Here is a 222,214-nt window from a genome sequence, read left to right as displayed (position 1 = left end):
TGGCGGGCCAGATCCCCGTGGTTTTCCAGGATTCGATGAGCGTCTCCGCATTCATTGCAGCGGGAAAACTCCGCGCCATCGCCGTGACCGGTCTGGAGCGAAGCAAGCTGTTCCCCAACGTACCGACCATTGCCGAGGCAGGCTACAAGAACTTTGACGCTTACACCTGGCTGGGTCTTTATGCACCCGCCGGAACGCCGCAGTCGATCGTCGCCAGGCTCAATGCTGAAGTGAATCGCATCATGGCGTCGCCTGACATGGTGGAAAAGCTCAAGCGGCAGAACGCAGAAGCGGCTGGAGGGTTGAACCCCGCGGAATTCCGCAAATACGTCGAAGCCGAGGTTGCCAAGTGGCAGAACACCGTGAAGGTGACTGGTGTACAGATCGAGCAGTGAGAACGTAATGGCTGACAGTAAAGAGCAAGGTGCCGACCACTACTATTTCCGTCGGCTGGCGGAAGGCGTGTTCGAGATTCCCCGCTGCCGGGAATGCGACAGGTATCACTTCTATCCGCGTGTCGTGTGTCCATTCTGCGGATCGGACGCACTGCAATGGACGGCGCCCTCCGGCCACGGCCGGGTCTACTCGACCACGGTGGTGCGCGGCAAAGAGACCCGTCACAACGTTTGCCTGGTGGATCTCGACGAGGGGCCGCGCCTGATGAGCCGCGTAGTCGGACTCGATGCCGACGCCGTGAAGATCGGCGCAAGGGTCAAGGCGCGGATCGAACAGAACGGCGAGGGGGCTCTCCTCGTGTTCAGCCCCGTTGGAGACGCGCAATGATCAAAGCAACCGACCGCGGCGGCGTGGCCATTCTCGGGACCGCGCTGGCAGGCCTCGGACACGCAGGCGGGCGTACCGAACAGGAGATCATCGCCCAGGCGGCCAGGGCCGCCGTGGCAGCCAGCGGGCTGCGCATGACCGATATCGACGGCATCATCACGTCGAGCCTGACTTCGCCGTGGTGGGTCATGCGCATGTCCGAGTATCTCGGCATTCGCCCGCGATTCTCCGACAGCACCATGTTCGGCGGCTCGTCCTTCATCGCCGATATCCGCATTGCGGCGATGGCCATCGAAGCCGGCGAATGCGAGAACGTGCTGATTTGCTATGGCAGCAATCCGCGCAGCATCCCGAGCAGTTCGCGGGTCAATGCCATGCGCGCGGAGCTCGATCCGCAACCGTACGAGCATCCCTACAAGCCATTCAATCCCGTTACCAGCTATGCGCTTGCCGCGGCCCGGCACATGCATGAGTACGGCACCACGCGCACGCAACTCGCTGAGGTCGCCGTGGCGGCGCGCAAATGGGCGCAGCTCAACCCCGATGCCTTTGCGCGCGATCCGCTGACCGTGGATGACGTTATCAACGCCAAGCTGGTCTCGGACCCGCTGACGGTGCGCGACTGCTGCCTGGTCACGGATGGCGCCGGCGCGTTTGTCGTGACGCGCGCCGACAGGGCCAGGGCACTTCACGCCAAGCCCATCTATGTGCTGGGGGTTGGCCATGCCCATTGGCACCGCCAGATCTCCTGCATGGACGACCTCACCCGCACGCCGGCCATCGACTCCGGGGCGAAGGCGTTCTTGCAGGCGGGGTTGACGCCAAAGGACATCGACGTCGTCGAGCTGTATGACGCCTTCACGATCAATCCCATTCTTTTCCTGGAGGACCTTGGCTTCTGCGCCAAGGGCGAGGGCGGAGCTTTCATTTCGGGCGGCCGTATCGAACCAGGCGGCGACTTCCCCATGAACACCAACGGCGGCGGCCTGTCCTGCGTGCATCCCGGGATGTACAGCATCTTCCTGGTCATCGAAGCCGTCACGCAATTGCGCAGGGAAGCCGCAGCGCGCCAGGTCACGGGCGCGCAGACGGCGCTGGTGCATGGCAATGGCGGCGTGCTGTCGAGCCAGGCGACCGCGATTCTGTCGGTAGATCAATAGGCGTCCCCGCGGCACAACTCCACTATTGCATTTGCCTCGCGGCCGGCGTTCCTGCGCCGGTCGGCGGCGCACCATTTCCGAGTATTGAGATGTCACCAGCTTCTGCATCCGTCCGTCTGTCCCCCACCGTAAGTTATGAAACGCATGCCGACATGGCCGTGCTGTGGCTCGACAACCCGCCGGTCAACGGCCTTGGCGATACCGCCCGGGCCGGCATCCATGCCGGGCTGACCAGGGCCCTGGAGGACGACCGCATTGCCGGCGTGGTGGTGGCAGGATCCGGCAAGCGCTTCTGTGGCGGTGCGGATATCCGGCAATTCAACACCCCGGCGGCGACGGCATGGCCCCTGTCCAGGGATATCCAGCAGCTCATCGAGACCTCGCGAAAGCCCGTGGTGGCCGCCATTCACGGTGTAGCGCTGGGTGGCGGACTGGAACTGGCGTTGGGCTGCCACTATCGCGTGGTGGCTCACGACGCGCGTCTCGGGCTGCCGGAGGTCAATATCGGCCTGGTTCCCGGCGGCGGAGGCACGCAGCGGCTGCCGAGACTTGTTGGCGCGGAGCGGGCACTGGACATGATCCAGGGTGGCGCTTCGGTCAACGGCAAGGTGGCGGTGGAGATCGGGCTGGCCGACGCGGCCACTGAAGGAAGCGGGCCGGTGCAAGACGCCCGCGAGGTCGTAGCGCTGGCGATTGATTTCTGTCGCAGCGCTGTGGAAGGGTCGAATGCGCATCCTGACCTTGCCGCGCGTGATGTCAATGGATCCACCGTCGATCTTGACGCCAGGCTTGCAGCGGTCAGCCGGAAGGCGCGTAATGCAACGGCGCAGAAGGCGGCCATTCTGTGTGTGAAGGCCGCCACGCAGTTGCCGTTCAACGACGGGCTTGCGTTCGAACGCGCACGATTCGAGGAACTGGTCGCGGGATCGGATTCGAAGTCCCTGCGCCATCTTTTCTTTGCGGAAAGGGAGGCGCCGAAGTTTGCCGAAGGAAACGGCGCCGCGCTGCGCCCGCTCGATCGGGTTGCCGTACTCGGCGCAGGAACGATGGGGGTGGGCATCACGATGTCCCTGGTCAATGCCGGCATCCCGGTCACCCTGATCGAGCGCGAGCAGGCTGCCATCGACCGGGGCATGGCCCTGATCCGACACAACTACGACGTCACGGCGTCGAAAGGCAAGCTGACTTCGGCACAGATCGACGCGCGCATGGCGCGCATCACCACGACGCTGGCATTCGATGCCGTTGCCGAGGCGGACCTGGTCGTGGAAGCGGTTTTCGAGGACATGGCGGTGAAGAAGGAGATCTTCCAGCGCCTGGACCAGGTCTGCAAGCCGTCGGCGATCCTCGCCACGAACACCTCAAGGCTGGACGTGGATGCCATTGCGGCATCCACGCAGCGTCCGGGTGACGTGATTGGCCTGCACTTCTTCAGCCCGGCGAATGTGATGAAACTCCTGGAGGTGGTGCGCGGCAGGGCAACCAGTGCGGACGTCATCGCCACCTGCCTGGCCATGGCCCAGCGCATCCACAAGATTCCGGTCCTGGTTGGCGTATGCGAAGGGTTCGTCGGCAACCGGATGCTGACCCCGTACTGGCGCGAGGCCGGATTCCTGCTGGAAGAAGGCGCGTCACCGCAGCAAGTCGACCGCGCGCTGACGAATTTCGGCATGGCGATGGGCCCGATGACCATGGCCGACCTTGCCGGCATGGATATCAACTGGGCAACGCGGAAGCGGCTGGCGCCGACCCGTCCCGCGCATCTGCGCTATTCCCGGGTGGCGGACCGCATCTGCGAGTTGGGCCGCTTCGGGCAGAAGACCCATGGCGGCTACTATCGCTACGAGCCGGGCAGCCGGACGCCGATTCCGGATCCGCTTATCGACGCGCTCATCGCAGACTGTGCCCGCGAGGCGGGCATCGTCAGGCGCGCGGTTTCCGACGAAGAAATCGTCGAGCGCTGCATGCTCGCCCTGATCAATGAGGGCGCCCATATTCTCGAGGAAGGCATCGCGCGGCGGGCGTCGGATATCGACGTCGTGTACGTGCATGGCTATGGGTTCCCGGCGTGGCGCGGTGGTCCGATGTTCTACGCCGAGACGCTGGGCCTGGAGAAGGTCCTGGCGCGAATCCTTGTCTTGCGAGACGAGCACGGGGCGCATTGGCAACCGGCTCCGCTCCTCGAGCGCCTCGTGGCCAGCGGCGCCAGGGCATTCGACAGCAGGCGCTGAACGGATGGATCGCGCTAGCGTGCGAACTGCGACAGCACCGTGCTGATCGCCGCCAGCCCGGACTCGATCATGTGCTGCATGTAGCTGCCCATCTGCGGCATCACCAGCGACAGCACCAGCAGGCCGCCGGAAAGCGTGACCGGAAAGCCCACCGCGAAGATCGACAACTGCGGCGAGGCGCGGTTGAGAATGCCCATGGCCAGGTTCAGGGTCAGCAGCGCGGCAATCATCGGTAGCGCCAGCAGCAGGCCGGAGGAAAACACCATGCCGCCGGCGCGCGCCACGGCGTGCCAGCCTTCGGCTGCCAGCGGCGTGGCGCCGATGGGCAATCCCTGGAAGCTGTCGACCAGCGTTCCCAGCATCAGCAGGTGCCCGTCCAGCGCCAGGAACAGCAGCATGGCGATGATGTTCAGGAAGCGCGACAGCACCATGGTCTGCCCGCCCGCGGCGCGATCGAAGAACGACGCGAAGCCCAGGCCCATCTGCAGCCCGATGATTTCACCGGCCACCTGCACCACGGCAAACACCAGCCGCATGGTGAAGCCCGTGGCCAGCCCGATGCCGACCTCGTTGAGGATGATGATCAGGCCTTCCCACGAATAGACCGGCACGACCGGCAGATTGGGCAGCGTCGGCGAGACCGCCATCGCGATGAGGGCGGCCAGCCCGATCTTGACGCGGCCGGGAATGGTGGACTCCCCGAACAGCGGCGCCGTGCCGATCAGCGCGAGCAGCCGGAACAGCGGCCAAAGGAAGGCCGCGATCCAGCCATAGAGCTGCGCGTTGGTAACTTCGATCACGGCAGGACGCTGGTGGCGGCAGGGATGGACAGAAGGGCGAGGGCGGCTGCGGGGTCAGTGCGCCAGGGCAGGAATGCCCTGGAGAACTTCGCGCATGTAGTCGACCATGGTGTTGATCATCCACGGGCCGGCCAGGACCAGCGTGGCGAACAGCGCCACCAGCTTCGGGATGAAGGTCAGGGTCATTTCGTTGATCTGCGTGGCGGCCTGGAACAGGCTCACCACCAGCCCGGCGGCAAGGGCCACCAACAGCGGCGGAGCCGCCAGCATCAGCGTCATCTTCATCGCGTGGGTCGCGATGGTCATTACGGTTTCCGGAGTCATGGCCAGGGGTCAGTCGGTCAGTCAGTGCGGGGTCAGTTCATGAAGCTCTGTGCCAGCGAGCCCAGCAGCAGTTGCCAGCCGTCCACCAGCACGAACAGCATCAGCTTGAATGGCAGCGAGATGGTGGCCGGCGGCACCATCATCATGCCCATTGCCATCAGCACGCTGGCAACCACCAGGTCGATGATCAGGAACGGGATGAAGATGGTGAAACCGATCTGGAACGCGGTCTTGAGTTCGCTGGTGACGAACGCCGGCACCAGGATGCTCATGGGCACCTCTTCGGGACCCTGCATTTCCGGCGCCTTGGCCATCTGCGCGAACATGGCCAGGTCCTTCTCGCGGGTTTGCTTGAGCATGAAGCCTTTGAGCGGTTCGGCTGCCTTGGCGATCGCGGTTTCCAGGCTGATCTTGTTCTCGGACAGCGGCTTGTAGGCGTCGTTGTAGACGCGGTCCAGCACCGGGCCCATCACGAAGAAGGTCAGGAACAGCGACAGGCCCACCAGCACCTGGTTGGGCGGCGACGAGGCGGTGCCGAGCGCGTTGCGCAGCAGCCCCAGCACGATGATGATGCGCGTGAAGCCCGTCATCATCAGCATGGCCGCCGGCAGGAAGCTCAGCGAAGTCAGCAGGACCAGGGTCTGGATCGACAGCGACCAGATCTGGCCGCCGCCGGGACCGGGCTTGCTGGTCACGCCGGGCAGCGCCTGGGCGAGCACGGGGGCCGGTATGGCGGCGAGCGCCAGCGCGGCAAGCAGCAGCGCGCCGCCCGTGGCCAGTGCGTGAAAATGCTGAGAATACGAATTGCGCCGCGACGTGGCGGCGCGCTGGGTGTTCATGGCTTGAAGTTTTCCTGCATCGACCGCAGCAGCTTTTCGGCAAAGCTGCCGCCGGAAATCTGGCCGCCGGGCCCGGAGGGGGCCGATGGTGTAGCCTGTCCTGCCGGCATGCTGTGCAACGTGCGGATCTCGCCCGCGCTCACGCCGAGCACGAGCCACGTGTCGCCGACCTCGACCAGCACCAGCCGCTGGCGTGCGCCGAGCATGGTGCTGCCGATCACCTTCATCATGCCCTGCGGTCCGTGGCGAACCAGGCCCGCGCGGCGCGCCGCCCAGGCCAGCCCGAGGATCAGCGCGATGACGCCGAACAGGCCGAGCCCGGCCTGCGCGAGGCTGCCGGCGCCGCTGATGGCGGGGGCACCGCCTTCGGCGGCGCTTGCCAGGCCAGGCACGCCGATCGCCGCAAGCGGCAGGACGGCACGCCGCAGGCGGGCGACGGCGTTCATTTGTTGAGCTTGCGGATGCGTTCGGACGGCGTGATGATGTCCGTCAGGCGGATGCCGAACTTGTCGTTCACCACCACCACCTCGCCCTGCGCGATCAGGTAGCCGTTGACCAGCACGTCCATCGGCTCGCCAGCCAGCCCGTCCAGTTCGACCACCGATCCCTGTGCAAGCTGCAGCAGGTTCTTGATGGGCACCTTGGTGCGGCCAAGCTCCACCGTGAGCTGCACCGGGATATCGAGGATCATCTCGATATCGTTGTGGAAGCCGCTTGGCGCTTCCTTGGCCAGCGGCTGGAAGACGGTGGCGGCGGCCGGGGTGGCAGCCGCTACCGGGGCTTCGGCCGCAGTGGCACTGGTCTGTTCAGCCAGGGCGCTGGCCCAGTCGTCCATCGGATCGACCGGCTTGTCCTCGATGCCGTCAGTCATGATCGGTTTCCTTGTTGGAATCGCTGTCTTGGTGATTGATCATTCGCTCTACCCGCAGCGCGTACTGGCCATTCATCGTGCCGAAGCCGCATTGCATGACGGGCACGCCGTTCACCTTGCCGAACACGTGCTCCGGCAGGTCGATCGGCAGCACGTCGCCGGCGCGCAGCGCCAGGACATCTGCCACGGTGCTCTGCACGTGGGTGAACTCGGCCACGACTTCCACATCGGCGGCGCGCAGTTGCGTTGACAACTGCGCAAGCCAGCTCTTGTCGACCTCCTTCTCGTCCTGCAGCGGATTCATCAGCAGGTCCTTGAGCGGCTCGATCATGGCGTAAGGCAGGCAGACGTGCAGCTGCCCGCCCACGGCACCGAGTTCGATGTGGAAGGCGGTGGTGATCACGGCCTCGTTGGCCGTGGCGACGTTCGCAAACTTGGTGTGCATTTCCGAGCGGACATATTCGGTCTCGATCGGATACACGGTGCGCCAGGCATTGCCGTAGCTGCTCAGCGTCATCTCCAGCATGCGCTGGATGATGCGTTGTTCGGTCTGGGTGAAGTCCCGGCCTTCCACGCGGGTGTGGAAGCGGCCGTCGCCGCCGAACAGGTTGTCGACCACCAGGAATACCAGGTTGGGGTCGTACACGAACAGGGCCGTGCCGCGCAGCGGCTTCATGTGGACCAGGTTCAGGTTGGTCGGCATCGGCAGGTTGCGCGCGAAATCGCCGAACTTCTCGATGCGCACGCTGCCCACGGTAATGTCCGCGCCGCGGCGGATGAAGTTGAACAGCGCCGTGCGCAGCGAGCGCGCAAAGCGCTCGTTGATGATTTCGAGCGTGTGCAGGCGTCCGCGGATGACGCGTTCCTGCGTGGCCAGGTTGTACGGCCGAACCCCGCCTTCGTCGGCGACGACGGGCTCGCTGGCCTTGGGCGTGTCGGCTTCGCCGGAAACGCCCTTGAGCAGCTCGTCTACCTCGTCCTGCGAGAGGAACTTGTCATAGGCCATCTGGTTTCCTGCCCCTTATGCTGCGGTGTAAATCGAACGGTCCATGTCTGCCTCAGCCTGCATGGCGGCCTGCTTGCAGGCGGGCGCGTGCGTGGCTGTGCTGGAATCCGGATGGCAGTCTCATATCGGGTTGGCGGTGGGGGCAGGGCAAGCGCTTACTGCACCACGAACGAGGTGAACAACACGTCCAGCACGCGCTGCGGCGGCAGTCCGGCCGCGAACGGCTGGCTGATCGCATTGCGGATGTCGTCGGCCAGCTTGCGCTTGCCTTCCACGGTCGAGAGCTCTGCCGGCTGCCGTGCGGACAGCAGCAGCAGGATGCGGCTGCGGGCTTCGGGCAGGTACTGCGTCATGCGCGCCTGCGTGTCGGCATCGGCCACCTTCAGCGACAGGCCGGTATGCAGGAAGCGGTCGCCGTCTTCGCCCTTGAGGTTGACGGTGAAGGCGTCCAGCGGCACGAAGATGGGCGGCGGAATCACGGGCGCGGCCGGCGCGGCGGCTGCCGCCGGTTGCCGGTTGCCCAGGATGCTGCCCAGCACGAAGCCTCCGGCGCCCAGAACCAGGACCAGCACGCCGCCGCCAATCAGCAGCATGCGGCCGCGCTTGCTTGCGTTGCCGCCAATCTGGGAAGGAGAAGCCGTGTTCGCCATGAGAAGCCTGTATCGGAATGCCTGCCATTCTTGCGGAATCGCAGGCCAGCAAAGGGCCGAAAAAAAGGGGGAATCCCTTTCAGCTTGGCCGTTTGAGCGGAAAGGGAGCAGGCATGGCTGCGCCAGCGGGCGTGCGAAGCGCGCCTGCTGCTTGGTTAACGCGTATTGGTTGCCGAACTTGAGTTGCCGCCGCAGGCAGGCAGCCTTGGCACTTGTCGCCGGGCCCGGCCGCCAGCGTCGCCGCACTGGCGCGATCGTCAATCCCTACTACACTAGTCGGGTAGTCGCTCATGCAGGCCTGTGCAGATCATTCATTCGTAACTCATTGTTGTAGAAGGATTTTTGTATTTTCACTCTTATATAAGATATAAGACATTTGACCGAGCCGATGCTTCAGACTACAATCGCGACGTCACAGAATTTCTACAACCAATTACTCAGCAGGTTCCCATGCTTGAAAACTATCGCGCCCATGTCGCCGAACGCGCTGCGCTCGGCATCCCCCCGCTGCCCCTGACCGCCAAGCAGACGGCCGAGCTGATCGAACTGCTGAAGAACCCGCCCGCCGGTGAAGAGCAGACCCTGGTTGACCTGATTACGAACCGCGTGCCGGCCGGCGTGGATGACGCCGCCAAGGTCAAGGCCTCGTACCTGGCCGCCGTCGCGCTGGGCAAGGAACAGTGCGCCCTGATCAGCCGCGCCAAGGCGACCGAGCTGCTGGGCACGATGCTGGGCGGCTACAACATCTCGCCGCTGATCGCGCTGCTGGACGACGCCGAAGTCGGCACCGTCGCCGCCGATGCGCTGAAGAAGACCCTGCTGATGTTCGACGCCTTCCATGACGTGAAGGAAAAGGCGGACAAGGGCAACGCCAACGCCAAGGCCGTGCTGCAAAGCTGGGCCGACGCCGAGTGGTTCACGAGCCGCCCGGAAGTCCCGCAAAGCCTGACCATCACCGTGTTCAAGGTGCCGGGCGAAACCAATACCGACGACCTGTCGCCGGCTCCGGATGCCACCACGCGTCCGGACATCCCGCTGCACGCGCTGGCCATGCTGAAGAACAAGCGCGAAGGCGCGGCGTTCCAGCCGGAAGAAGACGGCAAGCGCGGCCCGGTCAAGTTCATCCAGTCGCTGGCAGAGAAGGGCCACCTGGTCGCCTACGTGGGCGACGTGGTTGGTACCGGTTCTTCGCGCAAGTCGGCCACCAACTCGGTGCTGTGGTTCACCGGTGAAGACATCCCCTTCATCCCGAACAAGCGCTTCGGTGGCGTGTGCCTGGGCAGCAAGATTGCCCCGATCTTCTACAACACCATGGAAGACGCCGGCGCGCTGCCGATCGAGCTGGACGTGTCGAAGATGGAAATGGGCGACGTGGTCGAACTGCGCCCCTACGAAGGCAAGGCACTGAAGAACGGCGAAGTGATCGCCGAGTTCAAGGTCAAGTCCGATGTGCTGTTCGACGAAGTGCGCGCCGGCGGCCGCATTCCGCTGATCGTTGGTCGTGGCCTGACCGCCAAGGCGCGTGAAGCGCTGGGCCTGGCCCCGTCGACGCTGTTCCGCCTGCCGCAGAACCCGGCCGACACCGGCAAGGGCTTCACGCTGGCGCAGAAGATGGTCGGCCGCGCGTGCGGCCTGCCGGAAGGCAAGGGCATTCGCCCGGGCACGTACTGCGAGCCGAAGATGACTTCGGTGGGCTCGCAGGACACCACCGGCCCGATGACGCGCGACGAGCTGAAGGACCTGGCTTGCCTGGGCTTCTCGGCCGACCTGGTGATGCAGTCGTTCTGCCACACCGCCGCCTATCCGAAGCCGGTCGACGTCAAGACCCACCACACGCTGCCGGAATTCATCAGCACCCGCGGCGGCATCTCGCTGCGCCCGGGCGATGGCGTGATCCACTCGTGGCTGAACCGCATGCTGCTGCCCGACACCGTCGGCACTGGCGGCGACTCGCACACCCGCTTCCCCATCGGCATCAGCTTCCCGGCCGGTTCGGGCCTGGTCGCCTTTGCCGCCGCCACCGGCGTGATGCCGCTGGACATGCCGGAATCGGTGCTGGTCCGCTTCAAGGGCAAGATGCAGCCTGGCGTGACCCTGCGTGACCTGGTCAACGCGATTCCGCTGTACGCCATCAAGCAAGGCCTGCTGACCGTGGCCAAGCAAGGCAAGCAGAACATCTTCTCGGGCCGCGTGCTGGAAATCGAAGGCCTGCCCGACCTGAAGGTCGAGCAAGCGTTCGAACTGTCGGATGCCTCCGCCGAGCGTTCGGCCGCCGGTTGCACGGTGCGCCTGAACAAGGAGCCGATCATCGAATACATCAACAGCAACATCACGCTGCTGAAGTGGATGATCGCCCAGGGCTACCAGGATCCGCGCAGCCTGCAGCGCCGCATCGAAGCCATGCAGGGCTGGCTGGCCAAGCCGGAACTGCTGGCTCCGGATGCCGACGCGGAATACGCCGCCGTGATCGAGATCGACCTGGCCGACGTGCACGAGCCGATCGTGGCCTGCCCGAACGACCCGGACGACGTGAAGACGCTGTCGGAAGTTGCCGGCGCCAAGATCGACGAAGTGTTCATCGGTTCGTGCATGACCAACATTGGCCACTTCCGTGCAGCGTCCAAGCTGCTGGAAGGCAAGCGCGACATCCCGGTCAAGCTGTGGGTGGCCCCGCCGACCAAGATGGACCAGAAGCAGCTGACCGAGGAAGGCCACTACGGCGTGTTCGGCACGGCTGGCGCGCGTACCGAAATGCCGGGCTGCTCGCTGTGCATGGGTAACCAGGCACAGGTGCGCGAAGGCGCGACGGTGATGTCGACCTCGACCCGCAACTTCCCGAACCGCCTGGGCAAGAACACCAACGTGTACCTGGGCTCGGCAGAGTTGGCCGCGATCTGCTCGCGTCTGGGCAAGATCCCGTCGAAGGAAGAGTACATGGCCGATATTGGCGTCATCAACCAGAATGGCGACAAGATCTACAAGTACATGAACTTCGACCAGATCGAGGACTTCAAGGAAGTGGCCGATGGCGTGAGCCTGTAAGGTTCGGCCGCGCCGGTGACCGCGCATCGGGATGAATCGATGCGGTGTCCCGGCCACCGACAAGCCCCGCCTCTGCGTGCAGAGTCGGGGCTTTTTCCATGGTGGTCCGTATCGAGCGGTCGCCGCCAGACAGCACGTCATGACCGGCAAAGCCGAAAGTGATATAACACGCCACGCTGGCGGTGCCGAGGTGGATCGCGGTGAACGGCCGGCGACGCCAGTCCCTGCTTTCCCGCCTTGCCACGCCCCATGACCCACGCCACTCCGTCGGTGCCGGCACGCGCGTGGATCGACTCCGATCCCGACCTGCTCAAGCGCATCCTCGACAATCAGCTGGCCAACGCGCTGCGCCACGCCCCCGGGGCGTGCATCTTGCTGGGGGCGCGGCGCCGCCAGGACGGCATGGAAATCCAGGTCATCGATACCGGTCCCGGCATCGATGCGGCCCTGCAGCAGCGCGTGTTCGACGAATACGTGCAGGTCGCCGGCGACGCGGCCCCCGCAAACCAGCCGTCGGGCGCCAAAGGACTAGGCCTGGGCCTGGCGATCGTGCGGCGGCTGGCCGGATTGCTGGGGCACCCGTTACGCCTGCAGTCGGTGCCGGGGCGGGGCAGTACCTTTTCTGTACGGGTACCGCATGCCGTGGTGCCTCCGCAGCACGCTGCGCAACGGGTATCACCGGAGCCAGACCTGTCCGGCGCGCTTTCCGTGATGCTCGTCGATGACGACCCCCAGGTGCTGAACGCGCTCACCGAGCTGCTGCAGCTGTGGGGGCACACCGTCCATGGCGGCCGCACCGTCGAGGCTGTCCGTGCGGCCTTGCAGCACACCGGCGGCCATTTGCCGGTGCAGCTCATCCTGGCGGATTACCGCCTGGCCGACGGCATCACCGGCATCGAGGCGGTCGGCCTGTTGCGCGACTTCCTTGGCCATGACGTTCCCGCGCTGATCGTCACCGGCGACACCGCGCCAGACCGCCTGCGCAGGCTGCACGACAGCGGCTTCCCGGTGCTGCACAAGCCGATCCAGGCCGATGCACTGCGTGCGGCGATGCATCGCGCGATGCGGGCAGCGGTGGAGGCGCGCTGAGCGAAAGCCGAACGCATGCACTTGCCACATCGGCAAAACGCCCCGCACGAAGCGAGGCGTCTGCATGCTGGCGGCATTGCACGCGCAAGGCCGCAGCGGGCCCTGCTCAGGCCGTCACGTCGATATTCTGGCCAAGGTGGGGCGGGTTGCTGGCCACCGGGGCCGCACCGGTGGCAGCCTGCAGCAGGCCGGTCACGCTCTGGGCCTGCAGATCCAGCGATTTGCGCAGCATCAGCAGCGACACCGGATCTGTGCCCGGATCCGCCGCGCCGAGCGCGCTGACGAGGGAGATACTCATGTTGGTCGGTTCCTGAAAAGGATTGAACGGATGCGGGAATCCCGCCTCATGGTTGTCGTCCGGAACCGGGCATGACTTGAGGGCCGCACATGCCGTGCGCCGATTCGCGTCCTGGCTCACGGCGCCGCCGAGTCCGGTGGCTCGCGCTGCGCTATCATGCCGGGCTGCCCGCGAGGGTGTTTTCCAAGCATGACCCATGCATCACGCCGTACCGCGCCTTGTCCTGGCGCTGACCTTTGTTGTCCTTTCCCATCCCGTCTTCGCCGTTGACGTCCAGGCCGGCAAGGAAGTGTTCTCCACCCGCTGCGCGTCCTGCCACAGCGTAGGCCCCTCCGCACGCGGCGGCTTCGGCCCGCAACTCAATGGCGTCGTCGGCCGGCGCGCCGGCAGTACCGCGGACTATCGCTATTCTCCGGCCATGACTGCATCCGGCGTGGTGTGGACGGCCGATACCCTGCGCGCCTTCGTCAAGTCTCCAGGCAAGGTCGTGCCGGGCACGCGCATGCGCTTCTGGGGCATGGGCAATGACCAGCAGATCGACGATCTGCTGGCCTACCTGCAGACCTATCGCTAGCCATCCGCGTGGCGCTACGGCGTCGACAACAGCGCCTCCGCCGTCATCCCCGGCAGGTTCTCCACGCGCAGCGTCTGCGGCATGGTCAGCGGAATGCCCGCGGCGCGCAGCCGCTTGAGGATCTCGAACAGCAGGTCGCTCTTGGTGCCGCCCGCAATACGCGGGTTCGACACGTAGCCGGTCACGCTCAGCGTAATGCCGTTGGGCGCAAGCTGGCTGAACGTGACCGATGGCACGGGGTGGTCCAGGATGGTTTCGTTGTCCAGGTAGGCATCCAGCAGCAAATCGCGCACCGCTTCCGGGTCGATGTTCAGCGGGAAGGTCAGCTGCAGCGTGGCCACGCCCTGCGTGCTGTGGCTCATGGTCACGTTGCGCACGTTCTGCGAGATCAGCTGCGAATTGGGCACGATCACGGTGGAGCGGTCGCCAAGCTGGATCTCGGTGGCGCGCACGTTGATGCGGCGGATGTCGCCTTCCACGCCGGCGATGCTGACCATGTCGCCGACCTTCACCGGGCGCTCGGTCAGCAGGATCAGGCCCGATACAAAGTTCTTGACGATCTCCTGCAGGCCGAAGCCGATCCCAACCGACAGCGCGCTGACGATCCACGCCAGGTTTTCCCACTTCACGCCGAGCAGCGACAGCGTCAGCAGCACGATGAGCACGTAGCCGACGTTGCTGAACAGCGTGACCAGCGACGCGCGCAGGCCCGGCTCCATGACCATGCGCGGCAGCAGTTCCGCATCGAGCCAGCGCCGCACCGAGCGCAGCAGCCAGATGCCGACCGACAGCGCGATCACCGCATTGACGATGCGCTCGGGCATGATGTTGTAGCTGCGCAGCTTGTCGCCGCCGAGCACGGTTAGCAGGCTGTCGAGCAACTCGGCCGGCGTGGTGCCGAAGCCGCCGGTCAGCAGCGCGATGACGGCAATGATCGTCAGCACGCTCGTGCCCAGGCCCGACAGCAGCGTCGAGGTCTGTTCCAGGCGGCTGTCGTCCACGCCGAACAATTGCCGGATCACGCGTCCGCTGGCGTGCTGCGGCGAGAGCAGGCTTTCGAAGGTATCGCGCGTGAGCTGCGTGAGCAGGTACAGCGTGCACAGCACGATATCGAACCACACCAGCTCGTAGGTCACGAAGCGGGCAAAGCTGACGTAGCCCGCCAGCAGCGCGACCAGCGCGACAATGACCGCGAGCGTGACGCCGGCGTGGATCATGCCCGCCAGCGTGGCGCGCGCCTCGGCGCGCTCGCCGGCGGCGGCCAGGCCGCTGCGCACGCGGTTGGCGCGCAGCAGCGCGGCGCCGATCGTGAACACCACCACCAGTGACACCAGCCCGCGGCCCAGCAGCGTGAACGGCACGCTGGTGTCGGCGATATGGTTCAGCAGCTCGAGCGTGCCCGCCACCAGCAACAGCCCGGCCAGCGCGCGCGGGAACGGCTTGAGCGCCAGCGCGACCGGGTCCGCCAGCGCCGGCAGCCGCCACGACGGGTGGCGCGTGCACAGCAGCGCGCGGCCGAGCCCCGCGATGAGCGCGCTGGTCAACATCAGCCGGGCCAGCGCGTTGAGCAGGTCCTGCAGGTCCGACGGCGGCTCGTAATGTTGCGTGAAAGCGATATAGACGCACTGCACCGCCAGCGCCGTCGTGGCCACGGTGGTGAGTGCCGTGGCCAGCGCCAGCGCGCTGCGCCGCAACCGGCTTTCGGGCAGGCAGTTCAGGCAGAACCACGCGGCGGCGCGTTCGGTCAGGCGCCGGCCCAGCGTCCAGATGGCGAGCGCCAGCACCAGCAGCAAGGCGGTGGCCGCGCGGTGCTCCGGCTCCCAGGCGGTCTGCAGCAGCGGCACGACCTCGTCGCGGAACGCCGCCATGCGCGCGCTGTCGTCGTCGGACGGCTTGAGCAGCGGCGCCCAGAACTCGGGGTTCAGGATGCTTTCCGAGCGCAACGCAAGCTGGTCCTTCATGCGGCCGCGCTGCAGCTTGGCGAGCTGGGCGTTCAGGTTCTCGATATTCTCCTTGCCCTCGTTCGCCTGCTTGAGCGCGTTGTCGAGCTGGACCTTGCGCGCATTCAGCTCGGCGCGCTGCCTAGCCACCGCGGTCGTCTCGGGCGTGGTGCCGGGCGCGGGCGGCGGCCCCAGCACGTCGAGCTGGGCCTGCAGCTGCGCGCGCTGCGGTGTCAGCGTGGCCGTGAGCTTGTCGACGTCGGCGGCAAGCTGGTGCAGCGACTCGTCCATATCGCCGAGCCGCGTATTGCCGTTGACGCTCGAAGCAGACTGCTTGATGCGGTCCTGCGCGGTCTGCAGCCGCTTGAGTTCGGCCATGGCTTCGGCGTGCGTCAGGGCCGGCGGCTGGTCCGCTTCGGGCGCGGAGGCCGGCTCGGCGGCCATGGCGGCCGGCATCAGGTGGAACAGTGCTGTCAGCACAAGGCTCAGGGCGAGCCAGGATAGTCTGCGCATTGGCGGATTCACGTTGGGACGTGGCCGCCCGGAAGTCTCTGCGAAGGCTCGCGCAAATCCCTGCACGCCGAAATGATGGCGAAATGGCGGGGAACGAATGCCTGAGGATGCGGAAGGGTCCGGGGGCGCGGAAGATGAACACAGGAAGCGATGCCACATGATGGGCAAGCCGCTTCCACGAAATTGACCGGCGCAGCAGAGCGACGCCGCATGGTTGCCGTCGGGCTGTCTGGCGCGCGGCAAGCCGGCTGGAGCAGGGCGGCCGGCTGGCTGGAGATCCGGAACGCCGAGCCGAGATTATACGAAAGCGTTCAGATCACACGGGCCCATATGGCCGGTGCGGAAGCGGGAATCGTGTAATTGTCCGTTACGAGGGGAAGCGCGCGTTACAACGCTAACAACTGGAGGCCCCCGCCGAAACACCTGAGCGCGGGTTTCTTGTGCATGATGACATCACGACATCAGTACCCCGAAACAGGAGTCAACCATGCGCCCCGCAATCCGTATCGCTTCCGCTGCCGCCGTGTCACTGGCCTTGCTGGCCGCCGGACCGGCGTCGGCGCATGACCGTTATCGCCATGGCGGCGGCGGCTCGCAGGCCGGCGTGGCGCTGGCCGTTGGCGCGCTGGTCGGCCTGGCATTCGGCGCGGCGGTTGCCTCCGCGCCGGTCGTGGCCGCGCCAGTCACTTATGCACCCGCACCCGTCGCCTACGCGCCGGCACCGGTCGCTTATGCGCCGCCGGCCCGCTATGCCGCGCCGGCCGTGCCCCCGGGCTATTGCTATCGCGGCGACGTCGGCGGCTACGTGCCGTGCGCCCCGCAAGCCCGCGGCTACTATGAGGCGCCGGTGAGCTACGGCTACTGACCTCAGGCGACGGCGAAGCCCGTATCGAAGGTCGTGCGCGCGTCGAGCCGCTGCCTGAGCAGGCCGGCCTTCAGGTAGAAATCGGCGGTGCGCTGCTGCTCGGCAATCAGCGCGTCGTCGATCTTCTGCCACCGCGTGTGCCGGCGTTCGAACTGCAGGCGCGCGGCCTCCGGCGAAATGCCGATGATGCGCGCAAGCGTCGCCGAGAATTCGGGCACATGCTGGTAGGACCAGGCCTGCGCGCGCACCACGCGCTGCAGGAAATCGGCCAGCACGGCGCGCCGGGCCGCCAGCGCGGTGTCGGTGGCAGCCAGGTAGCTCAGGCCCGACCAGAGCCCGCGCCCGCTCACCAGCACGCGCGCATGCCCGCTGGTTTCCGCCATGGCGGTATAGGGTTCCCAGGTGGACCACGCGTCGACGGAGCCGCTGGTCAATGCCAGCTTGGCATCGGCTGGCGGCAGGAAGCGGATGTTGGCGTCTTCCGGCCGCAGCCCGGCGGATTCCAGCGCCTTGAGCGCGACAAAATGGCCGATCGAGCCGCGGTTGGTGCCAATGCTCTTGCCCTTCAGGTCCGCCGCGCTTTTGAGCGGGGAATCGGGGCGCACCAGGATGGCCGTGCCATACGGGTCGGAGCGGTTGGCGCCGATCAGGCGGATGCGCGTGCCGGCGGCCAGCGCGAAGATCGCCGGCGCATCGCCGATCGGGCCGCAGTCGACCGCGCCCGCATTGAGCGCTTCCGCCAGCGGCGCGGCGGCAGGGAACTCGGTCCACTGGATCTCGTAGGACAGCCCGCGCAGCGCATCGGCGGATTCGAGCAGCGCGCGCAGGCCGCCTTTCTGGTCGCCTGCCTTCAGCAAAGGGCGGCCCTGGGCGCGAGCCGAGCCGGCGCCCGGGAATGCCGCAATGCGCAGGGTGTCGGTGGCGATGGCGGCCGTAGCCGCCGCGCCGTAGCGCAGGAATTGTCGTCGGGATGCAGTCATCGGTCTTGCGTGCCTTGAGGATCATGGGGCTGGAGCCAGCCCGTTCAGCATGCAACCGTAACCCGATCGCGCCTTTGCGCTAACGAATATCTGCGCGCTTCCTTATGCGGACGGTGTCCCGGCCGCAAGGCCCGTTGCGCTGTCCCGTACCGGCGCCCTCAGGCGCTGAAGCCGCCGTCGATATTCAGGCTCGCACCCGTGACGAAGCCTGCTTCCGGGCTGGCAACGTAAGCCACCATGCCCGCGATCTCGTCCGGATCGGCGTGACGCTGCAATGCCATCAGGCCATGCAGCGCGCCGGCGAAGTCGGTGTGCTCGGGGTTCATGTCGGTATTGGTCGGGCCGGGCTGCACGTTGTTCACGGTGATGCCCCGGGGACCAAGATCACGCGCCATGCCTTGCACCAGGCCCTTCAGCGCGGCCTTGCTCATGGCATACGCGCTGCCACCGGCGAACGGCATCCGGTCCGCATTGGTACTCCCGATATTGATGATCCGGCCGCCTTCGCCCATGTGGGGCAGGGCTGCCCTGGCCGCCACGAACACCGCGCGCACGTTCACGGCGAGGGTCTTGTCGAAGTCCTCCAGCGAGAAGCCTTCGACCGGCCCCAGCAGCAGCACGCCGGCGTTGTTGACCAGGATATCGATCTTGCCGAAGTGGCTTGCCGCATCGTCGATCGCGCGCGCCAGCGAGGCCGCGTCCGCTGCATCCGCGTGAAAGGCCTTTGCGCGTCCGCCGGCAGCCTGGACCGATTCGGCCAGCGCTTGCGCGCCAGCGCCCGAGCTTTGGTAGGTGAAGGCCACGGCCGCGCCTTCGCGTGCCAGGCGGCGCACGACTGCAGCGCCAATGCCGCGTGCGCCGCCGGTAACGAATGCAACCTTGCCGGAAAGTGGGGTGCTCATGATGTTCGCTCCTGAAACGATGAAGGGGTTGGTGCAGCGAAGTATGGGCAGCGCATTCCCTTACCGGTAGGCGTGAATGGGGATCATGTTTTTCAACCGCTGGTATAAGCTGGTTGGCATGGAAGCCCTCAACCTGCTTGAATCATTTGTCCAGAGTGCGGAGACCGGCAGTTTTTCGGCTGCGGCCCGCCGGCTCGGGCTCACGCCGGCCGCGGTCAGCAAGAATGTGGCGCGGCTGGAGCGCCACCTCGGGCTGCGCCTGTTCCACCGCAGCACGCGGCGGCTGACGCTGACCACGGGCGGCGAGCAGTTCTTCACGCAGGTGTCCGACCCCTACGCGGCGCTGCGCGATGCGTTTGCCGGCGCGGCCGAGGACGCCGGCAAGCCGGCGGGCGTGCTCAAGGTCAGCATGGCGCTAGCGTTCGGGCGCGAGTACCTGGTGCCGTTGCTGGGCGAGTTCCTGGCGCTGTATCCCGCCATCGTGCCGGACTGGCACTTCGAGAACCGGCCGACCGACCTGATCCGCGACGGCTTCGATGCCGCCATTGGCGGCGGCATCGAACTGACCGAGGGCGTGGTCGCGCGTGAACTGGCGAATACCCACGTGGTGGCGGTGGCATCGCCGGCGTACATGAAGGGGCGCGCGCTGCCGCGGCATCCGTCCGACCTGGCCGGGTTCGATGGCATCGTGCGGCGCTCGGGCGCCACCGGGCGGCTGCGCGCATGGACCTTGCGCAACCAGCTCGGCGAACAGGCCCCGGCCGGTCACCGCGCGCGGCTGATCTTCGATGATCCGGAGGCCATGGCCCACGCGGCAATGCACGGGCTGGGCATTGCGCTGCTGCCCATGCCGCACGCCGCGCCGCGTCTGGAAAGCGGCGCGCTGATGCGGCTGCTGCCCGGCTGGTATGCCGACAACGGGCCGATCTCGCTCTACTACCCGAGCCGCACGCTGCTACCGCCCCGCACGCGCGTGTTCATCGAGTTCGTGGTCGACGCATTTCGCACCAAGGGCCTGGCGAGGCGCTTCGACGGGCGCTGAACGACGACAGGCAGCGCGCACGCGCGTGCTACAGTCGCCCCGGAATGTTGCAAGCCTGAGCGTGCCCGAATGAAGACCCTGCTGATCGTCTACCACACCATGACCGGCGGCACCGGACAGATGGCCCGGGCCGCCGCGGATGCCGCGAGCCAGCAGGCGGGCGTCACGGTCGTCCTGCGGCGAGCCACCGATGCAGGACCGGACGATGTGCTGGCCGCCGACGGCTACCTGTTCGCGACGCCCGAGAACCTGGCCGCGATGTCCGGCCTGATGAAGGATTTCTTCGACCGCTGCTACTACGCTGCGCTCGACCGCATCAACGGCCGTCCTTACGCGGCGATGATCTGCGCGGGCAGCGACGGACAGAATGCCTTGCGCCAGCTAGACCGCATCGCGACCGGCTGGCGCCTGAAAAGCGTGGCGCCGGGTTTGATCGTCTGCACGCATGCACAGACGCCCGAGCGCATCCTCGCGCCCAAGGCGATCGACGCCGACGCGCTGGAGCGCTGCGCCGAGATGGGCGCCGGCCTCGCGGCCGGTCTTGCGCTCGGGGTGTTCTGAGCGCCGGAGCGCGTGCCTGTTCGCGCGTTGCGATGGAGTAAGCTGGCGCAACTTTCACCCCCGGAGGCAACCATGCAGCTGTACGCGCACCCGTTTTCCTCGTACTGCCAGAAGGTCCTGATCGCGCTGTACGAGAACGACATTCCGTTCGAATGGCGCATGCTGTCGCCGGACCATGCCGACGCCCTGGCCGAGCACGCCAGGCTCTGGCCGCTGCGGCGCATGCCCTTGCTGGTCGATGGCGGGCGCAGCGTGATGGAGTCGAGCATCATCATCGAATATCTCGACAACCATCATCGCGGCCCCGTGCGCTGGATTCCGCAGGACCCGGACGCCGCGCTCGACGTCCGCATGATGGACCGCTTCTTCGACCACTACGTCATGACGCCGATGCAGCGCATCGTGCTCGATTACATCCGCGCGCCGGAGCAGCGCAGTGCCGTGACGGTGGCCGATGCGAAGAAGCTGCTCGACTCCGCCTATACGTGGCTGGACAAGGCACTCGATGGACGCGAATGGGCAGCGGCCGGCGCGTTCAGTCTGGCCGATTGCGCCGCGGCGCCATCACTGTTCTATGCCGACTGGGTGCATCCGATCGACCCCGCGCTGGCCAATGTGCGCGCCTACCGCAGCCGCTTGCTGGCACGCCCGGCCTTTGCCCGCGCAGTGGACGAAGCGCGGCCTTACCGCAAGCTGTTTCCGCCGGGCGCGCCCGACCGGGACTGACGCGTCTCCGGTTTGAGAGGCCGGGAATTGGCTTGACCGCGCCGCGCGTCACGGCTGCGCAAAGCGGTCCGTGGCGCGCAGCAACTGGTCCAGGATGCCGGGCTCGGTCCACGCATGCCCGGCGCCTTCGATCAGGTGGAAGTCGGCGTCTGGCCAGGCCTGATGCAGGGCAAAGGCATAGCGCGCGGGGCAGGGCATGTCGTAGCGCCCATGCACGATCACGCCGGGGATGCCCGCCAGGCGGTGCGCGTCGCGCAGCAACTGGCCATCGTCCAGCCACGCGCGGTGCGTGAAGTAGTGGTTCTCGAGCCGCGCGAAGGCCAGCGCGAAATGCGCGTCGTCATGCTTGGTGCTGTTGCCGGCATCGGGCAGCAGCGTGATGGTCTCGCCTTCCCAGACGCTCCACGCGCGTGCCGCTTCCAGTTGCATTTCCTGATCGTCGCCGGTCAGCAGCCTGCGATAGGCCGCCATCATATTGCCGCGCTCCGCTGCGGGGACCGGGGCCTGGAAGCGCGCCCATTTCTCGGGGAACATCTCCGACACGCCAAACTGGTAGTACCAGTCCAGCTCGGCCTGCGACACGGTATAGACGCCGCGCAGCACCAGCTCGCTCACATGTTGCGGATGCCTCTGCGCGTAGGCGAGCGCCAACGTGGAACCCCAGGACCCGCCGAACACGAGCCAGCGCCCGACGCCCGCGAGTTCGCGCAGGCGCTCGATATCGTCGACGAGATGCCATGTGGTATTCGCTTCGAGTCCCGCGTGCGGCGTGGAGCGGCCGCATCCGCGCTGGTCGAACAGCAGGACATCATAGCGGGCGGGGTCGAACAGCCGGCGATGGTCGGCGCTGATGCCGCCCCCGGGACCACCGTGCAGGAACACAGCGGGCTTGGCCCCCGGCGTGCCGACGCGCTCGTAGTAGATGACATGGCCGTCGCCGACGTCGAGCGTGCCGGTGGCATAGGGTTCGATCGGAGGATAAAGCGTGCGCAGGCTCGACATGATTGGACTCCGTGTGCGTAGTGGCAGAGTGTAGCCCTTAGTGCATCAGGAGATTAAAAAAATCCCGATTAACCCTTGACACCCTGCCTGTCAGCCGTTGTACAATCCGGCCTCCTCTCAACGAGGAAGCGTTGTTCCCCGATAGCTCAGTCGGTAGAGCGCCGGACTGTTAATCCGTAGGTCCCTGGTTCGAGCCCAGGTCGGGGAGCCAAGCAACGCGGGAGTAGCTCAGTTGGTAGAGCGCAACCTTGCCAAGGTTGAGGTCGCGAGTTCGAGACTCGTCTCCCGCTCCAGTGCCCAGCACCGGACGTCGCCCATGTGGCTCAGTGGTAGAGCACTCCCTTGGTAAGGGAGAGGTCGGCAGTTCGATCCTGCCCATGGGCACCACTCCGTTTTTCCGCCTTCTCGCTTCGCACTCCCTTCTCGCTTCGCACTCTTTTCGGCCTTCTGCCGGATTCCTGTTTCCTTCCCCCTGTTTTCCTCTGACGCTTCGCGCTGATCGTTGCGGCTATCCTGCCAGCACGCCATGCCGCACCGCATACGCCGTCAGTTCCGCGGTGTTGTGCACATCGAGTTTTCGCATCAGGTTCTCGCGATGCTTGCGCGCGGTCAGCGGGGCAACGTTGCATGCTGGTGCCGGGCCTGGCTCGATCCAGGCCGCGGCTGGCCTATGGCTATGGCTATGGCTTCAACAACCGACCGGAACTGGGCCGGCACCAGCGCGTGCATTTCCAGGTGGTGGCGGGCTTCTGATCGCCGCGCCGCCTGCAGGGGCGGCAGGGGCGGTTTATCATCGGACTTTAGGCGCGGCCGCCATGCGGCGCGCCCATCGCCAGGAGCCCCCGTGTCCGATCTGTCCGCATTTCCTGTTACCCGCAAATGGCCAGCGCAGCATCCTGACCGCATCCAGCTCTATTCGCTGCCCACGCCGAACGGCGTGAAAGTGTCGACCATGCTGGAGGAAACCGGGCTGCCCTACGAGCCGCACCTGGTGCGCTTCGACCACAACGACCAGTTGTCGCCGGAGTTTCTTTCGCTCAATCCCAACAACAAGATCCCGGCCATCATCGATCCCGACGGGCCGGGCGGCAAGCCGTTGCCGTTGTGGGAATCGGGCGCCATCCTGCTGTACCTGGCCGACAAGTCCGGCAAGCTCATGCCCGCCGATGCCGCCGGCCGTTACGAGACCATCCAGTGGGTGATGTTCCAGATGGGAGGCATCGGCCCGATGTTCGGCCAGGTAGGCTTCTTCAACCGCTTTGCCGGCAAGGATTACGAGGACAAGCGCCCGCGCGACCGCTACGTGGCCGAAAGCCGCCGATTGCTCAACGTGCTGAACGAGCGGCTGGCCGACCGGCCGTGGATCATGGGCCAGGACTACACCATTGCCGACATCGCCACCTTTCCGTGGGTGCGCAACCTGCTCGGCTTCTACGAGGCCGGCGACCTGGTCGGCATCGCTGATTTTCCGCACGTAACGCGCGCGCTCGAAGCCTTCGTGGCCCGCCCGGCCGTGATCAAGGGACTCGATACGCCGCATCGCGGTTGATGGCGCAGCCGATGCACGCGCTGCGGCCGCGCGCGTGTCGGGCAATCTCCTACAGCGCGCTTCGCCCGCACTGACAGAGATGGTCCCGGTGCGCACCTATAGTCAAGGCAAGGCCTGCTTTGTCCGGAGGTGCCACCATGCCGCAGCCACGCCACCCCGTCTTGCATTCACGTGCGGGCGCCATTGCGGCGCTGGCGCTTGCCATGGGCCTGGCCGGCTGCGGTGAATCGGCGAAGCTGCCTTCGGAAGCCGGCTTCGGTCCCACGCCGCAATTGCCGGCGCCGGACAAGACCGCCATTCCGACCATTCATATCGCACCAGCGAAAGGCTGGGCCGATGGCGCCAAGCCGACGGCCGCCGAAGGCCTGTCCGTGGTGGCCTTCGCCGGCAAGCTCGACCACCCGCGCTGGGTCTACGTGCTGCCCAACGGCGACGTGCTGGTCGCCGAAACCAACGCACCGCCCAAGCCCGACGACTACAAGGGCATTCGCGGCTGGATCATGAAGAAGGTGCAGGCACGCGCGGGCGCGGGCACGCCCAGCGCCAACCGCATCACGCTGCTGCGCGACACCGACGGCGATGGCGTGGCCGACGTGCGCACGGTGTTCCTGAAGGACCTGCACTCGCCCTACGGCATGGTGCTGGTGGGCAACGACTTCTACGTGGCCGATACCGATGCCGTGCTGCGCTTTCCGTACCAGCCGGGGCAGACCAGCATCACGGCGCCCGGGCAGAAGCTGGTGGACCTGCCCGACGGTCCGATCAACCACCACTGGACCAAGAACATTATTGCCAGCCCGGACGGCAGCAAGCTGTATGTGACCGTGGGTTCGAACAGCAACGCGGGCGAGAACGGCATCGACAAGGAAGCGGGACGCGCGGCCATCTGGGAAGTCGACCGCGCGAGCGGGCAGCACCGCGTGTTCGCGAGCGGCCTGCGCAATCCCAGTGGCATGGCGTGGGAGCCGGCAACCGGCGCGCTCTGGACCTCGGTCAATGAGCGCGACGAGATCGGCAGCGACCTGGTGCCGGACTACATCACCTCGGTCCGCGACGGTGGCTTCTATGGCTGGCCCTACAGCTACTACGGCCAGCATGTCGATACGCGCGTCAAGCCCGCGGCGCCGGACATGGTCGCCAAGGCCATCGTGCCGGACTACGCGGTCGGCGCGCACACGGCGTCGCTCGGCATGACCGCGGCGACCGGCAACAGCCTGCCGGCGCGGTTCCAGCACGGCATGTTCGTGAGCCAGCACGGCTCGTGGAACCGCAAGCCGCTCGCCGGCTACAAGGTGATCTTCGTGCCGTTCGACAACGGCCGTCCCAATGGCGCGCCGTTCGACGTGCTGAGCGGCTTCCTCGACGCGAGCGGCGATGCGCAGGGCCGCCCGGTCGGTGTCGCCATCGACAAGCGCGGCGGCCTGCTGGTTGCAGACGATGTCGGCAACACCGTGTGGCGCGTGAGTGGAGCGCGCTGACGCGCCTTTCGGAAGCGCCATCGCCGCCGCTGTGGCCATCCGCGCAGGATGGCTTGCAAGCCCTGACTGGCCAGCGCGCCCGTGGTGACTATACTTCGCTTGTCTGGCGATGACGCGCCCGGAGGGCACGCGTCGCCAGAACGGGCGGCAGTCCAGCGCCCCGCAGCGACTTTTCGCCAAGGGAGGGTGCAATGGATCACACGGGGGAGAGTTTCCGTGATTTCGAGCTGGCCGGCTGGGAAGATCCCGGCGTGGTCAGCCGCTACCACGAGCAGCTCACGGTCGTCACCACGCAATCGGTCGATGCCTTGCTGGACAGTGCCCACGTCGCCGGCGGCCAGCGCGTGCTGGACGTGGCCAGCGGCGCCGGCTACGTCGCTGCGGCGGCATCGCGTCGCGGCGCCGACACGGTCGGCATTGATTTCTCGGCCGCCCAGGTGGAGCTGGCGCGCCAGACCCATCCGGGCCTGCATTTCGAGCAGGCCGATGCCCAGGACCTGCCGTTCGACAGCGGCAGCTTCGACGCCGTGGTCAACGGCTTCGGCATGTGCCACCTGACCGATCCCGACCAGGCCCTGCGCGAAGCCTTTCGCGTGCTGCGTCCCGGCGGGCGCATCGGCTTCACGGTGTGGGACACGCCGGAGCGCGCCATCGGCTTCGGCGCGGTGTACGCCGCGATCCGGGCCTATGGTTCGATGGACGTGGGCCTGCCGGCCGGTCCCAACTTCTTCCAGTTCAGCGATCCGTCGCAATGCATCGGTGCCTTGCAGGCCGCCGGCTTTACGGGCGCGGCGTGCCGCCAGGTGCCGCAGCAGTGGCGCTTCTCCACGCCGGACCAGCTCTTTGACGCGCTGGCGCAAGGCACGGTGCGCGCCGCGGCCACGTTGCGCGCGCAAAGCCCCAAGGCGCGCGACGAGATCCGCGCCGTGCTGCGCGGCACGGTGGCCACCTACATGAAAGGCAATGACTTTGTCGTGCCCATGCCGGCGGTACTGGCCTGGGCGGTCAAGCCGGTGCAGGCCCGTGCGTAGCCCTTAGCGCGATCCCATACCGATTGTTGGCCGCAGGCCAACACCGCAAACGGCGCCTGTTGGCGCCGTTCCTTCTTTCGGCTCGGGCAAGTGGCGCAATGCAAGCCGCGCGGGTGTTCCGGTGCGTGGCATGGTCATTGCGGATTGAGCGTCGAGCGCGGTCCCCGTGCTCGATGTCCCAACCGGAGCGATGGCTCCCCCCTGGAGAACCGTGATGCCGACCCCTTCCGAAGCCCGAGGCGAGCCGCCGGGCGCCCGTACCGTACTGCGCCGCGCAAGGCGCGCCATGATCCTGCTGCGCGTGCTGGGGCTTTGCGCCAACAGCGTGGCGCTGGCACAGGGCACGTTGCCCACGCCATCGGCCGTCACGCCGGAACAGAAGTTTCCGCAGGGGTACCTGGAGTCCGTGGCCACTGGCTACGACAACGGACAGGCCTTGCCTCCGGTCGAAGGCATGGCGCCGGTGCGTCCGGCGCGCGCCGCCATGACGCGGGCCGAGACGCCCGTAGCGCCATCGCCATTGCCGATCGGCCAGGCCCGCGCTATGCCGGCGGTCATGCCTGCGCCTGCGCCTGCGCCTGCCGTGCCAACGAGGTAAGCGGCGCGCGCGGCGCGCCGGGAGCATGGTAAGGTTGGCCACGCCGCGGTGCGGCGCCAGATTGCTGACAAAGTCGAGATGTCAACCTGTTTGCGCCCCTCTCCCATAAATGGGAGAGAGGAGACAACCCTCGGTATTCTTACTTTGTCAGCAGCCCCACGCCGCGGTGCGGCGCACTCCCTTCCAACTGCCCGGCCCGCTTCGCTTCGCATGGATATCGAACTTGCCCGCACTTTCCTCCAGGTGGTCAGGACCGGCAGCCTGCTTGCGGCCGCCGACAAGCTGCATGTGACGCAGACCGCTGTCACGGCGCGCATCAAGAGCCTGGAATCGCAACTCAACAGCAGGCTGTTCGACCGCAACAAGGCCGGTGCCAGGCTGACCGCCGATGGCCAGCGCTTCCTGGGTTATGCCAGCCAGCTCGTGCAGACGTGGGAAGCGGCGTGCCGTGACCTGCCGCTGCCCGCGGGGCTGGGCAGCATGCTGACGTTCGGCGCGGAGATCAGCCTGGGCAATCCGCTGGTGCTGCTGTGGGCCACGCGCCTGCGCGAGCTGATGCCCGACCATGCGGTGCGCGCCGAAGTGGGCGATGGCACGGAACTGCAGCGCAAGCTGCAGTCGGGCACGCTGGACGCCGCGCTGGTCTACCAGCCCGAGTACGCCGCCGGCATGCACGTGGAACAGCTGATGGAGGAAAAGCTGATCCTGATCCGATCCACGCAGCGCGCCGGATCCTATGTGTATGTCGACTGGGGGCCGGAATTCCGCCGGCAGCACGACAGTGCGCTGCCCGGCTACGCGAGATCGTCGCTGTACTTCAACCTCGGTCCGCTGGCGCTGCAGTACATCCTGCAAGTCGGCGGCAGCGGGTACTTCCGGACGCGGGTCGTGCAGAGCTACCTGGACAACGGGTTGCTGGAACGCGTGGAGGACGCGTCGGAATTCTCGTATCCGGTGTTCCTGGTCCACGCCGAATCAGCGGGACACCAGGCCCTGGATGACGCGGTCCGGATTCTTCACGATATCGTGCGTGAAGAATCGGACTGGTCGCAGCGCTGGGATTTTCCTCTGTCTTGAAAGCGGCCGGAAGCGCTCAGGCGCGCACCGGCGCCAGGCGAAGAGCTGGGTGTGCGGCGGGCAGGATGCGCAGCCGGCGCATCTTGCGGATACGCCGGCCGCCGCCCCGGCGCCCGTCTTTCGCGGCGCCAAGCCCGGCGTAGCGGCCATGCTGCTGGGCGCGTTCGAATACCGGTTCCGGCACGGCCATCCCGATCAGGTAGGTCACGGTCGCGCCTAGCGCCATCAGGGCGAGTGCCCCGGCAATCCACAAAGCAACTTCCATTTCCCGCTCCCCAGTCGATGTTTTGTATGCATTCAGTATCGGCGCCGGCGCGCGGATTGATTAATGAAAGTTATCTCTCGTTCATATCAATAATGTTGCATTGAATGCGCCGTTGTCTCATGGCGGCATCAGGCGCATCGCCATACGATCGGGCATCGATTCAATAACCCAACCTGTTTAGGTTTGCTACAATCGAATGCCGACTGTCTTTTTGCTTTTCGATCTGCGCGTGGTCATCTATCCGAACGATCATCGGCCCGCGCATGCCCACGTCATTGGAAAAGGATGCGAGGCCGTGTTCCGCTTGCATTGCCCGTCCGGCCCGCCGGAGCTGCGAGAGAACTACGACTTTGGCGCCCGAGACCTGATGCGGATCATCGCGGGATTGAGCGCCCGACTGACTGACTTGTGCACGGAATGGAGAATCATCCATGGTCCTTACTGATGCTGAGATCGCCGCAGCGAACGCACGCGGCGCTGAACAAAAGGCCGCGAATCCGGCGGTACTCTCCGTGCGTTATGACCGGCGCGTGGGGCGCGTGGTGATTGGCCTGTCCTCGGGCCTGGAACTGGCCTTTCCACCCGCGGCGGTGCAGGGTCTGGAGCATGCGCGGCCCGCCGATCTCGCCGATGCGCAGATCAGTCCTTCCGGCCTGGGCATCCATTTCCCGCGGCTCGATGCCGACCTGTACCTGCCAGCCTTGCTCGAGGGATTCCTTGGCTCGCGGCGGTGGATGGCGGCGGATATGGGCCGGCGCGGCGGCGCCAGTGCCAGCGCCGAAAAGGCGGCTGCCGCCAGGCGCAATGGCCGGTTGGGCGGCCGCCCGCGCAAGGTGGCCGCGCAAGCCTAGCGGTCTTCGGCATCGGTCCGCGCCCGCGCCCCGGCGCGCGAAAAATCATCCTTTCCGACGAACCTGACGCCGGCCGCAAGGCCGACACTGGTTCGATTCCGTCAGCAGAACATCGAGAAAGGAGACAACCCCATGCAACGCCTCATCTTCGACGCCGAACACGAGAGCTTCCGCGAGTCCGCGCGCCGTTTCTACCAGCGCGAAGTCGGTCCGCACGGCGAGCGCTGGCGCGAGCAGGGCTGCGTGGACCGCGACGTGTTCCGCAAGGCCGGCGAACAGGGCTATCTGCTGATGTGGGCGGACGAGCAATACGGCGGCGCCGGCGTGGAGGATTTCCGTTACGAGCAGATCCTGATCGAAGAGAACGCGCGCCACGGCGATACGGGTTTCTTCGGGACGCTGCATTCCCGGCTGGTGGCACCTTACGTCGGGCGCATCGGCAACGAGGAGCAGCGCCAGCGCTTCCTGCCGGCCGCGGCTCGCGGCGAAAAGATCTTCGCCATTGCCATGACCGAGCCGCAGACGGGTTCGGACCTCGCAGGTATCCGTACCCGTGCGGAGGACAAGGGCGACCACTGGCTGCTCAATGGCGCCAAGACCTATATCTCGAACGGCCAGCTTGCCGACTACGTGGTGGTGGTGGCGCGTACCGACCCGGAACGCAGCCACGGGCTGGGCCTGTTCATCGTCGAGCGCGACATGCCCGGCTTCGAGCGCGGGCGCAAGCTGCGCAAGATGGGCCTGCATTCGCAGGACACCTCCGAACTCTTCTTCGACAACGTCAAGGTGCCGAAGGCCAACGTGCTGGGCGAGCCCGGCCAGGGCTTCCGCTACCTGACACGCCACCTGGCCGAGGAGCGGCTGATCGGCGCCTGTGGCTATATGGCGTCGGCGCAGGTGGCGTTCGACATCACGCTGGACTACGTGAAGGAGCGCAAGGCGTTTGGCCGGGCCATCGGCACGTTCCAGGATTCGCGCTTCCGGCTGGCGACGCTGCGTGCCCAGCTCGACGCCCTGCAGACCTTTGTCGACCAGTGCGTGCTGCAGCACAATGCCGGAACGCTGACCGTCGAGACCGCGGCGTCGGCCAAATTGCTGACCTCCGAGTTGCAAGGCCGCGTCGTGGACGAGGGCGTGCAATTCCATGGCGGCGCCGGCTACATGGAGGAGTACCGCATCTGCCGCATGTACACCGACGCGCGCATCTCGCGGATCTATGCCGGCAGCAGCGAAATCATGAAGGAAATCATCGGCAGGAGCCTCGGCCTGGACGAGCGGGTCAAGGGCTGAGGCACCACTGGAATGAAATGCACCCAAGTGGTGCATTTCGCATTTCGGGGTAGTGGGGTTTTCCCTTCATTTGGTGTTTTCGCCGCAGTTAGCGCTTTTTTTGTCAGGATGAAAGCGCTTTGTAATCCGATTCGGGTTGAATGCGGGCTGGGATCGTGTGCGGTACCGGAGACGGCGGAAAAACACGCTGCCGGGACGCGCCAGGTGGCGAAATATCGTCAGTTCGGTGCACCAATTGGCGGGCACGGTCGTTTACCTTTGACTGTTGTCGAACGAGCCAGACCGAATCGTGCCTTTTCCTGCTTCAAGAGCTGCTGCCGCCGCCATCCTGGCAGCCGTGGCCGGCCTGACGGCCCCGCTGGCCCGGGCTGCCAGCCAGCCGCTTCCGCCCGACGGGCCCTGCATGCCGCCACCGCCCAAGGCCAGCCTGACGCTGGCCCAGGCGCGCCAGGACGCATTGCGCTGCAATCGCGACATCATTGCGGCGCGCCGCGGCGAGGAAGCGAGCCAGGCGGACATCCAGATTGCGTCGCAGCGGCCGAATCCCGTGCTGAGCGTGGGCGTGCAGAATATCAACCCGCACGCCGGTGTCGGCTCGGGCAACCTCCGCAGCAAGACCGTCGACTCGACCTTCCGCATCGACCAGCTGGTTGAAACCGCCAACAAGGGCAACCTGCGCAAGGATGCCGCGCAAAAGGCGAGCGTGGCGGCCGGCGAGGCCGTGCAGGCCGTGGTCGCGCAGCAGACCGGCGCAGTAGAGCAGGCGTTCTACGATGCCGTGGTCAGCCAGGAACGTGTCCAGGTGCTGACCGAGACCGTGGCGCTCTATACCCGCACGCAACAGGCCAATGAGACCCGCCTGAAAGCCGGCGACGTCTCGCGCGCCGACGTGACCAAGCTCCAGCTCGACAACCTGCGCGCGCAGAACGATATGCGGCAGGCCATGGCCGACCATATGCGCGACAAGGCACAGCTGGCGCAGGCCATGGGCGTGCCGGGCACGCTGGCCGACAACCGCCTGGTGCCGGACTGGCCATCGCTCGACGAGCCGACGCCGCCCGTCGATCCCGATATCGCGCAGCGCCGCCCGGACGTGACCGCGGCCGAGGCCCGGCTGGCCGCCGCCGCGTCGGCGCGCGACCTGGCCCGCGCCGGCCGCGTGCCCGACGTGACCGTGGGCGCGCAGTACGAGCACTGGCCGACTTCCGAGGCCAATATGAACGGCAGCGGCAATAGCTACGGCGTCTTTGTCTCGATTCCGCTGTTCGTGCGCCATAGCAACGGCGGCGAAGCGCGCCGCGCCGAGGTCGACTACTACGCTGCACTCGACGACCGCAACCGCGTGCTGCTCGAGGCCCAGAACGAGGTCGAGCGCTTGCGCAACCAGCTCGAAGCCTCGCGCCTGTCGCTCAGGCAGATGCGTGAATCGGTCGTGCCCGCGGCCGAATCGGTCGCGGGAGGCGCCGAGTTTGCCTATACCAAGGGCGCAACCGGCGTGCTCGACCTGCTCGATGCGCGCCGCGCGCTGCGCCAGACCCGGCTCGACGCCACCAATGCACAGGGCGACTACGCCAAGGCCTTGTCGGCCTACCGCGCGGCGTTGCAGTCCACTACTACTCCCGTCAGCTCCATCCCGAATTCCCAGGTCCGTACCGATGCGCCGCGTCCCTAATCTGCTGTCCGAAGTGTTTCGCGTTTCCCGTGCCGGCATGCCCGCGCGCGTGGCCGCCTTGTCCCTGTGCGCGCTTGCGCTGGCCGCGTGCGGCAAGGCCGAAGCGCCCAAGGCCGATGACGAGCCCAAGGTGACTGGCGAGACCGTCCAGTTCCCGGCCAGCGTGAAGGTGTTGCCCGGCATCTCCGGCGAAGCCGCCCGCACCGGCGGCCAGCGCATGCTGACCCTGCCGGGCCGCCTGGGGTGGAACGAGGACAAGACCGTGCGCGTGTCCACGCCGTTTGCCGGCCGCGTAACGGAAATCCTGGTGCAGCCGGGTACCACGGTAAAGGCCGGCCAGCCGCTGGCCAACCTGACCTCGTCGGACTTCGGCGTGGCACAGGCCGATGCGCGCAAGGCCGCCGCCGACAATTCGGTTGCGGCCAAGGCACTGTCGCGCCAGCGCGAACTGTATGAAGCCGGCGTGATCGCCCAGAAGGATCTGGAGCAGGCCCAGGCCGACGCCGCGCGTTCGGCCGCCGACCTGCAGCGCACACAAGCCGCTTTGCGGCAGTACGGCGGCGCGGCCAATGACGGCGCCAACCGCTTCTCCCTGCGCAGTCCGATCGACGGCCTGGTGGTGGAACGCAACATCAATCCCGGCATGGAACTGCGCCCTGACCAGCCGCCTGCCGCGCCGCTGTTCCTGGTGACCGACCCGACCACGCTGTGGGCACAGGTCGATGCCGGCGAGGCCGACCTCGGCCTGTTCAAGCCCGGCGTAACCGTGCAGCTGCTCTCCGCCGCCTATCCGGGCGAAACCTTCCCCGGCACCGTGGTGAAGATCGCCGACTATGTCGACCCGACTTCGCGCAGCATCAAGGTGCGCCTGGCCGTGCCCAACGCCGACCGCCGGCTCAAGGCCGAGATGTTCGTGACGGCGCGGCTGCAGGCCGCTTCGTTCCAGGGCATCGCCGTGCCGTCCAAGGCTGTGTTCCTGGCCGACAACCACAACTATGTGTTCGTGCGCACGGCGCCCAACACCTTTGTGCGCCGACCGGTGAAGCTGGGCGTGTCGTTGCCCGGCGTTACCGAAGTGGTCGATGGCATCAAGGACGGCGAGACCGTGGTGACCGAGGGCAACCTGTACCTGCAGGACATCCTGCGCGACGCCACCGCCGTCAACAAGGCGCGCGCTGCGGCCAAGCAATAAGGACGGCCGCCAGATGATTTCGCGTATCGTCAATTTTGCCCTGCACCAGAAGCTGTTCGTCTGGCTGGGCCTGCTGATCTTCGTGGGCGGCGGCCTGGCCGCGTTCAAGAACCTGCCGATCGAGGCATTCCCGGATGTATCCGACATCCAGGTCAACATCATCACGCTCTACCCCGGCCGCGCCGCGGAAGAAGTGGAGCGCCAGGTGACCATCCCGATCGAAACCGCCATGGCGGGCACGCCCAACTCGGTGCGCGTGTTCTCGCACACGCAGTTCGGCCTGTCGTTCATGATGGTGACCTTCAACGACAAGGCCACCGACGTGACCGCGCGCCAGCAGATCCTGGAGCGCCTGCGCGGCGTGGACCTGCCCGACGGCGTGCATCCGGACCTGGCGCCGCTGTCCACGGCGATCGGCGAGATCTACCGTTTCCGCCTGACCGGCAAGGGCTATACGCCACAGGAGTTGCGCACGCTGCAGGACTGGGTGGTCGAGAAGAACCTGCGCCAGGTGCCCGGCGTGGCCGACCTCGTCACCATCGGCGGCACCATCAAGCAGTATGAGGTGAACCCGAACCTGGCGCGCATGCGCGACGCCAAGATCTCGCTGTCGCAGCTGTTCACCGCGCTGCAGCGCGCCAACTCCAACGCCGGCGGCGGGGCGGTGGCGCACGGGCGCCAGCAGTTCCTGCTGCGCTCGCTGGGCAGCTTCCGGACCTCGGCGGACATCGCCAACGTGGTGGTGGCCGAGAACAACGGCACGCCGATCCTGGTCAAGGACATTGCCGACGTGAAGATCGGCTCGGCGCCGCCGCAAGGCCTGATGGGCCAGGACGACGAGAACGACATCGTCTCGGGCATCGTGGTGATGCGCAAGGGCGAGAACCCGTCGCTGGTGCTCGACGCGCTCAAGAAGAAGATCGAGCTGCTCGACGACCAGATCCTGCCCAAGGGCGTGAAGATCGTGCCGTACTACGATCGCTCCACGCTGATCGACAAGACGCTGCACACAGTGTTCGGCAACCTAGTGGAGGGCGCGCTGCTGGTGATGGCGGTGCTCTACCTGTTCCTGGCCAACGTGCGCGCGGCCGCCATCGTGGCGCTGGTGATTCCGCTGGCGCTGCTGTCGACCTTCATCGGGCTGACCTGGGTCGGCATTCCGGCCAACCTGCTGTCATTGGGCGCGATGGACTTCGGTATCATCGTCGACGGCGCGGTGATCGTGGTCGAGAACATCTTCAAGCGCCTCGGCGAGCTCAAGGAACAGCAGATCCAGGACAGCAAGGCGCGGCTCTACGCAATCCTGCAGGCCACCACGGAAGTGGGCCGGCCGACCGTGTTCTCGATGGTGATCATCATCGCCGCGCACATCCCCATCTTCACGCTGCAGCGGCACGAAGGGAAGATCTTCGCGCCGATGGCCTATACCGTGACGGGCGCGCTGATCGGCTCGCTGATCATCTCGCTGACGCTGGTGCCGCTGCTGTGCCACCTGCTGCTGAAGAAGAACATCGCGCACGACGACAACTTCGTGGTGCGCCACTGCAAGCGGCTGTACGAACCGATGCTCGCGTGGGCGCTCGACCACAAGAAGATGGTGATCGGCGTGGCGCTGGGCCTGCTGGTGGCGACCGTGGGCGTGGGCAAGTTCCTGGGCAGCGAATTCCTGCCCGAACTCGACGAAGGCTCGATGTGGGTCAGCTTCGACCTGCCGGCCTCGGTCTCGATCGACGAGGCCCGCGACCAGGCGCAGAAGCTGCGCAACGTGATCCGCAAGACGCCGGAAGTCAACACCGCGATTTCCAAGGTGGGCCGTCCCGACGACGGCACCGATCCGAAGCTGATCAACACCGTCGAAATCCTGGTCGACCTGAAGAACGACAAGCAATGGCGCGCCGGCTACGACAAGCGCAAGATCATCGAGGAGATCAACCACAACCTGCGCCAGCTGCCCGGCATCGAGCCCAACTTCTCGCAGCCGGTGCGCGACAACATCCTGGAGTCGATCTCGCAGATCAAGGGCCAGATCGTCATCAAGGTGCAGAGCGACAGCCTTGTGCACAACAAGCAGGTCGCCGACCAGATCCTGGCCAACGTGCAGTCGGTCAAGGGCGTGATGCGCGCCTTTATCGACCGTGACGGCGAGCTGCCGCAGTACGTGCTCGAGTTCGACCGCGCCCAGGCCGCGCGCTATGGCATCAACGTGGCCGATGTGCAGGACCTGATGGAAACCGCGCTGGCCGGCAAGGCTGCCACGGAGTTGTGGGAGGGTGAAAAGCACTTCAGCGTCGCCGTGCGCCTGAAGCCGTCCGAGCGCGAGCTGCCGAACCTGCCGAACATCTTCATGCAGACCGCCGATGGCGCGCAGGTGCCGCTGTCGCAACTGGTGACCTTCCGGGCCGCTTCGGGCGCGATGAACATCAGCCGCGAAAATGGCCAGCGCACGACCTCGATCGGCATCTTCATCCACGACCGCGACATGGGCAGCGTGGTGAAGGACATGCAGGCGCTGGTGGCGAAGAACGTGAAGGCGGACGACGTCAAGATCAGCTGGTCGGGCGAGTTCGAGAACCAGGAGCGCGCCATGGCACGGCTGTCGATCGTGGTGCCGCTGTCGGTGCTGGTGATCTTCCTGCTGCTGTTCAATGCGTTCAAGTCGTTCAAGAGCGCCACGCTGATCATCTCGAACATCCCTTTCGCGCTGATCGGCGGCGTGTTCGCGCTGTTCCTGACCGGCATTCCGCTGTCGGTGTCGGCGGCGATCGGTTTCATCGCCCTGTTCGGGCAGGCCGTGCTGAACGGCGTGGTGATGGTGACGTACTTCAACCAGCTGCGCGACGAAGGCATGCCGGTGCGCCAGGCCGTGCTGACCGGTTCCATGGACCGGCTGCGCACGGTGCTGATGACGGCGCTGCTGGCCATGCTGGGCCTGTTCCCGATGGCGATCTCGCGCGCCATCGGCTCGGAAACCCAGCGCCCGCTCGCCATTGTCATCATCGGCGGCCTGATCACCGCCACCATGCTGACGCTGATCGTGCTGCCTACGCTGTACGAGTGGATGGTCGGCCGCAACTGGCCGGACGAGGAAGACGAGGAGCCGAACAACCGGCTGACCGATTCGCTGTCCTCCTGATGTCAGAAAGCCCGTCCCCCCAGGACGGGCTTTCTGCTTACAGGGCATGGCAATGCCATGCCGCGCCGCCGAAGTCCCTGTCCCGAGCGCCTGCAATTGCCTGCCACTCCCCCGCGCGGCCGTTCTCCTGTCGGAATCCTCTGACGTCCCTTTCGGAACTGCACTTCTGCAGGACCCCCGGCCCAAAACCTACGCTGAACACATGCAGCAGGTGGCCGGAGGTAAACGGCTGTCAGCTGCGACGGCAATCCCGCCAATCATTCACGTGGAAGGAGCCCGACATGATGAAGAAATGGCTGTCAGCTGCAGTGTGTTCGATGATGCTTGCCGTCCCGGCAGGCTATGTCCTGGCCCAGACCCATCCAGCCGGGTCAAAGGCCGACTACGACACGGCCGTCAAGCAGGCCGACGACAATTACAAGGCAGCCAAGGGCAAGTGCGACGGCATGAGCGGCAACGCCAAGGACGTGTGCAAGGCCGAGGCCAAGCGCGACCATGACGTGGCCAAGGCCGATGCCGAGGCCAGGCGCGACGGCACGGAAAAGGCACGCGTCAAGGCCCTGAAGACCAAGGCCGACCGCGACTATGACGTGGCCAAGGAAATGTGCGATGACAAGTCCGGCAACGACAAGGACGTGTGCAAGAAGGACGCCAAGACTGCCCACGAAAAGGCCCTGGGTGAAGCCAAAGTAGAAAAGGCCGCCGTCACCGGTACGCGCACCGACGTCGCCGAGGCTCGCCGCGATGCCCGCAAGGACACCACAGATGCCGCTTACAAGGCTGACAAGGAGCGTTGCGACGCCATGACCGGCGACAGCAAGGACAAGTGCGTGGCCGATGTGAAGGCCAAGTACGGCCGCTAAGGCGCCCGGCACAGACGCCAGCACTCGCCGCCACCATCGCGGAACATCGACGAACACAAGGAGCACCACATGAACTGGGATCAGATCGAAGGCAATTGGAACCAGGCCAAGGGCAAGATCAAGGAAAAGTGGGGCAAGCTCACGGATGACGACATCACGCAGATCAACGGCAAGCGTGACCAGCTCGCCGGCCGTATCCAGGAGCGCTATGGCTACACCAAGGAACGTGCCGAAGAAGAGATGAAGACCTGGGAAAACGACGCACGCTGGTAGGCGTCGTCCCTTCTGACCACTGCGGCGGCCGGATGCGAGAGCGTCCGGCCGCCGCGCTCCGTTTTGGGAACCCCCGGGTGGTAGGGGATGCGTTAAGCGCAAGTTAGCTCTGAATGCAATCAAATGATGCACGCCGCAAGCATGCTCGACTTAACATGTCACGTTGCTTCGGGAACACCCCCTCATCGCGCCACGCATGTACGCCGTCCTGCCCGCATTCGTCTCGTCCATCTTTCTCGGTTACGGCCTCTATGTGCTGGTGACCAAGGGCGTCACGCGCGTGTCGGCGTCGTTCTTCCTGTTGTGCGTGACTACCTTTGCCTGGCAGGGAACCTGGGTGTTCCTGTTCCAGGCCGAGCACCCCGACGTGGCCACGTTGCTCGCGCGGCTTGGCTACCTCTTCATCCTGTTCCTGCCGACCACGTACTACCACTTCATCGCCGAGGTGACGGAGCGGCGCCAGGAGCGGCCGATCCTGCTTGCATCGTATGGCATGAGCCTGTTGCTGGCCGTGCTGCTGCTGTCCAGCGACCTGGTGGTGGCGGGCTATTACACGTACTTCTTCGGTGAATACCCGAAGGCCGGGGCGCTGCATCCGCTGCATCTGCTGCAGACGGTGCTGGTGGCGCTGCGCAGTGCCTGGATCCTGGTCGAAGCCCGCCGGAACGCGACCGCGGAACGCCGCAAGCGCTACAACCTGTGCCTCGTGGCGGTGATGCTCTACTCGCTGGCCGCCGTGGACTACGCGGCGAACTACGGCTACGCCTTCTATCCGCCTGGCGTGGTGTTCGTGGCGCTGAGCCTTGGCATTCTCGCGGTCAGCGTGGTGCGCTACGACCTGATGCACCCCTATTCGCTGGCCGCCACGGTGGCCCATGAAGTGCGCACGCCGCTCGCTTCCATCCGCATGCAGGCCCAGGAGATGGCGCGGACGTGGCCCGAGGTGCTGCAGGGCTACCGGCTCGCCGTGGAACACGGGCTGTGCGAAGACCGCATGCGCCCGGGACAACTCGATCGGGTGTCCAGCCTGGTCGGCGCGATCACGCGCGAGGTGGATGGCACCAGCACGGTCATCGACATGGCACTGGCCTCGGTCACGCTCGAGCGCCTGGACCGCAGCACCTTTGCGCCCCACGGGATCGGCGACTGCGTGCGCGCCGCGCTCGAGCGCTATCCGTTCCAGGACGAAGACCGCGCCTGCGTGCAGGTGCGCGGCATCGACGATGCCTGGCGCTTCGTGGGCTCGGACACGCTGCTGGTGTACGTCCTGTTCAACCTGCTCAAGAATGCGCTGCATGCCATCCGCGCGCGCGGCGACGGCCATATCGATATTGTCGGCTCCGCCGAAGGCCCCTTCCACGTGGTGCGCTTCCGCGACACCGGCTCCGGCATTCCGGCCAATGTACTGCCGCGCATCTTCGACCCGTTCTTCTCCACCAAGGCGCATGGCACCGGCGCCGGCCTGGGCCTGGCCTTCTGCCGTCGCGCGATCGAGTCGTTTGGCGGGCGCATCGAGTGCGAGTCCGTGGCTGGTTCGCATACCACCTTCACGCTGCGTCTGCCGCGCTTCACGCCCATGGCGGACGGGCGCCTGCGCGCCAGCGCCGCCGGCTGACCCCAACCGGCGGCGCCGGGCCTGCGTTGCAGCCATGGCCATGCTGGCCGCGGCGGCAACGGATCCCTTAGCGGGTCTTAGCTGGCCAGCGCCGGCAGGACCAGTTCATATTCCTTGACGCGCTCGATGATGCCGTGCGGGAAGCGGCTGATCCGCTTGTCCTTGTCGGCAAAGACGATCTGCTGGTACCCCAGCGAAACCGGCTTGCCGCCGACGCAGAAGCGGAACAGCAGGTAGGCCGAGCACTGCTTGACCTGGAACGTGTTCAGGTAGCAGTCCACGCGCTGGAACGGGAACGTCTCCTCGACATACTCCTGGTGCGCGCGCTTGGTCACGAAGACGCCGCCGGTGGCCAGCAGGTTGTCATGGATGCATTCGTGGAACCAGCGTTCGCGGCAGATGCCCTGCCATTCGAAGTAGCGGGCGAAGTACGTGTTCATGAAGGCATTGGAATCCTTGAGATAGATATCGATGGCATGGTGGAACGTCTTCTGCGGGGGTGTCTCCAGCAGGTCCTGCGTCAGCATGGCAGTACCGCGGTTCAGCACTTGGGGGATCACGTCTCGCATCAACATGGATTGACTCCGGAAATGACTGCAACGCGGCAGTCGCGCCTGTCCCGGGGAAGGTCGGGGCATAACGCATTCTGGCCGCTTGCCGCATGGAGTTGGCGCGAGGATGTGGTGCCTTTTGCACTGGCACGACAACGGCCAGGCGCGCGGACGTGGCTGGGCAGCCGGGCAAAGGACGTTGCGTCCTTCGCTCGTCAGGCTAGCTGGGGAAAAGGATCGCGATACCGACCTTGTGAGTCTCGGCCGGTCCCTGGAGCGGGACTTCCGGCTGCAAGGCGGCCCCTGGAAATTGCTCCGCGATGATCGGCGGAATGCCGGGGCCCTCGCTCTCCGCGTTCCAGACCAGGACGGCGCCGGTCTTCCTGAGGTCTTCCGGAGTGATCCACGGATTGAGGCGATAGCCGCCGTGCACGAACAGGGCAGACGGGCGGTCGTCGGAATAGAACGCCGCATTGCCGGCGTACCAGGTGTCGCCAATCACATATCGGAGCGGCTTTCCCGTTTCGGCGAACCAGCGCTCGGTCACTTCGGCGCCGAGCTGCCGCCCGGGAAAATGTGTGCGGTTTTCCTTGCCGGCAAGGGCTGGCCGGCCGAGCTGATCCAGCGCGAACAGCAAGGCGGGAAGCAGCAGGACCACGATCCATGCGCGGCCAAAGGTACGCAGCCGCGCCGTGGTCAACACCGGGCGGATCGACGTGGCAATCAGCAACCCCACGAAGCACAGCAGGGGCGCCGCCCACATGACGCGCGGCGGTCTTTGCGTGATGGCCGACAGGCTGATGGAAAAGAGGGTCGGTCCCAGCGCCAGCGCGACAAGATAGGCCCGGTCGAACTTGTTCGCATCCGATGGCGGGGTCGCCGGCGTTGCGCTCCGGGCCCGCCAGCGCCACAGCATCAGCGCAAGAAGCAGCATCGGGATGATCGCTGCCAGCTGCGCGCCGATGAATGAAACGAGCTTGGCCAGGTAGGTGCCCGTGCCGACCTCCGGGGCTCGCCTGCCAACATACTCGATCGAGATGAAACCGCTATCGACGATCCAGGCCATGTGCGGAAGAAAGGTCAGGAGCGCGGTCAATACGAGCACCCACGGACCCGGTTCGGCAAGGCGACGGCGGGCCTGCGGGTGTGCGAGCACGAACATCGCCATGGGTGCGAGATAGGCCCCCATCGAATAGCGCGCCCAAAGTCCCAGGCCAGCAACGAGCCCGCACAGGAACCAGTCGCGCAGGCGGTTATCCGTCAGGGCGCGATGCAACAGCCAGCCAAACAGGGCGCCGAACGGCATCTGCAGGACAATGTCGTTGAACTCCGGCGTCGGGAAGTTGAAGTAATAGACCCCTTCCAGCAACAGGACGCCGAGGAGCGCTTCGCGCTGGGTCGTGATGCGGCGCCCCAGCTGCCACACAGCGACGAATACCGTTCCGATGCAGACTTGCGCGGCAAGATAACAGGCCCACAGATTCTTGCCCGGCCACACGCTCAGGGCTTCGGTGACCCACGGCCAGAGCGGGGGATCTTTTTCGTACCCGAGTTGCCATTCATGCCCCCACGCCAGCGCCTCGATGATGTCGAGTGACGCATTCTTCAGCAGCAGGCTGGGCAATAGTGTCCAGAGAACGACATGGCAAAGCACCGCCAGTGCGAGGACCCGGCTGACGCCCAGTTCCTGCAAGGCTTGTGACCATGCCTGGAAAACACCGGAATAAACCGCGGGCCGCGCCGCAGCGGCTTCGGCAGGCGAATATGTTGAAAATTCTTCCACTTTTACTCGGGAAATCCCCGCGCGGAGCGAGAAACGCAGGAAAAAATTAGAAACTCATGGTTGCCCGCAAAACCGTTCGCGAGCGCATTGGCTTGACGAACGGGATATCGACTATTACCTCAGCGGCGAGCGATTATCTCAAGGTATTACGGATGATTACAAAATATGAATGTGCGAGTTGACACATTAATGACCCGCTGCTAGCCGTTAAAAACATGATGCTTCAAAACCACAAACAGCAGGCAGTGCGGAAATGATCGGTGCACTGAATGGCGGTAAACCCTAGTAGTCTAGTTTTATAGACCTTTATAGAGTTGGGCATGCTGTCCGGGACGAAGTGGTCCCACGGACGGTCATTTGAGTCGGGCACGTCAGCCTGCCAGCCATGCCGGACAACCCATCGACCGAACTTCTTTCCCGTAGCCGCCAGCCGGTCTACCTGCAGCTCGCCACCATCTTCCGCCGCCAGATCGAAAGCGGGGCATGGGGGCCTGGCGCGCAGATCCCGTCGCTGGAGGCGCTGTGCCGCGAGTACGGTGTGGCGCGCATGACCATGCACCAGGCCCTCTCAATGCTCGATGAGGAAGGGCTGCTTGAGCGTTCGCGTGGCCGCGGCACCTTCGTCAAGGCGGGTCGGCGGCCACAGCGGCGTGTCTCGCTCTCCACCAGCTGGGACGAGGCCGTCGCGATCGGCGATGCCATCGATACCGAGGCGCTGGTGGAGTCCGGCGGCAACGTGGCGCTGCCCGCCGACCTGGGCCTGCCCTGCAGCGGCAGGCATGCCGCCGAATACCATTTCCTGCGTCGCCTGCATCGCGTGGAAGGGCGGCCCTTTGCCATCTGCCAGGTCTACATCGAGGCCGAGGTATTTGCGCGCGAGCCGGAGGCATTCCGGCAGGGCGCCTCCGTGCAGGTGCTGGACCGCTTTCCCGGCCTGCAGGTCAGCGTGGCCCGCCAGCGCCTGACCATCGTCGCGGCCGGGGCGGAATCCGCGGTCGCGCTGGACCTTGCCGTGGGCGCGCCGGTCGCAGAACTGCGCCGCTATGCCTGCGTCGATGACGTGGTCGTCTACTACGCCCGCATTGAATTCCCGACCGAATTCGTTTGCCTCGATTTCGACCTGCTGGCCGCTTCCGGGCGCCAGCCTGATGCCAACCCGTCCTGAATCACGGAACCCGATCCATGGAAACCTCCCAAGCAATGAACGGCGCTGAAAGCCTGGTCAAGACCCTGCTGGCCAGCGGCGTCGACACCTGCTTTGCCAACCCCGGCACGAGCGAGATGCATTTCGTGGCGGCGCTCGACCGCATTCCCGGCATGCGCTGCGTACTGGGGCTGTTCGAAGGCGTCGTCACCGGTGCCGCCGACGGCTATGCGCGCATGGCCGACAAGCCGGCCGCCACGCTGCTGCATTGCGGGCCGGGGCTGGCCAACGGCCTGGCCAACCTGCACAACGCGCGCCGCGCGCAGACGCCGGTGGTCAACATCATTGGCGACCAGGCCACGTATCACAGGCCGCTCGATGCACCGCTCACGGCCGACACCGAGGGCTGGGCCCGCCCGGTTTCGGTGTGGACGCGCACGGCCACGCGCGCCGCGTCGGTCGGCGCCGATGCCGCGGCGGCGGTGCAAGCCGCGTGCGCCGCGCCGGGCGGCGTCGCCAGCCTGATCCTGCCGTCTGACGTGTGCTGGGATGCCGGCGGCGAAGTGGCCGCGCCGCTGCCGCCGTTGTCCGTGCCGAAGGTCGCGCCGGATGCCGTGCAGAACGCCGCGCGCGTGCTGCGCTCCGGGCAGCCGACCCTGATCGTGGTGGCGGGCGCCGCGCTGCGCGAGGCGCCGCTCGCCGATGCGCATCGCATTGCCGCGGCCACGCAGGCCCGGCTGATCACGCCCATGTCGAACGCGCGCGTGTCGCGCGGACGCGGGCGTCTGGCGGTGGATCGCATTCCCTATTCCGGCGACGTGGCCCGTGACCGGCTGGCCGGCATCCGCCACGTGATCCTGGTGGGTGCGCAGGCGCCCGTGACGTTCTTCGCCTATCCGGGCAAGTCGCCGCGCCCGTATCCGGAAGATGCGGTCGTGCACGTGCTGGCACGTCCGGAAGAAGATCTTGCGGATGCGCTGGCCCGGCTTGCGGATGAGGTCGGGGCAAGGAACGCGGTGTTGCCCGAATCGAAGCCCGTGGCGCCGGCGGAGATTGCGCGCGGCGCGGTCACATCGGAAGCCGTGGCGAAGACGCTGACGGCGCTGCTGCCCGAGCAGGCCATCGTCGTGGAGGAGAGCGTCAGCTTCGGGCGGGCCTTCTATCCGGGCACCGTGAATGCAGCGCCCCATGACTGGCTGCAGCTCACGGGCGGCGCCATCGGCGCGGGCTTGCCGCTTGCCACCGGCGCCGCCGTGGCCGCGCCGGGCCGCCGCGTCGTCGCCCTGCAGGCCGATGGCTCCGGCATGTACACGTTGCAGTCGTTGTGGACCATGGCGCGCGAGCAGCTCGATGTCACGGTCGTGCTGCTGGCGAACCGCAAGTATGCGATCCTGCTCGGCGAACTGGCCGGTGTCGGGGCGAACCCGGGCAAGACCGCGCTCGACATGCTCGACATCGGCAACCCCGACCTGAACTGGGTGCAGATGGCCAACGGCATGGGCGTGGAGGGCGCGCGCGCGCACGACATGGAGACCTTCGCCGACCTGTTCCGCATGGCCAACCAGCGCAAGGGCCCGTTCCTGCTCGAGCTGGTCATCTGAGGCACGGCGTGCCTGCAAGGGGGGATTTCCGCATTCGGGAATCCTGCCTTTGGCAGATGCGAATTGCTGCACCGCGCATAGTGCGGCAATCTGGCAGCTGTGCCATGGAAGCCCCATGGCGGCATCATTTGTGAAGGAGACACCATGCCCCAACAAGGAGCGGCAGCGGGTCCGGACAAGGTCTACGCGGAAATGCTCGCGGCCGGCCAATTCCGCATCCAGCACTGCCAGGACTGCAAGAAGCACGTATTTTTCCCGCGCAATATCTGTCCGCACTGCGGCGGTGACGCGCTTGACTGGGCCGATCCGAAAGGCACCGGCACGGTCTACTCCACCAGCGTGATTCGCCGCAAGCCCGAAGCCGGCGGCGACTACAACATCGTGCTGGTCGACCTGGACGAAGGCGTGCGCATGATGAGCCGGGTCGAGGGCATCGCCCCGACCTCCGTGCGCATCGGCATGCGTGTCAAGGCGCGCGTGGCGCCTGGCAAGGCAGAAGGCGAGCCTGCTCTCGTCGTGTTCGATCCGGTGGAGGGCTAAGCAAAATGAGTCTGTCTTCTCTGCGCGGCAGCGTCGCCATCGTTGGCGTCGGCCAGGCCGGCCTGGGCGAAGCCCATGGCAAGACTGAAATGGAAATCCTGGTGGAAGCCGCCAAGGCAGCCGTGAAGGATGCCGGCATGTCGATGCGCGACATCGACGGCATCGCCACCGCCAGCGTCGGCGCCACCATGTGGGTGATGCCGGTGGCGGAGTACCTCGGCATCAAGCCGAAGTTCCTCGACAGCACGATGATCGGCGGTTCGAGCTTTGTCTCGCACATGCTGCCCGCCATGATGGCGCTTGAAGCCGGCCTGTGCGACGCGGTGCTGGTGTGCTACGGCAGCAACCAGCGCACCTCGACCGTGGGTCGCGCCGGCATCGGCAAGGTGCGCGCGGTGCTCGATCCGCAGCCGTACGAAAACCCGTACCAGCCGTTGAGCCCGATCACGTCGTATGCACTGGCCGCCGCGCGCCACATGCACCAGTACGGCACCACGCGCGAACACCTGGCTGAAGTGGCCGTGGCCGCGCGCAAGTGGGCGCAGCTCAACCCGGAAGCGCAGATGCGCGATCCGCTCAGCATCGACGACGTGCTCAATGCGCGCATGGTGTCGGACCCGCTGTCGGTGCGCGACTGCTGCCTGGTGACGGATGGTGCCGGCGCCTACGTGATGGTCCGTGCCGACCGTGCCAAGGACATGGCCAAGCCGCCGGTCTACGTGCTCGGCAACGCCACCGCGACGTGGCATCGCCAGATCTCGTGCATGCCGGACGTCACCGTCACGGCGGCCAAGGAATCCGGCGAGCGCGCATTCGCCATGGCTGGCCTCAAGCCGTCGGATGTCGACGTGGCCGAACTGTATGACGCGTTCACGATCAATACGCTGTTGTTCCTGGAAGACCTTGGCTTTTGCGCAAAGGGCGAGGGCGGCCAGTTCGTCAGCGGCGGCGGCATTGCGCCAGGTGGCAGGCTGCCTGTGAACACCAACGGTGGTGGTCTGTCATGCGTGCATCCGGGCATGTACGGCATGTTCATCACGATCGAAGCCGTGCGCCAGCTCCGTGGCGAATGCGGTGATCGCCAGGTCAAGAATGCGGAAGTCGCCGTGGTTCATGGCAACGGCGGCACGCTGTCCAGCCAGGCGACGGCGATCCTGGGGACCGCTGCAACGGTGTAAGACGATCCGGGTTTGAAGGAAGAAGGGAGGCGGCGGTGGAACTGAGTGACTGGTTCCACCGCCGTTTCTATTGGCGGGGTCTGGCGTGCCGATGATGTCCCCGACCAACCGACTACTGAGCCGCGCAGCAGCCGAAGGCGATGATGCGATAACGGTGGCAGTGTCGGGCCACGGACAGTTTCGGGGCTGGTTCAATCATTGTTGGAGAGCCTGCATACGGTCGCGCTCCACGCGGCAGGCAGTCAGGCAGTCTCTGAAGCGAGTACCCGTACAACACCCTCAGCACACTACGATCAATATTCGCCCGTTAGGGCAAGCGACGCGTTTCTTTGCCTACTTTCTTGTCGCTCGGACAAGAAAGTAGGTCGCCGGCTACGCCGGCGAAACAGCGGCGTCTGCCAAGAGCCAACAAGCCATTCATCACCGGAGACCCTGCCCGACGGCGCCGACAAAACAGAAAAGCTCGCAGTCTTCAATTGACCTACCGCGACGTTCATCAAAGTCTCCGTTCCTTCATTCACGCGTGCGGTTCGCGCCTGATATAGCCGAACAGGTAAGCCGCCACCTTACGCATCTGGATCTCGTCCGAACCCTCCGTGATGCGGTAGCGGCGATGGTGCCGGTAGATATGCTCGAACGGCTTGTGCCGCGAGTAGCCGATGCCGCCATGCACCTGCATGGCCAGGTCGGCGGCCTCGCAGCACAGGCGGTTGGCCGTGAAGTTGCACATCGAGACCTTATCCGACAGCTGCTTCTCCACTTCCTTCTTCGGCATGCGATCCATCTCCCATGCAGTCTGTCGGATAAAAGCGCGCAGCATCTGCGCACGCGTAGCCAGCTCCACCAGCGGAAACTGGATCCCCTGGTTGCGCGCCAGTTCCTGCCCGAACGGCTTGCGCTCGCGCGCATGGCGCACGCTTTCGCGGATGCAGTAGTCCGCCGCGCCCAGGCTTGCGGCGGCCTGGCGGATGCGGTTCTCATGCACGAAATGCTGCGCCACGGACAGGCCCGAGCCGGCCTTGGCGAGTACCGCCTCTGCCGGCACCCACACCCCCGTGAAGCTCACGCGCGGATGGTCGGTCGGCATATTGAAGGTCCACAGGTACTCTTCCACGCGCACGCCCGCGGTGTCAGACGGGACCAGGAACGCGGTGATGCCGCGGGCGTCGCCGTCTTCGCCGCTGGTGCGCGCGAACACCACGCAGTGCGTGGCGGTATGCATGCCGGTGGTCCACATCTTTTCGCCGTCGATGCGCCAGCCATCCTGGCCATTGCGTTTCTCAGGCACGGCGCGCGTTGCCATGTGCGTGGCATCGGAGCCGTGTTCAGGCTCGGTCAGGCCGAATGCGAGCTTGACCGTTTCATCGAGCATGCCCGGAATGAAGAAGGCTTTTTGCGCGTCGGTGCCATAGTCGCGCATGACCAGCACGAACGGCTTGTTGCCGACGATCGAGTGTTCGTTCTGCAGGTCGTTGTGCAGGCCCAGTCCTTTGGCGGCCAGGTGTTCGCGGATCACCGCCATCCAAAGGTTGCCACCGCCCTTGCCGCCGTACTCGGTCGGCAGCGCGAAGCGCAGGTGGCCCGCGCGGTCGGCGCGGCGCCGGGCTTCGGTCAGCAGCGCCTCCCATTCCGGCCGCGGCAGGCCCTGGTTGTCGAAGTCAGTGCGGGCCCACTCGCGGCGGTGGTCGAAGAAGCGCTGGTTGTCGTTCTCGGCCTGCAACGGCTGGATCTCCGCTTCGATGAAGCGGTCGAGTTCTTCGAGGTAGGCGACGAGTTCCGCGGGAAGCTGGAAATCCATTCATTGCTCCATGGCTTGCAACGCCGCGCGATAGCTGCTGTAGGCAGGCTGGTCGATGGCGAGCTTGTTCAGGGTGACAGTCCAGAGATGCCCGGTCAGGCCGGGCGTGTCCAGGTCGATGTGGCCGGCGGCGATCGCTTCGCACAGTTGCCGGTTCAGCGCTTCGAGCGTGCCGTCGGTGCCGAGCAGCTGGCGCAGGCGCTCGTGTTCGGCAGCGCTTGCCTCAGGGGCCAGGCGCAGTTCGCGCGCGACGATGTCGAGCACATTGGCGGCCACGCGCGCATCGAACGCTTCGCGTCCGGAGAGTTTCGGGATCGCGGCATTGCGCAGGAAGGCGGTGACCGCCTGCAGCAGGTCAACGGCGTTGGGCGTGTCTTGCATCAGCGTGCTCCCCGGCGCGGCGCCAGCAGGTTCAGCAGGTCGATCTCGGTCTCGGAGCTGCGCCGGCCAATGGCCGCGCGCTCCACGGTGCGTGGCGCGCCGCCGGCGGGGGCTTGCGCCATGCTCTCGCAGCCGATGCCCCACTTGAGCGAGCCGAAGACTTCCCAGAAATGCACGCGCGCGGCATCCACCGTGCCGCCGCCGGCCTCGTAACCCGCGAACAGGTCCTCGCGCGTGCCGAAGCCCCCCACGGGCAGGCTGGTGTGACCGAAGCGCCAGGAATTGACGCACAGCCAGCCGAGGTCTTCCATCGGATCGCCAAGATGGGCCAGCTCCCAGTCCAGCACGGCGCGCAGGCCGTCTTCGCCGACCATCAGGTTGCCGTTGCGGAAGTCGCCGTGCACCAGCACCTTGCGCGCGGGAGGCGGCGGCAGATGCCGCTGCAGCCACTGGAACGCCAGTTCGAACACCGGCTTGGCCGAGCCGCCGGCACGGTGCCGCGCCAGGTAGTTCGCCACTTCCTCGGCGGCCGCGGCTTCGCGCAGCGGCGGCAGTTCCTTGTGTGGGATGTTATGGATGCCGCCCAGCGCATGCCCGCACTGCCAGGCCAGCCTGGAACGCGCATGGGCCAGCGCGGGATCGCGCACGATGCGTCCGCCCAGCGTTTCGCCAGACACGAAATCCATGATGAAGCCGTCCCCGATGCCGTCAGCCGGATCGAGCACGGCGCGCACCACCGGCACCGGCACGCCGGCCCGCGCAGCGCGCTCGATCAGAACGGCTTCCGTGGCCATGCCGGTGAAGCTGGCCGAGCCGCTGCCGGCCGGACGCGCCGATTGCGGCGGGCTGCGCCGCAGGATCATCGGCGCCGAACCGTCGGGGCGTTCGAGGCTGAAGGACCAGGTTTCCTGGTTGGCGCCGCCGGACAGGCGGCGCAGGGCGGTGATGCCCGTTGCGCGCTCGTCGATGCGGCGCGCGATGCAATGCAGGCCCGAGGACAGCATGTCCTCAGCCTGCACAGGCGTTGTCTCCACGTTTGTTGTTCTCCCTGATGGCGTCAATGGCGGGCTGGTTGGCACGTCCTTGAATTCATAATCAAGATTATGTTTTTAAGCCTAAAGACGCCTGTTAAGCTTGTCAACACTGGGAAAACACGGACACACAGATTCCGGCCACGATGAAACAAGCGCTTACGCCCCTGGAAGGACAGGAAGGATTTGCGGTACCGCGATACTCGCGCGGCAAGAAGACAACGGAGCGGTTGCTGGAAGCCGGACGCCGCCTGTTGCGCGACCGCACGCTGGACCAGGTGCCGATCCAGGACATCTGTGCCCACGCCGGCGTGACCACGGGCGCGTTCTACAGCCGCTTCGATGGCAAGGAGAGTTACTTCCGCGCCTTGCAGACCTTGCTGGTGGCGCAGTTGCGCGAAGGGATGGAGCAGCGTGTCGCGCTGTTCGATGCCGGGCAGATGACGTTGCGCGAGGTGGTGGAATCGCTCGCGCGCAACAACCGCATGTGGGCGTACCGCAACGAGGGCGTGCTGCGTGCGTCGCTGATCGAGCGCGCCATTACCGGCGAAGACCCGCTCAAGCGCATGAACCAGGACTATGTAGAGCTGGTGGTGCCGCGCCTGGCGCGGCTGCATCCAAAGGGCGCCTCGCCCGAGTTGGAAACGCGCATCCGCTTTGCCTACCAAGCCATGGTGGGGACGCTGGTCTATACGCTGGTCAACCGGTCCGGTACGTACCGGCTGTCAGACCGCAGGCTCGAGGCGGAAATGGCGCGCGGATTTTATCTCTACATCACGCAGGAACTTGGGTAAGTGCGTGGTCCCGAAAGAACCAAGGAGAAATGCCATGAGTGATGTCACAGCGGACCGCAGCGTATCCCGGTCCAGCGATTGCCCGCCGTGCCCCGGCAACCTCGTGATGGAACGCATCGCGACGCGCAAGGCCGAGGTCGGCGAACTGGCGATCCATCGCGCACTGCCCAGCCGCCAGCGCCGCATGGTCGGCGCCTGGTGTTTCCTCGACCATGCCGGCCCGATCGTGTTCGGGCCCGGCGACGGCCTGCGCGTGGGTCCGCATCCGCATATCGGCTTGCAGACCTTCACGTGGATGATCGAGGGCGAGGTCATGCACCGCGACAGCCTGGGCTCCGAGCAGGTCATCCGGCCGGGTCAGGTCAACCTGATGACGGCGGCGCACGGCATCTCTCACGCAGAGGACTCCGTCACGCCGCAGGGCGGCGGCCTGCATGCGGCGCAGCTGTGGATTGCCCTGCCCGAAGACCGGCGCCATGGCGAGCCGGCGTTCAGGAACTATCCGGAGCTGCCGGTCACCGCGCACGGCGGGTTCCGTGTCACGGTGCTGGTCGGGACGGCTTTCGGCGAAACTTCACCGGTCGAGGTGTTTTCCCCGCTGACCGGGCTGGACCTCACGGCCGATGGGGCGGCCCAGGCATCGTTGCCGCTTGACGCGGGGTTCGAGCACGCCGTGCTCGTCCTGAGCGGGGAGGCGCGGATCGAAGGCGAGCCGCTGGCGGCCGATACGCTGCTCTACCTGGGCACCGGGCGGGCGCAGCTCGACGTGCAATGCTCAGGGCCGGTGCGCCTGCTGGTGATCGGCGGCGCGCCGTTCGGCGAGGAGATCCTGGTGTGGTGGAACTTCGTTGCGCGCAACCAGGCGGAAATCGAAGCGGCCGCGCGGGACTGGAACAACGGCGATCCACGCTTCGGCAAGGTCACGGGAAGCCCGTCGCCGCAATTGGCGGCGCCGGACCTCACCGGCGTGCAGATCAGGCAGCCGGGGCGCTAGCGCGCGGGGTTCCCGGCAGGGGGCTCACACCCCCCACAAGATGTCGGCGTGCTCCCGTTGCGCGACCCGCATCATGTCGAGCAGCGGATAGGCGCGTTGTGACAGCATGATGCGCTTGCGGTCGTCCCGGTCGGCATGGCCAGCCGCGCCGTCGTCGGGGGCATGAAGCGCCTTGTCTTCCGAGATCGCCGCTTCGAGCCTGCAGATGGCCTCGGGCAGTTCCTCGGCCGCGATGACGCCGCGCTCGCCGATGCGCTTGCCCAGGATGCCGAGCAGGTATTGCGCCAGATCGCGCAGCATCGAGATATCCGGCGCCGCCGTCGAATGAAGGGTCACCAGCATGTCAGTTCCTCCTTGATCGGATGCGGCGCTCGTTTCACCGAGCACCCATGTCATTCATAACGTCTTGCCGCTGTGGTGCGTGGACACGCTGCTTGCAAGTCCTTCTACGCGCAGCAGACGACTGGCATCAGCCATCGCCGTCCTCCAGCTCGCCCTGGTCGATCGCCACCAGCACGCTGCAGGAGACCTTGTCCAGCAGCAGGCCATTGCCATTGCCCGCCCACCATCGCTTGAGCACGCCGCAGCGGCTGTGCCCCACCACGATCAGGTCGACGTGCAAGGTATTGGCCATGCGGGCAATCTGGTCAATCGGGATGCCGGTCGCAAAATGCCCGGTGGTCTCGATGCCGCATGCCCGCAGTTGGTCGACGCCTTCGCGCAGGATTCTCCGGGCCGATTGTTCCTCGACCATCTGCGCGTCGCCGGCCATGGCGTCGAACCCCTGGATCCAGTAAGCGTGCTCGAGCACCGCCAGCAAGTGGGCCTCCGCGCCGAGCTGCCGCGCCAGATCGGCGCCGTAGCGCAGGGCCCGCCGGCCATCGCGTGATCCGTCATAGCAAAGCAGGATGCGTGAAAACAATGGCATTGACGTTCCCCTTGATGGCCGTCAGCCTGCACGCCGTGCGCCACAGCGCCGCTAGCGTCCTTCCATAGCTAAAAATATATCACGTTGTGATGTATTTTTCCGGCTGGGTTCGTGAGGCCTTGCAGAACGGAGATCGGTTCGGCAAAGCTGGACTGCAGTCACGCAACAGTATCCGGCAAGTAAGGCGCTGGTGCCGGTGGAGGGGATGTTCCGCTGTCCTTCTCTTGATCGTTCGCTGGCGACTGAATGCAGCGCGCGCCACTTTGCGACCGCCCGGCCTGACCCCGGCGTCACCCTCTCGTCAAATTCTCAATTCATCCAACTCATATATATGAGCTAGTTGACATGGACGAGACCGTCTCCTAAGATGAATCCCACAAACCACCCCACAACCAGGAGACAACAAAATGATTCATGTCGTGCTGCATGACGCCAAGGACACCGTCGCGGTGGCTGTGGTGGAAGGCATCCAGGCGGGTACCCGGCTGAATGCGTGGATCATGGATGAGGACAAGGTCGTCACGGTGACGGCGCTCCAGCCGATTCCCATCGGCCACAAGGTGGCGTTGTGCGACATGGCCCCCAACGACACCGTCTTCAAGTACGGCGTCGACATCGGCAAGGTGGTGGCCCCGATCAAGGCCGGCGAGCACGCCCACGTCCACAACATCAAGACCAAGCGCTGGTAATCCACCGCGCCGCCGTCCCGAATCCACCACCATCCATTCCAAATCCGAGGGCCACGCCATGTCCGTGATCGACCAAAACACCACCTTCTGGGGCTACCGCCGCGACAATGGTCGCGTGGGGGTGCGCAACCACGTCATCATCCTGCCGCTGGATGACCTTTCCAACGCCGCCGCCGAGGCCGTGGCCGTCGCCATCAAGGGCACCATGGCGATTCCGCACCCGTACGGCCGGCTGCAGTTCGGGCCGGACCTGGACCTGCACTTCCGCACGCTGATCGGCGCGGGCAGCAACCCGAACGTCGCCGCGGTGGTGGTGATCGGTATCGAGGACGGCTGGACCAAGCGCGTGGTCGACGGCATCGCCAAGACCGGCAAGCCGGTGGTCGGCTTCGGCATCGAGGGCCACGGCGACCACGACACCATCATGCGCGCCTCGAAGGCGGCGAAGGAATTCGTGCAGTACGCCACCGCGCTGCATCGCGTGGAATGTCCGATCGGCGACCTGTGGGTGTCGACCAAGTGCGGCGAGTCGGATACCACGTCCGGCTGCGGCGCCAATCCGACTGTGGGCAACGCGTTCGACAAGCTCCATCCGCTCGGCACCACGCTGGTGTTCGGCGAGACCTCGGAGCTGACCGGCGGCGAACATATCGTCGCGGCACGCTGCGCCAATGACGACGTGCGCCACCAGTTCATGGCCATGTTCGAGCGCTACCAGGGCATGATCGACCGCTGGAAGACCTCGGACCTGTCCGAGTCCCAGCCGACCAAGGGCAATATCGCCGGCGGCCTGACCACCATCGAAGAGAAGGCGCTCGGCAATATCCAGAAGATCGGCAAGAAATGCACGGTCGACGGCGTGCTCGACAAGGCCGAGGAGCCGACCCATCCGGGCCTGTGGTTCATGGATTCGTCGTCCGCCGCGGCCGAGATGGTGACGCTGTGCGCGGCCGCCGGATACGTCGTGCATTTTTTCCCGACGGGGCAGGGCAATGTCATTGGCAACCCGATCGTTCCCGTCATCAAGCTCTGCGCGAATCCCCGTACCGTGCGCCTGATGAGCGAGCACATGGACGTCGATTGCTCGGGCCTGTTGCAGCGCGAACAGACGCTGGACCAGACCGGCGACAAGCTGCTCGAATGCATGCTGGCAACGGTCAATGGCCGCTGGACGGCAGCCGAGGCGCTCGGCCACCGCGAGTTCGTGCTGACCCGCATCCACGAGTCCGCATGATGAAGCGCATCTGCATCAGCGAGTTCATGGACCCGGCCGCGGTGCAGGCGCTCACGCCCGGCTTCGACGTGCGCTACGAGCCGGGCTGGGTGGACCAGCGCGGCGCCTTGCTCGACGCGCTGCCCGGGGCCGATGCGCTAATCGTGCGCAACCGCACCCAGGTCGACGCGGCGCTGCTGGCGCGCGCGCCCGCGCTGCGCGTGGTCGGGCGGCTCGGCGTGGGGCTGGACAATATCGATGTCGCGGCGTGCCGCGACCGCGGCATCCGCGTGATTCCGGCCTCGGGCGCCAACGCGCGCTCGGTGGCCGAGTACGTGGTGACCACGGCCGCGATGCTGCTGCGCGGCGCCTATGCCAGCAGCTTGGAGTTGGCCGATGGCAAGTGGCCCCGTGCGCGTCTGTCGGAGGGGCGCGAGGCACTGGGCAAGACGCTGGGCCTGGTCGGCTTCGGCGACATTGGCCGGCAGGCCGCCGCGCTCGCGCAGGCGTTCGGCATGCAGGTGGTGGCGCATGATCCGATGTTGTCCGCTAACGATCCGGTCTGGTCCGCTACTGGCGTGGAAGGCGTTGCACTGGATGCGCTGCTGGCGCGGTCCGATGCAGTGAGCCTGCATGTCCCGCTGGTGGCCGCAACGAGACACTTGATGAACGCGCCGCGCCTTGCCGCCATGAAGCCCGGGGCGGTGCTCATCAACACGGCGCGCGGCGGTGTCGTGGACGAGACCGCGCTGGCCGGCGCGCTGCGCGACGGACACCTGGGCGGCGCCGCGCTCGACGTGTTTGAAGCCGAGCCGCTGCCCGCGGACAGCGTGCTGGCGGGCGTGCCCAACCTGGTGCTGACGCCGCATATCGGCGGCGTCACGCGCGAGGCCAATGCCCGCGTGTCGATGATGATCGCCGCGCAGGTGCGGCAAACGCTGGAGACCCTGTCATGAGCCGAGTCCCGATGGGGCAGCTGGAAGCGCTGGCGCGGTCCGCCTTGCGCCGGGCCGGAGCGAGCGACTTGCAGGCGCAAGCCACGGCTGCGGCGCTGGTGCGGGCCGATGCCATGGGCCTGGCCTCGCACGGCGTGTCGCGCGTGCCGATGTACGTCGGGCATCTGCGTCATGACCGTGTCGACGGGCAGGCGGTGCCAGTGGTGCGCAGTGTCCGTGCCAGCGCGGCGCTGGTCGATGCCGGGAGCGGCTTTGCCTTTCCCGCCTGCGAACTGGCGATCGCCGAGGCCATGCGGCGCGCGCGCGATACCGGCGTGGGCGTTGCGGCCGTCACCAACAGCCATCACTTCGGCGCCGCGGGGTTGCCGCTCGATACCGTGGCCCGCGCGGGCATGGTGGGCATCGCCATGGGCAATTCGCCGGCGGCGATGCCGGCCTGGGGTGGCAAGCGAGCGCTGTTCGGCACCAATCCGATTGCGGCAGCGTTTCCGCGGCCGGGCCAGGAGCCGGTCCTGATTGACCTGTCGCTGTCCGAGGTGGCGCGCGGCAAGATCATGGTCGCCGCCAAGCAGGGCAAGCCGATTCCGCTCGGCTGGGCGCTCGACGAATATGGGCAGCCGACCACCGATGCGCAGGCGGCGCTGCGCGGCTCGATGCTGCCGGCCGGCGGCGTTAAGGGCGCCATGCTGGCGCTGATGGTGGAACTGCTGGTGACTACGCTCGCCGGCGCGCAGTTTGGCGCGGAAGCGGATTCGTTCTTCACCGATGCAGGCAACCGGCCGCGCATCGGGCAACTGTTCCTGGTGCTCGATCCGGGTGCCTTCGCCGGATCGGACATCTATGGGGAACGGGTCGAGACGCTGCTGCAGGCGATGCTGGGCGATGAGGGCACGCGATTGCCTGGCGCGCGGCGTTACACGCTGCAGTCGGAAGCGCAGGAACATGGCATTGAAGTACCGGAAGCACAGCTTGCCGAACTGCTGTCGCTCGCCGGCGAGGAGGTGAAAGCGTAGGTCATTCCCCATCGACAACGGACCCGCCAGGAAGCGGGCCGGCGACCCCCCAACGGAGACACACCATGCATCGAGGCTCGATTCGCCCGGCGTTCAGGCTGGCTGCCCGCGCGCTTGTAGCGTTGTCCGCAGTATCGACGTTCGCGTGGCTGGCGCCCTCGCCAGCAGCGGCACAGGGGGGCAGTCCGGCTCCGGCCGCCAATGACTACCCGAGCAAGCCGATCCGCTATGTGGTGCCGTTCGCGGCCGGCGGGCTGACCGACATCATGGCGCGCCTGGTTGGCCACCAGTTGGCGGAGGAGTGGAAGAAGCCGATCGTCGTCGACAACAAGCCCGGCGGCAATGCCAATATCGGCGCCGACCAGGTCGCCAAGTCGCCTGCCGATGGCTATACCTGGCTGGCCGTCACGCTGACGCATGCTTCCAACGCGACCCTGTTCCCGAAGCTGCCGTTCAGCATGCAGAAGGACCTGGTGCCGGTGGTGCGCATTGCGTCGTCGCCGATGCTGGTAGTGGTGCCGGCGAATTCGCCGGTCAAGTCGATGAAGGATCTCGCCGCCGCCGCGCAGAAGGCCAGGCTCAATGCCGGCTCCAGCGGCAACGGCACGCCGCCGCACCTGACGATGGCACTGTTCGAAAGCCAGACCCGCTCCAGTTTTACCCATGTCCCGTACAAGGGCGGCGCGCCGTCGATGACGGACCTTATCGGTGGCCAGCTCGACGTGGTGTTTTCCAATTTCCCGGAATCCATCGCCTATGTGAAGGGCGGCAAGCTGCGCGCGCTGGCGGTCACGACGCGCGAGCGGCATCCGCAACTGCCCGATGTCCCGACCGTGGCCGAAGCTGGGTTCCCGGAACTCATCGTCGAGAACTGGACGGGCCTGATGATGCCGGCGGGCACGCCGCGGCCCATCGTCGAGAAGGTCGCCGCTTCGGTCGGGCGCTTGCTGCAGACCGACGCCATGCGCGAGCGCATCGTGGCGGCGGGCTTCACGCCGGCGCCGCAGAATCCCCCGTTCAACGAGTACTTCAATACCGAGGTCACGCGCTGGGCGAAGCTGATCGAGGAGAAGCAGATACGGGTCGAATAGGCGCGGGCGGGCGGCGCCGCCGGGCAGCAGCTTGATATCATCCGGCCTTGTTGTTTTATCGGAATTGCATGGCGCGGCCATCCGGGCCGCCCGGCACGCTTATCTCAGGGGATCCTAACGTGGGCGCGAGATTTGACGCAGGCAGCGCCATCGGCGGTGTCCTGTACAAGGATGTGAAGCAGGCAATACTCGCCGCACTGGCGGAAGGCGAGTGGAAGCCGGGCGAGGTCATTCCGTCCGAACGCAAGCTGATCGAGCGCTTCGGCGTGTCGATCGGCACGCTGCGCAAGGCGATTGACGAACTGGTGGCGGAGAACATCATGATTCGCCATCAGGGCCGCGGCACTTTCGTGGCCACGCATCGGCAGGAAGACCATTTTTTCCGCTTCTTCCGCATCGTCCGGCAGGACGGACATCGCGAATTTCCCACCGTCCAGCTCGCCAGGTTCCGCCGGGCCAAGGCGGACAAGGAAGAAGCCGCCGCGCTGGGACTGGCGGTCGGCGCAGCCGTGTTCCGCTTTACCAACGTGCTGTCGCTCGAAGGCAAGCCCGTCATGATCGACGCCATTACGGTGCCGGAAGAGCGTTTCAAGACGCTGACGGAAAAGCAGCTGCGCGAGCGCCCGAACACGCTCTACAACTTCTACCAGGATGCCTTCGGCATCAACATCATCCGCACCGAGGAGCGCATGCGTTCCGCGCTGGCGGATGAAGACGACGAGGCATTGCTCGGCGTGCCGGCCGGCACTTCGCTGCTGAAGATCCTGAGGGTGGCCTCGTCGTATCACGACGAGCGCATCGAATATCGGGTTTCGCGCGTCGATACCAGCAGCCACGAGTTCGTGCTGTCGCAGCCCTGAAGTGCCGCGCGGCGAACGCGCACCGGAATGTCCGGTACCCGTTCGCCGCGCGAGACGGCGCTCCTGTTAATTCGCAGGAGCGCCGCAGGTGGCGACGCTGGCCTCAGGCCGCGGTTTCCATCACCTCGCCGAAACGCTGCAGGTGATAGTCGCTGTCGCCGAGCAGCTGGTCGAGCATGGTCAGGCGCTTGAAGTAGTCGCCCACGGCCAGCTCGTCGGTCATGCCCATGCCGCCATGCAGCTGCACCGCTTGCTGGCCGACATAGCGGCCGGCACGTGCGAGCGTGACCTTGGCCGCGGACAGCATGCGGCGGCGGCGGGCCGGATCGGTTTCGTCCATCGCCTGCACGGCCACATAGGCCATCGACAGGGCCAATTCCTTCTGCACCAGCATGTCGGCCATGCGGTGCTGCAGCGCCTGGAAGGCGCCCAGCGGCTTGCCGAACTGCTGGCGCGTGCCCAGGTACTCGCCGGTGATCTCGATCAGCTTTTCCATCGCGCCAGCGCCTTCGGCGCACAGCGCGGCCACGCCGTGCTCCATCCCCAGGCCCAGTGCGGCCAGGCCGTCGGCCGGCTGGCCCACCAGTGCTTCGGCGCCCACGGTGACGTTCTGCAGCGACAGGTCGGCGGCGCGCAGGCCGTCGATGGTTGGGTAGCCAGTGACGGTCAGGCCGGCGCTGTCACGCGGCACCAGGAACAGGGCAACTTCGTTGCTGCCGGCAATGCGCGCGGTCAGCAGGTAGGCATCGGCCGAGGCGCCGTGCCAGACCAGGCTCTTGGTGCCGTTCAGCACGTAGCCGGCGCCGCTGCGCTCGGCGCTGGCGCGCGCGGTCTCGGGACGGTAGCGCGTAGTCGGCTCAAGATAGGCCAGCGTGACGATGCGCTCGCCGCCGGCGATGGCCGGCAGCCATGCTTCCTTCTGCTGCTGGCTGCCGTAGGCCGACAGGATCGCCGCCGACATCACGCCGCTCGGCGTGACCGGCTCCAGCACCAGGCCGCGGCCCAGTTCGCGCTGCACCACGAGCTGGCTCGCGGCGCCTTCGCCAAAGCCGCCGAAGTCGGCCGGCACGGTCAGGCCCAGCACGCCCATTTCGGCCAGCTTGTTCCACAGGTTGCGGTCCAGCGACTCGCCGGCACGCGAGCTCTTGCGGCGCGCGTCGAAGGTGTATTCGGTATCGATGAAGCGGCGCAGGCTGTCCGCCAGCATCTGCTGCTCTTCGCTGTAGGTGAAGTCCATGTCTGCTATCCCTTCAGAAACCCAGGATCATCTTGGAGATGATGTTCTTCTGCACTTCGGTCGCGCCGCCGTAGATCGAGGTCTTGCGCATGTCGTAGTAGGTCGACGACGCCGAAGCGGCCCAGTCCGGACCCGAACCCGGCTGCCCGGTGCCGGGCTCGAGCCAGTCCGGCGAGTACGGCCACGCGTTGGGGCCGGCGACTTCCATCATCAGCATGGCCAGGTCCTGCTGGATTTCCGAGCCGCGGATCTTGACGATCGAGGCCTCGGGTCCGGGCTGGCCGCCCGATTGCGTGGCCACGCGCAGCAGCAGCATTTCCAGCGCCATGATGTCCATCTCGATGCGCGCGATCTTGTCGCGCATGCGCACGTCCTCGATCAGCGGGCGGCCGGCGCCGTCGGTGGTCTGGCTCGCGTAGTGCTTGAGCTGGCGCAGTTCGCGGTGGCAGTGGCCGATGCCGGCGATGCCGGTGCGCTCATGGCCGAGCAGGTACTTGGCGTAGGTCCAGGCCTTGTTCTCTTCGCCGAGCAGGTTTTCGACGGGCACTTCCACGTCTTCAAACCAAGTCTCGTTGACGTCGTGGCCGCCGTCGAGCGTCTTGATCGGACGCACCGTCACGCCGGGCGACTTCATGTCGATCAGCAGCATCGAGATGCCTTCCTGGGCCTTGGCCTCGGGGTCGGTGCGGACCAGGCAGAAGATCCAGTCGGCGAAGTGGGCCATGGTGGTCCACGTCTTCTGGCCGTTGACGATGTACTTGTCGCCCTTGCGCACGGCGCGCGTCTTGAGCGAGGCCAGGTCCGAACCGGAGCCCGGCTCGGAATAGCCCTGGCACCAGAAGTCCTCGACATTGGGGATGCGCGGCAGGAAGCGTTCCTTGTGCGCCTGGCTGGCGTACTTCATCAGCACCGGGCCGATCATGGTCAGGCCGAACGGCAGCATGCGCGGCGCGCCGGCGCGCAGGGTCTCGATCTCGAAGATCAGGCGCTGCAGCGCGCTCCAGCCGGTGCCGCCCCATTCCTTGGGCCAGGTCGGCGCGCCCCAGCCGTGCGCGTTCAGGATACGGTGCCAGCGGACGTAATCGTCCTTCTCGATACGCTGGTGGTTCAGCACCTTGTTGCGGATATCCTCCGGCAGATTGGCCTGGACGAAAGCCCGGACTTCTTCGCGGAAGGCCTGTTCCTCAGCGGTAAAACGCAAATCCATCTGAATGTCCCCTGTGGTACGCGGGCCGCATGGCGTATGCGCGGCGGCCCTTCACTGTGCGGGCCGATTGTATGAGGGGCTTTCGATTCGGTTCTTCATCAATGGCAAAGGTGACCTTCGGACCGGCGGAACCGTTGCGCTGGGGCGACGGCCGTGCCGAAGACGGCCTTAGCGAATTCGAAATGGATTAGCGGGGATACATGGCGCAAACTTCGTGGCCTGCAGCAAGTGCGTTCTAGTGCATTCTTCGACGCATTCGCCCATTCGCCGTACCTCTACTCCCGACCGAGCAGCGAGCATCATGTCTTCCTTCCGCCCCGAGTTCATCCACGACATTCCCCGCCATTGGGCCACGCAGACGCCGCAGGCGCCGTGCCTCCACGAGAGCGGCAACGTGATCAGTTATGGCGACCTGTGGCGCCGCATCGAGACCACGCGGGACTGGCTGGCCGCGCAGGGCGTGGGCGAGGGTGACCGCGTGATCGTGGTGGGCGAGAACTGCAACGAGATGATCGTCACGATGTTCGCCTGCAGCACGCTGCATGCGTGGCCGATCCAGATCAACGCACGCCTGTCGGCGCGCGAGATCGACAATATCCGCGACCATGCGCAGCCGGTGCTGGTCCTGTTCACGGGCCATGTCTCCGATGTCGCCGCCGCGCACGGCCGCAGGCTGGACGCCAAGGCGGCAGATTGCACGGTGTTTGCCGACGGCATGACCGTGGTGCGCGCCACGACCACGCCGGACCGCGTGCCCGCCGAACAGGCGCGCAAGGTGGCCACGCTGATCTATACCTCCGGTACCACCGGTGCGCCGAAGGGCGTGATGGTGCCGCACGAAGGCCTCACGCACTTCGCCCGCATTTCCGCGACGTCCCGCAACATGGGGCCGGCCGATGTCGCCTACGGCGCGCTGCCGATGTCGCACATCTTCGGCATAGCCACGGTGCTGCTGGCCACGCTGTATGGCGGCGCCAGCCTGTTCGTGCGCCCGCGCTTCGATGCGGACGAGGTCTTCGCGGCGCTCGATGCGCCGGGGATCAGCATCCTGCAAGGCGTGCCCACCATGTTCACGCGCATCATGGCGGTGGCGCAGCAACGCGAGCGCAAAGCCTATCCGCGCCTGCGCTATCTCTACACCGGCGGCGCGCCGCTGGATCCGACCCTGAAGGGCGACGTCGAGGCCTACTTCGGCCAGCCGCTGCACCATGGCTATGGCATCACCGAATATGCCGGATCGCTGTTCATCACGCGCATGGAAGCGCCGCGCGCCGATTGCTCGGCCGGCTACATCGTCGAAGGCGTGGAGATCAATATCACCGATGGCGAAGGCAATGCGCTGCCGGCCGGCGAGCGCGGACAGATCCGCGTGCGCGGCCCGGGCGTGATGCTTGGCTACTATCGCAATCCGGAGCAGACCGCCGAGGCGCTGCTGCCCGGCGGCTGGCTCAATACGGGCGACCTGGGTTACCTGGATACCGATGGCGCGCTGTTCATCTCGGGCCGCTCCAAGGACCTGATCATCCGTTCGGGCTTCAACGTGTACCCGATCGAAGTGGAGTCCGTGATCAACGCGTTCCCGGGCGTGCGCCAGTCGGCCGTGGTCGGCCGCAACACCAGCGATGGCAATGAGGAGGTGGTGGCTTTCATCGAGATGCAGGACGGCGTCGAGCCCGACCGCGCCAAGCTCGATGCCTACCTGCGCGACAGCCTGGCGCCGTACAAGCGCCCGGCCGAAGTGCGCGTGATCGATGTGATTCCGACGACGGCCAGCGGCAAGCTGCTGAAGCAGCCGTTGCGTTCGCTGCTGGGCTGATGCCTGGCGAAGTTTTCTTTTCCCGCTGGCAGCCTGTGTCCGGCGGGGAACACAAAGCAGATCCTGGAGGAGACAAGATGAAACGTTGGATGACCGTTGCCGCGATGATGGCCACCCTGCTGCACGGTGCAGCCTGGGCGGCGGATGCGTATCCGTCGCGCCCGATCAAGCTGATCGTGGGCTATGCGCCTGGCGGCCCCGTCGACACGGCCGCGCGCATCTACGCCGACCAGCTCGGCCGCGCGCTGCACCAGCCGGTGGTGGTGGACAACCGCGCGGGCGCGAGCGGCGCCATTGCCGCGGACCTGACCGCCAAGTCGGCGCCGGACGGCTACACGCTGTACTTCGTCGCCAGCCCGACCATGACCATGACGCCGCTGATCCAGCGCTCGGTCAACTTCAACCCGCTCAAGGACTTCACCTACATTGGCCTGATCACCGACTACACCAATGTGCTGCTCGTGAACAAGGACTTCCCGGCGAAGAACGTCGGGGAGCTGGTCGACTATGCGCGCAAGCATCCGGACGACGTGACGTTCGGCTCCGCCGGCGTCGGCGCGTCCAACCACCTGTCGGCCGAACTGCTCGCGCAGATGAGCCACGTCAAGATGCTGCATGTGCCGTACAAGGGCAACTCGCCGGCCATGGCCGATGTGATGAGCGGCAAGGTGACGTTCATGTTCGACATCACCGGCACCGCGATCGGCCATATCAACGGTGGCAAGGTGCGTGCGCTGGCGGTGACATCGAAGACGCGCAACCCGGCATTGCCCAACGTGCCGACGATGATCGAGTCCGGGCTCAAGGACTATGACCTGACCGGTTGGTATGCCCTGATTGGCCCGCAGAAGCTGCCTGCCGACGTGGTCGACAAGCTCGTCAAGGCACAGAAGACGATCGGCGATGACCCGGCGTTCAAGCAGCGCATGGTTGCTGGCGGCTATGACCTCAACATCTCCGGGCCCAAGCCGCTGGCGGATCGTATTCAGCGCGAACTGAAGCTGTGGGGCGGCGTGGTCAAGGCGGCGAATATCCAGGCCGACTGAGTGTCGGAAGCGGGTTCTGACCCGCATCGGAACCGCTGCTGAAGCGCCGCCCGTTGGGCGGCGCTTTGTGTTTCGGGCACGGCGGTTGTTCTCCCTGCAACGCCTGATTTCTCCAAGAAGCGAAAAGCGAGGGAAGAGAAGAAGCGGAAGCACCAGCATCAGCGCCGTTGATGTCCTCCCGCCTGCCCACTACTGAGTCGCGTAGCAGCCGAAGGCGATGATGCGATAGCGCGGGCAGTGTCGGGCCACGGACAGGTTCGGGGCTGGTTCAATCATTGCTGGAGAGCCTGCAGGCGGACGCGCACCACGCGGCAGGCAGCCGGGCACGCTCTGAAGCGAGTACCCGTACAACACCCTTAGCACACTACGATCAATATTCGCCCGTTAGGGCAAGTAAACGCGTTCTTTGGTTACTTTCTGTCGCTCGGACAGAAAGTGACTCGCCGGCTACGCCGGCGAAACAGCGGCGCCTGCCAAGAACGACGCCCCGCAATTCGCCGAAGACCCAAAAAAAACGGCAAGTCCGGAGACTTGCCGTTCTTTCACGCTATGGCGCATGGCCCGTGAACAGGACTCACGCCATCCTGCGATCAACCTTCGATTTCAGCCCATCCCTGCATGGCCTGACCGCCGGCGTCATCACCGGTCCACAGGATCAGCTTGCCGGCCTGCGCCGGATCCGCCGTGCCACCAACGGTAATCATGTCCTGGTCGAACAGCGGCGCCAGCCCGCGGAAGCCAAAGCGGCGCACACGTGCCAGCGGCTGCTCGCGCGCCACCAGGTCCAGCATCAGCATGGCCTGCATAGGCCCGTGCACCACCAGGCCCGGATAGCCCTCGACCTCGCGCGTGTAGTCGCGATCGTAGTGGATCCGGTGGCCGTTGAACGTCAGCGCGGAATAACGGAACAGCATGACCGGATCGGCACGCAGCGTGCGCTGCCATTGCGCCGTGTGCTCCAGGCGCGGCCGCGGTGGCTGCGGCTTGCCGACTTCCGGCATGGCACGGTAGACGATGTCATGGCGCTCGCGCACCGCGACCTGGCCATTGACGGTCAGCTCGTGATCGACAGCCACGAACCAAAGCTCGCCGGTGCGGCCGGCTTTATGCTGGACATCCTTGATGGTCGACGTGCGCGTCACCGTATCGCCGACATGAATCGGACGCTCGAATGACAGCTCGCTGCCGGCCCACATGCGGCGCGGCAGCGGCACGGGCGGCATGAAGCCGCCGAGGGTGGGGTGCCCGTCGGCGCCGATATCGCGCTGCGGCGCGCGCGGCAGGAAATAGAGCCAGTGCCACAGCGGAGGCAGCGGCCCGCGCACCACGGCTTCGGGATCCAGGTCAAAGGTCGCGGCAAGACCGGTCACCGGTTCCGGCGCCAGCGTTTCAGTGCGCGATTCGCTGCGTCCGATCCAGGTGCGCAGGTGCTCGAGTTGGGAGTTCTGGGTCATGTCAAAGCCTTTGTGGTTCAGAGCGCCGACGGTTGCGCCAGCGCGATCAGCCGGCGAGCCTGTTCGATGACAGGGCGATCCACCATCTTGCCATCGACCTGCACGGCATGGCTGCCACTGGCGGTCGCTTCCAGCACGCGCCGCGCCCAGTCGAGCTGTTCGGGCGAGGGCAGGAAGCCCGCGCGGACCGCGCCGAGCTGCGCCGGGTGGATGCAAAGCTTGCCGGCAAAGCCTAGCGCGCGCGCATAGGCGACATCGTCGGCCAGTACGGACTCGTCCTTCAGCGCCGTGGTGACGCCGTCGACCGGAGGCGGCAGGCCCGCCACGCGCGAGGCCAGCACGATGCGCGCACGCGCATACGCCAGGGCGTCGCGCGTGTGGCTGCAGCCCAAATCGACCGCATAGTCGAGCGAGCCGAACGCCAGCCGCGCGACACCGCTGGCCGTTGCCACGGCATCAACCTGATGCAGGCCCAGCGCGGTCTCGATGATGGCGATCAGTTCGGCCTTCGGGTTAATGCCGTGCAGGACTTCCGTGATTGCCGCAAGCGCGGCCGGATCTTCCGCCTTGGGCACCATCAGGGCGGCCAGCGGCGTGCCCTTGGGCAGCCCGCGCAGCCACGCCATGTCCGCGGCAAAGCCGGGAGCGGAACTATCGTTGATGCGCACGCAGGCGTTGGCGGCAGGGCCTGCAGCCAGCCAGGCCGCGATGGCCTCGCGAGCCGCCGGCTTGGCGTCCGGATGCACGGCGTCCTCGACATCGAGGACCATCACATCCGGCTTCGCCGCGGCGGCCTTGTCGAAGCGTTCGGGCCGGTCGCCCGGCACGAACAGGTAGGTCACAGCAGTGGACATGTTCGGGAGCCTCAACGCGCGGCAGGCAGCCAGTCGTTCACGTTAGGCGCGCTTTCCAGTGCCCACACGCGCGCGATGATCGCGCGCATCTCGGCCTCGGTCGCGCCTTGGCGGAACGCACCAAGCTGCAGCGCCTTGGCTTCGAGTTCGGGGCGCGACAGCGTATTGTCCGGGTCGCCCTTGGGCACGTCGACGCGCGCCGCCAGTGTGCGGCCGTCGGTCGTGCGTACCGTCACGCGGCCGATCCACTGGCGCGGATAGGCGGCATTGATTTCGTCGTCGAGTTCCATCTCCACCTTGCCGCGGAAGTCAGCCACCTTTGCGTCCTGCAGCGCGTAATCCTCGAACTCGGGCAGGCCCGCGTGTCCATGCACGGCAACCAGGCCCAGCACCGTGCCCATCGAGAACTTGGCCTGGTGGATGGTGGTCGGGTTGACCACGGGGCCGAGCACATCGATGGCGCCCTGGTGCACATGCGTGGTGACGCTGGCGATCTGGTCGGTGGCAACGCCCTCGCGCTGCATCAGCACCTTGAGCGCATCGGCGGCCGGATGCGTGTGGCGGCACGAGGCGAAGAACTTGAACGAGGTCTCGGCGGTGGCCCAGCGCGTGCCCAGGCCATCGGTCAGCCAGGCCGGGTTGGCGTCGCTCGACATGCCCGCGGCCATGCCCTGGGCGCCTTCGAGAATCTGCTTCGCACCGGTGAAGCCCGCGCGTGCCAGCCATGCGGACTGCAGCCCGTCAGCGGCGGCCTTCGCGGTGTGCAACTGCTTGGAGTCGGCGGCGTCGCGCAGGAATTCCCACAGGCCGGCGGCTTGCGTGCCGGCCGAACCCAGCGCCTGGTTGATGCCTTCGGCGTCAAGGTTGTACAGCTTGGCGACTGCCGCGGCGGCAGCCAGCGTGCCGACCGTGCCGGTGGTGTGGAAGATCCGGTAGTGCGACCGGCCCATGAATTCGCCGATGCGGATGCCGGCTTCGTAACCGGCGATGGAGGCCAGCAGCACTTCGGCGCCGGTCTTGCCTTCGGCTTGCGCGGCGGCGACCACGGCCGGGAACACCACGGCGGCCGGGTGCAGCACCGAGCCGTTGTGCACGTCATCCTGCTCGACCACGTGCGACGAAGCGCCGTTGATCAGCGCGGCAAAGTACGGCGAGGTGCGGCGGCGGTCGACGAAGACTTCGGCGTCGCCCGTAGACGGGCCCATGGCCGCCGCGAATTCCTGGATCTTGCGCACGGCGGGGGCGTCCTTGCCGGCAATGGCCGAGGCGATCCAGTCCAGGAACAGGTCCTTGGTGCGCTCGATCACGGGTGCCGGCACGTCGGCCAGCGTGAAACGGGCCAGGAATTCGCAAAGCTGGCGGGTCGGATAGGAGTGGTCTGCGGGTTGGCTCATGCCGTCTCCGGAGATAGTTGGCTGGGCTCGGCCGCTTGCGGCTTCGCGGGGATCAGGATCCTCTCCCGAGGCCGGGAGAGGTGGGGGGAACGGACGTCGCGCGAACGTCCTCAGACAGTCTTCTTGCTCACCAGGGCGTCGATGTCGCCATCGCCGTAGCCCAGTTCAGCCAGGATGCTGCGGCTGTGCGCGCCCAGTGCCGGCACATCGCCCATGACGGGCTCCACGCCCGACAGGTTGGCCGGCGGCAGCAGCGCGTCGATCGGGCCGCCCGGCGTGGCGACTTCGCGCCAGCGCTGGCGCGCCTGGAACTGCGGATGGTTCCACACGCCTTCGATGTCGTTCATCGGGGCATTGGCGATCTGCGCCTGGTCCAGCAGCGCCTCGGCCTGCGCCACCGTCAGCGACGCAAAGCGTGCTTCGATGAGCGCGGTGAGTTCGGGGCGGTTGCTGACGCGGGCGGTATTGCTGGAAAAGCGCGCGTCCTGCGCGAGTTCACGGTCGCCGAGCACGATCTCGCAAAAGTTGGCGAATTCGCGCTCGTTCTGCACGCTGAAGATCACGCTGCCGTTGGCGGTGCGATGAATCCCATAAGGGGCGATGGTCGGATGCGAGGCGCCGACACGCGCCGGCGGCTTGCCGCCGTAGTGGCCGAAATAGAGAACCTGGTTCATCCACTCGGCCATTGCCTCGAACATGGTGACCTGGACACGCAGGCCCTTGCCTGTGCGTCCGCGCTGCAGCAGCGCAGAAAGGATGCCGCTGTACGCGTACATGCCGGCCGAGATATCGGCGATCGAAACGCCGGCGCGCGACGGCTCGTTCGGGCCGCCGGTGAGGCCCACGAGGCCGGCGGCTGCCTGGATCAGCAGGTCATAGGCCTTCTTGTCGCGATACGGGCCGGAGTCGCCATAACCGGAGATGTCGCAGACGATCAGCTTCTCGTACTTGCCATGCAGATTGTCGAAATCCAGGCCCATGCGCGCGGCGGCGCCGGGCGCAAGGTTCTGCACCAGCACGTCGGCATCGGCCAGCAGGCGGTGCAGGATGGACTGCGCCTCTTCATCCTTCAGGTCCAGGGTCAGGCTTTCCTTGCCTCGGTTGAGCCAGACGAAGTACGAAGCCTGTCCGTGCACGGACTTGTCGTACCCGCGCGCGAAGTCGCCCACGCCGGGGCGTTCGATCTTGATGACGCGGGCCCCGAGGTCCGCGAGCTGGCGCGTGGCGAACGGCGCGGCCACCGCGTGTTCCAGCGACACCACGCGGATGCCGTCGAGCGGGCGAATGCCGTTGGGCGTAGATGCAGTCATGCGCGGCCTCAGAACGAACGCGGCAGTTCGAGCACGTGCTCGGCCACGTAGGACAGGATCAGGTTGGTGGAGATCGGCGCGACCTGGTACAGGCGGGTCTCGCGGAACTTGCGCTCGATGTCGTACTCCGCCGCGAAGCCGAAGCCGCCGTGCGTCTGCAGGCAGACGTTGGCGGCTTCCCACGAGGCGTCGGCCGCGAGCAGCTTGGACATATTGGCTTCCTTGCCGCACGGCTTGCCGGCGTCGAACAGCGCGGCGGCCTTGTAGCGCATCAGGCTGGCGGCTTCCACATTGACGTAGGAGCGCGCGATCGGGAACTGGATGCCCTGGTTCTGGCCGATCGGGCGGTCGAACACGACGCGCTCGCGCGCATAGTTGCTGGCGCGCTCGACGAACCAGTAGCCGTCGCCGATGCACTCGGCGGCAATCAGGATACGCTCGGCGTTCATGCCGTCGAGGATGTACTTCAGGCCCTTGCCTTCCTCGCCGATCAGGTTCTCGGCCGGCACTTCGAGGTTATCGAAGAACAGCTCGTTGGTCTCGTGGTTGACCATGTTGCGGATCGGGCGGACCGTCAGGCCCTTGCCGATGGCTTCGCGCAGGTCCACGACGAACACGGACAGCCCTTCGGACTTGCGCTTGACCTGGTCCAGCGGCGTGGTGCGCGCCAGCAGCAGCATCAGGTCCGAGTGCTGTACGCGCGAAATCCACACCTTCGAACCGTTGACGACGTACTTGTCGCCCTTGCGCACGGCGGTGGTCTTGAGCTTGGTGGTGTCGGTGCCGGTGGTCGGCTCGGTCACGGCCATCGACTGCATGCGCAGCTCGCCGGAGGCGATGCCCGGCAGCCAGCGCTTCTTCTGCTCGTCGGAACCATGGCGCAGCAGGCAGCCCATCACATACATCTGGCCGTGGCAGGCGCCGGAATTGCCGCCGTTGCGGTTGATTTCTTCCATGATGACCGAGGCCGCCGTCAGCGACAGGCCGGAACCGCCGTAGGCCTCGGGAATCAGGGCGGACAGCCAGCCCGCCTGGGTCAGCGCCTGGACGAATTCCTCGGGAAAGCCGTTCTGTTCTTCAACGCGCTGCCAGTAGGCCGAATCGAAACCCGCGCAAAGGCTGCGCACGGCTTCGCGGATTTCCGGGAAAAGCTGGTCTTGATCCTGATCTGCAAACATGGGGGTAGGCCCGGTCGATTTGAATGGGGCCATTATTCCCGAGGGCCCATGGGCCCGAAATTCGGATTTGCGAAAGAGCGGCTTAGGTGCGGCTTAGGTGCGGCGCATCGGCGACACGCACAAGAAGCAAGACGCCCGGCGAACCGGGCGTCTGTTCAAGCGAGTCACGAGAATCACGAGTAACGGCGGGCAGCACATCAGTGCATGAACAGCCAGATCAGGATCAGCACGAGAGCCGGTACGCCGAGGAGCCAGGCAATGATATAGGGCATGTTGGTTCTCCTTCCTTTTCTCCACGCTTCCACGATAGAAGGAGTGGCGACTGCGCCGTGTCCGGACGAATCCGTTTGCACTGTAGGACGGCACCGCATCGCGCACGGGACAGGCGCGTTCGCCACGCCATCACCAATATTGATGATGATCCGGCGCCGATGATCGGCCACAATGCCCAAGCGGGCACATTGGCGACGATGAGGCGTCACATGCGATCCGCGAAAAGCAGGGGAAGCGAAACGGACCACGTCCTCGCCCGGCGCAAGGGGCCGACCGATGTCGGCGAGACGGGACGATGTCCGAGAGGGGCGCAGACGGCGCGCCCGGCGGCACTCGACGTGCCGCCGGGCAAGGCCGCTCGGAGGTGTGCCCGGAAGTGCGCCCGTAACTGCCACCCAGATCGCTCCATCTGCGCGCCAGCGCACGCTTGGCGCGCCAACTCAAGCCTATGCTCTGGCAGAGGTCCGTCGTCGGGACCTACTGCAGTCAGGGGGCAAGGCATGAAAGCAATCATCAGCGACGAAGCGGCGCTGGCCGTGTTCGTGGGACCGCGGTTCGCGTACTACCGCGACAATTGGCAACTCGCCGGGTCGCGCAACGGCATGTCGTGGAACTGGGCCGCGTTCGTCTTCGGACCGTTCTGGATGGCCTACCGCCGCATGTACTGGCAGGTCGGCGTCTACGCCATCATCCTCTGCGCCGAACCGGTGCTGCATGCGCTGTTCCAGATCCGGATGCCGGTCGTGCTGTCGCGGCCGCTGCTGTATGCCATGGCGCTGCTGCTCGGCTTCTATGGCAACCAGCTTTACCGCTGGCACGCGGAATCAACGGTTCAACGGCTGCGCGAATACCACTGGTCGCCGGAACTGGTCAACGACTCGCTGGCGCGTTGTGGCCGCACCAGCTGGTCCGGCGTGGCCATCATGGCCGTGCTGATCGCGGTCATGGTCATCTCGCTGCGGCCGCTCGCCGGGCTGGCGGCCTGATCCCGCGGGGAACGGCCATGTATTGCCAACCCTATACGGGCTCGCGGGCGGCGTCGACCAGGTACTGGATCAGGGTTTCGGCGAACTGCGGCAGTTCTCGCCCCGGGCGGCGGCACAGGCGCAATTCGCGGCGCGCCCACTCGTCTTCCAGCGAAATGAAGCGCAGCACCTTGCGGCTGGCGTAACGGCGCGCGCAGCTGTTGGGCACGATGGCGATGCCGGCGCCGGCCTCGACCATGCGGCAGACGGCGTCGAAGCTGCCGACCTGGATGCGCAGGCTGATGCGCTTGCCCATGCCCCTGGCGATGCGGTCCAGGAACGACTGGATCGCGCTGAACTGGTTCAGGCCGACAAAACGGCAGGTGTCGAGCAGGTCGGCGAAGTGCAGCCGCTTGAACTGCGGCAGCGGATGGTTGACCGGCGCGATCACGATCAGCTCATCGCTGCACAGGTGCATCACATCGAGGTCCTCGGTGGCGACTTCACCCGCCACGATGCCCAGGTCCGCCGCGCCGGCACTGACCGCGGAGACGATTTCCTGCGACAAGTGCTCTTCCAGCTCGACGTCCACATCAGGGTTTTCACTTAGAAAACGCGACAATCCGGTCGCCAGGAAGGAGTTGGTGGCGGTCGTATTGGCGAGCAGGCGAACCCTGCCCTTGACGCCCTTGGCATAGGGGCGCAGGTCCGAGTGCAGGCACTCCAGCTCGCGAAACACCTCGCGCGCATGGCGCAGCAGGGCGTCCCCGGCGGGGGTCAGCCGGACGCCCTTGACCTGGCGGATCAGCAATTGGGTCTGGAACGCCTCTTCCAGCTGCTTGATACGCGTGCTGGCCGCCGGCAGGGACAAGAAGCTGCGCTCGGCGGCGCGGGTCAGGTTCCCCGTTTCACCGACGTTGAGGAAAAGGCGCAGGTCGGTCAGATCGTAATGCATGGGGTTCCGTCAGGCCAAAGGCCACTTTTGCAAATCGTGAATTCCAATGTTTCACCCGACAATTTATCGTATCCCGCGTGGCAATAACATCTGGACATGATTGTCCGCGCCTGGCATGGCCGTCGCGGACAAGCCGTTATTGTCGCCAGAAACGCGGTCCGGTGACCGGGAAAGTATTCAGAGGAGCAACGCAATGAGCGGTTTGATGGCAGGCAAGGTAGCGCTGGTAACGGGCGCAGGTGGTGGTATCGGGCGCGGGATCGCGCTGGCGATGGCAGCCGCCGGCGCCAAGGTCGTGGTCAACGACCTTGGGGTCTCGATGTCCGGCGAAGGCGGCGATGCCGGCCCCGCACAGTGCGTGGTGGAAGAAATCCGTGCGGCCGGCGGCGAAGCCGTGGCGAATACCGACAGCGTATCGACCTGGAACGGCGCCAACGCCATCGTCCAGTGCGCGCTCGACAACTTCGGCCGCATCGACGCCGTGGTCAACAACGCCGGCAACCTGCGCGACCGCATGTTCTTCAAGATGAACGAGGAGGAATGGCGTTCGGTGATCGACGTGCACCTGCACGGCACCTTCTTCGTGAGCCGCGCCGCGGCCAACTATTTCAAGGACCAGGAAGGCGGCGCGTTCGTGCACATGACCTCGACCTCGGGCCTGATCGGCAATCTGGGCCAGGCCAACTACTCCGCGGCCAAGCTCGGCATCGCCGCATTGTCGAAGTCGATCGCGCTCGACATGCAGCGTTTCAACGTGCGCTCGAACTGCATCGCGCCGTTCGCGTGGAGCCGCATGACCAGCTCGATCCCGGCCGAGACGCCGGAAGAAAAGGCCCGCGTGGCCAAGCTGCAGAAGATGGAAGCCGGCAAGATCGGCCCCGTCGCGGTCTACCTGGCCAGCCCGGCAGCGGCCGAAGTCAACGGCCAAATCTTCGCGGTGCGCGCCAACGAAATCATCCTGATGAGCCAGCCGCGCCCGGTGCGCTCGGTGCACATGAGCGAAGGCTGGACGCCGGAATCGATCGGCGAGATCGCCATGCCGGCCATGCGCAACAGCTTCTTCAAGCTCGAGCGCTCGCCCGACGTGATCAGCTGGGACCCGATCTGAGATGGCGGCCGCCATGCAGGGCGCGCTGGCCGGCGTCCGGGTGCTCGACCTGTCGCGCATCCTGGCCGGACCGTGGTGCGCGCAGAACCTGGCGGACCTTGGCGCCGAAGTCATCAAGGTGGAACGTCCCCGGGTTGGCGACGACACGCGCTCGTGGGGCCCGCCGTGGCTGCCGGACGCTGACGGCCAGCCGTCGCGCGATGCCACCTACTTTGCCGGCGCCAACCGCGGCAAGCAGTCGTTGACGCTGGATATCGCCAGTCCGGAAGGGCAGGCGGTCGTGCGGGACCTGGCGGCCAAGTCGCATATCGTCCTGGAGAACTACAAGGTCGGCGACCTGAAGCGCTACGGGCTCGGCTACGAGAGCCTGAAGGCGATCAATCCGGCGCTGGTCTATTGCTCGATCACGGGCTATGGCCAGACTGGCCCAAGCGCGCACAAGCCTGGCTACGACTTCATCTTCCAGGGCATCGGCGGATTGATGAGCGTGACGGGCGAGCGCGACGACCTGCCTGGCGGCGGACCGCAGAAGGTCGGCGTGGCGGTGGTGGACATGCTGACCGGCATGTACGCGACCGTGGCCGTTCTGGCGGCGCTGCGGCATGCCGAGCGCACTGGCGAGGGCCAGCATATCGACATGGCGCTGCTCGACGCCGTGGTGGCGGTGGGCGCGACGCCGATCATCGCCCAGCGCATCACCGGCCAGGCCATGCCGCGCTACGGCAATGCCCACGCCAACATGGTGCCGTACCACGTGTTCGCCACGGCGGACGGCTACATGATCGTCGCGGCCGGCAATGACGGCCAGTGGCAGGCGTATTGCCGCGGTATCGAGCGGCCTGACCTGGCTGCCGACGAGCGCTTTGCCACCGGCCCCGGACGCATCATCCACCGCGAGGTGCTGGTGCCGTTGCTCGAGGACCATATGCGCACCCGCGCCACTGCCCACTGGGTGGAGGCACTGGAAGCGCAGGGCATTCCGTGCGGGCCGATCAACGACTATGCGCAGGTGCTGGAAGACCCGCAGGTCCGCCATCGCGAACTGCAGGTTGACCTGGTGCGCAAGGACGGCGCCATCTGCCCGACCGTCAAGAGCCCGCTGCGGCTTTCGGCGACGCCGGTGCAGTACGACGCGCCGCCGCCGCGCCTTGGCGAACATACCGAGCGGATCCTGGGCGAGGTGCTGGGCTTGTCCGAGCAGCGGATTGCTGCGCTGCGGGAGCAGGGCGTGGTCTGAACACGCGCGGCAAAAGGCCGATAGCAAAAGCCGGCGATGACCTTGTCATCGCCGGCTTTTTTTGTCGCTTGTTGGAAAGTCAGGAAGGGGCAGAGGCCCTGACGTGGTTCGAGAGCATCCAGCGCGGGCCACTCCCGGTTCAGCGATTTCGAAGGAGGTGGTCCCCACGAGCTTGGGCTTGTGCCCGCAGGAAACGCGCTTTTTGGTTCCTTTTTGTCGCTTGGACAAAAAGGGACTCGCCGGCTACGCCGGCGAAACAGCGGCGCCCGCCAAGAGCCACAAGCCAATCATCCCCCCACCCCAAGCTGCATCCCCCGCTGCCGGTATTCGCCCGGCGCCACGCCGGTCCACTTCTTGAAGGCGCGATGGAAGGTGCTCGGCTCCGAAAAGCCGAGCCGCAGCGCTACCTGCTGCAGCGTCAGGCCGGAACGCTCGAGCATGCCGATCGCCACATCGCGCCGCAGGCTGTCCTTGATGTTCTGGTAGCCGCGCCCTTCGTCGCGCAGGCGGCGGCGCAGGGTTTGCGGCGTCAGGCGCAGCATCTGCGCCATCTGCTCCAGCGAAGGCAGTTCGTCGTCCAGGTGCGAACGCAGGTGAAGGCGGATGCGCTCTGCCAGGCAGCTGTTGTCGCGGTAGCGCACCAGCAGGTTGTGCGGGGCTTCGCGCAGGAACTCGTCCAGGCCGGTGGTGTCCTGCATCACCGGCAGCCGCAGCCACGCGGCATCGAAGTGCAGCGCCGTGCAGGGCTGGCTGTATCGGACCGATGTATTGAAGACGCGCTCGGTGTCGGTCTGCCCGGTGGGCGGCCGCGCGCTCAGGTCGACGCGGGACAGTGGCACGCGCCGCGCCACCAGCCAGTTGATCAGGCCATACGCGTGGAACACGAACGTCGACTCGGCAAAGACCTGGCACGGCGATGCCGGCGCATGCGCGTGCAGGCGCACGGAGACCGTCTTGCCGTCGTCGGAGCGGTGCAATCTGGGCGTGAAGTCGCCGATATGCAGCCGGTACTGGCGCAAGCCGGCCTGGATGGCCTCTTCCAGCGTCGTGCAATGGATCATCGCCTTGGCGGCCTGGGCGAAGACGCCTGGCGGCACGGGGCGGCTCAGCAGGCCCCACAGCTCGTCGCGCGTGATGCGGCGCAGCGAGCGGATCAGCGCGGCGTACTGGTCCTGGGTGACGCGCGCGGCGGGCGACGCCAGCAGGGCGGGCGAGATGGCCGCGCGGCGCAGCAGGGCCTCGATGTCGCAACCGAGCCGGTGTGCGCCGAGCAGGATCTGCTGGACGTGGTGGATGGCGATGGTATGGCGGGCCGGCGCGGGCGCGGCGGCCGGTGCCGCCATGACGGCGCCTGTCGTGGCGCCCGCGCCGGCCAGCACCGGACCCGGCGCGGCGAGGCTGCGCGGCATGCCCGGCACGGGATGCCGGTGAGCGGGCGTGGCAACGATGTGCATGAGTCTCCTCGTCGTTCTGGGGCGGTGCCCGACTTTTGCCCCCTTGCAATGGCGGCATGTCGGCCTGGGTCAGACCTTATCGCGGCCGGGTGGCGCCGCACAATCGGGATTTGCCAAAGCCTGCCTTCCACCTGAGCAGTTCGGCCAATCATTTTGGGTCGTCTGGTCATTGTCCGGACCACCCCCGATCGCGCACTCTTTCGCTGTGGAAAAGTCCGCGCCGAACGGACCGCCACCGGCACGCGGACAGGGCCGGATCGCCGGATGCAAGGCCGGCGACAAAAACGGGGGCAGCCCCCTGGCCCTGCCAACAAAAAATACACAGGAGACAACCACATGCAGGCAGATCGTCGTAGTGCATTGCAGCGTCTGGGCGCCGGAGCGCTGGCCGTGGGCGGGATCGTCACCGGCCTGCTTGGCGCGGGCGACGCGATGGCGCAAGGAGCGTTTCCGTCGAAAACCGTGCGCCTGGTCGTGCCGTATCCGGCCGGCGGCGCGACCGACGTGCTGGCGCGCGCGATTGCAGACGGCCTGGGCAAGACCTGGAAGCGCCCGGTGGTCGTCGAGAACCGCCCGGGCGCCAGCAGCATGATCGGTTCCGAAGTGGTGGCCCGCGCCGAACCGGACGGCTACACCGCGCTGCTGACCATTACGACGCTCGTGCAGGCGCCGAGCCTCTATGCCAAGGCGCCGTTCGATCCCATCAAGGATTTTGTCGCGGTGTCCGAGCTGGGCACGACGAACCTCGTGTTCGCCATCAACAGTGCCGTGCCAGCCACGAGCCTGAAGGAGTTCATTGCGCTGGTGCGCGCCAAGCCGAAGCAGTACTCCTACGGCTCGTACGGCACCGGCTCGAGCGGCCACCTTTACGGCGAGATTTTCAACGAGAGCGCCAAGCTCGACATGATCCACGTCTCCTACAAGGGCGAGGCGCCGGAACTGAACGACCTGCTCGGCGGCCAGGTGCCTTCGGCGGTGATCTCCGTGATGGGGGCCAAGCCGCACTCGGCTTCGGGGCGCCTGCGCGCGCTGGCCGTGACCGGTCCGTCGCGCGCGCCGCAACTGCCTGACGTGCCCACGTTCAAGGAAGCCGGCATCGCCGGCATGGATTCGCTGGGCTGGTTTGGCCTGCTGCTGCCGGCCGCCACGCCGCGCGCGATCGTCGAGAAGTTCTCCGCCGACGTCAACAAGGTGCTGGCCGATCCCGCCGTGCGTACCCGCATGAACGACATGGGCGTGATCCTGACTGGCAGCACCCCCGATGCCTTTGCCCAGACCGTGCAGAACGACTATGCGCGCTGGGGCAAGGTGATCCGTACCCACAACATTCGTCTTGACTGAGCCTTTGCCTGACATGAAGTCTGCCAGTACCACCCAGCCTTACCGTTCCCCCGCCTGGCCCGCGGGCTTGCCGGCCTCGCTGCACGTGCCGCGTACCAGCCTGTTCTACAACCTGGAAGTGGCCGCGCGCCGCTATCCGGACAAGACCGCGATCCAGTATTTCGGCACGGCGATTTCCTTCCCCGCGCTGCTGGACGAGGTCGAGCGCATGGCCGGCTATCTGCAGCACACCTGCGGCATCGAGCCTGGGGACCGGGTGGTGCTGTTCAGCCAGAACTGCCCGCAGTACATCGCGGCCTACTACGCCATCCTGCGCGCCGAGGCCGTGGTGGTGCCGGCCAACCCGATGTGGCTGGAAGCCGAACTCGAACACGTGGTCAGCGACAGCGGCGCCGTGGCCGCCTTCTGCGGCAGCGAGCTGTACGACCGCGTCGCGCCGCTGCACGGCAAGGCGCTGCGCAACGTGATCGTCCATCACTACGCAGGCATGCTGCGCGACGACGGTGGCCTGCAGGTGCCGGCCTGGCTGCGCGAGCCGGCGCCCGCGCTGCAGGCGTCACCGAGCGGTGCGATGCCGGTGGAATGGGATGCCGCGCGCAATGCCGCCCAGCGTCCGCGCCCGCACGAGGCCGGCTACGACACGCTTTGCATGCTGGCCTACACCTCGGGCACGACCGGCAATCCCAAGGGCTGCATGCATACCCACGGCACCATGATGACTTCCGCGGTGGGGTCGCAGGTGTGGCGCAGCAGCTCGCCCGAAGCGGTGGTGCTGGCCGTGGCGCCGATGTTCCACCTGCTCGGCATGCAGAACTGCATGCATTCGCCGATCTACCTGGGCGCGACCGTGGTGCTGATGCCGCGCTGGGATCGCGCCCTGGCCGCCGACCTGATCGAGCGCTATCGCGCCTCGGTATGGGGCGCGCCGCCGGCCATGCTGGTGGACTTCTTCGCGCAGCCCGGCGTGGAGCAGCGCGACCTGTCGAGCCTGGCGTTCCTGGGCGGCGGCGGCGCCGCCATGCCCGATGCGGTGGCCAACATGCTGCAGGAGCGCTTTGGCCTGCCGTACGTGGAAGCCTACGGCATGACCGAAACTGCATCGTTCCTGCTGTCCAACCCCCGCCAGAAGCCCAAGCGCGAATGCCTGGGCATTGCCACCTTCGGCGTGGATGCCCGCGTGGTGGACCCCGACACGCTGGCCGAACTGCCGCAGGGCGAGATCGGCGAGATCGTCGCCCACGGCGCCCAGGTGATGCAAGGCTACTGGAACAACCCGCAGGCCAACGAAGAGTCGTTCATCGAGATCGACGGCAAGCGCTTCCTGCGCACGGGCGACCTCGGCTTCATGGATGAAGAGGGCTACTTCTTCATGCGCGACCGCCTCAAGCGCATGATCAACGCGTCCGGCTTCAAGGTCTGGCCGGCCGAGGTGGAGAACCTGCTCTACGGCCACCCGGCCATCCACGAGGCCTGCGTGATCGCGGCGCGCGACGACCATCGCGGCGAGACGGTCAAGGCCGTGGTGGCGCTGCGCCCAGAGTCGCTAGGCACGCCCGACGCCGAGCCGGAACGCATCATGGCCTGGTGTCGCGAACGCCTGGCGGCTTACAAGGTGCCGCGCATCGTCGAGTTCGTTGACGCGCTGCCCAAGTCGGCCACCGGCAAGATCCAGTGGCGCGCCCTGCAGGAAGACGCCATGCGGCCGGCGGCTCCTGCACAAGCCAATGCGCAGAGCCGGTAAGGCCCGCGTGCCAGACAGAGTTTTAGAGAGAGACAGCATCATGACGCACAACAGCAGACGAACCTGGCTGGCCCAAGCCGGCACCCTGGCAGGCGCCGCCATGCTGGGCAGCGTGGGCCAGGCAGTGGCCCAGCCCAACTACCCGAGCAAGCCGATCCGCCTGGTCGTGCCGTATCCGGCCGGCGGCGGCACCGACACCGTGGGCCGCATGATCGGCCAGCGGCTGGCCGAGGCCTGGGGCCAGGCGGTCGTGGTCGACAACAAGCCGGGCGCCAGCGGCATGCTTGGCAACGATATCGTGGCCAAGGCCTCCCCCGATGGCTACACGGTGCTGCTGGCCATCACCGCGCTGATCCAGTCGCCGAGCCTCTACAAGCGCACGCCTTACGACGTGAGCAAGGATTTCACGCCGGTCTCGCTGGTCGCCAAGTCGTCCGACCTGTTCGTGGTGCCCAACCGCGTGCCCGCCAATACGCTGCGTGAATTCATCGCGCTGGCCAAGGCCGGCAAGCTCAGCTATGGCTCGTACGGCAACGGCACCTCGTCGCACCTGCACGGGGAACTGTTCAGCCAGCAGGCCGGCATCGAACTGACGCACATCCCGTACAAGGGCGCGGCGCCGCTGGTCAACGACCTGCTCGGCGGCCAGGTGGATTCGGCCTTCGTCGATGTGACTTCGGCGTATCCGTACCTCACCAGTGGCAAGTTCAAAATCCTGGGCATCACCGGCACCCAGCGCTTCAAGGCGATCCCGAACGTGCCGACGTTTGCCGAACAGGGCTTGCATGGCTTCGAGCCGAGCGGCTGGTTCGCGATCTTCCTGCCGGCCAACACGCCAAAGGAAGTGACCACGCGCCTGGCGACCGAAGTCGCGCGCATCGTCAAGCTGCCGGAAATCAGCCAGAAGCTGGCCGGCATGGGGCTGCAGCCGGTGGGTTCCGCGCCGCAGGAACTGGCCGGCGTGGTCTCGGGCGACATGCCGAAGTGGGCCAAGATCGTGCGCGACGCGCATATCCAGCTGGACTGATCGCCGCACAGGGCGCCGAACCGCAAGCCTTCCCAGGAGTCATCAATGGAAACGATTCGCAATGCCGTGGAAGACGGCATTGCCACCCTCACGCTGGACTACCCGGCCCGCAAGAACGCGCTCAATGGCGTCATGCGCCGGGAGATCGGGGATGTGATCCACCAGTTGCGCCAGGACACCAGCGTGCGCGCGCTGATCCTGACCGGTGCCGGCACCGACTTCTGCTCGGGCGGCGATATCAGTTCCATGCAGGGCGAGTTCACGGCCGCGCAGGGCCGCCAGCGGCTGAACAACATCCACCCGTGGCTGGAGGCGCTGATCCAGCTCGAGATCCCGGTGATTGCCGCGGTGGACGGGGCCGCCTTTGGCGCCGGCTTCAGCCTGGCGCTGACCGCCGACATCATCCTGGCCACGCCGCGCGCGCGCTTCGCGCTGCCGTTCCTGCGCCTGGGCCTGATTCCTGACTGTGGTGTGTTCTACACATTGCCGCGCATGATCGGACTCCAGCGCGCCAAGGCGCTGATGTTCTCGATGCGCGAACTCGATGCGGAGGCCGCGCAGGAGCAGGGCATCGTCATGGAGATCGTGCCGGCCGACAGCCTGCAGGCGCGCGCGCGTGCGATGGCCCGTGCGTTCACCGAGGCATCGCCGGTGGCCGTGGCGCTGACCAAGAAGGCGCTCAATGCCTCGCTGAACCAGGACCTGCACAGCATGCTGGCCATGGAAGCGGACGGACAGGGCATTGCCTTCGCGACGGAATACCGCCAGGAAGCCGCCAGCCGGTTCCTGTCCAAGCAGGTACCGCGCTATCGCTGGCCTGACTGATATCGGGCGGCCCGGCATGCTGCGTTGCCGCATGCCTTGCCGCCTTCAACACGCATTACGCCCATCTATATAGGCATGGCAGCGGGCATGACCGGCTGCCTTTCTTCCTCCTCTGCATTTCGAAGTCGATATACATCATGGGATCTCCCGAACTGAACGCCGCCGCCGCCTCCACCTCCACCGAGGCACCCTGGATGACCGAAGACCTGATCCTGTTCCGGGACACGGTGCGGCGCTTTGTCGAGCGCGAGCTGGCGCCGAACGAGTCGCGCTGGGCTGAACAGGGCTACATCGATCGCGACGTCTGGCGCCGCGCCGGCCAGATCGGCCTGCTCTGCGCGAGCATTCCCGAGGAATTCGGCGGTGGTGGCGGCAACTTCGCCCACGAGGCCGTCATTACGCAGGAAATGGCGCGTGGTATCTGCACGAGCCTGGGCAACAACGTGCACAGCGGCATCGTGGCGCACTACATCCTGAACTACGGCACCCAGGCGCAGAAGGAGAAATGGCTGCCGCAGATGGCCAGCGGCGAAATGGTGGCGGCCATCGCCATGTCGGAACCGGGCGCCGGCTCCGACCTGAAATCGATCCGCACCCGCGCGGTGCGTGAGCAGACGGCAAGCGGCGACTGCTATCGCATCAGCGGCGCCAAGACCTTCATTACCAACGGGTATCACGCCGACCTGGTGTGCCTGGTGGCCAAAACCGATCCGGAAGCCGGTTCGCGCGGGGTATCGCTGATCATGGTGGAAACCCGGGACCTGCCCGGCTTCCGCCGCGGCCGCATCCTGGAGAAGATCGGACAGAAGGGCCAGGACACGGCCGAGCTGTTCTTCGACGACGTGCTGGTGCCGTGCGACAACCTGCTGGGCGTTCAGGAAGGCCAGGGCTTCTACCAGCTCATGCAGCAGTTGCCGCAGGAACGGATGATCATCGCCCTGGGCTCGGTGGCGAGCATGCAGCGCGCGATCGAGCTGACCACCGATTACGTGCGCGAGCGCAAGGTATTCGGGCAACCGCTGCTGGACCTGCAGAACACGCGCTTCAAGCTGGCCGAGTGCAAGACCAACGCGACCATTGCCGCGACCTTCGTCAACGACTGCATGGTGAAGCTGATGGCGGGCAAGCTCGACGCCGCGACTGCGGCCATGGCCAAGTGGTGGTGCACGCAGCGCAACTGCGAAATCATCGACGAGTGCCTGCAGTTGCACGGCGGCTACGGCTACATGCTGGAGTACCCGATCGCGCGAATGTATGCCAATGCGCGTGTCGGCAAGATCTATGGCGGCTCGAACGAGATCATGAAAGAACTGGTGGCCCGCACGCTCTGAGCGTTGTCATCAGCAGTCCGCGAGTGCTGATGCACGTCGCGGAAACCGCAACAGAAAGGCCGGCCAAAGCGCCGGCCTTTCTGTTTTATCGTTACAAAACCTGCTGTGCAGATTGGGGCGGAAAGGTGTAAGGTTTGTCACAGCATAGTCAATGGCCCGTCGCGCGCGGGGAGGGGCAGTGGTTCAAATGTGGTGTTTGCAGGGCGGAAATGCCGTTGCGCACAAGCAAGCGAATCGTCAACTCAAGCTCCACCATCGCCGTTATTTGACTATGATGAAGTAAAGACTTCGCAACATGACCACGTCGCCAAGCCGGGGTGGTGTACCGCGAAAGCCGGTGCGAAGCCTCAGGGGAGTAGCAGTGCTTTCGCCTCGGACGGGGACTCTGACGGGAGTGAGGTATGGACATTTTCGGCCATTACGCCACGCGTTTCGAAGCTCGCAAGGAAGAGGAATACAGCATCCAGGAATACCTGGATATCTGCAAGAAGGATCCGACCGCCTATGCGACTGCGGCTGAGCGCATGCTCGCCGCGATCGGCCAGCCGGAGCTGGTGGATACCCACCACGATCCGCGCCTGTCACGGCTGTTCTTCAACAAGGTGATCCGGATCTATCCGGCTTTCCGCGACTTCTATGGCATGGAGGACACGATCGAGCAGATCGTTGCCTTCTTCAAGCATGCCGCGCAAGGGCTCGAGGAACGCAAGCAGATCCTGTATCTGCTCGGGCCTCCCGGTGGCGGCAAGTCCTCGCTGGCAGAGAAGCTGAAGGCGTTGATGGAGGAGGTGCCCATCTATGCGCTGAAGGGTTCGCCTATCCATGAATCTCCGCTCGGCCTGTTCTCGCCGGAGGAAGACGGCAAGATTCTGGAAGAGGACTATGGCATCCCGATCCGGTACCTGAACACCATTCCCTCGCCGTGGGCGGTGAAGCGCCTGCACGAGTTCAATGGCGACATCACGCAGTTCCGCGTGGTCAAGCTGCGCCCGTCGGTGCTGTCGCAAATCGCGATTTCCAAGACGGAGCCTGGCGACGAAAACAACCAGGACATCTCCTCGCTGGTCGGCAAGGTGGATATCCGCAAGCTCGAGGATTTCCCGCAGGACGACCCGGACGCCTATTCGTATTCCGGCGGCCTGTGCCTGGCCAACCGCGGCCTGCTCGAGTTCGTCGAGATGTTCAAGGCGCCGATCAAGGTCCTGCACCCGATGCTGACCGCCACGCAGGAAGGCAACTACAAGGGCACAGAAGGCTTTGGCGCGATACCGTTCGACGGCGTGATTCTCGCGCACTCGAACGAGGCCGAATGGCAGACCTTCAAGCAGGACAAGAACAACGAGGCTTTCCTCGACCGGATCTATATCGTCAAGGTGCCGTACTGCCTGCGCGTGTCCGAAGAGGTGAAGATCTACGACAAGCTGCTGCGCAGCAGTTCGCTGTCGGCGGCGCCGAATGCGCCCAGCACGCTGAAGATGATGGCGCAGTTCGCGGTGCTCACGCGCATCAAGGAGCCCGAGAATTCCAACATCTTCTCGAAGATGCGCGTCTATGACGGCGAGAGCCTGAAGGACGTCGATCCGAAGGCGAAGTCGTACCAGGAGTATCGCGACTACGCCGGCGTGGATGAGGGCATGAACGGCCTGTCGACGCGCTTCGCGTTCAAGGTCCTGTCCAAGGTCTTCAACTTCGACAACACCGAGGTCGCGGCCAACCCGGTCCACTTGCTGTACGTGCTCGAACAGCAGATCGAGCGCGAACAGTTCCCGCCGGAACAGGAAGCGAAGCTGCTCTCCTATATCAAGGAATACCTGACCACGCCGTATGTGGAGTTCATCGGCAAGGAGATCCAGACGGCGTACCTGGAATCGTATTCCGAGTATGGGCAGAACATCTTCGACCGCTACGTGGTGTTCGCCGACCTGTGGATCCAGGACCAGGAGTACCGCGATCCGAATACCGGTGAAATCCTTGACCGCAATGCGCTGAATGACGAGCTCGAGAAGGTCGAGAAGCCCGCGGGTATCTCGAACCCGAAGGACTTCCGCAACGAGATCGTCAATTTCGTGCTGCGCGCCCGGGCCAACAACGGTGGCAAGAATCCGGTCTGGACCAGCTACGAGAAACTCAGGATGGTGATCGAGAAGCGCATGTTCTCGACCACCGAGGATCTCCTGCCGGTCATCTCGTTCAACGCCAAGTCTTCGCGCGAAGACCAGGACAAGCACGAGAATTTCGTCAACCGCATGACGGAGAAGGGGTATACGCCGAAACAAGTCCGACTTTTGGTGGAGTGGTATCTGCGCGTAAGAAAATCATCCTAACGGCGCCTGAACCAGGCCTCTCATCGAGGGCAAATACATGGCCACGGTCATCGACAGGCGTGAGAACGGCGGCAACAAAAGTGCCGTCAACAAGCAGCGCTTTATCAAGCGCTACCGCGAGCAGATACGCCAGGCGGTTGCAAAGGCGGTGTCCGGCCGGAAGATCATGGACATCGAGCAGAGCGGGCAGGTGTCCATTCCGGTCAAGGACATCTCCGAGCCGATCTTTCACCACGGCCCGGGCGGGCGGCGCGAATGGATTCATCCCGGCAACAAGAAATTCGTCCGGGGCGATTCCTTCGACCGCCAGCAGCAGGGCGGCGGCGGGACCGGCTCGCGCGCCAGCGACAGCGGCGAGGGCGAGGATGATTTCGTCTTCACGCTGTCGCGCGAGGATTTCCTGAATTTCTTCTTCGAGGACATGGCGCTGCCGGACCTGGCCAAGCGCCACCTCGCCAAGATCGCCGAGGTCCGCAAGGTGCGGGCCGGCTTCTCCATAGACGGCACCCCTTCCAACCTGTCGATCCTGCGCACCATGCGCAGCTCGCTCGGCCGGCGCATTGCGCTGTCCAGCCCGTACCAGAAGCGCCTGCGCGAACTGGAGAAGGAGTACAGCGAGGCGCTGGAGAAGGAAGGGCCCTACAGCGAAGCCGCGCTCGAAATGATGAAGGAGATGCGGCACCTGCGCGCCTGCATCGACCGCGTGCCATTCATCGAGAAGCTCGACCTGCGCTACAACAACCGCGTGCTCAAGAAGCGGCCCCAGGCGCAGGCGGTGATGTTCTGCCTGATGGACGTCTCCGGGTCGATGGACGAGAGCAGGAAGGATCTCGCCAAACGCTTCTTCATGCTGCTGTACCTGTTCCTGAAGCGCAATTACGAGCGCATCGATGTTGTGTTCATCCGCCATCACACCGTGGCCAAGGAAGTGGAAGAGGAGGACTTCTTCCATTCACGCGAGTCCGGTGGTACGGTGGTGTCCAGCGCGCTGAAGCTGATGGTTGAGGTGATCCACGACCGTTACCCGCCGAGCCAGTGGAATATCTACTGCGCGCAGGCGTCCGACGGCGACAACTGGGCCGGCGACTCCGAACTGTGTGGCCGGCTGCTGCGCGAGGCGATCCTGCCGCTGGTGCAATATTTCGCCTACGTGGAAGTGGCGTCCGAAGAACCGCAGAATCTCTGGGAAGAGTACCTGACGGTCAAGAGCCAGTTCGAGCACTTCGCGATGCAGCGGATCATCAGCGCGGACGAGATCTACCCCGTGCTGCACGACCTGTTCCAGAAGCGCGCGGCCTGACGGGCGGTTCGTTCGCGGCCTGCCGGTTAAAGCGGCCCGGCAGGACCTTTGCAACGCGGCGCGGACGGCTGCGCCAGACGGAGGTGAAGATGGCTTATCTCTCCACGGGTTCGGACTGGACCTTCGAGCTGATCAACCGGTATGACCGCGAAATCGCGCGCATTGCCGGCGAGTTCGGACTGGACTCCTATCCCAACCAGATCGAGATCATCACGGCCGAGCAGATGCTGGATGCCTATGCGTCGGCAGGTCTGCCAGTGGGGTACAGCCACTGGTCATACGGCAAGCATTTCCTGGCCTCGGAGCGCAGCTACCAGCGCGGCCACATGGGCCTGGCCTATGAGATCGTCATCAACTCCAACCCTTGCATTGCCTACCTGATGGAGGAGAACACGCTGCCAATGCAGGCGCTCACCATCGCGCATGCCTGCTACGGGCACAATTCCTTCTTCAAGGGCAATTACCTGTTCCGCACCTGGACCAATGCGGACGCCATCATCGACTACCTGTTGTTCGCCAAGAACTATGTGCTGGAGTGCGAGCAGCGCTATGGCGAGCAGGAAGTGGAGATGCTGCTCGATTCCTGCCACGCGCTGCAGAACTATGGCGTGGACCGCTACAAGCGGCCCAAGAAACTGTCGATCAATGAAGAGCAGGCGCGTCAGACCGAGCGCGCAAACTACCTGCAGATGCAGGTCAATGACCTGTGGCGCACGCTGCCCAGGCATCGTCCCCACGCGCTCGCGGCGGATGAAGATGCGGCGGAACCGGAATCCTCGTTCCCGCCCGAGCCGCAGGAGAACCTGCTGTACTTCATCGAGAAGAATGCGCCCAGACTGGCGCCGTGGCAGCGCGAGATCGTGCGCATCGTGCGCAAGATCGCGCAGTACTTCTATCCGCAGCGGCAGACCAAGGTGATGAACGAAGGCTGGGCCACGTTCTGGCACTACACCATCATCCACCAGCTCTATGAGGAAAAGCTGGTCAATGACGCCTTCATGCTGGAGCTGCTGCAGGCCCACACCAACGTGATTTACCAGCCGCCATACAACAGCCCGTATTACAGCGGCCTGAACCCGTACACGCTGGGCTTCCTGATGTTCCAGGACCTGCGCCGCATGTGCGAGCACCCGGACGAGGAAGACCGCCGCTGGGCGCCGGAGATCGCTGGATCGGACTGGCGCACGACGCTGGACTTCGCCATGCGCAATTTCAAGGACGAGAGCTTCCTGCTGCAGTTCCTGTCGCCGCGCGTGATCCGCGAACTGAAGCTGTTCTCGGTGCTGGACGATGACCGCGAAAACAAGCTGCGCGTGACGGCCATCCATAACGACGAAGGCTACCGCATGATCCGGCAGCTGCTGGCGTCGCAGTACGACCTGTCCGGCATGGAGCCCAATATCCAGGTCACCAATGTCGACGTGGGCGGCGACCGCTCGCTCACGCTGCGCCACCAGCAGAGCGACCGCCGGCCGCTGTCGCACAACTTCGACGAAGTGATTCGCCATGTGACGCGCCTGTGGGGCTTCAATGTGCGGCTCGAAGTGGCGTATGAGGACGGTCGGCGCGAACTCAAGTACGAGTGCAAGCCGGAACGCCGTCACAAGAAGGTGCCGGGTGGCGGGCTGAGCCTGGCGGCCTGAGACGGCGCTTTCACTGCAATGCGGCGGCCCCTGACCGGGCCGCCGTTTCATTTCCTGGCGGGCCTCAGGCAGCGGCCTCGTACCACTCGCGCGCCAACTCCACCGCGCCGCGCGATGGCTCCGCGCAGACCAGCTCGCCCAGCACGCGGCCCCACCAGCGCTCCGATCCGTCCGCCACGCGCCACGCATGCAGGCGCCGCGTGTAGAGCTGCAGATCGAATTCCTCGGTGATGCCGATCGCGCCATGCACCGCGTGGGCGATGGCCGCGACCGGCGTGACCGCGTCGCTGGCGCGCAGCTTGCCGATGGCGGCGCGTACCGGGTCAGGCTGGCTGCCGGTGCTGTCGCAGGCGATCTGCGCGGCCACGCGCGAGGCGGCGACGTGCTCGGCCATCTCGCTGATCTGGTGCTGGATCGCCTGGAACTTGCCGATTGCGCGCCCGAACTGCAGGCGGTCGTTGGCGTATTGCAGCGTCATGTCCATGACCTGGGACAGCGCGCCGGCCATCTGCGCGGCATGCAGGCAGGCGCCTATGGTGCGCAGCGTGCCGGCGGGCAGTTCGAAGGCCGTCTCTGCCTTGCCGTCGAAACGCGGCAGCCGCATGGTCTGGTCGGCGTGAGTGCCAGTCGGCTCGGCGCCAGCAGCGGCGGCCGGCAGCAGCACGCAGCGGGTATCGGATTGCACCAGGAACCAGCCGGCGTGGCGCGCATCGGCAACCAGCGTGGCCGGGCTGCCGTCGTCGAGGCTGGCCAGCGCGATCGGTTCGGCGGGCACGGTCACGCCTTGGGCTTGCAGCAGCGCTCGCGCAAACAGCGTTTGCGCAAGCGGCAAGGGCATGGCATGGCGGCCCAGCACATACAGAACGGGCGCCAGGTCGGACAGGGACAGGCCGGCCCCGCCAGCCGATTCGGGCAGCAGGCAGTCGGCAAAGCCGCTGTCGAGCAGCGCCTGCCAGAGCGGCGCCGGGTCGGCGCCTTGTTCGATGGCGCGCACGGTCGCGGGCTGGCATTGATCGCGCAGCAGGTCGTCGAGCGCGTCGGAATAGGTGTTGTGCATGGCGATGGATTCAGTGTTGGACGCGTGCGGGGCTTCGGCGCATCAGCGCAGCCCCAGGCCGCGCGCAATCATGCCGCGCAGGATTTCGCGGGTGCCGCCGCGCAGCGAATAGGACGGGGCGATCTGCGTGACGTAGGCCAGCGTGCGGTACAGCGCGCCATCGGCGGCCAGCGCCAGTTCGTCGCCCAGCGCGGCTTCGACGAGCGCCGGGATCGATTGTTCGAAGGTCGTGCCCAGGTCCTTCACCAGCGCGGCTTCGACCACCGGGCTTTCTCCCGCGGCCAGGCGTGCCGTCACGGCCAGCGACATGGCGCGCAGCACCGCCAGGTGGCCGACCAGCCGGCCGGCGGTGACGGTGTCGCCCCGGGCTTCGGGCAGGCGCCGCAGCGCGGCCAGCCAGGTGTCGAGCAGCACCACGCTCGAATACAGCCGCTCGGGGCCGCTGCGCTCGAAGGCCAGCTCGGCGTTCACCTGTTCCCAGCCGCTGCCTTCCTGGCCGATCAGGGCGTCCGGTGCGAGCACCACATCCTCGAAGCTGACTTCGGAGAAATGCGCATCGCCGGTCAGGTCCTGGATCGGGCGCACGGTGACGCCGGGCGCCGAGAGATCGACGATGACCTGCGACAGCCCGGTCTGCCGGTCCTGCGGCGTGCCCGAGGTGCGCACCAGCGCCAGCATGTAATGGCAGTGGTTGGCGTTGGTCGTCCAGATCTTGCGCCCGTTCAGGCGCCAGCTGCCATCCGGCTGCCGCACCGCGCGCGTGGCCACGCTGGCCAGGTCGGAGCCCGAGTTCGGTTCGCTCATGCCGATGCAGAAGAAGGCGTCGCCGCGGCAGATGGCGGGCAGGTACTTTGCCTTCTGGGCCTCGGTGCCGTAGCGCAGGATCAGCGGGCCACTCTGACGGTCGGCGATCCAGTGCGCCGATACGGGCGCACCGGCGGCCAGCAGTTCCTCCACCAGCACGAAGCGCGAAAACGGGTCCAGCCCGGCGCCGCCGCAGGCGGCCGGCAGCGTGATGCCGACCCAGCCGCGCGCGGCCAGCGCGCGGCTGAAGGCGGCGTCGAAGCCCATCCACGAGCGGGCGCGCACTTCAGGTGGCAGCGCCGGCATGTGTTCGGCCAGGAAGGCCCGGACCTGCTCGCGGAACGCCGTGGCGTGCGGCGGCAGGTGGGTGAGCTGGAAGGTGGAAAGCAATGCGGTCATGAATATCCAGGTACGTGAGGGCGTGGGGCTGGGAAGCCGCCCAGGGTCAGTCGAGCGGGGCGCGCAGCGGTGTCAGTCCGGGTGTCCGGCCAGCAGCCGGCGCGCGGTGTAGGTCATGACCTTCTCGTTGCGCTGGTTGAAGACCTCGATGGCCGAGTCCACCACCGCGCGGTTGCCGCGCGATGTCGGCCGGATGCCGGTCACCGTGACGGTGGCCCATACCGTGTCGCCAACCACCACCGGGGCAAGGATCTGCTGCGCGAGTTCCAGCATCGCCAGGCCCGTGCCCTGGATCATGGTTTGCAGGATGAAGCCTTCGATCAGCGTGTAGGTCAGCGCGCCGGGGACCGGCCGGCCGCGGATCGCGCCGCCGTCGTAGCCGTCCTCGATAAAGATCGCCTCGACCATGCCGGTGACCGAGATGAAGTTGACGAGGTCGGTCTCGGTCACGGTGCGGCGGAAGGTGCGGAAGGCCTGGCCTTCCTTCAGGTCCTGCCAGTAGAAGCCCTGGCCCAGGCGGGGCAGGTGGCTTTGCATCATGCTGTCTCCTTGGCGTTGTCATGCCGGACCGACGGCTGCGGGGCGCAGTACGCGGCGCCCGTGGCGCTGAGCCCGTCGATGTCCTGCTGCGTCATCCCGGCCTGCGCAAGCAGCTGCGCGGTGTGCTCGCCCAGGCGTGGCGGCACGCCGATCGGTGCGCGTGCCCCATCAAAGCGTACCGGGGCTCCCGGAAAGCGCAAGGCGCCCATGGCAGGATCTTCGACCGGTTCGAAGAAGCCCGTCGCGCGCAGGTGCGGATCGTCGGGCAGGTCGTCGAGTTCGTTGACCCGGGCCACGGGAATCTGCAGCGCTTCGCAGACTTCCAGCCAGTGCGCGGTGCTATGTCCGCGCACGATCTCGCCGGTGATCTCGTACAGCGTTTCGATGTGCGCGGTGCGCGCCGAGATATCGGTGAAGCGCGCATCCGCGGCCAGTTCGGGGCGGCCGGCGGCGCGGAAGAAGTCGCGCCAGTGGACATCGGTGTACGGCATCATGCAGACATGGCCGTCGGCGCTCTGGTAGGGACGGCGCAGCGGCGCCAGCACGCGCGGGTAGCCGGTGCCGCCGCGCGGCGGCTCGAAATGCCGGCCGTAGAAATGCTCCACCAGGTTGAAGGCCACCATCGATTCGAACATCGGCACCTCGACCATGGCGCCGTGGCCGCTGCTATTGCCATTGCCGCGCGCACGGCCGGCCAGCGCCGCGCACACCGACAGCGCCGCGACCAGCCCGCTGGTCTTGTCCGCCGCGATGGTCGGGAAATAGCGGCTGCTGCCAGTCTGCGCCGCCATCAGCGCGGCGTTGCCGGACAGGCCCTGGATGATGTCGTCGTAGGCCGGGCGGCCGCCGTAGGGGCCATCCTCGGCGAATCCGAGCAGGCTGACGTAGACCAGTTGCGGGTGGCGCGCCCTTACGTCGTCCGGCGACAGGCCCAGCGCGGCCAGCTTTTGCGGGCGCATGCTGTGCATCAGCACGTCGGCGCCGGACAGCAGGCGGTCCAGCGCCGCCTGCGCCGCGGGCTGCTTCAGGTCCAGCACGACGCTCTTCTTGCTGCGGTTCACGCCCAGGAAAATCGCGGCCATGCCGGCTTCGGCGGCGGGGCCGGTGCGGCGCGTGGAATCGCCCTCGGGCGGTTCGACCTTGATGACCTCGGCGCCAAAGTCGGCCAGCCACTGGCTGGCATAAGGGCCCATCACGACCGTGGAAAGGTCGATCACGCGGATGCCGGCCAAGGGCAGCATGTATTTATCTCCGGATCTGGTTCTGTGGGGCACAGCGTAGATCAGCGGCGGGTATCTGGTCTAATATTACTTTTTTAGAAATTGATATTCACAGGATATCGACATGGATCTGCGCCAGCTCCAGCAGTTCGTTGCCCTGGCCGAGACGGGCAACTTCCATCGGGCCGCCGAGCGCCTGCACATGGCGCAGCCGCCGCTGTCGATTTCGATCCGCAAGCTGGAGGAGCAGCTCGGCACCGCGCTGTTCGTGCGCACCCCGCGCGGGGTCCGGCTGACGCAGGCAGGCGAGGCGGCACTGCAGGACGCGCGCCGCGCGCTGTTCCACGCCAGCCAGGCGCGTGCGGCGGTCATGGCGGCCGCGCAAGGCGAGCGCGGCGCCTTGCGCATTGGTTTCATCGGCTCCGCCACCTATGCGTTGCTGCCGAAGCTGATTCCGGCGTTCCGCGCCGCGCACCCCGGGATCGAGCTGGTGCTGCAGGAATCCACCACGGCGGCCATCCTGGACCAGCTCGAAAACCATCGACTCGACGCCGGGCTGGTGCGGTTTCCGATCCTGAGCAGCGGCGGCTACACCCTCACGCCGCTGGAAACCGATGTGTTCGTCGCCGCGGTGCCGGCGGACAGTCCGCATGCCGGCCAGGCATCCATTCCGCTGAAGGCACTGGCCGCCGAGCCGTTCATCATGCATCCGGCCGCGGCGGTGCCCAACCTGCATGCGGTCGCCATGATGCTGTGCCAGCAGGCCGGCTTCGTGCCGCGCATCACGCAGGAAGCGGTGCAGGTGCAGACCATCGTGAGCCTGGTGGAAAGCGGCCTGGGGGTTGCGCTGGTGCCCAGCGTGACAACACGCTATGCGAACCGCGGGGTGAAGTTCCTGCCGATCTCGAGTCCGCGGCCGGCGGGGCGCATTGGCATTGCGCTGGCCGCGCGGGCCGATGACGCGGACCGGCAGGTGCAGCGGTTCCTTGCGGCGGCGCTGGCGGCGGTGGAGGCGGTGGAGGCGCAGGGCTGAGGCTGGCCTCGCCGTTCCTGGCGCGTGCCGGAAGCGACGCGCCGGCCGTGCGCACTCACCCGTTCTTGCCCTGCCTCGCCCGAGGCCGGGCCGCCGGACAAGCTGCCGTCCGCATCAGGTTCACGCCAGGCAGCAAATGCAGCAACCGCACCAGTTCGGACTGCCGGTGCGTGCCGGTCTTGCGCAGCGTATCGCGGATATGCACGCGCACGGTATGGGGCGACAGGAACTCCCGCTCGGCGATTTCATTGAGCGTTTCGCCGGCCGCGAGCCGGATGGCAATGATGCTTTCCTTGCGCGACAGCCCGAACAGCGACGTCAGGACCGCGGCATCGAGCACCGAGCGCGATTCCGAGTTGCCGAGCAGCATCATCGCCGCCGGCAGCTGCCACGGGCCTTCCACCGGCTGGCGCGAGACCAGCGGCACCACGATGATCGGCACCGGTTGCCCGCCGGAGGTGATGTGCATCCATGAGCCCGCGGCGGCATCGGCGCTGCGGCCCCGCATGGCGCCGTCCAGCAGCCGCTGCAGCACCTCCTGCAGCGCGGCATCGCGCGCGTGCAGCACGCCGCGTTCCAGCGCAAGGTTGCTGTCGGCCTGCACCAGCGATTCGGCCCAGCTGTTGGCGTAGCGCACGCGCATATCCGCCTGCAGCACCATGACGCCGAAATCGAGCGTGTCGAGCCCGGCCAGCCCCAGCGAGGCCAGCCCGCTCAGTTCGAAGTTGCGCTGCTGCAGGCGCGCCGCGCGGACCCAGTGCGGCATGACATGGGCCAGGCGGCGTTCGCGCACGCTGCCATGCAGGTGGCTATGCTCCGAGGTGGTGCCGCTCATGAGCACGCAGATCTCGCTGGTGTCGATGAGCCGGAAACCTTGTTCGAGCCCGCCGCCGTCACTGGAGACGGCCACGTCTGTAGCCCCGCCGTCCGCCATCGCCAGTGCGGCGCCGGCGGATGCGGGCGCGGCTCCGGCGGCAGCCGGATGGCCGGCGCTTGCCGATGGCGCATCGACGCCTTCAGGCAGGTTGACGCCATTGGTGAAACAACCGTGCGGGGTCACGCCGAGCCGGGCGTGGCCGGCAAGCTTGTCCCAGATCACGTAGCGCGGGCTGCCTGTGGCTGTGTAGCGGGAAAAAAGGTCCAGGGCGGCGGGCATTGCCGCCACGTCCATTGCGGACTCGTAGATAGAGTCGACCAGACGATGAAAGTCATCGTCGAGACTCGGGTGTTCGCCCATATTCTTTTCCCCCGGTGGCAAACGCCTTTACTGACGCCATTTTCTAATGGCTGCTCTTTTGTGTTCCCTTGGTGCCAGTGCCTGCCCGGGCGTCTGACGCGCCCTGTGGCAACGGTGCCGTGGCTCCGGCACCGCGTGCAGGATGCTCCTCAGGCATGACCGTGCCCGAGTGCCGGCCATGATGCCAATCAATCGTGCCGGTTTTATCCCCCGCTTTGGGGGCTATGGTCCCGCAACGCGGGAACCACCGGCCGATCGGCATATGTCGACGCCTGCATAACGCAAGGATGTTAATGCGCGAGATGGCATTCGTGAGGGATTTTCGACGCGCAAAATGCGGGGGCGTTTCGCAAAAGCGACAAGCGTAACTACTTGTAGTGCTTTATGCATCTCATTTTGGTTGCGGCATGATGGCTTCGACACTTGCGGTTCCGGCGGGCCCCCCAGCGAGCTGGATGGTCAGGTTCGGGGAGGCCATGCAGATGCCATTCGCATCGAACTGCCGCTTCAGCAGCGCGTTGAACGCGCGCGTGATCTCGGCCTGCATCAGCGGGCGGGTCTTGACCTGGGCCATCACCACCGCTGGGGTCGAAGCGATCCAGGCCCAAAATCTCCAGCCCGGACAGCAGCTTGTGGGCATAGCGCGGATCGCGCGCGATCTGGGCGCCGGTGGCGCGGATCAGGTCAAGGGCCCGGTCCAGGTCGCTCTGATAGGCGATGCCGATGCTGAACACGGCGTAGCCGTAGCCGCGCGACAGGTTCTTGACCGCCTTGATCTGGCTGTATGGCAGCGTATGCAGGGCGCCCTTGCCATCGCGCAGCTTGACGGTCCGGATGGTCATGCCTTCGACCACACCGGCATGGTCGGGCAGCTCGATCGAGTCGCCAATGGCGATCGAATCCTCGATCACGATAAACAGCCCGGTGATCAGGTCCTGCACCAGGCTCTGCGCGCCGAAGCCGATCGCCAGCCCGACCACGCCGGCACCCGCGAGCAGCGGCGTGACATTGACCCCCAGGTTGGCAAGGACCACGATCATCGCGATCACCAGCAGCGTGACCAGCGACGCGTTGCGCACCAGCGGCAGGATGGTCTTGGCCCGCATGCTCGGCTGCGCGGCGCGCCCGTAGGCCGGAGACAGCGCCTGGGTAATGGCCGTGTCGATCAGCAGCCAGACCAGCCACGCCAGCAGCACCGTGGCCGTGACGCTCAGCATGGACTCCGCGATGTGCCGGCCCGCAGGCGACGCTTCCGCCAGGCGGAGCACCGATGTGCCCCAGATGCGCGCGCCCAGCTCGATCACGGTGACCCAGATCACCACGCGCACCAGCGCCATGGCAAAGCGCCCGAAGCGTTCCAGGTAGGCCGAGCGCCGCCGGTCGCGGATGCGTGGCGCGCGCACGCTGGCCTTCGGCGAGCGGCCGGCAACCAAGGTCAGCAGCAGCGCGAACACCAGCAGCGCCACCGAGGCCACCGTGCGGCGCAGGAAGACGTCGGCATGGCCGGTGGCCAGCACGGTGCCGATCACCGAGGCCACCACCACTGCCAGAACCGGCAAGTGCCAGGCCTGGCCGGCCAGCCGCAGCAGGTCCGTCAGGGCCGGATGCGACTGCCGGAACTCGAGCGGCCGCTGCGCGATCAGCTGGCCGACCTGGCGCCGGAAGCGCAGCGCGAACACGCCGATCAGGATTGCCGCGGCGACATTGGCCGCCGTCGACAGCAAGGCGCACAGGTTGGTGCCTAGCACGATCGTAATGCGGCTGTCGGTGGCGCTGTTGCCGAGTGCGGCCAGGGCGCCGGTGCAGAACAGCAGCCACGGCGAGCGCGTCAGCAGCTGGTGCACCGCGAGCCGGCGGTGCGCGGTGCGGAACAGCGCGAAGATGACCTGGCAGACCGCGGCAGCGATGGCCCCGGCGACGATGGCATGGGCGACCATCACGGCGGCCACGCTCGCCGGCGATTGCGAGAAATTGCGGTGGGCGAGCAGCACCGTGAGCCCGAATGCCGCGACCCACGGCCCGATGCGCCGCAACATATAGATGCCGACATCGAGCCACGACGGCACGTCGGGCAGCCCGCTGCGCGGCTTGCGTACCAGCGTGACCTGGCCATCGGCATGCTTCCTGCGCCGCAGCCGGAGGCGGTGGCCGATCTCCCACAGCACCCATCCGCACAGCGCCCAGCCGCCGATCACCACGGCGAACTCGCGCAGCGAGTCGAGCCCGGCGCGCGTACCGTTGTGGGTCACGGACGCCCGCCATTCCTCGGCCGCGAACTGCGAGCGCCAGCGCCAGTAGTGCCAGGGGCCGTGGTCCTTGCGCAGGTGCGTATCGAATTCATCGAGCGCCTGCGCCACGGCGCCGATCAGGCCCGGTGACGAGGCCGGCGCGACGGGCGCAGACGCCGCGGCATTCAGCCCGCTGCGCAATGACCGCAGCTGTTCCAGCAGGGCCTTGCGTTGCGTGTCGTCCTGCAGGGTGCCGATGACCTGGTCGAGCGACTGGGCCAGCGGGACGCTGGCCGGCGCGGCCCTGGCATCGCTCTGCTGGATCGCGGCAACGAGCGGGTTTGCCGGCGCTGCACTGGCGGGCCGGTGAAACAGCGGCGAAAGCAGCAGCGCGGCGAGCAGCAGCCAGGCATGTCGGCGCAGGTACCAGCGGAGGTCGGGGAGATGGGGGCGCATGGGATCGGTCAAGCCTTCCATGCGCGACACTGTAGCGCATTGGTCCCATCCCGGTCCGCGAAGCCGGGTCCCGGAGGCTGTGTTGCGACGCCGCGAAAGGCCATGAAAGTGGGGTATCGGTGCATTCGTCGCTTCCGACGATGCGTGTCAGGGCCCGATCCACGAATCTCGAACCCGCTCCGACGCCCCCGCGGCGCCGGCTTTTGACACCCTTATCGGGCCTGTCGCGCGTGCGGCAAGGACCTGGCAAAAACCAGACGGAAGGAACACGGTAATGGAACTCAATGCATCGGTATCGGCCATCGTGACCGGCGGCGCGTCGGGCCTGGGCGCGGCGACGGCCCGTGCGCTGGCGGCGCAGGGCGTGCGCGTGGCGCTGTTCGACCTCAATGTCGAAAAGGGCGAAGCGCTGGCGCGTGAACTGGGCGGCGTGTTCTGCCAGGTCAACGTGACCTCGGAAGCCGAGGTCGAGGCCGGCTTCGCCAAGGCGCGCGCCGCCATCGGCCAGGAACGCATCCTGGTCAATTGCGCCGGCACCGGCAATGCAATCAAGACCGCGTCGCGCTCGAAGGAAGACCCGTCGCAGATCAAGTTCTTCCCGACCGATGCGTTCGAACGCATCGTTCAGATCAACCTGATCGGCACCTTCCGCTGCATCGCGCGCTCGGCCGCCGGCATGCTGACGCTGGACCACACCGCCAGCGGCGATCGCGGCGTGATCATCAGCACGGCATCGGTGGCGGCGCAGGACGGCCAGATCGGCCAGGCTTCCTATTCAGCGTCGAAGGCCGGCGTGGTCGGGATGACGCTGCCGATCGCGCGCGATCTGTCCGGTGAAGGCATCCGCGTCAACACCATCCTGCCGGGCATCTTCAATACGCCGCTGCTGCAAGGCGCGCCCGAGAACGTCAAGGCCGCGCTGGGCGCTTCCGTGCCGTTCCCCAAGCGCCTGGGCCAGCCGGAAGAGTTTGCCTCGCTCGCCGTCGAGATGTGCCGCAATGGCTATTTCAACGGCGAGTCCGTGCGCCTGGACGGCGCCATCCGCATGGCACCGCGCTGATCCGGCCATACCGATTCCGCAGGGGAATGCTGCGGCCCGGCCTGGCCGGGCCGTTCTTACAAGAGAAGAGGGAGACGTCGATGGATTTCAGCTATCTGGCCACGCTGCCTCAGGCCGTGCGCCACTTTGCGGGCCTCAGGCCCGACGCCGTGGCCTACTCGTTCGAAGGCCGGCAGACCACCTATGCCGATTTCGAACGCAACACCAGCCGCGTCGCGCAGGCGCTGCTCGCCGCCGGCGTGCGAGCCGGCGACCATATCGGCTACGTCGGCAAGAATTGCGACCACTACTTCGAAGCCTGGCTTGGCGCCGCCAAGATGGGCGCGATCATGACGCCGGCAAGCTGGCGCCTGGCGCCGCCCGAGGTGGAATTCATCATCGGCCACTGCGACGCCGTGCTGCTGCTGGTCGGGCCAGAATCCGCGGCGATGGTGCAGGGTTTGCTGCCGGCGCTGCCGACGGTGCGGCAGGTGGTCGCGATGGAGGCCGGCGGCAACCAGGACTGGCCGGTCTATGCGGACTGGCGCGACGCGCAGCCCGCCACGCTGCCGGACCACCAGCCCGACGCCCATGACGTCGTGCTGCAGCTCTATACCTCGGGCACGACCGGGCGGCCCAAGGGCGCCATGCTGACCCACCGCAACCTGACCATCGGCACCGAGGTCAGCGAGCGCGAATCGATTCCCTGGTCGCACTGGACCGCGGACGATATCTCGCTGGTAGCCATGCCTGTTGCGCATATCGGCGGCTCGGGCTGGGGGCTGCGCAACCTGCTGTCCGGCGCCAAGGGCGTGGTGGCGCGGGAGTTCGATCCGCGCGCGGTGCTCGACTTCATCGAGCGCGAGCGCATCAGCAAGCTGTTCATGGTGCCGGCCGCGATGCAGATCGTGCTGCGCGACCCGCGTGCGCGCGCGGTGGACTATTCGCGCCTGAAGTACCTGCTGTACGGCGCGGCGCCGATTCCGGCGGCGCTGCTGCGCGAGGGCATCGAGGTCTTCGGCTGCGGCTTCGTGCAGCAGTACGGCATGACCGAAACCACGGGCACGATCGTGGCGCTGCCGCCGGAAGACCACACCACGGAGCAGGTGCCGCGCATGCGTGCGGCCGGCAAGCCGCTGCCCGGCGTGGAACTCAAGGTGGTGGACTACGAAGGGCGCGAACTGGCGCCGGGCGAAGTGGGAGAGGTGGTGATCCGCTCTGCGCACAATATGTCAGGCTACTGGAAGCAGCCCGAGGAAACCGCACGCACGATCGATGCCGATGGCTGGCTGCGCACCGGCGATGCCGGCTACCTCGACGCCGAGGGCTATCTCTACATCCACGACCGCGTGAAGGACATGATCATCAGCGGTGGCGAGAACGTATATCCCGCCGAGGTGGAGAGTGCCATCTATGGCCACCCGATCGTGGCGGACGTGGCCGTGATCGGCGTGCCAGACGAGAAGTGGGGCGAGGCGGTCAAGGCCATCATCGTGCTCAAGCCGGGGCAGGGCGCTGACCTCGACAGCATCATCAGCTGGACCCGGCAGCGACTGGCCGGATTCAAGGTGCCGAAGAGCATCGACTTCGTCGAAGCCTTGCCGCGCAATCCGTCGGGCAAGCTGCTGCGCCGCAAGCTGCGCGAGCCGTACTGGGAGGGCATGGGGCGGCAGGTCAACTGACCATCGGTCTGTACCAGCAAGAAGGGCCCGGTTCCGCGAGGAACCGGGCCCTTCGATTTTCTCCGCGCGATCGCGGTGCGTGTCAGTCGGCCTGGATATTGAATTCCTTGACGATCTTCGTATAGCGCGCCGTGTCGGCGGTCAGCAACTGCTGCAGCACCGCAGGCTCGCCGCCCTTCGGGGTGACGGCGATGGTGGCCATGCGCGCCACCACGTCGGGCATCTTCAGGATCTCGTTGACGTGCCCGTTGAGCGTGCGCACGAGTTCCGGCGACATGCCCTTCGGCCCCAGCAGCGCCTGCCAGGCGCCGATCTCCACGTCCTTGTAGCCCTGCTCGGCCAGCGTCGGGACATTGGGGGCGAACGGCGAACGCTTCTGGTCGGCCACCCCGATCGGGACCAGGGTGCCGTTGCCGACATACTGGGCCACCGCGCCATAGGTGACGAAGGTCACCGGCACCTGCCCGCCGAGCACGTCGACGATGGCCGGCGCCAGGCCGCGGTACGGCACCTGGTTGATCTTCACGCCGGCGGACTTGTTGAACAGCTCGCCCATGATGTGCATCGGCGAGCCATTGCCCGGCGTGGCATAGGTTTCCACCTTGCCTGCCTTGACCCGCGCGACCAGGTCGCTGACCTTGGTGATGCCGGTGCCCTTGTTCACCACCACGAACAGCGACTGCGTGCCGATCTGCGAGATCGGCGTGAAATCGCGCTGCACGTCGTAGCTGGCGCCGGTGCCAGGCTTCAGCACCAGCGGCGCGATGGCAACCGTGTTTGGCGCCAGCAGCAGCGTGTAGCCGTCCGGGTTGGCGCGCGACACGTAGGCGCTGCCGATGGTGCCGGCTGCGCCGGTGCGGTTCTCGACCACCACCGATTGCTTCAGCCGCGGCGCCAGCTTCTCGGCGAACAGGCGGGCCAGCACGTCGACGTCGCCGCCGGCCGGGTAGGCGACCACGATGGTGACCGGCTTGTTGGGATAGGCGCCCTGCGCCAGGGCGGTGCCGCTGGCGAACAGGGCGGCGGTGCCGGCGGCGATGGCGGTGGCAATGACTTTGCGGCGTGCAGACTTCATGGTGGACCTCTGGAAACTGGGGTCCGGCGCATCGGGCATGCGCGCGGACGATGGCAAGTGAGTGCTTCAGGTCAGCCGCGCGGCGTGCTGGCGCAGGGGCCAGCGCGGTCGCCGCACGGACTGTGTCGTGCCAACGCGGTGCTTAGAAGATGTGCTTGATGCCCAGCATGGTGCCGAACTGGTTGGCGCCCGGCTTCGGGTTGGAGCCCGGCGAGCCGCCGCTGACCGACGCGGCCAGCTGGCCGCCGTTGTCGATAAAGCCGGCGGTCGCATACACCGAGGTGCGCTTGCTGAACGAATACGTGCCGCGCACCGCGTACAGCCAGGCCTTGTTGTCGCTGCCGTGGTAGTTCAGGTAGTAGACCTGGCCGGCCAGGTTGACCGCGGGCGTGATGTCGTAGGACGCGCCGGCGTAGTACAGGTCGCTGATGCGGGTCGCGCTGCCTTCGTTGTCGCGGCGCAGCCAGCCGGCGCCGAGCTTGGTGCGCGCCAGGATCATGTAGCCGCCCACCGACAGGCGGTCGTCGGTCAGGTTGCTGTTGGTCAGGCCGGCGAACGCGCCCGGGCCGCCGCGCTGCGAGTCATACGCGGTATGCACGCCCCACCAGTTGGTCGCGTACTGGATCATGGCGGACCACTCGCGGCAGGCCTTCTTGTCGGCCGCGTTTTCGCCGGCGCAGTTGGTGCCGCCCGGGCTCGGGCCGGCATTGACTGCGTCACGGCCGAAGCTGTACGTCGCGCCAACCGTCACGCCGCCGAAGGTGCCCTTGTACGAGACCGAGTTATCGGCGCGCGTGTTGGGCAGGTAGCTGTCCAGCGAACCCGAGCCGTAGACGTTGGGGCCCAGGATATCGCTGTCGAGCGTGGCCCAGAACAGCATGGTGTACTGGCGGCCGAACGAAAGCTGGCCATACTGGTTCGACAGGCCCACCAGCGCCTGGCGGCCGAACAGGCGGCCGCCCTGGTTACTACTGCCCGTGTCGGGCGCGAAGCCCGACTCCAGCACGAAGAGGCTCTTCAGGCCGCCGCCGAGATCCTCGCTGCCACGCAGGCCCCACCGCGAGGGGACGGTCGCGGTGTTGTTGGGCACGCGCGTCAGGCCATAGCCATTGGCGCCGACATTGTTGACATACTCGACGCCGGTATCGACCACGCCATACAGCGTGACCGACTGCGCCGAGGCCAGCAGGGGGGAGGCTGCGAGCAGGCCTGCTGCAGCGATTCGTGCAAGTTTCATCTACCGTTTCCTTCCTTGTTCCGTCTTCTAATCGTTCTGGCTCGTCTGTCCTGGGGCCGGATGCTGCAAATCTCTAAAAAATGCGTTTTCAGCCGCTTTAACGTTTCATATATAAAACATCAAACAACCTAAGAAACGTTGAACGAAATATAGCCGGGCTTTTTCGTGGTAGTGAGGAGGGTTATCCCTAAGAGGCCTTTGTGCGACGCGACCGCCAGGCCGAAGACGGCACACGAGCGCGTGGTCGCGCGTGGGCTGGATGACGGCCGGGATGTCGATCGGCTTCCGACAACAGCGACTGCATGCGGACCAGCAAGGCACGCCAGTCAAGCCTTTGCAGGCCGGGCCCGCCATTAACCGCTTGCGAAACTTCAGTCGCAACGCATGCATCGGACCGGCTCCGCCATATTGGTCGGATCAAAGACCTGTCGTTAACCCTGATCCTCATGCGGCAGACCAGCTTCTATAGTCATAAGGTTTCATTTGCAAACGTTGGTTTTATATATGGAACAAAATGACTATGAAGATTCGTGCTCCGAGGTCCAGGGCATGCTGGACGCGCTAGACAGCGGGTTTGCGGAGCGCGTCGCGCAGGTCGGTGATGGCGCGCAGGTCGCCTATCGGAGCGGCGGTAGCGCGGGGCCGGTGATCGTGCTGCTGCACGGCATCAGTTCCGGGGCGGCCTCATGGCTGCCGTGCGCCAGCCTGCTGGCCGCGCACGCGCGCGTGTTCGCATGGGATGCCCCGGGCTATGGCGATTCGTCACCGCTGGCGCAGTCGGCGCCGAAGGCGTCGGACTATGCGGCGCGCCTGCGGGAATGGCTGCGGGCGCTGAACGTGCGCCCCGACCTGATCGTTGGCCATTCGCTAGGCGCGTTGATGGCGGCGGCCTATGTGGCCGGCGCGGATGATGGCGGGCTGCCCGCGCAATTGCTGCTGCTGAGCGTGGCGCAGGGCTACGGCGGGCCGGGCAAGGAAGACAAGGCGCGCGAAGTGGCGCGGCAGCGGCTGGATGCGCTCGCGTCGCTGGGCGTGGAAGGTCTAGCCGAGCGAGGACCCGCGCGGCTGCTGAGCGAATCCGCCGACGACGGCGCGCAAGCCTGGGTGCGATGGAACATGCGGCGCCTGCGTCCGGATGGCTATCGCCAGGCGGTGGCCATGCTGTGCGGGGACGATATCGATGCCTACCTGGCAAAGCGTCCGACATCCGTGCCCGTGCAGATTGGCTGCGGCAGCCGGGACATCGTCACTACGCCGGTGGCCTGCGGCATGCTGGCGGAGCGCTTCAGTCTGCCATTCGCGCCGGTGCCCGATGCCGGCCACGCCTGCTACATCGACCAGGCTTCCGCCACAGCCTGCCTTATTCGCGGCGCGCTGCCAGCGGCTGTCCGCTAGCCCCTTCCCTGACCGGGGCGACGCCCCGGCAGCACTTTCCGCATTTCGCGGGTTAACCCCAGTCTTTTTTTGAACAATCGTTGTCTATAGTCGTACCTGTGTTCAATATCTAAACCAGTGTTTCATTAGTAAAACAAAACGCAGAGCGACCTGAAACAGGCCGCAGTGTGATGAAACCGGTCCCATGCAGGCAGAAATGGAGCAAAGCGCAATGGATAGCCTCTCGTACAACCCCAACCTGGTCCCCTGGGAGCGTCCGGCCCCGAACAACGTCGCGGGCAAGGGCCGCATCGAGCAGCCGGGCAAGGTGGCCAACATCGTCTGGCAGACCCGCGCCGACGCGCCTTCGGCCTACGAGAACGCACTGGGCGACGCGCTGGAAGCCGCGTTCGAAGGCGGCGCGCAATCGCCCGCCGACATCGTGCGCGCCTTCAATGCCACCAGCTTCCTGTGCCTGGACGGACAGGCCTGGACCGAAGAGCGCTTCCTGGCCGAAATGCGCCGGCTGGGCGCCTGAGCGCCGCCAGCCCGACCGACAAGCCCAGAGCCCGAGAGACAAAGATGGAATCGAACAAGCAAGCCCGCGCCGAAGCCCGCCTGAACAGCGGCCTGCGCAACTACTGGTACCCGGTCACCGCCTCGTGGGCGGTGACGCATGCCCCTATCGGTATCACCCGCCTGAGCCAGAACATCGTGCTGTGGCGCGACAACGCCGGCCAGGTCCACGCGCTGGAAGACCGCTGCCCGCACCGTGGCGCCCGCCTGTCGATGGGCTGGAACCTGGGCGACCGCGTCGCCTGCTGGTACCACGGCGTTGAAGTCGGCGGCGACGGCCAGGTCAAGAGCGTGCCGGCCGTGGACAGCTGCCCGCTGGAAGGCCGCACCTGCGTGCGCAGCTACCCGGTGCAGGAACAGGCCGGCGCGATCTTCCTGTGGTTCGGCGACCACGCCCCGCAAGAGGGCGAGGGCAGCCCCGACGTGCTGCGCCTGCCCGAAGAGCTGGTCAGCGACGAACACAGCAACTTCCTGTGCGTGGCGCACTGGGACTGCAACTACCGCTACGCCATCGACAACGTCATGGACCCGATGCACGGCGCCTACCTGCACGCCGTGTCGCACTCGATGGCCTGCGGCGAGAAGTCGGCCACGATGCAGATCCGCGAAACCGACCACGGCCTGATCTTCGAGAAGGTCGGCCAGCGCGGCGTCAACTTCGACTGGGTCGAATTCGGCGAGACCGGCACGCTGTGGCTGCGCCTGGCCATTCCGTACCGCGACAAGGTCGGCCCCGGCGGCCCGTTCGGCATCGTCGGCATGGCCACGCCGGTCGACGAAGACCACTGCATGGTGTTCTTCTGGCGCACCCGCCACGTGCAGGGCTGGCAGCGCGATGTCTGGCGCTTCCTGTACCGCAACCGCCTGGAGCAGCTGCACTGGGACGTGCTCGAGCAGGATCGCGTGGTGCTCGAATCGATGGCGCCGCAGGCGCGCGACCATGAAATGCTGTACCAGCACGATGCCGGCATTACGCGTGTGCGCCGTCTGCTGAAGCGCCGCGCCGACCAGGAAATCGCCGACGAGCCGGTCGCCATGCTGAAACCCGCGGGGGTGGCCAGCCATGGCTGATACGCAGAACAGCAAGCTGCTGGCCGGGCGCAAGGTGCTGGTCACCGGCGCGGCGCGCGGACTGGGCCTGGCCTTCGTCAAGTCGCTGGCCGAAGCCGGTGCCACGGTCGCCATGGCCGACATCCTGGCCGAACGCCTGCAGCAGGAAGCCGAAGCGCTGCGCGCACGTGGCTTCAAGGTGGTGGCGGTGCCGGTCGACCTGTCCGACCCGGCATCGATCCAGGCTTGCGCCGACGCCGCGATCCAGGGCCTGGGCGGTCTGGACGGCCTGGTCAACAACGCCGCCGTGACGGATTCCGGCGGCCGTGACGCCAGCGCCATCGACATCGCCACCTGGGACCGCGTGATGAACGTCAACGTGCGCGGCACCTGGCTGATGACCACCGCCTGCCTGCCGGCGCTGAAGGCCAGCGGCCGCGGCGCGGTCATCAACCTGGCCTCCGACACGCCGCTGTGGGGCGCGCCCAACCTGCTGGCCTACGTGGCGAGCAAGAGCGCGATCATCGGCATGACCCGCTCGCTGGCACGCGAACTGGGCCGCGACCAGATCACCGTCAACGCGGTGGCGCCGGGCCTGACGCTGGTGGAAGCCACCGAATACGTGCCCCAGCACCGGCACGACCTGTATCGCGAGCAGCGCGCCATCCAGCGCGAGCAATTGCCCGACGATGTCTGCGGCGCGGTGCTGTTCGCGCTGTCCGATCTTGCCCGCTTCGTGACCGGCCAGACGCTGGCGGTCAATGGCGGCTTTGTCATGCACTGATCCACTGATCCACCGATCAACTGAAACCGAAGGAATCCAGATGAGCGACCTGTCTCAACCAGCCAACATCAAGCGTTCGTGGGAACAACCGGAAGACGCTTCGTTCGACCAGTGGATGGAAAGCCGCGTGGCGCGCTTCTCCACGCGCAAGTACGACTGGGACGCGCTGAAGTTCCAGGCCGACTACGACCCGAAGTACCGCCGTGCGCAGATGCGCTACCTCGGCACCGGTGGCACCGGCGTGGCCGCTGACACCAACACCGTGCCGTCGGAGCACTTCACGTTCTCGACCATGATCATCCCGGCCGGCCATGAAGGCCCGTCGCACATCCACACCGACGTGGAAGAGGTGTTCTTCGTCATGCGCGGCAAGATCAAGCTGATCCTGGAAAAGGACGGCGAGCGCTTCGAGACCATCCTGACCGACCGCGACCTGGTCTCGGTGCCGCCCGGCGTGTACCGCGAGGAAATCAACATCGGCGATGAAGACGCGCTGATGTGCGTGATGCTGGGCGCCCAGAAGCCCATCACGCCGACGTACCCGCCCGAGCACCCGCTGTCGAAGATCAAGCGCTGATGCGCGCGCCCGCCCGCACGCCGCGCCATCAACAGGTACCCAGGCCATGACCGCACTGCAATCCGCCGCCACGCAGAACGCTGCCGAGTTCCCGGACAAGTACATCGTCCCGGGCCTTGAGCGCGGCCTGCGCCTGCTCGGCGAGTTCAACAGCAAGGACCGCGCGATCTCGGCGGCCGAGCTGGCGCGGCGCCTGCAGGTGCCGCGCTCGACGGTGTTCCGCCTGCTGACCACGCTCGAGATGCTCGGCTTTGTCGAGCGCGCCGAGGGCGGCCGGGACTTCCGCCTGGGCATGGCCGTGCTGCGGCTGGGCTTCGAATACCTGGCGTCGCTGGAGCTGACCGAACTGGGCCGCCCGCTGCTGGAGCGCCTGCGCGACGAGATCGGTTATCCGTCCAACCTGGTGGTGCGCGACGGCCGCTCGATCGTGTACGTGGCCAAGGCGGTATCGCCGCGCCCGTTCGCGAGCACGGTGAATGTCGGCACGCGGCTGCCCGCGCATGCCACGGTGCTGGGCCGCGTGCTGCTCGAAGACCTGTCGCTCGACGAGCTGCGCGCGCTCTACCCGGAGCCTCGGCTCGAAGCGTTCTCCGAGCGCACGCCGGCCAGCGTGGAAGCGCTGTACGAACTGGTGCAGCACGACCGCGAGCGCGGCTATGTGCTGCACGAGGGCTTCTTCGAATCGAGCATCTCCACCATCGCGGCGCCGGTGCGCGACCGCACCCGCAAGGTGGTGGCGGCGCTGGGCGCGACCATCCCGGCCGCGCACATCGATCCGGCGCAGCTGGACTCGATGGTGGAAAAAGTCAGGGAAACCGCGGGCGAGCTGTCGCGCCTGCTGGACTACCGGCCGTCGCCGAAAGGCACAGGCGGCAAGGTCGTGAATCTGTATCGGGAGTGAGGACAATGTCCATGATTGAACTCGACGGCAAGGTTGCCGTCGTCACAGGCGGGTCCTCCGGCATCGGGCTGGCGACCGTCGAACTGCTGCTCGAAGCGGGCGCCGCCGTGGCCATCTGCGGCCGCGACGAAAGCCGCCTGCGCAGCGCCGAAGCGAAGCTGCGCGAGACGTTCCCCGGCTGCCGGCTCTATGCCGCCACCTGTGACGTGCTCAAGCCCGAACAGGTCGCAGCGTTTGCCGCCAACGTGCAAGGCACGCTCGGCAACGTCGACATGCTGGTCAACAACGCCGGCCAGGGCCGCGTCTCGACCTTCGCGAACACGGAAGATGCGGCGTGGATGGAAGAGCTGCAGCTCAAGTTCTTCTCCGTGATTCACCCGACGCGCGCGTTCCTGCCGCAGCTCGAACAATCGGGGCAGGGCGCCGTGGTCTGCGTCAACTCGCTGCTCGCGCAGCAGCCCGAGCCGCACATGGTTGCCACGTCCGCCGCGCGTGCCGGCGTGCTGAACCTGGTGCGCTCGATGGCCACCGAATTCGCGCCCAAGGGCGTGCGCGTCAACGGCATCCTGATCGGGCTGGTCGAATCCGGCCAGTGGCGCCGCCGCTTCGATGCGCGCCCCGAAGAAGACAAGCACCTGGACTGGGCCGCGTGGACCGCGTGCCTGGCCCAGCAGAAACATATTCCCCTCGGCCGCCTGGGCCTGCCTGTCGAGGCAGCCCGCGCCATCCTGTTCCTTGCCTCGCCGTTGTCTTCGTACACCACGGGCAGCCATATCGATATCTCCGGAGGACACTCCCGTCATGCCTAATCAACAACAGTACGAACAACAGCAAGTCACCGTCGGCTGCGCCATCACGGCGTTCCTCGAGCAGTGCGGCGTCAAGGCTGCCTTTGGCGTGATCTCGATCCACAACATGCCGATCCTCGACGCCATGGGCGAGCGCGGCAACATCCGCTTCGTGCCGGCACGCGGCGAAGCGGGCGGCACCAATATGGCCGACGCCTGCGCCCGCACCACGGGTGGCCTGGGCGTGTGCCTGACCAGCACCGGCACCGCCGCCGGCAATGCCGCAGGCGCCATGGTCGAAGCCCTGACCGCTGGCACGCCGATGCTGCACATCACCGGCCAGATCGAAACCCCGTACCTGGACCAGAGCCTCGCGTACATCCACGAGGCCCCGGACCAGCTCACCATGCTGAAGGCCGTGTCGAAGGCCGCGTTCCGCGTGCGCAGCGCCGACACCGCGATCAGCACGATCAAGCTGGCCGTGCAGACCGCGCTGACGGCCCCGACCGGCCCGGTCAGCGTGGAGATTCCCATCGACATCCAGGCCGCGCTGATCGACATGCCGGCCGACCTCAAGCCGCTGCCGGTGCCGCAGCACCAGCCCTCGGCGCACGCGCTCGACGCACTGGCCGAGCGCCTGGCCAGGGCCAAGCGTCCGATGCTGTGGCTCGGCGGCGGCGCACGCCACGCCAGCAAGCAGGTCAAGCGCCTGCTCGACCTCGGCTTCGGCGTGGTCACCAGCACGCAGGGCCGCGGCATTGTCGCGGAAGACGATCCGCGTTCGCTCGGCGCGTACAACCTGCACAAGCCGGTGGAGCAGTTCTATCAAAGCTGCGACGCGATGCTGGTGGTCGGCTCGCGCCTGCGCGGCAATGAAACGCTGAAGTACGAACTGAAGCTGCCGCGTCCGCTGCTGCGCATCGATGCCGATCCGGCCTCCGAAGGCCGCTGCTACCAGAGCGACTACTTTGTCAGCGGCGACTCCGCGCTGGCGCTGGACGCACTGGCCGATCGCCTGGAGGGCCGCATGCAGATCGATCCGGCCTTCGCCGGTGACCTGCGCCGCGCCCACGACACCGCCGTGAACGCGCTGATCGACGGCCTCGGCCCGTACTCGGCACTGGTGCAGGCACTGCAGCAGTCCGTGGGCCGCAACTTCAACTGGGTGCGCGACGTGACCGTGTCGAACAGCACCTGGGGCAACCGTCACCTGCAGATTTTCGACTCGCGTGCCGGCGTGCATGCGCTGGGCGGCGGTATCGGCCAGGGCCTCGCGATGGGTATCGGCGCAGCGGTGGGCGCGGCCGCAACGGCTTCGGGCAAGAAGACCTTCATGCTGGCTGGCGATGGCGGCTTCATCCTGAATTTGGGCGAACTGGCCACGGCCGTGCAGGAGCGCGCCGACATGGTGATCGTGCTGATGAACGACAAGGGCTATGGCGTGATCAAGAACATCCAGGACGCGCAGTACGGCGGCCGCCGCCACTATGTCGACCTGCATACGCCCGACTATGCGCAGCTGTGCCAGTCGCTGTCGCTGCGCCATCGCCGCGTCAGCAGCCTGGACGAAGTTGGCGCCGCGCTGCAGGAAGCGACGGCCGAGGCAGGTCCGTTCATGCTGGAGATCGACATGCTGTCGATCGGCAGCTTCAAGACCGTGTTCGCCGGCCCGCCGGTGAACAAGCAGGCGCCGATGGCCGCGCCCGCCACGACCGCCTGAAGGGAGATATCCATGCTGCATGTGTCCATGGTGGGATGCGGCGCGATCGGCCGCGGCGTGCTGGAACTGCTGAAGGCGGATCCGGATGTTGCGTTCGACGTGGTGATCGTGCCGGAAGGCCAGATGGCCGAGGCCCGCGACGCGCTGTCGGCGCTGGCGCCCAACGTCCGCGTGGCGACGTGCCTCGACGGCCAGCGCCCCGACCTGCTGGTCGAGTGCGCGGGCCACCAGGCGCTCGAAGAGCACATCATCCCGGCGCTGGAGCGTGGCATCCCGTGCATGGTGGTGTCGGTCGGCGCGCTGTCGGAGCCGGGGCTGGTCGAGCGGCTGGAAGCGGCAGCCCGTCGTGGCAACACGCAGGTGCAACTGCTGTCCGGCGCGATCGGCGCGATCGACGCGCTGGCCGCGGCCCGCGTGGGCGGCCTCGACGAGGTCATCTACACCGGCCGCAAGCCGGCGCGCGCCTGGACCGGCACGCCGGCCGCCGAGCTGTTCGACCTCGACGCGCTGACAGAGACCACGGTGATCTTCGAAGGCACCGCGCGCGACGCGGCGCGGCTGTATCCGAAGAACGCCAATGTGGCGGCCACGGTATCGTTGGCCGGCCTCGGGCTGGATCGGACTTCGGTGCGATTGCTGGCCGACCCGAACGCCGTCGAGAACGTCCACCACGTGGAAGCGCGCGGCGCGTTCGGCGGTTTCGAGCTGACCATGCGCGGCAAGCCGCTCGCGGCCAATCCCAAGACTTCGGCGCTGACGGTGTTCAGCGTGGTGCGCGCACTGGGCAACCGGGCGCACGCGGTATCGATCTAGCAGGCAGCGGCCGGCCCCCACAGACCAAGCAGGCAACGACAATGAAGACGCAAGAAGTACTCCCCATCTGTATCGCAGGCGAATGGCGCCTGGGGACCGGCGACCGCTACGCGACGCGCTATCCGGCCACCGGTGAAGTGGTGGCCGAACTCAACGCCGCCAGCCTGGCGGATGTCGAAGAAGCCGTGCAGGGCGCGCAGCGCGCGTTCGAGACCAGCGGCTGGGCCCGCCGCAAGCCGCATGAGCGCGCCGCCGTGCTGTACCGCGTGGCCGAACTGATCCGCGCGCAATCCGAGCCGCTCGCGCAGTGCCAGCGCCTGGACAACGGCAAGCCCATCAGCGAAACGCGCGCGCTGGTCGCAAGCGCCGCGAGCACGTTCCAATTCTTCGCCGCCGCCTGCGAAACGCTGGAAGAGCAGATCACGCCGCAGCGCGGTGACTGCCTGACCATGAGCGTGTACGAGCCCATGGGCGTGGTGGCCGCGATCACGCCGTGGAACTCGCCGATCGCCAGCGAAGCGCAGAAGATGGCGCCCGCGCTGGCCGCCGGCAACGCCGTGGTGGTCAAGCCCGCCGAAGTGACGCCGCTGATGGCGCTGGAACTGGCGCGCATCTGCGAAGAAGCTGGCGTGCCCAAGGGCCTGATCAGCGTGCTGCCGGGCAAGGGCTCGGTGATCGGCGACGCCATCACCAAGCATCCGCTGGTGCGCCGCGTGTCGTTCACGGGCGGCACCACCACCGGCAAGCACATCGCGCATATCGCCGCCGACAAGATGATGCCGGTGTCGCTCGAACTGGGTGGCAAGTCGCCGACCATGGTGTTCGATGACGCCGACCTGGACCACGCGGTGAACGGCGTGCTGTACGGCATCTTCAGCTCGTCGGGCGAATCGTGCATCGCGGGTTCGCGACTGTTCGTGGCGCGCTCGCAGTACGAGCCCTTCATCGAGCGCCTGGCTGCCGGTGCCGCGCACCTGCGCGTGGGCGACCCGGCAGATGAACGCACCCAGATGGGTCCGCTGATCACCGACCGCCACCGTGATTCGATCGAGTCCTATGTCGCCATGGGCGTGCAGGACGGCGGCCAGCTGCGCACTGGCGGCCTGCGCCCGGAGGTGGCCGGACTGCCCAACGGCTACTTCTACACGCCGACCATCATCGAAGGCCTGGACAACCAGGCCCGCATCGCCCAGGAAGAAATCTTCGGGCCGGTGCTCGTGGCCATCCCGTTCGATGACGAGGACGACCTGATCGAGCAGGCCAACGACAGCGTCTACGCGCTGGCGGCCGGCATCTGGACGCGCGACTACAAACGCGCCTGGCGCGTGGCCCGTGCCGTGCAAGCCGGCAATGTGTGGATCAACACCTACAAGCAGTTTTCCATCTCCGCGCCGTTCGGCGGCTGGCGTGACAGCGGCCTCGGTCGCGAGAAGGGAAGGCTGGGCATCCTGCAGTACATGGAGCAGAAGAGTGTGTACTGGGGCCTGAACGAACAACCGCTGCCGTGGGCCAACTGAGCCCGGCACGCAGGAGAGAACCATGATCAAGGTATTGGGAATCGACGAAATCGTCTACGGCGCGGATGACTTTGACGCCTGCCGCGGCTTTTTCGGCGACTGGGGCCTGACCATCAAGCGCGACGACGCGCAGGGCCTCGATTTCGAAACGCTCAACGGCTGCCGCGTGCTGGTGCGCCGCATCGACGACGCCACGCTGCCGCCCGCCATCGAGGCCGGCCCGACGCTGCGCGAAGTGGTCTGGGGCGTGGACAACGAAGCTTCGCTGGCTGGCATCCGCGATCGCATCGGCAGCGAGCCGACGTTCGTATCGCTGGAGAACGGCGCACGCATCGGCTGCACCGATCCGAACGGCCTCGCCGTGCGCTTTCAAGTCACGCGCAAGCATGATGTGCAGGTCGAATGCGCGCTGATGAACACGTGGAACGACAAGCCGCGCCTGAACCAGCGCAGCCCGATCTACGAACGCGCCATCCCCATCGAAGTGGGCCATGTCGTGTTCTTCGTCAAGGACGTGAAGGCCACCGAGCGCTTCTACGTCGAGAAGTTCGGTTTCGTGCCGTCCGACCGCTACCCGGACCGCGGCGCCTTCCTGCGCTGCGCGGCCGAGGGCGGCCACCACGACCTGTTCCTGCTGCAACTGCCGGAACCGAAGGCCGGCATCAACCACGTGGCGTTCACCGTGCGCGACCTGCACGAAGTCTTTGGCGGCGGCATGCACATGTCGCGCAAGGGCTGGGACACGCAGCTCGGCCCGGGCCGCCACCCGATCTCGTCGGCCTACTTCTGGTACTTCAAGAATCCGGCCGGCGGCCTGATCGAGTACTACGCCGATGAAGACCAGCTCGACGAACACTGGGAACCGCGTGCGTTCGAGCCCGGCCCGACCATGTTCGCCGAGTGGGCGATTGAAGGCGGCATCGACGGCAACACGCGCCGCCAGAAGAACGCCGGCGGCCCGGCAGGCAAGTTCCTGACCGAGAAGCGCTGAGCGCGAACGTTAGAGATACGAAGGAAGAGACATGAGTGCCCACAAGACCCTGACGATGCGAGTCCAGGCCATGCGCTATGAAGCGCGCGGCATTGTCAGCCTCGAGCTGCAAGATCCCGACGGAGCCGCGTTGCCCGAATACGGTCCGGGCGCCCATATCGACCTGCACCTCGGCAACGGCCTGGTGCGCAGCTACTCGCTGTGCGGCGCGCCGGAAGTGCGTGACCGCTACACCGTAGGCGTGCTGCTCGATCGCAACAGCCGTGGCGGTTCGCGCTTTGTGCACGAGCAGCTGCGCGTGGGTGCGACGCTGACCATCGGCGCGCCGCGCAACAACTTCGAACTCGATGAAAGCGCCGCGCATACGGTGCTGGTGGCCGGCGGCATCGGCGTCACGCCGATCGTCTGCATGGCGCGCCGGCTGGCCGAACTGGGCCGTCCGTTCACGCTGGTGTACTGCGCGCGCACGCGTGCCGAGGCGGCCTTCATCGAGTCGCTGTCGGCCTATGGCGACGCGGTCCGTTTCCACTTCGACGATGAAGCGGGCGCACCGCCGGACCTGAAGGAGATGCTGGCCGGGCAGGATGCGCAGACGCATCTCTACTGCTGCGGCCCTGGCCCGATGCTCAATGCGTTCGAAGCCGCGTGCGAGGCGCATGGCTATCCGAACGTCCATATCGAGCGCTTCGCCGCCGATCCGTCGACCGAGGCCGTGCAGGAAGGCGAGTACGTGGTCCAGCTATCGCGCACGGGTTCGCTGGTCAAGGTGCCGTCGGGCAAGTCGCTGCTCGATGCCTTGCTCGATGCCGGTCTCGATGTCGAGCACAGCTGCCGCGAAGGCGTGTGCGGGTCTTGCGAGACCGCCGTGCTGGAAGGCTGTCCCGACCACCGCGACAGCGTGCTCAGCAACAGCGAACGCGCGTCCAACAAGACCATGATGGTCTGCGTGTCCGGCTGCAAGGGCAGCCGGCTGGTGCTGGACCTGTAGGTCCGCATCCGACGGCGGGGCCTACGGGTCTCGCTGGCGCTTCACCGTGCGCCTGCGAGCGCAAACGAAGCCCTTCGTGTCGTGGCGCGAGGGCTGACTGCCCCCGAAAGCATTAGAAGAGAAGCACCGTGTTGATACAGAGACAAGACACCGCGTCCCCCGGCGCGCAGATGGCGGCCAGCGCCAGCATCGTGACCGCGGCCGAAGGGGCCGCCGGCATCGCCGACAGCCGCAGCGCCAGCGCTGTGGGCGACACAGGCGGGATCACACGGGGCAACATCATCGCCCGTATCGAGCGCATGCCGGGCAATGCCATGCATATCCGCGCGCGTTTGCTGATCGGCCTGGCGACGTTCTTCGACGGCTTCGATGTCATCGCCATCGCCGCCACGCTGCCGCTGCTGATCGCCAAGTGGTCGCTCACGCCGGGCCAGATCGGCTTCCTGATCGCGGCGCCGTCGGTGGGCCAGCTCGTCGGCGCGCTGGTGTTCCCGGCGCTGGCGGAACGCTTCGGCCGGCTGCGCTCGATCGGCTGGAGCGCAGGCATCATCGGCCTGATGAGCATTGCGTGCGGCTTCGCGCCGTCGTTCGAGATCTTCGCGTTGCTGCGCATCGTGCAGGGGCTGGGCCTTGGCGGCGAACTGCCCGTGGCGGCCACTTACATCAACGAAGTCACGCGCGCGCATGGCCGTGGCCGCTTCGTGCTGCTGTACGAGGTGGTGTTCCCGATCGGGCTGATGGTTTCCAACGGCGTGGGCGCCTGGCTGGTGCCGCACTACGGCTGGGAAGTGATGTACTTCCTGGGCGGCGTGCCGCTGGTGCTGTTCTTCATCCTGCGCCGCGTGATTCCCGAATCGCCGCGCTGGCTGGCGGAGAAGGGCCGCATGGCCGAGGCCGACAGCGCGCTGCGCGCGTTCGAAGCGCGTGCCCGTACGCCGCTGCCGCCGCCCGGTGACACCAGCGCCTTTGACAACATGGCGCACCATCCGCGCCGCCGTGTTCGCGACCTGGTCAGCAAGGCCTATATCGGCCGCACGCTGGCGGTGTGGATGCTGTGGGCAACTTGCGGGTTCATCCAGTATGGGCTGTCGACCTGGCTGCCCACCATCTACAAGACCGTGTATCACGCACCGCTGCAACTTGCGTTGAATCTTGCTGCGGGAGCCTCGGTGCTCGGTGTGGTCGGCTCGCTGGTGTGCGCGATGATTGTCGACAAGGTTGGCCGCAAGCCTGTGATCAACGTGTCTTTCCTGCTGTGCGCGTTGTCGCTGGTGCTGGCCGGTGTATTCCATGCTTCGTCGGTCTATGTCGTGGCTACCCTCTGTGCGTTCTCGATGGGATTTCTCGCTTGCGGCTTCATCACGGCTTACGTCTATACGCCGGAGTTGTACCCGACCAGCGTGCGCGCGATGGGCTGCGGGCTTGGCGGTGCGTGGCTCAAGCTGGCGGCTATCTTCGCGCCGGGGCTGATCGCCAGCACCATCGGCAGCGGCGACCTCAGCAGTGCCTTCCTTGCGCTGGCCGCGGTGCCGTTCCTGGCGGCGATTACCGTGCACTTCCTTGGCATCGAGACCAAGGGGCAGGTGCTGGAAGAACTGGAGGTTTGAGTTGCAAGGCGATTAGCCGGGTATCCGCTCGACCTGGAAGGGCCGGGCAGGGCGATATACTCCCGGCTTTCGCCACGACCACCCGAATTACCCATGAGCACCTTTCCCGCCTGCCCGAAATGCCATTCCGAATTCACCTATGAGGACGGCAGTCTGTATATATGCCCGGAATGCGCGCATGAATGGTCGGCGCAGGCACCGGCGGCAACCGAAGCGGAAGTCAGGGTTTATCGCGATTCAGCGGGCAATGTCTTGCAGGATGGCGATACCGTCACGGTCATCAAGGATCTCAAGCTGAAGGGATCGGCCGGTGTGATCAAGATGGGCACCAAGGTAAAGGGCATCCGGCTGGTCGACGGCGACCACGATATCGATTGCAAGATCGATGGCTTTGGCGCCATGAGCCTGAAGTCGGAGTTTGTCCGGAAGGTGTAACGACGCTTCGTATCACAGACCCCGGCGGTCTCTCAAGACAGCTTCTCCCGTCCGGGGATTCGTCAGGGTGACATTCTCGAGCGCCTTGATCCGCCACGCCCCGGCCTGCTGCGTCAGCACGGCAAGAATCAGCGTGTCGACGGCATGCGGGCCCGCCGGATGCGCGGCACCAGCGGCGAGTCGGCTCCAGAAGTGGACGACTGCCGCGTCATCGTGGAGGGCGACCACGTCGATCAGCGCGTTCTCGAGCGTGGAATCGCTGTAAATGGTTGCGTGAATCGGCGCATGCATCTGGACAATTGCTGCGACGCCTCGCACGTAGTGCCCGAACCGGTTCACGAACGTTGCATCATCATGGAACAGGGCGCCAAGGGCCTCCATGTCATGGCTGTTCCAGGCGGTCTGGAATGCGAAGGGTGCGTCTTCGGGTTGTCTCATCTGCAGATGCTAGGTTTATTTGGCCCGCTTTAGCACGACCTCTCCCGAACCGCCTCCCGAGGCGGCAGGCGTGGTCCACCTGAGTTGATCTCCCGAGAGAACAAAGGGCCTGCGCTGCTCAACTCCATTCCAGTTCGGGAATGTGCTCGCGTCGATGTGAAAGGTGATGGTTTTGTCAGCTTCGTTGATGACGTACGTGCCGAAGTGGGCGATGGAACCTTGTCCCATGGCGCGATACTCGTCCGCACTGCCTTTCATTCGATCGTTGGAACCATACTTTGGCAAGTCGCTGCGTGAATTCACCAGCGCGTAGTGGCCATGACCGTCAAAGATCACAAGACCCTGGGGGTTGGGCCCGTACATTGGCGTGCGGCTGCCATCGGGGCGGACCGTGTCGACCGAGACATAGGTCCATGCGCCGGCCAGTTGCTGATCCAGTGACGGTTGGCCCGATGCAAGGCCCGATTGAAGCAGAAGGCCCAGAAGCGCCAATCGCGGAATGGTGGTGAGGATGTGGACGGGTTTCACGGACCTTCTCCTTTCGCAAAGCGGGCTGTGACGATAAATATAGTAGGCAGGAAAGAGAGGCTATGGCTTAACAAAGGCCGCACCCCGACCAACTCGCAGGCCTTCGTGTCTCTGGGGGGGCATCTCTTCGCCTTTTGAATTAAAAAAGCCGACGCAACCGGCAAGGCTTGTCGGCTTCTGACGTATCGCATATCTGTGCGTGATTAACAGCGCACTCCTGCTTCCTTGCGCTGGACGCAGACTGAATTCAGGTCTATATTCAGACCGTTAGTCTCAAGCTTGGGAGCGGATATGAAACCGAGTCAGGTCAAGCCCATCAGCTACCTGAAAAGCCACGCAGCAGAAATCATCCGGGACATCACCGAGAGCGGCGAGCCCATGCTGATCACACAGAACGGCGAGGCAAAGGTAGTCGTGCAGGATGCCCAATCCTATGAGGACATGCAACAGACGATGGCCCTTCTGAAGATTCTGGCGATGGGTCAGAACGACATCGAGACGGGCAACTTCACCCCGACAGACGAAGTGTTTGCCGACCTGGAGCGCATGGACAAGGAAGAAGGGATCGAATGAAGTCTGTAATTCTCGGGCCTGCGAAGTCCGACTTGCAAGACTTGCGACGGTACATCATTAATAAGTTTGGCAACAAGACCTGGCTTGAGACCAGAAACAAGATTCAACAATCAATCAAGCAGGTAGATGATTTTCCACTGAAGGGCAGCAACCCACCAGAGTTGATAGATTTCCAGCCGACGAAATACTATCAAGTCATCAGCGGCGTGAACCGAATCATCTACCAGATTGCCAACGACACCATTTACATACACGTCATAAGCGACACTAGGCGAGACCTTAAAGCAATACTCGCAAAACGGCTCCTGAGAACGTAGGAGCTAAGAAGTTCTCATTTGCCTGTCCTGTCCCCATGCCTCGGAACGCGATGCAGCTACAGGATCCTTTCCTCGGCTTGGTAAAAAAATGGCGGCACCGATTAACGCATCAATCCCACTAACCCGAGAGCGATGCCGGGCACGAGGATAACGAGCACCAGCGCGATCACATTAGCGGCCAGGAAAGGGATAGTCCCCCGGAAAATGGTGCTGATCGACAGCTCCGGAAGCATGGTCCTGACCATGAAGATATTCATGCCGACCGGCGGATGGATCATGCCAATCTCCATCATCATCGCCACATAGATCCCGAACCAGATCATGTTCGCGCCGAGCGGCTGCACGATCGCGGCGAACACGGGGATGGTCAGCAGCATCATGGCCAGTGCCTCCATCAGCGAGCCGAGGACGATGTAGATGCCGGTGATCACCACGATGACGCCGAGCAGCGGCAGGTGCATCGACTGGATCCAGTCGACCAGTGTTCCCGTCAGGCCGGAAAGCGTGATGAAGTTCGCGAAGACCATGCCGCCAAACGCGATCGAGAAGATCATGGCCGTGGTCTTGCCGGCTTCCACCAGGGATTCGAGCAGCGTGGCGAAGGTCAGCTTGCGGCGGATGCCGGCGAACACCAGCGCGCCCGTTGCACCGATGCTGGAGGCCTCGGTTGCCGTGAAGATGCCGCTGTACAGGCCTCCGACCACCAGCAGGAACAGCACCAGGACGCCCCAGATCTTGCCCGCCTTGCGAAAGCGCGTGGACCACGACGCGCGGTCTCCGGGCGGCCCCTTGCTTGGATCGCGCCGGACCGTCCACCAGATCGACAGCAGGAAGAGTGTGCCGAGCAGCAGGCCAGGCCCGATCCCTGCGATGAAGAGCTTGCCGATATCCTGGTCGGTCAATACACCGTAGATCAGCAGCGGAAAGCTCGGGGGGATCAGCGCGCCGAGCGTGCCGCCGGAACTGACGCATCCCGCGGCCAGGCTGTCCGCGTAGCGGTGCCGGCGCATCGGCGGCATTGCCACCTTCGTCATCTTGGCGGCCGTGGCGATCGAGCTGCCCGACATGGAGGCGAAGCCCGCGCAGGCGAGTACCGTCGCGTGCGCCAGGCCGCCACGCAGGTGACCGATCCATGCATTGGCCGCGTCGTACAGTTCTTCGGCCAGATCGGCCTTGTAGATGAACGTGCCCATCAGGATGAACATCGGCAGGACCGACAGGTTCTCGTTGGCCGCAAGGTCGGCGATGGTCATGCCAGCCATCGCCAGGGCCGGTTCGAGGCCGCGTATCAGGGCGAAGAACCCTACCCCCACGCTCAGCATGGAGAAGCCGAGCGGCACACCCGCGAAGGCGAACAGCAGGACGGTGAGAAAGCCTAGCAGTGCGAGCGTCATGATGCCTCCCGGTGAAGCGGAAACGACCGAAGATGTTGCAGGGCCAGCAGGAGCAGGACCAGCAGCGTGACCGCCGACAGTGCGCTCATGAAATAGCTCAGCGGCGAGAGCGGCCATTCGAGCACGGTGGTGGTGATCTGGTTCTCGGCGAGATCCGCGCCGTCGGCGGCCAGTTGCAGCGACATGATCGCCACCGCCGTGATGCTCACCAGCAGGACGAATGCCTGCTGCAGCCATGTGGCCAGCTCGCCGAGCTTGTCCTGCAGGATGTTCACGGTGATGTGCTGGCGGCTCAGCGTGACCAGGGGGAATGCGGAGAAGATCAGGATGGCCATCGCGAAGCGCACCATCTCGGCGGCGCCTCGGATCGGCGCGGCAAGCCAGTAGCGCATGAAGACGTCGCCGAACGTCAGCATCATGATGAAGCACAGCGCCAGGGCCACGATGCCACCCAGTGCGCGTTGCAGCCAGCGGGCTGCCCAGCCGAGCTGGGGCGCCGAGCCGGCCGAGCCCATTTCCGCGACGGTCGCGGTCGCGGCGGAGTCATGGAGTTTCATTGGGCCTCCTTGAGCGCCTGCTCTCGATAGAAACGAAGGGCACCCTCGCCATCCACGTTGCGGCGGGCCGCGGCGGCGAGCCACTGCGCCTGCATCGGCCTGGCGAGATCGCCCAGCTCGGCCAGGAAGGCGGAAGGTGGCGTGACAAGCTTCAGTCCGCCTGCGACGGCGTCGGCACGTGCCTGGGCGTTCGCCTGGTCGATGACACGCATGCGCCGCGCGAACGCTTCTCCCGACAAGGCGCTGATCACCTAGCGGTCAGCTTCGGAGATCGAATCCCACGCCGCCTTGTTGACGAAGAAGGAAAAGCTCGGGGCGGTGATGCCACCGGGGATGATCGTTTCGGACCGCGCATAGCGCGCCACGTTGAAGCGGGTGGCGTCCATGTCGGGAATGCCGGCGAAGCCATCGACCGTGCCGCCCGCCACCAGTTCGCTCATCTTCGCCGCCGGCGTGGCCACGACACCGGCACCGGCGTGGTCCATCAGGTTGGCCGCCACCCCGGGCAGCGCCCACAGCTTGATGCCCTGCATGCCCTGGCGCGACGTAATGGGCTGCTTGAGGCTGTAGAGTTCGCCCGCCGGAAACACCACCAATGCCAGCAGGTGTACGTCACGATACTCGCCGGCCTGGCTGAAGAACTTCTCATGTGTGCGCCACAGGGCCACCGACATGGCGGCCGCCGTGGTCGAGCCGAGCGGCAGGTGCGCAAGCTGGGGCAGGGTGACGCGGTTCTGGATCAGGCCGTTGAAGATGTAGGCGCCGTCGACGATACGCTTGCGGACCACGTCCCACTGCTGCTGCGGGGATCCGACGCTGGTCGGCGGGTAGACGATCCTGACCCGGCCTTCGGTCACCCGCTCCACGTCCTGCGCCCACGGCTTCATCACCGCGACATTGAAGATGTGCTGGGGTGGCAGAAAGGCACTGACGACCAGGGTGGTGGTGGCGCGCGCCGTGGCAGGGAGCGCCAATGAAAGTGCCGGCAGCAGCGCCGTCACGATCCATGCGATCCATCTCGGCATGGTGTCTCCTGTCTCTCGGTTCTTGTGTCGTGGCCGGCAAGAAGGAATGGGGGCGCCGGCCCGTCGCCGTGGCCGCGAAAGCAGCCCTGACAGGTTGAAACATAGCGGCTGGCGCAGCGAACGTCGCAGGTTTCCGCGCCAGTTTCACACGGTGAAACTGGCGGGCGTACCGGACGGGGCGCCCCGGGGCAGCCTTACTGGCGTGCCGACATCTTCTGGGCGATGGCGCCGGCCGTGCGCTGGAGCGGCTCCAGGCATTGGGCCACCATCTGGTCCAGCGTGCGTACGCCACGGATCCAGACAATATTGACGCAGCCGTGCACGCGCCCCTTCTCAGCCATGATGGGCACGGCGAGCGCCTCCAGGCGATCATCGGCCTCTTTGCGCGTCTTGTCGTAGTCGCCGCCGAAGCCTTGTTCACGAACGCCATAGCCGCGCTGCTGTGCGCGCTCGATCGACCGCGCCAGGTAGGCCGGATCGCGTGCGATCGCGTCTCCGTCCCGACGGCTGCGGCGCAGGGTCGTCAGGATCGTCTCGCGCTCCTTCTCGGGGCAGAAGGCCAGATACGCCTGTCCCACCGCCGAACGCAGCATGTTGACCTGGAAGCCGATGCTGTCGCGCCGGATCATGAAGTACGACTCGGCCCGGTTGGTTTCGCAGAGCACCATGACATTGCCGCGCCGCATCGCGAGATCGGAGGGCCACAGGATTTCAGCCTGAAGGCGATCCAGCTCCGGGGCGGCCAACTGTGCCAGCCGGTCGGCCACGTCGGATTGCCTGCGGCCGGCCTGTGGCGGGGTGCCGGGGCAGTAGTGGCCGTCGGCGATGCGCCGCCAGATCAGTGCGCGGCGCTCCAGCGTTACCAGGATGCGCAGCAAGGTCGCCTTTGGCAGCCCCGTTTCGTCATGCAGCGCCTGCAGGCTGGTGCCGCCGGTCGTGCGCACCACGTCGAGCACGGCGAGCCCGCGATCCAGCGCCGTGATCGTCTTGACCTTCGGATCCCACATTCCTTGTCTCCCAAACGGGATCTGTGTCCCGCCGATTTCACTGCGTGAAACTCTAGCAGAAGCCGCTTGAGAAGCCCACTCGCAGGAAATATTGTTCTGGCCATGGCGGCGGCAACGGCAATCGTGCAGGACCGCTTCACTACGAAAGCCAAGAGAGGAGACGTCGAGATGAGAGCGCAACACGTACGCAATGTCCTGTGGATCATGTGTGATCAATTGCGTTGGGACTACCTCTCCTGCTACGGTCATCCGCGGCTGCATACGCCCAATATCGACCGTCTCGCGAGCCGCGGCGTGCGCTTCACCAACGCCTTCGTCCAGGGGCCGGTGTGTGGCCCCTCGCGCATGTCCTACTACACCGGACGGTACGTGACGAGTCATGGCGCCGTCTGGAACTTCGTGCCGATGCCGGTCGGCGAGATGACCCTTGGGGACTTCCTGCGGCCCCACGGCGTACGCGTCGCGGTAGCGGGAAAAACGCATGTCGAGGCTGACCGCGCAGGACTTCGTCGCCTGGGTATCGATCCGCGCAGTACCGAGGGCGTGCTTGCGTCCGAAGGCGGTTTCGAACCCTTTGACCGGGACGACGGCATCTGGCCACCGGGCTTCGCCGACGAGAGCCACCAGTACACCGCCTACCTGCGGGAGCGCGGCTACGACGGTGCCAACCCATGGCACGACCATGCCAACTCGGCCGCCGGGGAGAGCGGGGAAATCCTGTCGGGCTGGAACATGCGCCATGCCCGGCTGCCGGCACGGGTGCGCGAGCAAGACTCGGAAACCCCGTACATGACGCGCCGCGCCATCGACTTCATCGAGCAGAGCAGCGACCGGCCGTGGATGCTGCACCTGTCGTATATCAAGCCGCACTGGCCCTACGTCGCCCCCGCCCCCTATCACGCCATGTACGGTCCGGACGACGTGCTGCCGGTCAAGCAGCAGGGCGGGCTCGACTGCGCGCATCCCGTGCTGCAGGGCTTCCGCAACTGCGAGGTGAGCCGCAATTTCTCGCGTGCCGAGGTGCGCGATACGGTCATTCCCACCTACATGGGCCTGATCAAGCAGATCGACGACCAGCTCGGCGTGCTGTTCGACTACCTGGAGAGCAGCGGCCGCTTCGACGACACCATGATCATCTTCTCCAGTGACCATGGCGACTACCTTGGCGACCACTACCTCGGCGAGAAGGAACTGTTCCACGACAGCGTCGCCAAGGTGCCGCTGATCATCTACGACCCGCGCCAGAACGCCGCACGCGGTCATGTCGAAGAGAGGCTGGTGGAGGCCATCGACCTGGTGCCGACTGTTCTGGACGCCTATGGCCTGCCCATTCCCGACCATGTCGTCGAAGGCCGTGCGCTCACGCCGCTGCTGCGCGGCGAGGCGCCGACCGAGTGGCGCGACGCGGTGTTCTCCGAGAATGACTATGCCTTCCGCGACTTCGTGCGCGAGCCTGTCGGCCGTCCGGCGCACGGTTGCCACATGACGATGGTGCGCGACCACGACTGGAAGTTCGTGCACTTCGAAGGGTTGCGTCCGCAGTTGTTCGACTTGCGCAACGACCCCGACGAGTTCGTCGACCTTGGCGCCGATCCCGCCTATGCGCAGGTACGCGAGCGTTTCCAGGGCCGCCTGTTCGACTGGCTGCGCAACCGTCGCATCCATCCGACGGTCAGCCACGCCGCCATGGCTGGATGGACGCGCAAGGAGGACGAGGTCGGCATCCATATCGGCCGCTGGTAGCGCCGTTGGCAGTACCCGGGAGCGGCCGCCCCAGAGCCGCCCTGAAACCGGAAAACATCAGGAGACAATATGAAGCCCCAAAGCCTGGCGCTGGCCCTTGCCTGCCCACTCGCCTGTCTGTTCGCAGTCGTGCCGCCGGCATCGGCACAAGCCGGCTGGCCCAGCCGGCCCGTCCGGATCGTCGTGGCTTTTCCCGCTGGTTCGCCGGGAGACATCGCATCGCGGCTGATTGCCGACAAGCTCGGCCAGTCCCTCAGGCAGCCAGTGGTGGTGGAGAACCGGCCGGGCGCCGGCGGCAATATCGGCGCCGACGTGGTCGCCAAGTCGCCCGCAGATGGCTACACCTTCCTGGAAGGCCCGGACACGATCCTGACAGTCAATCCGACGATCTACCGCAAGCTCAACTTCAAGCCGGGCGACCTGACTCCGGTGATTACGCTGGCCCGTTTCAACCAGATGCTGGTCTGTGCGCCGTCCGCCGGTATCCGCTCGCTTTCCGATCTGGCGAAGAAGGCCAAGGCGGCGCCGGACGGGCTGACATATGCCTCGGGTGGCGCCGGCGCGCCGGGACATCTGGCGATGGAGATGTACGTCGCGCAGGCGGGCATCAGGATGACGCATGTGCCGTACAAGGGACCGTCGCCCGCGATGCAGGACGTACTGGCCGGCCAGGTGCCGTGCGGATACCTGGCATCGCCCGTGGTCACGCCGATGGTCAAGGCCGGCAAGCTGGTCGGACTGGCCGTATCGGGCTCCACGCGCTCGGTGCTGGCACCGCAGGTGCCGACCATGGCCGAGGCTGGCGTCACCGGCTACGAAGCGAACTTCAGCGAACTGCTGCTCGTGCCGAAGGGCACGCCCGACGCCATCGTGCGCCGCATGAACGACGAGATCGGCCGCATCGTGAAGCTGCCGGAGGTCCGTGCCAGGCTGATCGCCAACGATCTCGAACCCGCTCCCGACCAGCCCGCCGCATTGTCCCGGCAGGTGGAGGCCGACACCGCCAAGTGGCAGACCGTGATCCGCCGCGTGGGCGTGTACCTGGACTGATTCCGGCCATCCCGGCCGACAACCCCAACCGCAACTCGCTGGCGACATCTGCGCGATGCCGCCCAAATCAGGAGACAAGCATGACTGCATCCGTGCCGCGAACCGTTTTCGGTTCTCTCGACAGTTTCAACAAGGGTGGCATCGAAGTGACCCAGGGCGATGCCCGCCACTACGTGTTCTCCAACATTTTTGAAGTGGCCTCGGACTCGGCGCCGTACGAGCGCGTGGTTGTCGGCAAGAACCTGGAGTACGTGATGGAGGTCGCGCGTGCTGAGGGGCAGTCAGCGTGGTTCGCCTGCTCGCACGATGAGTTCGTGATCTCGATGGACGGCGAGGTGCGCGTGGACTTCGTCAAGCTGGAAGCGGCCCCCGCCACCGCGGACGGCGCGGCGCCGACCGAGGCGGTGGGTCGCAGGATGGGCCACGTCGTGCTGGGCAAGGGTCATCAAAGCCTGCTGCCGGCTGGCTGCGCCTATCGCTTCACGGCGCAACGGCCTTGCGTGCTGCTGGTGCAGTCCAAGCTCGGCGCGCTGTCGGTGCAGAAGTGGGCGGACATTTGCCTGCACTGATCCCCCGACACCGATCCCGGCACCGATCCCACCTTCTTCGCAATTTATTCAGGAGACTCACCATGGCCATGCTCGACGTCGCCGACAAGCCCCAGATCGCCACCTTCGCCGCCGATAAAGTCCGCTCCGGCGCCCCCGACCCCGTCACCGGCTACCGCGATTTCACCCTCGGCGCCTTCCGCTTCTCGCGCGACGCCTACTTCGCCACCATCCAGTGGCCCGTCAACGGCCAGTTCCGCACGCACGCCATCGCGGCCGACGCCTTCCTGCGCGCCATGATGCGCGACGTGGCCTGGGGCTTCTTCTACGGCTGGGTCAACTTCGACCATGTGTTCGGCACCCGCAATCACTACGGCAAGGTCGACGTGTATGCGGGCGCCTTCAACGGCGTCATGAAGGACGCGGGCGTCGACTACACCGAGACCTTCGACACCCCGGTCATCATGGCCACCTTCAAGGCCATCCTGCACGACTGGACCAACGAAGGCTTCGATCCGTTCGCCGCCCCCGAGGAAACCGGCACCGCCTTTGGCCACAAGCACGGCGACAACATCGCCGCCATCGAGCGCACGCGCATCGCCACGCGCCGCATGCCCGGGCTGCCGGACGATTCCCCGCTGCGCGACGACCTGCCCGTCAATCGCGCCTTCCTCGACGTCGCGCAGGACGAGCCCGAGATCCATGCAGAGCCTGGCTTCGAAGGCCAGCTCCACGCCTTCAACCTGTTCAAGTACCTGTCGCGCTCGGACGTGACGTGGAACCCGTCGGTCACGTCGGTCTGCGGTCAGAGCCTGTTCTGCCCGACCACCGAGGAGTTCATCCTGCCGGTCTTCCACGGCAACGACCGCGTCGAGTGGTTCCTGCAACTGTCTGACGAGATCGTCTGGGACATCGGCGACAAGGACACCGGCTCGCCACGTGCCCGCATCACCATGCGCGCCGGCGACATCTGCGCGATGCCGGCCGACATCCGCCACCAGGGCTACTCGACCAAGCGCTCGATGCTGCTGGTGTGGGAGAACGCCACGCCCAACCTGCCGAAGCGCTACGAGAGCGGGGAACTGAAGCCGTATCCGGTGGAATTCTGACCCGCCGGTCCGCGCCTCGCCCTTCCTGAACTCATGGAACATCGCATCATGCAAAACAAGCTCTTCATCAATGGCCGTTTCGTCGACGCGCAGGCCGGCGGCACCATCGACGTGCTGAATCCGCACGACGCCAGTCTCATCACCCGCATCGCCGCCGCCGAGGCGGCCGACGTGGATCTCGCCGTCGAGGCCGCCAGCCGGGCGTTCCCAGCCTGGTCCCGCATGGCCGCCGCCGAGCGCGGGCGCCTGCTGCTGAAGCTGGCCGACGCCATTGAAGCCAACACCGAGGAACTGGCGCAGCTCGAATCGCTCGACACCGGCCACCCCATCCGCGATTCCCGCGCGCTGGACGTGCCGCGCACCGCCGCGTGCTTCCGCTACTTCGGCGGCATGGCCGACAAGTTGCAGGGCTCGGTCATCCCGGTGGAGACCGGCTTCCTCAACTATGTGCAGCGCGCCCCCATCGGCGTCGTTGGCCAGATCGTGCCGTGGAACTTCCCGCTGATGTTCACGAGCTGGAAGATGGGCCCGGCGCTCGCAGCCGGCAACACGGTGGTGATCAAGCCGTCCGAGCTGACGCCGCTGTCGTCGCTGCGGATTGCCGAGCTGATGGCCGAGGTCGGCTTTCCCGCGGGCGTGGTCAACATGGTGCCGGGCTATGGCCACACCGCCGGCCAGCGGCTGGCCGAGCATCCGGGCGTCGGCAAGATTGCCTTCACCGGTTCGACCGCCACGGGCCGGCGCATCGTGGCGGCGTCGCAGGGCAACCTGAAACGCGTACAGCTCGAACTGGGCGGCAAGGGCGCCAACATCGTCTTCGAGGATGCCAACCTGGATGCGGCCATCAACGGCGGCGCCTGGGCGATCTTCCACAACCAGGGACAGGCGTGCATCGCGGGTTCGCGGCTGGTGCTGCATGAACGCATTGCCGACGAATTCCTCGAACGCTTCAGCACGCTGGCGGCATCGATCCGTCTGGGCAATCCGCTCGATCCGGAAACCGAGATGGGGCCGCTGACGTCGGCACAGCATCGCGACAAGGTGCTGTCCTATACCGGCCTGGCGCTGGAGCAGGGCGGACGGGTGCTGACCGGCGGCCGGGCGCCGGTGCTCTCGGGGCTGGAGAACGGCTACTACGTCGAGCCGACCATCGTCGAGGCAAAGCCGCACGACCGCGTGGCGCAGGAGGAAGTGTTCGGTCCCTTCGTCACGGTGCTGCGCTTTGGCAGCGACGAGGAGGCGCTGGCCATTGCCAATGCCACCGAGTATGGCCTCGGCAGCGGCCTGTGGACGCGCGACCTGAGCCGCGCCCACAAGATGGCCAACAGCATCCAGGCCGGCATGTGCTGGATCAACTGCTACAAGCGGGTAAACCCCGGCAGCCCGTTCGGCGGGCTGGGCCAGTCCGGCTACGGTCGGGAAATGGGCTTCGAGGCCATGCATGACTACACTGAAGCGCGGTCGGTGTGGGTCAATGTGGACGCAACGATACCGCCGCACTTCAAGCGCTGAAGGAGGGCAGGGCGATGGATGCCTTTGTCTACCAGGCCACGCCGTCGCGCGTGGTCTTCGGGGCCGGCCGGCTGGCGGCGCTGCCCGATGAGGTGAGGCGGCTGGGCGCGCGTCGCGCGCTGGTACTCACCACGCCGGAGCAGCGCCCGCTGGGCGAGCGCGTGGCGGCGCTGCTGGGCGAGTGCTCGGCGGGCGTCTACAGCGAGGCCGTGATGCACGTGCCGGTCGAGGTCGCGCAGGCCGCTCGTGACGAAGCCGCGCGCCTGGGGGCCGACTGCTACGTGGCCGTCGGCGGTGGCTCGACCATTGGCCTGGGCAAGGCCATCGCTCTGGTTTCCGGCCAGCCGATCATCGCCGTACCGACCACCTACGCCGGGTCGGAAGTCACGCCGATCTACGGCCTGACCGAAGGCCGCCTGAAGAAGACCGGCCGCGACCCGCGCGTGCTGCCGCGCACGGTAGTCTATGACCCGCAATTGACGCTGACCCTGCCGGCGGACATTTCCGCCGCCTCCGGCATGAACGCGATGGCGCACGCCGTGGAGGCGCTGTATGCCGAGGACGCCAATCCCATCATCAGCCTGATGGCCGAGGAATCGATCCGTGCGCTGGCAGGGTCGCTGCCGGCCGTCGTGCAAGATCCGGACGACATCGACGCCCGTGGCCGCGCCCTGTATGGCGCGTGGCTGGCCGGAGTCTGCCTGAGCGCGGTCGGCATGGCGATCCATCACAAGCTCTGTCACACGCTGGGCGGCACCTTCAACCTGCCGCACGCACAGACGCACGCCGCCATGCTGCCGCACACCGCCCACTACAACTACGCCGCAGCGCCGCAGGCGCTGGCGCGGGTGGCGCTTGCGCTGGGCGGCGAGCGGGCGGAGGACGCGGGGCCGCTGCTGTTCGGGCTGAACCGGACACTGGGCATCGCCACGGCGCTGTCGGCCGTCGGTATGCCGGAGGATGGGCTGGACGAAGCCGCCACGCTCGCTTGCACCAATCCGTACTACAACCCGCGGCCCATCGAGCATGACGCCATCCGGGCGCTGCTCGGCGCGGCATGGCGCGGAGAAGCCCCGACCTGATGGCCGGCACAGCAGGTACTGCGCAACAGGACAAGACCATGGAACCCACCCCCCACACCGCCGCCGAAGCCGCCATCACCGAGCAGGTCGTGGCCCGCTTCGCCGACACCCCCGAGCCCCGACTGCGCGCACTGATGCAGGGGCTGGTGCGTCACCTGCACGCCTACGTCCGCGAGGTCGAGCCGACCGAGGAAGAGTGGTTCGCCGCCATTCAGTTCCTGACCGATACCGGCAAGATGTGCGACGGCATCGTGCGGCAGGAATTTATCCTGCTGTCGGACACGCTGGGCGTATCGATGCTGGTCGACGCCATCAACCATCGCCAGTCCACGGGTGCCACCGACACTACGGTCTTCGGCCCGTTCTACATCGCGGGCATGCCGGAGCGCGCTACGGGCGAGAACATGGCCGTCACGCCCGGCATCCCGGCGCTGGTCCACGGACGCGTCCTGTCGTCTGCCGGTGTGCCATTGCGCAACGCCGTGCTCGATGTCTGGCAGACCGCCGGGAACGGCATGTACTCGGGCCAGGACACCGACCAGCCCACCGGTAACCTGCGCGGCCGCTACCGCACCGACGAGGACGGCTACTACGCCATCCGCACCATCGTGCCGGTGTGCTATCCGATCCCGAGCGACGGCCCGGTCGGCCGCATGCTGGCCGCCACCAGGCGGCATCCATGGCGGCCGGCGCACCTGCACTTCATGATCGATGCGCCTGGCCATCGCAAGCTGGTCACGCACCTCTTCAACCAGGGCGACCCGTACCTCGACTCGGACGCAGTGTTCGGCGTCAAGGCATCGCTGCAGGTGGCCTACGAGGAGCGCCCCGCCGACCATCCGCTGGCGCAGCGCTTTGGCTTCGACGGCCCGTTCCGCGAGGCGCGCTACGACTTCGTCCTCGATCCGACTGCGCAAGGATAAGCAGCATGTCCCGCTACTACGCCATCTTCGCCACCGACAAGCCAGGGATGCTGGCCGTCCGCGAGCGCGTACGCCCCGCCCATCGTGCCTATTTGCGCAATGCCGCCGCCGAGCACGGCGTACATGTGCGACTGGGCGGCCCGACGCTGGACGCGCAGGCCGCCGCCATGAACGGCACGCTGCTGGTCATCGAGGCCGGGGATATCGACGACGTCCAACGCTTTGTCAGCGGCGATCCGTACATGCACGCCGGCATTTTCGAGCGCGTGGACATTCGCCCCTGGGACTGGAGCCTGGGCAACCCCGGGCGCGGGGGCTGAGACCATGGATCCGGTCATGGATACCAACGTCCTTTGCCTTCTCGACGCCGTGCCCGACGGCGGCGCTCGCGTGATCGAGCGCGAACCGGGAATCATCGTGGTCCGGCGCGAGCAGCAGGTCTGGGCGTATATCAACCGATGCCCCCATTTCTCCATTCCGCTGGACTTCGAGCCGGGCACGATCTGCACGTACGACGCCGAGGTAATGATGTGTGCCCATCATTCCGCTCTGTTCCGCTTTAGCGACGGCGTCTGCATCGATGGTCCGTGTCGTGATTCGAGGCTGTCCTCCGTGGAGGTGGAGGTGATTCGGGGCGAGGTTTGCCTGCGTACCCCCGGGGAATGACACCTCAAGACGACTGACAGAAGAGACAATATGAACCGACCGCAATGGCAGAAGCGGGGAAGCGAACCTGACTACCGTTTTTCGCTTGCAAACGAACGAACCTTTCTTGCCTGGATCAGGACCGCACTTGCGATCCTTGCCGGGGGTGTCCTGCTCGACCAGTTCGCCGAGCGTGTTGAACCAAAGGCCTTGCTGGCAGGGGTTGCGCTGCTGCTGTCATTTCTTGGAGCGGTGATTGCATACTGCGCATATTCCCGCTGGAAAGGCAACGAGATTGCCATGCGGAACTCTGGCCCACTGCCGGCGTCAAGCGGCATTCCATTGCTGAGTGCCGCGGCCATTTGCGTTGCGCTTGTTCTGGCTCTCGGGCTCCTGCTAAAGGTCCGATGAGTCGCGACCCGGGGGTACAACCCGAACGTACGGCGCTCGCCTGGCACCGTACAGCCCTGACGATGCTTGTCAATGGGGCCCTGTTGGTCCGCTCAGCCGCAGAAACCCGGTCACCGCTGGCCTGGACTGTTTCCATTCTGGTTACCGTAGCGGCCATGGCATTGTTCTTCCTGGGCTGGCACAGAGGCCGTGCCCTACTGCAGGCAACGTCTCGCTCGTCATCTCCTCATGCGGGAGTGGTGATCCTGCTCGCGGTAGCGGTTTGGTTCGCCTGTGCGGCGGAGATGCTGAGCATTGTGCTGGAGACGATGTTGCCTAGTGGCCGGGTGCGGCCGTTGCGCCTCGCCCAGTGCTATGTCGCGTCGCAGGTCGCACGAGGCCCGCTTACAAGCGGCGACGTCCAAGGTCGATCGTTTTCCGATATACCCGAATCGCCATTTCATATTGGCCAGACCAACATCGCATCCATAGACTCAACACAGATTCATTCAATTGGAGTCGAAATGGATAAGAAGCGAGTTGACCTGTACTGGGATGTCGGCAGCACGAACACCTACTTCGCCATCAAGCTGATCAAGCCGATCCTTGAGCGCCATAACGCAGAACTCGTTCTGCATCCATACAATCTAGGGTATGTCTTCCGGAACAACGAATACGAGCTGATGAAGGAACCGAAGTCGAAGCTCCGCTACCGCAAGCGGGATCTGATGCGCTGGGCCGAGAAATACAATCTTCCGTTTCAGATCCCCCGCCAGTTCCCGATCAAGTCCAGCAGGGCTCTTCGCGGCTCGCTTGCGATGCGACGCAAGGGTCTCGAGTTTGAATTTGTCGAGCGGGTGATGGAAGCATACTGGGAGCGCGGCGATTCCGGCATCGTCGAGTATGCGGGCTTGCGAACGATCGTCGAGGCACTCGGCGTCGACTTCGCCTGGTTCGAAGAGCTCGCAGCGAGCGATGAGATTGGTGCTGAGCTTGCGCAAAGCACGGACGCCGCAGTCGAGCGGGGGGTCTTTGGGGTACCCATGATGTATGTGGGAGACGAGATGTTCTGGGGGAAGGATCGTCTCGACTTCATGGAAGAGGAGCTTGCGCGCGTCGCGTAGACGACCTTGCACCGACGGCCTGGGGCCTGTCAGCGTTTTTGTGTTCAGGGCAGTTAAAGGCGCACCGTCGACTTAACCGGTGAGCCAGCATTATCTCAGTGATGCGGGTGGGTAAAGCGTTCCTCATAGAGAATCGCAAACTGGTTCATGGCAGCCTTCCAGTCATGCGTTGAGCTGCCCCACTTACCGGTGATGTTGCGCAGGGCCAGCCATAGCAGCTTCGTTGCCGCCTCGTCACTGGGGAAGTGCCCCCGAGTCTTGATGATCTTACGTAGTTGCGCGTTGATGCTCTCGATCGCGTTCGTCGTGTAGATGATCTTGCGGATCGCCGGTGGGAATGTAAAGAACGGGATCACCTGATCCCAGGCGCGACGCCAGGACGCGGCGATCGGGGGGTATTTCTTAGCCCATTCGCTCTGCTCGAACGCCGCCAGTTCGGCCAGCGCCGCCTCAACAGTGGGCGCGGTGTACACGGGCTTAAGCGCCGCAGCCACGGTCCGGCGCTCTTTCCAACCGGCGTAGCTCAAGCTGTTTCGGATCAGATGCACGATGCAGGTCTGTAGCGTCGTGGCCGGGAACACCGCGTTCAGGGCCTGTTCCATGCCCTTGAGCCCGTCGGTCACTGCAATCAGGATGTCCTGCGTGCCACGGATCTTCAGGTCGTTGAACACCTTCATCCAGAACTTGGCGCCTTCGGTGCTCTCGATCCACAGGCCCAGGATGTCGCGCGTGCCGTCGGGCAGCACGCCCAAGGCCAGATAGACGGCCTTGTTGCGTACCACGCCGTCCTCACGCATCTTGACCCGCAGCGCGTCGAAGAACACCACCGGGTACATCGCCTCCAGCGGGCGGGCTTGCCAGGTGGTGACCTCGTCCATGACTGCATCAGTTACAGAACTGATGAATTCTGGCGACACCTCGGTGCCGTACTGTTCGGCCAGAAACGCCTGGATCTCGCGCACGGTCATGCCGCGGGCGTACATGGCGACGATCTTGTCGTCGAACCCGGTGAAGCGTCGCTCGTGCTTGGGAATCAGGATCGGATCGAAGCTGCCGTCGCGGTCGCGCGGAATATCCACTCGCAGCGGCCCGTCCTCGGTCAAAACCGTCTTAGCACTCTTGCCATTGCGTTGATTGGCTGTGCCGGCTGGGCGCTCAGCGCCAGCCGGGTAGCCCAGATGATGACCGAGTTCAGCGCCCAAGGCCCGCTCGATCAGGGCCTTCTTGAATGCCATTGAGGCGTCCTGCACGGCCTCGGCAGTCATCGGGCCCTTTACGAAATGGGCGATCAGATCCTCGGGAATGATCGGCAGCTCACGATCGGCGGCCTGACTCGTCTTGTTTCTACGTGGCATGACATGCTCCTTGGCGACATGTTATGCCCTAAACACAAAATTTCTGACAGGCCCACGGCCTGCGCAGCGGAGTGGCCCCCACCCCTGCGTAGGACCGTTCTCACGAAGATCCATGTCCCGCCACTGAGCTGCCGCTTGGGGCTGAGCGTCGCCTCGGCGCGAAGATTGCGACGCATCGCAATGATGCCGTGCACCGGCAGACCATCATTTCAAATCCCCGGCCAATCCTTCGGCCTCTCATTTCCCACGGATCCGCGCTGCAAGGCCGTCGTGCCTAGTAGCGACTGATAAGCATGATCCGTGCGCGTGGCGCGCTCGTTGCATCCACAGTGGAGAAGGGCGGAAACTGGCGGCGCCGCCCTAGTCGAACTCATATGATTCCGCGTTCCCGCAGTCGCTGGAACTCGGCCGCGTCTACGCCGGCCATTTCCCGCAGGATCTCTTCGGTGTGCGCGCCCGGTACCGGCGCTGGCGTGCTATAGCCAACGTCTGCACCTCCAAATCGCAAGGGGAACGACGCAGCTTTGACATTCATCATCGCCTTCGCGAGCGGGTTCCACAGAGATACGGCCATGTTGCGCGCAACAATCTGTTCCCACGCGAGTACGTCATCAATCGTTCGTACTGGACTGCACGGAATCTTGGCGGACCGCATCTGCTGCTCGATCTCGGAAGTGGGCAGCGATGAGGTCCACTTCGAAACGATCTCGTCAACGGTCGCATTGTTCGACAAGCGCCATGCGACGGACATGATGTCGGGATCATCCTTAAGATCGGATCGTCCCATGACGTCTAGCAGTGTGCTCCAGTCATCGTTGCTAGCGGTGCCGATGGTCACCCAGCCGTCCGCGCTCTTATACGCGTTGAAGGGAGAGAATCGCATGATCCGGTTGCCCTGCTGGAAGGAGAGGCCCAGCTCGCGATAGCAGTCCAGCGGCTCATCGAGGATCAAGGACAGCAGGCAGTCGGTCATGGAAACATCGACCGACTGTCCATGTCCGGTGCGCTGGCGGTAGTTCAATGCTGCGACGACGCCGAACGCGGCGAACAGGCCGGCAATCGCATCCGAAAGCGGCGAGCCCGTCTTCGTGGGTACAGCGCCTGGTTGACCCGTGATGCTCATCAAGCCAGCGGCCGCTTGCACCATCAGATCATAGGCCTTCAGGTTCTTTGCTGGGCCCGTGGAGCCGTATCCGGTTAGCGAGCAGTAGACCAGTGATGGATTGACTTCGCGCAGCACGTCATAGCCAATGCCAAGGCGATCAGCGACGCCCGCGCTGAAATTCTCTACCACGACATCGGCGTTCTTGACCATTCGCATGAAGAGTTCCCTGCCCTCGGCGCTCTTCAGGTTGACGGTAGTGGACTTCTTCGATCGGGCCCGCTTCAAGTACGCGATGCCCATGTCCTGCTGAGAGCGTCTTTCGAATGAGACGCCCTCCGGGCCGGCAAACGGCGGTGAAAACGCGGTTGGATCCCCTCCGTCCGGATCGTCGATCTTGATGACTTCTGCACCCAGCCCGGCGAGGAACAGCGTGCATTGAGGGCCGGAGAAAAACCGGGTGAGGTCAAGTATCTTGACGCCGTCGAGAATCCGTTTGGTCATGGGTTGCCGTTTGCCTGTTTAGACATACGGGGAGTCTAGACACGCGACAGTACAACCGGCCAATAGGACTTTGAGGTGACGGTATTGCGATTCCGTATAGCTAATCGATCTTCGAGGCCCCGGGCCATGCGCCTTCGGCAACCAGCGTCAGGGCAGTTTCACGGATCAGTTCCATGATCCGCCGCGCGGCGGAACTCAGCGGCATGATGTCGAATGTGCAAAGTGAAAGGCGTCGCTGCAGCGCAACACCCGAAATTCGCTGGACGGCGAGTCCCTCGGTGCCGCCTGGGATCGAAGGCGACAAGATCGTCGAACCCACACCGCTTGCGACGACAGCACGAATCGTTACGAGAGAATCGAGCTCCGCCAACACGGCCGGCCGTTGTCCCGCGGATTCGAATGCCTCGTCAATAATCTGGCGCGTGATGTTGGATCTCCCAGGGAGGATCAGTGGCCGCTTTGCCGCTTCTGCGATGGAAATCTCTTCAGGTACCGCCCCGTCCTCTTGTCGGGGCGAAAGAAGAAATAAGCGCTCCGTCAGCAAGGGGCTGACCTCAAGATGGGCTCCCAACCTGGTCTCGCGTACTGCACCGGCTCCATCTATCCGCTCAAACAAGAGACTCATCTCAATCCGCCCGTTCACAACCAGTTCCTGGAGGTGCCCGCTGAGGCTCTCTGTGATCTGGAGCTGGATATCCGGGTATTGCCTGGCCGCTGCGGTGAGAAGTCTAGGCGCAAGTATTGTCGCCGCGCTGGTCGGAAGCCCAACCGACACGGTTCCCTGAGGATGCTCGCCAGCATGCTGTACGTCGTTCTTCATCAACTCCGCCTGCCGCAGCATGGCCCGCGCGTGGCGATAGAAGACTTCTCCCGCCTCCGTCGCAACCACGCCTCGGGCGCTTCGGGCCAGCAACTTCACCTTGAGCTCGTCCTCAAGCTTGGCGATTTGCTGGCTGAGCGCCGGCTGAGCGGTGTACAGATCGGCGGCCGCACGGGACACGCTCCCCAGCTCGACGATCCGTACGAAGTACTTAAGCTGTCGAAATTCCATGGCTCATTGTATGGCGCGTCTACCGGGCTGTGGTAGCCATAAGTTTCTGACATGCCCCCAGCAGGACACAGTATTGGCGCCATGATCGTGGCGTTTCTAAGATGGCTCCATCAGTAACGAGCCACTTTACCGAGATGATTGATCTCTACTTCTGGAGCACGCCGAACGGCTACAAGGTCTCCATTCTGCTTGAAGAGTTGGGGGAGCCCTACAACGTCATACCGGTGCACATCGGTAAGGGGCAACAGTTCGCGCCGGAGTTCCTGGCGATCAGCCCAAACAACAAGATTCCGGCCATTGTCGATCATGACGGCCCTGACGGACAGTCTGTTGCGATGTTCGAGTCGGGGGCCATCATGATGTACCTGGCTGAGAAATGCGGATACGAATTCATGCCGCAGGACGTCCGCAAGCGATACGAGGTTCTGCAATGGCTGATGTTCCAGATGGGCGGCGTGGGGCCAATGCTTGGGCAGGCCCATCATTTCCGCAAGTACGCACCGGAGAAGATTGACTACGCGATTGATCGATATACAGGCGAGGCACGTCGGCTCTACACGGTGATCGATCGTCGTCTCGCTAATTCTGAATACCTGGCGGGCGATTACTCCATCGCTGACATGGCCACCTATCCGTGGCTGCGTGCCCACAAATGGCAAGGCCAGGACCTTGCCGATTTTCCCCACCTTCAGCGTTGGTACTCGGCGGTACGCGAACGTCCCGCCGTTCAGCGCGGTATCGCCGTGCTCGCCGAGAAGGTCGACAAGACCGGTGCCAACCCGAGCGGCGAGCGGTGGGACAACCTCTTTGGCAAGAATCAGTTCGCCACGCGATAGGAGTAAACACAGTGTCGCAAACCAAGACCCCAATGCTCACCGGATTCCGCGTGCTGGACATCACCCAGATCGTTGCAGGGCCGACATGCACCCGCATTCTTGCGGAAATGGGTGCAGAGGTCATCAAGCTTGAGCTCGCCCCATTTGGCGACCGCACCCGTGTTGGCGGCTTGCGTAGTCAGAAGCCAGAGCATAAGCCTTGCTCCCAAAGTACCTACTTTGTTCAGCACAACCATTCAAAGAAAAGCCTCGCGCTAAATCTCAAAGACAACAAGGCACGCGATCTGATTCTAAGAATGATCAAGCAGTTTGACGTACTTGTCGAAAACTTCTCGCCTGGCGTGATGGATCGCTTCGGTCTTGGATATGACGTGCTGAAGGAGATCAATCCGCGCCTTGTTATGTGCTCCATCTCTCTGGCGGGGCAGAAAGGCGCCCTGGCGAACAAGCCGGGATACGACTATGTCGCGCAGGCGTACGCTGGTGTGACCGACCTTATCGGTGAGGCTGCTGGTGGCCCCGCCCTGATCACCATGGCCATCGGTGACGCATCAACCGGAGTCGCCGCAGCCATGGCAGTTGGCTTCGCGTTGCTGCATCGGGAGCGAACAGGCGAAGGGCAGTATATCGAGACTTCACTGTTGGATACCTACTTCAATATGCATGAGGTAGCCATTCCGCGCGTCAGCCTCCGTAAGGGCTATGAGCCAACGCGCACCGGCTCGCAGCATCCAGACGGAGGCCCGACAGGAATTTATCGATGCGGGGATGGCACCTATCTCACGCTGGCGACACTTCCGCACCAATGGGCGCAAGTTGCCTCCGCGCTGGGGCGCGATGACCTGTTGACCGACCCGCGCTTTGCCACCGCTGCGCTGCGCCGTGACAACAACGAGCAGCTCAAAGAGATTCTGGAGGCGTGGCTCTGTACATTCCCGTCCAGAGATGCCGCCATGGAAGCACTTGAGCGACAACGGATTCCCTGTGCGCCGGTTCTCACGCTGCGGGAGGCTATGAATCATCCCCATCTTAAGGAGCGGGGCATCGTGCGCACGGTGCACGACCCCTACGTTGGCGAATTCCAGATCCCCGGCCCGCCAGCGAGATTCTCGGCCTGGAAGTATGAGTCCGCTTTGAAGGCTGACCTGCTAGGCGAACACAACGAGGTGGTCCTGAAGGACTTAGCGGGGCTTGAGGATTGGGAGGTCGACGAACTGTATGCCGAAGGTGTGCTGGTGCGAGACAGACTGCTCGAGCCGCAGACAGTGCCACCAACGGACGAAGCTGAAGTTGCGCGGTGACTGCAGTGGACGACAGCATGGAAACCTTCGATCTATTTGTTATTGGCGCGGGCTCTGGCGGCGTGAGGGCAGCGCGTACGGCAGCGGCACTCGGCGCTCGGGTTGCGATCGCTGAACAGTCGCGGGTAGGCGGCACCTGCGTGATTCGCGGCTGTGTGCCGAAGAAGCTCTTGGTCATGGCAAGTCGCTACCGCGCCGAGGCAAACGATGCGATTGGCTTTGGATGGAACCTGGAAACCAAAGGCCACAACTGGGGCGTGCTTCGCGACAGCATAGCCGGGGAAGTGGGCCGGCTCGAGCAACTGTACCGGAAAGGTCTGGATAACAACCAGGTCACGATCTTTGATGAGAGTGCAGCGGTGGAGGGCAGTGGTCGTGTGCGGCTCGCATCTGGCCGAACGGTGTTAGCTGACAAGATTGTGGTGGCAACCGGTGCAGTACCTTCGCCTCTTGACGTGCCTGGTGCGGAGCATTGCATCACTTCGGACGATGTTTTCGAACTGCCGCATCTGCCCGCTCGTGTCGTGATCATTGGCGGTGGCTATATTGCGCTCGAGTTTGCCGGCATTCTCAAGGGGCTCGGCAGCGATGTCACGCTACTGCACAGGGGCACGATGGTCCTGCGGGGATTCGATGGGGATGTACAGCACGGTGTCGCCGCCGCATACATCGAGCAGGGCATCCAGATTCGATTGAAAACCTCTGTTCGTTCCATCGAGGCCTTATCCGAGGGATATCGCGTGACGGATCAAACCGGCAATCGCTTCGATTGTGGCCTTGTCCTGAATGCGACAGGCCGGTTGCCAAACACCACCACGGCAGGGGGGGCACTTTCGCTGAACCAAATCGGCGCCATCGTTGTAAATGGTCGGTATGAAACGTCGGTGGAGGGGGTATATGCCATTGGGGATGCGATCGGGCAGTTGAACCTGACTCCGGTGGCCATACGGCAAGGACAGTGGCTCGCCGAGTCGCTCTTCGGGGCGTCCCAGTCTTGTCCGCCCGACTTCGGATTGACGCCGACAGCAGTCTTCACCACGCCAGAGATTGCTAGCGTGGGAATGACTGAGCAGCAAGCACGTGCGACGTTTCCCGAGATCACGGTCTACCTCACGAACTTCCGGCCAATGCGAGCTTCGCTGGCGAGGAGCCTTGAGCGCGTCATGATGAAGCTTGTCGTTGACAAGCAGAGTGACCGTGTCGTGGGTATGCATATGCTGGGGCGTGATGCTGCGGAAATCATTCAGATGGGCGCGATCTCGCTACAGCGGGGCATCACGAAGCGTGAGTTCGACCGAACCGTCGCACTTCACCCCAGCGTCGCGGAGGAATTTGTCACCATGAGAAGCCACGACTGAAGATCATGGGACATTAGTCATCACACAAAGAGTATGACGCAAGGAGACAGGGTATGCGGTACGTCATGGCAATTCTCATCGGTTGGTTGGTGGTTTGCAGTGCTTCGTTCGGGGAGTCATTCCCGTCCCGGCCACTGACATTGGTAGTGCCGTTCTCGCCGGGCGGTCCGACAGACGTTGTGGCTCGTCACCTGAGCGCCGCAATGGGGCGCTCCCTGGGGCAATCGGTTGTCGTAGAGAACCGTGCAAGTACTGGAGGGATCGTAGGATCGGAGGTTGTTGCGCGTGCCGAGCCCAATGGTTATACGCTCCTGATTCATAACGTCGGCATGGCCACCTTGCCGGCGCTGACAAAAACGCTTCGGTTTGACCCAACGAAGGATTTTGAGTACATCGGGCTCGTTGCCGATGTTCCGATGACACTGGTTGCGCGTCCGACTCTCGCGCCCAACGGGTTCAACGAACTACGCGCTTACATCTCGGCGAATCAGAGGAAGATCAATCTTGCCAACGCGGGAATCGGCACGGCGTCACACCTCTGTGGATTGATGCTCATGAGCCAACTCCATTCCGCAATGACGAGCATTCCGTATAAGGGTGCTGCGCCGGCTATGGTTGATATTCAAGGCGGGCAGGTCGACCTGCTGTGTGATCAGGTGACGACCACGCTCCAACCGATCAACACCGGCCGAGTGAAAGCCTACGGAAGCACGACCTCTTTGAGGCTGGCCGCACTGCCAAAGCTACCGACCCTGCGCGAGCAGGGACTGGCGGAGTTTGAAGTGACAGTCTGGCATGGCGTCTATGCGCCCAAAGGCACGCCCAAGCCGGTCGTCGCAAAGCTGGTCAAGGCCTTGCAGGATGCAGTCAATGATCCGACCTTCCGCGAAGGGATGCTGAAGCTCGGTGCGATCCCTGTAACGCCTGACCGCGCTACTCCCGACGCACTGTCACTGCAGTTGCGAAACGAGATCGCCCGATGGGCGCCGGTCATCAAACAGGCCAACGCGTTTATCGACTAGACGCGTTAGACGTCAAGGATATTTTGAGAGCGACCATGGGCAACGATACTTGGCATGCGGAACCGGACCTGCGCAGCGAAGTTGTTCGGGGCGTCGCCATGGAGGCGGTGGCGCTAATGATGTTCAAAGGACTGCAAGCGGCGAAGGCGATCTCAAGCGCCGTCGCCCAGCATGTCTCGGATGTGCAGGGGGCGCGCGAGTGCAGAGGCACTATCGCTGATGTCGAATCGACCTGGATCCCGCCAGGCAGAGAAGAGGAGATGCGCGAGGCGTGCTCCGGGATTCTGGTCGAAGTCGAAGCGCGCCTGCGTGAAGTAGAGTGGGATTGATTCGGGCGGTACAGGTCCCCGACGAGAGCTTGGTGAAGATGGACGTATGCGAAGGGCGCTCAACCAGTCCAAGGCGGGGGACGCGCAAGGACGCGAATGAATGGGCAGAGGGCGTGGGCATCAGCCACGCAGTCATGAGATGCACGCCTGCCGACCTGCTTCACCGAATTCGGGCCATGCTGAGACATCTTTGTAGAGATGAGGCCGGCGCTTCGAAGACAGGGGAATCCGCTGTCGAGCGTCGCCTCGCGGCGAGATTGAAGCAAGCCATGGCGATGGGCTCAGCCCTGGAAATCACCGTGACTTTAGGTTGTGGTGCCGAACTCTCGATGTTCCCCGACGATGCAGTGCTCGATCGGTGCACGACAACTGTACGGACGGCCGGGCAATACACCCTGGTGGGTACGATCTGGGCGGTGCGGCATCGCTGCGCGCGAGAGGGTGAGGGAGCCCGGCGATTCTCGCTCTAACAATCATCCCCGTCGGCAAGCCGTTGGTCAGGCGGACCTTGTTGCGCCGTCAGCAACGGATGCGTCCAAACGTGCTGGAGCGGTTCGGCTGGCGGATGGCCCAATCCCTACCGGTAAGTCGCTGGCAGCAGTCATCCATTCGGATCAGTGACCCTCAGCGCCGGTTGGCCCGCGGCGGTAAGTCAAGCCGACGGCTTGGGGGAGCGGGGTTGCGCCCTCATTGCGAGCTTCGGGAGGCCATTGCAGAAACTGCCTCACCTTTGCCTTTGCTTCCCCGAGTGATTCCAATCGAAGCGATACGAGCAGCCTAGCTATTAGAGGCCGAGATCCGACAAGCCGGGATGATCATCCGGACGGCGGCCGAGCGGCCAATGGAACTTCCTCTCTTCTTCCTTGATTGGCAAATCATTGATGCAAGCGTAGCGATTTACCATCAGACCGTCCTCGCGGAACTCCCAGTTCTCATTGCCATAGGATCGGAACCAGTTGCCGGTGTCGTCACGCCATTCGTAGGCGTAACGCACGGCAATCCTGTTATCTGTGAACGCCCACAGCTCCTTGATGAGGCGGTACTCCAACTCCTTCGACCATTTACGCTCAAGAAACGCTCGGGCTTCATCGCGGCCGTTTGGGAATTCAGCACGGTTGCGCCAGCGCGTATCCATGCTGTACGCGAGAGACACTTTGGCAGCGTCGCGGGTGTTCCAGCCATCCTCGGCCAAGCGCACTTTTTCGATGGCGGTTTCGCGTGTAAAAGGAGGAAGCGGCGGACGGAGTTCAGTATTAGTCGACATGGTATTACCTCAGTGGTTGGTGGATGAAGACCCGATACCGGGCCCCGAAGGGTGGATAAGAGCAGTGCCGCGTGTTCTTGAACGCCTAGTCTGGCGATTAGCCCGTGCGCATGGTGGACTTCGGCTCCACGCTTCCATAAGCACTGGAAACGCAATGGCGTCGGTGATCGATGGCGGCATGCCTATGGATACCGTTCCCTCGAGATCCATATTGGGTCGTTCTATTGCCTGCTTCAGCAAATCCACCCAACGGACCAGAATGCGGGCATGGCGATATAGCTCCGTACCGGCCGCCGTGGTCTCAATGCCATAAGGCTTCCGGTGAGGAAGCCTGACCCTGAGCTCATTCTCAAGCCATGCGACTTGCTGGTTCAGCGCAGGCTGCCCCATGCCAAGGGTGTTCGCGGCCTTCGTGATGCTGCCGGCGTCCACAATGCGGACGAAGTATTTAAGGCGCCGTAATTCCATTTGTCTAGGCTCCCAGGCAGCCCGAATGTGTTTTTGCTCATCCTATGTATGAAGGGGAGCCGTCCACAAACGACTTTTTGGGCAAGCAAGGTTGAGTTTCTCTCAACCGATAATGCGCGCCGCTCCAGTGCGGGTTGACCTCGTGGATCTTGTTGCCGTTTCCGCCGATATCAAGGCACCTTGGTTTCTTGCCCCAGCCAGACGTGTAGCGACTGAATAAACCCGGTGCTCGTACTGTAGTATCTGCGAGCGCCGCCGGTTGTCGTCCAGGCTAGCTGGAGCGTAGGAAATGAACGGCGGAAGCACCTGCATGCCCGTAAATGTCAGGACTCCGCCAGCGAACGGTCGCATGAACTCATCCACGGTGCCGGTGTGTTTGCGATCCGCCATCAGTTCTGCCGCCGTACCGCCGGTCGTGAACGACAACATGGCCCGCTTGCCTCGCAGCAGGCCGTACTCGAACATGTGTTGGTCGTCATAAGCAAAACCCTTGGCCAGCACCCGGTCAGCCCATCCCTTCAGGATCGCCGGCACCGCGTACCACCAGAGCGGAAACTGAAAGATGATCAGATCCGCTCGGCGGACCTTCTCCTGTTCAACAAGAATGTCGGCCGAGTAGTGACCGCCTTCCGACGCGTAGTGCTGTTCATGGGCGTAGCCAAGACGATCCGGAGATGCGGGATGGGTGAAGTCCTCCCATCCTGCCGCAGCGCGGCAATTCTGAGCGTGGAGGTCAGAGACCTCCACCCGCCAGCCAGCGTCGGTCAAGGCCCGCATTGCGGCGTCCCTCAGCGCGCTATTCATGCTTTTCGGCTCAGGATGTGCATAAACGATCAGGGCATTCATGGTCTCGCTCCCAATGGAATCAACTTGATGCCCATGGTAGACAGAGCCGAAGTCCTCAACTAGGCGACCGGCGCTTGGCTTAGCACCAACAGCCGGTTGTCAATGCGACTTGGCTACACCTTCTTTCCCTTTGGTTTTCGTCATTTTATTCACAACTGCAAGTTGCTATTCAATCCTCATTCATCAGCCTAGTGCAATGAGCCGAGCGCTCCTACATTGCTCCCAACGGCGACGCATCCCCGATTAGCCGCAAAACGAGTGTTCTCTTACCAGTATTAAGGAGCTGATCATGATTTCCGAATTCGCCCGCACGGTTGTTATTGCCTCAATGACGTTGACCATTGGCGCCGCGCTGCCTGGCGGCTACGCCCACGCTGCCGATGTCGTGGTGGCCGGCATGGACCGCACAAGCGTCTCGGCGTCGCCCGCCCGGAAGTTCGATGTATTCGTAGACGGCTCGCGCGTCGGCGCATACGACCCGTACACCGATGGTGCCCGCATCGGCACGCCCGATTCGTTCACCGAGGGCATCTGACCGTTGTCGGCCCGTAGGTTCGAATTCGGTCGACTTATTGATTCAGTGTCCACCGGCCACTCTTTCCGACTCGGTAAGAGCGGCCGCTGTCCGTTGCCGCAGTACCGATACAAGGCGCTAGTCACCTCTTTACGATTGAGAAAAACTCAATCATTTGAGCCGGATTTCTCGTTTGTCGGCCCAGTGTCGGTCCGCCATTATTCGCTCATGGCATCGCCATACCTAATCCCCAAAGGAGACATTCATGTCAACGCCGTCCTCTGAGCTATGGAGTTCCGACACCCTTCCTGTCTTGCTCGCGTCCCGAGACCAGTGCACCAATGAATGGGTGTTCCCTGCTGTGCCTGAAAACTCGCCGCTGGCATCGCGCCATGCCACCGTATCTGTCGCGGGTGTCGGCACGGTCTATAGCTTTACCGTGATTCACCCCGCGCCCAAGGCTGGGCTGCCGCCGTATGCGCTGGGCTACGTCGACTTTGAAGGTCCGGTACGAATCTTCGGCCGTTTGCTTGGCAAGGATCAGCCAGCGATCGGCGATCGCTATGTTCCGCGGCCCGACGAAACGTTCGGCTACGTATTCCACGCCATTCAAGATTGAAAAGGGTCGTCATGCAGGATATCTACATTTCCGGGGGCGCGATGACCCCCTTTGGCCGCCATCCGGGCGTATTGGCCCCGGAGCTCGCGCAAGAGGCAATCCTGAAAGCCGTCGACGACGCAGGTGTGTCGATCCGCGACATCCAGGCGGTCTACTGTGCCAACGTGCTCGGCGGCATGATTCTCGGTCAGCTTATCGTGCGCGATCTGGACATGCACGGCGTTCCGGTCTACAACGTCGAGAATGCCTGCGCCAGTGGTGCGACCGGTGTGCATCTGGCTCGTCATGCGTTGCTGGCTCAGCAATACGACACGGTCCTCGTGGTCGGCATCGAACAACTGACCGCACTCGGCGGCGGAACCATCCCGCTGCAACGCAACGACCACAAGACGGATCTCTACGCGAAGGCCGGAATGGTCCTGCCTGCCGTCTACGCTATGCGCGGCACGCGGTTCCTGCACGAGCGCGATGCCACGCGCGAAGACCTGGCAACGGTTGCTGTCAAAAACCGCTACAACGGCTCACTGAATCCATTCGCGCAACAGCGCACGGAAACTACCGTGGAAGAGGTTCTGGCCTCGCGCATGATCGCGGATCCGCTGACGCTACTGCAGTGCTGCCCGTCACAAGTGGATGGCGCGGCCGCCGTGGTCTTGACCACGCGCCGCCCCACACAGGCAAAGCCGGTCAAGGTGCTTTCCTCGGTGGTTGTCTCAGGCATGCGCGAACAGGCCGACGACGACATCCTCCACGCCGAGATCACCGCTCGCGCGGCCCGTCAGGCCTATGAGCAAGCGGGACTTGGCCCTCAGGACGTGAATGTCGTTGAGTTGCACGACGCGTTCACCATCGCGGAACTGCTCTATTACGAAGCGCTGGGCCTTGCCTCACATGGTGAGGCCGTGTCCCTGCTCCGTTCCGGCGCCACCCAACTCGGTGGTCGTGTGCCAGTGAACCCGAGTGGCGGGCTTTTGGCGAAGGGACATCCGTTGGGAGCAACCGGGATCGCACAGATGGTGGAGGTCATGTGGCACCTGCAGGACCGCGCCGGCAGTCGTCAGGTAGCGGGCGCCCGCGTCGGCCTAACCCAATGCACGGGCGGTGGCATCGCGGGCGTCGATCATGCGGCCTCGTCGGTTCACCTGCTGGGAGTCTGAGATGAGAGCGCCTTTCACTGATCTGCGGCAAGTGGCCGTGGTTACCGGGGCCGCGCGCGGCATCGGCCTGGGCATTGCAACGCATCTGGCTGAGCAGGGCATGGCAGTAGCGCTGCTCGACCGCGACGCCGGGGCGCTGGCTGACGCGGTTGAGGGGCTTATCCGCGCGGACAAGCAGGCAATCGGCGTCACGGTCGACCTGACAGACTCGGCAGCAGTCAACGCCGCTTTCGAGCACGTCGCCGCGTCCTTGGGCCGTATCGATGGCCTCGTGAACAATGCCGGCGCCGTACGGGACATGCGTTTCCTGAACATGACGGACGACGACTGGGACCTGGTGATCGACACGAACCTTCGCTCCCAGTTCCTGTGCTGTCGCGCCGCACTGCTGGGCATGGTCGAGCGCGGCTACGGCCGCATCGTCAATATCTCGTCCCGGGCGTGGCTGGGCGGATTCGGACAGGCCAACTATTCGGCGGCCAAGGGTGGTGTGGTTAGTCTGACACGGTCGCTGGCGATCGAGTTTGCGGCGAAGGGCATCACTGTGAACGCCGTGGCGCCAGGCATCGTCGATACCCCGCTGTTCCGCAATTTCCAGCCCGATGTGCAGGACAGGCTCAAGAAGTCGGTTCCCGCCAAGCGCATTGGCACGGCGGAGGACATCGCTAATGCCGTGAGCTTTTTCCTGGCCCCAGCGGCCTCGTACGTAACGGGCCAGACGCTCTATGTTTGCGGCGGCCGCAGTCTATCGTCCCCCAGCGTGTAAGGAGCCGTCATGACCGTGCACCTGAATGTCGACGGGCCCGTGGCCGTCCTTACCATTGACCGCCCCGAGGCGCTAAACGCGCTTGATGTGCCCACCCTACGCGAATTGCGCGAACACTTGGCCGAGATCCGAGACCGCGACGATCTTCGCGTGGCCATTCTTACCGGCACTGGTACGCGCGCATTCTGCGCAGGGGCCGACCTCAAGGGAACGCAGACTTCGTCGGCCACCTACCCGGAGGCACTGTTCCATGCTCCGGAGGCAGCCGCCGATCTCGGCCTTTACATCCGTATGATGGACCTATCCGGCCTGCTCTTTTGGAAGCCGCTGGTCGCGGCCGTCAATGGTCACTGCCTGGGCGCGGGGCTCGAAATTGCTCTGCAGTGCGACCTGCGTCTGGCATCCACCAATGCCACGTTCGGGCTACCGGAAGTTGCCGTTGGCTCGATTCCTGCTGTATCTGGCTTGCATCGCCTACTTAAAGCCATTCCGTCCGCTCATGCAATGCAGATGGTGATGACCGCCGAGCGGATCGGCGCCGTCGAAGCCCAGCGCCTCGGGCTCGTCTCGGAAACAGTGGAGCCAGACCAACTGCTCGACCGAGCGCTCGTGCTTGCGCACAAGGTCGCGGGTAACGCGCCATTGGCTGTGCAAGCCGTCAAGAAGCTGTCGCGCCAAACCGCTCATTTAGGCGAGGCGGACGCTCAGGAACTGACCGAACTTTACTGGGGAGTGTTGCGAGACACGGCCGACCGCATCGAAGGCCGCAAGGCTTTTGCCGAAAAAAGGCAGCCGCGCTTTGCTGGTCGCTAGCCAAGCGCCGCGGAAACCAGCAAACACCTCATAAGCATACCTAGAATTTGGAGACAACCATGATCATGCTGTCACGTTTTGCAGGCGCGGCACTCGCCTGCGCGGTTTCGATGATGTCAATCGGCACGAGCGCCCCGGCCATCGCGCAAACCGCTTATCCGGCGAAACCGATCACCCTGGTCGTACCGTTCTCGCCCGGTGGCGGCAACGACATCCTCGCCCGCCTGATCGCTCCAAAGATGAGCCAGCAGCTTGGGCAGAGCGTCGTGATCGAGAACAAGCCTGGCGCCGGTGGCAATCTCGGCGCCGACTTCGTGGCACATGCACCGGCTGACGGCTATACGCTGGTCATCGCCTCGAGTCAGGTGACTATGAACCCGTACCTCGGTATGAAAGTGCCGTTCCGGATCGAGCGCGATTTTGAACCGGTTGGGCTGATCGCGTCGGTGCCTATCATGCTGGTAGCCAACACCGATCAGCCGTACAAGACCCTGAAAGAGTTCATCGACTACACCAGAGCGAACCCAGGCAAGGTCAGTTACAGCAGCCCCGGCCCGGGAACGCCACAGCACCTTGCAGGTGAAGTGTTTGCAAGGCTCAATAAGACTGAACTGCTGCACGTTCCCTATCGAGGCACCGGTCCGTCAATCACAGACCTGTTGGGCGGACAGGTGCAAGTCTCATTTGCCACGTTCGCCTCAGCCATCCAGTACGTGCGTGCCGGCAAGCTCCGTGCACTCGGCATTGCCGGCCAGCGCCGCACACAGTTGATGCCAGACCTGCCGACATTTGCCGAAGCCGGATTGAAGGGCTACGACGCTGAACTCTGGTACAGCCTGCTGGCGCCGGCCAGGACGCCGCCAGCCGTGGTTGACAAGATCAACCGGGCGCTACTGGCTGCGCTGAAATCCCCCGAGGTGAAAGAGCAGTTCGCGAAGCAAGGCTTCGAGGCCAAGGGCTCCACGCCCGCAGAGCTCAAGACGTATATCGGTCGCGAGATGGCGCGCTGGCAGCGTGTCATTACCGAGAACAACATCAAGGTGGCCCTGTGAATCGCGTCAGCGACAATCCGCTTCTGGACTCGCTTGGCATTCAGTTGACCAGCGTCAGCCCCGGCCACTGCACGTTCGAACTGGATGTTCAACCGCGGCACCTGAATCGCCAGGGCACGCTGCAAGGCGGCGTCAGCGCGACGATGCTCGACGCGGCCTGCGGCTATGCCGGCCTCCAGGAGGAAGACGGCACGCTCGGACAAGCTGTCACGCTCATGCTTACCGTCAGCTACCTCGGCAAGGCGCGCGCAGGCCGGCTGCGCGCCGTTGGCTCGGTGACCCGCGCGGGGCGCCGCATCTATTTTTCTTCGGCCGAACTGCTGACGGAGGCGGGGGAGCGGATTGCCACAGCTCAGGGCACGTTCAGCCGGTCTCGCATAACCAGGGAGTGATGACGATGTTGCGCAGTGCTTTGGAAGGCCTGACAGTGATAGATTTCACGCAGATCGGTGCGGGGCCAACTGCCACCATGCTGATGTCCGACATGGGTGCGAAAGTGATCAAGGTAGAACCGCTCGATGGAGAACTGGGACGTGGTCTCGGACCTGGCTGGATTGGCGACGACAGCGCGCTATTCCACGCGTTCAACCGCAACAAACTTGGCATCTCGCTCGATCTGAAAGCGCCGGAAGGCGTCACCATCGCACGCCGCCTGGTTGCTGGCGCCGATATCATTGTCGAAAGCATGCGTCCCGGCGTGATGGAGCGGCTGGGACTCGGCTACGAACAGGCCTCTCGGGACCATCCGGCGCTCATCTACTGCTCGATCTCCGCCTATGGCCAGGGCGGACCCTATGCAGACCGAGCTGGCGTGGACGGCATCGTGCAGGCGGATTCGGGGCTCATGAGCCTCATAGGCGTCGAGGGCAGCGAGCCCTGCAAGGTGCAGGCGCCTGTTGTGGACGTGATGACAGGCTATGTGGCTGTGGTCGGCATCCTCGCCAAACTTGCGCAGCGCAGTCACGACGGCCGGGGCGGCTATCTCGATGTCAACCTGCTGAACACCGCGCTTGCCCTGCAGCAATCGTCCCTCGCGAGTTACCTGGCCGATGGTGAGCTTCCCGTGCGTGCCGGCAGTGCCGCGCCGTACTCCGCGCCAAACCAGGCATTCCGGACCGCCGACGGCTGGATTATGGTCGCCGCCTATATGCCCGATCGCTGGCGTCGGCTTTGCGAAACGCTCGGCCTGCCCGCGCTCATCGACGAGCCGCGCTTCGCGACGTCGCCGCTGCGCGTCGCAAACCGGGAAGCGATGGTGGAGGCGTTGACGCAGGTCTTTATTACCCGAAGCACTGATGCATGGCTGGAAGTCCTGCGATCCGCCGACATCCTATGCGCACGTGTCGCAACATATGCCGATGTGGTAAGGCACCCGCAGGTAGAGGCCAACCGCATGCTTGCCGAAGTTCCCCATGCCACGCTCGGTACCATCCGCATGCCTGGCTTCCCGATTAGCAGTGGCGCCAGCAATAGCCAGGCGATGCGGCCGGCGCCAGCCTGTGGGCAGGACACCGCCAGCGTCCTGCGCGAACTTGGATATTTGGAGGGCGAAATCACTGCGCTGTGTAAGCGACGAATCATCCGCTGTGGCGAAGCCACGCCAGCGAGGGAAGACGAGGTCACGCCGTGATCGATAGCCAGATGCAACGTCTGGATATCCTTGCCGCGCTTCATGCCAGGAGAAGTACGCGCGCGTTTCTTCGCACGCCAGTATCGAAGCGTACGGTCGAGGCCATCCTTGCCGATGCGTCGAGAAGCCCGAGTGCGTCGAACACCCAGCCATGGCGGGTCTATGCTTGTACCGGCGAAACGCGTGACCGGCTCAGCTCTGAACTTGTTGCCCTGCACCTCTCTGGCGGCGAGGGCCACCATGAAGAATACGTTTACTATCCGCCGGTCTGGCGTGAACCTTATCTCGAGCGGCGGCGTGAAATCGGTAAGGCGCTTTATGGAGTGTTGGGCATCGCCAAGGGCGACACGGTTGCAATGGCGCGACAGTATGCAAGAAACTACTCCTTCTTCGGCGCACCGGTCGGCCTATTCTTCACCATCGAGCGAGATCATGCGCAGGCGGCCTGGCTTGATCTCGGCGCGTTTCTGCATGCGGTGATGGTGGCGGCGACTGGCCACGGGCTTGGAACTTGCGCGCAGCAGGCGTTCGCGCGCTATCACCGTCCGATTCGGCAGCAACTGGGAATTCCGGCGACGGAGCTTCTGGTATGCGGCATGTCACTCGGATTCCCCGACCTCAGCGCCCCGGAAAATCACCTTTGCACGCGCCGCGAGCCGGTTGCTGCCTTTAGTAGTTTTTTCGGTTTCGACGCCCCCGGCTCTGACTGACCGGCTTGGTCTGCGCCTTGTGCGGGCGTTGCGTCACCGAATTGTGCCAGCAGCCACTTCCGAAACGTTGTCATGCTGGCGCTTTCCTCACGGTCCGCGGGAGTAAGAAGGTAGTACGTGAAGTCCCCCATGTCTACCGTCTGGCGGAATGGGGCGACCAGCCTGCCGGCTGCCAGATCGTCGGCGACAAGGAATTGCTGAGCAATGGCGAATCCCTGACGTTCCAGTGCCGCGGCATAAGCCATTGCTGAGCTCTGGTATGTCATGCCACTGTGCGGGTCGACAGCCTGGTCCGCCGCTGCGGCGGCGAGCCAGTGTGCCCAGTCATCAGGACGCGCAATCGAGTGTAGGAGGACCTGTCGCTGCAGATCTGTTGGTTTGCGGACCTTCTTCGCCAACTCAGGGCTGCATACGGGCACTAATACATTGGAAACCAGCCGATAGGCCTTGGTGCCGTTCCATTTGCCGTCGCCAAGCCGAATCGCACCATCGATATCTTCCTTTCGGAAATCCACTGGTTCGAGCGACGCCGTAAGCAGTACCTCGATTCCTGTATTGGCCGCGTGAAAGCTCGACAGTCGAGGAATCAGCCAGCGCATGGCAAAGGTGGTGTATGCCCGTACCTTGAGCTGGGCGCGCTTTTTGCGCCGCGTGATACGCATCGTGGCCTCGCGCAATCCATCCATGGATTTCGTGACGGCCCGATAGTAGTCCTCGCCAGCACGGGTCAGTGATATCTGCCTGTGCCCGCGCACCAACAGCGGAATGCCGAGGGCATCCTCCAGTGTACGAATCTGACGGCTAACCGCGCCTGGTGTTACGTGCAACTCTTCTGCGGCTACGGTAATGCTCAGGCGTCGGGCCACTGCTTCGAAGGCACGCAACGCATTGAGGGGAGGTAATCGATCCATGAAACAGAGCCTTTTGACAGAATTGAGAAATTCTCAATCGTCGATGGGAAGAACCTCAGCATCCTAGTGGCCCTTTTGCCACATGTGGCTGTCTCGGGCAATGACACAGATATTAAGCAGGACAATTGCGGTTGACTAGCCTTACCATTACTACTCATTCACAACCCATAGTTGTAAATCATGGACAAGGCGCGTGTACTGACATTATTCCTGGGAGTGGTACGCGCAAAGAGCTTTGCACAGGCGGCGGTCGAGGCGGGCGTAACACCACAAGCCGTCAGCAAGGCCATACGAACCCTTGAGGAGGATCTCGGCGTGCGGTTGCTTCACCGTACGACGCGCAAGCTGAGCCTGACGACCGAAGGCGCCCGGCTGTTCGAACTTGCGGATCCTGGCATGCGGCAGCTCGACGAGGCGCTCGAGCAGGTGCGTAGCAGCAAGAGCGAAGACGACGGCATGGTGCGCGTAACCGCCCCGCATTCTGTGGCTGTCCGCGCGCTTGTGCCCCTGATCCACGAGTTTCGCTCTCACTATCCGGCAATCACGTTCGATGTCGTTGTAAGTGACCTGTTTACCGATCTCGTTGAATCGAAAATTGATGTTGGCTTTCGCGCAGGCACCAGCCCGGGAGCAAATCTCGTGGCGCGAAAATTGAGCGACCTCATCTCGGTGATTTGTGCGGCACCGGAGTACCTAGCGAAGTTCGGGCAGCCCAGGTCCGTCGAGGATCTGCTAAGACATCAATGTACCGGCTTTCGAAGGCCCGCTACCGGCCGGGTAGTTCCGTGGGAGCTGATAGTCGACGGAAACCTCATCTATATGGATGTCCCTGCTGTTGCCACATTTAACGATGTGGAAACGGAAATCGAAGCGGTCCGCGCTGGCATCGGCATTGGTCAGATATCCGCCTATCTTATTTCCGATGACCTGGATGCCGGTCGTCTCGTTGCACTGCTTCCGCAGCACAACAGCAGCAATGTCGGTCTGTACATGTATTACCCCCATCGCACCCACATCCCCGTACGTGTTCGGCGTTTTATCGACTTTGTTGCCGCCGCCTATCGGAAGCGCTGATCAGCCGCCACACCATTCGGCGTTTATTATCAACTTTTGGTTTTTAGTAAAGCGCCATTCATCACCCTAGTGCGTAGAAGGCTTTGCTCCTACATTGGACCCATCGGCAGCGCGCAACCAGCGTCGCCGTAGCAGGCAAATCTCTTACCCACCAATGTTCGAGGAGCAACCCATGAATTCCCCTCTCACCCCTGACCAGAACTTCAAGCGCGTGTGGCTGATCACCGGTGCATCACGCGGTATCGGCGCGCTTATCGCCAAAGCTGCCTTGGCAGACGGCGATGCCGTGGTTGCGGCCGGCCGCAACATCGATGCCATCGTCGCGGAACTGGGCGAAGGACCGGCGGTGCTTCCCGTGCGGCTCGACGTGACGAGCGAACAAGAGGCTGCCACAGCCGTGCGGACGGCGCTCGAACGCTTCGGTCGCATCGACGTCCTGGTGAACAATGCCGGTTTTGGGCTGCTTGGCGCGGTCGAGGAATCCAGCGATGCGGAGACACGCCGACTGTACGAGACCAACGTTTTTGGTCTGCTCAATGTGACGCGCGCTGTGCTGCCTTCCATGCGCGCCCGAGGGGTCGGTCACGTCATCAATCTCTCATCGATCGGTGGCTATCGGTCGTCAGCGGGTTTTGGCGTGTATTGCTCGACCAAGTTCGCCGTCGAAGGTTTGAGCGAGGCGCTGCACAGTGAACTCGCGCCGCTCGGCATCAACGTTACGGTGGTGGAGCCTGGCTACTTCCGCACCGATTTTCTCGATGCCTCATCGCTGGCGGTGTCTCCCAACATCATTGAAGATTATGCGGAGACGGCGGGCGCGGTACGCTCCAGGGCGGCTTCGTTGAATCACCAGCAGCCGGGCGATCCGAGGAAACTAGCGAAAGCCATGGTGGAACTCGTTCGCGCGAAGACGCCGCCGCTGCGTCTGCCGCTGGGCAGTGATACGCTCCAAGCCATAGCACAGAAGAATGAGGCCGTAGCCACGGAACTGGAAACCTGGCGGGCACTGTCTGCGTCCACGGATTTCTCTGCCGAGTAACCGAGAAATCCTAATTGCCGCTCGCTGCGTGCAGCGCGATGCATGCAGCGAGCACTTCTGCTCCGAAGCTTGCGACATCCGCCCTAGTCGATGACTTTCCCCTTGGTCTCCGGCATGAAAGCGTACACGACGAAAGCTGCCGTGCACACTGCGGCTATATAGACCCAGCTATAGTCTGCCCAACCAGCATTCGACATTGATGTCATGATGTACGGCAAGGTGCCGCCAAACAACGTCACCGAGATGGCATAGGGTAGTGCCACGCCGGTAGCCCGCACCTCCGAGGGAAATTGTTCGGCCATGACCGCCGCGGCTGTTGCCGCGTAACCGCACGAGAGCAGCATGCCTACGCAGACGATCGCTGTCGCTAGCCAGAAGTCATTGGCCAGGAAATGCAGGCCGGGCCAAGCAAACAACGCCGAGCCCCCAGCGAACGCCAGCAGGACAGGCCTGCGTCCAACACTGTCGGCCAGTTTTCCGATCAGCGGGATCGCCGCCAGCGACAGGATGATGGAGATCATGCTTGCACTGAAGGCATCCTGGAGGGGCAGTCCTGTCCGCACATGTGCGAAAGTGGGAAACAGCACCAACCAGAGGTAGAGCGTCAGGTTGCCCGCCATCGCGATGCCGATTACGCGCAGCGAAGCACGCCAGTGCCTTGTGACTACCAGCAGCGAAGGGTGCGCCGCGGCGTGATGGACGACCTTGCGTTGGAAGGCATCTGTTTCGGCGACGGATAGCCGGATCCATAGCGCCACCAACCCCATCAAGCCGGCAATAGCAAAGCCGAGCCGCCAGCCCATCGTCGCCATATCCTGTGCATCAAATGCACGTGTCAGTACGTAGCCGATGAGGGCAGCCACCAGGACGCCGGCATGGATGCCGAAGTACTGCCAGGAACCGGCGAAGGCACGGCGCGATGGCGCGGCCGACTCGACAAGATATGTCGAGGCTGAGCCGAATTCCCCGCCAGCCGCAAAACCTTGCACCAGCCGGGCCAGAACCAGGATGACGGGCGCAGCCATGCCGATCGTGGCATAGACCGGGCATACCGCGATCGCGATGGTGCTGCCGGCCATCAGCGCGACGGAAAGCGTCAGTCCCTTCTTGCGTCCATGCCGGTCGGCGTAGGCGCCCAGCACGGCGCCCCCCACGGGGCGCATGATGAAGCCGACAGCGAACACGGCGAACGCTGACAGCAGCGACACCATCTCGTTGTCGGCGGGGAAGAAGTGCTTCGAGAACAGCGAGGCGAACGTGGCGTAGATCACCCAATCGGCGAACTCCACGACGGTGCCGAGTGTTGCTGCTGCAATCGCCTTCTTCTGCGCGCGGGTGAGGGAAGCCGGGCGATCAACTACGTCTGCTGGCAAGGTTGTTTCCATGCCGTCTCCTTGATTTATCTAATGGGGTGTATCGCGCCGCTGAGGCAGCGCGTTCGTGTGCACAGGCACAGGGCCTCCGGCACGCTCGCGCATCGTAGGTGGGGGGAGAGGCTGGCTCAAACGACTTTTCCTGCCATCACGCTTGAGCTTTCCGCAAATGACCGGCGGGATACCAATGCATGGTGAAGCACGAAACGTGCTTGAGTAGAACTCAATCGAACTGGTCGGAAATGTCGATTGAGGCGGCGCGGCGGCGCTCCTAACATCCGTGGCAGACGCAGTTGGCGCGCACCGCGCCATGGACACCACAAATTTGCGCTGCAGCGCAAGGAGACACTGTATGACGACCTTCGGTTTTATTGGGCTTGGCGCCATGGGAAGGCATATGGCGCGGCATCTGGTTCGACGCGGACTGCCCGTGACCGTATTCGACAGCAACGGGCAGGCAATCGATGACCTCGTCCGGATCGGGGCAGCGCGCGGCGCCAATGCCCGCGATGTTGGCGAGCGTGCAGAGGTGGTGATGGTTTGCCTGCCAACGCCCGATATCGTCGAGCGGGTCGCCATAGGCGAGGGCGGCGTCGCGGGTGCCAACGCCGTGAAAGTCCTGGTCGACCATTCGACAACGGGTCCGACCGTGGCGCGCAGGCTCGCGGCCGCGCTGGCGGTGCATGGCATTCAGGCGCTGGACGCACCGCTGGCTCGTGGTGTGGCGGGCGCCGAGGCGGGTTCGCTCAGCGTGATGGTATCGGGCGATACCGAGGCCTTCGCTATCGCGCGACCGGCTTTCGAGGCATTCGCTGGCGACGTTACGTATCTCGGGACACAGCCAGGGCTGGGTCAGACGCTCAAACTTGTCAACAACATGATTGCCGGTTCGGCGCTTGTCACAGCGGCGGAGGCCGTGCTGTTCGGTGTGAAGGCAGGCATCCCTGCGGACGCGATCCTCCAGGTCCTGTCCAGAAGCGCCACGGCGCGTGGCTTTGCTGTCCAGACGCTGCTTGCCGACAAGGTCCTGTCGCGCAAATTCGACTTCGGCTTTCGCATGGATCTGATGCGCAAGGACATGCGGCTGGCACTCGGAGAGGCCGAAGCCGTAGGCGCGCCGATGTTCGCGTCCGCCATCGTCAAGCAGTTTTTTGATGCGGCCGTGGCCGACGGTGCGGGAAGCGACGACATGACCTGCGTCGTCCAACAGCTTGAGATGCTGGCGGGGGCCACGATTGGGCCAGCTTGAGGTAGCCATGAGCGGCGCTGAAGCGACCACAACACCAACCGCCAGAATCTATATTGAGGAAGCATATGAACAGGGTGCTGAACTACATCAACGGGAATGATGTGCCGCCGTCGACCGGCCGGTATATGGAAAAGACAGATCCGCGCACTGGTATTGCGCTGTGCGAGGTGGCAGATAGCGGCAAGCCGGATGTCGACGCCGCTGTCGCCGCGGCGACGAGCGCGCTGCCGGACTGGCGTGCCATGCGTCCTGCCGAGCGCGGCCGTATCCTGGTGGAGATCGGCCGTTCGGTGCGCGACAGCATCGGGACGCTGGGCCACATCGAAAGCGAAGAGACCGGCAAGCCGGGCCGCGAGATGCCGCAACTGATGGCCCTGATCGCGCAGTACTTCGAGTTCTACGGTGGCATCGTCAATACGATGGATGGTGAAGTCGTCAACGCCGGACCGGACTACCACATCTACACACGACGTGACCCGTTCGGCGTGATTGGCGTGATCCTCCCTTGGAACGCGCCGTTGCACCAGGCCGCGCGCGCGATCGCGCCCGCGCTTGCCACCGGCAACGTGGTTGTCGCCAAGCCATCGGAATTTACTTCTGGTTCGCTGGTTGCCTTTGCGAAGCTGGCTGAGGCGGCTGGTCTGCCGCCTGGCGTCCTGAATGTCGTGGTCGGGACCGGGCCGGCGCTCGGACCGGCGATGGCAGGGCATCGCGAGGTGCGCAAGATTTCGTTCACGGGTAGCACGCGCGCGGGCCGGGAATTGGGGCGGATCGCCGCTGACCGCATGCTGCCGCTGACGCTGGAGCTGGGCGGGAAATCTGCCAATATCGTCTTCGCTGACGCGGACCTTGATGCCGCGGCAAAGGGATGCACCACCGCCTTCACCTGGAACGGCGGGCAGTGGTGCGCGGCAGGCACGCGGCTGCTCGTGCAGGCGTCGATCCACGACGCCTTTGTCGACAAGCTGCTCGCTTCGGTCGCCTGTGTGCGCGTTGGGCCCGACCCCGAGGCGTCCTATGGGCCAATGACGACCCGCGCCCAGTTCGACAAGGTTCAGGAGAGCTTCGACTTGGCCCGCCGCCTCGGCCTTGTCCCGGCCATTGGCGGCCGCGCGGCACAGGCGCCGAAAGTTGGGGAGGGCTGGTTCATCGAGCCGACCGTCTACCTTGGCGTCAGTAACGAAATGGAGATCGCGCGTGAGGAGATTTTTGGGCCCGTACTCTGTGTCATCAGGTTTGAAGACGAGGCGGATGCCATTCGCATCGCGAACGATTCAGACTATGGCCTGGCGGCCGGCATCTGGAGCCGCGACATTGGTCGTGTCCACCGCGTTGCCGGAGCCCTCGAAGCCGGTCGGATCGTTGTGAACGAGTACAGCGGCGGCATTGTGCAGACGCCATGTGGTGGGTTCAAGCAGAGCGGCTATGGGCGCGAGCAAGGGGTGGAAGCGCTTGCGCACTATACGCAGTTGAAGTCGGTGATCATTCGGCTGTAGCGTCGTTGGGATTCCTTGAGCTTCGTGGGCCCTCGAAGTTGATGCTGAGGCCTGCGGGATGAGGCCAGCTTCCACCGCAGTGCGATGGAAACCACCGGCGCGCATCACGCCGAGGAAGGGGATGAGGGCACGGGCCTTGTCCAGACAGTAGGACAGGCCCGCGCGAACGCGCAGCTAATGTTCGATCAGATGCTCGATGCGGATCGGCAACTCCCGCACGCGCTTGCCGGTTGCATGAAATACTGCGTTGACCACGGCCGGGGCCACGCCCACCAGCGCGATTTCTCCCAGTCCCTTCACACCCAGTTCGTTAACATGGGTATCGACCTCGTCGACAAAATGCGCTTCGAGTGCCTGGATATCCAGGTTGACGGGCACGAGGTAATCCGCCATATGTGCATTTACGGGCCGGCCATCCCGCGCATCGAGGGCGGTCCGCTCCATCAGCGCCATGCCGATGCCACCGACCATCCCGCCCGTGCACTGGCTGGCCGCAAGGCGCGGATTCACGATACGACCCGCGCCATAAGCGCCAACCACGCGCCGGACGCGGATCGTACCGACATCGGGATCGATGGCGACTTCCACGAAGACTGCACCGAAGGCATGCATGGAGAAGCGGGTGTGCACGTCGGCATCGGGGCCCGCCGTGGCACTGGCTTCAATGCCGCCATCGGTACCGCCTGCCCTTGCCTGGCGCAGGTCCAGCGCCGCCATGCAGGCGGAGCGCACGGCGGAACCGACTGAGGCGAGGGTCATGGAGCCGCCGTGTGGCGGGGTGGGCGGGAAATCCGAGCGTCCAAGGCTGAAGCGTACGCTGTCCATCGGCAGACCCAGTGTCTCGGCGGCGATCTGCGTGATCGAGGTGTAGGTGCCAGGCCCCATGTCGCTGGCAGCGGCTTCCACTTCGGCGGTGCCGTCAGCAAGCAGGCGCACGCGGGCACTGGCCTGCCCATGGAAGACCGGGTAAGTGGTACAGGCCATGCCCCAGCCGACGCGCAGCCGGCCGTCCCGCATCGAGCCGGGTGCATGCGTGCGGCGGGCCCACCCGAACGCATCGCCGCCGCGCTCGTAGCAGGCAAGCATGGAGCGGCTGGAGAAGGGCAGTTGCAGGCCCTCGTCGAGTCGGGGTTCATTGCGACGGCGCAGCTCCAGCGGATCCATCCGGAGGGCATGGGCCAGCTCGTCCATCGCGCATTCCAGCGCAAAGACGCCGGTGGCTTCGCCCGGGCCCCGCATATAGGTCGGTGTGCCGATGTCCAGCGGCACCAGCCGGTAGCGCGTGCGCACATTGGGGCAGCTATAGAGGAATGGCGTCACCGCGGTGAGCGCTTCGGTGAACTGCTCATAGCGGCTGGTCTCACCGGTGCCTTCGTGCACGATGCCGGTCAGCCTGCCCTCCGGCGTCGCCGCCAGCGCCACGCGCTGGATCGTCCGTGGCCGGTGCCCCGCAAGATGGAAGGTCTGTCTGCGCGACAGCACCAGCTTGACGGGCCTGCCGACCTCGCGCGCTGCAATCGCCGCCAGCGTGACATGCGGCCACGTGCGCAGGCTGGTGCCGAAAGCGCCGCCGACAAACGGGCAGATGACGTGGACGTTCTCGGGCTGGATGCCAAAGATCGCCGCGATCTCGGCCTGCTCGTTGACGACGAACTGGCTCTTGCTCCAGAGCGTCAGGCGTTCGCCTTCCCAGGCTGCAATGGTGGCGTTCGGCTCGATCGGGAGGTGATTCTCGCGCGCGGCATCGTAGGTGGCATCGACACTGACCGCGGCCGCCGCCAGCGCGCCATCGGGGTCGCCGCGTACCCGGTCGGCCGAATGGGGGCCTGGCTCGCGCCCTGCCTCCGGCACCACGGCTTCAGCACGCTTGTCGAGCGGGTCGGAGAGCGGCGTTTCCCCGGCATAGCGAATCTGCAGCAGGCAGGCCGCATGCTCGGCCTGGTCCAGAGTGTGTGCCACGACTACGGCAACTGGCTGGCCGTAGAAGCGGATGCGATCGTCCTGCAGGACATGGAGACGTTCGCCGTGTGCCGGATCGATAAAGCTTTTGTGGGGCGCATACGCTAGTGTCGGGGCGTTCTCATGGGTCAGTACCGCCAAAACCCCTGGCAGCCTGCGCGCCGCTTCCGCGTTGACCTCGACCACTCGTCCCAAGCCGATCGAAGCGCCCACGATGACCGCATAGGCTTGCCCGGGTTGATTGAAGTCGGCGGCATACTGCGCCCTCCCGGTCACTTTGGCGCGCCCGTCGATGCGGGCATGTGGTTGGCCGATATGGTTTGCGTTCGTCATCTGGCTTCTCCCGCGAGTTCGAGGGCCCGGACCACAGTCCGTTGCAGCAGCGCGATCTTGTATCGGTTGCCGGGCAGAGGTGAGGCGTCTGCGATCGTAGCCAGCGCGGCCGCTTCGAAGCTCTCGCGCGTCGGCGCTTTGCCTTGCAGGGCGAGTTCGGCAGTACGCATGCGCCACGGCCGGGTGCCGACACCGCCGCAGGCGAGGCGTGCGGCTTGGATCGCGCCATCCCGGACCTCGAAGGCTGCCGCGGCCGATACCAGGGCAAACTCATACGAGGCCCGGTCCCGCACCTTCAGGTAACGCGCATTCCGTGCATAGGCGAGCGGGGGAACCCGGACCTCGACGATGAGTTCGCCCGGCACCAAGGTGTGTTCGAGATGCGGCGTGGTGCCGGGCAGCCGGTAAAGGTCTTCGACGGGAAAGTGGCGTGACCCGTTCGGGCCATGTACGAAGACCACCGCGTCCAGTGCGACCAGTGCAACCGCAAGGTCGGACGGATGTGTTGCCGAGCAATGGTCGCTGACGCCCAGGATGGCATTGCCCGCATGCAGGCCGTCGATGGCCGCGCAACCGCTGTCCGGGGTGCGCTTGTTGCAGGCGGCATCGAGCATGCGGAAGTAAGGGCAACGCACGCGCTGGAGCAGGTTGCCACCGATGCTGGCCATGTTGCGTAGTTGGGGCGAGGCGCCCTCGAGCAGCGACTCGGCAATCACCGGATGGAGGCGCCGGACATCGGGATGCGCAGCGACCTCGGACATGCGCGCCAGCGCGCCGATGATCAGCTCGTCGCCCTCCACGCGGATATGGCCAAGCGGCAGCGCGTTGATGTCGACCAGCCGCGTGGGCTGTTCCACGTGCTCGCGCATCAGGTCCACGAGCGTGGTGCCGCCGGCGATAAAGCGCGCCCCACCCGCGGCGGCCGCCAGCGCTTCCGCTTCCGAGTTGGCCTTCTGCAGTGTGAACGGGATCATGGCAGGTGCCTCCCTCCAACCTCGGCGACCGCCGCGACGATTCCCGGGTAAGCCCCGCACCGGCAGATGTTGCCGCTCATCCAGAAGCGCACCTCCTCGGGCGAGGTGGCATGACCCTCGCCAATGCAGGCTACGCCGGACATGATCTGGCCGGCCGTGCAGAATCCGCATTGAAACCCGTCGTGCGCGATAAACGCGGCCTGTAGCGGATGCAATTCGCCGTCGGCCGGCGACAGGCCTTCTATCGTGCTGACGTGCGCGTCATTGCAGGTGGCGGCAAGCGCAAGGCAACTGTTGATCCTGCGCCCGTCCACCATCACCGTGCAGGCCCCGCACGCGCCCTGGTTGCACCCCTTCTTCGTGCCCGTGAGGTCCAGGCGCTCACGCAGGACGTCGAGGAGCGATTCGCGCGGGTCGATATCGAGGCGATGCAGCGTGCCATTGACCGTCAGGCTTAGGGGCACGCGGGTAGAGCCGTGGTCATCGCCAGGCTGTGGCTGACTGCTTTCGGAACGAACTGAACTGGACATAGTCGACATTCCTCCTTGCATGGCCCAAGGAACTTGGGCGATTGGAGACAAAGGCGTCGTCAGGTGCCTGCACCAACCGTGGGAACGCTCTGCCGGAAATAAACCGCAGCAACGCCTCGAGGGGCGAATCCTGCAAGTCACTACAGGCTTCGGGGGCCCCGGCCCGAATCGGCGACCGAAACGTGTAGGGTGGGCGAACAAACTGCTGGACAGTCGTGGCCCGCCACAAGCACCGGCGGTCATCGCAACGAAACGCTGTTTCACTGTCACTACGATTCCTTGCGCTGACGGATTGGATAATAGGTATGAAAAGAGAGCCTTGCTGGCATTTCCTCGCCTCAGCACGAACAGCGCTATGCGAGCACCAGTATTGGCCCCGCGTGTTTTGAGGGTGTCCATGCCGTTTCCGAGGAAATGCTTCGCCAAGCCGATTCGGTCCTGTGCCGGGCGAAGAGCCCCAAATGGGGTATATCCAGAACTTCATTTGTAACGATTATTCGCCGCCAGTTCCCGTGGGATCCCGGATGGGTAGCGAGCCCTTTGCCGCATCTGGCGAAGGGTGTCTATTTGGCTGGCGGTCGTTATCAGTTCCGGTTACTAAGTCCGATAACTGGATAAAGGCATTTGATTACACAAATCTCAGTCGTCAAGTTCATGGGCGTACCGGAAGCCGGCGGCGAGATCCATCACCCGCTGCGGGCCTGCCAGATGGTCTTGACCCCGGTTCGCCGTCGCCTCTGCGCGCCAGTAAGCCGCTGAGCATAGCGACCAAGCGCACAATCTCATTCAGACGCGGTGACGTCTTCGGCGGCTTCTTCTGTAGAGAGTGAATGCCGCGCGCGATCCATCCCGTTCGAACAACAGCTCTGCATTCAAGTCTGGGTAAGTTCGGTCCCGTCGCTGCAAAGCCTAGACCCGACAGCCGTTCTTGAGCACATGAAAGAACAATTCCACCTCCAACGCACGCGGTACCAGTCAATGAGCTGCACCGCTGCGTCAAGGTCGTTCACCTCGCGATTACTCAACAGTCGCCATTGCCAAGGATCGACCTCCTTCGCGCGCTGGCTGACAAAACCATCTGCTGCGAGGCAAACGGCTCTTTAGGCCGAACGGCGGCCCTTGCCATAGACGGAATGGCCGATTCCCACCCCACTTGTGCGGTTCAATGGCAAGAGCGCACGCGCCGCCAGAAGACCCAGCATGCCGGCATTCAGTTATCAGCCTGCTACACGTCGGACCACCGGCGGCTTCCAGGTACCGTCCAGCGCCTCAGGCATGGGCAGGTACAAGCGGAGATTCATCGAGAAGTTGCCTGCCGCGGGCGCCGGCAACCAGTTGGACTCGGCGTCCTTGGGCGGGTCGCGCTGGATCACCAGATCCAGCGAGCCATCCGCGTTGTACCTGACCGGATCTCGATCCCCGATGGCAAAGCGGTGGATCGGATTGGCGGCAAAGAACTGGCGGTCGTTGTACATCGTCAGGGACCAGAAGGCACGTGCCGGCGGCAGCCGCTCCTTATCGAAATGGATCACGTACTTCGCCGCACTGTCGAAAGGCTTGCCATCGACATCCGTCAGCGCAATTGGATAGATTGCGTCCTCGATCGTGTTTGCCCCCAGCCCGGCAAAAGCGACCATCGCTCTGCGCAGGTAGTCGGTGCCGTACGTGCCGATTGGATTGACGATCGTTCTCCAGCCGTTGCTCACGGAGCCGGCACGGGGCAGCGCCTCGGCGATTTGCTTGCGCGCGGCCGCCGGAGCGTCCCGGAGCGCGGTCTGAACGTCCGGTGCCAGACGGTTCAGCTCGAAGGCTTGCCCAGGCACCAGCCCTATGCGCGCGATGCGGTCAAGAACCGGATAGTCGTTCGCATGCGGCGGGTTGTTCTTCATCAGTTCGGCGAACATTTTGAAGTAGCTCGCGGCGTCCATCCTTGCCACCTGTTCCACCGGCGCGCTCATGTCCTGCTGCGGATCCTTCCTGCTTTTGGCTGGCACGTATCGGGGGTTTCCCCAGGCGCTGAGCGGCGTGGCCTTCAGGCCAGCCTGGAATTTGTGCACGGATGCATAGTCCGAAACGCCATTGGTCTGCGTCCGCCCGATCATCCAGCCCACGGCTGTCGGCGAGACATAGGCGGCCATGCCGGCCGGCAGCTTGCCATGCCAGCGCGGTCCGACAATGGCGAACTGCCGCGGACGATTCCCGGTCGTGCGCGTACCGGGAGAGGTGAAGACGTCCGTCCACATGTCGAGCGCTGGAAGCAGATAGTAGCGATCACCGGAATCCGGCACGGTGATGATCAGAGGCTCGCGCGTGACGTCGAACCAGAGCGACGAGTACAGTGTGTCCGCATTCGGGCGAACCACCGTGTCGAACTTGTCGTCCGGAAAGTCCGCCACGTGCGCGAACTGGTTCATCGGCGCCCGGATTCCGCCTTTGGGATCCGCGGCGTCGACATTGGTCGAAACGCGGCGTGTCACCTCCATCAGCACCATCGGATAGGCATAGATATAGGCCTCCGTCGCGATCTTCTGTACGTCGACAGCGCTTGGCGGTGCCGCGGCTGCGCTTGCCTGAATGGCGGCTGTGCCAATCAGCGCAACCAGAAAGCGCCGCAGCCCCTTCGTGCGAACCCATGCAGTCATGTTTCCTCCTGTCTCTCTTGTGGCGTTACGATTCATTGGTCACGACACTGCGCGAACCATAAAGCGCGCAGATGGAAAGATCAGCCCTCGAAGGTAGACAGGTCCTTGGGCTTGATGTCGTTGGCCCTGCAGTAGTTGAGGTAGCGATCCATCGAGGTCTTCCAGTTCTCGACCGCGATGATGTTGTCCTTGTCGTCGAGGTACAGCAGTTCACCCGCCACAATGTTGAATGTAATGATGTCGGGACCTTCTGCATACGCTGACTGGGGCGTATGCCGCGTCGATGCCGTCTCGTAGACGACGCTGCCAGCATGGGCGACCCAATCGTGCTCTTTGTAACGCCAGCTCCCCTGAACGGTGTAGACGATCACCGTACCGGTGTGATGGTGCCGTGGCATTTCCATGCCGGCGGGCGCCTTCAGCAGGGTAATGGTCTCTCCGCGTACCGGATCGATCTTGAAGTACTTGATCATCACGTCGTTGCTGTACGGAGCAAAGGGCATCCACGGGGTGTCGTTGCCATCCAGGCAACCGGTATTGATCGATTCGAACAACATGAACTGTCTCCTATAGTCGCCTTGGTCCAGCGCGGATTCGGCTTTGGCAGGTTCCCATTCTGGCGAGACGATTCACCCCGTACTTGTCATTTTCAGACAACGGTCTATCATTTCCAGACAATACCGATTGCCACGCTTTGGCAACTTTTTTGCTGTCATGCGCGCCCCAAACATGAAAGCAGCCATCCGTACCCTGGTACCGGCCCGCTATTTCTTACTGATCGACGATTACCTCAAGTCCGCAGGCACCTCGCTGCGCGAGCTGGCATGCGCGGCCGACATTGATCCTGACCGGTTCAGGGAAACGGATTTCGGCCTCACCACGCAGCAGTTCGATGACTTGCTGGAAGCAGCGCTGCGCGTGACCGGACGTAGCGACATCGGCTTCGAGTGGGGGCGCCGCCTCAAGCTGAATTCGCACGATATCCTGGGGTATGCAATGCTTTCCTGCCCCAACCTGGACCAACTGCTGCGCCTGTGTTCCCGCTATTACAAGCTGCTGACACCTATGTTCAGGATGAGTTATCAGCGCACCGGTCATCATGCGGAAATCATCTACCGGCCAGCGCTGCCAATGGCAAGGGGAACGCTGAATCTGCTTCAGGAGGCGATTGCCGTTTCGACGCACCTGCAATGCAGGACCCTGTTGCAGAACCCTTCATCGGTCTACGACATCTACCTGTCGATGGAGCCGCCACCGCATGTGGCCCGCTATCGCGAACTGGCGCCCGCGCGCGTGCATTTCGCCGCGTCGCCGCTGCCGGAGATCCGCATGGTGGCCGACACCTGGAGCCTGGACGCAGCGCTTCCGATGGCCGACGTGCATGCGGTCCGCATGGCGGAGGAGCGATGCCGCGCACTGCTGCAGAGTTACAGCGAACAGGGGAACTGGGCCGAATGGGTTGTGATGATGTTGAACGAAGCGGAGGACAGCCAGCCTACGCTGGACGAACTTGCCGGTCTGCTCGGGATTTCGGCGCGCACCCTTGACCGTTACCTGAAGAAAGAGCAAAGCAGCTTCCGCGACCTCGCAATTCAGGTGCGTAATCGGCGCGCGCGAAACCTTCTGCTGGAGGGAAAGCTCCCGATCTCTCAGATCGCCTACCGTCTCGGATTCACCGATGTCGCCAATTTCAGCAGGGCCTTTCGTCGGGACAATGGCGTCAGTCCATCCGGTTTTCGTGGTGGCAGCGGTGAAGGTCGGTAAAGATCTGGACGAATAGGCTTCTGACTTGCTTGCGCGTTCGCGCAGTAACGGTCGGTCACGCATCCATGTGAAGGGATGCGCGCCGAAAAACGATAGCGTCCTGGCTTAAGGGGCCACGCCGGCCAGTCCACGATAGGTGTGCCGGAACCGCTCGCGCGCCTCGGCCGACGGCCGGAAATCGACTGCAAGCGGCGAGATGGTGATGTACCCCGCCAGGAACGCCGGGGTTTCGGCGATGTGCGCGAGGGCATTCGGTTCGCTGTCCGGCGCGCCGACGCCGATCGATACCGTGCCGTCCGGGTTGCGCTGGTACGCCGTGGTGAACGAGTCCACTGTGCCCGCTACGGTCATTCGCACGCCCGCCGGCTGCTGCCTTCCGATCACGGGATAGTTGATATTCAGCGGCTGCGCTACCGGCAACAGCGGCTGGCCGGGCGCGCGGCCAGCTTCGAGGCTGGCGATCACGCGCACGAGGAACGCGCCGGCCTTCGGGAACGCGGCCAGCGTGGCGGGGAAGCCCGTTCGCGCCTCGGCGAAGTCGACGCCAACGCTCAAAGCGATGGCCGGCACGCCGCGCCGCGCGGCGAACAGGGCGTTCATGACCGTCCCCGAGTGCGGGATGGAGTCCGACAGGTTCTCGCCGAAATTGGCGCCGGAAACCACCAGGTCGGGCACGAAGCGCTGTTCCGGCCCGACGATCTTCAGCCCCATCGCCGTGGCGTCCACGGGCGAGCCGCTGCCACGGTAGTCCGGGTTGATGGCATCGAGCGGGCTGCCCGCGACATAGCTGGCCTTGACGCGGTGCACGCAGAAGGTGTCGGTGCGGCCGGCAAGCGGTACCACGGCCAGCCGGGTGCTGCCGTCGGGCACGGCGTACGCGGCGCCGGAGCCGCTCTGGTTGCTGGCGGGGCCCACCGTAATGACGTGATGTCCGGCATCCTGCAAGGCCTTGCGCACCGCGCCGATGCCGGGCGCCGCGCAGCCGTCGTCATTGGTCAGCAGCACGTTGAGCGCGTGCGCGGGGCCGGCTGCGGCGGCCAGTGCCGCCGCGGCGATGGACAGCAGAGGCGTGGAAAGTCTGGGCATGGAAGGGGGCTCCTGTTCTTGTTCGTCTCGGATACGTGGAACGTCTGTGCCCGGCGCCGCATGGCCGCCGGGCAGTTGGCCGTGCCGCGCCTACGACACCAGCAGGCCGCGTGCGCGCGCCAGCGTGATTGCCGTGTCTTCGATCATGTCTTCCTGTCCGCCCACCAGACGCTGGCGACCCAGTTCGACCAGGATCTCGCGCGCGGGAATGCGGTACTTGGCCTCGGCGCGCTTGGCGAACAGCAGGAAGGATGAATACACGCCGGCATAGCCCAGCGTGAGCGCGTCGCGGTCGATGCGGATCGGGTGGTCCATGATCGGCACCACCAGGTCCTCGGCCACGTCGGCAATGCGGAACACGTCGACGCCGGTCTCGATGCCCATGCGCTCGCAGACCGCCACCAGCACCTCCATTGGCGTATTGCCGGCACCCGCGCCCAGCCCTGCCGCCGCGGCGTCGATGCGGTTCGCGCCGCATGCAATCGCGGCCAGCGAATTGGCCACGCCCATGGCGAGGTTATGGTGGCCATGGAAGCCCAGCTCGGTCTCGGGCTTCAGCGCCTGGCGCACCGCGGTCAGCTTCTCCGTGACGTCGTGCGGCAGCATATGGCCGGCCGAGTCGGTGATGTACAGGCAGTTGGCGCCGTAGCTTTCCATCAGCAGCGCCTGCTGCACCAGCGTCTGGGCGGGCGCCATGTGGGCCATCATCAGGAACCCCACGGTGTCCATGCCGAGCTTGCGCGCCATGCCGATATGCTGCTCGGAGACATCGGCCTCGGTGCAATGGGTGGCGACGCGGATGGTATGCACGCCGATCTCATGCGCCATGCGCAGATGGTCGACAGTGCCGATGCCCGGCAGCAGCAGCGCCGAGAGGCGCGCCTGCTTCAGTTCGCCCAGCACCGCGCGCAGGTAATCCTCGTCGCTATGCGCGGGAAAGCCGTAGTTGACCGAGGCGCCGCCCAGGCCGTCGCCGTGCGTCACTTCAATCAGCGGCACGCCGGCGGCGTCCAGGCCGCGGGCGATGCCCTTCATCTGTTCCAGCGAGATCTGGTGGCGCTTCGGGTGCATGCCGTCGCGCAGGGTCATGTCGTGCAGGGTGATGCGTTGGCCCATGGCGTGGCTCCTCAGGCGGTGGTGGTTTCAGGGCTGCCGGCCAGCATTGCGACGGCAATGCACTCGGCGGTGCGGGCCGCGGAGGCGGTCATGATGTCGAGGTTGCCGGCGTACTTGGGCAGGTAGTCGCCCAACCCCTCGACCTCCAGGAAGATCGACACGCGCTTGCCGTCGAACACCGGGCCGTTCTTCAGCGTGTAGCCCGGCACGTACTTGCGCACTTCGGCAATCATGTCGTGCACGGACGCGGTGATGGCGGCCACGTCGGGCGCATCGTCGGTCAGGCAGTGGATGGTGTCGCGCATGATCAGCGGCGGCTCGGCCGGGTTGATCACGATGATGGCCTTGCCCTGGCGCGCGCCACCCACGGCTTCGATCGCACCCGCGGTGGTGCGCGTGAATTCGTCGATATTGCGGCGCGTGCCAGGCCCGACCGATCGCGACGACACCGTGGCAACAATCTCGCCATACGCCACCGACTGCACGCGCGACACGGCGTACACCATGGGGATGGTGGCCTGGCCGCCGCACGTGACCATGTTGACGTTCATCTCGTTGCTGCCGATATGCGCGTCAAGGTTGACGGGCGGCACGCAGAACGGCCCGATCGCGGCGGGCGTCAGGTCGATGACGCGCACGCCGCGCGCGGTCAGCTTGGCCGAGTGTTCGGCATGGACGTAGGCGGAGGTGGCATCGAAGGCGATGCGGATATCGTCGGCTTCAAGATGCGGCAGCAAACCGTCGATGCCTTCGCTGGTGGTCTTCAGGCCAAGCTCGCGGGCGCGCGCGAGGCCTTCGGATGTGGCATCCACGCCAACCATCCACACGGGTTCCAGGACTTCGCTGCGGCGCAGCTTGTAGAGCAGGTCGGTGCCGATATTGCCGGGCCCGATCAGGGCGCATCGGATCTTGTTCATGGTGTCTCGCGTCGCAAGTAGAGGGAATCAGAAAGTCAGCAGAACACCGCGCTGCAGGCGCCGATTCCGCTGACGCGCATGGACAGCTGGTCGCCGGCCTGTACGGGGATCAGGGCCGCCAACGAACCCGACAGGATGGTCTCGCCTGCCAACAGCGGGATGCCGAAGCTGCCCAGCGTGTTGGCGAGCCACGCCACCGCGTCGGCGGGATGGCCCAGCGCGGCGCTGCCCAGGCCGGTGGCCACGCATTCGCCGTTCTTTTCCAGGACCATTTCGCACGAAGCGAGATCCAGCGCCTGCGGGCTGACGCGCTCGTCGCCGAGCACATAGACGCCGCACGAAGCGTTGTCGGCCACGGTGTCCTCGATGCGAACGCGCCAGTCGCGGATGCGCGAGTCGACGATCTCGAAGCAAGCCGCCACCGATTCGGTGGCCTGGAGCACGTCGTCGCGCGTGACACCGGGGCCGCGCAGGTCGCGGCGCAGGAAGAAGGCAATCTCCCCTTCAGCGCGCGGCTGGATCAGCGTGTCGGTAGGAATGGGCTGCCCAGCCGCGTAGTGCATGCTCTGCAGCAGGATGCCGAAGTCCGGCTGGTGTACGTCCAGCATCCGCTGCACGGCCTCGCTGGTCACGCCGATCTTCTTGCCGGTGATGCGGTCGCCGGCCGCCAGCCGGTGCGCGATAAAGCCCTGCTGGATGCGATAGGCCTCGCCTACGTCCAGCGCCAGGCCGCGGCCGCTGAGGGGCGGGACAGGCGTGCGCGTGACGAGTGCATGGTGGAGTTCGTTGCTGAGCGTGGCGATCAGGTCGGCATTCATGGCGGGGAAGAATCGGGTAGTGCCGCCGCGGCGGCACGTTGCAAGGCGTGCGTCAGAACGAGTACTTGGCGTTGAAGGCCACGTAGTCGCGGTCAGCCAGCGGGCGGTTGGTAATGCTGGCCCCGCCGATGAACGCGGCGTAGGTCAGGTTGAGTTCCAGGTTGTTCAGGTACTTGAAAGTCACGCCGACGCTGGCGCGCTTGTCGCCATAGCCCATCAGCGTGCCGAACGCGCCGGCCACGGCCGACCTGCCGCTGAACTGCTGCGCATAGGTAAGCGGCACCGTCATGTCCCAGCCATCGAACACGTTGTTGTAGGTGAGCGACCAGCCGACCTGGAACGCCGCCGAATTGCGCGTGTTGGTCAGCTGGCTGTAGCCCATCACCGAATCCACGCCGAGCACGTGCAGGTAGGCGATTTCACCGACCAGCGACTGCGAGTTGGCGAGGAAGGTCGGGCCGATCGAGTAGATCGCAGAAAGCTGCCCCTGCAACGCGCGGCCAGGCGACGCGGTGGGCGAGCCGGCCACATCCACCAGCAGCGGGATGCCGTCCTTGTAGCTGATTTCCCCGGCGATATTGGCCCCCAGCACTTGCGTGGAGAAGCTGGCCCCGGTCAGGTTGATGCCGCTGAAGTACTTCTGCTGGAATTGCAGCGAGGGGAACAGCGAGGTGACGACGCTCGGGTTCTTGTCGTGATAGCGCAGCTGGTAGAGCCCGATCTCGGTGTCTTCGAACACGCGGAAGCGCGTGCCGATACCCCACTGTCCCCAATCCGACGGGCTGATGTCGGGGCCGCGCGGGATACGGAAGCCTGGCCCGATGATGAACTCGGCGCCCGGGCCGACCAGGTCGCTGGTGCTGAAGTAGCTGCCGGGTGCGGAGAGCTGGTTCGCCTTGTAGGTGAACTGGTAATAGCCCATCAGGCTGAACGACGGCGTGACCTGCAACTGGAGCGATGCCTGCGGCACCGGCAGCAGGATGTCCTTGACCTCGGCACCTGGCACGAACGCCTTGGTGGCATCGGCGGGACCCTGTGCACCGGCGATGTTGGCGAAGAACAGGCTCTCGCCCCACGCCACCACCTGGTTGCCCAGCTTGAAGCTCAGCTGGGTATCGCCGATGGGCGTGGTGCCGTAGACATAGGCGTCCAGCAGTTGGGCGCGCTGCTCGTGATAGTCGCGCGCCGAACCGGTGAACTCGTTGAACGGGCCGCTGTGGTTGACGGTGAACGGCGCGTTGTTCGAGTTGGTGCCGCTGTAGGCCCAGTCGTAGAACACGCTGCCGCGCACCAGCGCACCGAAGGCGTCATGCTTGACATGCGCCTCGCCCAGCAGCGAGACGCGGTTCGCGGTCATGTCGCCGCGCTTGAAGTTGCGGTCGCCGTCGTCGCCGTTGATATTGGCTGGGCTCAGCAGCGTGTTGCTCTGGTGGCCCGTGCGTACCGCCGCGCCGTAGGACGCGGTCACGCTGTAGTCCAGCGTGGTGTCGTGGCCGAGATCGATGGTCTCGCCGGCGCGGGCGGCGGGCGCGAGCAGCGTCGCCAGCGCCGCCGCGGCAGCGATCGGCCGTAGCGGGCTGCGGCGTTTCACTGCGCCGGTGGATGATTGGTGCATGGTGGTCTCCCCTTGGTTTCGGTGGTGGTTCATGGCCTGGCACTTCGAATGGCGCGCATCTGGCCGCAAGCGTAGAGAGCGGGGGGCATGCACAAATCGGCAGAATGGACTAGGCGATTTCCCTACGGGAATCAGTTCAACCGCGATTGAGCGACGCCGCGTCGAGGAAGGCCGGACGTTCGCCGCCGCCGTCGAGCACGAGATTGGCGCCGCTGACGTAAGAAGCCTGTGGCGAGGCCAGGAAAAGGCAGGCGCTGGCGATATCGTCGGGCTGTGCAAGCCGGCCCAGCGGCACCGTGGCGGCCATCGCGCGCAGCGCCTCGGGGTCGCCGTAGTGCTGTTGCTGCGAGGTCTCTGTCAGCACCATGCCCGGGCTGACCGCCGCCACGCGCACCTTCGGCGCCCATTCGACGGCAAGCGTGCGCACCGCGTTGAGGATGCCGGCCTTGGCAGCGCCATAGGCGGCCGTGCCAGGCGACGGGCGCAGCGCGCTGACGCTGCCCACGAACAGCTGCGTGCCGCCGGCCGCCTGCTGCTGCATGCGCGCATTGGCGCGCTGCGCGAGCTGCAAAGGCGCCACGAGGTTGAGCCGGATCACCGATTCCAGCAGCCGCGGCGATGCATCTGCAACCAGCGCGTAGGGCGAGCCGCCGGCGTTGTGGACCACTACATCGAGCGTCGGACTTTGCCCGGCGATTTGCGCAAGCAAGGCGTCGGCCTGCTCGCTGTCGCGGATGTCGGCGGCGATGAAGCGGGCGGTGCGGCCCTGTGCGTGCGGCAACTCGCTATCGCCCGTGGGCGCGGTGCGTCCGCAAATGAAGACTTGCGCGCCGGCGCGCAGGAAGGCTTCGCTGATGGCGCGGCCGATGCCGCGCAGGCCGCCGGTGACCAGCACGGTCTGCCCGGAGTAGTCGAATCCTGTCATGGGTTCCCCTGATGCATGGAGCGCCCATCGTAGGAGAAGTGGCCGTGCGCTTCTTAGTCCGAATGAACGATGCCTGGCGGGCCAGCGCTGCGCAATATCGCAGCAACCACACCGGAGACGCCCTTATGCCCGCTACGTCACAGCAAACGCCATCCTCCCTGCATCCCAACCTGCCGCTCGGGCGCTTCGTCACGACGTCGGCGGGGCTGCGGCTGCACTGCCTCGACACGGGCAGCGGGGAACCGGTGGTCTTTATCCATGGCAGCGGGCCGGGGGCGAGCGGCCACAGCAACTTCCGCCATAACGCACCGGCATTCGTGCAGGCGGGCTTCCGCGCGGTGGTCGTCGATCTGCCTGGGTATGGACAGTCGTCCAAGCCGGATGACGTCGAATACACGCTGGATTTCTTCGTCGCCGCGCTGCGCGAGCAGTTGCTGGCACTTGAGCTGCCGCGCTGCGTGCTGGTCGGCAATTCCCTTGGCGGCGCCATCGCCTTGCAGTACGCGTTGGATTTCCCCGAGCATGTCAGCCGGCTGGTGATGATGGCCCCGGGCGGCGTGGAAGAGCGCGAGACCTATTTCCAGATGGAGGGCATCCAGCGCATGGTGTCGCTCTTCACCGGCGGCCACATGAACCCCGACACCATGCGACAACTGCTTCAACTGCTGGTGCACGACGCCAGCCTGGTCACCGACGCGCTGGTCGACGAGCGCATGGCGGTGTGCCGAGAACAGCCGCGCGAGGTGCTGGCCACCATGAAGGTGCCCAACCTGACGGCCCGGCTGGGCGAGATCCGCTGCCCGGTGCTCGGCTTCTGGGGTACGGAGGACCAGTTCAATCCCGCCGCCGGCGCGATGAAATTCCTGAGCGGCTGCGCCGATGCCCGCTTTGTCATGATCAACCGTTGCGGCCACTGGGTGATGGTCGAGCACGCGGACTATTTCAATCGCGAATGCCTCGGCTTCCTGGCCGACACCGCTGAGCTGCGCGCGGCATAATTGGCGCGCCCGCACACCACCAACAATACGATAGGAGACACCATGGAATTCCCGTACAGCCTGTTCGACCTGCGCGGCAAAGTGGCCGCCATCACAGGTGCCGCGCGCGGCATCGGCGCCGAGACCGCGCGCGTGCTCGCGGCGGCCGGCGCCAAGGTTGCCGTGCTCGATGTGCTGGAAGCGGATGGCAAGGCCACTGCCGAAGCGATCTGCGGCGCGGGCGGCGAGGCCGCGTTCTGGAAGCTCGATGTCACCAGCGAAAGCGAAGTGGCCCGCGTGCTCGGCGAGGTTGCGGCGCGCTTCGGCGGGCTTGGCATCCTGGTCAACAACGCCGGCATTGAAGGCACGAACTCGCCCACGCATGAAGTGACGCTCCAGCAATGGCAGCAAGTGATGGCGGTGAACGTGACCGGCACGTTCCTGTGCACCAAGCACGCCATCGCTCACCTGGAACGCGCCGGTGGCGGCGCCGTCGTCAACGTGTCGTCGATGTACGGCATTGCAGCCGGCCCGGATGTGCCGCCGTACCATGCGTCCAAGGCCGCGGTGCGGATGATGGCCAAGACCGATGCCATGCTCTACGCGGCCAGGGGCATTCGAGCGAATTCCATCCATCCCGGCTATATCCGCACGCCGATGCTCGAACACGTGGCGCAGCAATCGGGGCAGGGCGAAGCGCTGTTCGACTACCTCGGGGGCCTGACCCCGATCGGCAAGGTTGGCCAGCCGCGCGACATCGCCGCCGGCATCCTGTACCTGGTATCCGATGCCGGACGCTACGTGACCGGCGCCGAGCTGGTGATCGACGGCGGCTACACCGCACGCTGATGGACAAGGAGAACGCCATGCCTGATAGCGCCGCGATGAAAGCCATGCTGCTCGCCTATGCCGAGCGCTTCAATGCCGGCGATGCCGCGGGCGTTGCCGCGCTCTACGCCGACGATGCCACGGTGGAAGACCCGGTCGGCGCGCAGCCGATTGTTGGCAAGGCTGCCATCCTGGCCTTCTATCAGCACACCACTTCACTGGGCGCGCGCCTGGACGTGGTGGCGCCGCCGCGTGGATCGCACGCCAATGCGGGCGCGCTGACCTTCTCGGTCCGCGTGGAGATGGAAGGCAAGCCGGCACGCATCGACGTGACGGACATCATGACGTTCGCCGCCGACGGGCGCTTCCAGAGCATGCGCGCCCACTGGGGGCCGGACGACGTGCATTTCCTGTAAAGCGCTGCCGCGAGCCCGCCGATGGTCCGGCGAACCCGCGACGATGCCGTCGCCACGCGCGCGCGCATTCTCGACAGCGCGCAGCAGCTGATGCGCCAGCGCGGGCTGCACTGCGTCACGCTTGAAGACGTGGCCCGCGCCATCGGCATGACGCGCGGCGCGGTTTACGCCCATTTCCGCTCGCGCACCGCGCTGCTGGGGGCGCTGCTGTCGTGTGCGGAGGCTGACTTTTCTGCGCGGCTGGCACCGATGGTCGCGGGGCTTCGGGCCGGGCCCGGCGCTCTGGAGCCGGCGCTGGCGGCGCTGCTCGACGGCGATGCCATCGCACGTCATGTCAGCCTGCTGGCGGCCCTGTTGCAGCACAAATGCTGCACCGAGTGCGAGCTGTGCCCGCTGCGCGACCGCGTGCTGGCGGGCATCGACACGCTGCGGCGCACCCTCGCGGATCTGCTGCCCGAACCTGCGCTGGCCGGGCTGCTGGTGGCGCATGTTTGGGGCCTGCTGAGTGCGCACGCCATGCAGCTGACGCCGGCGGGCTTGTCGGGCGCGGCGCCGGTGCTGGCGGCGCTTTATCTGGGAGCGGGTATGCAACACGGTGCATCTTTCCCGCCGGCCAACGCCGCACGCATTCGGGACACCCCTTAGTCCGCTCGGACGAAGAGCTGCGGGCCCGCGGCACCTACGATGCTGTCATGGACCTTGAAGCCCGGAAAGGGCATGGGGAGACAGCGATGAAGCGGCTCGGATTTCGTTTGTTGGGCGGCGTGGCTGCGTTGGTGACCGGTGCGGGCGCGGCTTGGATGTTCGTCGCCGGCGGTGGGTTCATCTATGCAAATAGCGGCCAGGATGAAGCCGCCGTCGCCGGCATGGCGCTGTCCCGCGTGGCGCCCGATGACTGCGACGATGCCTGCGCGCGCAGCCGCGGCGTAGCGGCGTTACTGGTATTGAGCCAACGCCCGTCGCAATGACGGGCGCGTACGTTTTGGTCCGGCTTGCGATCAGCGCTGGGCGGCCTGGCGCTCAATGTGGAGGGCTTCGGCGCGTGCCTTGACGTCCCGGGCTACTTGATCAAAGCCCTGTTTCACCCAGCTGCCATGCTCGCGCATGATGGTTTCCGCGTTCAGGCCGAGGAACAGGTCGGTGGTGAAGTAGCGGGTACGGTTCTGTCCGATCGCCTCGACATACTGGTCGCGGCGCGCGGCGTCCTTGTTGTCGTCGGTGGGGCGCTGTTCCCAGGACAGCAGGCGTTCGGGCTCCCAGGCGATCAGGGTCTCATTGACGGGGATGATCTGGTCGGTGCCGGGAATGCGGACCTGCATGTGGACCATGTCGCCGAGGCGGCCGGTGGTTTCCAGGCCCGGGCAGAACGTGTTCCACGCCGGATAGCGGGGGAAATCCGTCAGTACCTCCCACACCACAGATGGCGGTGCATCGATCTCTACGGTGATCGAAGTCACCAGGTTTTCGGGCTTGGCCATTGTGTCTCCTTCCTGTCGGTTATTTGGGGAGTCTCAACACTAGGGCCGAGGGCGGTGCCCCCGCATACCCCGAACGGACGAGTCCGCGCGGACGACGCCGGCGACCCAGCGACGCGGCACAGTGACAGCATGCTCAGCGAGTCTCCAGCTGCTGTGAGCTTGGTGCCGGCCGGTGGTTGGGGTCGGCGTTTTTTTTTGGTTGTTTGGCGAAATGCGGGGGCGTTGTGCTTGGCAGACTTGGCTGTTTCACCAGCGTAGGCTCTCTGGCAATGATTGGGTTGCGGTGCTTGGCAAGCGCGGCTGTTTCGCAGGCGTAGCCTGCGAGTCACTTTTTGTCCGAGCGACAAAAAGTAACCAAAAAACGCGTCGCTTGCCCTAACGGGCGAATATTGATCGTAGTGTGCGAAGAATTTCGTACGGGTATTCGCTTCAGAGTTTGCCTGGCTGCCTGCCGCATGGTGCGCATCCGTTTGCAGGCTCTCCAACAATGATTGAACGAGCCCTGAACCTGTCCGTGGCCCGGGCTCTCCAGCCCTATCGCATCATCGCCTTCGGCTGCGCTACGCGCGGCTCAGTAGTCTGAGCGCACAGGCCCAGTTGAACCACCAAGACAATGGCCCGTGCTCTTGAGCGCCAGTGATGGTGATGAGCCAGCGAACAGACTAGTGAGCCGCGTAGCAGCCGTAGGCGATGATGCGATAGCGTTGGCAGTGTCGGGCCACGGACAGGTTCGGGGCTGGTTCAATCATTGCCTGAGAGCCTACATACGGGTGCGCACCACGCGGCAGGCAGCCAGGCAGTCTCTGAAGTTCATACCCGTACAACACCCTCGGCACACTACGATCAATATTCGTCCGCTAGGACAAGTAAACGCGTTTTTCTGCTTACTCTTTTGTCGCTTGGACAAAAGAGTAAGTCGCCGGCTACGCCGGCGAAACAGCGGCGCCTGCCAAGCACGACATCCCCGCAATTCAGCGAAGAACCTTCTTTTTCTTTAGTGATGACTTGGTTGTCGACGGAAATCGACGCCAGAGGGATCACCCCATCCCCACCACACTCGAAAGCAGCATCTTCACCAACACCGCCTGCCGCGTCGCTCCGGTTTTGGCAAAGATCCCACGCAAATGCGCCCGCACCGTATTCTTCTTCACGCCAAGCCGCGCGGCCGCTTCATCCAGCGTCAGCCCGTCGACCATCAGCAAAGCGAGTTCGATTTCGGTCGGCGTCAGCTGATACAGCTTGCGCAGGCTGGCGTGCGTGTTGCGCGGCGAGCTCGCCGGATCCCGGATGAAGACCGCGACGGCGGGCCGCAGCGCCTTGTCTTCACCGCGGTAGCTGAGTGGAATCGGCCGCACCAGTACGCTCAGCGGCGTGGCCAGGCCGGGCCGGTTCAGGGTGGTGACCTCGCTGCGATGCGTGGCGGCAGCATGGGCCTGCGCCGCGCCCTCCAGTATCTTGCGGAACCTGCGATTCTCCAGCGGGCAATGCGCATGGAGCGTGTTGTCGGCAAGGCAGAGCCCATCGCGCGCCTGCAGCAGGCGTGTGGCGACGTCGTTGCTGCGGATCACCTTGCCATGTTCGTCGAGGATGATGGTGCCGACCAGCAGCCGGTCCACGGCGTCCGCGTACAGGGCGCGCTCGGATTGCAGCATGTCGAGCGCGGCATGCAGGTCGACCGCGCGCTTCAGGTGCGGCAGCAGCGCCTGCAGCAGCGTCTTCTCGGCCAGGCCAAAGTCCTGGCCGGCATCGCCGCGGCTGATGAACAGCGCGCATTGCACGCCATCCGGCGTGACCAGGTTGGCGGCCAGGATATAGCGCAGGCCGAGCGGCTGCAGGTACTGCGTATAGAACGGGTGCGCCAGCCAGCCCGCTTCGCCGAACAGTTCGTCGGCGCTGAAAAGACGGTCGGGATGGAGGTCGAGGAAAGGGCACAGCGCGTAGTACTGCTCGCTGTACGAGGGCTCGCCCGGCAAGTGCGGGCCGTAGGTGGAGGCGTTGACAATCAGGCCCGGGCGGTCCGTCGCCGGGTGGCGCAGCACCAGCGTGACGAAGACCGCGTCAAGGCGCTGGCGTGCGCTTTCCAGGAAACCGGCCCAGGGCACGGCCTCAGTCGGGCCCTGGTAGAGCTGGGCCAGCAGGGCGCTGAGTTCGGCGGCCGGTAACGGGTCTGGCGGCATAGTCGAGGCGTTTCGGTTGACGGCCGGTTTGCTCCCCTCTCCCGCTTGCGGGAGAGGGAGCACTCAGCTGGTCGTGCAGGCGCATGGATTCCACGCAGGCGCGGTCAGCATTCGCTGCCAGAATGCAGCTTCCTCCATCGTACCCACCCTCCCTGCCGCCTCATCGTCCATTCAGCCTAAGGTCTCTCCCTCAGCCACGCCACGATGCGCTCCGCTGCCTGCTCCGCCGTATCGGCCGTGGTGTCGATGCGCAGTTCGGGCCGCTCGGGCGGCTCGTAGGGCGAATCGATGCCGGTGAAGTTCTTCAGCTCGCCGCGCCGCGCCTTGCGGTACAGGCCCTTGGGGTCGCGTTGCTCGGCCACGGACAGCGGCGTGTCGATGAAGATTTCGACAAACTCGCCGTCGCCAGCCAGCGTGCGCGCCATCTCGCGTTCGGAGCGGAAGGGCGAGATAAACGACACCAGCACCACCAGTCCAGCATCGAGCATCAGCCTTGCCACTTCCGCCACGCGCCGGATGTTCTCGACGCGGTCCGCCTCGGAGAAGCCCAGGTCCTTGTTCAGCCCATGGCGCACGTTGTCACCGTCGAGCAGATAGGTGTGGTGCCCCAGCGCATGCAGGCGCTTTTCCACCAGGTTGGCAATGGTGGACTTGCCCGCACCGGAAAGCCCTGTGAACCAGACGATGCGCGGCGACTGATGCTTGAGCGCGGCATGCGCGTGGCGGTCCACGTCGATGGCTTGCCAATGCACGTTCTGGGCGCGGCGCAGCGCAAAATGCAGCATGCCGGCGCCAACCGTGTTGTTGCTGAGGCGGTCGATCAGGATGAAGCCGCCCAGCTCGCGGTTGCGTGCATACGGGTCGAACGCCACCGGCTGGTCCAGGTGCAGGTTGCACACGCCAATCTCGTTCAGCTCCAGCGTGCGTGCGGCCAGCTGTTCGAGCGTGTTGACGTTGACCTTGTACTTGGGCTGCGCCACCGTCACGCCCACGGTGCGCGTGCCGAGCTTGAGCAGGTAGGGGCGCCCGGGCAGCATGGCGTCCTCGTTCATCCATACCAGCGTGGCTTCGAACTGGTCGGCCACCGCGGGCGGGTCTTCGGCGCACGCCAGCACATCGCCGCGGCTGACGTCGATTTCGTCCGCCAGCGTCAGCGTCACCGCCTGGCCGCGCACGGCGTGCTCGCAGGCGCCGCTGGCGCCGACAATGCCCGTCACGCGGCTTTCGCGGCCGGAAGGCAGCGCGCGCACGCGGTCGCCGCGGCGGATCTCGCCGGCGCTGACCGTGCCGGCGAAGCCGCGGAAGTCCAGGTTCGGGCGGTTGACCCACTGCACCGGCAGCCGGAACGATTCATCCTGCGCAGGCACGTGGTCGATCTGCACGTTCTCTAGGTAGTCCATCAGCGTCGGACCCTGGTACCACGGCGTATTCGCGCTCGGTTCGGTGATGTTGTCGCCGCGCAGTGCCGACATCGGGATGCAGACGATATCGGTCAGGCCGATCTGCCTGGCAAACTCGCGATATTCCTTCTCGATGCGCGTATGAACTTCGCGCGAGTAGTCCACCATATCGAGCTTGTTGACCGCGACCACCACGCGCTTGATGCCGAGCGTTGCCACCAGATAGCTGTGGCGGCGCGTCTGCGTCTGCACGCCGCGGCGCGCATCCACCAGCAGGATCGCCAGGTCGGCGGTGGACGCGCCGGTGACCATGTTGCGTGTGTATTGTTCATGCCCGGGCGTATCGGCCACGATGAACTTGCGCTTTTCCGTGGCAAAGAAGCGGTACGCCACATCGATGGTGATGCCCTGTTCGCGCTCGGCGGCCAGGCCGTCCACCAGCAGCGCGAAGTCCAGGTTCTCGCCCTGCGTGCCCATCTTCTTCGAATCCGCTTCGAGCTGGGCCAGTTGGTCCTCGAACAGCATCTTTGATTCATACAGCAGCCTGCCGATCAGCGTGCTCTTGCCGTCGTCGACGCTGCCGCAGGTGATGAAACGCAGCAGGCTCTTGTTCTGCTGGGCGTGCAGGTAGTGGACGATATCGCTTTGTGCCGCGTTTGACGCTGCTTTGGACGCCGTGTTTGATGCCATTCCCGGCGTGGTGTCGATCAGGGTTTCCATCAGAAGTATCCCTCCTGCTTCTTCTTCTCCATTGAACCGGCCGAGTCGCTGTCGATCAGCCTTCCCTGGCGCTCGGATGTCGTCGCAATCAGCATTTCCTGGATGATGCCGCCGAGCGTATCGGCCTCGCTCTCGATCGCTCCAGTGAGCGGATAGCAGCCCAGCGTGCGGAAGCGGACCTTGCGCAACTGCGGGGTTTCCCCGGGACGCAACGGCAGGCGCTCGTCGTCGACCATGATCAGCGTGCCGTCGCGCTCGACCACCGGCCGTTCCTTGGCGAAGTAGAGCGGCACTATCGGGATCTCGTTCAGGTAGATGTATTGCCAGATGTCGAGTTCAGTCCAGTTCGACAGCGGGAACACGCGCAGGCTCTCGCCCTTGCGCTTGCGGGTGTTGTACTGGCGCCAGAGTTCGGGACGCTGCATCTTCGGGTCCCAGCGGTGCTGCGCGGTGCGCACGGAGAACACCCGCTCCTTGGCGCGCGACTTCTCCTCATCGCGGCGCGCGCCGCCGAAGGCGGCGTCAAAGCCGTAGTGGTCCAGCGCCTGCTTCAGACCCTGCGTCTTCCACACGTCGGTATGCACGGCCGAGCCGTGCTCGTGCGGGCTGATATTGCGCTCCAGCCCTTCGGGGTTGATATGCACGCGCAGGTCCAGGCCGAGCCGCTCGACGGTCTGGTCGCGGAACGCGATCATCTCGCGGAATTTCCACGTGGTATCGACGTGCAGCAGCGGAAACGGCGGGCGCGCCGGGTGGAAGGCCTTCATCGCAAGGTGCAGCATCACCGCGCTGTCCTTGCCGATGGAATAGAGCATGACGGGGTTTTCGCACTCCGCCACCACCTCCCGCATGATGTGGATGCTCTCCGCCTCCAGTTGCTCCAGGTGGGTCAACATCGGGTTCTCCTCTTGGTTGCGCCGGCCCCGTGCGGGGATCTCGCCGCGGCTCGGCATGGACACAAGGTATCGAGCCCAGGCCCCGCGCCACTTCGTCCGGGCGGACTAGAAAATGGCGAGGTGCGGTGTGCATTTACTAGTCCGCCCGGACGAGGAGGCGATCGGCATGCACTGGGTATCGTTGCAACGCAGACAAACCACGGGAGCAACGCAGATGGCGACCTCCGCCGAAGACCAATTGCTGAGCGGCCAGACCTGGGCCGAGTTTTGCGAAGTGCTTAAGCGCAGCGGGCAGCAGATCCTGCGCCCGGAGGCACCTGCGGATGCGCTCACGCGCGCCGAGGGCTTTCGTTACCTGAGCCGCTTGCTGCGCATTGCGCTGGAGATGCATGTCGAGTTCGCCGATCCGGCGTTTCCCGGCTTCTTCTCGCCATCGCATGAAACCGTCAAGATCGGCGCCGACAATCCGGACAACCTGTACCGTTATGCGCGCCTGGACGGCAGCGGGGCCTACCGCATTCGCGGCCGGCGCGGCACGGTGGCGTACCTCAGCTTCGGCACGCAGAAGGGCGGCTACGAAACCGACGGCAAGATGATCCAGACCGGTTTCATCGACAGCAACAAGCTGGCAGTGGCAGCGGACGGCAGCTTCGAGATTGTCCTCAGTGCGCAGCCGCATGATGGCAACTGGTTGCGCATGGAGCCGGCTACCAATGCGCTCGTGGTGCGCCAGACCTTCCTGGACCGCAAGGCCGAGACACCGGCCGAACTGCGGATCGAGCGCATCGACGCCAACGGCAAGCCGCCCGCGCTCAGCGCGCAGCGCCTGCACGGCGCCCTGCTGCGCGCGGCGGGCTTTGTCGAGGGCACGGCACGCGTCTTCGCCGACTGGGCGCAGGGCTACGGCGGCCATGTCAACGCCTTGCCGCCGGCGGACCAGGCGGTGTGCCAGGCGGCAGGCGGGGATCCGAATATCTACTACTACCACTCCTGCTGGCAGCTGGCCGACGACGAGGCGCTGGTGGTCGAGGTGGACAACGTGCCGCCGTGCGAGTTCTGGAACTTCCAGATCAACAACTACTGGATGGAATCGCTCGACTACCGCTACCACGACATCTGCCTCAACAAGCACAGTGCGCGGCTGGATGCCAATGGCGGCGTCACCGTCATCCTCAGCGCGCGCGATCCGGGCTTGCCCAACTGGCTGGAGACAGCGGGCCATGGCAACGGCACCATGTGCTGGCGCTGGGTCGGCGCGGCGCAGCCGGTGCATCCGCGCACGCGTGTGGTCAAGCTTGAATCGCTCAGGGAGAAAGCATGAATACGATCGTTTGTGACGACACCGCTGTGCTGGACGTGGAGCGCCTGATGGCACAGGCCAGCGCGCAGGCAGGCGGCCTGACTGACTTCGGCCCCGGCAACTACCGCGAAGCATTGCATGTATTGGCCGATTCGCTGGCGCGCGAAGCGGGACTATCGCCGCAAGGCTTGCAGATGCTTCAGGGCAAGCTGCAGGCACAACTGGTGAACCGGCTGGTGATCCAGGACTACTGCCGGCGCCATCCGGAGATCCTGCAGGAACGCGTGGAAGACCCGCTTGTGATCGTCGGCCTCCCGCGCACCGGCACCACGCTGCTGCAGCGCATGCTGGCCACGGATTCCCGCTTCTGCTCCGCCGCCTGGTGGGAAACCCGCTACCCGGCGCCGCTGCCTGGCGAGGACGCGTGCGATGCGAGCGGGCGCATCGCGCTGGCGCGCGACGAGGTCGCGCAGATGATCCGCTTTATCCCGGACATCCTCGCCATCCACCCGCTCGACGCGATGGCGGCCGACGAGGAATTCATGCTGATGGAGCATTCCTTCCTGTGCGCGATGGATTCCTACGCCAACGTGCCGGGCTACACCGCCTGGCTGGCGCAGCAGGACCGCACCGAGGTCTATGCCTACCTGAAGACCATGCTGCAGTTCCTGCAGTGGCAGAAGCGGCAGCGCGGCGAGGTGCCCGCGCAGCGGTGGGTGCTCAAGACCCCGCAGCACCTGCATACGCTGGAGATCCTGTTCAAGGTGTTCCCGGGCGCGCAGGTCGTGCTGACCCATCGCGATCCCGCGCAGACAATTCCGTCGATGGCCAGCATGGCGCATACGCTGTGGAAGCTGTACGCCGACGCACCCGATGCCATCAAGGTGGGGCAGCAGTGGAGCGAACAGATGCGGCGCGGCACCGAACATGCCATGGCCGTGCGCGACAGCCTGCCGGCCGACCGCTTCCTCGACGTGCGTTTCGAGGACACGGTAAGCGATCCGTTCGGCGTGGCGCGGGCGGTCTACCGCTTTGCCGGCATGCCGCTGACCGAGGCGGCGCGCGCCGGCATGTGGGCATGGATGGAAAGCAACCCGCGCAACCAGCGCGCGGCGCACGCCTATACGCCGGAGCAGTTCGGGCTGAGCCAGGTGCAGCTGGAACGCGACTTCGCAGGCTACCGCGCGCGGCACATCCTGACCCACCACTGAAAAAAACCAGAGGAGACACAAACATGCTGCTGAAAGACAAAGTCGTCATCGTATCCGGCATTGGCCCCGGGCTGGGCATCAAGCTAGCGGTCGAAGCCGCGCGCGAAGGTGCACGTGCCGTGGCCATTGCCGCGCGTACCGCCGCGAAGCTGGAGGAAGCACAGGCCCGCATCGACGCACTGGGCGCCGACTGCGAAGTGCTCAAGGTCGTGACAGACATCACCGACCGTGCCCAGTCGCGCCATCTTGCCGCCGAGACCATGCGCCGCTTCGGCCGCATCGACGCGCTCGTCAACAGCGCCTTCCAGCACGGCAATTTCCCCGAGCCGGTAGAAGCCGCGGATCTGGACGTCTGGCGCCAGGTGTTCGATACCAACGTGTTCGGCACCATGACACTGACACAGGAAGTGGCGGCGCTGATGAAGCCGCAGGGCGGCGGCGCCATCGTGATGATCAACACCCAGGCCACGCGCAAGCCGATGCCTGGGGAATCGGGCTACGCGGCGTCCAAGGGCGCGCTGGCGGTGGCGGTCAAGTACCTGGCGCGCGAGCTCGGCCCGCACGGCATCCGCGCCAACAGCGTCTTCATGGGCTGGATGTGGGGCGCGCCGGTGCAGGGCTACGTGCGCCATGCCGCGGCCGAGCAAGGCGTCAGCGAGGACGCTATCATCGCACCGGTGGCTTCGCAGATCGCACTGGGCCGCATGCCGACCGACGACGACTGCGCACGCGCGGCGCTGTTCCTGGTGTCGGACTATGCCCGGGCGATCACCGGAGCCTCGCTGGATGCCAACGGCGGCGATTTCATGCCCTGACCCACCAGCCCTGACCAGCCCGGAGCCATTGCCATGCCCCGCTACTTTGCCTTCAACGGCGACGCCGACGGCCTGTGCGCGCTGCAGCAGCTGCGCCTGGCTAACCCGGGCGACGCGACGCTCGTCACCGGCGTCAAGCGCGATATCCGGCTGCTCGAACGCATCGACGCCGCGCCCGGCGATGCCGTAACCGCGCTCGATATCTCGCTCGACCAGAACCGCGACGGCTTGCTGCGGCTGCTCGCGGCCGGTGCCAGCGTGGCGTACTTCGACCACCACCATGCCGGCGAACTGCCCGCGCATGCCGGCCTGTGCGCCCATATCGACGAGGGACCGGAGGTCTGCACCTCGATCCTGGTGGACCGCTATCTCGGCGGGCGCCACCGCCGCTGGGCGATTACCGCTGCGTTCGGCGACAACCTGGCTGACGTGGCCCGGGGTCTCGCTGCACAGGCGGGGCTGGATGCGCGCGAGACCGCCGTGCTGGAACGCCTGGGCACCTGCCTGAACTACAACGCGTATGGCGAGTGCCTGGCGGACCTGCATTTCGATCCCGCCGAACTGGCGCGCCACATGCTGCCGTTCGAAGACCCGCTCGCATTTGCGGCGCAATGCGGCGCCTATGCGGCGTTGTGCGACGGGTACGAAGAAGACATGGCGCACGCGCGGCGCCTGTCTCCGGCGCACGAAGTACCCGGCGCCGCGCTGCTGGTGCTGCCTGACGCGCCATGGGCGCGGCGCGCCATCGGCGTGCTGGCCAACGAGCTGGTGCGCGGGCGCCCGGGCGATGCGATCGGCCTGCTGTCGCCGAAGTCCGGCGGTGGCTTTGCCGTCAGCGTGCGGGTGCCGGCGCACAGTGCCACCGGCGCGGCCGATTTCTGCCGCGGCTTCGAGACCGGCGGTGGCCGGCGTCTGGCCGGTGGCATCAACCACCTGGCCGACGCCGAGGTAGACGGCTTCACCCGCCGCTTTGCCGATTGCTTTGGCGGTCCTGGCCTGCTCAACCCGGCGGGACAAACTCCGTAACCGCCAGCTCGAATCCGGTGACGGCGCGGTACGGCACCGGATGGCTGAGCAGGCGCAGCTTGTGTGCGCCCACATCGCGCAGGATCTGAGCCCCGACGCCCAGTGCCCGCTGCGCGAACGCGGGTGCGGGCGCGACCGATTGCGGTGCCGCCAGCCGTTCCAGCCGCTGCTGCGGCGACTCGCGCTCATCGAGCAGCACCAGCACGCCGCAGCCCTCGGCGCCGATACGCGCGAGCGAACGTTCCAGGTTCCAGGCCGGCTGGGCCGGCGTGGCGAAGCCCAGCACGTCGCGCTGCATTTCCACGGTCTGCACGCGGGTGAGCACGGGTTCGTTCGGGTTTGGCTCGCCCAGCACCAGCGCAAGATGGAGCGCGTCGACCGGCGCGTCGTGGTAGGCATGCACGGTGAAGCGGCCATAGGGCGTGTCGAGTTCGCGCGAATGCGTGCGGCGCAGCGCGCCTTCGGTCAGCAGGCGGTGGTGGATCAGCCCGCTGATCGAAACCGCCGGGAGCCCGTTGCGCCCGGCAAAGGCCAGCAGGTTCGGGCCGCGCAGCAGGTCGCCGGCATCATCGAGCAGCATGGCATAGGCTCCGGCCGCGACGCGCCCGGCCAGCCTCGGCAGGTCGGAGCACGCCTCGGCGAAGCCCGCGCGGCGCAGCACGCCGTCTGGCTGCGCCACCACGGGGAAGATGTGCCCCGGCTGAACGAGGTCGTGCGGCTGCGCATGGGCCGCTGCCGCCACGCGCAGCGTCAGGGCCCGGTCCGCCGCGGAAATGCCCGTGCTGACGCCCGTGGCCGCCTCGATCGATACCGTGTAGCGTTCGCGCTGGCGCTGGTTGGCCGCCATCGGCGGCAGCTGCAGCCGCTGCCGGCGCGCTTCGGTGATCGCCATGCACACCAGGCCACGCGCCTCGGCGGCCATGAAGTTGACGTCGGCTTCGGTGGCGCGCTCGGCGGCGACCAGTACGCACCCGGTGGCCTCGTCGGTCTCATCTTCAATGACCACCACGCGCTGGCCTGCGGCGAGGGCCGCGAGCACATCGGTTATCGGTGGCAGAACGCTGGACGTGTTCATGCTGCCTCCTGCTCGCTGGCGCCGAATGCCTGTCGCAGCGCCGCCGCCGCGGCATCCAGCGCATCGCCGGCGGCGTCGATCACGCCTTGCATGCTCATGAAGCCATGGAACTGGCCGGGCCAGCGCTGCACGGTGGCGTTGCCGCCGGCGCGCTGCAAGGCCTCGCCATAGGCTTCGCCCTGATCGCGCAGCGGATCGAATTCCGCCGTGATGATGGTGGCTGGCGGCAGGCCGTGCAGGTCGCGCTGGTGCAGCGGGCTGGCGCGCACGTCGGCCGCGTCCGCGCGATGGGCCAGGTACTGGGTGCGGTACCAGTCCAGTTCCGCCGCGCCGAGGAAATAGCCCTCGCCGCAGGTGCGATAGCTTTCGCTGTGGATGGCGGCGTCGGTGCAGTCCAGGTACGGATAGAGCAATAGCTGGTGGCGCGGCGCGATGGCGCTGCCACGCAACTGCTGGCATGCCACGGCGGCAAGGTTGCCGCCGGCGCTGTCACCGGCCACGGCAAGCCGCTCCGGATCGGCGCCCAGTTGCGTCGCATGCGCGCAGGCCCAGCGCACGGCAGCCACAGCATCTTCGGCGGCGGCCGGAAAGCGCGCCTCGGGTGCCAGCCGGTAGTCCACCGACAGTACCAGCGCACCGCTGCGGCGCGCCAGGCTGCGGCAGATGTTGTCGTGCGAATCGAGGCCGCACAGGACAAAGCCGCCGCCGTGGAAATAGACCACCAGCGGCAGCGCCGCGCTGTCGTCGGGCCGGTACAGGCGCGCCGGCAGCGGCCCGTCCGCGCCCTCGACGGTGAGGTCTTGCTGCGCGGCGATGGCGTCGCCAGGGGCGAAGCCCGGCATGGCCGCCAGCGCGGCGCGGTAGTCGGCGGCGTTCAGCGTCGTGAAATCGGGGCGGGGCATGGCGGCCATGGCGTCAAGCATGGCGCGGGCCTGTGGGTCGAGCGGCATGGTGTCTCCTTGAATGCTGTGTGGAAATTTGTTCAGAACGCGAACGACGGCGGCGTGCCCGCGACGATGGCTTGCGCGCGCGCCTGGGCCGCATGTGCGGCTTCCTCGTGCGGCAGGATCCAGAACTTGCCGGCCGACACGCCATCGAGGATCACGCGCGCGACTTCCTCCGGCGTCATGCCGGCGGCGATGCCGCTGCGCAGCGCACCGTTCATCTGGTTCACTTCCTGCGGCCCGGCGCCGTTCAGCTCGCCGGCGATACCGGTGGCCACCGGGCCGGGGCAGACCACCGACACCTTGACCGGCAGTCCCGCTGCTTGCAGTTCCAGCGCCAGTCCTTCGCTCAGGGCCACCACGCCTTGCTTGGACAGCGTGTAGGGCGCCAGCCACGGACCGACGGCCAGCCCGGCCATCGAGGCCACGTTGACGATATGTCCCGAGCCTTGCGCCGCCATACGCGGCACGAAGCAGCGCAGCGCGTGGAGCACGCTCCAAAGGTTGACGCGCAGCACGCGCTCGAACACCTCCGGCGCCAGCTCCCAGCAGCGGCCGGTGGCCAGCACGCCGGCGTTGTTGACGAGCAGGTCGATGCGACCCAGGCGCAGGAAACTCTCCGCGCACAAGTGCCCGATCTGCCGCGCGTCGGACACATCGGTGGGAATGGCGATCACGGTCGCGCCCTGGTCGGCAAGCGCCGCGCGCGTCGCTTCGAGTGCCGCGGCATCGATATCCGCCAGCGCCAGCGCATATCCCTGTGCGGCCAGCGCTTGCGCCAGCGCACGGCCGATGCCGCCGCCCGCTCCGGTGATCACTGCGGCCTGCGGCCGCGGGTTTGCCGCCATGGTGGTGGTTTCTCCGTCAAAAGACGGCGGCGCGGATCGCCGCCCATGGCTTGTCTTTTAGCGTTGGCGCGCCGGCGCGGCATCGTCTGTTTGGGTAGGGCCGCGCCGCGGCTAGGGGTTTGCCCTTGGGTGGGTAAGCCTGGGTCTGTCCTTAGTCTGTTTGGAGTATGTGTTTGCGCCGCCGTGGCGTGAGCATTTGCCCTGTCCCGCAGGACTAGTCCGGCCCGCATGCGAAGCCGGTCTCGGCTAGGGGCAAACCATGAAGGCAAGGGGCAAGCCGCGGCGCTTTGCCGTCCCTATAATCGGGGCACAAAAAAGGGCCACAGAGCTCGCAGCAGGCCAGCCGCCCGGCATGCCCGGCGCGCTGCGCACGCCACAATGGAGACAGAGGAAATGCTGATGGAGGTTAGCCAGAACCAGGCCGCCGCGCACCTGTTCGCGCAGACGACGGTGTCGCTGTCGGAGTTCAGCGCGTTGCTCGGCGACATCTATCAGGGCCCGATGGAGCAGGTGCCCTGGGGCAAGGCGCTGGAGCACATCCGCCGCCAGCTCAACGCCAACTACGCCACGCTGATCCTGAGATCGCCGGCCACGGACAGGCCGGGGCTGATGGTCAATGCGTCGGAGCACGGGGGTTCGACGCTGGCGGGCGAGACGTCCTACAACAACTACTATTACGCGCTCGATCCCTTCATCGGCCTGCCGTCCGACCGCGTGGTGACCATCGACGAGCACCTCGGGCCGGGCGTGTGGTGCCAGAGCGAGATCTACCAGCAGTTCCTGAAGGACGTTGGCATCCGCTATATCCTTGGCGCGGACCTGCGCACCGATGACGGTGTGGAATGCCGCTTCCGGCTGTGCCGCAGCATTGACGGGCCGAACTTCTCCGCGGCGGACAAGGCCCTGTGCACCGCGCTGCTGCCGCACTTGAAGCGCGCGGTGGACCTGCACTCGCGCATCGACGTGGTGGAATCGGAGCGGACTATCTATGCGAGCGCCATCGACCGCATGCTGGTCGGGATGGTGATCCTCGATGAGTCTGGTTCCATCATCAAGACCAACGCGGCGGCCGATGAGATCCTTGGGGCCAAGGATGGTATCCGGATCTCCAAAGGCGGGCTCGATGTGGAGTACGGGCAGGAGAATCGCAAGTTCCAGCGGCTGCTGCGCCAGGCGATGCTGGGCCATGTGGGCACTACGCCGGCGCTGATGGAAGCGATGTCGATCACGCGGCCTTCTGGTAGCGCGAGGCTTGGTGTGCTGATCCGCACGATTCCGCTTAGCGAGTGGTCGGAGGACAACCGCAAGCGCCCGGCGTGCGTGGTGTTTATCCGCGATCCGGAGCGGCGCTCGCAGGCGTCGCATGACGTGGTGCGGCAGTTGTTCGATTTCACGCCGGCGGAGACGCAGCTGGCACTGCAGCTTGCCAATGGGCTTACGCTTGATGAAGCGGCTGATGAACTTGGTATCAGCAAGAACACGGCTCGGGCGCATCTGCGGGCGATTTTTTCAAAGACTGGGGTGACGCGGCAGGCTACGCTTGTGAGGATGTTGTTGAGTAGTGTGATTTCGTTGGGGTAGGGGATGGGGCGGGGGGCGGTGTGCTTGGCAGGCGCCGCTGTTTCGACGGCGTAGCCGTCGAGTCACTTTTTGTCCGAGCGACAAAAAGTAACCAAAAAACGCGTTGCTTGCCCTAACGGGCGAATATTGATCGTAGCGTGCGAAGAATTTCGTACGGGTATTCGCTTCAGAGTTTGCCTGGCAGCCTGCCGCATGGTGCGCATCCGTTTGCAGGCTCTCCAGCAATGATTGAACGAGCCCTGAACCTGTCCGTGGCCCGGGCTCTCCAGCCATATCGCATCATCGCCTTCGGCTGCGCTACGCGTGGCTCAGTAGTCTGAGCGCACAGGCCGAGCTACCAAGACAATGGCCCGTGTTCTTGTGCGCCAGCGATGGTGATGCGCCAGCTAACAGACTAGTGAGCCGCGTAGCAGCCGTAGGCGATGATGCGACAGCGTTGGCAGTGTCGGGCCACGGACAGGTTCGGGGCTGGTTCAATCATTGCCTGAGAGCCTACATACGGGTGCGCACCACGCGGCAGGCAGCCAGGCAGTCTCTGAAGTTCATACCCGTACAACACCCTCGGCACACTACGATCAATATTCGTCCGCTAGGACAAGTCAACGCGTTTTTCTGCTTACTCTTTTGTCGCTTGGACAAAAGAGTAAGTCGCCGGCTACGCCGGCGAAACAGCGGCGCCTGCCAAGATCGACAACCCAATCACTACCAAAAGCATGAACCCCTCATTCAGACCTTTCCACTGACCACGATCGAAAAACCCTGCGGAGTTTGCAGCACCGCGCGAGTTTCATGCGGCCCCTGCGCTGCAGGCAGCGTCACACCGGCCCCCGCATCCACCAGCCTCGCAATAGCCGCGTCGATCTCCTCTCCTTCCTCCAACTTAAACGCCAGCGCCAGCTGATCCACGATTTTCTCTTCGCCAGCCACGAGGGCCAGTGTCAATGCGCCCGCATCGAGCGCGCAATAACGGTCACCATCGCGGAATTTCACGCGCAGGCCGAATCCTTCCGTGAAGAACGGCAGCGCGGTGTCAATGTCCGCAACGGGGTAGAGCAATAGTCTGGCTTGCATGGTGTCCTGTTCCCATCGATGAACGGGCAAGTTGCCCGCGACCAATGATAGGGACGCGCCATGTCCTGCTCATAATCCAATCAGACGATGTTGCAACGCCGTCCCCCGCCCACACTGCAAGCACACAGGCCGCTTCCGGCCCGAGGCGCGGCACACGGCGGCGTCCCGGCGGCGGTCCTGGACCATCAATACCAGGGAAGGGGACTGCAATGCGTTTTTCACTGATTTATGAAGCACAAACCGTCGATGCCTCCCGCGCCGGCGACCACAAGGTGTTCGATGAGATCATGGAACAGGTGGTGCTGGCCGAAGACATGGGCTTCGACGTGGTCTGGGCGGTCGAACACACCGCACTGACCAACTACGCGCACATGAGCGCGCCGGAAACGTTCCTGGCATTCGTCGCCGGACGCACGAAACGCATCGGCATCGGCCACGGCGTGGTCTGCCTGCCGCCCGCGATGAATCATCCGGTCAAGGTCGCCGAGCGCGTTGCAACGCTCGATATCCTCTCCGGCGGCCGCGTCCACTTCGGCGTGGGCAAGGGCGGCACCCAGCAAGAGGCCGGCACCTTCGGCTATGACCTGAACAGCCTGCACCCGATGATCGACGAGTCGATGTACCTGATCCCGAAGATCATGACGCAGGACGAAATCGAGCACGACGGCGAGTTCATCAAGATCCCGCGCCGCCCGATCCATCCAAAGCCGCGCCAGGACCCACATCCGCTGATGTACCTGGCCTGCACCAATGCCGACACGCTGCAGCGCGCCGGCGCACGCGGCATGGGCGCGCTGGTGCTAGGCTTCGGCGGCCCGGAAGATGTCGCGAAGAAGAATGACATCTATCGCACTGCGTGGCAGACCCGCAAGCCGGAGGACCAGGTCGGCTTCCGTCCGCACCAGCACCTGGCGGCGCTGTGCCCGACCATCGTGCTCGAGGACGGCCTGGCCGCGCGCAAGATCGGCATCAAGGGGCAGCGCTATTTCATGGAGTCGCTGTCGTACTGGTACGCAGGCGGCGAGCACCCCGATCCGTCCACCTGGGACGACGAGCACGTCACCGCGACGGACGCACAGGGCAAGGCCGTCATCAGCACCAAGTTTGCATCCGAGAAGGTCTCGGTGGACTTCAGCGATCCGTCGATGATGATGCTGAACCCAAACCACGCCTACGGCACCGTGGACGATTGCATCGGCTACGTGCAGCGCCTGATCGATGCCGGCGCCGACGAGATCCTGTTCATCTGCCAGATGGGCACGGTGCCGCAGTGGGCGCAGCTCGAAACCATCCGCAATATCGGCGAACACGTGATTCCGCACTTCCGCAAGCAGGGGCACAAGCTGCGCGTGGCTTGATCGCGCAGCAATCTGCTTCGCTGGGGCGGCGGGGAGTGCTGCGGGCTTTTCAACTTCCGCCTGTTTGCTCCCTCTCCCGCGAGCGGGAGAGGGGAGGAAACCGAGGGCGGCGGGACGCGCTGCAGCTTTCAAAAAAAACAGCTAGTCCCATCAGACGATGGCACCCCGCCCACCCGGTGCAAACATCAACGCCAGCCACAAGACAAAACCACAAGGAGACCCGCGGTGCCTCACCACAACGATCCCAAGCAACTGGCCGCCAGCCTGATCGCGCGCGCCGAACAGATGATCCCCGTGCTGGCCGGCCGCGCCGCGCAAGCCGAAGCCGAAGTGCGCATCCCCGCCGAGACCATCGCGGACATGCAGGCCGCGGGCTTCTTCAAGGTGCTGCAACCGCGCCGCTACGGCGGCTACGAACTCGATCCGCAAACCTTCTTCCGCATCCAGATGGCCCTGGCGAAGGGCTGCATGTCCACCGCCTGGGTCTACGGCGTGGTCGGCGTGCACAACTGGCAGCTCGCGCTGTTCGACGAACGCGCGCAAAAGGAAGTGTGGGGCAACGACCCATCGACGCTGATTGCCTCGACATACATGCCGGTCGGCAAGGTCACGCCGGTCGACGGCGGCTACCGCTTCTCCGGCCACTGGAAGTTCTCCAGCGGCAGCGAACTGTGCGACTGGATCTTCCTCGGCGGCCTGGTGCCGCCGGCCGAGCCGGGCGGCGCCTATGACTACCGCACCTTCCTGCTGCCGCGCTCCGACTACAAGATCGTGCGCAACTGGGACGTGCTGGGCCTGCGCGCCACCGGCAGCCACGACATCGTGGTCGATGACGTATTCGTGCCCGACTACCGTACCCACCGCGCGGTGGATGGCGCCATGGGCACCAGCCCGGGCCTGGCGATCAACGACGTACCGCTTTACCGCCTGCCATTCGCACAGATCTTCGTCCGTGCCGTGTGCACCGCTTGCATCGGCGCGCTGGAAGGCTCGCTCGACGACTTCATCGGCTACGCCGATGGCCGCGTCAGCAGCAACGGCGGCAGCAAGACGGCCGAGGACGGCGGCGCGCAGCTGGCCTGCGCCAACGCACAAGTGGCCGTCGACGAGATGCGCACCATCCTGGAGCGCAACTTCGACGAACTGCTCGCGGTCGCACGCGAAGGCGGCCAGGTGCAGACGCCGCGCCGCCTGCATTTCCGCTACCAGTCATCGCAAGTGGCCGAGCGCTGCGCGCAGCTCGCCAATGGCCTGCTGCGCTACGCCGGCGGCAACGGCATCTATCGCTCGAACCCGATGGTGCGCCGCTTCCTGGACCTGCACGCCGCGCGTGCCCACTACGCCAACAACCTGGACCGCTTCGGCCAGAACCTGGGCGGCGTGATGATGGGCCGCGCGAATACGGACTTCTTCATCTGAAGCCGGTCAACGGACCAATGGCAAGGGAGCCATAATGACCCAGAGCACAGCGCGCATGCAGCCAAAGGAGTTTGACGTGGTGGTGGTCGGCTCGGGCGCAGGCGGCATGCTTGCCGCCTGCCGCGCCGCCGACCGCGGGCTGTCGGTGGTAGTGCTGGAAAAGAGCAGCCAGTACGGCGGCACCTCGGCGGTGTCCGGCGGTGGCATCTGGATTCCGATGAATCACCATATCGCGCCAGCGGGTGGACAGGACGACTACGCGAAGGCGCTGGAATACGTGCTTGCATGCACCGGCGAGCACGGCGATCCCCAGCGCATCCGCGCCTACCTCGAGCACGCGCCGCGCATGCTGCAGTACCTGGAGCAGAAGGCTGGCGTGCAGTACTACTCGCTGCCGCGCTACGCGGATTACTTCCAGAAGGTGTCTGGCGCGATGCCGGGCTATCGCGCGCTGGACCCGATGCCATTCGACGGCGCGCGGCTGGGCGAGGAGTTCGACCGGCTGCGTCCGCCGTCGCCGGGCACGCTGGTAGGCGGCCGCGTGGCCGTGACCTCAGGCGAGGCACATACGCTGCTGTGCCGCTCGCCAGGCTGGTTCGGCCTGGCGGTGCGCCAGTTCGCGCGTTACTGGCTTGACTTCGGCTGGCGCCGCAAGACCCGGCGCGATCGCAGGCTCACCCTCGGCAACAGCCTCACCGGCGGCCTGCGCCGGGCGATGATGGATCGCGCGATCCCCCTGTGGCTGGATACCGCGCTGCAGGACCTGATCGTGGAAGACGGCGCAGTGCGCGGCGTGCGTGCGCTGCAGGACGGGCGCGTGGTCGAGATCCGCGCATTGCGCGGCGTGATCCTCTCCGCCGGTGGCTTCGAACGCAACCAGGCCATGCGCGAGCAGTACCTGCCGCAGCCGACGCGTACCGAATGGAGCGCCACGCCGCCGAACAATACCGGCGACGCCATCCGCGCCGGACAGGCTGCGGGTGCCGGCGTCGCGCTGATGTCCCATGTCTGGGGCGCACCCACGTTGCAAGTGCAGGGCGAGGAGAAACAGCGCGCGATGTTCATCGAGCGTGCCATGCCCGGATGCCTGGTGGTGAACGGCCAGGGCAGGCGCTTCGTCAACGAGGCCGCGCCGTACTCCGAGTTCGTGCCCGCCATGTACCGCGATCACGAAACCACCGGCTGCAGCGTGCCGGCCTGGATGGTATTCGACGCCACATTCCGGCACAAGTACCCGTGCGGGCCCATCCTGCCCGGCTCGGTGATGCCGGACCGCAGCATCCCGGCCAGCCTGTCCGGCATCCTGGTGCGCGCTGAAACGCTAACGGATCTGGCACGGCAGATCGGCGTCGATGCCGAAGGACTCGCCGACAGCGTCGCGCGCATGAACCGCTACGCCGCCACCGGCGTGGACGAGGAGTTCGGCAAGGGCGACAACCTGTTCGACACCTACTACAGCGATCCGGCGGTGCGGCCGAACCCGTGTCTTGCGCCGATCGGCAAGGCGCCGTTCTACGCGGTGCGGCTCGATGCCGGCGATATCGGCACCAAGGGCGGTCTGGTCACCGATGCCAGCGCGCGCGTGCTGCGCGAAGACGGCAGCGCCATCGCCGGGCTGTTCGCCATCGGCAATACCAGTGCCTCGATTATGGGCACCAGCTATCCCGGCGCCGGCTCGACGCTGGGCCCCGCCATGACCTTCGGCTTTATCGCTGCCGACCTGCTCGCGCAGCGCGCTCCGCAGCCGGAAGCCGCGCCCCACGCTCAACCCGTACAGGAGGCCTTATGAGCGCCAATCCCGAAACCAGCACCGCGCTGCGCGACGACATGCTGAAGGCCATGCGCCGCATGGCGCGCTCGGTGGCGGTCATCAGCTGCCGCCATGGCGAGCGCCGCTATTCGATGTCCGTGACCGCGGTCGATTCGCTGTCGGCGGACCCGCCTTCGCTGCTGATCTGCATCAACCGCAATTCGTCGCTGTATCCGCCGCTCGATGCCGGCGCGGATTTCTGCATCAACCTGCTGGCCGCCGACCACCGCGACATCGCGGTGGACTGCAGCGGCCGCCTCAAGGGCGAAGAGCGCTTTACCAGCGGCGAGTGGGAAGACGACCTGCTCGGCGTGCCGTGCCTGCGCAATGCGCAAGCCAACCTGGTCTGCGAGCAGGACGGCCGCTTCGACTACGGCACGCACGCGATCTTCATCGGGCGGCTGCGCGAGGTGCGGCTGGCCGGCGAGGTGTCGCCGCTGGTCTATGTCGACGGCGCCTATACCACGTCCGCGCCGCTGGGCGCGCTGTGCACTGCCTGAGCGAGGAGAACGCGACCATGCACGCCGATTTCGCTACGCCGGCCCATGCGCCGCTGCGGCTCGATGATCCTGACGCGTACCCATGGCAGGCCACTTGCGATGCCGTCGTGGTCGGCTTCGGTGCCGCAGGCGCTTGCGCTGCGCTGGAAGCAGCGCAGGGCGGGGCACGCGTGATCGTGGCCGAACGCTTCGAGGGCGGCGGCGCCAGCGCAAAGAGCGGGGGCGTGGTCTATGCCGGCGGCGGCACGCCCTACCAGTCCGCCGCGGGCTACGCGGATACGCCGCGGGCCATGGCGGACTACCTGCGGCAAGAGACCGGCGAAGTCGTGAGCGAGGCCACGCTGCAGGCATTCTGCGAGCGCAGCCGCGACATGATCGGCTGGTTGGAAAGCGTGGGCGTGCGCTTTGCCGCCACCGTTCCGCCGCGCAAGACTTCCTATCCCGCGCAACCGTACTACCTCTACTACTCCGGCAACGAAGCCGTGCCGGACTATGCGAAACACGCGGCGCCCGCGCCGCGCGGGCACCGCGTGAAAGGCCCCGGCATGTCCGGCCGCACGCTGTATAGCGTGCTGCATGGTGCCGTGCAGGCCCGGCCGGAGATCACCGTGATGCGCCAGACCGCCGCGCGGCGGCTGATCGTCGACCAGGCCGGTGCTGTCATCGGAGTCGAACTTTGGCAGATGCCGCCGGGCCGCCATCAGAAACGCCACACCCGCCTGGCGCGCATGGCCGAGCGCCTGCACAACGCCATGCCGGGCGTGGCCGACCGCTTGCGCCAGCGCGTGCTGCAGCTGGAATTGCGCCATGCGCGCCCGGTCGCGGTACGCACTGCCGCGGTCGTGCTGGCCGCAGGCGGCTTTATCTTCAACCGCGACATGATGGCGCGCAACGCCGGCAAGTACCTGCAGAACTGGCGCCTCGGCACGACCGGCTGCGATGGAAGCGGCATCCGGCTCGGCGAGTCGGCGGGCGGTGCCGCGCGACACCTGGAACGCATCTCGGCGTGGCGCTTCATCAATCCGCCGTTCGACTGGGCTCGCGGCTGCGTGGTCGACGCGCAGGGCGTGCGCATTGGCAACGAAGAAACCTATGGCGCCACGCTGGGCCACGCCATGTGCGAACGGCATGGCGGGCACGCGTGGCTGGTGCTGAACCGTGCGCTGGCGCGCGCCGCCTTGCGCGAATGTCTGAGCGGGCGCCTCTGGGCCTTTCAGGGCCTGCCCGCAGCGCTGCTGATGCTGACCGGCGCGCGGCGCGCCGCTACTCTTGAAGGCCTTGCCGGCAAGCTGGGCATGCCCGCTACGGCGCTGCGTAGCACCATCGATACCTATAACGCCGCCGCGCGCGGCGAGCGCGCGGATCCGGCAGGCAAGTCTGCATCGATGTGCGCTTCGCTCGAATCCGGCCCCTGGCTCGCCATCGATATCTCCGCCAACAGCCGCGTTTTTCCCTGTCCGGCGATCACGCTTGGCGGGCTGTCGGTGGAAGAGTTCACTGGCCGCGTGCTCGATGCCGCGGGCGCGCCTATTCCCGGCCTCTACGCCGTGGGCAGGACCGCCGTGGGCATCGCATCCAATCATTACATCAGCGGCCTGTCGCTTGCCGACTGCATCTGGTCGGGGCGCAATGCCGGCCGCCACCTGACACAACAGCCTGCCGCAGGGCGGCGGGCATACACCAACGAGGAGATGTCCCATGAGCCGACGTACTGAAGGCAAGATCGCGATCGTCACCGGGGCCGCCAGCGGCGTCGGCAAGGAAGACGCACTGCTGCTGGCGCGCGAAGGCGCGCGCGTGGTGCTGACCGACCTCAACGAGGAAGCGGGCCATGCGCTGGCGCGCGAGATCGGCGAGACCGCGTTGTTCGTGCCGCACGACATCGCCAGCGAAGCCGGCTGGCAGCAGGTGATGGCGCGCACCGAACAGCGCTTCGGCGCGCCGAACGTGCTGGTGAACAACGCGGCCATCCTGATGCTGGGCACGGTCGAAGACACCACGCTGGAGCAATGGCAGCGCGTGCTGCGCATCAACGCCGACGGCTACTTCCTCGGCTGCAAGTACGGCGTGGCCGCGATGAAGGCGGGCGGCGGCAGCATCGTCAATATGTCGTCGGTGGCGGCGCTGGGCGGCATGGGTGCGTTCTGCGCCTACAGCGCCAGCAAGGGCGCGGTGGCCGCATTGACGCGCGCCGTGGCGGGCCACTGCAAGCAGAGCGGCTACAAGGTGCGCTGCAATTCGATCCATCCGGACGGCATCCTCACGCCGATGACCGCGGCCTTCCTGCCCGGCGGTGCCGAGGCCCTGTCCGAGGACATCGGCGGTGCCGAACCGATGCAGCGCATGTGCCATCCGCGCGATGTTGCCAACCTGGTGCTGTTCCTGGCCTCCGACGAATCGCGCTTCATCAATGGCGCGGAACTGCGCATCGACAACGCGCAGACCATCATGGGCGTGGCTTGACGCTACCCCCAGCCGCCCCGAGCCGCAAGGAAACAACAAGGACATCATGGCGCCAGTACCATTCCACCGGCTGCAGATCGCCGAAGTCGTCACGGAAACGGCCCAGGCGCATTCGCTGGTATTCGCGCTGCCTGACGGCCTGCGCGATGCCTTTGCCTACCGCCCCGGGCAGTTCCTGACGCTACGCGTGCCGGTCGACGGCACGCCGCTGCAGCGCTGCTATTCGCTATCGAGCACGCCCGAGGTGGATAACGCCCTGCGCGTGACGATCAAGCGCGTGCAGGGCGGGCGCGTATCCAACTGGATTTGCGACCACCTTGGCGCGGGCGATACGGTGGAGGTGATGGCGCCTGCGGGCGTCTTCACGCCGCCGACGCTGCACGGGGATTTCCTCTTGCTGGCCGGCGGCAGCGGCATCACACCGGTGCTGTCGATTGCCAAGGCGGCGCTGCGCCACGGGCGCGGCGCGGTGACGCTGGTCTATGCCAACCGCGACGAGCGCTCGATCATTTTTGCAGAGACCATCGCGGCGCTGGCGCGCAGCCATCCGGGCCGCCTGCGTGTGATCCACTGGCTGGACAGCGTGCAGGGCCCGCCGACGCAGCGCCAGCTGGAAGAACTGGTGCGCCCGTGGAGCCTCGCCGAATGCTTTGTGTGCGGCCCGGGCCCATTCATGGATGCGGCGCAGGCGGCGCTGCAGGAACTGGGCGTTCCGCGCGGCAAGCTCCACGTCGAACGCTTCCTGTCCCTGCCCGATGCACCAGCCGCAGCAGCGCCCGCGCAACCGGCCGTGATGGCTGCGGACGCCCCTTCGCCTGCGATGCGCGGCGCGGCGCTCACCGTGCAGCTTGACGGCGAGATCCGCCAGCTCAACGTGGCGCCGGACGAAACCGTGCTCGACGCCCTGCAGCGCGCCGGCCTGCCGGCGCCCAACTCCTGCCGCGCCGGCCTGTGCGGTGCCTGCATGTGCCAGGTGACGCACGGCGGCGTGACGCTTGGCGAAAACCATGTGCTCGACCGAGCCGACCTGGAAGCGGGCTGGACGCTGGCCTGCCAGGCGCGCGCGGCGAGCGATGAAATCCACCTGAAGTTCCCGGATTGACATGACTTCCTCTGACACCCTTGACGCCATTGCGGCCCCGGCCGGCCCCGACGCCGTTGCCCACGAGGACCCTGCCGCGACCATTCCCGAACTGGTGCGGCGCGCGGCGCAGCGCCACGGCGAGCGTACCGCTATCCAGGAAGACGGCCTGCGCCTGAGCTACGCCGGGCTGGATGACTGCCGGATACAAGCCGGCCGCGCGCTGATGGCGCTCGGCGTGCAGCGGGGCGACCGCGTCGCGGTCTGGGCGCCGAACTTCTCGGAATGGATCATTGCGGCGCTGGCCACGCACAGCGTGGGAGCGGCGCTGGTGCCGCTCAACACGCGCATGAAGGGCGCCGAAGCGGCGGCCGTGCTCGCCGACAGCGGCGCACGGCTGCTGTTCTGCGTCGACGACTTCCTGGGCGAGCGTTATCCGCAGATGCTGGCGCCGCACCGGCCGGCCACGCTGGAGCGCCTGGTGATCCTGAGGCCAGGGCAGGGAAGGACGCTGGCGGACGGCGAACTGGCGTGGGAGGGCTTCCTCGATCTTGCGCGGGAAGTGGACATGGCCGCTTTCACGCAGCGAGAGGCCGGTGTGCGCGGCGACACGCCGATGGACATCATGTTCACCTCCGGCACCACCGGGCGTCCCAAGGGCGTGATGACCGCTCACGCGCAGAACCTGCGTGCGGTCGACGGCTGGGCCGCGATCACGGGCGTGCGTGCCGGTGACCGCTACCTGATCGTCAATCCGTTCTTCCATACCTTCGGCTACAAGGCCGGGTGGCTTGCGGCGCTGTCGCGCGGGGCCACGGTGCTGCCGCATCTGGTATTCGACGCAGAAGCGGTCATGACGCGCGTGGAGAACGAGCGCATCACGGTACTGCCGGGGCCACCGACGCTGTATCAGACGCTGCTGAACTCACCGCGCTTGCGCGAGTTCGATTTGTCTTCGTTGCGCATTGCCGTGACCGGCGCGTCGGCGATTGCGCCGGTGCTGATCCAGCGCATGCGCGACGAACTGGGGTTCGACACGGTCATCACCGGTTACGGCCTGACCGAGTCGTGTGGCTTCGCCACGCTGACCCGCGCGGGCGATGACGCCGAGACGGTTGCGGGCACCTCAGGGCGCGCCATGCCGGGGGTTGAACTGCGCTGCGTGGATGCGCAAGGGCAACCGGTGCCTACCGGCGAGGCCGGCGAGGTGCTGGTGCGCGGCTACAACGTAATGCAAGGCTATTTCGGGCTGCCCGAGGCCACTGCGGAAGCCATCGATGCGGATGGCTGGCTGCATACCGGTGACGTCGGCACGCTGGATGCGCGGGGCTACCTGCGCATCACGGACCGCATCAAGGACATGTTTATCGTCGGAGGCTTCAATTGCTACCCGGCGGAAGTGGAAAAGCTGCTGGTGGCGCATCCCGCGGTGGCCCAGGTCGCGGTTGTCGGCATGCCGCACGAGCGGCTGGGGGAAGTCGGGCGCGCCTACGTGGTGCTGCGCCACGGTGCGCGGCTGGATGCCGAGACGCTGATCGTCTGGGCGCGCAGGCACATGGCGAACTACAAGGTGCCGCGCGAGGTGCAGTTCGTGACATCGCTGCCGGTGAGCGCGGCGGGCAAGGTGTTGAAGTATCAATTGCGGGAAGGTTGATCAACGAGGGGATTTGAGATGAGTGAAATTGCAAGCATCGCAGAGCGCCTTGCGCGACTGGAAGCCGCGGACGCGATCCGGGCGCTCAAGCTGCGTTACTTGCGCGCGTGCGACGATAAGGATACGGAGGCCATGTGTGCGTGCTTCGTGCCGGGCCGTGCGCATATCCACTATGACCGGATCGGCAGCTTTGCCGGCCGTGAGGCGCTGGTGCAGTGCTTTGCGGAAATGGCGTGCCGGCCTACGCTGAGGGAGATGCATTTTGCCGGGCAGGCGGATATCACGGTGACGGATGCCGACAAGGCGCGGGCGACCTGGGACCTGGCCTACCTGGCGCTCGATGATGACAGCGGATCCCGGACTTTCTTGACGGGGCGGTATGTGGATGAGTATGTCCGCATCGGCGGTGCGTGGCTGATTTGCTCGACGGTGTTTACGACGGGTTTGCTATCGCAGCGATGAGGACTAGCTGAGCCGCGCGCAGCGCAGCCGTAGGCGATGATGCGAAAGCGCGGGCAGTGTCGGGCCACGGACAGGTTCAGGGCTCGTTCAATCATTGTCGGAGAGCCTGCATACGGACGCGCTCCACGCGGCAGGCAGCCGGGCAGTCTCTGAAGCGAATACCCGTACGAAATTCTTCGCACACTACGATCAATATTCGTCCGCTAGGACAAGTAAACGCGCTTCTTTGCTTACTTTCTTGTCGCTTGGACAAGAAAGTAAGTCGCCGGCTACGCCGGCGAAACAGCCGCGCATGCCAAGGGCCAAAGACTCAAATTCCCACTCCCTATTCCACAATCGCCGGATGCACCCCCGGCGGCCCGCCCAGTGCCTGCCGATACGAAGGCGGCTGCACCCCCTCTGCATCCACAATCCCATACCCCATCGCCGCCTCCGCCACGATCAGCACCTGCCCCGATTTTTCCATCAACAGAGGATCGCGATACAGCGCGTCGATGACCTTCCCGGTGAACTCGGGCGTCTCCGCCACTGGCGCAAATGACGCGTACTTATCAGGATGCTGTTCCCACACCCGCAGCGTGCGCGCCGTGCGCAGCGGCCCCATCCAGACCGACACCGCCGCAACCCCATGCGGCCGCAAGTCAACCGCCATGTCATGCGCGAACTTGTCGATCCCGGCCTTCTGCGCCCCGTAAGCCGGCCCATGCATATAGCAATTGGCCCCGAAGGAAGAGGTAAACACAATCAACCCGCGCCCGCGTGCCGCCATCATCGGCGCCGCATGCCAGCTGGCCACATAGCCCGAACGCAACCCTACGTCGAGAATCCCCGCCATCTCCAGCGGCTTCTCCCAGAACGGCCCCGGCATGATGAGTTCGTCGTGCAGGAACGTAGCGTTGTTGACGAGGATATCCACGTGCCCCATCTCCTCGCGCACGCGCGCAAACAGTTGCGCCACCTGCGCGTCGTCCCGATGGTCGCACGCGACCGCGATGCCGCGCCCGCCCAGCGCATCGATCTCGCGTGCCGTCGCGTGGATGGTGCCGGGCAGCGGCGCGCTGCCTTCCTGCTCCGTGCGTCCGGTCACGTACACCGTGGCGCCCGCCGCGCCCAGCGCCAGTGCGATGCCCTTGCCGGCCCCGCGCGAGCCACCCGTGACGACCGCGACGATGGCTTGTTCCGCCTGCTTCATGCCTGTCTCCTGTATCAGTGATGTTGCAGGCAACGTGAGAGCCGCCCGCGCTCGTAAGAGCTTGGGGCGCGCACCGCGCCGGAACATCCTTCGTTTGGACTAAACGCCACCCTGCGCGGCTACTCCACGCAGACGATGGCCTCGGCCACGGCAAGGCCGACGATATCTGTCATCCCAACGACCGGCCGCGCGTAGCCCGATGGGCCGACGCCGGCCACAACCAAGGAGTGAGCCTGGCCATGTCCGAACTGGAGCACAAGCAAGCCATTTACGCGCTGACCTGCCGCTACGCGCAGGCGGTGGACCGGCGCGATTTTCCCAGCCTCGCGGAGCTGTTCACGCCCGATGCGCGGCTGACCGGGCCGGACTTCCGCCTGGACGGAGCCAAAGCGATCGCCGAGGGCATGTCGGCGCTTGGTCAGTACAGCGCCACCCAACACCATGTACACCAGCAACTGGTGACGATCGATGGCGATACCGCGACGGGCGAAACCTATTGCGTGGCCAACCACCTGTATGAGCAGGACGGCGTGCTGCGCAAGCTGGACTGGGGCATCCGCTACCAGGACCGCTTCGCGCGCACCCAAGGCCGGTGGCGCATTGCGGCGCGCGAGCTGGTGGTGGACTGGACGCAGGACCTGCCGCTGCGGGGGGCATGATGACGACAGCTCGTGTACTGGAAGGCAAGACAGCCCTGGTCACCGGCGGCGCCGGCGGCATCGGCGCGGCCAGCGCGCTGGCGCTGCTGCGCGACGGTGCCGCGGTAGTCCTGATGGGGCGGCGGCGCGAAGCCCTGGAAGCGGCGCGGCGCGGACTGCTTGAGCAGGTCGCCGCAGGCACCGTTGAGATCAGCGTCGGCGACGCCTGCCGCGAGGAAGACGTGCAGGCCGCGCTGCAGCAGGCCTGGGATCTGAACCGTCGTCTGGATATCGTCGTGGCGACGGTTGGCGGCGGCGGCTTCCGCCCGATGCTGATGCACGATTCGGCGTCGCTGATGGCGGAGCTGGAACTGAACATCACCAGCGCCTTCCTGGCAGTGCGCCACGCCTCGCCGCTGATGGCGCCGCATGGCGGCTCCATCGTCTGCATCTCGTCGAATGCGGCCCGCATGACGTGCCGCTGGCTGTCGGTCTACTGCGCGGCCAAGGCCGGTCTGGAAGCATTCCTGCGCGGGGCGGCCGAAGAACTGGCCGGATGCGGCATCCGCGTCAATGCGGTGCGCCCTGGGCTGACCCGCTCCGGTGCGACCGGGCCGATGTTCGACAACCCTGCCATCCTCGACAAGTTCGTCGCCCAGATGCCCCTGGGCCGCGCCGGCGAGCCGGACGATATCGCCAGCGCGGTGCGCTACCTGGCCGGGCCGGAATCGGGCTGGGTCACTGGCCAGAGCATGGCCGTCGATGGCGGCAGCGAGCTGCGCGGCAATCCGCTTCTCGATGACACCGTGGCGGCCATGTATGGCGAATCCGCCCTGCGCGCGGTGCTGGCCGGCAAGATTCCTGACGCCGCCTGAAGCGGACCAAACAAGGAGAGAAACGATGCATCAGGTAAAGGACAAGGTCGCGCTAGTCACCGGCGCGGCCAGCGGGGTAGGGCGCGCGGACGCCTTGCTGCTGGCGGCGGAGGGTGCGCGCGTGGTGCTCACCGACGTGAATGAGGAGGCAGGGCAGGCACTGGCCCGCGAAATCGGCGATGCAGCACTGTTCGTGCGTCACGACATCGCCAGTGAAGAGGACTGGCGCAGGGCCGTGGCCGCGACGCAGGACCGCTTCGGCCGGCTCGACGTGCTGGTCAACAATGCGGCCATCTGTCCGCTGGGATCGATCGAGGAGACCTCGCTCGACTGCTGGCGCCAGGTCATGCGTGTCAACGCCGACGGCTATTTCCTCGGTTGCAAGTTCGGCGTGCAGGCAATGAAGGGCAATGCGGCCGGCGGCTCCATCGTGGTGATGTCCTCGGTGGCAGCGCTGGGAGGGTTGCCGATGATGTGCGCATACAGCGGCGCGAAAGGTGCCGTCACGGCGCTCGCGCGCAGCGTGGCCGTGCACTGCAAGCGCAACGGCTACCGCATCCGCTGCAATTCGATCCACCCCGATGGCATCTGGACGCCCATGACACAGGCACTCGTGCCCGGCCTGGACCCGGCCGCGCTGGGCATTGGCACGGACCCGATGGCGCGCATGTGCCAGCCGGAGGATGTGGCCAACCTGGTGCTGTTCCTGGCCTCCGACGCATCGCGCTTCATCAATGGCGCGGAACTGCGCATCGATAACGCGCAGCTGATTTCGGGGCTGTAAGCGCAACGGCGGCCGGCGCAAGCCGGCCGCCGTTGCGTCTTAGCTGTACTGCGCCACGATCTCGCTCACCGTGCGAAGGATGTCGCGGCGGCGATAGCCGAGCAGGGCGGTCTCGGCCGCCTCCGGCTCGTAGTAGAGCGTGTTGCCGCGGCCGAAGCAGATCGCCGAGTCAGGCAGCAGCGGATGCTCCTGGTCGATGACCGGCGGCACCGCGCGGCCGGCATCGCGGAAGAACGCGCCGAAGTAATCCTGGAAGCTAAGGTTCTCGTCGCCTACCAGATAGGCCTTGCCGTTCTCGCCGCGCAGCAAGGCACCTTCGATGGCTTCCGACAGCGACATGGCTGAGATGAAATTGACGCCACCGGGTGGCGCGAAGTCCGGCATCGGCGCAAAACCGCCTTTGGCATAGTCGGTATAGGCCTTGAACATCGGGACTGTCAGCCCCGGCACCGTGCCCACGACGAACGGCGCATTGACGCTGCTGACGCGGAAGGCATCCGTCGCCAGTAGCCGTACCCCTTCGTCAGCCAGCTTGCGCGAGCGGATATAGGCGTTGCCGTCGACCAGCGAAGGCGCCGCCTGCGGATAGAAGCTGCCCACCAGCACGGCGACCCGGACGCCGGCATCGCGCGCGGCGCGGAAAAAGCGTGGTACGCCTTCGATGTTGGCGCGCTCCCAGTGTGCCGCCTCGTCGCTGCCAGGAGGAACGTGCCGAACATCGTTGCCGGCGGCGAATACCAGCGCATCGAAGGCGCCGAGCCGCGCTGCGGGCAGGTCATTGGCGATGTAGTCGCAGCGCAGGAAATCCAGCCCGCCCAGCGGCGTGCCCGAAGCAGGACGGTTGCGTCCCGCGATGGTGACTTCGTGGCCTTGGCTGCGCAGGTGCAGGGCCGCGTGGCCCCCGATCATGCCGTTGCCGCCGACGATCAATATCTTCATGCTTGTCTCCTTGGGTTGCACTGCGGGAATGCATGCATTGAATCGGCCACAGGAAGCGCGGGCATCGTCCGATTGCAGGTCAGGGAAAACACCGAGGGCCGCGCATCGGCGGATGGCGTCCCTATAATTTGCGCTGCCCCAGGTGCCGCAGAGCGCCGGCAGGCACACACCCGGTGTGGAATCAGGAGACAAAGAATGTTGATGGCGACCGTTGAGGCGCAGGAAATGGCGTCGCCCTTGCTCGCGCAGTCTGGCTTGAGCGTCACGCAGTTCAGCGCGCTGCTGGCAGCGGTCTATGAAGGGCCGATGGAACCCGTGCCCTGGGGCCGCGCGCTCGAAATGCTGCGCCAGCAACTCGGCGCCAGCTATGTGAGCTTTATCCTGCGTTCGCCCGCCAGCGACCGCAGCGGCCTGGCGGTGCATGCTTCGGCGCACGGCACCTCGCTGGAGGCAGAGGCTTCCTACAACAGCTACTACTACGCGATCGATCCGTTCATCAACCTGCCGACCGACCGCGCGGTGACGGTTGACGAAGCGCTGGGCGCCGGCAACTGGTGCCACAGCGAGATCTACCGCCAGTTCCTGCAGCCGCTCGGCATCCGTTACCTGCTGGGCGCGGATATCCGTACCGAAGATGGTGTCGAATGCCGCCTCCGACTCTGCCGCCAGGACGACGCGCAAGATTTCTCCGACGTGGACAAGGCGGCCTGTGCCGCCATCCTGCCGCACCTGAAGCGCGCCATCCGGCTGCATTCCCGGCTCGATGTGGTCGAATCCGAACGCACGCTCTACGCGGGCGCGATCGACCGCATGCTGGTGGGCATGGTGATCCTCGATGCGGCCGGGGCCATCCTCAAGAAGAATGCGCAGGCCGACGAAATCCTTGCGGACAACGACGGCATCCGTCTCAACGGCAACACATTCGAGATCGCCTACGCCCAGGAAAGCCGCAAGTTCCAGTACCTGCTGCGCCGCGCGCAGCTGGGGCACCACGGCAGCGAGCCGGCGCTGGCGGAGGCCATGTCGATCACCCGCCCTTCGGGACGCGGCAAGCTCGGCGTGCTGGTGCGCACCATCCCGCTCAGCGAATGGTCCGAAGAAAACCGCCGCCGGCCCGCCTGCGCGGTGTTTATCCGCGATCCCGAACGCAAGTCGCGCGCCTCGCATGAAGTGGTGCGCAAGCTGTTCGACCTGACTCCGGCCGAAACCGCGCTGGCGCTTGTGCTTGCCGACGGCCTGACGCTCGATGAAGCCGCCGAGGCCCTGGGCACGAGCAAGAACACGGCACGCGCCCACCTGCGCTCGATCTTCTCCAAGACTGGCGTGACGCGGCAGGCCACGCTGGTACGCATGCTGCTGAGCAGCGTCGTGACGCTCGGCTGAACGACGCGGGCAGTCATGCCCCGGTAGTCCGATTGGAGGATGAGCGCAGCCATTCGCGCGCTTAGCATGCACAGGACCAGCGGGCGCGGAAGCGGATGGCACGTCAGGCGGACGCAGCAACGCATGCGGTCAGTGTCGTCCCGGTTCCACGCACGCTTCAACCTGTCCGGCTACGGCCGGCACCTGTACCAGGGAGCGTGGAGCATGGAGAAAGTCATTTATATCGTCTGGCGCGATGCGCGCACCGAGCCGGCGGAATTTGCGCGCCGGCTGCGCACGACACTCGCGGACAAGCTGACGGCGCTGGGTGCGCGGGGACTGCAGGTCAACGTGGCGGATGACGCCGTAGTGCCTGCCGCGGGCCTGCGCCAGACCAGCACCCGCCCGCAGATGGACGGGCTGGTCTCGGTCTGGCTGGACAGCGCCGTCAATCACCTGCGCCGGCCATTCGACCAGGCGGTCGAGGCCGCGACCGGCCGCATGGCCGGCTACCTCGTCACGGAGTCGCAGCCAATCCGCAATACGCGCTTCCCGGTGGCGCCGGGCGAGCGTACGCCCGGCTTTGCGCAGCTGGCCTTCCTGACGCGGCCGCCGCGCCTGACGCCACAGGCATGGCTGGACACGTGGCACAACCACCATACGCAGGTGGCGGTCGAAACCCAGGACAACTTCCTCTACGTGCAGAACGTGGTGGTGCGCCCGCTTACCTATGCCGCGCCGCCTTACGACGCGATCGTCGAGGAATGCTTCCCCGACGCGGCGATGACGGACCCGCACGCGTTCTTCGACGCCGTGGGCAACGAAGACAAATTCCAGCGCAACCTGCAGGCCATGATGGAGAGCTGCCAGCGCTTCATCGACTTCGACAAGATCGACGTGGTCCCCACCAGCCAGTACATCGTCCGCCCCGCCAGCGCCTGAATGCGGCACCGGATCGGCTAGTCCCACTGGACGATGTGCCGGCTAGCCGTGCACGGAAGAATAGGTCTCATCAGCCAGCAGTGGCAACGAACCTGAGGAGACCCGCATGTTGGATATCCGTGCGCTTGGCTACATCGTGGTCGAGTCCACCGACCTGGGGCAATGGCGGCAGTATGCGGAGCAGGTGCTCGGCATGAGCTGCGCCGGCGCCCCCGGCGGTGCCCTGTACGTGAAGATGGACGAGCGCGACTACCGCTACCTGGTGGTGCCGGGCGCGCGCGACCGCTACCTGGCATCCGGGTGGGAACTCGCCGACGAGCTGGCCTACCGGCACGCGCTCGATACGCTGCGCCAGGCCAGCGTGGAAGTCGTCCACGCCACTGCGGCGGAAGTGGCGCAGCGCCGCGTGCAGGCGATGGCCTGGTTCACCGATCCGTCGGGCAACCGCCACGAGATCTCTTGGGGCATGCGTTCGGACTTCCTGCGCTTTGTTTCGCCAGTCGGCGTGCCAGGCTTCATCACCGACCCGATGGGCGCTGGCCATGCCGTTCTGCCAGCGCCGGCTTTTGACGAGACCTACGCCTTCCTGCGCGACGTGATGGGCTTTGGCCTGTCCGACATCTTCCGCGTGCGCTTTACCAGCGATCCCAACGAGCCCGAGAAGCGCATCCATTTCCTGCACTGCGCCAACGGCCGCCACCATAGCCTGGCGATCTTCGAGATGCCGTCCGAGGCCGGCTGCATCCACGTGATGGCCGAGGTGCCGGACATGTCCGAGGTGGGCCGCGCGCTCGATCGCGTGCAGCAGCACGGCGTGAAGCTGTCCGCCACGCTGGGCCAGCACTGCAACGACCGCATGACCTCGTTCTACATGAAGACCCCCGGCGGCTTCGACCTCGAGTACGGCCACGGCGGGCTGGTGGTGGACTGGGGCCGCCACGCCGCCTACGAAGCCACGCGCGTCAGCCTGTGGGGACACGACTTCAGCATCGGATACCGCTAAAGAGCGCGAATCAGCGCGACACCGCTATGAACAAGACAATCGACAAGACCCTGAGCGCGGCCGATGTGGTCGGGCAGCTCGCCGATGGCATGACCATCGGCATCGGCGGCTGGGGCCCACGCCGCAAGCCGATGGCGCTGGTGCGCGAGATCCTGCGCTCGCCGCTGAAAGACCTGACCGTGGTGGCCTACGGCGGCCCGGAAGTGGGAATGCTGTGCGCGGCCGGCAAGGTGCGCCGGCTGGTGTTCGGGTTCGTCTCGCTCGACGTGATTCCGCTGGAGCCGTACTTCCGCCAGGCGCGCGAGCGGGGCCTGCTGGAGGTGACCGAACTTGACGAAGGCATGCTGCAGCTCGGCCTGCGCGCGGCGGCGGCACGGCTGCCGTTCCTGCCGACGCGCACGGCGCTGGGCACGGACGTGCTCACGAAGAACCCGCAGCTGAAAACCGTGCGTTCGCCCTATGCCGACGGGGAAGTGCTGGTGGCGATGCCGGCCATCCCGCTCGACGCGGCGCTGCTGCACGTGAACGAGAGCGACGTGCTGGGCAACACCCGCATCGACGGTCCCGATCCGTTCTTCGATGAATGGTTCGCACGCGCCGCGAAGCGCTGCTATGTGAGCTGCGAAACGCTGCATTCGCGGCTTGAAGAGGAAGACCTGGCGCACGCCCGCAACAACCCGTTCGAGCGTTCGCTGGTGACGGGCGTGGTGCACGCGCCGGCCGGTGCGCATCCGACTTCGTGCGCCCCCGCATATGGCTGGGACCTGCCTGCGCTCAAGGCGTACTGCGCCAGTGCCGAAGCGGAGGACGGCTTCCGCGCCTATCGCGATGCAGTGGTGGGCGCGAGCGAGGCGGCGTACCTGGCGCGCATCGGCGGCCTCGGCCACGTGCATGACCTGCCGCTGCCAGTCCTTTGAACCCGCCGTTTGAATCCGCCAACCAAGGAGCGACCGTGAGCGCCACTTATGAATTCACCCGCGCGGAGCTGATGATCGCCGCCGCCGCGCGCGCCTGGACCGACGATGGCGAGGTGCTGGCCACCGGCATCGGCACCGGCCCGCGCATCGCCGCCGGGCTGGCGCGGCTTGCGCACAACCCGGGCCTGATGATGACCGACGGCGAAGCCTACCTGGTCGAAACGCCCGTGCCGCTGGGGCCGCGCGAGCCCGGCTACAAGATGCGAGCCAGCGGCTGGATGGGCTATTCGCGCGTGTTCGACTGCCTGTGGAGCGGCAAGCGCCACGCGCTGGTGATGCCCACGCAGATCGACCGCTTCGGGCAGGCCAATATCTCGTGCCTGGGCGGCACGCATGCGCAGCCGAAGACCCAGTTGCTGGGCGCGCGCGGCTTCCCGGGCAACAGCATCCACCACGCCAATTCCTTCTTCGTGCCTGCGCACAGTACGCGCGCCTTTGTCGGCGGCGAAGTCGATATGGTGTGCAGCGCTGGCTACAACCCGGCGCGCCAGATCGAAGGCATGCGCAGCTTCGTCGACCTGCGCGTGATTGTCACCGACCTGTGCGTGATGGACTTCGGCGGCCCTGACCATGCCATCCGCGTGCGCTCGCTGCACCCCGGCGTGAGCCTGGACCAGGTGCAGGCAGCCACCGGCTTTGCGCTGGCCAATGCCACCGCCGACGCCTTGCCGGAGACGGCCCCGCCGACGGCGGAAGCACTGCGGCTGATCGCGCTGCTCGATCCGCACAACCTGCGCGCCACCATCGTGCGCGGCAATCCCTCCGGACGCGCCTGAGACCGACATGACCACGCCAGCCATCGAACCCACGGAAGCCGTCGCCCTTGGTCCCAACGCCGAGGTGCTCTACAGCGTCGCGGACGGTATCGCCACCGTGACCATGAACCGGCCGCAGTACCACAACGCGCAGAACTCGAAGATGACTTATGCGCTGGACGAAGCCTACCGGCGCGCCGCCTGTGACGACGCGGTGAAGGTGATCGTGCTGCGCGGCGCCGGCAAGCATTTCTCGGCCGGGCACGATATCGGCACGCCGGGGCGCGACATCAACGAGTCGTTCGAGCGCGCCTCGCTCTGGTACGACCACGTCAACAAGCCCGGCGGCGAGTTCCTTTATGCACGCGAGCAGGAGGTCTACCTGGGCATGTGCCGGCGCTGGCGCGAGCTGCCGAAGCCGACCATCGCGATGGTGCATGGCGCTTGCGTGGCGGGCGGGCTGATGCTGGCCTGGGTGTGCGACCTCATCGTTGCCTCGGATGATGCCTTCTTTGCCGATCCGGTGGTGCGCATGGGCATTCCCGGCGTGGAGTATTTCGCGCATCCCTACGAACTGCACCCGCGCATCGCCAAGGAATTCCTGTTCATGGGCGATCGCATGGGCGCCGAGCGCGCCGAACGCATGGGCATGGTCAACCGCGTGGTGCCGCGCGAGGCGCTGGAGGAGACCGCGTACGGCATGGCCGCCAAGGTCGCGCAGATGCCGCGCCTGGGGCTCACGCTGACCAAGCAGGCGATCAATCACGTGGAAGACCTGCAGGGCAAGCGCACGGCCATGGATGCGGTCTTTGCCTGGCACCACTTCGCCCATGTGCACAACGAGCTGGTCAGCGGCGACAAGCTGGGCGGCTATGACGCGCGGGCGATGGCGGCGTCGCAACGCACCGGCAGCGAGGACAAGGCATGAGCAACGCGAGCCTGCACACGGTGCTGTGCGACCTGCTGGGCTGCCGCTATCCGATCGTGCAGACCGCGATGGGCTGGGTGGCGGACGCGAAGCTCGTCGCGGCCAGCGGCAACGCCGGTGCGTTCGGCTTCCTGGCCGGCGCAACGATCGCGCCCGGCGAGGTCGAACGCGAGATCTTGCGTGTGAGAGAGCTAAGCGACCGGCCGTTCGGGATCAACTTCCACATGTTCCAGCCCAACGCGGATGAAGTCATCGAGATGGCGATCCGCCACCGGCTGCGCGCGGTCAGCTACGGCCGTGGGCCGGACGCGAAGATGGTCGGCCGGCTCAAGGCGGCGGGCATCGTTTGCATGCCGACTGTCGGAGCGGCCAAGCACGCGGCCAAGGCCGTCGAACTGGGCGCGGATGTGGTCACGGTGCAAGGCGGCGAGGGTGGCGGGCATACCGGCGGCACGCCGACGACCTTGCTGCTGCCGCAGGTGCTGGACAGCGTCGACGTGCCGGTGGTGGCGGCGGGCGGCTTCTACGATGGCCGCGGACTGGCCGCGGCGCTGGCCTACGGCGCGGCCGGTGTGGCCATGGGCACGCGCTTCCTGATGTCGGCCGAATCGCCGGTGCCGGTGCAGACGCTGGAGCGCTACGTCAAGGTGCGCGACCCGGGCCATATCCGCGTGTCGCTGGCCATCGACGGGTTGCCGCAGCGGATGATCGACAACCCCTTGCTGCTCGAACTGGAGAAGGCCGGCCCGTGGCGGCGCACATGGCTGGCGCTGGCGGCCGCGCGCAAGTGGCAGGCACGCACCGGCATGCGCAGTGGGCAGATGCTGGCCACCGCCTGGCGCGCCATGCGCGAACAGGACTACAGCGCGGCGCAGACGCTGATGGCTGCCAATGCGCCGGTGCTGATCCAGCGCGCGATGGTGGAGGGGTGCCCGGATGAAGGGGTGCTGCCGAGCGGCCAGGCGGCGGCCGCCATCGGCGCGATCGAATCGTGCGAGCAGATCGTAGCCGGCATTGCCGCGCAGGCGCAGGCACGGCTTGCGTTGCTGGCGGGGGCGGGGCTGGCTGCAGCAGCCTGATCCACAGACAGAGGACACCAATACATGAACCACAAGACTGCGCCTTTCCGCATCGACACCGCCGACGGCATAGCCGAACTGGTGATCGACCACCCGCCCGTCAACGCACTCGATAACGCCGGCTGGCACGCGCTGGCCGCCGCCATCGACCGTCTCGGCACCGACCCCGCCGTGCGTGTGATCGTGCTGCGCGGCGAAGGCCGCGGCTTCTGCGCGGGTGTCGATATCAAGGAGCTGTCGGCGCATCCGGAGCGCATTGTCGACGTCAATGCCGGCAACTACGCCACCTTCCGCGCCGTGCACCGCAATCGCAAGCCGGTCATCGTGGCCGTGCACGGCTTCGTGCTCGGCGGCGGCATCGGCATCTGCGGCGCGGCGGACATCATCGTCGCGTCGGCGTGCGCGCGCTTTGGCGTGCCGGAGATCGACCGGGGCGCCATGGGCGGCGGCGCGCACCTGCAGCGCATGTTTGGCGTGCAGAGGGTCCGGGCGATGTATTTCACCGGCGAGATGATCGATGCCGCCGAAGCTTACCGCCTCGGCGCAGTCGAGCGCGTGGTGCCCCGAGTCGAACTGCGCGACGCCGCCATGACGCTGGCCCGCCAGATCGCGGCCAAGAGCCCGGCCATGCTGCAGCTTGCCAAGGAAGCGCTCAACGGCGTGGAAGACGGCAACCTGGAGGACAAATACCGCTGGGAACAGGGCTTCACGCTGCAGGCCTATATGAGCGCGGATTCCGGCGAGGCGCGCGCGGCCTTTGTCGAAGGCCGCGAGGCCAGCTTCGCACAGGGGGCGCGCGATGCAGCTTGAATACACCGACGCCCAGCGCGCGTTCCGCGCCGAGGTGCGCGACTGGATGGCCGCGCACGTGCCGCGCACGCCGCTGGCCAGCTTCGATACCGAGGAAGGCTTTGCGCAGCACCGCGCCTGGGAAGCCTCGCTCAACCAGGGCCGTTGGAGCATGGTCACGTGGCCGGCGGAACTGGGCGGGCGCGGTTGCGACCTGATCGAGTGGCTGATCTTTGAGGAAGAGTACTGGCGTGCCGGCGCTCCGATGCGCGTCAACCAGAATGGCATCTTCCTGCTCGGCCCGACGCTGATGGAATTCGGCACCGACGCGCAGAAGGCGCGCTTCCTGCCGCGCATGGCCTCGGGCGAGCATATCTGGGCGCAGGGCTGGTCCGAGCCGAACGCCGGTTCCGACATGGCCGCGATCCGCTGTAGCGCGGTCCGCGACGGCGATGACTATGTGATCAACGGCCAGAAAATCTGGTCGACGCGCGCGGTGTGGGCGGACTGGCTGTTCGGGCTGTTCCGCACCGATCCGGCGTCGACGCGCCACCATGGGTTGACCTTCGTATTGGTGCCGTTGAATACGCCGGGCATCACCGTGCGGCCGATCCGCCAGCTCAACGGCCAGACCGGCTTTGCCGAGATCTTCTTTGACGACGTGCGCGTGCCGGTGGAGAACCGCCTGGCCGCCGAAGGTGCGGGCTGGCAGGTGGCCATGGCCACGGCCGGATTCGAACGCGGCCTGATGCTGCGCTCGCCGGCGCGCTTCCAGGAAACCGCGCGTGCGCTGGTCCGGCTGTACCAGGACAACCGCGAGGCGGCGGACCGCGACCCCTCGCTGCGCGACGCGGTGCTGCGGGCATGGATGGACGCCGAGGCCTACACGCTGTCCACCTACGCCACCGCGAGCAGGCTGGTGCGCGGTGGTCATATCGGCGCGGAGTCGAGCACGAACAAGGTGTTCTGGTCCGAGCTGGACATCCATATGCACGACACCGCGCTGGCCATTCTCGGGCAGGCAGCGGAAGTCGCGCCCGCAGGCCAGCCGCCGGGTTCGCTCGGGCACTGGCTGGACGGATTCCTGTTTTCGCAGGCGGGGCCGATCTATGCGGGCACCAACGAGATCCAGCGCAATATCGTCGCCGAGCGCCTGCTCGGCATGCCGCGCGCATAGCGACACATCCGGGCACCCGGGGAAAACACCATGGATTTCACACTGACCGAAGACCAGGAACAGTTCGCCGAGGCGATCCGGCGCTTCCTGATGACGGAGATGACGCCGGAACTGACGCGTGAACTCTGGAACACCGATACGGGCCGCTCCGACGCGCTGTGGCGCCAGCTTGCCGACCAGGGGCTGACGGGCCTGATGGTGCCCCAGGACCAAGGCGGACTGGCGCTGGGCGAGCTGGAATGGGCGCCGCTGGCGCAGGCGTGCGGCTATTTCGCGCTGCCGGAGCCGTTACTGGATACGGCACTGGTCGCAGCAGGATTGCTGCGCGATGCGCTGGCCATTGCGCCAAACGCGGCGGCGCGCGAACGCTGCGCCTCGCTGCTGGAACGCATCGCCACGGGCGATGCCCGCGTGGCGGTAGCGCATCCGCAAGAACGGTTGGTCGCCGATGCGCATGTTGCCGACGCCATCCTGTGCGCCCATGAAGACGCGGTGCACTTGCTTGGGCCGGAACAGGCCACGCTGACGCCGCGCACGGGACTCGATCCTTCACGCCGCCTGTTCGAGCTGGCATGGATACCGACTACGGAGACCGAGCTGATTCCGACCGGCGCCAACCTGTGGGACTCCGCACTGAACCGCGGCTCGCTCGGCGTGGCCGCGCAGCAGCTCGGCCTGACGCAGCGCATGCTCGACCTTGCGATCGACTACAGCGCGCAGCGCAAGCAGTTCGGCAAGGCCATCGGCGCCTACCAGGCGGTCAAGCACCTGCTGGCCGATGTGGCAATCCAGCTTGAATTCGCCAAGCCGGTGCTGCTGCGCGCCGCCGCCGCGCTGGCGCATGGCCTGCCCGATGCGGGCCTGCACGTTTCGCATGCCCGTGTAGCGGCTGCGCGCTGCGCATGGACCGCGGCGCGCCAGGCGATCCAGGTGCATGGCGCCATGGGCTACACCTGGGAACTGGACCTGCAGATCTTCACCAAGCGGGCCTGGGCGCTGGCGGGAAGCTGGGGAGACCGCGCTTTCCACAAGGCACGCGTGGGCGCGCACATCCTCGATGGCGCACATGACATCGGCGCCGGAGCGACCTTCGCCTGAATCCAAAGAGAGCAATGAACATGAAAGACGCCTATATCGTTGATGCCCTGCGCACGCCCACCGGGCGCCGCAAGGGCGGACTGTCGCACATGCACGGGGCCGACCTGGGCGGCTTCGTGCTGGCCGAGCTGGTGCGCCGCAACGGCATTCCGGCAGAGGACTACGACGACGTGGTGTTCGGCTGTGTCGACACCATCGGCCCGCTGGCCGGCAATATCGCGCGCAGCGCATGGCTGGCCGCCGGCCTGCCGCTGACCGTGCCTGGCGTGACCGTGGACCGCCAGTGCGGCTCGTCGCAGCAGGCCGTGCATTTTGCTGCGCAGGCGGTGATGAGCGGCACGCAGGACGTGGTGATCGCCGGCGGCGTGCAGACCATGACGCAGATCCCGATCTCGTCGGCGATGCTGGCCGGGCAGGCGCTCGGGTTTGCCGACCCGTTCTCGGGCAGCAAGGGCTGGCAGGCGCGCTTCGGCGCTGCGCCGGTATCGCAGTTCCACGCCGCGCAGCGCATTGCCGACCACTGGAAGCTGTCGCGCGAGGCCATGGAAGCCTATGCGCTGGAAAGCCACCAGCGCGCGGCCGCGGCGATCGAGGGCGGCCGCTTCACGCGCGAGATCGTGCCGTGCGAAGGCGTGACGAAGGACGAGACGCCGCGCCCCGATACCACGCTGGCGAAGATGGCCACGCTGGAACCGCTGATGCCGGGCAGTGCGCTGACTGCGGCGGTGTCCAGCCAGACTGCCGACGCGGCGGCCGCGCTGCTGATCGTCTCGGAGGATGCGCTCAAGCGCTACCAGCTCAAGCCGCGTGCCCGCATCGCGCATATGAGCGTGCTGGGCGACGACCCGCTGTGGATGCTGACCGCGCCGATTCCGGCAACGAAACGGGCGCTGGAACGCAGCGGCCTGCGCCTGTCGGACATCGACGTGGTCGAGATCAACGAGGCCTTTGCCTCGGTGGCGATGGCGTGGCTGGCCGAGACCGGCTACGCGCCCGGGCGCACCAACCCCAACGGCGGCGCCATCGCGCTGGGCCACCCGCTCGGCGCCACCGGCGCACGCCTGATGACCACGCTGCTGCATGAACTCGAACGCACCGGTGGCCGCTATGGCCTGCAGACCATGTGCGAAGGCGGCGGCCTGGCCAACGTCACCATCATCGAACGGCTGTAAGGAGAGCGCCATGGGAATCTGCGACGGACGCACCGTCATCATCACCGGCGCCGGCGGCGGGCTGGGCCGCGCGTATGCGCTGGCGTTCGGCGCCGAGGGCGCCAATGTCGTTGTCAACGACATCCGGCGCGAGGCGGCCGAGGCGGTCTGCGCGGAAGTCCGCGCGGCCGGCGGCACTGCGCTGGCGAGCGATGACGACATTACGCAACTGGCCACCGTACAGCGCATCGTCGATGCCGCGGTCGAGGCCTTTGGCGAGGTACATGTGCTGGTCAACAACGCCGGCATCTGCCGCGACCGCATGTTCCTCAGCCTGACGGAGGCCGACTGGGACGAGGTGATGCGCGTCCACCTGCGCGGCCACTTCTGCCTGGCCAACCTGCTGGCCAAACGCTGGCGCGACGCGGCCAAGGCCGGGCGCGCCGTCGACGCGCGCATCATCAACACCAGTTCCGGCGCAGGCCTGCAAGGCTCGGTCGGGCAGTCCAACTATGCGACGGCCAAGGCGGGCATTGCCGCGCTGACGCTGGTGCAGGCAGCCGAACTGGGCCGCTACGGCATTACCGCCAACGCGCTGGCGCCGGCCGCGCGCACCGGCATGACCGAGCAGGTCTTCGCCGAGATGATGAAGGCGCCGGAGGGCGGCTTCGACTACTACGATCCGGCCAACGTCGCGCCGCTCGTGGTGTGGCTCGGCAGCGCGGATTCGGCGCAGGTCACGGGGCGCATGTTCGAGGCGGCCGGCGGCATGGTGTCGATGGCCGACGGCTGGCGCACGGGGCCGAAGGCCGACAAGGGCGCACGCTGGCAGCCGGCGGAAGTCGGCGCGGCGGTCGCGGGCCTGCTGGCGCAGGCCGAGCCGCCGCAACCGGTCTACGGCAGCTGAGCGCGGACGGCCATGGATGCTTCCAACTCCGTCGAACTCCAGATGGTCCGCGACAGCGCGCGCGACTACCTCGCCACGCATAGCGATACGGCGGCCGTGCGGCGCGTGACAGAGGCGGGCGCGGCGCATGATGACGCGCTGTGGCGGGCCATCGCCGCCGAACTCGGCTGGTGCGGCATCGCGCTGCCTGAAGCCGTCGGCGGGGCCGGCCTCGGCGCGCCCGGTCTGGCGCTGCTTCAGGAGCAGCTCGGACAGCGCCTGGCGTGCGTGCCGTTCTGGTCCACGGCCTGTATCGCCGCGCCGTGGCTGCAGGCTGCGCTGGGAGAGCGCAACAGTGCGCGCTGGCTGGAACGGTTGGCCACGGGCAAGTGCCACGCCGCAGCGGTATGGCCGGCCGATGGCGGCTGGCAGTACGGCGATGTCGCGATCACCGCACAGGCGCACGCGGATGGCTTCGTGCTGCATGGCAGCGCCGCGCAGGTGCATGACGCCGTCGGTGCAGACTGGCTGCTGGTGCCCGCCAGGCTCGATGGCGGCGAGCCCGCCCTGTTCCTGCTGGAGTCCGCTGCGCTGACCGATGCAGCGCGCGTTTCGCTGATATCGCTCGATACGCTTGACCGCACGCGGCCCATCGCATCGCTGCGGCTCGACGGGCTGAAGGTGCGCGCAGACGCCTGCCTCGCACGCGGCGACGCCGCGGCGCGAGGCCTGGCGCAAGCCTGGTGGCACGGCAAGCTGATGCTCGCTGCGGAGCAGCTCGGCGCGGCCCAGCAATGCCTGGACCTGACCGTTGCCTATGCGTCGGAGCGCGTCCAGTTCGGCCGCGCCATCGCCTCGTTCCAGGCGGTCAAGCACCGCTGCGCGCAGATGATGGTGCTGGTCGAGGCGGCGCGCTCGGCAGTGTACGGCGCGGCGCACGCATGGGAAGCCGCTGACAAGGCTGATGCCCGGATTGAAATCGCCGCCGCCGCGGTCGCGGCCGACGAAGCGCTGCGCTTCGGCGCGCAGGAGGCCATCCAGCTGCATGGCGGCGTCGGCTTCACCTGGGAATACGACCCCCAGCTCTATTTCAAGCGCGCGCAGGCCGCCAGCCACTGGCTGGGCGGCGCGGGTGCCGCGCTCGCCTACCTGGCCGATTTCGTCGATACGCCGATAGCGGCTCGCAAGACTGGAGGACAGCATGAGCGCGCATGAAGAGTCGGCATTCCGCGCCGAGGTGGCCCAATGGATGGCCACCAACCTGGCCGGCGAATTCGCCTGCCTGAAACACCGCGGCGGTCCCGGCGACGAGGATGCCTTTCCCGAGCTGCGCAAGGCCTGGGAACAACGCCTGGCCGAAGGCGGCTGGACCGGCCTCGGCTGGCCGCGCGCGCAGGGCGGGCGTGACCTGCCGGTGATGCAGCAGGTGATTTTCCATGAGGAATACGCGCGTGCCGGCGGCCCAGGCCGCATGGGCCATATCGGCGAAGGCCTGATCGGCCCGACGTTGATCGCTTTCGGCACCGATGACCAGAAGGCGCGCCTGCTGCCCGGCATCCGCAACGGCACCACGTTCTGGTGCCAGGGCTATTCGGAACCCGGCGCGGGCTCGGACCTGGCCAATGTGCGCACGCGCGCGGTACGCGATGCCGCCAGCGGCGACTGGCTGGTCAGCGGCCAGAAGGTGTGGACTTCGCTCGCGCACGATTCCGACTGGATTTTCGTGCTGGCGCGCTGCGAGCCTGGCTCGCGCGGCAGCAAGGGGCTGGTTTTCCTGATGCTGCCGCTCGACCAGCCCGGCATCGAGATCCGCCCGATCCGGCAGATGGGCGGCGGCGCCGAGTTCAACGAGGTGTTCTTCGACGGCGCGCGCGCCGCGGCCGCCGATGTGCTGGGCGAGCCCGGCGACGGGTGGCGCATCGCCATGGCGCTGCTGGGCTTCGAACGCGGCATCTCCACGCTCGGCCAGCAGATGCAGTTCACCCATGAGCTCGAGTGGGTGGCGCAGACCGCGCGCGACAACGGCAGCAGCCGCGATGCGCTGGTGCGCCAGCGCATCGCACGCGCCTGGGCCGGACTGCGCGTGATGCGCGCCAACGCGCTGCGCATGCTGTCTGGCGCGGCGCAAGCGGGCCAGGACGGTGGCACCGCGTTGCAGCGCGAGGCGCTGATCTACAAGTACTACTGGTCCAACTGGCACCGCGACCTGGGCCAGCTCGCGCTGGATGTGCTGGGCCCGCTGGCCAATGTGCTTGACGCCAGCGACGCGCGCCGCACGCGCCTGCAGCAGATGGCGCTGTTCTCGCGCGCCGACACCATCTACGCGGGCACCAACGAAATCCAACTCAACATCATCGCCGAACGCGGGCTCGGCATGCCGCGAGAAGCCAGAGGACAGTCATGACACAGAACTACGAAGCACCGGCCGCACCAGCCTATGTGCCCGGCCACCAGCTGCTCGCCGGCAAGAGCGTTCTCATCACCGCAGCCGCGGGCGTCGGCATCGGCTTTGCCGCCGCGCGCCGCTGCGCGGAAGAGGGCTGCCGCGCGCTGATGATCTCCGACGTCCATCCCAAACGACTGGACGAAGCGGTAGTGCGGCTGCGCGAGGAAACGGGACTGCAGGCGGTCTACGGCCAGCTCTGCGATGTCTCGGACGAAGCGCAGGTGCGCGCACTTGTGGCGAGTGCGGAAGAGGCGCTTGGCGGCACCGACGTACTGATCAACAACGCCGGACTGGGCGGCTCGCGGCGCCTAGTTGATATGGACGATGCCGAGTGGTCGCGCGTCATCGATATTTCCCTCACCGGCACCTTCCGCATGACGCGCGCGATGTTGCCGCACATGCAGGCGCGCCGGCGCGGCGCCATCGTCAACAACGCCTCGGTGCTCGGCTGGCGCGCGCAGAAGGAGCAGTCGCACTACGCCGCGGCCAAGGCCGGCGTGATGGCGCTGACGCGCTGCAGCGCGATGGAGGCCGCCGAGTTTGGCGTGCGCATCAACGCGGTGGCGCCCAGCATTGCGCTGCACGACTTCCTGAAGAAGTCGGCGCCGGCAGATCTGCTGCGTCAGCTGAGCGAGCGCGAGGCCTTTGGGCGCGCAGCGGAGGTGTGGGAGGTGGCCAATGTGATGGTGTTTTTGGCCAGCGACTATGCGTCGTACATGACCGGGGAGGTGTTGCCGGTGAGTAGTCAGAGGGCTTGAGGAAATCGCAATGCCAAGAATCTTTCGCTGCGCCGCAGACATCCACGCCGCCGTCGGCCAGCGCCTCGGCGAAAGCGCCTGGACCCGCATCACCCAGGACCAGGTCGACAAGTTTGCCGATGCCACCGGCGACCACCAGTGGATCCACGTCGACCCGGAACGCGCCGCGCAAGGCCCCTACGGCGCCTGCATTGCCCACGGCTACCTGACGCTGGCCCTGGTCAATCAGTTCCTGCCGGAACTGGTCACCGTCGAAGGCATGAAGCTGGGTGTCAACTACGGCTGCGACAAGGTCCGCTTCCCGGCGGCAGTGCGAGTCGGCGCGCGTGTTCGCGGCGTGGGCGAACTGGTGCGGGCCGAGACGCTGACGGGCGGCGTGCAATCGGTGGTGCGCATGACGGTGGAGATCGAGGGCGAGGCCAAGCCAGCCTGCGTGGCCGAGACGATCAGCCGCTACTACTTCTGACCAGAGGGAATCGAACATGAATGAAGCAGTCATTGTCGCCGTCGCGCGCACCCCCATCGGCAAGGCCTTCCGCGGCGCCTTCAACGATACCGAAACGCCGGTGCTCGGCGGACACGTGGTGCGTGCGGTGGTCGAGCGCGCAGGCGTGGATCCCGCCGAGGTCGACGACGTATTGATCGGCGCCGCCGCGCAGCAGGGCACGCAGGGCTACAACCTTGGCCGTTTGTGTGCGGTGGCTGCCGGGCTGCCCGACAGCGTGCCGGGCATGACCATGGACCGCATGTGCGGATCGGGCCTGATGACGATCGCAGCGGGTGCCCGCGCGATCCAGTGTGGCGAAGCCGACATCATCGTTGCGGGCGGCGCGGAGTCGATCTCGCTGACGCAGAACAAGCACAAGAACAGCTTCCGTGCGCAGTCCGAAGCGGTGCTGGCGCGGCAGCCGGCCGCCTACATGGCGATGATCGAGACCGCCGAGGTGGTGGCGTGCCGCTATGGCATCAGCCGTGCCGAGCAGGACGCCTACGCCTGGCGCAGCCAGCAGCGCACCGCCGACGCGCAACGGCGCGGCGCGTTTGACGACGAGATCGTGCCGCTGGAAACGCGCCGCGCGTTGTTCGACAAGGCCGGCGTACTGACGGGCCACGAGAGCGTGACGCTCGCGCAGGACGAATGCAACCGGCCCGATACCACGGCGGCCAGCCTCGCGGCGCTCAAGCCGGTCTGGAGCGGCGGCAAGGCGGTGGCCGAAGGGGAGCACATCACCGCGGGCAATGCCTCGCAGTTGTCCGACGGCGCCGCCGCCGTGCTGCTGATGAGTGCAGGCGAAGCGCGCCGCCGCGGCCTGCGCCCGCTGGGCCGCTATCGCGGCATGGCGGTGGCGGGCTGTGCCCCGGACGAAATGGGCATCGGCCCCGTGTTCGCGGTGCCGAAGCTGCTGGCGCGCTATGGCATGACGGTGGCGGACGTGGGGCTGTGGGAGTTGAACGAAGCGTTCGCCTCGCAGGTGCTGTACTGCCAGCAGAAGCTGGGCATCCCTGATGCGCGGCTGAACGTGAACGGCGGCGCGATTTCGGTCGGCCATCCGTTCGGCATGTCGGGCGCGCGCATGACGGCGCATGCGCTGATCGAAGGTCGGCGCCGCGGCGTGCGGCAGGCGGTGGTGACGATGTGCATTGGTGGCGGCATGGGGGCGGCA

Annotated in this window: 214 protein-coding genes, 3 tRNA genes and 1 pseudogene (2 of these 218 running past the window's edge); 142 read left to right on the top strand and 76 right to left on the bottom strand. The window is 65.7% G+C overall.

The features are described 5' to 3' along the window. The 4 genes from ACIGJB_RS26500 to ACIGJB_RS26485 form a co-directional block, all read left to right on the top strand. Nucleotides 1-395: the 3' end of a tripartite tricarboxylate transporter substrate binding protein gene (locus ACIGJB_RS26500; RefSeq protein ID WP_483732939.1), read on the top strand. Its footprint begins 598 nt before the window's first position; 395 of the gene's 993 nt are visible here — the last part of the coding sequence; its start codon lies off the left edge, out of view; its stop codon occupies nt 393-395. A 7-nt stretch (nt 396-402) separates the two neighbouring features. Next, nucleotides 403-783 carry a Zn-ribbon domain-containing OB-fold protein gene (locus ACIGJB_RS26495; RefSeq protein WP_483732938.1) on the top strand — a complete coding sequence of 127 codons (381 nt, stop codon included), beginning with the start codon at nt 403-405 and terminating at the stop codon, nt 781-783. Beyond that, nucleotides 780-1,943, top strand: a complete 1,164-nt coding sequence (locus tag ACIGJB_RS26490; protein ID WP_483732937.1) for a thiolase — start codon at nt 780-782, stop codon at nt 1,941-1,943. The genes ACIGJB_RS26495 and ACIGJB_RS26490 overlap by 4 nt, the downstream gene beginning before the upstream one ends. 89 nt (nt 1,944-2,032) lie before the next feature. Continuing rightward, the gene (locus ACIGJB_RS26485; RefSeq protein WP_483732936.1) at nt 2,033-4,174 is read left to right on the top strand and encodes a 3-hydroxyacyl-CoA dehydrogenase NAD-binding domain-containing protein; all 2,142 of its coding nucleotides are present in this window, start codon (nt 2,033-2,035) and stop codon (nt 4,172-4,174) included. A gap of 14 nt (nt 4,175-4,188) precedes the next feature. Here ACIGJB_RS26485 and fliR read toward each other — a convergent pair whose 3' ends face one another. The 7 genes from fliR to fliL form a co-directional block, all read right to left on the bottom strand. Beyond that, nucleotides 4,189-4,974, bottom strand: coding sequence for a flagellar biosynthetic protein FliR (gene fliR / locus ACIGJB_RS26480; protein WP_483732935.1), 786 nt, complete (start codon nt 4,972-4,974; stop codon nt 4,189-4,191). Nucleotides 4,975-5,028: 54 nt separating this feature from the next. Continuing rightward, complete coding sequence (fliQ, locus tag ACIGJB_RS26475; protein WP_211947569.1) at nt 5,029-5,298, bottom strand: flagellar biosynthesis protein FliQ; 270 nt, start codon at nt 5,296-5,298, stop codon at nt 5,029-5,031. Between the two features lie 32 nt (nt 5,299-5,330). After that, nucleotides 5,331-6,137 carry a flagellar type III secretion system pore protein FliP gene (fliP, locus tag ACIGJB_RS26470; RefSeq protein ID WP_483732934.1) on the bottom strand — a complete coding sequence of 269 codons (807 nt, stop codon included), beginning with the start codon at nt 6,135-6,137 and terminating at the stop codon, nt 5,331-5,333. Next, nucleotides 6,134-6,583, bottom strand: a complete 450-nt coding sequence (gene fliO / locus ACIGJB_RS26465) for a flagellar biosynthetic protein FliO (protein ID WP_483732933.1) — start codon at nt 6,581-6,583, stop codon at nt 6,134-6,136. The genes fliP and fliO overlap by 4 nt, the downstream gene beginning before the upstream one ends. After that, nucleotides 6,580-7,008: a flagellar motor switch protein FliN gene (gene fliN / locus ACIGJB_RS26460; protein WP_483732932.1), complete on the bottom strand. Its 429-nt coding sequence runs from the start codon at nt 7,006-7,008 to the stop codon at nt 6,580-6,582. The genes fliO and fliN overlap by 4 nt, the downstream gene beginning before the upstream one ends. After that, entirely contained in the window at nt 7,001-8,014 is a 1,014-nt protein-coding gene (gene fliM / locus ACIGJB_RS26455) for a flagellar motor switch protein FliM (RefSeq protein ID WP_483732931.1), read from the bottom strand. The genes fliN and fliM overlap by 8 nt, the downstream gene beginning before the upstream one ends. Nucleotides 8,015-8,169: 155 nt before the next feature. Then, the gene (gene fliL / locus ACIGJB_RS26450; RefSeq protein WP_483732930.1) at nt 8,170-8,664 is read right to left on the bottom strand and encodes a flagellar basal body-associated protein FliL; all 495 of its coding nucleotides are present in this window, start codon (nt 8,662-8,664) and stop codon (nt 8,170-8,172) included. A 450-nt stretch (nt 8,665-9,114) separates the two neighbouring features. Here fliL and acnB point away from each other — a divergent pair, with 450 nt between their 5' ends. Further along, complete coding sequence (acnB, locus tag ACIGJB_RS26445) at nt 9,115-11,706, top strand: bifunctional aconitate hydratase 2/2-methylisocitrate dehydratase (RefSeq protein ID WP_483732929.1); 2,592 nt, start codon at nt 9,115-9,117, stop codon at nt 11,704-11,706. A 249-nt stretch (nt 11,707-11,955) separates the two neighbouring features. Then, nucleotides 11,956-12,795: a sensor histidine kinase gene (locus ACIGJB_RS26440; protein ID WP_483732928.1), complete on the top strand. Its 840-nt coding sequence runs from the start codon at nt 11,956-11,958 to the stop codon at nt 12,793-12,795. A gap of 106 nt (nt 12,796-12,901) precedes the next feature. On the opposite strand, the gene ACIGJB_RS26435 is transcribed toward ACIGJB_RS26440, so the two are convergent. Beyond that, nucleotides 12,902-13,093 carry a YjfB family protein gene (locus ACIGJB_RS26435; protein WP_483732927.1) on the bottom strand — a complete coding sequence of 64 codons (192 nt, stop codon included), beginning with the start codon at nt 13,091-13,093 and terminating at the stop codon, nt 12,902-12,904. Between the two features lie 196 nt (nt 13,094-13,289). Between ACIGJB_RS26435 and ACIGJB_RS26430 the strand changes: the two genes are divergently transcribed. Then, entirely contained in the window at nt 13,290-13,667 is a 378-nt protein-coding gene (locus tag ACIGJB_RS26430; protein ID WP_483732926.1) for a c-type cytochrome, read from the top strand. A 14-nt stretch (nt 13,668-13,681) separates the two neighbouring features. On the opposite strand, the gene ACIGJB_RS26425 is transcribed toward ACIGJB_RS26430, so the two are convergent. Then, entirely contained in the window at nt 13,682-16,120 is a 2,439-nt protein-coding gene (locus tag ACIGJB_RS26425; protein ID WP_483732925.1) for a DUF3772 domain-containing protein, read from the bottom strand. Between the two features lie 487 nt (nt 16,121-16,607). On the opposite strand from ACIGJB_RS26425, the gene ACIGJB_RS26420 reads away from it, so the two are divergent. Beyond that, the gene (locus tag ACIGJB_RS26420) at nt 16,608-16,985 is read left to right on the top strand and encodes a mechanosensitive ion channel protein MscS (RefSeq protein ID WP_483732924.1); all 378 of its coding nucleotides are present in this window, start codon (nt 16,608-16,610) and stop codon (nt 16,983-16,985) included. A gap of 2 nt (nt 16,986-16,987) precedes the next feature. Here the strand turns inward: ACIGJB_RS26420 and ACIGJB_RS26415 are convergent, their stop codons facing one another. After that, the gene (locus tag ACIGJB_RS26415) at nt 16,988-17,965 is read right to left on the bottom strand and encodes an ABC transporter substrate-binding protein (RefSeq protein ID WP_483732923.1); all 978 of its coding nucleotides are present in this window, start codon (nt 17,963-17,965) and stop codon (nt 16,988-16,990) included. Between the two features lie 158 nt (nt 17,966-18,123). Next, nucleotides 18,124-18,867: an SDR family oxidoreductase gene (locus tag ACIGJB_RS26410; protein WP_483732922.1), complete on the bottom strand. Its 744-nt coding sequence runs from the start codon at nt 18,865-18,867 to the stop codon at nt 18,124-18,126. A 118-nt stretch (nt 18,868-18,985) separates the two neighbouring features. Here ACIGJB_RS26410 and ACIGJB_RS26405 point away from each other — a divergent pair, with 118 nt between their 5' ends. The 3 genes from ACIGJB_RS26405 to ACIGJB_RS26395 all read left to right on the top strand — a co-directional run bounded on the left by ACIGJB_RS26405 (nt 18,986) and on the right by ACIGJB_RS26395 (nt 21,196). Further along, a complete protein-coding gene (locus ACIGJB_RS26405) occupies nt 18,986-19,909 on the top strand; it encodes a LysR family transcriptional regulator (RefSeq protein ID WP_483734669.1) in 924 nt (307 codons plus the stop codon). A 69-nt stretch (nt 19,910-19,978) separates the two neighbouring features. Next, nucleotides 19,979-20,470, top strand: a complete 492-nt coding sequence (locus ACIGJB_RS26400; protein WP_483732921.1) for a flavodoxin family protein — start codon at nt 19,979-19,981, stop codon at nt 20,468-20,470. Nucleotides 20,471-20,542: 72 nt separating this feature from the next. After that, complete coding sequence (locus tag ACIGJB_RS26395) at nt 20,543-21,196, top strand: glutathione S-transferase family protein (protein ID WP_483732920.1); 654 nt, start codon at nt 20,543-20,545, stop codon at nt 21,194-21,196. A 48-nt stretch (nt 21,197-21,244) separates the two neighbouring features. On the opposite strand, the gene pip is transcribed toward ACIGJB_RS26395, so the two are convergent. Further along, nucleotides 21,245-22,198, bottom strand: a complete 954-nt coding sequence (gene pip, locus ACIGJB_RS26390) for a prolyl aminopeptidase (RefSeq protein ID WP_483732919.1) — start codon at nt 22,196-22,198, stop codon at nt 21,245-21,247. Nucleotides 22,199-22,333: 135 nt separating this feature from the next. Here pip and ACIGJB_RS26385 point away from each other — a divergent pair. The 3 genes from ACIGJB_RS26385 to ACIGJB_RS26375 all read left to right on the top strand — a co-directional run bounded on the left by ACIGJB_RS26385 (nt 22,334) and on the right by ACIGJB_RS26375 (nt 22,585). Continuing rightward, nucleotides 22,334-22,409 (top strand) — tRNA-Asn (locus ACIGJB_RS26385). Nucleotides 22,410-22,415: 6 nt separating this feature from the next. Then, a tRNA-Gly gene (locus ACIGJB_RS26380) sits at nt 22,416-22,491 on the top strand. A gap of 19 nt (nt 22,492-22,510) precedes the next feature. Further along, nucleotides 22,511-22,585 (top strand) — tRNA-Thr (locus tag ACIGJB_RS26375). Between the two features lie 121 nt (nt 22,586-22,706). Here ACIGJB_RS26375 and ACIGJB_RS26370 read toward each other — a convergent pair. Next, on the bottom strand, nt 22,707-22,811 hold the full coding sequence (locus tag ACIGJB_RS26370; protein WP_483734668.1) for a hypothetical protein: 105 nt from the start codon (nt 22,809-22,811) through the stop codon (nt 22,707-22,709). Between the two features lie 14 nt (nt 22,812-22,825). Between ACIGJB_RS26370 and ACIGJB_RS26365 the strand changes: the two genes are divergently transcribed. The 6 genes from ACIGJB_RS26365 (at nt 22,826) to ACIGJB_RS26340 (ending at nt 27,931) form a co-directional block, all read left to right on the top strand. Beyond that, on the top strand, nt 22,826-22,951 hold the full coding sequence (locus tag ACIGJB_RS26365; protein ID WP_483732918.1) for a hypothetical protein: 126 nt from the start codon (nt 22,826-22,828) through the stop codon (nt 22,949-22,951). Nucleotides 22,952-23,042: 91 nt separating this feature from the next. Next, entirely contained in the window at nt 23,043-23,747 is a 705-nt protein-coding gene (locus ACIGJB_RS26360) for a glutathione S-transferase N-terminal domain-containing protein (protein ID WP_483732917.1), read from the top strand. A 137-nt stretch (nt 23,748-23,884) separates the two neighbouring features. Next, nucleotides 23,885-25,225, top strand: coding sequence for a PQQ-dependent sugar dehydrogenase (locus ACIGJB_RS26355; RefSeq protein WP_483732916.1), 1,341 nt, complete (start codon nt 23,885-23,887; stop codon nt 25,223-25,225). Between the two features lie 191 nt (nt 25,226-25,416). Further along, nucleotides 25,417-26,256: a class I SAM-dependent methyltransferase gene (locus ACIGJB_RS26350; RefSeq protein ID WP_483732915.1), complete on the top strand. Its 840-nt coding sequence runs from the start codon at nt 25,417-25,419 to the stop codon at nt 26,254-26,256. A gap of 214 nt (nt 26,257-26,470) precedes the next feature. After that, nucleotides 26,471-26,854: a hypothetical protein gene (locus ACIGJB_RS26345; protein WP_483732914.1), complete on the top strand. Its 384-nt coding sequence runs from the start codon at nt 26,471-26,473 to the stop codon at nt 26,852-26,854. A 210-nt stretch (nt 26,855-27,064) separates the two neighbouring features. Further along, nucleotides 27,065-27,931: a LysR family transcriptional regulator gene (locus ACIGJB_RS26340; RefSeq protein WP_483732913.1), complete on the top strand. Its 867-nt coding sequence runs from the start codon at nt 27,065-27,067 to the stop codon at nt 27,929-27,931. Between the two features lie 16 nt (nt 27,932-27,947). Here the strand turns inward: ACIGJB_RS26340 and ACIGJB_RS26335 are convergent, their stop codons facing one another. Then, nucleotides 27,948-28,196, bottom strand: coding sequence for a hypothetical protein (locus ACIGJB_RS26335; RefSeq protein WP_483732912.1), 249 nt, complete (start codon nt 28,194-28,196; stop codon nt 27,948-27,950). A 196-nt stretch (nt 28,197-28,392) separates the two neighbouring features. Here ACIGJB_RS26335 and ACIGJB_RS26330 point away from each other — a divergent pair, with 196 nt between their 5' ends. The 9 genes from ACIGJB_RS26330 to ACIGJB_RS26290 all read left to right on the top strand — a co-directional run bounded on the left by ACIGJB_RS26330 (nt 28,393) and on the right by ACIGJB_RS26290 (nt 39,085). Then, entirely contained in the window at nt 28,393-28,641 is a 249-nt protein-coding gene (locus tag ACIGJB_RS26330; protein WP_483732911.1) for a DUF4160 domain-containing protein, read from the top strand. Continuing rightward, nucleotides 28,628-29,047: a DUF2442 domain-containing protein gene (locus ACIGJB_RS26325; protein ID WP_483732910.1), complete on the top strand. Its 420-nt coding sequence runs from the start codon at nt 28,628-28,630 to the stop codon at nt 29,045-29,047. The genes ACIGJB_RS26330 and ACIGJB_RS26325 overlap by 14 nt, the downstream gene beginning before the upstream one ends. A gap of 132 nt (nt 29,048-29,179) precedes the next feature. Then, on the top strand, nt 29,180-30,337 hold the full coding sequence (locus tag ACIGJB_RS26320) for an acyl-CoA dehydrogenase family protein (protein ID WP_483732909.1): 1,158 nt from the start codon (nt 29,180-29,182) through the stop codon (nt 30,335-30,337). 403 nt (nt 30,338-30,740) lie between these two features. Then, the gene (locus ACIGJB_RS26315; protein ID WP_483732908.1) at nt 30,741-32,009 is read left to right on the top strand and encodes a TolC family protein; all 1,269 of its coding nucleotides are present in this window, start codon (nt 30,741-30,743) and stop codon (nt 32,007-32,009) included. Next, nucleotides 31,993-33,201, top strand: coding sequence for an efflux RND transporter periplasmic adaptor subunit (locus ACIGJB_RS26310; protein WP_483732907.1), 1,209 nt, complete (start codon nt 31,993-31,995; stop codon nt 33,199-33,201). The genes ACIGJB_RS26315 and ACIGJB_RS26310 overlap by 17 nt, the downstream gene beginning before the upstream one ends. Nucleotides 33,202-33,214: 13 nt before the next feature. Then, the gene (locus ACIGJB_RS26305; protein WP_483732906.1) at nt 33,215-36,334 is read left to right on the top strand and encodes an efflux RND transporter permease subunit; all 3,120 of its coding nucleotides are present in this window, start codon (nt 33,215-33,217) and stop codon (nt 36,332-36,334) included. A 281-nt stretch (nt 36,335-36,615) separates the two neighbouring features. Continuing rightward, nucleotides 36,616-37,197, top strand: coding sequence for a hypothetical protein (locus ACIGJB_RS26300; protein ID WP_483732905.1), 582 nt, complete (start codon nt 36,616-36,618; stop codon nt 37,195-37,197). A gap of 69 nt (nt 37,198-37,266) precedes the next feature. Next, entirely contained in the window at nt 37,267-37,470 is a 204-nt protein-coding gene (locus ACIGJB_RS26295) for a CsbD family protein (RefSeq protein ID WP_483732904.1), read from the top strand. Nucleotides 37,471-37,666: 196 nt separating this feature from the next. Continuing rightward, on the top strand, nt 37,667-39,085 hold the full coding sequence (locus ACIGJB_RS26290) for a sensor histidine kinase (RefSeq protein ID WP_483732903.1): 1,419 nt from the start codon (nt 37,667-37,669) through the stop codon (nt 39,083-39,085). A gap of 77 nt (nt 39,086-39,162) precedes the next feature. Here the strand turns inward: ACIGJB_RS26290 and ACIGJB_RS26285 are convergent, their stop codons facing one another. Continuing rightward, on the bottom strand, nt 39,163-39,660 hold the full coding sequence (locus ACIGJB_RS26285) for an acyl-CoA thioesterase (protein WP_211947521.1): 498 nt from the start codon (nt 39,658-39,660) through the stop codon (nt 39,163-39,165). A gap of 196 nt (nt 39,661-39,856) precedes the next feature. Beyond that, nucleotides 39,857-41,419: a glycosyltransferase family 39 protein gene (locus ACIGJB_RS26280; RefSeq protein ID WP_483732902.1), complete on the bottom strand. Its 1,563-nt coding sequence runs from the start codon at nt 41,417-41,419 to the stop codon at nt 39,857-39,859. 385 nt (nt 41,420-41,804) lie between these two features. On the opposite strand from ACIGJB_RS26280, the gene ACIGJB_RS26275 reads away from it, so the two are divergent. The 4 genes from ACIGJB_RS26275 (at nt 41,805) to ACIGJB_RS26260 (ending at nt 45,882) form a co-directional block, all read left to right on the top strand. Then, nucleotides 41,805-42,584, top strand: coding sequence for a GntR family transcriptional regulator (locus ACIGJB_RS26275; RefSeq protein WP_483732901.1), 780 nt, complete (start codon nt 41,805-41,807; stop codon nt 42,582-42,584). A 35-nt stretch (nt 42,585-42,619) separates the two neighbouring features. Then, nucleotides 42,620-44,164, top strand: coding sequence for an acetolactate synthase large subunit (locus ACIGJB_RS26270; protein WP_483734667.1), 1,545 nt, complete (start codon nt 42,620-42,622; stop codon nt 44,162-44,164). A gap of 144 nt (nt 44,165-44,308) precedes the next feature. After that, the gene (locus tag ACIGJB_RS26265) at nt 44,309-44,704 is read left to right on the top strand and encodes a Zn-ribbon domain-containing OB-fold protein (RefSeq protein WP_483732900.1); all 396 of its coding nucleotides are present in this window, start codon (nt 44,309-44,311) and stop codon (nt 44,702-44,704) included. Nucleotides 44,705-44,709: 5 nt separating this feature from the next. Continuing rightward, nucleotides 44,710-45,882, top strand: a complete 1,173-nt coding sequence (locus tag ACIGJB_RS26260) for a thiolase (RefSeq protein ID WP_483732899.1) — start codon at nt 44,710-44,712, stop codon at nt 45,880-45,882. 517 nt (nt 45,883-46,399) lie between these two features. Here ACIGJB_RS26260 and ACIGJB_RS26255 read toward each other — a convergent pair. Genes ACIGJB_RS26255 through ACIGJB_RS26245 form a run of 3 tightly spaced genes read right to left on the bottom strand, consistent with a single transcriptional unit; the run spans nt 46,400 to nt 49,095 of the window. Continuing rightward, nucleotides 46,400-47,680 carry an acyl-CoA dehydrogenase family protein gene (locus ACIGJB_RS26255; RefSeq protein ID WP_483732898.1) on the bottom strand — a complete coding sequence of 427 codons (1,281 nt, stop codon included), beginning with the start codon at nt 47,678-47,680 and terminating at the stop codon, nt 46,400-46,402. Beyond that, a complete protein-coding gene (locus ACIGJB_RS26250) occupies nt 47,681-48,061 on the bottom strand; it encodes a DUF6285 domain-containing protein (RefSeq protein WP_483732897.1) in 381 nt (126 codons plus the stop codon). Then, a complete protein-coding gene (locus ACIGJB_RS26245; protein ID WP_483732896.1) occupies nt 48,061-49,095 on the bottom strand; it encodes a phosphotransferase family protein in 1,035 nt (344 codons plus the stop codon). Before ACIGJB_RS26245 ends, ACIGJB_RS26250 begins: the two co-directional genes overlap by 1 nt. Nucleotides 49,096-49,238: 143 nt before the next feature. On the opposite strand from ACIGJB_RS26245, the gene ACIGJB_RS26240 reads away from it, so the two are divergent. After that, nucleotides 49,239-49,886: a TetR/AcrR family transcriptional regulator gene (locus ACIGJB_RS26240; RefSeq protein ID WP_483732895.1), complete on the top strand. Its 648-nt coding sequence runs from the start codon at nt 49,239-49,241 to the stop codon at nt 49,884-49,886. Between the two features lie 34 nt (nt 49,887-49,920). Then, nucleotides 49,921-50,880 (top strand): pirin family protein, encoded by a 960-nt coding sequence (locus ACIGJB_RS26235; RefSeq protein ID WP_483732894.1) that lies wholly within the window; start codon nt 49,921-49,923, stop codon nt 50,878-50,880. Between the two features lie 24 nt (nt 50,881-50,904). Here ACIGJB_RS26235 and ACIGJB_RS26230 read toward each other — a convergent pair whose 3' ends face one another. Both ACIGJB_RS26230 and ACIGJB_RS26225 read right to left on the bottom strand, forming a co-directional pair. Then, nucleotides 50,905-51,222 (bottom strand): DUF1840 domain-containing protein, encoded by a 318-nt coding sequence (locus ACIGJB_RS26230; protein ID WP_483732893.1) that lies wholly within the window; start codon nt 51,220-51,222, stop codon nt 50,905-50,907. 127 nt (nt 51,223-51,349) lie between these two features. Then, nucleotides 51,350-51,808 (bottom strand): universal stress protein, encoded by a 459-nt coding sequence (locus tag ACIGJB_RS26225; RefSeq protein WP_483732892.1) that lies wholly within the window; start codon nt 51,806-51,808, stop codon nt 51,350-51,352. 407 nt (nt 51,809-52,215) lie between these two features. Between ACIGJB_RS26225 and ACIGJB_RS26220 the strand changes: the two genes are divergently transcribed. The 6 genes from ACIGJB_RS26220 (at nt 52,216) to ACIGJB_RS26195 (ending at nt 57,630) form a co-directional block, all read left to right on the top strand. Continuing rightward, entirely contained in the window at nt 52,216-52,497 is a 282-nt protein-coding gene (locus tag ACIGJB_RS26220) for a UxaA family hydrolase (protein WP_483712250.1), read from the top strand. A 58-nt stretch (nt 52,498-52,555) separates the two neighbouring features. Beyond that, nucleotides 52,556-53,731: a UxaA family hydrolase gene (locus ACIGJB_RS26215; RefSeq protein ID WP_483712249.1), complete on the top strand. Its 1,176-nt coding sequence runs from the start codon at nt 52,556-52,558 to the stop codon at nt 53,729-53,731. Continuing rightward, entirely contained in the window at nt 53,731-54,666 is a 936-nt protein-coding gene (locus tag ACIGJB_RS26210) for a hydroxyacid dehydrogenase (protein WP_483734666.1), read from the top strand. Before ACIGJB_RS26215 ends, ACIGJB_RS26210 begins: the two co-directional genes overlap by 1 nt. After that, a complete protein-coding gene (locus ACIGJB_RS26205) occupies nt 54,663-55,679 on the top strand; it encodes an Ldh family oxidoreductase (protein ID WP_483732891.1) in 1,017 nt (338 codons plus the stop codon). Before ACIGJB_RS26210 ends, ACIGJB_RS26205 begins: the two co-directional genes overlap by 4 nt. A 65-nt stretch (nt 55,680-55,744) precedes the next feature. Further along, nucleotides 55,745-56,770, top strand: coding sequence for a Bug family tripartite tricarboxylate transporter substrate binding protein (locus ACIGJB_RS26200; protein ID WP_483732890.1), 1,026 nt, complete (start codon nt 55,745-55,747; stop codon nt 56,768-56,770). A gap of 119 nt (nt 56,771-56,889) precedes the next feature. Next, entirely contained in the window at nt 56,890-57,630 is a 741-nt protein-coding gene (locus ACIGJB_RS26195) for a GntR family transcriptional regulator (protein WP_483732889.1), read from the top strand. Between the two features lie 103 nt (nt 57,631-57,733). On the opposite strand, the gene ACIGJB_RS26190 is transcribed toward ACIGJB_RS26195, so the two are convergent. Then, nucleotides 57,734-58,867 carry an acyl-CoA dehydrogenase family protein gene (locus tag ACIGJB_RS26190; protein ID WP_483732888.1) on the bottom strand — a complete coding sequence of 378 codons (1,134 nt, stop codon included), beginning with the start codon at nt 58,865-58,867 and terminating at the stop codon, nt 57,734-57,736. A gap of 13 nt (nt 58,868-58,880) precedes the next feature. Continuing rightward, the gene (locus ACIGJB_RS26185; RefSeq protein WP_483732887.1) at nt 58,881-60,074 is read right to left on the bottom strand and encodes an acyl-CoA dehydrogenase family protein; all 1,194 of its coding nucleotides are present in this window, start codon (nt 60,072-60,074) and stop codon (nt 58,881-58,883) included. Between the two features lie 301 nt (nt 60,075-60,375). Here ACIGJB_RS26185 and ACIGJB_RS26180 point away from each other — a divergent pair, with 301 nt between their 5' ends. Together ACIGJB_RS26180 and ACIGJB_RS26175 are read left to right on the top strand one after the other, a co-directional pair. After that, nucleotides 60,376-61,890, top strand: coding sequence for a class I adenylate-forming enzyme family protein (locus ACIGJB_RS26180; protein ID WP_483732886.1), 1,515 nt, complete (start codon nt 60,376-60,378; stop codon nt 61,888-61,890). Between the two features lie 77 nt (nt 61,891-61,967). Further along, a complete protein-coding gene (locus ACIGJB_RS26175) occupies nt 61,968-62,936 on the top strand; it encodes a Bug family tripartite tricarboxylate transporter substrate binding protein (RefSeq protein WP_483732885.1) in 969 nt (322 codons plus the stop codon). A 590-nt stretch (nt 62,937-63,526) separates the two neighbouring features. Here ACIGJB_RS26175 and ACIGJB_RS26170 read toward each other — a convergent pair. The 6 genes from ACIGJB_RS26170 to ACIGJB_RS26145 all read right to left on the bottom strand — a co-directional run bounded on the left by ACIGJB_RS26170 (nt 63,527) and on the right by ACIGJB_RS26145 (nt 69,578). After that, complete coding sequence (locus ACIGJB_RS26170) at nt 63,527-64,390, bottom strand: HTD2 family dehydratase (protein ID WP_483732884.1); 864 nt, start codon at nt 64,388-64,390, stop codon at nt 63,527-63,529. A 17-nt stretch (nt 64,391-64,407) separates the two neighbouring features. Continuing rightward, complete coding sequence (locus tag ACIGJB_RS26165) at nt 64,408-65,244, bottom strand: HpcH/HpaI aldolase/citrate lyase family protein (RefSeq protein ID WP_483732883.1); 837 nt, start codon at nt 65,242-65,244, stop codon at nt 64,408-64,410. Nucleotides 65,245-65,255: 11 nt separating this feature from the next. Then, on the bottom strand, nt 65,256-66,638 hold the full coding sequence (locus ACIGJB_RS26160) for an MmgE/PrpD family protein (RefSeq protein ID WP_483732882.1): 1,383 nt from the start codon (nt 66,636-66,638) through the stop codon (nt 65,256-65,258). 110 nt (nt 66,639-66,748) lie between these two features. Beyond that, nucleotides 66,749-67,948 (bottom strand): CaiB/BaiF CoA transferase family protein, encoded by a 1,200-nt coding sequence (locus ACIGJB_RS26155; RefSeq protein WP_483732881.1) that lies wholly within the window; start codon nt 67,946-67,948, stop codon nt 66,749-66,751. 8 nt (nt 67,949-67,956) lie between these two features. Further along, the gene (locus ACIGJB_RS26150) at nt 67,957-69,126 is read right to left on the bottom strand and encodes an acyl-CoA dehydrogenase family protein (protein WP_483732880.1); all 1,170 of its coding nucleotides are present in this window, start codon (nt 69,124-69,126) and stop codon (nt 67,957-67,959) included. Nucleotides 69,127-69,323: 197 nt separating this feature from the next. Continuing rightward, nucleotides 69,324-69,578 carry a hypothetical protein gene (locus ACIGJB_RS26145; protein WP_483732879.1) on the bottom strand — a complete coding sequence of 85 codons (255 nt, stop codon included), beginning with the start codon at nt 69,576-69,578 and terminating at the stop codon, nt 69,324-69,326. Nucleotides 69,579-69,899: 321 nt separating this feature from the next. Here ACIGJB_RS26145 and ACIGJB_RS26140 point away from each other — a divergent pair, with 321 nt between their 5' ends. Beyond that, nucleotides 69,900-70,385: a DUF2628 domain-containing protein gene (locus ACIGJB_RS26140; protein ID WP_483732878.1), complete on the top strand. Its 486-nt coding sequence runs from the start codon at nt 69,900-69,902 to the stop codon at nt 70,383-70,385. A gap of 31 nt (nt 70,386-70,416) precedes the next feature. On the opposite strand, the gene ACIGJB_RS26135 is transcribed toward ACIGJB_RS26140, so the two are convergent. After that, nucleotides 70,417-71,319 carry a LysR family transcriptional regulator gene (locus ACIGJB_RS26135; RefSeq protein ID WP_483732877.1) on the bottom strand — a complete coding sequence of 301 codons (903 nt, stop codon included), beginning with the start codon at nt 71,317-71,319 and terminating at the stop codon, nt 70,417-70,419. A 193-nt stretch (nt 71,320-71,512) separates the two neighbouring features. Here ACIGJB_RS26135 and ACIGJB_RS26130 point away from each other — a divergent pair, with 193 nt between their 5' ends. After that, entirely contained in the window at nt 71,513-72,427 is a 915-nt protein-coding gene (locus tag ACIGJB_RS26130) for an SDR family NAD(P)-dependent oxidoreductase (RefSeq protein ID WP_483732876.1), read from the top strand. Between the two features lies 1 nt (nt 72,428). Beyond that, nucleotides 72,429-73,664 carry a CaiB/BaiF CoA transferase family protein gene (locus tag ACIGJB_RS26125; protein ID WP_483732875.1) on the top strand — a complete coding sequence of 412 codons (1,236 nt, stop codon included), beginning with the start codon at nt 72,429-72,431 and terminating at the stop codon, nt 73,662-73,664. Between the two features lie 287 nt (nt 73,665-73,951). On the opposite strand, the gene ACIGJB_RS26120 is transcribed toward ACIGJB_RS26125, so the two are convergent. After that, a complete protein-coding gene (locus ACIGJB_RS26120) occupies nt 73,952-75,118 on the bottom strand; it encodes an AraC family transcriptional regulator (RefSeq protein WP_483732874.1) in 1,167 nt (388 codons plus the stop codon). Nucleotides 75,119-75,454: 336 nt separating this feature from the next. On the opposite strand from ACIGJB_RS26120, the gene ACIGJB_RS26115 reads away from it, so the two are divergent. The 8 genes from ACIGJB_RS26115 (at nt 75,455) to ACIGJB_RS26080 (ending at nt 86,650) form a co-directional block, all read left to right on the top strand. After that, nucleotides 75,455-76,459, top strand: coding sequence for a Bug family tripartite tricarboxylate transporter substrate binding protein (locus tag ACIGJB_RS26115; RefSeq protein WP_483732873.1), 1,005 nt, complete (start codon nt 75,455-75,457; stop codon nt 76,457-76,459). Nucleotides 76,460-76,472: 13 nt separating this feature from the next. Beyond that, nucleotides 76,473-78,200 carry a long-chain fatty acid--CoA ligase gene (locus ACIGJB_RS26110; protein ID WP_483732872.1) on the top strand — a complete coding sequence of 576 codons (1,728 nt, stop codon included), beginning with the start codon at nt 76,473-76,475 and terminating at the stop codon, nt 78,198-78,200. A gap of 40 nt (nt 78,201-78,240) precedes the next feature. After that, the gene (locus ACIGJB_RS26105; protein WP_483732871.1) at nt 78,241-79,227 is read left to right on the top strand and encodes a Bug family tripartite tricarboxylate transporter substrate binding protein; all 987 of its coding nucleotides are present in this window, start codon (nt 78,241-78,243) and stop codon (nt 79,225-79,227) included. A 45-nt stretch (nt 79,228-79,272) separates the two neighbouring features. Beyond that, nucleotides 79,273-80,052, top strand: coding sequence for an enoyl-CoA hydratase/isomerase family protein (locus tag ACIGJB_RS26100; RefSeq protein WP_483732870.1), 780 nt, complete (start codon nt 79,273-79,275; stop codon nt 80,050-80,052). A gap of 137 nt (nt 80,053-80,189) precedes the next feature. After that, a complete protein-coding gene (locus ACIGJB_RS26095) occupies nt 80,190-81,383 on the top strand; it encodes an acyl-CoA dehydrogenase family protein (RefSeq protein WP_483732869.1) in 1,194 nt (397 codons plus the stop codon). Between the two features lie 401 nt (nt 81,384-81,784). Beyond that, entirely contained in the window at nt 81,785-83,707 is a 1,923-nt protein-coding gene (locus ACIGJB_RS26090; RefSeq protein ID WP_483732868.1) for a PrkA family serine protein kinase, read from the top strand. Nucleotides 83,708-83,744: 37 nt separating this feature from the next. Continuing rightward, on the top strand, nt 83,745-85,007 hold the full coding sequence (locus ACIGJB_RS26085) for a YeaH/YhbH family protein (protein ID WP_483712211.1): 1,263 nt from the start codon (nt 83,745-83,747) through the stop codon (nt 85,005-85,007). Between the two features lie 89 nt (nt 85,008-85,096). Then, nucleotides 85,097-86,650, top strand: a complete 1,554-nt coding sequence (locus tag ACIGJB_RS26080; protein WP_483732867.1) for a SpoVR family protein — start codon at nt 85,097-85,099, stop codon at nt 86,648-86,650. Between the two features lie 64 nt (nt 86,651-86,714). Here ACIGJB_RS26080 and ACIGJB_RS26075 read toward each other — a convergent pair whose 3' ends face one another. The 4 genes from ACIGJB_RS26075 to ACIGJB_RS26060 all read right to left on the bottom strand — a co-directional run bounded on the left by ACIGJB_RS26075 (nt 86,715) and on the right by ACIGJB_RS26060 (nt 90,691). Next, complete coding sequence (locus ACIGJB_RS26075) at nt 86,715-87,707, bottom strand: acyl-CoA dehydrogenase family protein (protein WP_483732866.1); 993 nt, start codon at nt 87,705-87,707, stop codon at nt 86,715-86,717. 42 nt (nt 87,708-87,749) lie between these two features. Next, nucleotides 87,750-88,910, bottom strand: coding sequence for an acyl-CoA dehydrogenase family protein (locus ACIGJB_RS26070; protein WP_483732865.1), 1,161 nt, complete (start codon nt 88,908-88,910; stop codon nt 87,750-87,752). A gap of 72 nt (nt 88,911-88,982) precedes the next feature. Next, nucleotides 88,983-89,450, bottom strand: a complete 468-nt coding sequence (locus ACIGJB_RS26065) for a MaoC family dehydratase (protein ID WP_483732864.1) — start codon at nt 89,448-89,450, stop codon at nt 88,983-88,985. Then, nucleotides 89,447-90,691 (bottom strand): CaiB/BaiF CoA transferase family protein, encoded by a 1,245-nt coding sequence (locus ACIGJB_RS26060; protein ID WP_483732863.1) that lies wholly within the window; start codon nt 90,689-90,691, stop codon nt 89,447-89,449. Before ACIGJB_RS26060 ends, ACIGJB_RS26065 begins: the two co-directional genes overlap by 4 nt. 103 nt (nt 90,692-90,794) lie before the next feature. Between ACIGJB_RS26060 and ACIGJB_RS26055 the strand changes: the two genes are divergently transcribed. Then, entirely contained in the window at nt 90,795-91,703 is a 909-nt protein-coding gene (locus ACIGJB_RS26055; RefSeq protein WP_483732862.1) for a LysR substrate-binding domain-containing protein, read from the top strand. Between the two features lie 55 nt (nt 91,704-91,758). On the opposite strand, the gene ACIGJB_RS26050 is transcribed toward ACIGJB_RS26055, so the two are convergent. Next, nucleotides 91,759-92,940, bottom strand: a complete 1,182-nt coding sequence (locus ACIGJB_RS26050) for a helix-turn-helix transcriptional regulator (protein WP_483732861.1) — start codon at nt 92,938-92,940, stop codon at nt 91,759-91,761. A 391-nt stretch (nt 92,941-93,331) separates the two neighbouring features. Then, nucleotides 93,332-95,624 (bottom strand): annotated as a pseudogene (locus tag ACIGJB_RS26045) (mechanosensitive ion channel family protein). A gap of 274 nt (nt 95,625-95,898) precedes the next feature. Between ACIGJB_RS26045 and ACIGJB_RS26040 the strand changes: the two are divergent. Continuing rightward, nucleotides 95,899-96,684, top strand: a complete 786-nt coding sequence (locus ACIGJB_RS26040; RefSeq protein ID WP_483732860.1) for an SDR family NAD(P)-dependent oxidoreductase — start codon at nt 95,899-95,901, stop codon at nt 96,682-96,684. An 80-nt stretch (nt 96,685-96,764) separates the two neighbouring features. Continuing rightward, nucleotides 96,765-98,345, top strand: coding sequence for a fatty acid--CoA ligase (locus ACIGJB_RS26035; RefSeq protein WP_483732859.1), 1,581 nt, complete (start codon nt 96,765-96,767; stop codon nt 98,343-98,345). A gap of 82 nt (nt 98,346-98,427) precedes the next feature. On the opposite strand, the gene ACIGJB_RS26030 is transcribed toward ACIGJB_RS26035, so the two are convergent. Both ACIGJB_RS26030 and ACIGJB_RS26025 read right to left on the bottom strand, forming a co-directional pair. Next, on the bottom strand, nt 98,428-99,420 hold the full coding sequence (locus tag ACIGJB_RS26030) for a Bug family tripartite tricarboxylate transporter substrate binding protein (protein ID WP_483732858.1): 993 nt from the start codon (nt 99,418-99,420) through the stop codon (nt 98,428-98,430). 142 nt (nt 99,421-99,562) lie between these two features. Beyond that, nucleotides 99,563-100,657: a porin gene (locus ACIGJB_RS26025; protein ID WP_483732857.1), complete on the bottom strand. Its 1,095-nt coding sequence runs from the start codon at nt 100,655-100,657 to the stop codon at nt 99,563-99,565. A gap of 504 nt (nt 100,658-101,161) precedes the next feature. Here ACIGJB_RS26025 and ACIGJB_RS26020 point away from each other — a divergent pair. From ACIGJB_RS26020 to ACIGJB_RS25955, 14 genes are all read left to right on the top strand, one after another. Then, entirely contained in the window at nt 101,162-102,052 is an 891-nt protein-coding gene (locus ACIGJB_RS26020; RefSeq protein WP_483732856.1) for an alpha/beta fold hydrolase, read from the top strand. A 211-nt stretch (nt 102,053-102,263) separates the two neighbouring features. Further along, nucleotides 102,264-102,569, top strand: coding sequence for a recombinase-like helix-turn-helix domain-containing protein (locus tag ACIGJB_RS26015; RefSeq protein WP_483732855.1), 306 nt, complete (start codon nt 102,264-102,266; stop codon nt 102,567-102,569). A gap of 44 nt (nt 102,570-102,613) precedes the next feature. Beyond that, a complete protein-coding gene (locus ACIGJB_RS26010; RefSeq protein ID WP_483732854.1) occupies nt 102,614-103,678 on the top strand; it encodes an aromatic ring-hydroxylating dioxygenase subunit alpha in 1,065 nt (354 codons plus the stop codon). Further along, a complete protein-coding gene (locus ACIGJB_RS26005) occupies nt 103,671-104,441 on the top strand; it encodes an SDR family oxidoreductase (protein WP_483732853.1) in 771 nt (256 codons plus the stop codon). The genes ACIGJB_RS26010 and ACIGJB_RS26005 overlap by 8 nt, the downstream gene beginning before the upstream one ends. A gap of 40 nt (nt 104,442-104,481) precedes the next feature. After that, on the top strand, nt 104,482-105,018 hold the full coding sequence (locus ACIGJB_RS26000) for a cupin domain-containing protein (protein WP_483732852.1): 537 nt from the start codon (nt 104,482-104,484) through the stop codon (nt 105,016-105,018). Nucleotides 105,019-105,064: 46 nt separating this feature from the next. Further along, nucleotides 105,065-105,919: an IclR family transcriptional regulator gene (locus ACIGJB_RS25995; RefSeq protein ID WP_483732851.1), complete on the top strand. Its 855-nt coding sequence runs from the start codon at nt 105,065-105,067 to the stop codon at nt 105,917-105,919. 5 nt (nt 105,920-105,924) lie between these two features. Beyond that, nucleotides 105,925-106,728, top strand: a complete 804-nt coding sequence (locus ACIGJB_RS25990) for an SDR family oxidoreductase (protein ID WP_483732850.1) — start codon at nt 105,925-105,927, stop codon at nt 106,726-106,728. Beyond that, nucleotides 106,721-108,427 carry a thiamine pyrophosphate-binding protein gene (locus ACIGJB_RS25985; RefSeq protein ID WP_483732849.1) on the top strand — a complete coding sequence of 569 codons (1,707 nt, stop codon included), beginning with the start codon at nt 106,721-106,723 and terminating at the stop codon, nt 108,425-108,427. Before ACIGJB_RS25990 ends, ACIGJB_RS25985 begins: the two co-directional genes overlap by 8 nt. Before the next feature lie 12 nt (nt 108,428-108,439). Further along, complete coding sequence (locus tag ACIGJB_RS25980; RefSeq protein WP_483732848.1) at nt 108,440-109,240, top strand: aspartate dehydrogenase; 801 nt, start codon at nt 108,440-108,442, stop codon at nt 109,238-109,240. A gap of 41 nt (nt 109,241-109,281) precedes the next feature. Continuing rightward, the gene (locus ACIGJB_RS25975; RefSeq protein WP_483732847.1) at nt 109,282-110,757 is read left to right on the top strand and encodes an aldehyde dehydrogenase; all 1,476 of its coding nucleotides are present in this window, start codon (nt 109,282-109,284) and stop codon (nt 110,755-110,757) included. A gap of 22 nt (nt 110,758-110,779) precedes the next feature. Next, nucleotides 110,780-111,748 (top strand): VOC family protein, encoded by a 969-nt coding sequence (locus ACIGJB_RS25970; RefSeq protein ID WP_483732846.1) that lies wholly within the window; start codon nt 110,780-110,782, stop codon nt 111,746-111,748. A gap of 31 nt (nt 111,749-111,779) precedes the next feature. Continuing rightward, the gene (locus ACIGJB_RS25965; RefSeq protein WP_483732845.1) at nt 111,780-112,736 is read left to right on the top strand and encodes a PDR/VanB family oxidoreductase; all 957 of its coding nucleotides are present in this window, start codon (nt 111,780-111,782) and stop codon (nt 112,734-112,736) included. 170 nt (nt 112,737-112,906) lie between these two features. Continuing rightward, nucleotides 112,907-114,343, top strand: a complete 1,437-nt coding sequence (locus ACIGJB_RS25960) for an MFS transporter (protein WP_483734665.1) — start codon at nt 112,907-112,909, stop codon at nt 114,341-114,343. 93 nt (nt 114,344-114,436) lie between these two features. Beyond that, nucleotides 114,437-114,778, top strand: coding sequence for a zinc ribbon domain-containing protein YjdM (locus ACIGJB_RS25955; protein WP_483732844.1), 342 nt, complete (start codon nt 114,437-114,439; stop codon nt 114,776-114,778). 12 nt (nt 114,779-114,790) lie between these two features. Here ACIGJB_RS25955 and ACIGJB_RS25950 read toward each other — a convergent pair whose 3' ends face one another. Further along, the gene (locus ACIGJB_RS25950; protein ID WP_483732843.1) at nt 114,791-115,216 is read right to left on the bottom strand and encodes an SgcJ/EcaC family oxidoreductase; all 426 of its coding nucleotides are present in this window, start codon (nt 115,214-115,216) and stop codon (nt 114,791-114,793) included. Between the two features lie 15 nt (nt 115,217-115,231). After that, entirely contained in the window at nt 115,232-115,744 is a 513-nt protein-coding gene (locus ACIGJB_RS25945) for a lipocalin-like domain-containing protein (RefSeq protein WP_483732842.1), read from the bottom strand. A 291-nt stretch (nt 115,745-116,035) separates the two neighbouring features. On the opposite strand from ACIGJB_RS25945, the gene ACIGJB_RS25940 reads away from it, so the two are divergent. Next, nucleotides 116,036-116,317 carry a type II toxin-antitoxin system Phd/YefM family antitoxin gene (locus ACIGJB_RS25940; protein ID WP_483732841.1) on the top strand — a complete coding sequence of 94 codons (282 nt, stop codon included), beginning with the start codon at nt 116,036-116,038 and terminating at the stop codon, nt 116,315-116,317. After that, nucleotides 116,314-116,634 (top strand): type II toxin-antitoxin system RelE/ParE family toxin, encoded by a 321-nt coding sequence (locus ACIGJB_RS25935; protein ID WP_483732840.1) that lies wholly within the window; start codon nt 116,314-116,316, stop codon nt 116,632-116,634. Before ACIGJB_RS25940 ends, ACIGJB_RS25935 begins: the two co-directional genes overlap by 4 nt. A 101-nt stretch (nt 116,635-116,735) precedes the next feature. Here ACIGJB_RS25935 and ACIGJB_RS25930 read toward each other — a convergent pair whose 3' ends face one another. The 5 genes from ACIGJB_RS25930 to ACIGJB_RS25910 all read right to left on the bottom strand — a co-directional run bounded on the left by ACIGJB_RS25930 (nt 116,736) and on the right by ACIGJB_RS25910 (nt 120,617). Then, a complete protein-coding gene (locus tag ACIGJB_RS25930; protein ID WP_483732839.1) occupies nt 116,736-118,028 on the bottom strand; it encodes a TRAP transporter large permease in 1,293 nt (430 codons plus the stop codon). Further along, complete coding sequence (locus tag ACIGJB_RS25925) at nt 118,025-118,585, bottom strand: TRAP transporter small permease (protein ID WP_483732838.1); 561 nt, start codon at nt 118,583-118,585, stop codon at nt 118,025-118,027. Before ACIGJB_RS25925 ends, ACIGJB_RS25930 begins: the two co-directional genes overlap by 4 nt. Further along, nucleotides 118,582-118,797, bottom strand: coding sequence for a hypothetical protein (locus ACIGJB_RS25920; protein WP_483732837.1), 216 nt, complete (start codon nt 118,795-118,797; stop codon nt 118,582-118,584). Before ACIGJB_RS25920 ends, ACIGJB_RS25925 begins: the two co-directional genes overlap by 4 nt. A 39-nt stretch (nt 118,798-118,836) precedes the next feature. Next, nucleotides 118,837-119,610 carry a type 2 periplasmic-binding domain-containing protein gene (locus ACIGJB_RS25915; RefSeq protein WP_483732836.1) on the bottom strand — a complete coding sequence of 258 codons (774 nt, stop codon included), beginning with the start codon at nt 119,608-119,610 and terminating at the stop codon, nt 118,837-118,839. Nucleotides 119,611-119,804: 194 nt separating this feature from the next. After that, complete coding sequence (locus tag ACIGJB_RS25910; protein WP_483732835.1) at nt 119,805-120,617, bottom strand: IclR family transcriptional regulator domain-containing protein; 813 nt, start codon at nt 120,615-120,617, stop codon at nt 119,805-119,807. Between the two features lie 168 nt (nt 120,618-120,785). Between ACIGJB_RS25910 and ACIGJB_RS25905 the strand changes: the two genes are divergently transcribed. The 11 genes from ACIGJB_RS25905 to ACIGJB_RS25855 all read left to right on the top strand — a co-directional run bounded on the left by ACIGJB_RS25905 (nt 120,786) and on the right by ACIGJB_RS25855 (nt 130,743). Continuing rightward, complete coding sequence (locus ACIGJB_RS25905; protein WP_483732834.1) at nt 120,786-122,360, top strand: alkaline phosphatase family protein; 1,575 nt, start codon at nt 120,786-120,788, stop codon at nt 122,358-122,360. A 69-nt stretch (nt 122,361-122,429) separates the two neighbouring features. Continuing rightward, nucleotides 122,430-123,410, top strand: a complete 981-nt coding sequence (locus ACIGJB_RS25900; protein ID WP_483732833.1) for a Bug family tripartite tricarboxylate transporter substrate binding protein — start codon at nt 122,430-122,432, stop codon at nt 123,408-123,410. Between the two features lie 80 nt (nt 123,411-123,490). Further along, nucleotides 123,491-123,979 carry a cupin domain-containing protein gene (locus tag ACIGJB_RS25895; RefSeq protein ID WP_483732832.1) on the top strand — a complete coding sequence of 163 codons (489 nt, stop codon included), beginning with the start codon at nt 123,491-123,493 and terminating at the stop codon, nt 123,977-123,979. A 62-nt stretch (nt 123,980-124,041) separates the two neighbouring features. After that, nucleotides 124,042-125,067, top strand: coding sequence for a hydroxyquinol 1,2-dioxygenase (locus ACIGJB_RS25890; RefSeq protein ID WP_483732831.1), 1,026 nt, complete (start codon nt 124,042-124,044; stop codon nt 125,065-125,067). 48 nt (nt 125,068-125,115) lie between these two features. Beyond that, a complete protein-coding gene (locus ACIGJB_RS25885; RefSeq protein WP_483732830.1) occupies nt 125,116-126,579 on the top strand; it encodes an aldehyde dehydrogenase family protein in 1,464 nt (487 codons plus the stop codon). Between the two features lie 14 nt (nt 126,580-126,593). Continuing rightward, complete coding sequence (locus tag ACIGJB_RS25880) at nt 126,594-127,661, top strand: maleylacetate reductase (RefSeq protein WP_483732829.1); 1,068 nt, start codon at nt 126,594-126,596, stop codon at nt 127,659-127,661. 38 nt (nt 127,662-127,699) lie between these two features. Next, nucleotides 127,700-128,584, top strand: coding sequence for an intradiol ring-cleavage dioxygenase (locus ACIGJB_RS25875; protein ID WP_483732828.1), 885 nt, complete (start codon nt 127,700-127,702; stop codon nt 128,582-128,584). A 5-nt stretch (nt 128,585-128,589) separates the two neighbouring features. Continuing rightward, on the top strand, nt 128,590-128,904 hold the full coding sequence (locus ACIGJB_RS25870; RefSeq protein ID WP_483732827.1) for a YciI family protein: 315 nt from the start codon (nt 128,590-128,592) through the stop codon (nt 128,902-128,904). Nucleotides 128,905-128,920: 16 nt separating this feature from the next. After that, on the top strand, nt 128,921-129,250 hold the full coding sequence (locus ACIGJB_RS25865) for a Rieske (2Fe-2S) protein (RefSeq protein WP_483732826.1): 330 nt from the start codon (nt 128,921-128,923) through the stop codon (nt 129,248-129,250). 30 nt (nt 129,251-129,280) lie between these two features. Beyond that, nucleotides 129,281-129,640: a YidH family protein gene (locus ACIGJB_RS25860; protein WP_483732825.1), complete on the top strand. Its 360-nt coding sequence runs from the start codon at nt 129,281-129,283 to the stop codon at nt 129,638-129,640. After that, entirely contained in the window at nt 129,637-130,743 is a 1,107-nt protein-coding gene (locus ACIGJB_RS25855) for a DsbA family protein (protein ID WP_483732824.1), read from the top strand. Before ACIGJB_RS25860 ends, ACIGJB_RS25855 begins: the two co-directional genes overlap by 4 nt. Nucleotides 130,744-130,838: 95 nt before the next feature. Here the strand turns inward: ACIGJB_RS25855 and ACIGJB_RS25850 are convergent, their stop codons facing one another. The 3 genes from ACIGJB_RS25850 to ACIGJB_RS25840 form a co-directional block, all read right to left on the bottom strand. Beyond that, a complete protein-coding gene (locus ACIGJB_RS25850; RefSeq protein ID WP_483730391.1) occupies nt 130,839-132,098 on the bottom strand; it encodes an IS256 family transposase in 1,260 nt (419 codons plus the stop codon). 370 nt (nt 132,099-132,468) lie between these two features. After that, nucleotides 132,469-133,704 (bottom strand): CaiB/BaiF CoA transferase family protein, encoded by a 1,236-nt coding sequence (locus ACIGJB_RS25845; RefSeq protein WP_483732823.1) that lies wholly within the window; start codon nt 133,702-133,704, stop codon nt 132,469-132,471. A gap of 100 nt (nt 133,705-133,804) precedes the next feature. Beyond that, nucleotides 133,805-134,755: a LysR substrate-binding domain-containing protein gene (locus ACIGJB_RS25840; protein ID WP_483732822.1), complete on the bottom strand. Its 951-nt coding sequence runs from the start codon at nt 134,753-134,755 to the stop codon at nt 133,805-133,807. A gap of 134 nt (nt 134,756-134,889) precedes the next feature. Between ACIGJB_RS25840 and ACIGJB_RS25835 the strand changes: the two genes are divergently transcribed. From ACIGJB_RS25835 to ACIGJB_RS25815, 5 genes are read left to right on the top strand one after another with little or no spacing between them, the layout of a single operon-like run. Then, nucleotides 134,890-135,591: a glutathione S-transferase N-terminal domain-containing protein gene (locus ACIGJB_RS25835; protein WP_483732821.1), complete on the top strand. Its 702-nt coding sequence runs from the start codon at nt 134,890-134,892 to the stop codon at nt 135,589-135,591. An 11-nt stretch (nt 135,592-135,602) separates the two neighbouring features. After that, nucleotides 135,603-136,892, top strand: a complete 1,290-nt coding sequence (locus ACIGJB_RS25830) for a CaiB/BaiF CoA transferase family protein (RefSeq protein ID WP_483732820.1) — start codon at nt 135,603-135,605, stop codon at nt 136,890-136,892. 17 nt (nt 136,893-136,909) lie between these two features. After that, nucleotides 136,910-138,250, top strand: a complete 1,341-nt coding sequence (gene gorA / locus ACIGJB_RS25825; protein ID WP_483732819.1) for a glutathione-disulfide reductase — start codon at nt 136,910-136,912, stop codon at nt 138,248-138,250. A gap of 53 nt (nt 138,251-138,303) precedes the next feature. Beyond that, nucleotides 138,304-139,272 (top strand): tripartite tricarboxylate transporter substrate-binding protein, encoded by a 969-nt coding sequence (locus tag ACIGJB_RS25820; protein ID WP_483732818.1) that lies wholly within the window; start codon nt 138,304-138,306, stop codon nt 139,270-139,272. A 35-nt stretch (nt 139,273-139,307) separates the two neighbouring features. Continuing rightward, nucleotides 139,308-139,601, top strand: a complete 294-nt coding sequence (locus ACIGJB_RS25815; protein WP_483732817.1) for a hypothetical protein — start codon at nt 139,308-139,310, stop codon at nt 139,599-139,601. 784 nt (nt 139,602-140,385) lie between these two features. Here ACIGJB_RS25815 and ACIGJB_RS25810 read toward each other — a convergent pair. The 3 genes from ACIGJB_RS25810 to ACIGJB_RS25800 form a co-directional block, all read right to left on the bottom strand. Then, nucleotides 140,386-140,865 carry a nuclear transport factor 2 family protein gene (locus ACIGJB_RS25810; RefSeq protein WP_483732816.1) on the bottom strand — a complete coding sequence of 160 codons (480 nt, stop codon included), beginning with the start codon at nt 140,863-140,865 and terminating at the stop codon, nt 140,386-140,388. A gap of 9 nt (nt 140,866-140,874) precedes the next feature. Beyond that, the gene (locus tag ACIGJB_RS25805) at nt 140,875-141,333 is read right to left on the bottom strand and encodes a LysR family transcriptional regulator (RefSeq protein ID WP_483732815.1); all 459 of its coding nucleotides are present in this window, start codon (nt 141,331-141,333) and stop codon (nt 140,875-140,877) included. Nucleotides 141,334-141,435: 102 nt separating this feature from the next. After that, nucleotides 141,436-142,179 carry an NAD(P)H-dependent oxidoreductase gene (locus ACIGJB_RS25800; RefSeq protein WP_483732814.1) on the bottom strand — a complete coding sequence of 248 codons (744 nt, stop codon included), beginning with the start codon at nt 142,177-142,179 and terminating at the stop codon, nt 141,436-141,438. A gap of 289 nt (nt 142,180-142,468) precedes the next feature. On the opposite strand from ACIGJB_RS25800, the gene ACIGJB_RS25795 reads away from it, so the two are divergent. The 9 genes from ACIGJB_RS25795 to ACIGJB_RS25755 all read left to right on the top strand — a co-directional run bounded on the left by ACIGJB_RS25795 (nt 142,469) and on the right by ACIGJB_RS25755 (nt 149,440). Next, nucleotides 142,469-142,714, top strand: a complete 246-nt coding sequence (locus ACIGJB_RS25795) for a hypothetical protein (RefSeq protein ID WP_483732813.1) — start codon at nt 142,469-142,471, stop codon at nt 142,712-142,714. A 244-nt stretch (nt 142,715-142,958) separates the two neighbouring features. Continuing rightward, complete coding sequence (locus ACIGJB_RS25790; RefSeq protein WP_483732812.1) at nt 142,959-143,312, top strand: Zn-ribbon domain-containing OB-fold protein; 354 nt, start codon at nt 142,959-142,961, stop codon at nt 143,310-143,312. Nucleotides 143,313-143,323: 11 nt separating this feature from the next. Continuing rightward, the gene (locus ACIGJB_RS25785) at nt 143,324-144,469 is read left to right on the top strand and encodes a thiolase family protein (RefSeq protein ID WP_483732811.1); all 1,146 of its coding nucleotides are present in this window, start codon (nt 143,324-143,326) and stop codon (nt 144,467-144,469) included. A gap of 1 nt (nt 144,470) precedes the next feature. Then, nucleotides 144,471-145,235, top strand: a complete 765-nt coding sequence (locus ACIGJB_RS25780; RefSeq protein ID WP_483732810.1) for an SDR family NAD(P)-dependent oxidoreductase — start codon at nt 144,471-144,473, stop codon at nt 145,233-145,235. Between the two features lie 9 nt (nt 145,236-145,244). Further along, entirely contained in the window at nt 145,245-146,048 is an 804-nt protein-coding gene (locus tag ACIGJB_RS25775) for an enoyl-CoA hydratase/isomerase family protein (protein ID WP_483732809.1), read from the top strand. Nucleotides 146,049-146,107: 59 nt separating this feature from the next. Beyond that, nucleotides 146,108-147,100 (top strand): tripartite tricarboxylate transporter substrate binding protein, encoded by a 993-nt coding sequence (locus tag ACIGJB_RS25770; RefSeq protein ID WP_483732808.1) that lies wholly within the window; start codon nt 146,108-146,110, stop codon nt 147,098-147,100. After that, nucleotides 147,097-147,492 carry a PaaI family thioesterase gene (locus ACIGJB_RS25765; protein ID WP_483732807.1) on the top strand — a complete coding sequence of 132 codons (396 nt, stop codon included), beginning with the start codon at nt 147,097-147,099 and terminating at the stop codon, nt 147,490-147,492. The genes ACIGJB_RS25770 and ACIGJB_RS25765 overlap by 4 nt, the downstream gene beginning before the upstream one ends. 5 nt (nt 147,493-147,497) lie before the next feature. Next, complete coding sequence (locus ACIGJB_RS25760) at nt 147,498-148,730, top strand: CaiB/BaiF CoA transferase family protein (RefSeq protein ID WP_483734664.1); 1,233 nt, start codon at nt 147,498-147,500, stop codon at nt 148,728-148,730. Nucleotides 148,731-148,741: 11 nt separating this feature from the next. Beyond that, on the top strand, nt 148,742-149,440 hold the full coding sequence (locus ACIGJB_RS25755) for a nitroreductase (protein ID WP_483734663.1): 699 nt from the start codon (nt 148,742-148,744) through the stop codon (nt 149,438-149,440). Here the strand turns inward: ACIGJB_RS25755 and gcvA are convergent. Continuing rightward, nucleotides 149,365-150,351 carry a transcriptional regulator GcvA gene (gene gcvA / locus ACIGJB_RS25750; RefSeq protein WP_483732806.1) on the bottom strand — a complete coding sequence of 329 codons (987 nt, stop codon included), beginning with the start codon at nt 150,349-150,351 and terminating at the stop codon, nt 149,365-149,367. The two genes, ACIGJB_RS25755 and gcvA, sit on opposite strands and share 76 nt — an antisense overlap. A 180-nt stretch (nt 150,352-150,531) precedes the next feature. Between gcvA and ACIGJB_RS25745 the strand changes: the two genes are divergently transcribed. Both ACIGJB_RS25745 and ACIGJB_RS25740 read left to right on the top strand, forming a co-directional pair. After that, nucleotides 150,532-151,425, top strand: coding sequence for a LysR family transcriptional regulator (locus ACIGJB_RS25745; protein ID WP_483732805.1), 894 nt, complete (start codon nt 150,532-150,534; stop codon nt 151,423-151,425). Between the two features lie 172 nt (nt 151,426-151,597). Continuing rightward, nucleotides 151,598-152,464, top strand: coding sequence for an oxidoreductase (locus tag ACIGJB_RS25740; RefSeq protein WP_483732804.1), 867 nt, complete (start codon nt 151,598-151,600; stop codon nt 152,462-152,464). A gap of 83 nt (nt 152,465-152,547) precedes the next feature. Here the strand turns inward: ACIGJB_RS25740 and ACIGJB_RS25735 are convergent, their stop codons facing one another. Further along, the gene (locus tag ACIGJB_RS25735) at nt 152,548-153,849 is read right to left on the bottom strand and encodes an MFS transporter (protein WP_483732803.1); all 1,302 of its coding nucleotides are present in this window, start codon (nt 153,847-153,849) and stop codon (nt 152,548-152,550) included. 340 nt (nt 153,850-154,189) lie between these two features. On the opposite strand from ACIGJB_RS25735, the gene ACIGJB_RS25730 reads away from it, so the two are divergent. Together ACIGJB_RS25730 and ACIGJB_RS25725 are read left to right on the top strand one after the other, a co-directional pair. After that, complete coding sequence (locus ACIGJB_RS25730) at nt 154,190-155,086, top strand: NAD(P)-dependent oxidoreductase (RefSeq protein ID WP_483732802.1); 897 nt, start codon at nt 154,190-154,192, stop codon at nt 155,084-155,086. A gap of 65 nt (nt 155,087-155,151) precedes the next feature. Next, nucleotides 155,152-156,582, top strand: coding sequence for an aldehyde dehydrogenase family protein (locus tag ACIGJB_RS25725; RefSeq protein WP_483734662.1), 1,431 nt, complete (start codon nt 155,152-155,154; stop codon nt 156,580-156,582). Nucleotides 156,583-156,756: 174 nt separating this feature from the next. Here the strand turns inward: ACIGJB_RS25725 and ACIGJB_RS25720 are convergent, their stop codons facing one another. The 6 genes from ACIGJB_RS25720 to ACIGJB_RS25695 form a co-directional block, all read right to left on the bottom strand. Then, entirely contained in the window at nt 156,757-158,874 is a 2,118-nt protein-coding gene (locus tag ACIGJB_RS25720; RefSeq protein WP_483732801.1) for a xanthine dehydrogenase family protein molybdopterin-binding subunit, read from the bottom strand. Next, the gene (locus ACIGJB_RS25715; protein ID WP_483732800.1) at nt 158,871-159,848 is read right to left on the bottom strand and encodes an FAD binding domain-containing protein; all 978 of its coding nucleotides are present in this window, start codon (nt 159,846-159,848) and stop codon (nt 158,871-158,873) included. Before ACIGJB_RS25715 ends, ACIGJB_RS25720 begins: the two co-directional genes overlap by 4 nt. Next, entirely contained in the window at nt 159,845-160,378 is a 534-nt protein-coding gene (locus tag ACIGJB_RS25710) for a (2Fe-2S)-binding protein (protein WP_483732799.1), read from the bottom strand. The genes ACIGJB_RS25715 and ACIGJB_RS25710 overlap by 4 nt, the downstream gene beginning before the upstream one ends. 652 nt (nt 160,379-161,030) lie before the next feature. Next, a complete protein-coding gene (locus tag ACIGJB_RS25705; protein WP_483732798.1) occupies nt 161,031-161,357 on the bottom strand; it encodes an IS4 family transposase in 327 nt (108 codons plus the stop codon). 238 nt (nt 161,358-161,595) lie between these two features. Then, nucleotides 161,596-163,020, bottom strand: a complete 1,425-nt coding sequence (locus tag ACIGJB_RS25700) for a DUF1254 domain-containing protein (RefSeq protein WP_483732797.1) — start codon at nt 163,018-163,020, stop codon at nt 161,596-161,598. 80 nt (nt 163,021-163,100) lie between these two features. Beyond that, a complete protein-coding gene (locus tag ACIGJB_RS25695) occupies nt 163,101-163,577 on the bottom strand; it encodes a 2,4'-dihydroxyacetophenone dioxygenase family protein (RefSeq protein ID WP_483732796.1) in 477 nt (158 codons plus the stop codon). A 172-nt stretch (nt 163,578-163,749) separates the two neighbouring features. On the opposite strand from ACIGJB_RS25695, the gene ACIGJB_RS25690 reads away from it, so the two are divergent. After that, nucleotides 163,750-164,784: an AraC family transcriptional regulator gene (locus ACIGJB_RS25690; RefSeq protein ID WP_483732795.1), complete on the top strand. Its 1,035-nt coding sequence runs from the start codon at nt 163,750-163,752 to the stop codon at nt 164,782-164,784. A 105-nt stretch (nt 164,785-164,889) separates the two neighbouring features. Here ACIGJB_RS25690 and surE read toward each other — a convergent pair whose 3' ends face one another. The 6 genes from surE to ACIGJB_RS25660 form a co-directional block, all read right to left on the bottom strand. Further along, the gene (gene surE / locus ACIGJB_RS25685) at nt 164,890-165,870 is read right to left on the bottom strand and encodes a 5'/3'-nucleotidase SurE (protein WP_483732794.1); all 981 of its coding nucleotides are present in this window, start codon (nt 165,868-165,870) and stop codon (nt 164,890-164,892) included. 90 nt (nt 165,871-165,960) lie between these two features. Continuing rightward, entirely contained in the window at nt 165,961-166,986 is a 1,026-nt protein-coding gene (dmpG, locus tag ACIGJB_RS25680; protein ID WP_483732793.1) for a 4-hydroxy-2-oxovalerate aldolase, read from the bottom strand. Between the two features lie 11 nt (nt 166,987-166,997). Further along, entirely contained in the window at nt 166,998-167,903 is a 906-nt protein-coding gene (locus tag ACIGJB_RS25675) for an acetaldehyde dehydrogenase (acetylating) (protein ID WP_483732792.1), read from the bottom strand. 35 nt (nt 167,904-167,938) lie between these two features. Beyond that, the gene (gene dmpE / locus ACIGJB_RS25670) at nt 167,939-168,721 is read right to left on the bottom strand and encodes a 2-oxopent-4-enoate hydratase (RefSeq protein WP_483732791.1); all 783 of its coding nucleotides are present in this window, start codon (nt 168,719-168,721) and stop codon (nt 167,939-167,941) included. A gap of 52 nt (nt 168,722-168,773) precedes the next feature. Beyond that, nucleotides 168,774-170,336, bottom strand: a complete 1,563-nt coding sequence (locus ACIGJB_RS25665; RefSeq protein WP_483732790.1) for a DUF1302 domain-containing protein — start codon at nt 170,334-170,336, stop codon at nt 168,774-168,776. A gap of 136 nt (nt 170,337-170,472) precedes the next feature. Next, the gene (locus ACIGJB_RS25660) at nt 170,473-171,261 is read right to left on the bottom strand and encodes an SDR family oxidoreductase (protein WP_483732789.1); all 789 of its coding nucleotides are present in this window, start codon (nt 171,259-171,261) and stop codon (nt 170,473-170,475) included. 125 nt (nt 171,262-171,386) lie between these two features. On the opposite strand from ACIGJB_RS25660, the gene ACIGJB_RS25655 reads away from it, so the two are divergent. The 5 genes from ACIGJB_RS25655 to ACIGJB_RS25635 are packed head-to-tail and all read left to right on the top strand — an operon-like array spanning nt 171,387 to nt 174,450. Continuing rightward, nucleotides 171,387-172,259 carry an alpha/beta fold hydrolase gene (locus tag ACIGJB_RS25655; protein ID WP_483732788.1) on the top strand — a complete coding sequence of 291 codons (873 nt, stop codon included), beginning with the start codon at nt 171,387-171,389 and terminating at the stop codon, nt 172,257-172,259. 42 nt (nt 172,260-172,301) lie between these two features. Beyond that, on the top strand, nt 172,302-173,087 hold the full coding sequence (locus tag ACIGJB_RS25650) for an SDR family NAD(P)-dependent oxidoreductase (protein ID WP_483732787.1): 786 nt from the start codon (nt 172,302-172,304) through the stop codon (nt 173,085-173,087). A 17-nt stretch (nt 173,088-173,104) separates the two neighbouring features. After that, entirely contained in the window at nt 173,105-173,482 is a 378-nt protein-coding gene (locus ACIGJB_RS25645; RefSeq protein WP_483732786.1) for a nuclear transport factor 2 family protein, read from the top strand. Between the two features lie 21 nt (nt 173,483-173,503). Continuing rightward, nucleotides 173,504-174,127 carry a TetR family transcriptional regulator gene (locus ACIGJB_RS25640; protein ID WP_483732785.1) on the top strand — a complete coding sequence of 208 codons (624 nt, stop codon included), beginning with the start codon at nt 173,504-173,506 and terminating at the stop codon, nt 174,125-174,127. A 47-nt stretch (nt 174,128-174,174) separates the two neighbouring features. After that, nucleotides 174,175-174,450: a hypothetical protein gene (locus ACIGJB_RS25635; RefSeq protein ID WP_483732784.1), complete on the top strand. Its 276-nt coding sequence runs from the start codon at nt 174,175-174,177 to the stop codon at nt 174,448-174,450. 30 nt (nt 174,451-174,480) lie between these two features. Here the strand turns inward: ACIGJB_RS25635 and ACIGJB_RS25630 are convergent, their stop codons facing one another. The 4 genes from ACIGJB_RS25630 to cysD all read right to left on the bottom strand — a co-directional run bounded on the left by ACIGJB_RS25630 (nt 174,481) and on the right by cysD (nt 180,210). Next, the gene (locus ACIGJB_RS25630; RefSeq protein ID WP_483732783.1) at nt 174,481-174,960 is read right to left on the bottom strand and encodes an SRPBCC domain-containing protein; all 480 of its coding nucleotides are present in this window, start codon (nt 174,958-174,960) and stop codon (nt 174,481-174,483) included. Between the two features lie 1,037 nt (nt 174,961-175,997). Further along, entirely contained in the window at nt 175,998-177,137 is a 1,140-nt protein-coding gene (locus ACIGJB_RS25625; protein WP_483732782.1) for a helix-turn-helix transcriptional regulator, read from the bottom strand. 176 nt (nt 177,138-177,313) lie between these two features. Next, complete coding sequence (gene cysN, locus ACIGJB_RS25620) at nt 177,314-179,257, bottom strand: sulfate adenylyltransferase subunit CysN (RefSeq protein WP_483732781.1); 1,944 nt, start codon at nt 179,255-179,257, stop codon at nt 177,314-177,316. Next, nucleotides 179,257-180,210, bottom strand: coding sequence for a sulfate adenylyltransferase subunit CysD (gene cysD / locus ACIGJB_RS25615; protein WP_483734661.1), 954 nt, complete (start codon nt 180,208-180,210; stop codon nt 179,257-179,259). Before cysD ends, cysN begins: the two co-directional genes overlap by 1 nt. Before the next feature lie 157 nt (nt 180,211-180,367). On the opposite strand from cysD, the gene ACIGJB_RS25610 reads away from it, so the two are divergent. The 4 genes from ACIGJB_RS25610 to ACIGJB_RS25595 are packed head-to-tail and all read left to right on the top strand — an operon-like array spanning nt 180,368 to nt 184,505. Next, nucleotides 180,368-181,474, top strand: a complete 1,107-nt coding sequence (locus tag ACIGJB_RS25610) for a DUF1214 domain-containing protein (RefSeq protein WP_483732780.1) — start codon at nt 180,368-180,370, stop codon at nt 181,472-181,474. Further along, nucleotides 181,471-182,664, top strand: a complete 1,194-nt coding sequence (locus ACIGJB_RS25605; RefSeq protein ID WP_483732779.1) for a sulfotransferase family protein — start codon at nt 181,471-181,473, stop codon at nt 182,662-182,664. The genes ACIGJB_RS25610 and ACIGJB_RS25605 overlap by 4 nt, the downstream gene beginning before the upstream one ends. A gap of 23 nt (nt 182,665-182,687) precedes the next feature. Further along, nucleotides 182,688-183,479, top strand: coding sequence for an SDR family oxidoreductase (locus tag ACIGJB_RS25600; protein WP_483732778.1), 792 nt, complete (start codon nt 182,688-182,690; stop codon nt 183,477-183,479). A 33-nt stretch (nt 183,480-183,512) separates the two neighbouring features. Continuing rightward, nucleotides 183,513-184,505 (top strand): acetyltransferase, encoded by a 993-nt coding sequence (locus ACIGJB_RS25595; RefSeq protein WP_483732777.1) that lies wholly within the window; start codon nt 183,513-183,515, stop codon nt 184,503-184,505. Here the strand turns inward: ACIGJB_RS25595 and ACIGJB_RS25590 are convergent. From ACIGJB_RS25590 to ACIGJB_RS25580, 3 genes are read right to left on the bottom strand one after another with little or no spacing between them, the layout of a single operon-like run. Beyond that, nucleotides 184,480-185,580, bottom strand: a complete 1,101-nt coding sequence (locus ACIGJB_RS25590; RefSeq protein ID WP_483732776.1) for a 3,4-dihydroxy-2-butanone-4-phosphate synthase — start codon at nt 185,578-185,580, stop codon at nt 184,480-184,482. The genes ACIGJB_RS25595 and ACIGJB_RS25590 overlap by 26 nt on opposite strands. Beyond that, nucleotides 185,577-186,530, bottom strand: coding sequence for an alpha/beta hydrolase (locus ACIGJB_RS25585; RefSeq protein ID WP_483732775.1), 954 nt, complete (start codon nt 186,528-186,530; stop codon nt 185,577-185,579). The genes ACIGJB_RS25590 and ACIGJB_RS25585 overlap by 4 nt, the downstream gene beginning before the upstream one ends. A 32-nt stretch (nt 186,531-186,562) precedes the next feature. Continuing rightward, on the bottom strand, nt 186,563-187,372 hold the full coding sequence (locus ACIGJB_RS25580; RefSeq protein ID WP_483732774.1) for an SDR family NAD(P)-dependent oxidoreductase: 810 nt from the start codon (nt 187,370-187,372) through the stop codon (nt 186,563-186,565). 393 nt (nt 187,373-187,765) lie between these two features. Between ACIGJB_RS25580 and ACIGJB_RS25575 the strand changes: the two genes are divergently transcribed. After that, nucleotides 187,766-188,953, top strand: a complete 1,188-nt coding sequence (locus ACIGJB_RS25575) for a helix-turn-helix transcriptional regulator (protein ID WP_483732773.1) — start codon at nt 187,766-187,768, stop codon at nt 188,951-188,953. Between the two features lie 726 nt (nt 188,954-189,679). Here ACIGJB_RS25575 and ACIGJB_RS25570 read toward each other — a convergent pair. Then, the gene (locus ACIGJB_RS25570) at nt 189,680-190,024 is read right to left on the bottom strand and encodes a VOC family protein (RefSeq protein ID WP_483732772.1); all 345 of its coding nucleotides are present in this window, start codon (nt 190,022-190,024) and stop codon (nt 189,680-189,682) included. A gap of 209 nt (nt 190,025-190,233) precedes the next feature. Between ACIGJB_RS25570 and ACIGJB_RS25565 the strand changes: the two genes are divergently transcribed. From ACIGJB_RS25565 to ACIGJB_RS25525, 9 genes are all read left to right on the top strand, one after another. Further along, entirely contained in the window at nt 190,234-191,382 is a 1,149-nt protein-coding gene (locus ACIGJB_RS25565) for an LLM class flavin-dependent oxidoreductase (RefSeq protein ID WP_483732771.1), read from the top strand. Nucleotides 191,383-191,607: 225 nt separating this feature from the next. After that, nucleotides 191,608-192,801: a flavin-dependent monooxygenase gene (locus ACIGJB_RS25560; RefSeq protein ID WP_483732770.1), complete on the top strand. Its 1,194-nt coding sequence runs from the start codon at nt 191,608-191,610 to the stop codon at nt 192,799-192,801. A gap of 34 nt (nt 192,802-192,835) precedes the next feature. Next, on the top strand, nt 192,836-194,590 hold the full coding sequence (locus ACIGJB_RS25555; protein WP_483732769.1) for an FAD-dependent oxidoreductase: 1,755 nt from the start codon (nt 192,836-192,838) through the stop codon (nt 194,588-194,590). Beyond that, nucleotides 194,587-195,111, top strand: coding sequence for a flavin reductase family protein (locus ACIGJB_RS25550; RefSeq protein ID WP_483732768.1), 525 nt, complete (start codon nt 194,587-194,589; stop codon nt 195,109-195,111). Before ACIGJB_RS25555 ends, ACIGJB_RS25550 begins: the two co-directional genes overlap by 4 nt. Before the next feature lie 17 nt (nt 195,112-195,128). Further along, nucleotides 195,129-196,826 carry an FAD-binding protein gene (locus ACIGJB_RS25545; RefSeq protein ID WP_483732767.1) on the top strand — a complete coding sequence of 566 codons (1,698 nt, stop codon included), beginning with the start codon at nt 195,129-195,131 and terminating at the stop codon, nt 196,824-196,826. Next, a complete protein-coding gene (locus ACIGJB_RS25540; RefSeq protein ID WP_483732766.1) occupies nt 196,810-197,574 on the top strand; it encodes an SDR family oxidoreductase in 765 nt (254 codons plus the stop codon). The genes ACIGJB_RS25545 and ACIGJB_RS25540 overlap by 17 nt, the downstream gene beginning before the upstream one ends. Before the next feature lie 46 nt (nt 197,575-197,620). Further along, nucleotides 197,621-198,676: a 2Fe-2S iron-sulfur cluster-binding protein gene (locus ACIGJB_RS25535; RefSeq protein WP_483732765.1), complete on the top strand. Its 1,056-nt coding sequence runs from the start codon at nt 197,621-197,623 to the stop codon at nt 198,674-198,676. Between the two features lies 1 nt (nt 198,677). Further along, entirely contained in the window at nt 198,678-200,309 is a 1,632-nt protein-coding gene (locus ACIGJB_RS25530) for a FadD3 family acyl-CoA ligase (protein WP_483732764.1), read from the top strand. An 18-nt stretch (nt 200,310-200,327) separates the two neighbouring features. Beyond that, a complete protein-coding gene (locus tag ACIGJB_RS25525) occupies nt 200,328-200,771 on the top strand; it encodes a nuclear transport factor 2 family protein (RefSeq protein ID WP_483732763.1) in 444 nt (147 codons plus the stop codon). Nucleotides 200,772-201,096: 325 nt separating this feature from the next. Here the strand turns inward: ACIGJB_RS25525 and ACIGJB_RS25520 are convergent, their stop codons facing one another. Beyond that, complete coding sequence (locus tag ACIGJB_RS25520; RefSeq protein ID WP_483732762.1) at nt 201,097-201,963, bottom strand: SDR family NAD(P)-dependent oxidoreductase; 867 nt, start codon at nt 201,961-201,963, stop codon at nt 201,097-201,099. A gap of 239 nt (nt 201,964-202,202) precedes the next feature. On the opposite strand from ACIGJB_RS25520, the gene ACIGJB_RS25515 reads away from it, so the two are divergent. From ACIGJB_RS25515 to ACIGJB_RS25505, 3 genes are read left to right on the top strand one after another with little or no spacing between them, the layout of a single operon-like run. Then, complete coding sequence (locus ACIGJB_RS25515; protein ID WP_483732761.1) at nt 202,203-202,622, top strand: nuclear transport factor 2 family protein; 420 nt, start codon at nt 202,203-202,205, stop codon at nt 202,620-202,622. Further along, a complete protein-coding gene (locus ACIGJB_RS25510) occupies nt 202,619-203,476 on the top strand; it encodes an SDR family NAD(P)-dependent oxidoreductase (RefSeq protein ID WP_483732760.1) in 858 nt (285 codons plus the stop codon). The genes ACIGJB_RS25515 and ACIGJB_RS25510 overlap by 4 nt, the downstream gene beginning before the upstream one ends. A 25-nt stretch (nt 203,477-203,501) precedes the next feature. Continuing rightward, nucleotides 203,502-204,260 (top strand): SDR family oxidoreductase, encoded by a 759-nt coding sequence (locus tag ACIGJB_RS25505; RefSeq protein ID WP_483732759.1) that lies wholly within the window; start codon nt 203,502-203,504, stop codon nt 204,258-204,260. 39 nt (nt 204,261-204,299) lie between these two features. Here ACIGJB_RS25505 and ACIGJB_RS25500 read toward each other — a convergent pair whose 3' ends face one another. Next, complete coding sequence (locus ACIGJB_RS25500) at nt 204,300-205,199, bottom strand: NAD-dependent epimerase/dehydratase family protein (protein WP_483732758.1); 900 nt, start codon at nt 205,197-205,199, stop codon at nt 204,300-204,302. A gap of 195 nt (nt 205,200-205,394) precedes the next feature. On the opposite strand from ACIGJB_RS25500, the gene ACIGJB_RS25495 reads away from it, so the two are divergent. The 17 genes from ACIGJB_RS25495 to ACIGJB_RS25415 form a co-directional block, all read left to right on the top strand. Further along, the gene (locus ACIGJB_RS25495; protein ID WP_483732757.1) at nt 205,395-206,582 is read left to right on the top strand and encodes a helix-turn-helix transcriptional regulator; all 1,188 of its coding nucleotides are present in this window, start codon (nt 205,395-205,397) and stop codon (nt 206,580-206,582) included. A gap of 204 nt (nt 206,583-206,786) precedes the next feature. Further along, on the top strand, nt 206,787-207,503 hold the full coding sequence (locus ACIGJB_RS25490; protein WP_483734660.1) for an EthD domain-containing protein: 717 nt from the start codon (nt 206,787-206,789) through the stop codon (nt 207,501-207,503). A gap of 106 nt (nt 207,504-207,609) precedes the next feature. Further along, nucleotides 207,610-208,506, top strand: coding sequence for a VOC family protein (locus ACIGJB_RS25485; protein WP_483732756.1), 897 nt, complete (start codon nt 207,610-207,612; stop codon nt 208,504-208,506). 26 nt (nt 208,507-208,532) lie between these two features. Beyond that, entirely contained in the window at nt 208,533-209,423 is an 891-nt protein-coding gene (locus ACIGJB_RS25480; protein WP_483732755.1) for a CoA transferase subunit A, read from the top strand. Nucleotides 209,424-209,458: 35 nt separating this feature from the next. Continuing rightward, the gene (locus tag ACIGJB_RS25475; protein ID WP_483732754.1) at nt 209,459-210,259 is read left to right on the top strand and encodes a CoA-transferase subunit beta; all 801 of its coding nucleotides are present in this window, start codon (nt 209,459-209,461) and stop codon (nt 210,257-210,259) included. A gap of 7 nt (nt 210,260-210,266) precedes the next feature. Beyond that, complete coding sequence (locus tag ACIGJB_RS25470; RefSeq protein ID WP_483732753.1) at nt 210,267-211,166, top strand: enoyl-CoA hydratase; 900 nt, start codon at nt 210,267-210,269, stop codon at nt 211,164-211,166. Further along, nucleotides 211,163-212,245, top strand: a complete 1,083-nt coding sequence (locus tag ACIGJB_RS25465) for an NAD(P)H-dependent flavin oxidoreductase (RefSeq protein ID WP_483732752.1) — start codon at nt 211,163-211,165, stop codon at nt 212,243-212,245. Before ACIGJB_RS25470 ends, ACIGJB_RS25465 begins: the two co-directional genes overlap by 4 nt. A gap of 24 nt (nt 212,246-212,269) precedes the next feature. Beyond that, nucleotides 212,270-213,055: an enoyl-CoA hydratase family protein gene (locus tag ACIGJB_RS25460; RefSeq protein WP_483732751.1), complete on the top strand. Its 786-nt coding sequence runs from the start codon at nt 212,270-212,272 to the stop codon at nt 213,053-213,055. Further along, entirely contained in the window at nt 213,045-214,211 is a 1,167-nt protein-coding gene (locus tag ACIGJB_RS25455; protein ID WP_483732750.1) for an acyl-CoA dehydrogenase family protein, read from the top strand. The genes ACIGJB_RS25460 and ACIGJB_RS25455 overlap by 11 nt, the downstream gene beginning before the upstream one ends. A gap of 30 nt (nt 214,212-214,241) precedes the next feature. Next, the gene (locus tag ACIGJB_RS25450; protein ID WP_483732749.1) at nt 214,242-215,309 is read left to right on the top strand and encodes an acyl-CoA dehydrogenase family protein; all 1,068 of its coding nucleotides are present in this window, start codon (nt 214,242-214,244) and stop codon (nt 215,307-215,309) included. A gap of 20 nt (nt 215,310-215,329) precedes the next feature. Next, a complete protein-coding gene (locus ACIGJB_RS25445) occupies nt 215,330-216,481 on the top strand; it encodes an acetyl-CoA C-acetyltransferase (protein WP_483734659.1) in 1,152 nt (383 codons plus the stop codon). A gap of 10 nt (nt 216,482-216,491) precedes the next feature. After that, complete coding sequence (locus ACIGJB_RS25440) at nt 216,492-217,367, top strand: SDR family oxidoreductase (protein WP_483732748.1); 876 nt, start codon at nt 216,492-216,494, stop codon at nt 217,365-217,367. 12 nt (nt 217,368-217,379) lie between these two features. Continuing rightward, complete coding sequence (locus ACIGJB_RS25435; RefSeq protein ID WP_483732747.1) at nt 217,380-218,561, top strand: acyl-CoA dehydrogenase family protein; 1,182 nt, start codon at nt 217,380-217,382, stop codon at nt 218,559-218,561. Continuing rightward, nucleotides 218,548-219,750: an acyl-CoA dehydrogenase family protein gene (locus tag ACIGJB_RS25430; protein WP_483732746.1), complete on the top strand. Its 1,203-nt coding sequence runs from the start codon at nt 218,548-218,550 to the stop codon at nt 219,748-219,750. Before ACIGJB_RS25435 ends, ACIGJB_RS25430 begins: the two co-directional genes overlap by 14 nt. After that, nucleotides 219,747-220,550 (top strand): SDR family oxidoreductase, encoded by an 804-nt coding sequence (locus ACIGJB_RS25425; protein ID WP_483732745.1) that lies wholly within the window; start codon nt 219,747-219,749, stop codon nt 220,548-220,550. Before ACIGJB_RS25430 ends, ACIGJB_RS25425 begins: the two co-directional genes overlap by 4 nt. A gap of 10 nt (nt 220,551-220,560) precedes the next feature. Next, on the top strand, nt 220,561-221,016 hold the full coding sequence (locus ACIGJB_RS25420; protein WP_483732744.1) for a MaoC family dehydratase: 456 nt from the start codon (nt 220,561-220,563) through the stop codon (nt 221,014-221,016). 16 nt (nt 221,017-221,032) lie between these two features. Beyond that, nucleotides 221,033-222,214, top strand: the 5' portion of a protein-coding gene (locus tag ACIGJB_RS25415) for an acetyl-CoA C-acyltransferase (protein ID WP_483732743.1). The gene runs 21 nt beyond the window's last position; only the first 1,182 of its 1,203 coding nucleotides appear in the window; it begins with the start codon at nt 221,033-221,035; its stop codon lies off the right edge, out of view.

It is taken from the genome of Cupriavidus sp. C2SS-8b (assembly GCF_057073745.1).
Note: the sequence above shows the minus strand (reverse complement) of the source record. Positions and strands in the feature narration are given on the sequence as shown.

Excerpts from the sequence above, each read along its gene's own strand:
- ACIGJB_RS25780 (WP_483732810.1), top strand. The coding sequence starts at position 144,471 with ATGAGAGCGCCTTTCACTGATCTGCGGCAAGTGGCCGTGGTTACCGGG.
- ACIGJB_RS26420 (WP_483732924.1), top strand. The coding sequence starts at position 16,608 with ATGCGCCCCGCAATCCGTATCGCTTCCGCTGCCGCCGTGTCACTGGCC.
- ACIGJB_RS25895 (WP_483732832.1), top strand. The coding sequence starts at position 123,491 with ATGACTGCATCCGTGCCGCGAACCGTTTTCGGTTCTCTCGACAGTTTC.
- ACIGJB_RS26405 (WP_483734669.1), top strand. The coding sequence starts at position 18,986 with ATGGAAGCCCTCAACCTGCTTGAATCATTTGTCCAGAGTGCGGAGACC.
- ACIGJB_RS26020 (WP_483732856.1), top strand. The coding sequence starts at position 101,162 with ATGGAACAAAATGACTATGAAGATTCGTGCTCCGAGGTCCAGGGCATG.
- ACIGJB_RS25820 (WP_483732818.1), top strand. The coding sequence starts at position 138,304 with ATGCGGTACGTCATGGCAATTCTCATCGGTTGGTTGGTGGTTTGCAGT.
- ACIGJB_RS25735 (WP_483732803.1), bottom strand. The coding sequence starts at position 153,849 with ATGGAAACAACCTTGCCAGCAGACGTAGTTGATCGCCCGGCTTCCCTC.
- ACIGJB_RS25990 (WP_483732850.1), top strand. The coding sequence starts at position 105,925 with ATGTCCATGATTGAACTCGACGGCAAGGTTGCCGTCGTCACAGGCGGG.
- ACIGJB_RS25440 (WP_483732748.1), top strand. The coding sequence starts at position 216,492 with ATGGGAATCTGCGACGGACGCACCGTCATCATCACCGGCGCCGGCGGC.
- ACIGJB_RS25485 (WP_483732756.1), top strand. The coding sequence starts at position 207,610 with ATGTTGGATATCCGTGCGCTTGGCTACATCGTGGTCGAGTCCACCGAC.
- ACIGJB_RS26060 (WP_483732863.1), bottom strand. The coding sequence starts at position 90,691 with ATGCTGCCCTTGGCCGGCATCCGCGTGATCGACCTTTCCACGGTCGTG.
- ACIGJB_RS26345 (WP_483732914.1), top strand. The coding sequence starts at position 26,471 with ATGCCGACCCCTTCCGAAGCCCGAGGCGAGCCGCCGGGCGCCCGTACC.
- ACIGJB_RS25985 (WP_483732849.1), top strand. The coding sequence starts at position 106,721 with ATGCCTAATCAACAACAGTACGAACAACAGCAAGTCACCGTCGGCTGC.
- ACIGJB_RS26260 (WP_483732899.1), top strand. The coding sequence starts at position 44,710 with ATGAGTCTGTCTTCTCTGCGCGGCAGCGTCGCCATCGTTGGCGTCGGC.
- ACIGJB_RS26125 (WP_483732875.1), top strand. The coding sequence starts at position 72,429 with ATGGCGGCCGCCATGCAGGGCGCGCTGGCCGGCGTCCGGGTGCTCGAC.
- ACIGJB_RS26440 (WP_483732928.1), top strand. The coding sequence starts at position 11,956 with ATGACCCACGCCACTCCGTCGGTGCCGGCACGCGCGTGGATCGACTCC.
- ACIGJB_RS25960 (WP_483734665.1), top strand. The coding sequence starts at position 112,907 with ATGGCGGCCAGCGCCAGCATCGTGACCGCGGCCGAAGGGGCCGCCGGC.
- ACIGJB_RS25445 (WP_483734659.1), top strand. The coding sequence starts at position 215,330 with ATGAAAGACGCCTATATCGTTGATGCCCTGCGCACGCCCACCGGGCGC.
- fliO (WP_483732933.1), bottom strand. The coding sequence starts at position 6,583 with ATGAACGCCGTCGCCCGCCTGCGGCGTGCCGTCCTGCCGCTTGCGGCG.
- ACIGJB_RS26135 (WP_483732877.1), bottom strand. The coding sequence starts at position 71,319 with ATGCATTACGATCTGACCGACCTGCGCCTTTTCCTCAACGTCGGTGAA.
- ACIGJB_RS26415 (WP_483732923.1), bottom strand. The coding sequence starts at position 17,965 with ATGACTGCATCCCGACGACAATTCCTGCGCTACGGCGCGGCGGCTACG.
- ACIGJB_RS25450 (WP_483732749.1), top strand. The coding sequence starts at position 214,242 with ATGGATTTCACACTGACCGAAGACCAGGAACAGTTCGCCGAGGCGATC.
- ACIGJB_RS25890 (WP_483732831.1), top strand. The coding sequence starts at position 124,042 with ATGGCCATGCTCGACGTCGCCGACAAGCCCCAGATCGCCACCTTCGCC.
- ACIGJB_RS25905 (WP_483732834.1), top strand. The coding sequence starts at position 120,786 with ATGAGAGCGCAACACGTACGCAATGTCCTGTGGATCATGTGTGATCAA.
- ACIGJB_RS25805 (WP_483732815.1), bottom strand. The coding sequence starts at position 141,333 with ATGGAATTACGGCGCCTTAAATACTTCGTCCGCATTGTGGACGCCGGC.
- ACIGJB_RS25595 (WP_483732777.1), top strand. The coding sequence starts at position 183,513 with ATGCCCCGCTACTTTGCCTTCAACGGCGACGCCGACGGCCTGTGCGCG.
- ACIGJB_RS26115 (WP_483732873.1), top strand. The coding sequence starts at position 75,455 with ATGCAGGCAGATCGTCGTAGTGCATTGCAGCGTCTGGGCGCCGGAGCG.
- ACIGJB_RS26250 (WP_483732897.1), bottom strand. The coding sequence starts at position 48,061 with ATGCAAGACACGCCCAACGCCGTTGACCTGCTGCAGGCGGTCACCGCC.
- ACIGJB_RS26315 (WP_483732908.1), top strand. The coding sequence starts at position 30,741 with ATGCCGCCACCGCCCAAGGCCAGCCTGACGCTGGCCCAGGCGCGCCAG.
- ACIGJB_RS26490 (WP_483732937.1), top strand. The coding sequence starts at position 780 with ATGATCAAAGCAACCGACCGCGGCGGCGTGGCCATTCTCGGGACCGCG.
- ACIGJB_RS26205 (WP_483732891.1), top strand. The coding sequence starts at position 54,663 with ATGAGCCGAGTCCCGATGGGGCAGCTGGAAGCGCTGGCGCGGTCCGCC.
- ACIGJB_RS26290 (WP_483732903.1), top strand. The coding sequence starts at position 37,667 with ATGTACGCCGTCCTGCCCGCATTCGTCTCGTCCATCTTTCTCGGTTAC.
- cysN (WP_483732781.1), bottom strand. The coding sequence starts at position 179,257 with ATGGAAACCCTGATCGACACCACGCCGGGAATGGCATCAAACACGGCG.
- ACIGJB_RS25655 (WP_483732788.1), top strand. The coding sequence starts at position 171,387 with ATGCCCGCTACGTCACAGCAAACGCCATCCTCCCTGCATCCCAACCTG.
- ACIGJB_RS25610 (WP_483732780.1), top strand. The coding sequence starts at position 180,368 with ATGGCGACCTCCGCCGAAGACCAATTGCTGAGCGGCCAGACCTGGGCC.
- ACIGJB_RS26340 (WP_483732913.1), top strand. The coding sequence starts at position 27,065 with ATGGATATCGAACTTGCCCGCACTTTCCTCCAGGTGGTCAGGACCGGC.
- ACIGJB_RS26090 (WP_483732868.1), top strand. The coding sequence starts at position 81,785 with ATGGACATTTTCGGCCATTACGCCACGCGTTTCGAAGCTCGCAAGGAA.
- ACIGJB_RS26335 (WP_483732912.1), bottom strand. The coding sequence starts at position 28,196 with ATGGAAGTTGCTTTGTGGATTGCCGGGGCACTCGCCCTGATGGCGCTA.
- ACIGJB_RS26395 (WP_483732920.1), top strand. The coding sequence starts at position 20,543 with ATGCAGCTGTACGCGCACCCGTTTTCCTCGTACTGCCAGAAGGTCCTG.
- ACIGJB_RS26365 (WP_483732918.1), top strand. The coding sequence starts at position 22,826 with ATGCTGGTGCCGGGCCTGGCTCGATCCAGGCCGCGGCTGGCCTATGGC.
- ACIGJB_RS26075 (WP_483732866.1), bottom strand. The coding sequence starts at position 87,707 with ATGCACAACACCTATTCCGACGCGCTCGACGACCTGCTGCGCGATCAA.
- ACIGJB_RS25855 (WP_483732824.1), top strand. The coding sequence starts at position 129,637 with ATGAGTCGCGACCCGGGGGTACAACCCGAACGTACGGCGCTCGCCTGG.
- ACIGJB_RS25810 (WP_483732816.1), bottom strand. The coding sequence starts at position 140,865 with ATGTCGACTAATACTGAACTCCGTCCGCCGCTTCCTCCTTTTACACGC.
- ACIGJB_RS25650 (WP_483732787.1), top strand. The coding sequence starts at position 172,302 with ATGGAATTCCCGTACAGCCTGTTCGACCTGCGCGGCAAAGTGGCCGCC.
- ACIGJB_RS25745 (WP_483732805.1), top strand. The coding sequence starts at position 150,532 with ATGGACAAGGCGCGTGTACTGACATTATTCCTGGGAGTGGTACGCGCA.
- ACIGJB_RS26070 (WP_483732865.1), bottom strand. The coding sequence starts at position 88,910 with ATGACCGCATTGCTTTCCACCTTCCAGCTCACCCACCTGCCGCCGCAC.
- ACIGJB_RS26240 (WP_483732895.1), top strand. The coding sequence starts at position 49,239 with ATGAAACAAGCGCTTACGCCCCTGGAAGGACAGGAAGGATTTGCGGTA.
- ACIGJB_RS25710 (WP_483732799.1), bottom strand. The coding sequence starts at position 160,378 with ATGTCCAGTTCAGTTCGTTCCGAAAGCAGTCAGCCACAGCCTGGCGAT.
- ACIGJB_RS25500 (WP_483732758.1), bottom strand. The coding sequence starts at position 205,199 with ATGAAGATATTGATCGTCGGCGGCAACGGCATGATCGGGGGCCACGCG.
- ACIGJB_RS26095 (WP_483732869.1), top strand. The coding sequence starts at position 80,190 with ATGGGATCTCCCGAACTGAACGCCGCCGCCGCCTCCACCTCCACCGAG.
- ACIGJB_RS26030 (WP_483732858.1), bottom strand. The coding sequence starts at position 99,420 with ATGAAGTCTGCACGCCGCAAAGTCATTGCCACCGCCATCGCCGCCGGC.
- ACIGJB_RS25770 (WP_483732808.1), top strand. The coding sequence starts at position 146,108 with ATGATCATGCTGTCACGTTTTGCAGGCGCGGCACTCGCCTGCGCGGTT.
- fliL (WP_483732930.1), bottom strand. The coding sequence starts at position 8,664 with ATGGCGAACACGGCTTCTCCTTCCCAGATTGGCGGCAACGCAAGCAAG.
- ACIGJB_RS25930 (WP_483732839.1), bottom strand. The coding sequence starts at position 118,028 with ATGACGCTCGCACTGCTAGGCTTTCTCACCGTCCTGCTGTTCGCCTTC.
- ACIGJB_RS26330 (WP_483732911.1), top strand. The coding sequence starts at position 28,393 with ATGCCGACTGTCTTTTTGCTTTTCGATCTGCGCGTGGTCATCTATCCG.
- ACIGJB_RS25455 (WP_483732750.1), top strand. The coding sequence starts at position 213,045 with ATGCAGCTTGAATACACCGACGCCCAGCGCGCGTTCCGCGCCGAGGTG.
- ACIGJB_RS25925 (WP_483732838.1), bottom strand. The coding sequence starts at position 118,585 with ATGAAACTCCATGACTCCGCCGCGACCGCGACCGTCGCGGAAATGGGC.
- ACIGJB_RS25630 (WP_483732783.1), bottom strand. The coding sequence starts at position 174,960 with ATGGCCAAGCCCGAAAACCTGGTGACTTCGATCACCGTAGAGATCGAT.
- ACIGJB_RS26275 (WP_483732901.1), top strand. The coding sequence starts at position 41,805 with ATGCCGGACAACCCATCGACCGAACTTCTTTCCCGTAGCCGCCAGCCG.
- ACIGJB_RS26430 (WP_483732926.1), top strand. The coding sequence starts at position 13,290 with ATGCATCACGCCGTACCGCGCCTTGTCCTGGCGCTGACCTTTGTTGTC.
- fliN (WP_483732932.1), bottom strand. The coding sequence starts at position 7,008 with ATGACTGACGGCATCGAGGACAAGCCGGTCGATCCGATGGACGACTGG.
- ACIGJB_RS25920 (WP_483732837.1), bottom strand. The coding sequence starts at position 118,797 with ATGCGTGTCATCGACCAGGCGAACGCCCAGGCACGTGCCGACGCCGTC.
- ACIGJB_RS25605 (WP_483732779.1), top strand. The coding sequence starts at position 181,471 with ATGAATACGATCGTTTGTGACGACACCGCTGTGCTGGACGTGGAGCGC.
- ACIGJB_RS25995 (WP_483732851.1), top strand. The coding sequence starts at position 105,065 with ATGACCGCACTGCAATCCGCCGCCACGCAGAACGCTGCCGAGTTCCCG.
- ACIGJB_RS25535 (WP_483732765.1), top strand. The coding sequence starts at position 197,621 with ATGGCGCCAGTACCATTCCACCGGCTGCAGATCGCCGAAGTCGTCACG.
- ACIGJB_RS25880 (WP_483732829.1), top strand. The coding sequence starts at position 126,594 with ATGGATGCCTTTGTCTACCAGGCCACGCCGTCGCGCGTGGTCTTCGGG.
- ACIGJB_RS26165 (WP_483732883.1), bottom strand. The coding sequence starts at position 65,244 with ATGTCCACTGCTGTGACCTACCTGTTCGTGCCGGGCGACCGGCCCGAA.
- ACIGJB_RS25695 (WP_483732796.1), bottom strand. The coding sequence starts at position 163,577 with ATGTTGTTCGAATCGATCAATACCGGTTGCCTGGATGGCAACGACACC.
- ACIGJB_RS26140 (WP_483732878.1), top strand. The coding sequence starts at position 69,900 with ATGAAAGCAATCATCAGCGACGAAGCGGCGCTGGCCGTGTTCGTGGGA.
- ACIGJB_RS25525 (WP_483732763.1), top strand. The coding sequence starts at position 200,328 with ATGAGTGAAATTGCAAGCATCGCAGAGCGCCTTGCGCGACTGGAAGCC.
- ACIGJB_RS26230 (WP_483732893.1), bottom strand. The coding sequence starts at position 51,222 with ATGCTGGTGACCCTTCATTCGACGGCGGCGCCGGATATCTCGATGCTG.
- ACIGJB_RS25965 (WP_483732845.1), top strand. The coding sequence starts at position 111,780 with ATGAGTGCCCACAAGACCCTGACGATGCGAGTCCAGGCCATGCGCTAT.
- ACIGJB_RS25865 (WP_483732826.1), top strand. The coding sequence starts at position 128,921 with ATGGATACCAACGTCCTTTGCCTTCTCGACGCCGTGCCCGACGGCGGC.
- ACIGJB_RS26210 (WP_483734666.1), top strand. The coding sequence starts at position 53,731 with ATGAAGCGCATCTGCATCAGCGAGTTCATGGACCCGGCCGCGGTGCAG.
- ACIGJB_RS25480 (WP_483732755.1), top strand. The coding sequence starts at position 208,533 with ATGAACAAGACAATCGACAAGACCCTGAGCGCGGCCGATGTGGTCGGG.
- dmpE (WP_483732791.1), bottom strand. The coding sequence starts at position 168,721 with ATGAATGCCGACCTGATCGCCACGCTCAGCAACGAACTCCACCATGCA.
- ACIGJB_RS25495 (WP_483732757.1), top strand. The coding sequence starts at position 205,395 with ATGTTGATGGCGACCGTTGAGGCGCAGGAAATGGCGTCGCCCTTGCTC.
- ACIGJB_RS26185 (WP_483732887.1), bottom strand. The coding sequence starts at position 60,074 with ATGGATTTGCGTTTTACCGCTGAGGAACAGGCCTTCCGCGAAGAAGTC.
- ACIGJB_RS25955 (WP_483732844.1), top strand. The coding sequence starts at position 114,437 with ATGAGCACCTTTCCCGCCTGCCCGAAATGCCATTCCGAATTCACCTAT.
- ACIGJB_RS25700 (WP_483732797.1), bottom strand. The coding sequence starts at position 163,020 with ATGACTGCATGGGTTCGCACGAAGGGGCTGCGGCGCTTTCTGGTTGCG.
- ACIGJB_RS25885 (WP_483732830.1), top strand. The coding sequence starts at position 125,116 with ATGCAAAACAAGCTCTTCATCAATGGCCGTTTCGTCGACGCGCAGGCC.
- ACIGJB_RS26310 (WP_483732907.1), top strand. The coding sequence starts at position 31,993 with ATGCGCCGCGTCCCTAATCTGCTGTCCGAAGTGTTTCGCGTTTCCCGT.
- ACIGJB_RS25660 (WP_483732789.1), bottom strand. The coding sequence starts at position 171,261 with ATGACAGGATTCGACTACTCCGGGCAGACCGTGCTGGTCACCGGCGGC.
- fliM (WP_483732931.1), bottom strand. The coding sequence starts at position 8,014 with ATGGCCTATGACAAGTTCCTCTCGCAGGACGAGGTAGACGAGCTGCTC.
- ACIGJB_RS26155 (WP_483732881.1), bottom strand. The coding sequence starts at position 67,948 with ATGACTGCATCTACGCCCAACGGCATTCGCCCGCTCGACGGCATCCGC.
- ACIGJB_RS25580 (WP_483732774.1), bottom strand. The coding sequence starts at position 187,372 with ATGGCGGCAAACCCGCGGCCGCAGGCCGCAGTGATCACCGGAGCGGGC.
- ACIGJB_RS25940 (WP_483732841.1), top strand. The coding sequence starts at position 116,036 with ATGAAACCGAGTCAGGTCAAGCCCATCAGCTACCTGAAAAGCCACGCA.
- ACIGJB_RS25425 (WP_483732745.1), top strand. The coding sequence starts at position 219,747 with ATGACACAGAACTACGAAGCACCGGCCGCACCAGCCTATGTGCCCGGC.
- ACIGJB_RS25935 (WP_483732840.1), top strand. The coding sequence starts at position 116,314 with ATGAAGTCTGTAATTCTCGGGCCTGCGAAGTCCGACTTGCAAGACTTG.
- ACIGJB_RS25970 (WP_483732846.1), top strand. The coding sequence starts at position 110,780 with ATGATCAAGGTATTGGGAATCGACGAAATCGTCTACGGCGCGGATGAC.
- ACIGJB_RS26190 (WP_483732888.1), bottom strand. The coding sequence starts at position 58,867 with ATGGACTTCACCTACAGCGAAGAGCAGCAGATGCTGGCGGACAGCCTG.
- ACIGJB_RS26160 (WP_483732882.1), bottom strand. The coding sequence starts at position 66,638 with ATGAGCCAACCCGCAGACCACTCCTATCCGACCCGCCAGCTTTGCGAA.
- ACIGJB_RS26180 (WP_483732886.1), top strand. The coding sequence starts at position 60,376 with ATGTCTTCCTTCCGCCCCGAGTTCATCCACGACATTCCCCGCCATTGG.
- ACIGJB_RS25790 (WP_483732812.1), top strand. The coding sequence starts at position 142,959 with ATGTCAACGCCGTCCTCTGAGCTATGGAGTTCCGACACCCTTCCTGTC.
- ACIGJB_RS26005 (WP_483732853.1), top strand. The coding sequence starts at position 103,671 with ATGGCTGATACGCAGAACAGCAAGCTGCTGGCCGGGCGCAAGGTGCTG.
- ACIGJB_RS26175 (WP_483732885.1), top strand. The coding sequence starts at position 61,968 with ATGAAACGTTGGATGACCGTTGCCGCGATGATGGCCACCCTGCTGCAC.
- ACIGJB_RS25740 (WP_483732804.1), top strand. The coding sequence starts at position 151,598 with ATGAATTCCCCTCTCACCCCTGACCAGAACTTCAAGCGCGTGTGGCTG.
- ACIGJB_RS26325 (WP_483732910.1), top strand. The coding sequence starts at position 28,628 with ATGGTCCTTACTGATGCTGAGATCGCCGCAGCGAACGCACGCGGCGCT.
- ACIGJB_RS25775 (WP_483732809.1), top strand. The coding sequence starts at position 145,245 with ATGACCGTGCACCTGAATGTCGACGGGCCCGTGGCCGTCCTTACCATT.
- ACIGJB_RS26000 (WP_483732852.1), top strand. The coding sequence starts at position 104,482 with ATGAGCGACCTGTCTCAACCAGCCAACATCAAGCGTTCGTGGGAACAA.
- dmpG (WP_483732793.1), bottom strand. The coding sequence starts at position 166,986 with ATGGGCCAACGCATCACCCTGCACGACATGACCCTGCGCGACGGCATG.
- ACIGJB_RS26040 (WP_483732860.1), top strand. The coding sequence starts at position 95,899 with ATGGAACTCAATGCATCGGTATCGGCCATCGTGACCGGCGGCGCGTCG.
- ACIGJB_RS25520 (WP_483732762.1), bottom strand. The coding sequence starts at position 201,963 with ATGAAGCAGGCGGAACAAGCCATCGTCGCGGTCGTCACGGGTGGCTCG.
- ACIGJB_RS26485 (WP_483732936.1), top strand. The coding sequence starts at position 2,033 with ATGTCACCAGCTTCTGCATCCGTCCGTCTGTCCCCCACCGTAAGTTAT.
- gorA (WP_483732819.1), top strand. The coding sequence starts at position 136,910 with ATGGAAACCTTCGATCTATTTGTTATTGGCGCGGGCTCTGGCGGCGTG.
- ACIGJB_RS26025 (WP_483732857.1), bottom strand. The coding sequence starts at position 100,657 with ATGAAACTTGCACGAATCGCTGCAGCAGGCCTGCTCGCAGCCTCCCCC.
- ACIGJB_RS25870 (WP_483732827.1), top strand. The coding sequence starts at position 128,590 with ATGTCCCGCTACTACGCCATCTTCGCCACCGACAAGCCAGGGATGCTG.
- ACIGJB_RS25715 (WP_483732800.1), bottom strand. The coding sequence starts at position 159,848 with ATGATCCCGTTCACACTGCAGAAGGCCAACTCGGAAGCGGAAGCGCTG.
- ACIGJB_RS26050 (WP_483732861.1), bottom strand. The coding sequence starts at position 92,940 with ATGGGCGAACACCCGAGTCTCGACGATGACTTTCATCGTCTGGTCGAC.
- ACIGJB_RS25545 (WP_483732767.1), top strand. The coding sequence starts at position 195,129 with ATGCACGCCGATTTCGCTACGCCGGCCCATGCGCCGCTGCGGCTCGAT.
- ACIGJB_RS25900 (WP_483732833.1), top strand. The coding sequence starts at position 122,430 with ATGAAGCCCCAAAGCCTGGCGCTGGCCCTTGCCTGCCCACTCGCCTGT.
- ACIGJB_RS26320 (WP_483732909.1), top strand. The coding sequence starts at position 29,180 with ATGCAACGCCTCATCTTCGACGCCGAACACGAGAGCTTCCGCGAGTCC.
- gcvA (WP_483732806.1), bottom strand. The coding sequence starts at position 150,351 with ATGGATCGATTACCTCCCCTCAATGCGTTGCGTGCCTTCGAAGCAGTG.
- ACIGJB_RS25590 (WP_483732776.1), bottom strand. The coding sequence starts at position 185,580 with ATGAACACGTCCAGCGTTCTGCCACCGATAACCGATGTGCTCGCGGCC.
- ACIGJB_RS26410 (WP_483732922.1), bottom strand. The coding sequence starts at position 18,867 with ATGAGCACCCCACTTTCCGGCAAGGTTGCATTCGTTACCGGCGGCGCA.
- ACIGJB_RS25980 (WP_483732848.1), top strand. The coding sequence starts at position 108,440 with ATGCTGCATGTGTCCATGGTGGGATGCGGCGCGATCGGCCGCGGCGTG.
- ACIGJB_RS26110 (WP_483732872.1), top strand. The coding sequence starts at position 76,473 with ATGAAGTCTGCCAGTACCACCCAGCCTTACCGTTCCCCCGCCTGGCCC.
- ACIGJB_RS25915 (WP_483732836.1), bottom strand. The coding sequence starts at position 119,610 with ATGCCGAGATGGATCGCATGGATCGTGACGGCGCTGCTGCCGGCACTT.
- fliQ (WP_211947569.1), bottom strand. The coding sequence starts at position 5,298 with ATGACTCCGGAAACCGTAATGACCATCGCGACCCACGCGATGAAGATG.
- ACIGJB_RS25555 (WP_483732769.1), top strand. The coding sequence starts at position 192,836 with ATGACCCAGAGCACAGCGCGCATGCAGCCAAAGGAGTTTGACGTGGTG.
- ACIGJB_RS26350 (WP_483732915.1), top strand. The coding sequence starts at position 25,417 with ATGGATCACACGGGGGAGAGTTTCCGTGATTTCGAGCTGGCCGGCTGG.
- ACIGJB_RS26100 (WP_483732870.1), top strand. The coding sequence starts at position 79,273 with ATGGAAACGATTCGCAATGCCGTGGAAGACGGCATTGCCACCCTCACG.
- ACIGJB_RS26225 (WP_483732892.1), bottom strand. The coding sequence starts at position 51,808 with ATGCCATTGTTTTCACGCATCCTGCTTTGCTATGACGGATCACGCGAT.
- ACIGJB_RS26055 (WP_483732862.1), top strand. The coding sequence starts at position 90,795 with ATGGATCTGCGCCAGCTCCAGCAGTTCGTTGCCCTGGCCGAGACGGGC.
- ACIGJB_RS25875 (WP_483732828.1), top strand. The coding sequence starts at position 127,700 with ATGGAACCCACCCCCCACACCGCCGCCGAAGCCGCCATCACCGAGCAG.
- ACIGJB_RS26105 (WP_483732871.1), top strand. The coding sequence starts at position 78,241 with ATGACGCACAACAGCAGACGAACCTGGCTGGCCCAAGCCGGCACCCTG.
- ACIGJB_RS26305 (WP_483732906.1), top strand. The coding sequence starts at position 33,215 with ATGATTTCGCGTATCGTCAATTTTGCCCTGCACCAGAAGCTGTTCGTC.
- ACIGJB_RS26435 (WP_483732927.1), bottom strand. The coding sequence starts at position 13,093 with ATGAGTATCTCCCTCGTCAGCGCGCTCGGCGCGGCGGATCCGGGCACA.
- ACIGJB_RS25730 (WP_483732802.1), top strand. The coding sequence starts at position 154,190 with ATGACGACCTTCGGTTTTATTGGGCTTGGCGCCATGGGAAGGCATATG.
- acnB (WP_483732929.1), top strand. The coding sequence starts at position 9,115 with ATGCTTGAAAACTATCGCGCCCATGTCGCCGAACGCGCTGCGCTCGGC.
- ACIGJB_RS25625 (WP_483732782.1), bottom strand. The coding sequence starts at position 177,137 with ATGCCGCCAGACCCGTTACCGGCCGCCGAACTCAGCGCCCTGCTGGCC.
- ACIGJB_RS26355 (WP_483732916.1), top strand. The coding sequence starts at position 23,885 with ATGCCGCAGCCACGCCACCCCGTCTTGCATTCACGTGCGGGCGCCATT.
- ACIGJB_RS25465 (WP_483732752.1), top strand. The coding sequence starts at position 211,163 with ATGAGCAACGCGAGCCTGCACACGGTGCTGTGCGACCTGCTGGGCTGC.
- ACIGJB_RS25435 (WP_483732747.1), top strand. The coding sequence starts at position 217,380 with ATGGATGCTTCCAACTCCGTCGAACTCCAGATGGTCCGCGACAGCGCG.
- ACIGJB_RS26220 (WP_483712250.1), top strand. The coding sequence starts at position 52,216 with ATGATTCATGTCGTGCTGCATGACGCCAAGGACACCGTCGCGGTGGCT.
- ACIGJB_RS25470 (WP_483732753.1), top strand. The coding sequence starts at position 210,267 with ATGACCACGCCAGCCATCGAACCCACGGAAGCCGTCGCCCTTGGTCCC.
- ACIGJB_RS25785 (WP_483732811.1), top strand. The coding sequence starts at position 143,324 with ATGCAGGATATCTACATTTCCGGGGGCGCGATGACCCCCTTTGGCCGC.
- ACIGJB_RS25505 (WP_483732759.1), top strand. The coding sequence starts at position 203,502 with ATGCATCAGGTAAAGGACAAGGTCGCGCTAGTCACCGGCGCGGCCAGC.
- ACIGJB_RS26130 (WP_483732876.1), top strand. The coding sequence starts at position 71,513 with ATGAGCGGTTTGATGGCAGGCAAGGTAGCGCTGGTAACGGGCGCAGGT.
- ACIGJB_RS25430 (WP_483732746.1), top strand. The coding sequence starts at position 218,548 with ATGAGCGCGCATGAAGAGTCGGCATTCCGCGCCGAGGTGGCCCAATGG.
- surE (WP_483732794.1), bottom strand. The coding sequence starts at position 165,870 with ATGCCCAGACTTTCCACGCCTCTGCTGTCCATCGCCGCGGCGGCACTG.
- ACIGJB_RS26085 (WP_483712211.1), top strand. The coding sequence starts at position 83,745 with ATGGCCACGGTCATCGACAGGCGTGAGAACGGCGGCAACAAAAGTGCC.
- ACIGJB_RS25635 (WP_483732784.1), top strand. The coding sequence starts at position 174,175 with ATGGACCTTGAAGCCCGGAAAGGGCATGGGGAGACAGCGATGAAGCGG.
- ACIGJB_RS25565 (WP_483732771.1), top strand. The coding sequence starts at position 190,234 with ATGCGTTTTTCACTGATTTATGAAGCACAAACCGTCGATGCCTCCCGC.
- ACIGJB_RS25600 (WP_483732778.1), top strand. The coding sequence starts at position 182,688 with ATGCTGCTGAAAGACAAAGTCGTCATCGTATCCGGCATTGGCCCCGGG.
- ACIGJB_RS25815 (WP_483732817.1), top strand. The coding sequence starts at position 139,308 with ATGGGCAACGATACTTGGCATGCGGAACCGGACCTGCGCAGCGAAGTT.
- ACIGJB_RS25540 (WP_483732766.1), top strand. The coding sequence starts at position 196,810 with ATGAGCCGACGTACTGAAGGCAAGATCGCGATCGTCACCGGGGCCGCC.
- ACIGJB_RS26495 (WP_483732938.1), top strand. The coding sequence starts at position 403 with ATGGCTGACAGTAAAGAGCAAGGTGCCGACCACTACTATTTCCGTCGG.
- ACIGJB_RS26015 (WP_483732855.1), top strand. The coding sequence starts at position 102,264 with ATGGATAGCCTCTCGTACAACCCCAACCTGGTCCCCTGGGAGCGTCCG.
- ACIGJB_RS26215 (WP_483712249.1), top strand. The coding sequence starts at position 52,556 with ATGTCCGTGATCGACCAAAACACCACCTTCTGGGGCTACCGCCGCGAC.
- ACIGJB_RS25665 (WP_483732790.1), bottom strand. The coding sequence starts at position 170,336 with ATGCACCAATCATCCACCGGCGCAGTGAAACGCCGCAGCCCGCTACGG.
- ACIGJB_RS25795 (WP_483732813.1), top strand. The coding sequence starts at position 142,469 with ATGATTTCCGAATTCGCCCGCACGGTTGTTATTGCCTCAATGACGTTG.
- ACIGJB_RS25510 (WP_483732760.1), top strand. The coding sequence starts at position 202,619 with ATGATGACGACAGCTCGTGTACTGGAAGGCAAGACAGCCCTGGTCACC.
- ACIGJB_RS25640 (WP_483732785.1), top strand. The coding sequence starts at position 173,504 with ATGGTCCGGCGAACCCGCGACGATGCCGTCGCCACGCGCGCGCGCATT.
- ACIGJB_RS25860 (WP_483732825.1), top strand. The coding sequence starts at position 129,281 with ATGAACCGACCGCAATGGCAGAAGCGGGGAAGCGAACCTGACTACCGT.
- ACIGJB_RS25800 (WP_483732814.1), bottom strand. The coding sequence starts at position 142,179 with ATGAATGCCCTGATCGTTTATGCACATCCTGAGCCGAAAAGCATGAAT.
- ACIGJB_RS25515 (WP_483732761.1), top strand. The coding sequence starts at position 202,203 with ATGTCCGAACTGGAGCACAAGCAAGCCATTTACGCGCTGACCTGCCGC.
- ACIGJB_RS26170 (WP_483732884.1), bottom strand. The coding sequence starts at position 64,390 with ATGACCCAGAACTCCCAACTCGAGCACCTGCGCACCTGGATCGGACGC.
- fliP (WP_483732934.1), bottom strand. The coding sequence starts at position 6,137 with ATGAACACCCAGCGCGCCGCCACGTCGCGGCGCAATTCGTATTCTCAG.
- ACIGJB_RS25850 (WP_483730391.1), bottom strand. The coding sequence starts at position 132,098 with ATGCCACGTAGAAACAAGACGAGTCAGGCCGCCGATCGTGAGCTGCCG.
- ACIGJB_RS25575 (WP_483732773.1), top strand. The coding sequence starts at position 187,766 with ATGCTGATGGAGGTTAGCCAGAACCAGGCCGCCGCGCACCTGTTCGCG.
- ACIGJB_RS25460 (WP_483732751.1), top strand. The coding sequence starts at position 212,270 with ATGAACCACAAGACTGCGCCTTTCCGCATCGACACCGCCGACGGCATA.
- ACIGJB_RS26295 (WP_483732904.1), top strand. The coding sequence starts at position 37,267 with ATGAACTGGGATCAGATCGAAGGCAATTGGAACCAGGCCAAGGGCAAG.
- ACIGJB_RS25585 (WP_483732775.1), bottom strand. The coding sequence starts at position 186,530 with ATGCCGCTCGACCCACAGGCCCGCGCCATGCTTGACGCCATGGCCGCC.
- ACIGJB_RS25755 (WP_483734663.1), top strand. The coding sequence starts at position 148,742 with ATGCAACGTCTGGATATCCTTGCCGCGCTTCATGCCAGGAGAAGTACG.
- ACIGJB_RS26235 (WP_483732894.1), top strand. The coding sequence starts at position 49,921 with ATGAGTGATGTCACAGCGGACCGCAGCGTATCCCGGTCCAGCGATTGC.
- ACIGJB_RS26425 (WP_483732925.1), bottom strand. The coding sequence starts at position 16,120 with ATGCGCAGACTATCCTGGCTCGCCCTGAGCCTTGTGCTGACAGCACTG.
- ACIGJB_RS25975 (WP_483732847.1), top strand. The coding sequence starts at position 109,282 with ATGAAGACGCAAGAAGTACTCCCCATCTGTATCGCAGGCGAATGGCGC.
- ACIGJB_RS25720 (WP_483732801.1), bottom strand. The coding sequence starts at position 158,874 with ATGACGAACGCAAACCATATCGGCCAACCACATGCCCGCATCGACGGG.
- ACIGJB_RS26065 (WP_483732864.1), bottom strand. The coding sequence starts at position 89,450 with ATGATGCAAAGCCACCTGCCCCGCCTGGGCCAGGGCTTCTACTGGCAG.
- ACIGJB_RS26080 (WP_483732867.1), top strand. The coding sequence starts at position 85,097 with ATGGCTTATCTCTCCACGGGTTCGGACTGGACCTTCGAGCTGATCAAC.
- ACIGJB_RS26120 (WP_483732874.1), bottom strand. The coding sequence starts at position 75,118 with ATGCACATCGTTGCCACGCCCGCTCACCGGCATCCCGTGCCGGGCATG.
- ACIGJB_RS26150 (WP_483732880.1), bottom strand. The coding sequence starts at position 69,126 with ATGTTTGCAGATCAGGATCAAGACCAGCTTTTCCCGGAAATCCGCGAA.
- ACIGJB_RS25550 (WP_483732768.1), top strand. The coding sequence starts at position 194,587 with ATGAGCGCCAATCCCGAAACCAGCACCGCGCTGCGCGACGACATGCTG.
- ACIGJB_RS26265 (WP_483732900.1), top strand. The coding sequence starts at position 44,309 with ATGCCCCAACAAGGAGCGGCAGCGGGTCCGGACAAGGTCTACGCGGAA.
- ACIGJB_RS26010 (WP_483732854.1), top strand. The coding sequence starts at position 102,614 with ATGGAATCGAACAAGCAAGCCCGCGCCGAAGCCCGCCTGAACAGCGGC.
- ACIGJB_RS25835 (WP_483732821.1), top strand. The coding sequence starts at position 134,890 with ATGATTGATCTCTACTTCTGGAGCACGCCGAACGGCTACAAGGTCTCC.
- ACIGJB_RS25760 (WP_483734664.1), top strand. The coding sequence starts at position 147,498 with ATGTTGCGCAGTGCTTTGGAAGGCCTGACAGTGATAGATTTCACGCAG.
- pip (WP_483732919.1), bottom strand. The coding sequence starts at position 22,198 with ATGTCGAGCCTGCGCACGCTTTATCCTCCGATCGAACCCTATGCCACC.
- ACIGJB_RS25845 (WP_483732823.1), bottom strand. The coding sequence starts at position 133,704 with ATGACCAAACGGATTCTCGACGGCGTCAAGATACTTGACCTCACCCGG.
- ACIGJB_RS25420 (WP_483732744.1), top strand. The coding sequence starts at position 220,561 with ATGCCAAGAATCTTTCGCTGCGCCGCAGACATCCACGCCGCCGTCGGC.
- ACIGJB_RS26035 (WP_483732859.1), top strand. The coding sequence starts at position 96,765 with ATGGATTTCAGCTATCTGGCCACGCTGCCTCAGGCCGTGCGCCACTTT.
- ACIGJB_RS25530 (WP_483732764.1), top strand. The coding sequence starts at position 198,678 with ATGACTTCCTCTGACACCCTTGACGCCATTGCGGCCCCGGCCGGCCCC.
- ACIGJB_RS26255 (WP_483732898.1), bottom strand. The coding sequence starts at position 47,680 with ATGGATTTCCAGCTTCCCGCGGAACTCGTCGCCTACCTCGAAGAACTC.
- ACIGJB_RS25675 (WP_483732792.1), bottom strand. The coding sequence starts at position 167,903 with ATGAACAAGATCCGATGCGCCCTGATCGGGCCCGGCAATATCGGCACC.
- ACIGJB_RS25645 (WP_483732786.1), top strand. The coding sequence starts at position 173,105 with ATGCCTGATAGCGCCGCGATGAAAGCCATGCTGCTCGCCTATGCCGAG.
- ACIGJB_RS25570 (WP_483732772.1), bottom strand. The coding sequence starts at position 190,024 with ATGCAAGCCAGACTATTGCTCTACCCCGTTGCGGACATTGACACCGCG.
- ACIGJB_RS26300 (WP_483732905.1), top strand. The coding sequence starts at position 36,616 with ATGATGAAGAAATGGCTGTCAGCTGCAGTGTGTTCGATGATGCTTGCC.
- ACIGJB_RS25725 (WP_483734662.1), top strand. The coding sequence starts at position 155,152 with ATGAACAGGGTGCTGAACTACATCAACGGGAATGATGTGCCGCCGTCG.
- ACIGJB_RS25910 (WP_483732835.1), bottom strand. The coding sequence starts at position 120,617 with ATGTGGGATCCGAAGGTCAAGACGATCACGGCGCTGGATCGCGGGCTC.
- ACIGJB_RS26270 (WP_483734667.1), top strand. The coding sequence starts at position 42,620 with ATGAACGGCGCTGAAAGCCTGGTCAAGACCCTGCTGGCCAGCGGCGTC.
- ACIGJB_RS26400 (WP_483732921.1), top strand. The coding sequence starts at position 19,979 with ATGAAGACCCTGCTGATCGTCTACCACACCATGACCGGCGGCACCGGA.
- ACIGJB_RS25690 (WP_483732795.1), top strand. The coding sequence starts at position 163,750 with ATGAAAGCAGCCATCCGTACCCTGGTACCGGCCCGCTATTTCTTACTG.
- ACIGJB_RS25840 (WP_483732822.1), bottom strand. The coding sequence starts at position 134,755 with ATGGAATTTCGACAGCTTAAGTACTTCGTACGGATCGTCGAGCTGGGG.
- cysD (WP_483734661.1), bottom strand. The coding sequence starts at position 180,210 with ATGCCGAGCCGCGGCGAGATCCCCGCACGGGGCCGGCGCAACCAAGAG.
- ACIGJB_RS25490 (WP_483734660.1), top strand. The coding sequence starts at position 206,787 with ATGGAGAAAGTCATTTATATCGTCTGGCGCGATGCGCGCACCGAGCCG.
- ACIGJB_RS26285 (WP_211947521.1), bottom strand. The coding sequence starts at position 39,660 with ATGTTGATGCGAGACGTGATCCCCCAAGTGCTGAACCGCGGTACTGCC.
- ACIGJB_RS25950 (WP_483732843.1), bottom strand. The coding sequence starts at position 115,216 with ATGAGACAACCCGAAGACGCACCCTTCGCATTCCAGACCGCCTGGAAC.
- ACIGJB_RS26200 (WP_483732890.1), top strand. The coding sequence starts at position 55,745 with ATGCATCGAGGCTCGATTCGCCCGGCGTTCAGGCTGGCTGCCCGCGCG.